212 protein-coding genes, 1 tRNA gene and 10 pseudogenes (2 of these 223 running past the window's edge) are annotated in these 227,733 nt (G+C 61.1%); 117 read left to right on the top strand and 106 right to left on the bottom strand.

Annotated elements, in window-relative coordinates:
• Positions 1-80: the 5' portion of a glutamine synthetase family protein gene (locus H5P29_RS27075; RefSeq protein WP_182574789.1), read on the bottom strand. It extends 1,357 nt beyond the left edge of the window; 80 of the gene's 1,437 nt are visible here — the first part of the coding sequence; the start codon lies at positions 78-80; its stop codon lies off the left edge, out of view.
• A gap of 137 nt (positions 81-217) precedes the next feature.
• Between H5P29_RS27075 and H5P29_RS27070 the strand changes: the two genes are divergently transcribed.
• A complete protein-coding gene (locus H5P29_RS27070; RefSeq protein WP_154385326.1) occupies positions 218-928 on the top strand; it encodes an HAD family hydrolase in 711 nt (236 codons plus the stop codon).
• Positions 929-931: 3 nt separating this feature from the next.
• On the opposite strand, the gene H5P29_RS27065 is transcribed toward H5P29_RS27070, so the two are convergent.
• From H5P29_RS27065 to aceA, 3 genes are all read right to left on the bottom strand, one after another.
• Positions 932-1,378, bottom strand: coding sequence for a response regulator (locus H5P29_RS27065; RefSeq protein ID WP_154385327.1), 447 nt, complete (start codon positions 1,376-1,378; stop codon positions 932-934).
• Positions 1,379-1,609: 231 nt separating this feature from the next.
• A complete protein-coding gene (locus H5P29_RS27060) occupies positions 1,610-1,852 on the bottom strand; it encodes a hypothetical protein (protein WP_067965227.1) in 243 nt (80 codons plus the stop codon).
• A 93-nt stretch (positions 1,853-1,945) separates the two neighbouring features.
• A complete protein-coding gene (gene aceA, locus H5P29_RS27055; RefSeq protein ID WP_067965225.1) occupies positions 1,946-3,235 on the bottom strand; it encodes an isocitrate lyase in 1,290 nt (429 codons plus the stop codon).
• A gap of 246 nt (positions 3,236-3,481) precedes the next feature.
• Here aceA and H5P29_RS27050 point away from each other — a divergent pair, with 246 nt between their 5' ends.
• Positions 3,482-4,924: a short-chain fatty acyl-CoA regulator family protein gene (locus tag H5P29_RS27050; RefSeq protein WP_154385328.1), complete on the top strand. Its 1,443-nt coding sequence runs from the start codon at positions 3,482-3,484 to the stop codon at positions 4,922-4,924.
• Between the two features lie 8 nt (positions 4,925-4,932).
• Here H5P29_RS27050 and H5P29_RS27045 read toward each other — a convergent pair whose 3' ends face one another.
• The gene (locus H5P29_RS27045) at positions 4,933-6,984 is read right to left on the bottom strand and encodes a bifunctional diguanylate cyclase/phosphodiesterase (protein WP_154385329.1); all 2,052 of its coding nucleotides are present in this window, start codon (positions 6,982-6,984) and stop codon (positions 4,933-4,935) included.
• Positions 6,985-7,205: 221 nt separating this feature from the next.
• On the opposite strand from H5P29_RS27045, the gene H5P29_RS32850 reads away from it, so the two are divergent.
• Together H5P29_RS32850 and H5P29_RS27040 are read left to right on the top strand one after the other, a co-directional pair.
• Entirely contained in the window at positions 7,206-7,334 is a 129-nt protein-coding gene (locus tag H5P29_RS32850) for a hypothetical protein (RefSeq protein ID WP_256438601.1), read from the top strand.
• 93 nt (positions 7,335-7,427) lie between these two features.
• Complete coding sequence (locus H5P29_RS27040; RefSeq protein ID WP_154385330.1) at positions 7,428-8,642, top strand: hypothetical protein; 1,215 nt, start codon at positions 7,428-7,430, stop codon at positions 8,640-8,642.
• Positions 8,643-8,661: 19 nt separating this feature from the next.
• Here the strand turns inward: H5P29_RS27040 and H5P29_RS27035 are convergent, their stop codons facing one another.
• Together H5P29_RS27035 and H5P29_RS27030 are read right to left on the bottom strand one after the other, a co-directional pair.
• Entirely contained in the window at positions 8,662-9,903 is a 1,242-nt protein-coding gene (locus H5P29_RS27035) for an MFS transporter (RefSeq protein WP_154385331.1), read from the bottom strand.
• On the bottom strand, positions 9,900-10,448 hold the full coding sequence (locus H5P29_RS27030; protein WP_154385332.1) for an NADPH-dependent FMN reductase: 549 nt from the start codon (positions 10,446-10,448) through the stop codon (positions 9,900-9,902). Before H5P29_RS27030 ends, H5P29_RS27035 begins: the two co-directional genes overlap by 4 nt.
• A 262-nt stretch (positions 10,449-10,710) precedes the next feature.
• Here H5P29_RS27030 and H5P29_RS27025 point away from each other — a divergent pair, with 262 nt between their 5' ends.
• The 6 genes from H5P29_RS27025 to H5P29_RS27000 all read left to right on the top strand — a co-directional run bounded on the left by H5P29_RS27025 (position 10,711) and on the right by H5P29_RS27000 (position 16,430).
• Positions 10,711-11,667, top strand: a complete 957-nt coding sequence (locus H5P29_RS27025; RefSeq protein WP_067967053.1) for a DMT family transporter — start codon at positions 10,711-10,713, stop codon at positions 11,665-11,667.
• A gap of 241 nt (positions 11,668-11,908) precedes the next feature.
• Positions 11,909-13,009 (top strand): polyamine ABC transporter substrate-binding protein, encoded by a 1,101-nt coding sequence (locus H5P29_RS27020; protein WP_067965212.1) that lies wholly within the window; start codon positions 11,909-11,911, stop codon positions 13,007-13,009.
• A 64-nt stretch (positions 13,010-13,073) separates the two neighbouring features.
• Positions 13,074-14,213 (top strand): ABC transporter ATP-binding protein, encoded by a 1,140-nt coding sequence (locus H5P29_RS27015; protein WP_154385333.1) that lies wholly within the window; start codon positions 13,074-13,076, stop codon positions 14,211-14,213.
• A gap of 8 nt (positions 14,214-14,221) precedes the next feature.
• Complete coding sequence (locus H5P29_RS27010; protein ID WP_154385334.1) at positions 14,222-15,133, top strand: ABC transporter permease subunit; 912 nt, start codon at positions 14,222-14,224, stop codon at positions 15,131-15,133.
• Position 15,134: 1 nt separating this feature from the next.
• The gene (locus H5P29_RS27005; RefSeq protein WP_154385335.1) at positions 15,135-15,953 is read left to right on the top strand and encodes an ABC transporter permease; all 819 of its coding nucleotides are present in this window, start codon (positions 15,135-15,137) and stop codon (positions 15,951-15,953) included.
• Positions 15,954-16,118: 165 nt separating this feature from the next.
• Positions 16,119-16,430, top strand: coding sequence for a hypothetical protein (locus tag H5P29_RS27000; protein WP_067965203.1), 312 nt, complete (start codon positions 16,119-16,121; stop codon positions 16,428-16,430).
• 135 nt (positions 16,431-16,565) lie between these two features.
• Here the strand turns inward: H5P29_RS27000 and H5P29_RS26995 are convergent, their stop codons facing one another.
• The 4 genes from H5P29_RS26995 to H5P29_RS26980 all read right to left on the bottom strand — a co-directional run bounded on the left by H5P29_RS26995 (position 16,566) and on the right by H5P29_RS26980 (position 18,085).
• On the bottom strand, positions 16,566-16,856 hold the full coding sequence (locus H5P29_RS26995) for a hypothetical protein (RefSeq protein ID WP_067965201.1): 291 nt from the start codon (positions 16,854-16,856) through the stop codon (positions 16,566-16,568).
• Between the two features lie 28 nt (positions 16,857-16,884).
• Positions 16,885-17,178, bottom strand: coding sequence for an I78 family peptidase inhibitor (locus H5P29_RS26990; protein WP_067965198.1), 294 nt, complete (start codon positions 17,176-17,178; stop codon positions 16,885-16,887).
• Between the two features lie 114 nt (positions 17,179-17,292).
• Positions 17,293-17,369, bottom strand: a tRNA-His gene (locus H5P29_RS26985).
• A gap of 257 nt (positions 17,370-17,626) precedes the next feature.
• On the bottom strand, positions 17,627-18,085 hold the full coding sequence (locus H5P29_RS26980; protein ID WP_067965195.1) for a phasin: 459 nt from the start codon (positions 18,083-18,085) through the stop codon (positions 17,627-17,629).
• Between the two features lie 242 nt (positions 18,086-18,327).
• On the opposite strand from H5P29_RS26980, the gene H5P29_RS26975 reads away from it, so the two are divergent.
• The 3 genes from H5P29_RS26975 to H5P29_RS26965 all read left to right on the top strand — a co-directional run bounded on the left by H5P29_RS26975 (position 18,328) and on the right by H5P29_RS26965 (position 25,362).
• Positions 18,328-22,176 carry a PAS domain S-box protein gene (locus tag H5P29_RS26975; protein ID WP_154385336.1) on the top strand — a complete coding sequence of 1,283 codons (3,849 nt, stop codon included), beginning with the start codon at positions 18,328-18,330 and terminating at the stop codon, positions 22,174-22,176.
• Positions 22,177-22,424: 248 nt separating this feature from the next.
• Positions 22,425-23,471: a Fe(3+) ABC transporter substrate-binding protein gene (locus H5P29_RS26970; protein ID WP_154385337.1), complete on the top strand. Its 1,047-nt coding sequence runs from the start codon at positions 22,425-22,427 to the stop codon at positions 23,469-23,471.
• Between the two features lie 418 nt (positions 23,472-23,889).
• A complete protein-coding gene (locus H5P29_RS26965) occupies positions 23,890-25,362 on the top strand; it encodes an iron ABC transporter permease (RefSeq protein ID WP_246340853.1) in 1,473 nt (490 codons plus the stop codon).
• A 252-nt stretch (positions 25,363-25,614) separates the two neighbouring features.
• On the opposite strand, the gene H5P29_RS26960 is transcribed toward H5P29_RS26965, so the two are convergent.
• A complete protein-coding gene (locus H5P29_RS26960; RefSeq protein ID WP_154385339.1) occupies positions 25,615-27,573 on the bottom strand; it encodes an acetoacetate--CoA ligase in 1,959 nt (652 codons plus the stop codon).
• 182 nt (positions 27,574-27,755) lie between these two features.
• Here H5P29_RS26960 and H5P29_RS26955 point away from each other — a divergent pair, with 182 nt between their 5' ends.
• The gene (locus H5P29_RS26955) at positions 27,756-29,633 is read left to right on the top strand and encodes an AsmA family protein (RefSeq protein WP_154385340.1); all 1,878 of its coding nucleotides are present in this window, start codon (positions 27,756-27,758) and stop codon (positions 29,631-29,633) included.
• Positions 29,634-29,644: 11 nt separating this feature from the next.
• On the opposite strand, the gene xseA is transcribed toward H5P29_RS26955, so the two are convergent.
• Complete coding sequence (gene xseA / locus H5P29_RS26950) at positions 29,645-31,231, bottom strand: exodeoxyribonuclease VII large subunit (RefSeq protein ID WP_154385341.1); 1,587 nt, start codon at positions 31,229-31,231, stop codon at positions 29,645-29,647.
• A gap of 56 nt (positions 31,232-31,287) precedes the next feature.
• Positions 31,288-32,244 (bottom strand): LysR substrate-binding domain-containing protein, encoded by a 957-nt coding sequence (locus H5P29_RS26945; protein ID WP_067967050.1) that lies wholly within the window; start codon positions 32,242-32,244, stop codon positions 31,288-31,290.
• Between the two features lie 178 nt (positions 32,245-32,422).
• On the opposite strand from H5P29_RS26945, the gene H5P29_RS26940 reads away from it, so the two are divergent.
• A complete protein-coding gene (locus H5P29_RS26940) occupies positions 32,423-32,713 on the top strand; it encodes a DUF1127 domain-containing protein (protein WP_067965178.1) in 291 nt (96 codons plus the stop codon).
• A 141-nt stretch (positions 32,714-32,854) separates the two neighbouring features.
• On the opposite strand, the gene H5P29_RS26935 is transcribed toward H5P29_RS26940, so the two are convergent.
• From H5P29_RS26935 to H5P29_RS26910, 6 genes are all read right to left on the bottom strand, one after another.
• Complete coding sequence (locus H5P29_RS26935) at positions 32,855-33,205, bottom strand: DoxX family protein (RefSeq protein WP_154385342.1); 351 nt, start codon at positions 33,203-33,205, stop codon at positions 32,855-32,857.
• Positions 33,206-33,215: 10 nt separating this feature from the next.
• Positions 33,216-33,569, bottom strand: coding sequence for a VOC family protein (locus H5P29_RS26930; RefSeq protein ID WP_154385343.1), 354 nt, complete (start codon positions 33,567-33,569; stop codon positions 33,216-33,218).
• An 85-nt stretch (positions 33,570-33,654) separates the two neighbouring features.
• A complete protein-coding gene (locus H5P29_RS26925; protein ID WP_067965172.1) occupies positions 33,655-34,440 on the bottom strand; it encodes a helix-turn-helix domain-containing protein in 786 nt (261 codons plus the stop codon).
• Positions 34,441-34,494: 54 nt separating this feature from the next.
• Complete coding sequence (locus H5P29_RS26920) at positions 34,495-35,403, bottom strand: DUF937 domain-containing protein (RefSeq protein ID WP_067965169.1); 909 nt, start codon at positions 35,401-35,403, stop codon at positions 34,495-34,497.
• Positions 35,404-35,480: 77 nt separating this feature from the next.
• Positions 35,481-36,854 carry a glutamate--cysteine ligase gene (locus tag H5P29_RS26915; protein ID WP_154385344.1) on the bottom strand — a complete coding sequence of 458 codons (1,374 nt, stop codon included), beginning with the start codon at positions 36,852-36,854 and terminating at the stop codon, positions 35,481-35,483.
• A 169-nt stretch (positions 36,855-37,023) separates the two neighbouring features.
• Positions 37,024-37,620, bottom strand: a complete 597-nt coding sequence (locus tag H5P29_RS26910) for a TetR/AcrR family transcriptional regulator (RefSeq protein WP_154385394.1) — start codon at positions 37,618-37,620, stop codon at positions 37,024-37,026.
• 78 nt (positions 37,621-37,698) lie between these two features.
• Here H5P29_RS26910 and H5P29_RS26905 point away from each other — a divergent pair, with 78 nt between their 5' ends.
• On the top strand, positions 37,699-38,607 hold the full coding sequence (locus H5P29_RS26905; RefSeq protein ID WP_154385345.1) for an alpha/beta fold hydrolase: 909 nt from the start codon (positions 37,699-37,701) through the stop codon (positions 38,605-38,607).
• Positions 38,608-38,610: 3 nt separating this feature from the next.
• On the opposite strand, the gene H5P29_RS26900 is transcribed toward H5P29_RS26905, so the two are convergent.
• Together H5P29_RS26900 and H5P29_RS26895 are read right to left on the bottom strand one after the other, a co-directional pair.
• Positions 38,611-39,342 carry a 16S rRNA (uracil(1498)-N(3))-methyltransferase gene (locus H5P29_RS26900; protein WP_154385346.1) on the bottom strand — a complete coding sequence of 244 codons (732 nt, stop codon included), beginning with the start codon at positions 39,340-39,342 and terminating at the stop codon, positions 38,611-38,613.
• 31 nt (positions 39,343-39,373) lie between these two features.
• Positions 39,374-40,042, bottom strand: a complete 669-nt coding sequence (locus H5P29_RS26895; RefSeq protein WP_154385347.1) for a hypothetical protein — start codon at positions 40,040-40,042, stop codon at positions 39,374-39,376.
• A gap of 76 nt (positions 40,043-40,118) precedes the next feature.
• Between H5P29_RS26895 and H5P29_RS26890 the strand changes: the two genes are divergently transcribed.
• Positions 40,119-40,817: a type 1 glutamine amidotransferase gene (locus H5P29_RS26890; RefSeq protein ID WP_067965163.1), complete on the top strand. Its 699-nt coding sequence runs from the start codon at positions 40,119-40,121 to the stop codon at positions 40,815-40,817.
• A gap of 285 nt (positions 40,818-41,102) precedes the next feature.
• Positions 41,103-41,243, top strand: a complete 141-nt coding sequence (locus tag H5P29_RS26885; RefSeq protein WP_165915765.1) for a hypothetical protein — start codon at positions 41,103-41,105, stop codon at positions 41,241-41,243.
• Between the two features lies 1 nt (position 41,244).
• Here the strand turns inward: H5P29_RS26885 and H5P29_RS26880 are convergent, their stop codons facing one another.
• The gene (locus H5P29_RS26880) at positions 41,245-41,985 is read right to left on the bottom strand and encodes a metallophosphoesterase family protein (protein ID WP_246787005.1); all 741 of its coding nucleotides are present in this window, start codon (positions 41,983-41,985) and stop codon (positions 41,245-41,247) included.
• Positions 41,982-42,776: an FCD domain-containing protein gene (locus tag H5P29_RS26875; RefSeq protein ID WP_067965161.1), complete on the bottom strand. Its 795-nt coding sequence runs from the start codon at positions 42,774-42,776 to the stop codon at positions 41,982-41,984. The genes H5P29_RS26880 and H5P29_RS26875 overlap by 4 nt, the downstream gene beginning before the upstream one ends.
• A gap of 195 nt (positions 42,777-42,971) precedes the next feature.
• Here H5P29_RS26875 and H5P29_RS26870 point away from each other — a divergent pair, with 195 nt between their 5' ends.
• From H5P29_RS26870 to H5P29_RS26830, 9 genes are all read left to right on the top strand, one after another.
• Positions 42,972-44,294, top strand: a complete 1,323-nt coding sequence (locus tag H5P29_RS26870) for a DUF3422 family protein (protein WP_067965160.1) — start codon at positions 42,972-42,974, stop codon at positions 44,292-44,294.
• Positions 44,295-44,463: 169 nt separating this feature from the next.
• The gene (locus H5P29_RS26865; RefSeq protein ID WP_067965158.1) at positions 44,464-45,960 is read left to right on the top strand and encodes an FAD-linked oxidase C-terminal domain-containing protein; all 1,497 of its coding nucleotides are present in this window, start codon (positions 44,464-44,466) and stop codon (positions 45,958-45,960) included.
• Positions 45,960-46,538 carry a hypothetical protein gene (locus tag H5P29_RS26860; protein ID WP_067965155.1) on the top strand — a complete coding sequence of 193 codons (579 nt, stop codon included), beginning with the start codon at positions 45,960-45,962 and terminating at the stop codon, positions 46,536-46,538. The genes H5P29_RS26865 and H5P29_RS26860 overlap by 1 nt, the downstream gene beginning before the upstream one ends.
• A 151-nt stretch (positions 46,539-46,689) precedes the next feature.
• Positions 46,690-47,046: an endonuclease domain-containing protein gene (locus tag H5P29_RS26855; RefSeq protein ID WP_371818592.1), complete on the top strand. Its 357-nt coding sequence runs from the start codon at positions 46,690-46,692 to the stop codon at positions 47,044-47,046.
• 199 nt (positions 47,047-47,245) lie between these two features.
• Positions 47,246-48,499 carry a glycolate oxidase subunit GlcE gene (gene glcE / locus H5P29_RS26850; protein WP_067965152.1) on the top strand — a complete coding sequence of 418 codons (1,254 nt, stop codon included), beginning with the start codon at positions 47,246-47,248 and terminating at the stop codon, positions 48,497-48,499.
• Complete coding sequence (locus H5P29_RS26845) at positions 48,496-48,873, top strand: DUF4870 domain-containing protein (RefSeq protein WP_067965150.1); 378 nt, start codon at positions 48,496-48,498, stop codon at positions 48,871-48,873. The genes glcE and H5P29_RS26845 overlap by 4 nt, the downstream gene beginning before the upstream one ends.
• Before the next feature lie 26 nt (positions 48,874-48,899).
• A complete protein-coding gene (gene glcF / locus H5P29_RS26840) occupies positions 48,900-50,225 on the top strand; it encodes a glycolate oxidase subunit GlcF (protein ID WP_067965148.1) in 1,326 nt (441 codons plus the stop codon).
• Positions 50,226-50,370: 145 nt separating this feature from the next.
• The gene (locus H5P29_RS26835; protein WP_067965146.1) at positions 50,371-50,682 is read left to right on the top strand and encodes a putative quinol monooxygenase; all 312 of its coding nucleotides are present in this window, start codon (positions 50,371-50,373) and stop codon (positions 50,680-50,682) included.
• Positions 50,683-50,775: 93 nt separating this feature from the next.
• Positions 50,776-51,576: a L,D-transpeptidase gene (locus H5P29_RS26830; RefSeq protein WP_067967038.1), complete on the top strand. Its 801-nt coding sequence runs from the start codon at positions 50,776-50,778 to the stop codon at positions 51,574-51,576.
• Between the two features lie 41 nt (positions 51,577-51,617).
• On the opposite strand, the gene H5P29_RS26825 is transcribed toward H5P29_RS26830, so the two are convergent.
• Together H5P29_RS26825 and H5P29_RS26820 are read right to left on the bottom strand one after the other, a co-directional pair.
• Positions 51,618-52,541 carry a bifunctional 5,10-methylenetetrahydrofolate dehydrogenase/5,10-methenyltetrahydrofolate cyclohydrolase gene (locus H5P29_RS26825; protein WP_067965145.1) on the bottom strand — a complete coding sequence of 308 codons (924 nt, stop codon included), beginning with the start codon at positions 52,539-52,541 and terminating at the stop codon, positions 51,618-51,620.
• Positions 52,542-52,773: 232 nt separating this feature from the next.
• On the bottom strand, positions 52,774-53,553 hold the full coding sequence (locus H5P29_RS26820; RefSeq protein ID WP_154385349.1) for a L,D-transpeptidase: 780 nt from the start codon (positions 53,551-53,553) through the stop codon (positions 52,774-52,776).
• A gap of 319 nt (positions 53,554-53,872) precedes the next feature.
• Here H5P29_RS26820 and H5P29_RS26815 point away from each other — a divergent pair, with 319 nt between their 5' ends.
• Positions 53,873-54,511, top strand: coding sequence for a DNA-3-methyladenine glycosylase I (locus tag H5P29_RS26815; RefSeq protein ID WP_154385350.1), 639 nt, complete (start codon positions 53,873-53,875; stop codon positions 54,509-54,511).
• Between the two features lie 38 nt (positions 54,512-54,549).
• Here H5P29_RS26815 and H5P29_RS26810 read toward each other — a convergent pair whose 3' ends face one another.
• Complete coding sequence (locus H5P29_RS26810; RefSeq protein WP_154385351.1) at positions 54,550-54,936, bottom strand: hypothetical protein; 387 nt, start codon at positions 54,934-54,936, stop codon at positions 54,550-54,552.
• A gap of 29 nt (positions 54,937-54,965) precedes the next feature.
• The gene (locus tag H5P29_RS26805; protein WP_154385352.1) at positions 54,966-55,148 is read right to left on the bottom strand and encodes a hypothetical protein; all 183 of its coding nucleotides are present in this window, start codon (positions 55,146-55,148) and stop codon (positions 54,966-54,968) included.
• A 190-nt stretch (positions 55,149-55,338) separates the two neighbouring features.
• Between H5P29_RS26805 and hisS the strand changes: the two genes are divergently transcribed.
• From hisS to hisG, 3 genes are read left to right on the top strand one after another with little or no spacing between them, the layout of a single operon-like run.
• The gene (hisS, locus tag H5P29_RS26800) at positions 55,339-56,856 is read left to right on the top strand and encodes a histidine--tRNA ligase (RefSeq protein WP_154385353.1); all 1,518 of its coding nucleotides are present in this window, start codon (positions 55,339-55,341) and stop codon (positions 56,854-56,856) included.
• 4 nt (positions 56,857-56,860) lie between these two features.
• Positions 56,861-57,979, top strand: a complete 1,119-nt coding sequence (locus H5P29_RS26795) for an ATP phosphoribosyltransferase regulatory subunit (RefSeq protein WP_067965135.1) — start codon at positions 56,861-56,863, stop codon at positions 57,977-57,979.
• Complete coding sequence (gene hisG / locus H5P29_RS26790) at positions 57,979-58,680, top strand: ATP phosphoribosyltransferase (RefSeq protein WP_067965133.1); 702 nt, start codon at positions 57,979-57,981, stop codon at positions 58,678-58,680. The genes H5P29_RS26795 and hisG overlap by 1 nt, the downstream gene beginning before the upstream one ends.
• Here hisG and H5P29_RS26785 read toward each other — a convergent pair.
• Positions 58,649-59,554 carry a hydrogen peroxide-inducible genes activator gene (locus tag H5P29_RS26785; protein WP_067965130.1) on the bottom strand — a complete coding sequence of 302 codons (906 nt, stop codon included), beginning with the start codon at positions 59,552-59,554 and terminating at the stop codon, positions 58,649-58,651. The genes hisG and H5P29_RS26785 overlap by 32 nt on opposite strands.
• A 309-nt stretch (positions 59,555-59,863) precedes the next feature.
• Between H5P29_RS26785 and katG the strand changes: the two genes are divergently transcribed.
• The 5 genes from katG to H5P29_RS26760 all read left to right on the top strand — a co-directional run bounded on the left by katG (position 59,864) and on the right by H5P29_RS26760 (position 65,237).
• Positions 59,864-62,050: a catalase/peroxidase HPI gene (gene katG, locus H5P29_RS26780; protein ID WP_154385354.1), complete on the top strand. Its 2,187-nt coding sequence runs from the start codon at positions 59,864-59,866 to the stop codon at positions 62,048-62,050.
• A gap of 173 nt (positions 62,051-62,223) precedes the next feature.
• Complete coding sequence (locus tag H5P29_RS26775) at positions 62,224-63,507, top strand: RsmB/NOP family class I SAM-dependent RNA methyltransferase (RefSeq protein WP_067965123.1); 1,284 nt, start codon at positions 62,224-62,226, stop codon at positions 63,505-63,507.
• 102 nt (positions 63,508-63,609) lie between these two features.
• Entirely contained in the window at positions 63,610-64,062 is a 453-nt protein-coding gene (locus tag H5P29_RS26770) for a TspO/MBR family protein (protein WP_154385355.1), read from the top strand.
• Positions 64,063-64,141: 79 nt separating this feature from the next.
• The gene (locus H5P29_RS26765) at positions 64,142-64,600 is read left to right on the top strand and encodes a PaaI family thioesterase (protein WP_067965119.1); all 459 of its coding nucleotides are present in this window, start codon (positions 64,142-64,144) and stop codon (positions 64,598-64,600) included.
• Positions 64,601-64,646: 46 nt separating this feature from the next.
• Entirely contained in the window at positions 64,647-65,237 is a 591-nt protein-coding gene (locus tag H5P29_RS26760; RefSeq protein ID WP_067967034.1) for a 5'-methylthioadenosine/S-adenosylhomocysteine nucleosidase, read from the top strand.
• Here the strand turns inward: H5P29_RS26760 and H5P29_RS26755 are convergent.
• Positions 65,234-65,557, bottom strand: coding sequence for a hypothetical protein (locus tag H5P29_RS26755; RefSeq protein WP_067965117.1), 324 nt, complete (start codon positions 65,555-65,557; stop codon positions 65,234-65,236). The genes H5P29_RS26760 and H5P29_RS26755 overlap by 4 nt on opposite strands.
• A 60-nt stretch (positions 65,558-65,617) precedes the next feature.
• Between H5P29_RS26755 and H5P29_RS26750 the strand changes: the two genes are divergently transcribed.
• The 5 genes from H5P29_RS26750 to H5P29_RS26730 all read left to right on the top strand — a co-directional run bounded on the left by H5P29_RS26750 (position 65,618) and on the right by H5P29_RS26730 (position 72,001).
• Positions 65,618-66,076, top strand: a complete 459-nt coding sequence (locus H5P29_RS26750; protein ID WP_067965115.1) for a MarR family winged helix-turn-helix transcriptional regulator — start codon at positions 65,618-65,620, stop codon at positions 66,074-66,076.
• A 97-nt stretch (positions 66,077-66,173) separates the two neighbouring features.
• Entirely contained in the window at positions 66,174-67,736 is a 1,563-nt protein-coding gene (guaA, locus tag H5P29_RS26745) for a glutamine-hydrolyzing GMP synthase (protein ID WP_067965113.1), read from the top strand.
• A gap of 293 nt (positions 67,737-68,029) precedes the next feature.
• Positions 68,030-69,286, top strand: a complete 1,257-nt coding sequence (locus tag H5P29_RS26740) for a site-specific integrase (RefSeq protein WP_067965111.1) — start codon at positions 68,030-68,032, stop codon at positions 69,284-69,286.
• Between the two features lie 538 nt (positions 69,287-69,824).
• A complete protein-coding gene (locus H5P29_RS32730) occupies positions 69,825-70,646 on the top strand; it encodes a helix-turn-helix transcriptional regulator (RefSeq protein ID WP_246670774.1) in 822 nt (273 codons plus the stop codon).
• A 5-nt stretch (positions 70,647-70,651) separates the two neighbouring features.
• Entirely contained in the window at positions 70,652-72,001 is a 1,350-nt protein-coding gene (locus H5P29_RS26730; protein WP_154385356.1) for a HipA domain-containing protein, read from the top strand.
• Between the two features lie 50 nt (positions 72,002-72,051).
• On the opposite strand, the gene H5P29_RS26725 is transcribed toward H5P29_RS26730, so the two are convergent.
• From H5P29_RS26725 to H5P29_RS26665, 13 genes and pseudogenes are all read right to left on the bottom strand, one after another.
• The gene (locus H5P29_RS26725; protein WP_083948686.1) at positions 72,052-72,309 is read right to left on the bottom strand and encodes an AlpA family transcriptional regulator; all 258 of its coding nucleotides are present in this window, start codon (positions 72,307-72,309) and stop codon (positions 72,052-72,054) included.
• A 160-nt stretch (positions 72,310-72,469) separates the two neighbouring features.
• Positions 72,470-72,700, bottom strand: a complete 231-nt coding sequence (locus tag H5P29_RS26720; protein WP_067965108.1) for a DUF2274 domain-containing protein — start codon at positions 72,698-72,700, stop codon at positions 72,470-72,472.
• The gene (locus H5P29_RS26715) at positions 72,697-73,845 is read right to left on the bottom strand and encodes a TrbI/VirB10 family protein (RefSeq protein ID WP_154385357.1); all 1,149 of its coding nucleotides are present in this window, start codon (positions 73,843-73,845) and stop codon (positions 72,697-72,699) included. Before H5P29_RS26715 ends, H5P29_RS26720 begins: the two co-directional genes overlap by 4 nt.
• Entirely contained in the window at positions 73,842-74,822 is a 981-nt protein-coding gene (gene trbG / locus H5P29_RS26710) for a P-type conjugative transfer protein TrbG (protein ID WP_067965104.1), read from the bottom strand. Before trbG ends, H5P29_RS26715 begins: the two co-directional genes overlap by 4 nt.
• Complete coding sequence (trbF, locus tag H5P29_RS26705; protein WP_154385358.1) at positions 74,819-75,508, bottom strand: conjugal transfer protein TrbF; 690 nt, start codon at positions 75,506-75,508, stop codon at positions 74,819-74,821. The genes trbG and trbF overlap by 4 nt, the downstream gene beginning before the upstream one ends.
• A pseudogene (gene trbL, locus H5P29_RS26700) lies at positions 75,505-76,843 on the bottom strand (P-type conjugative transfer protein TrbL). The gene trbF and the pseudogene trbL overlap by 4 nt, the downstream one beginning before the upstream one ends.
• A 3-nt stretch (positions 76,844-76,846) precedes the next feature.
• The gene (gene trbK-alt / locus H5P29_RS26695; RefSeq protein ID WP_067967030.1) at positions 76,847-77,134 is read right to left on the bottom strand and encodes a putative entry exclusion protein TrbK-alt; all 288 of its coding nucleotides are present in this window, start codon (positions 77,132-77,134) and stop codon (positions 76,847-76,849) included.
• 19 nt (positions 77,135-77,153) lie between these two features.
• Positions 77,154-77,927 carry a P-type conjugative transfer protein TrbJ gene (gene trbJ, locus H5P29_RS26690; RefSeq protein WP_067965099.1) on the bottom strand — a complete coding sequence of 258 codons (774 nt, stop codon included), beginning with the start codon at positions 77,925-77,927 and terminating at the stop codon, positions 77,154-77,156.
• Entirely contained in the window at positions 77,924-80,380 is a 2,457-nt protein-coding gene (gene trbE / locus H5P29_RS26685) for a conjugal transfer protein TrbE (protein WP_067965097.1), read from the bottom strand. The genes trbJ and trbE overlap by 4 nt, the downstream gene beginning before the upstream one ends.
• A gap of 10 nt (positions 80,381-80,390) precedes the next feature.
• A complete protein-coding gene (locus H5P29_RS26680) occupies positions 80,391-80,654 on the bottom strand; it encodes a VirB3 family type IV secretion system protein (RefSeq protein ID WP_067965095.1) in 264 nt (87 codons plus the stop codon).
• Positions 80,654-80,986, bottom strand: coding sequence for a TrbC/VirB2 family protein (locus tag H5P29_RS26675; RefSeq protein WP_067965093.1), 333 nt, complete (start codon positions 80,984-80,986; stop codon positions 80,654-80,656). Before H5P29_RS26675 ends, H5P29_RS26680 begins: the two co-directional genes overlap by 1 nt.
• Positions 80,986-81,918 carry a P-type conjugative transfer ATPase TrbB gene (gene trbB / locus H5P29_RS26670; RefSeq protein ID WP_154385359.1) on the bottom strand — a complete coding sequence of 311 codons (933 nt, stop codon included), beginning with the start codon at positions 81,916-81,918 and terminating at the stop codon, positions 80,986-80,988. Before trbB ends, H5P29_RS26675 begins: the two co-directional genes overlap by 1 nt.
• A 387-nt stretch (positions 81,919-82,305) precedes the next feature.
• Positions 82,306-84,639 (bottom strand): transketolase, encoded by a 2,334-nt coding sequence (locus H5P29_RS26665; protein WP_246670782.1) that lies wholly within the window; start codon positions 84,637-84,639, stop codon positions 82,306-82,308.
• A 190-nt stretch (positions 84,640-84,829) separates the two neighbouring features.
• Here H5P29_RS26665 and H5P29_RS26660 point away from each other — a divergent pair, with 190 nt between their 5' ends.
• On the top strand, positions 84,830-85,300 hold the full coding sequence (locus tag H5P29_RS26660; RefSeq protein ID WP_067965088.1) for an Lrp/AsnC family transcriptional regulator: 471 nt from the start codon (positions 84,830-84,832) through the stop codon (positions 85,298-85,300).
• A gap of 185 nt (positions 85,301-85,485) precedes the next feature.
• On the opposite strand, the gene H5P29_RS26655 is transcribed toward H5P29_RS26660, so the two are convergent.
• The 17 genes from H5P29_RS26655 to H5P29_RS26580 all read right to left on the bottom strand — a co-directional run bounded on the left by H5P29_RS26655 (position 85,486) and on the right by H5P29_RS26580 (position 99,436).
• A complete protein-coding gene (locus tag H5P29_RS26655) occupies positions 85,486-85,914 on the bottom strand; it encodes a ribbon-helix-helix protein, CopG family (protein WP_154385361.1) in 429 nt (142 codons plus the stop codon).
• A gap of 3 nt (positions 85,915-85,917) precedes the next feature.
• Positions 85,918-87,900, bottom strand: a complete 1,983-nt coding sequence (locus H5P29_RS26650) for a conjugal transfer protein TraG (RefSeq protein WP_154385362.1) — start codon at positions 87,898-87,900, stop codon at positions 85,918-85,920.
• Between the two features lie 22 nt (positions 87,901-87,922).
• A complete protein-coding gene (locus H5P29_RS26645; protein WP_154385363.1) occupies positions 87,923-89,686 on the bottom strand; it encodes a DUF3363 domain-containing protein in 1,764 nt (587 codons plus the stop codon).
• 247 nt (positions 89,687-89,933) lie between these two features.
• A complete protein-coding gene (locus tag H5P29_RS26640; protein ID WP_154385364.1) occupies positions 89,934-90,719 on the bottom strand; it encodes a lytic transglycosylase domain-containing protein in 786 nt (261 codons plus the stop codon).
• Positions 90,720-90,722: 3 nt separating this feature from the next.
• On the bottom strand, positions 90,723-91,058 hold the full coding sequence (locus H5P29_RS26635; RefSeq protein WP_154385365.1) for a DUF736 domain-containing protein: 336 nt from the start codon (positions 91,056-91,058) through the stop codon (positions 90,723-90,725).
• Between the two features lie 67 nt (positions 91,059-91,125).
• Positions 91,126-91,671 carry a S26 family signal peptidase gene (locus H5P29_RS26630; RefSeq protein WP_154385366.1) on the bottom strand — a complete coding sequence of 182 codons (546 nt, stop codon included), beginning with the start codon at positions 91,669-91,671 and terminating at the stop codon, positions 91,126-91,128.
• Complete coding sequence (locus H5P29_RS26625; RefSeq protein WP_154385367.1) at positions 91,668-92,138, bottom strand: DUF2840 domain-containing protein; 471 nt, start codon at positions 92,136-92,138, stop codon at positions 91,668-91,670. Before H5P29_RS26625 ends, H5P29_RS26630 begins: the two co-directional genes overlap by 4 nt.
• Positions 92,139-92,349: 211 nt before the next feature.
• Complete coding sequence (locus H5P29_RS26620; protein WP_246670775.1) at positions 92,350-93,135, bottom strand: replication initiator protein A; 786 nt, start codon at positions 93,133-93,135, stop codon at positions 92,350-92,352.
• 113 nt (positions 93,136-93,248) lie between these two features.
• The gene (locus H5P29_RS26615) at positions 93,249-93,530 is read right to left on the bottom strand and encodes an AlpA family transcriptional regulator (RefSeq protein ID WP_154385369.1); all 282 of its coding nucleotides are present in this window, start codon (positions 93,528-93,530) and stop codon (positions 93,249-93,251) included.
• Positions 93,531-93,682: 152 nt separating this feature from the next.
• Positions 93,683-94,132 (bottom strand): DUF2285 domain-containing protein, encoded by a 450-nt coding sequence (locus H5P29_RS32725; protein WP_246670776.1) that lies wholly within the window; start codon positions 94,130-94,132, stop codon positions 93,683-93,685.
• A gap of 112 nt (positions 94,133-94,244) precedes the next feature.
• Complete coding sequence (locus H5P29_RS32720) at positions 94,245-94,457, bottom strand: transcriptional regulator domain-containing protein (protein WP_246670777.1); 213 nt, start codon at positions 94,455-94,457, stop codon at positions 94,245-94,247.
• A 165-nt stretch (positions 94,458-94,622) separates the two neighbouring features.
• Positions 94,623-95,648: a succinylglutamate desuccinylase/aspartoacylase family protein gene (locus H5P29_RS26605; protein ID WP_154385371.1), complete on the bottom strand. Its 1,026-nt coding sequence runs from the start codon at positions 95,646-95,648 to the stop codon at positions 94,623-94,625.
• Position 95,649: 1 nt separating this feature from the next.
• Positions 95,650-96,399: an amino acid ABC transporter ATP-binding protein gene (locus tag H5P29_RS26600; RefSeq protein ID WP_154385372.1), complete on the bottom strand. Its 750-nt coding sequence runs from the start codon at positions 96,397-96,399 to the stop codon at positions 95,650-95,652.
• Between the two features lie 89 nt (positions 96,400-96,488).
• On the bottom strand, positions 96,489-97,148 hold the full coding sequence (locus H5P29_RS26595; protein WP_185910208.1) for an amino acid ABC transporter permease: 660 nt from the start codon (positions 97,146-97,148) through the stop codon (positions 96,489-96,491).
• Entirely contained in the window at positions 97,138-97,797 is a 660-nt protein-coding gene (locus H5P29_RS26590; protein ID WP_154385373.1) for an amino acid ABC transporter permease, read from the bottom strand. Before H5P29_RS26590 ends, H5P29_RS26595 begins: the two co-directional genes overlap by 11 nt.
• The gene (gene ehuB, locus H5P29_RS26585; protein WP_154385374.1) at positions 97,794-98,687 is read right to left on the bottom strand and encodes an ectoine/hydroxyectoine ABC transporter substrate-binding protein EhuB; all 894 of its coding nucleotides are present in this window, start codon (positions 98,685-98,687) and stop codon (positions 97,794-97,796) included. Before ehuB ends, H5P29_RS26590 begins: the two co-directional genes overlap by 4 nt.
• A 116-nt stretch (positions 98,688-98,803) precedes the next feature.
• Positions 98,804-99,436, bottom strand: a complete 633-nt coding sequence (locus H5P29_RS26580; protein ID WP_154385375.1) for a hypothetical protein — start codon at positions 99,434-99,436, stop codon at positions 98,804-98,806.
• 174 nt (positions 99,437-99,610) lie between these two features.
• Here H5P29_RS26580 and H5P29_RS26575 point away from each other — a divergent pair, with 174 nt between their 5' ends.
• Positions 99,611-99,886, top strand: coding sequence for a transcriptional regulator (locus H5P29_RS26575; protein WP_154385376.1), 276 nt, complete (start codon positions 99,611-99,613; stop codon positions 99,884-99,886).
• A 377-nt stretch (positions 99,887-100,263) separates the two neighbouring features.
• Here the strand turns inward: H5P29_RS26575 and H5P29_RS26570 are convergent, their stop codons facing one another.
• The 3 genes from H5P29_RS26570 to H5P29_RS26560 form a co-directional block, all read right to left on the bottom strand.
• Entirely contained in the window at positions 100,264-100,713 is a 450-nt protein-coding gene (locus H5P29_RS26570) for a MucR family transcriptional regulator (RefSeq protein WP_154385377.1), read from the bottom strand.
• Between the two features lie 513 nt (positions 100,714-101,226).
• Positions 101,227-101,433 (bottom strand): hypothetical protein, encoded by a 207-nt coding sequence (locus tag H5P29_RS26565; RefSeq protein WP_154385378.1) that lies wholly within the window; start codon positions 101,431-101,433, stop codon positions 101,227-101,229.
• Positions 101,434-101,706: 273 nt separating this feature from the next.
• A complete protein-coding gene (locus H5P29_RS26560) occupies positions 101,707-103,530 on the bottom strand; it encodes a chloride channel protein (RefSeq protein ID WP_154385379.1) in 1,824 nt (607 codons plus the stop codon).
• A gap of 60 nt (positions 103,531-103,590) precedes the next feature.
• Between H5P29_RS26560 and H5P29_RS26555 the strand changes: the two genes are divergently transcribed.
• Positions 103,591-104,049, top strand: coding sequence for a MarR family winged helix-turn-helix transcriptional regulator (locus tag H5P29_RS26555; RefSeq protein ID WP_246670779.1), 459 nt, complete (start codon positions 103,591-103,593; stop codon positions 104,047-104,049).
• A 462-nt stretch (positions 104,050-104,511) separates the two neighbouring features.
• Here the strand turns inward: H5P29_RS26555 and H5P29_RS26550 are convergent, their stop codons facing one another.
• Genes H5P29_RS26550 through H5P29_RS26535 form a run of 4 tightly spaced genes read right to left on the bottom strand, consistent with a single transcriptional unit; the run spans position 104,512 to position 109,077 of the window.
• Complete coding sequence (locus H5P29_RS26550) at positions 104,512-105,642, bottom strand: SAVED domain-containing protein (RefSeq protein WP_154385380.1); 1,131 nt, start codon at positions 105,640-105,642, stop codon at positions 104,512-104,514.
• Between the two features lie 36 nt (positions 105,643-105,678).
• A complete protein-coding gene (locus H5P29_RS26545; RefSeq protein ID WP_154385381.1) occupies positions 105,679-106,170 on the bottom strand; it encodes a Mov34/MPN/PAD-1 family protein in 492 nt (163 codons plus the stop codon).
• On the bottom strand, positions 106,151-107,869 hold the full coding sequence (locus tag H5P29_RS26540; protein ID WP_154385382.1) for a ThiF family adenylyltransferase: 1,719 nt from the start codon (positions 107,867-107,869) through the stop codon (positions 106,151-106,153). Before H5P29_RS26540 ends, H5P29_RS26545 begins: the two co-directional genes overlap by 20 nt.
• Positions 107,866-109,077: a nucleotidyltransferase gene (locus H5P29_RS26535; protein WP_154385383.1), complete on the bottom strand. Its 1,212-nt coding sequence runs from the start codon at positions 109,075-109,077 to the stop codon at positions 107,866-107,868. The genes H5P29_RS26540 and H5P29_RS26535 overlap by 4 nt, the downstream gene beginning before the upstream one ends.
• A gap of 284 nt (positions 109,078-109,361) precedes the next feature.
• Between H5P29_RS26535 and H5P29_RS26530 the strand changes: the two genes are divergently transcribed.
• The 5 genes from H5P29_RS26530 to H5P29_RS26510 all read left to right on the top strand — a co-directional run bounded on the left by H5P29_RS26530 (position 109,362) and on the right by H5P29_RS26510 (position 113,138).
• On the top strand, positions 109,362-109,865 hold the full coding sequence (locus H5P29_RS26530) for a methionyl-tRNA formyltransferase-like protein (RefSeq protein WP_154385384.1): 504 nt from the start codon (positions 109,362-109,364) through the stop codon (positions 109,863-109,865).
• Between the two features lie 241 nt (positions 109,866-110,106).
• The gene (locus tag H5P29_RS33005) at positions 110,107-110,520 is read left to right on the top strand and encodes an HNH endonuclease (protein WP_371818591.1); all 414 of its coding nucleotides are present in this window, start codon (positions 110,107-110,109) and stop codon (positions 110,518-110,520) included.
• A gap of 190 nt (positions 110,521-110,710) precedes the next feature.
• Positions 110,711-111,652: a kinase gene (locus H5P29_RS26520; RefSeq protein WP_154385386.1), complete on the top strand. Its 942-nt coding sequence runs from the start codon at positions 110,711-110,713 to the stop codon at positions 111,650-111,652.
• Positions 111,642-112,676, top strand: a complete 1,035-nt coding sequence (locus tag H5P29_RS26515) for a PLP-dependent cysteine synthase family protein (RefSeq protein ID WP_067965039.1) — start codon at positions 111,642-111,644, stop codon at positions 112,674-112,676. The genes H5P29_RS26520 and H5P29_RS26515 overlap by 11 nt, the downstream gene beginning before the upstream one ends.
• A 207-nt stretch (positions 112,677-112,883) precedes the next feature.
• Positions 112,884-113,138 carry a helix-turn-helix transcriptional regulator gene (locus H5P29_RS26510; RefSeq protein WP_347400136.1) on the top strand — a complete coding sequence of 85 codons (255 nt, stop codon included), beginning with the start codon at positions 112,884-112,886 and terminating at the stop codon, positions 113,136-113,138.
• Between the two features lie 134 nt (positions 113,139-113,272).
• Here H5P29_RS26510 and H5P29_RS26505 read toward each other — a convergent pair whose 3' ends face one another.
• Positions 113,273-114,298, bottom strand: coding sequence for a pyridoxal-phosphate dependent enzyme (locus H5P29_RS26505; RefSeq protein WP_371818590.1), 1,026 nt, complete (start codon positions 114,296-114,298; stop codon positions 113,273-113,275).
• Between the two features lie 477 nt (positions 114,299-114,775).
• Between H5P29_RS26505 and H5P29_RS26500 the strand changes: the two genes are divergently transcribed.
• The 4 genes from H5P29_RS26500 (at position 114,776) to H5P29_RS26485 (ending at position 117,101) form a co-directional block, all read left to right on the top strand.
• Positions 114,776-115,006 carry a helix-turn-helix domain-containing protein gene (locus H5P29_RS26500; protein WP_067965037.1) on the top strand — a complete coding sequence of 77 codons (231 nt, stop codon included), beginning with the start codon at positions 114,776-114,778 and terminating at the stop codon, positions 115,004-115,006.
• Between the two features lie 168 nt (positions 115,007-115,174).
• Complete coding sequence (locus H5P29_RS26495; RefSeq protein WP_169808363.1) at positions 115,175-115,903, top strand: LuxR family transcriptional regulator; 729 nt, start codon at positions 115,175-115,177, stop codon at positions 115,901-115,903.
• A gap of 56 nt (positions 115,904-115,959) precedes the next feature.
• Positions 115,960-116,589, top strand: a complete 630-nt coding sequence (locus H5P29_RS26490) for an acyl-homoserine-lactone synthase (protein ID WP_067965033.1) — start codon at positions 115,960-115,962, stop codon at positions 116,587-116,589.
• Entirely contained in the window at positions 116,586-117,101 is a 516-nt protein-coding gene (locus H5P29_RS26485; RefSeq protein WP_154387632.1) for an N-acetyltransferase, read from the top strand. The genes H5P29_RS26490 and H5P29_RS26485 overlap by 4 nt, the downstream gene beginning before the upstream one ends.
• Positions 117,102-117,212: 111 nt before the next feature.
• On the opposite strand, the gene H5P29_RS26480 is transcribed toward H5P29_RS26485, so the two are convergent.
• Positions 117,213-117,539, bottom strand: a complete 327-nt coding sequence (locus tag H5P29_RS26480; RefSeq protein ID WP_067965029.1) for a DUF736 domain-containing protein — start codon at positions 117,537-117,539, stop codon at positions 117,213-117,215.
• Positions 117,540-118,248: 709 nt separating this feature from the next.
• On the opposite strand from H5P29_RS26480, the gene H5P29_RS26475 reads away from it, so the two are divergent.
• The gene (locus tag H5P29_RS26475; protein WP_185910207.1) at positions 118,249-119,136 is read left to right on the top strand and encodes a hypothetical protein; all 888 of its coding nucleotides are present in this window, start codon (positions 118,249-118,251) and stop codon (positions 119,134-119,136) included.
• Between the two features lie 23 nt (positions 119,137-119,159).
• On the opposite strand, the gene H5P29_RS26470 is transcribed toward H5P29_RS26475, so the two are convergent.
• The 9 genes and pseudogenes from H5P29_RS26470 to H5P29_RS26430 form a co-directional block, all read right to left on the bottom strand.
• Complete coding sequence (locus H5P29_RS26470) at positions 119,160-120,086, bottom strand: DUF2493 domain-containing protein (RefSeq protein ID WP_185910206.1); 927 nt, start codon at positions 120,084-120,086, stop codon at positions 119,160-119,162.
• Between the two features lie 321 nt (positions 120,087-120,407).
• Positions 120,408-121,460, bottom strand: coding sequence for a toprim domain-containing protein (locus H5P29_RS26465; protein WP_185910205.1), 1,053 nt, complete (start codon positions 121,458-121,460; stop codon positions 120,408-120,410).
• A 107-nt stretch (positions 121,461-121,567) separates the two neighbouring features.
• Positions 121,568-123,565 carry a chromosome partitioning protein ParB gene (locus H5P29_RS26460; protein WP_185910204.1) on the bottom strand — a complete coding sequence of 666 codons (1,998 nt, stop codon included), beginning with the start codon at positions 123,563-123,565 and terminating at the stop codon, positions 121,568-121,570.
• 259 nt (positions 123,566-123,824) lie between these two features.
• Positions 123,825-124,622, bottom strand: a pseudogene (locus tag H5P29_RS26455) (DUF932 domain-containing protein); the annotation flags it as partial.
• A 232-nt stretch (positions 124,623-124,854) separates the two neighbouring features.
• Positions 124,855-126,201: an NAD(P)/FAD-dependent oxidoreductase gene (locus H5P29_RS26450; protein WP_012112814.1), complete on the bottom strand. Its 1,347-nt coding sequence runs from the start codon at positions 126,199-126,201 to the stop codon at positions 124,855-124,857.
• A 47-nt stretch (positions 126,202-126,248) separates the two neighbouring features.
• Positions 126,249-128,552 carry a bifunctional organomercurial lyase/mercury(II) reductase MerBA gene (gene merBA / locus H5P29_RS26445; RefSeq protein ID WP_154387501.1) on the bottom strand — a complete coding sequence of 768 codons (2,304 nt, stop codon included), beginning with the start codon at positions 128,550-128,552 and terminating at the stop codon, positions 126,249-126,251.
• Positions 128,549-128,797, bottom strand: coding sequence for a hypothetical protein (locus tag H5P29_RS26440; RefSeq protein ID WP_036742955.1), 249 nt, complete (start codon positions 128,795-128,797; stop codon positions 128,549-128,551). The genes merBA and H5P29_RS26440 overlap by 4 nt, the downstream gene beginning before the upstream one ends.
• 1 nt (position 128,798) lies before the next feature.
• Positions 128,799-129,095, bottom strand: a complete 297-nt coding sequence (locus tag H5P29_RS26435; RefSeq protein ID WP_012112816.1) for a heavy-metal-associated domain-containing protein — start codon at positions 129,093-129,095, stop codon at positions 128,799-128,801.
• Positions 129,096-129,116: 21 nt separating this feature from the next.
• A complete protein-coding gene (locus H5P29_RS26430) occupies positions 129,117-129,512 on the bottom strand; it encodes a mercuric transporter MerT family protein (protein WP_231771510.1) in 396 nt (131 codons plus the stop codon).
• 116 nt (positions 129,513-129,628) lie between these two features.
• Here H5P29_RS26430 and H5P29_RS26425 point away from each other — a divergent pair, with 116 nt between their 5' ends.
• Positions 129,629-130,057, top strand: a complete 429-nt coding sequence (locus H5P29_RS26425) for a helix-turn-helix domain-containing protein (protein ID WP_012112818.1) — start codon at positions 129,629-129,631, stop codon at positions 130,055-130,057.
• Positions 130,058-130,073: 16 nt separating this feature from the next.
• Here the strand turns inward: H5P29_RS26425 and H5P29_RS26420 are convergent, their stop codons facing one another.
• From H5P29_RS26420 to H5P29_RS26395, 6 genes and pseudogenes are all read right to left on the bottom strand, one after another.
• Complete coding sequence (locus H5P29_RS26420; protein WP_012112819.1) at positions 130,074-131,000, bottom strand: ArdC family protein; 927 nt, start codon at positions 130,998-131,000, stop codon at positions 130,074-130,076.
• Positions 131,001-131,216: 216 nt separating this feature from the next.
• On the bottom strand, positions 131,217-131,657 hold the full coding sequence (locus H5P29_RS26415; protein WP_012112820.1) for a hypothetical protein: 441 nt from the start codon (positions 131,655-131,657) through the stop codon (positions 131,217-131,219).
• Positions 131,654-133,819 carry a hypothetical protein gene (locus H5P29_RS26410; RefSeq protein WP_012112821.1) on the bottom strand — a complete coding sequence of 722 codons (2,166 nt, stop codon included), beginning with the start codon at positions 133,817-133,819 and terminating at the stop codon, positions 131,654-131,656. The genes H5P29_RS26415 and H5P29_RS26410 overlap by 4 nt, the downstream gene beginning before the upstream one ends.
• Positions 133,816-135,657, bottom strand: a complete 1,842-nt coding sequence (locus tag H5P29_RS26405; RefSeq protein WP_012112822.1) for a hypothetical protein — start codon at positions 135,655-135,657, stop codon at positions 133,816-133,818. Before H5P29_RS26405 ends, H5P29_RS26410 begins: the two co-directional genes overlap by 4 nt.
• Positions 135,654-137,111, bottom strand: coding sequence for a site-specific integrase (locus H5P29_RS26400; protein ID WP_049775853.1), 1,458 nt, complete (start codon positions 137,109-137,111; stop codon positions 135,654-135,656). Before H5P29_RS26400 ends, H5P29_RS26405 begins: the two co-directional genes overlap by 4 nt.
• Before the next feature lie 227 nt (positions 137,112-137,338).
• Positions 137,339-137,740 (bottom strand): annotated as a pseudogene (locus H5P29_RS26395) (DUF932 domain-containing protein); the annotation flags it as partial.
• Positions 137,741-138,212: 472 nt separating this feature from the next.
• On the opposite strand from H5P29_RS26395, the pseudogene H5P29_RS26390 reads away from it, so the two are divergent.
• The 4 genes and pseudogenes from H5P29_RS26390 to H5P29_RS32845 form a co-directional block, all read left to right on the top strand.
• Positions 138,213-138,524, top strand: a pseudogene (locus H5P29_RS26390) (serine--glyoxylate aminotransferase); the annotation flags it as partial.
• A gap of 178 nt (positions 138,525-138,702) precedes the next feature.
• A pseudogene (locus H5P29_RS26380) lies at positions 138,703-139,525 on the top strand (IS5 family transposase); the annotation flags it as partial.
• Positions 139,522-139,734: a hypothetical protein gene (locus H5P29_RS32715; protein WP_246670957.1), complete on the top strand. Its 213-nt coding sequence runs from the start codon at positions 139,522-139,524 to the stop codon at positions 139,732-139,734. The pseudogene H5P29_RS26380 and the gene H5P29_RS32715, both read left to right, overlap by 4 nt.
• Positions 139,735-139,743: 9 nt before the next feature.
• Entirely contained in the window at positions 139,744-139,866 is a 123-nt protein-coding gene (locus H5P29_RS32845) for a hypothetical protein (protein ID WP_256438589.1), read from the top strand.
• 5 nt (positions 139,867-139,871) lie between these two features.
• Here the strand turns inward: H5P29_RS32845 and H5P29_RS26370 are convergent, their stop codons facing one another.
• Complete coding sequence (locus tag H5P29_RS26370; RefSeq protein ID WP_154387541.1) at positions 139,872-140,894, bottom strand: GlxA family transcriptional regulator; 1,023 nt, start codon at positions 140,892-140,894, stop codon at positions 139,872-139,874.
• Positions 140,895-141,008: 114 nt separating this feature from the next.
• Between H5P29_RS26370 and H5P29_RS26365 the strand changes: the two genes are divergently transcribed.
• From H5P29_RS26365 to H5P29_RS26330, 8 genes are all read left to right on the top strand, one after another.
• Positions 141,009-142,262: a sarcosine oxidase subunit beta family protein gene (locus H5P29_RS26365; protein WP_154387540.1), complete on the top strand. Its 1,254-nt coding sequence runs from the start codon at positions 141,009-141,011 to the stop codon at positions 142,260-142,262.
• Between the two features lie 11 nt (positions 142,263-142,273).
• Positions 142,274-142,576, top strand: coding sequence for a sarcosine oxidase subunit delta (locus H5P29_RS26360; protein ID WP_154387539.1), 303 nt, complete (start codon positions 142,274-142,276; stop codon positions 142,574-142,576).
• A complete protein-coding gene (locus H5P29_RS26355) occupies positions 142,573-145,572 on the top strand; it encodes a sarcosine oxidase subunit alpha (RefSeq protein ID WP_154387538.1) in 3,000 nt (999 codons plus the stop codon). The genes H5P29_RS26360 and H5P29_RS26355 overlap by 4 nt, the downstream gene beginning before the upstream one ends.
• A gap of 9 nt (positions 145,573-145,581) precedes the next feature.
• A complete protein-coding gene (locus H5P29_RS26350; protein WP_154387537.1) occupies positions 145,582-146,145 on the top strand; it encodes a sarcosine oxidase subunit gamma in 564 nt (187 codons plus the stop codon).
• Between the two features lie 25 nt (positions 146,146-146,170).
• Complete coding sequence (glyA, locus tag H5P29_RS26345; protein WP_246787004.1) at positions 146,171-147,436, top strand: serine hydroxymethyltransferase; 1,266 nt, start codon at positions 146,171-146,173, stop codon at positions 147,434-147,436.
• 64 nt (positions 147,437-147,500) lie between these two features.
• Positions 147,501-148,886: an L-serine ammonia-lyase gene (locus tag H5P29_RS26340; RefSeq protein ID WP_154387535.1), complete on the top strand. Its 1,386-nt coding sequence runs from the start codon at positions 147,501-147,503 to the stop codon at positions 148,884-148,886.
• A gap of 394 nt (positions 148,887-149,280) precedes the next feature.
• Entirely contained in the window at positions 149,281-150,513 is a 1,233-nt protein-coding gene (locus tag H5P29_RS26335) for a M20 family metallopeptidase (protein ID WP_154387534.1), read from the top strand.
• A gap of 9 nt (positions 150,514-150,522) precedes the next feature.
• The gene (locus tag H5P29_RS26330) at positions 150,523-151,530 is read left to right on the top strand and encodes an Ldh family oxidoreductase (RefSeq protein ID WP_210252553.1); all 1,008 of its coding nucleotides are present in this window, start codon (positions 150,523-150,525) and stop codon (positions 151,528-151,530) included.
• A gap of 818 nt (positions 151,531-152,348) precedes the next feature.
• Here H5P29_RS26330 and H5P29_RS26325 read toward each other — a convergent pair.
• The gene (locus H5P29_RS26325; RefSeq protein ID WP_154387533.1) at positions 152,349-153,149 is read right to left on the bottom strand and encodes a GntR family transcriptional regulator; all 801 of its coding nucleotides are present in this window, start codon (positions 153,147-153,149) and stop codon (positions 152,349-152,351) included.
• A gap of 440 nt (positions 153,150-153,589) precedes the next feature.
• On the opposite strand from H5P29_RS26325, the pseudogene H5P29_RS26320 reads away from it, so the two are divergent.
• A pseudogene (locus H5P29_RS26320) lies at positions 153,590-153,799 on the top strand (transposase); the annotation flags it as partial.
• A gap of 105 nt (positions 153,800-153,904) precedes the next feature.
• Here H5P29_RS26320 and H5P29_RS32710 read toward each other — a convergent pair.
• A pseudogene (locus H5P29_RS32710) lies at positions 153,905-154,097 on the bottom strand (IS110 family transposase); the annotation flags it as partial.
• An 822-nt stretch (positions 154,098-154,919) separates the two neighbouring features.
• Between H5P29_RS32710 and H5P29_RS26315 the strand changes: the two are divergent.
• Positions 154,920-155,606, top strand: coding sequence for a cysteine hydrolase family protein (locus tag H5P29_RS26315; RefSeq protein ID WP_154387532.1), 687 nt, complete (start codon positions 154,920-154,922; stop codon positions 155,604-155,606).
• A 93-nt stretch (positions 155,607-155,699) separates the two neighbouring features.
• Here H5P29_RS26315 and H5P29_RS32840 read toward each other — a convergent pair whose 3' ends face one another.
• From H5P29_RS32840 to H5P29_RS26305, 3 genes and pseudogenes are all read right to left on the bottom strand, one after another.
• Complete coding sequence (locus tag H5P29_RS32840) at positions 155,700-155,822, bottom strand: hypothetical protein (RefSeq protein ID WP_256438586.1); 123 nt, start codon at positions 155,820-155,822, stop codon at positions 155,700-155,702.
• Between the two features lie 9 nt (positions 155,823-155,831).
• On the bottom strand, positions 155,832-156,044 hold the full coding sequence (locus H5P29_RS32705; RefSeq protein ID WP_246670957.1) for a hypothetical protein: 213 nt from the start codon (positions 156,042-156,044) through the stop codon (positions 155,832-155,834).
• A pseudogene (locus H5P29_RS26305) lies at positions 156,041-157,122 on the bottom strand (IS5 family transposase). Before H5P29_RS26305 ends, H5P29_RS32705 begins: the two are co-directional and overlap by 4 nt.
• Positions 157,123-157,617: 495 nt before the next feature.
• Between H5P29_RS26305 and H5P29_RS26300 the strand changes: the two are divergent.
• From H5P29_RS26300 to pyc, 4 genes are all read left to right on the top strand, one after another.
• Positions 157,618-159,675: a hydantoinase/oxoprolinase family protein gene (locus H5P29_RS26300; RefSeq protein ID WP_154387612.1), complete on the top strand. Its 2,058-nt coding sequence runs from the start codon at positions 157,618-157,620 to the stop codon at positions 159,673-159,675.
• A complete protein-coding gene (locus H5P29_RS26295; protein WP_154387611.1) occupies positions 159,672-161,459 on the top strand; it encodes a hydantoinase B/oxoprolinase family protein in 1,788 nt (595 codons plus the stop codon). The genes H5P29_RS26300 and H5P29_RS26295 overlap by 4 nt, the downstream gene beginning before the upstream one ends.
• A 545-nt stretch (positions 161,460-162,004) precedes the next feature.
• Positions 162,005-162,775, top strand: a complete 771-nt coding sequence (locus H5P29_RS26290) for an XRE family transcriptional regulator (RefSeq protein ID WP_154387610.1) — start codon at positions 162,005-162,007, stop codon at positions 162,773-162,775.
• Between the two features lie 125 nt (positions 162,776-162,900).
• A complete protein-coding gene (gene pyc / locus H5P29_RS26285) occupies positions 162,901-166,359 on the top strand; it encodes a pyruvate carboxylase (RefSeq protein ID WP_185910203.1) in 3,459 nt (1,152 codons plus the stop codon).
• Between the two features lie 138 nt (positions 166,360-166,497).
• Here pyc and uraH read toward each other — a convergent pair whose 3' ends face one another.
• Positions 166,498-166,842, bottom strand: a complete 345-nt coding sequence (gene uraH, locus H5P29_RS26280) for a hydroxyisourate hydrolase (RefSeq protein ID WP_154387411.1) — start codon at positions 166,840-166,842, stop codon at positions 166,498-166,500.
• Positions 166,842-167,741: a 2-oxo-4-hydroxy-4-carboxy-5-ureidoimidazoline decarboxylase gene (gene uraD, locus H5P29_RS26275; protein ID WP_154387410.1), complete on the bottom strand. Its 900-nt coding sequence runs from the start codon at positions 167,739-167,741 to the stop codon at positions 166,842-166,844. Before uraD ends, uraH begins: the two co-directional genes overlap by 1 nt.
• An 811-nt stretch (positions 167,742-168,552) precedes the next feature.
• Here uraD and H5P29_RS26270 point away from each other — a divergent pair.
• The 13 genes from H5P29_RS26270 (at position 168,553) to H5P29_RS26210 (ending at position 184,601) form a co-directional block, all read left to right on the top strand.
• Positions 168,553-169,371, top strand: a complete 819-nt coding sequence (locus H5P29_RS26270; RefSeq protein WP_210252546.1) for a polysaccharide deacetylase family protein — start codon at positions 168,553-168,555, stop codon at positions 169,369-169,371.
• A 22-nt stretch (positions 169,372-169,393) separates the two neighbouring features.
• The gene (locus tag H5P29_RS26265; RefSeq protein ID WP_185910202.1) at positions 169,394-170,584 is read left to right on the top strand and encodes an FAD-dependent monooxygenase; all 1,191 of its coding nucleotides are present in this window, start codon (positions 169,394-169,396) and stop codon (positions 170,582-170,584) included.
• Positions 170,581-171,258 carry a hypothetical protein gene (locus tag H5P29_RS26260; protein WP_154387407.1) on the top strand — a complete coding sequence of 226 codons (678 nt, stop codon included), beginning with the start codon at positions 170,581-170,583 and terminating at the stop codon, positions 171,256-171,258. Before H5P29_RS26265 ends, H5P29_RS26260 begins: the two co-directional genes overlap by 4 nt.
• Positions 171,255-172,388: a CapA family protein gene (locus H5P29_RS26255; protein ID WP_154387406.1), complete on the top strand. Its 1,134-nt coding sequence runs from the start codon at positions 171,255-171,257 to the stop codon at positions 172,386-172,388. The genes H5P29_RS26260 and H5P29_RS26255 overlap by 4 nt, the downstream gene beginning before the upstream one ends.
• Positions 172,389-173,932: 1,544 nt before the next feature.
• Positions 173,933-175,504 (top strand): ABC transporter ATP-binding protein, encoded by a 1,572-nt coding sequence (locus H5P29_RS26250; protein ID WP_154387405.1) that lies wholly within the window; start codon positions 173,933-173,935, stop codon positions 175,502-175,504.
• Entirely contained in the window at positions 175,501-176,592 is a 1,092-nt protein-coding gene (locus H5P29_RS26245) for an ABC transporter permease (RefSeq protein ID WP_154387404.1), read from the top strand. Before H5P29_RS26250 ends, H5P29_RS26245 begins: the two co-directional genes overlap by 4 nt.
• A 12-nt stretch (positions 176,593-176,604) precedes the next feature.
• A complete protein-coding gene (locus tag H5P29_RS26240; RefSeq protein ID WP_154387414.1) occupies positions 176,605-177,525 on the top strand; it encodes an ABC transporter permease in 921 nt (306 codons plus the stop codon).
• A gap of 37 nt (positions 177,526-177,562) precedes the next feature.
• Positions 177,563-178,642, top strand: coding sequence for a BMP family ABC transporter substrate-binding protein (locus tag H5P29_RS26235; protein ID WP_154387403.1), 1,080 nt, complete (start codon positions 177,563-177,565; stop codon positions 178,640-178,642).
• 155 nt (positions 178,643-178,797) lie between these two features.
• Positions 178,798-179,607 carry a hypothetical protein gene (locus H5P29_RS26230; protein ID WP_154387402.1) on the top strand — a complete coding sequence of 270 codons (810 nt, stop codon included), beginning with the start codon at positions 178,798-178,800 and terminating at the stop codon, positions 179,605-179,607.
• Between the two features lie 780 nt (positions 179,608-180,387).
• The gene (locus tag H5P29_RS26225) at positions 180,388-182,763 is read left to right on the top strand and encodes a xanthine dehydrogenase family protein molybdopterin-binding subunit (protein ID WP_154387401.1); all 2,376 of its coding nucleotides are present in this window, start codon (positions 180,388-180,390) and stop codon (positions 182,761-182,763) included.
• Positions 182,760-183,647 carry a xanthine dehydrogenase family protein subunit M gene (locus H5P29_RS26220; RefSeq protein WP_185910201.1) on the top strand — a complete coding sequence of 296 codons (888 nt, stop codon included), beginning with the start codon at positions 182,760-182,762 and terminating at the stop codon, positions 183,645-183,647. Before H5P29_RS26225 ends, H5P29_RS26220 begins: the two co-directional genes overlap by 4 nt.
• Before the next feature lie 4 nt (positions 183,648-183,651).
• Positions 183,652-184,155 carry a (2Fe-2S)-binding protein gene (locus H5P29_RS26215; protein WP_154387399.1) on the top strand — a complete coding sequence of 168 codons (504 nt, stop codon included), beginning with the start codon at positions 183,652-183,654 and terminating at the stop codon, positions 184,153-184,155.
• Positions 184,152-184,601 carry a CoxG family protein gene (locus tag H5P29_RS26210; protein WP_154387398.1) on the top strand — a complete coding sequence of 150 codons (450 nt, stop codon included), beginning with the start codon at positions 184,152-184,154 and terminating at the stop codon, positions 184,599-184,601. Before H5P29_RS26215 ends, H5P29_RS26210 begins: the two co-directional genes overlap by 4 nt.
• Before the next feature lie 111 nt (positions 184,602-184,712).
• Here the strand turns inward: H5P29_RS26210 and H5P29_RS32385 are convergent.
• Positions 184,713-184,898: pseudogene (locus H5P29_RS32385) on the bottom strand (LysR family transcriptional regulator); the annotation flags it as partial.
• 438 nt (positions 184,899-185,336) lie between these two features.
• On the opposite strand from H5P29_RS32385, the gene allB reads away from it, so the two are divergent.
• The 8 genes from allB (at position 185,337) to H5P29_RS26170 (ending at position 195,058) form a co-directional block, all read left to right on the top strand.
• Entirely contained in the window at positions 185,337-186,737 is a 1,401-nt protein-coding gene (gene allB / locus H5P29_RS26205; RefSeq protein ID WP_154387397.1) for an allantoinase AllB, read from the top strand.
• A 9-nt stretch (positions 186,738-186,746) separates the two neighbouring features.
• Positions 186,747-187,565 (top strand): bifunctional allantoicase/(S)-ureidoglycine aminohydrolase, encoded by an 819-nt coding sequence (locus H5P29_RS26200; protein WP_185910200.1) that lies wholly within the window; start codon positions 186,747-186,749, stop codon positions 187,563-187,565.
• A gap of 491 nt (positions 187,566-188,056) precedes the next feature.
• Positions 188,057-189,232, top strand: a complete 1,176-nt coding sequence (argE, locus tag H5P29_RS26195) for an acetylornithine deacetylase (RefSeq protein ID WP_154387396.1) — start codon at positions 188,057-188,059, stop codon at positions 189,230-189,232.
• A 93-nt stretch (positions 189,233-189,325) separates the two neighbouring features.
• Positions 189,326-190,411: a CapA family protein gene (locus H5P29_RS26190; RefSeq protein WP_154387395.1), complete on the top strand. Its 1,086-nt coding sequence runs from the start codon at positions 189,326-189,328 to the stop codon at positions 190,409-190,411.
• A 30-nt stretch (positions 190,412-190,441) separates the two neighbouring features.
• Positions 190,442-191,449, top strand: a complete 1,008-nt coding sequence (locus tag H5P29_RS26185; RefSeq protein WP_154387394.1) for a sugar ABC transporter substrate-binding protein — start codon at positions 190,442-190,444, stop codon at positions 191,447-191,449.
• Positions 191,450-191,477: 28 nt separating this feature from the next.
• Positions 191,478-192,989, top strand: coding sequence for a sugar ABC transporter ATP-binding protein (locus H5P29_RS26180; RefSeq protein WP_154387393.1), 1,512 nt, complete (start codon positions 191,478-191,480; stop codon positions 192,987-192,989).
• Positions 192,986-194,041 carry an ABC transporter permease gene (locus H5P29_RS26175; RefSeq protein WP_154387392.1) on the top strand — a complete coding sequence of 352 codons (1,056 nt, stop codon included), beginning with the start codon at positions 192,986-192,988 and terminating at the stop codon, positions 194,039-194,041. The genes H5P29_RS26180 and H5P29_RS26175 overlap by 4 nt, the downstream gene beginning before the upstream one ends.
• Before the next feature lie 78 nt (positions 194,042-194,119).
• Positions 194,120-195,058 carry an XdhC family protein gene (locus H5P29_RS26170; RefSeq protein ID WP_154387391.1) on the top strand — a complete coding sequence of 313 codons (939 nt, stop codon included), beginning with the start codon at positions 194,120-194,122 and terminating at the stop codon, positions 195,056-195,058.
• Between the two features lie 46 nt (positions 195,059-195,104).
• Here H5P29_RS26170 and H5P29_RS32700 read toward each other — a convergent pair.
• Positions 195,105-195,249: pseudogene (locus H5P29_RS32700) on the bottom strand (DUF932 domain-containing protein); the annotation flags it as partial.
• Between the two features lie 560 nt (positions 195,250-195,809).
• Here H5P29_RS32700 and H5P29_RS26165 point away from each other — a divergent pair.
• The gene (locus H5P29_RS26165) at positions 195,810-196,325 is read left to right on the top strand and encodes an N-acetyltransferase (RefSeq protein WP_067965031.1); all 516 of its coding nucleotides are present in this window, start codon (positions 195,810-195,812) and stop codon (positions 196,323-196,325) included.
• Between the two features lie 111 nt (positions 196,326-196,436).
• On the opposite strand, the gene H5P29_RS26160 is transcribed toward H5P29_RS26165, so the two are convergent.
• On the bottom strand, positions 196,437-196,763 hold the full coding sequence (locus H5P29_RS26160) for a DUF736 domain-containing protein (RefSeq protein ID WP_067965029.1): 327 nt from the start codon (positions 196,761-196,763) through the stop codon (positions 196,437-196,439).
• A gap of 709 nt (positions 196,764-197,472) precedes the next feature.
• Here H5P29_RS26160 and H5P29_RS26155 point away from each other — a divergent pair.
• On the top strand, positions 197,473-198,360 hold the full coding sequence (locus H5P29_RS26155; protein ID WP_182575707.1) for a hypothetical protein: 888 nt from the start codon (positions 197,473-197,475) through the stop codon (positions 198,358-198,360).
• A 23-nt stretch (positions 198,361-198,383) separates the two neighbouring features.
• Here H5P29_RS26155 and H5P29_RS26150 read toward each other — a convergent pair whose 3' ends face one another.
• From H5P29_RS26150 to H5P29_RS26140, 3 genes are all read right to left on the bottom strand, one after another.
• The gene (locus tag H5P29_RS26150) at positions 198,384-199,310 is read right to left on the bottom strand and encodes a DUF2493 domain-containing protein (protein ID WP_067965022.1); all 927 of its coding nucleotides are present in this window, start codon (positions 199,308-199,310) and stop codon (positions 198,384-198,386) included.
• Positions 199,311-199,631: 321 nt separating this feature from the next.
• Positions 199,632-200,717 carry a diacylglycerol kinase gene (locus H5P29_RS26145; protein ID WP_083948679.1) on the bottom strand — a complete coding sequence of 362 codons (1,086 nt, stop codon included), beginning with the start codon at positions 200,715-200,717 and terminating at the stop codon, positions 199,632-199,634.
• Positions 200,718-201,042: 325 nt separating this feature from the next.
• Positions 201,043-201,954, bottom strand: coding sequence for a LysR family transcriptional regulator (locus H5P29_RS26140; protein ID WP_169808362.1), 912 nt, complete (start codon positions 201,952-201,954; stop codon positions 201,043-201,045).
• A 184-nt stretch (positions 201,955-202,138) separates the two neighbouring features.
• Between H5P29_RS26140 and speB the strand changes: the two genes are divergently transcribed.
• The 3 genes from speB to H5P29_RS26120 all read left to right on the top strand — a co-directional run bounded on the left by speB (position 202,139) and on the right by H5P29_RS26120 (position 204,817).
• Entirely contained in the window at positions 202,139-203,113 is a 975-nt protein-coding gene (gene speB, locus H5P29_RS26135; protein WP_154386977.1) for an agmatinase, read from the top strand.
• A 49-nt stretch (positions 203,114-203,162) separates the two neighbouring features.
• Positions 203,163-204,173 (top strand): taurine ABC transporter substrate-binding protein, encoded by a 1,011-nt coding sequence (tauA, locus tag H5P29_RS26130; protein WP_083948678.1) that lies wholly within the window; start codon positions 203,163-203,165, stop codon positions 204,171-204,173.
• Between the two features lie 254 nt (positions 204,174-204,427).
• Positions 204,428-204,817 (top strand): hypothetical protein, encoded by a 390-nt coding sequence (locus H5P29_RS26120; protein WP_067965012.1) that lies wholly within the window; start codon positions 204,428-204,430, stop codon positions 204,815-204,817.
• Between the two features lie 331 nt (positions 204,818-205,148).
• Here H5P29_RS26120 and H5P29_RS26115 read toward each other — a convergent pair whose 3' ends face one another.
• Both H5P29_RS26115 and H5P29_RS26110 read right to left on the bottom strand, forming a co-directional pair.
• Positions 205,149-205,952 carry a GGDEF domain-containing protein gene (locus H5P29_RS26115; RefSeq protein ID WP_154386980.1) on the bottom strand — a complete coding sequence of 268 codons (804 nt, stop codon included), beginning with the start codon at positions 205,950-205,952 and terminating at the stop codon, positions 205,149-205,151.
• Positions 205,953-206,161: 209 nt separating this feature from the next.
• On the bottom strand, positions 206,162-206,620 hold the full coding sequence (locus tag H5P29_RS26110; RefSeq protein ID WP_067965009.1) for a hemerythrin domain-containing protein: 459 nt from the start codon (positions 206,618-206,620) through the stop codon (positions 206,162-206,164).
• Positions 206,621-206,937: 317 nt separating this feature from the next.
• On the opposite strand from H5P29_RS26110, the gene H5P29_RS26105 reads away from it, so the two are divergent.
• From H5P29_RS26105 to H5P29_RS26080, 6 genes are all read left to right on the top strand, one after another.
• Entirely contained in the window at positions 206,938-207,495 is a 558-nt protein-coding gene (locus H5P29_RS26105; RefSeq protein ID WP_067965007.1) for a cytochrome c oxidase subunit 3, read from the top strand.
• Positions 207,492-207,776: a cytochrome C oxidase subunit IV family protein gene (locus tag H5P29_RS26100; protein ID WP_067965006.1), complete on the top strand. Its 285-nt coding sequence runs from the start codon at positions 207,492-207,494 to the stop codon at positions 207,774-207,776. Before H5P29_RS26105 ends, H5P29_RS26100 begins: the two co-directional genes overlap by 4 nt.
• 161 nt (positions 207,777-207,937) lie before the next feature.
• Positions 207,938-208,390 (top strand): cytochrome c, encoded by a 453-nt coding sequence (locus tag H5P29_RS26095; RefSeq protein WP_067965004.1) that lies wholly within the window; start codon positions 207,938-207,940, stop codon positions 208,388-208,390.
• Between the two features lie 18 nt (positions 208,391-208,408).
• Positions 208,409-209,755, top strand: a complete 1,347-nt coding sequence (locus tag H5P29_RS26090) for a cbb3-type cytochrome c oxidase subunit I (protein ID WP_067965002.1) — start codon at positions 208,409-208,411, stop codon at positions 209,753-209,755.
• Positions 209,756-209,829: 74 nt separating this feature from the next.
• Entirely contained in the window at positions 209,830-210,639 is an 810-nt protein-coding gene (locus H5P29_RS26085) for a CbbQ/NirQ/NorQ/GpvN family protein (RefSeq protein ID WP_067965000.1), read from the top strand.
• A 10-nt stretch (positions 210,640-210,649) separates the two neighbouring features.
• Positions 210,650-212,548 carry a nitric oxide reductase activation protein NorD gene (locus H5P29_RS26080; protein ID WP_154386982.1) on the top strand — a complete coding sequence of 633 codons (1,899 nt, stop codon included), beginning with the start codon at positions 210,650-210,652 and terminating at the stop codon, positions 212,546-212,548.
• A 146-nt stretch (positions 212,549-212,694) separates the two neighbouring features.
• Here the strand turns inward: H5P29_RS26080 and H5P29_RS26075 are convergent, their stop codons facing one another.
• Complete coding sequence (locus tag H5P29_RS26075) at positions 212,695-213,225, bottom strand: ClbS/DfsB family four-helix bundle protein (protein ID WP_067964996.1); 531 nt, start codon at positions 213,223-213,225, stop codon at positions 212,695-212,697.
• A 38-nt stretch (positions 213,226-213,263) separates the two neighbouring features.
• Complete coding sequence (gene hemN, locus H5P29_RS26070) at positions 213,264-214,616, bottom strand: oxygen-independent coproporphyrinogen III oxidase (RefSeq protein WP_067964994.1); 1,353 nt, start codon at positions 214,614-214,616, stop codon at positions 213,264-213,266.
• Positions 214,617-214,834: 218 nt separating this feature from the next.
• Here hemN and H5P29_RS26065 point away from each other — a divergent pair, with 218 nt between their 5' ends.
• Complete coding sequence (locus tag H5P29_RS26065; protein WP_067964992.1) at positions 214,835-215,116, top strand: DUF2249 domain-containing protein; 282 nt, start codon at positions 214,835-214,837, stop codon at positions 215,114-215,116.
• Positions 215,117-215,162: 46 nt separating this feature from the next.
• Here the strand turns inward: H5P29_RS26065 and H5P29_RS26060 are convergent, their stop codons facing one another.
• Positions 215,163-215,573 (bottom strand): hypothetical protein, encoded by a 411-nt coding sequence (locus H5P29_RS26060; RefSeq protein ID WP_067964990.1) that lies wholly within the window; start codon positions 215,571-215,573, stop codon positions 215,163-215,165.
• A gap of 405 nt (positions 215,574-215,978) precedes the next feature.
• On the opposite strand from H5P29_RS26060, the gene H5P29_RS26055 reads away from it, so the two are divergent.
• Both H5P29_RS26055 and H5P29_RS26050 read left to right on the top strand, forming a co-directional pair.
• Positions 215,979-216,224: a DUF2249 domain-containing protein gene (locus H5P29_RS26055; protein ID WP_067964988.1), complete on the top strand. Its 246-nt coding sequence runs from the start codon at positions 215,979-215,981 to the stop codon at positions 216,222-216,224.
• Between the two features lie 3 nt (positions 216,225-216,227).
• A complete protein-coding gene (locus H5P29_RS26050; RefSeq protein ID WP_083948677.1) occupies positions 216,228-217,364 on the top strand; it encodes an NnrS family protein in 1,137 nt (378 codons plus the stop codon).
• 282 nt (positions 217,365-217,646) lie between these two features.
• On the opposite strand, the gene H5P29_RS26045 is transcribed toward H5P29_RS26050, so the two are convergent.
• A complete protein-coding gene (locus tag H5P29_RS26045) occupies positions 217,647-218,111 on the bottom strand; it encodes an Rrf2 family transcriptional regulator (protein WP_067964985.1) in 465 nt (154 codons plus the stop codon).
• Between the two features lie 395 nt (positions 218,112-218,506).
• On the opposite strand from H5P29_RS26045, the gene napE reads away from it, so the two are divergent.
• The 8 genes from napE to H5P29_RS26005 all read left to right on the top strand — a co-directional run bounded on the left by napE (position 218,507) and on the right by H5P29_RS26005 (position 225,324).
• The gene (gene napE / locus H5P29_RS26040; protein ID WP_154386989.1) at positions 218,507-218,659 is read left to right on the top strand and encodes a periplasmic nitrate reductase, NapE protein; all 153 of its coding nucleotides are present in this window, start codon (positions 218,507-218,509) and stop codon (positions 218,657-218,659) included.
• Positions 218,660-218,668: 9 nt separating this feature from the next.
• Positions 218,669-219,154 carry a ferredoxin-type protein NapF gene (locus H5P29_RS26035; RefSeq protein ID WP_083948676.1) on the top strand — a complete coding sequence of 162 codons (486 nt, stop codon included), beginning with the start codon at positions 218,669-218,671 and terminating at the stop codon, positions 219,152-219,154.
• A 4-nt stretch (positions 219,155-219,158) separates the two neighbouring features.
• Positions 219,159-219,422 carry a chaperone NapD gene (locus H5P29_RS26030; RefSeq protein WP_067964980.1) on the top strand — a complete coding sequence of 88 codons (264 nt, stop codon included), beginning with the start codon at positions 219,159-219,161 and terminating at the stop codon, positions 219,420-219,422.
• On the top strand, positions 219,419-221,923 hold the full coding sequence (gene napA, locus H5P29_RS26025) for a periplasmic nitrate reductase subunit alpha (RefSeq protein WP_067964978.1): 2,505 nt from the start codon (positions 219,419-219,421) through the stop codon (positions 221,921-221,923). The genes H5P29_RS26030 and napA overlap by 4 nt, the downstream gene beginning before the upstream one ends.
• Positions 221,893-222,384, top strand: coding sequence for a nitrate reductase cytochrome c-type subunit (locus tag H5P29_RS26020; RefSeq protein WP_067964975.1), 492 nt, complete (start codon positions 221,893-221,895; stop codon positions 222,382-222,384). Before napA ends, H5P29_RS26020 begins: the two co-directional genes overlap by 31 nt.
• Positions 222,385-222,387: 3 nt before the next feature.
• Positions 222,388-223,095 carry a NapC/NirT family cytochrome c gene (locus tag H5P29_RS26015; RefSeq protein WP_067964973.1) on the top strand — a complete coding sequence of 236 codons (708 nt, stop codon included), beginning with the start codon at positions 222,388-222,390 and terminating at the stop codon, positions 223,093-223,095.
• A 145-nt stretch (positions 223,096-223,240) separates the two neighbouring features.
• A complete protein-coding gene (gene nirK / locus H5P29_RS26010) occupies positions 223,241-224,344 on the top strand; it encodes a copper-containing nitrite reductase (RefSeq protein WP_067964971.1) in 1,104 nt (367 codons plus the stop codon).
• A 65-nt stretch (positions 224,345-224,409) separates the two neighbouring features.
• Positions 224,410-225,324: an SUMF1/EgtB/PvdO family nonheme iron enzyme gene (locus tag H5P29_RS26005; RefSeq protein ID WP_310327998.1), complete on the top strand. Its 915-nt coding sequence runs from the start codon at positions 224,410-224,412 to the stop codon at positions 225,322-225,324.
• Positions 225,325-225,603: 279 nt separating this feature from the next.
• Here the strand turns inward: H5P29_RS26005 and H5P29_RS32695 are convergent, their stop codons facing one another.
• Complete coding sequence (locus tag H5P29_RS32695; RefSeq protein ID WP_246340997.1) at positions 225,604-225,876, bottom strand: MFS transporter; 273 nt, start codon at positions 225,874-225,876, stop codon at positions 225,604-225,606.
• The gene (locus H5P29_RS26000; protein ID WP_246787003.1) at positions 225,785-226,882 is read right to left on the bottom strand and encodes an MFS transporter; all 1,098 of its coding nucleotides are present in this window, start codon (positions 226,880-226,882) and stop codon (positions 225,785-225,787) included. Before H5P29_RS26000 ends, H5P29_RS32695 begins: the two co-directional genes overlap by 92 nt.
• Before the next feature lie 617 nt (positions 226,883-227,499).
• On the opposite strand from H5P29_RS26000, the gene H5P29_RS25995 reads away from it, so the two are divergent.
• Positions 227,500-227,733: the start of a DUF1194 domain-containing protein gene (locus tag H5P29_RS25995; RefSeq protein WP_067964967.1), read on the top strand. 513 nt of this gene lie beyond the right edge of the window; the window shows 234 of its 747 coding nt (coding positions 1-234); the start codon lies at positions 227,500-227,502; the stop codon falls past the right edge of the window.

The raw sequence follows: 227,733 nt of genomic DNA, 5'->3' as shown, positions 1-227,733 counted from the left end.
TTGTTTTTCACAAATGCGGGCGTGCGGGCGCGAGCCCCCCGAGTGGTCGGACGGACTTCCTTCTTTGCAGGCGGCATCATTCACCAGATTGTCGTTGCAGATTGCCGAGTATAGCCGGGCGCCATGAAATAAGAAAAGGGGGGCAATCAGGCGATTCTGCTTGGGTTCGAACTGAAATCAGCTGGTTTCAGTCCGATTTTCGGCCTAGAGAGCCGCCATGACATCTGCTTTGCCCGCCCTCACCACCATCGGATTCGATGCCGACGACACGCTCTGGCAGAACGAGCAGTTCTTCCGCATGACGGAAGAACACTTCGCCGAATTGCTCGCCGATCATGGCGAGGCAGAGCAGTTGAAGTCACGCCTGCTGGAGGCCGAAAAGCGCAACCTCGGCACCTATGGCTTCGGCATCAAGGGTTTTACCCTGTCGATGATCGAGACCGCGATCGAGGTGACGGAAGGCCGGGTTCCGGCTTCTGTGATCGAGAAGATCCTGGCCGCCGGCCGCGAGATGCTCAGCCATCCTATCGAGACGCTGCCGCATGTCCATGACACGCTCGAGGCGCTGGCCGGCCGCTACCGGCTGGTGCTGATCACCAAGGGCGACCTGTTCGACCAGGAGCGCAAGCTGGCGCAGTCGGGCCTCGGCGATTTCTTCAATGCCGTCGAGATCGTCAGCGACAAGTCGCGGCCGACCTACGAGCGCATTTTCAGCAGCCACGGCGATGGGCCGGCACGCAGCATGATGATCGGCAATTCGCTCAAGTCCGACGTCGTGCCGGCGATCGAGGCCGGCAGCTGGGGCGTCTACATCCCCCACGACCTGACCTGGGCCTACGAGCATGTCGACGAACCGACAGCGGCCGCACGTTTCCGCAAGCTGCAGCATCTCGGCGAGCTGTCGAAGCTGTTGAAAAACCTCGACTGAGGTTCAGCAGCGGCCGAGCAGCTTTTCGACGACGGGCTGCAGCCGCTCCGGGGTGATTGGTTTGGCGACGACGATGTCGACGGCACTCGACAGCGATAGGCTTTCGGGCGTGCCGGCGCGGTTGGACAAAAGGATCACCGACGGCAGGTTGCTGCCGGACGCCAGCCTCAGCGACAGGATCGACTGCATCAGCCCGTCGCAATCCCGGTTGTCGCTGCCGCCGTCGAGGATGATCGTGCCCGGAGCCAGCGCGTGCAGCATCTCAGCTGCCGTATCAGGCGCTTCCGAGATCGTCTTCAGCCCGGAGCGTTCGACGATCTTGGCAACGACGACGCGGTTGATCGGGGAGCGTCCGACGACGAGCACCTTGCTCAGGTCAGCGACACAGCCTTCAAGGGTGCGCGCACTCTCATCCGGACTGCCGCCCGAATCTGGGTCATTCCATTTCATTGGCTTAGCCGACAGCTGAGGGCGTCTGTTCAATCGGGTTGCGTTCGGTCCCTTACGTTCGCGTCAACTGCGGGAAGTGTCAAGTAATACGCTGGAAACGACATTCGACTTTGGTAGCAGGCGATAGAAACTCGACAGGTGGGTCGTAGTCAAATGAGCCGTGGCTAAAAGACAAATCCCGTCCGCAGCAGGGGCTGCGGACGGGATCCGTGGGGGCAGAGGGAACGCTTGTCAGCCGTGTGGCTGCTGGGTGACGATGACGGGTATCAGCAGGTCACCCCAGTTTCCGTCGCCGCCATGGTGACGGGCCGAGCGGACCAGTTCCACCGACACGCCGGCCTCGACTGCCTTCATGACCGACTGGTTCAGGCGGTGCAGGTCGTTGGCGACGATGCGGATCACGGCCTGCTGGTCGGCGCTCATGGTGGTCGCCTGTTCTTCGGCTCGTTCCTTGACACGGGTACGCGGTGCCATTGTGGTTCTCCTCGGTGGTTGCCTTTGCCCTTGCGGGCGTTGCCTCGGGCGGTGCCCGGAGGCCTTGTGCCTCCGGGGGAGCTGGAGCCAGGCCTATTCGGCGGCCGGGCGGAACTGTTCGTGTTCGGTCGATTCGTGCATCGCGGTCGTCGACGACTTGCCGCCGGTGATCGCCATCGAGACGGCGTCGAAGTAGCCGGTGCCGACTTCGCGCTGGTGCTTGGTCGCGGTGTAGCCGTTCACTTCGGCTGCGAATTCCGCTTCCTGCAGCTCCGAATAGGCCGCCATCTGGCGATCCTTGTAGCCGCGGGCCAGCTCGAACATGCCGAAGTTGAGCTGGTGGAAACCAGCGAGCGTGATGAACTGGAACTTGTAGCCCATCGCGCCCAGCTCGCGCTGGAACTTGGCGATCGTCGCGTCGTCGAGGTTCTTCTTCCAGTTGAACGACGGCGAGCAGTTGTAGGCCAGCTTCTTGCCCGGATGCGCCTTGTGCACGGCCTCGGCGAACTTCCTCGCCTGCTCGAGGTCCGGCTTGCCGGTTTCCATCCAGATCAGGTCGCAGAACGGAGCGTAGGCGATGGCACGGGCAATGCAGGGCTCGATGCCGTTGCGCACCTGGTAGAAGCCTTCCACGGTCCGGCCGGCGTCGTAGTCGACGAAGGGCTGGTCACGCTCGTCGATGTCGGAGGTCAGCAGCTTTGCGGCTTCGGCGTCGGTGCGGGCGACGATCAGCGTCGAAGTGCCCATCACGTCGGCGGCGAGACGCGCGGCGTTGAGATTGCGGATGTGCGCCGCAGTCGGGATCAGCACCTTGCCGCCGAGGTGGCCGCACTTCTTTTCCGAAGCCAGTTGGTCCTCGAAGTGGACGCCGGCAGCACCTGCCTCGATGAAGGCCTTCATGATCTCGAAGGCGTTGAGCGGGCCGCCGAAGCCGGCTTCCGCGTCAGCCACGATCGGGGCGAACCAGGTGTCGACCGAAAGACCCTTGCCCTCCGAGGTCTCGATCTGGTCGGCGCGCTGCAGCGTGCGGTTGATGCGCTTGACCAGTTCGGGCGCAGCGTTGGCCGGGTAGAGCGACTGGTCGGGATACATTGCCGAAGCAGTGTTGGCGTCGGCGGCGACCTGCCAGCCCGAGAGGTAAATCGCCTTCAGGCCGGCGCGGACCTGCTGCATCGCCTGGTTGCCGGACATGGCGCCGAGCGCGTTGACGAAGTTCTCCTCGTGGATCAGCTTCCACAAGCGGTTGGCGCCCATTTCGGCCAGGGTCTGCTTGATCTGGACGGAGCCGCGCAGCCGCTTCACGTCCTCCGGCGAGTAGGGGCGCTCGATGCCGTCGAAACGGCCTTCCGGGGCTGAAGGGACGAGGTTGTAAAAATCGGTCATTGTCGACTCCGTCTGGTCACTTAGGTCTGGGGGCGGCCACCGCGTCTTGGGTTTGTTTGCGGCGATTTCTATGTGACTTGTTTGACATTGCAGCGCCGAAGCAGCCAGAAAATTCAACGAAATGCAGCAAATAATAGGGAAAACCTGTGTTGTGTTTGACAGAACGCCGCTGTAAATTTGTAAAGAATGTAAAAAGGTCGGGTAGGCTAGTCCCCCTGCTTTCGTTGTAAATTCGGTGTAAAAGCCATGGCCGAGCAGAAAATCTTCGCCGGACCGCGCATCCGGCGCATCCGTAACCAGAAGGGCTTGACCCAGACGGCGATGGCCGAGGGCCTAGGCATCTCGCCGTCCTATCTCAATCTCATCGAGCGCAATCAGCGCCCGCTGACGGTGCAGCTCATCCTCAAGCTGGCCTCGGTCTACAAGGTCGATCCGGATGAGCTGCAGGGTGAGGCGAGGGGCTCGATCGCAGCACTTCGAGAGGTTTTCGCCGACCCGCTTCTGTCGGGCGAATTGCCCGGCGACCAGGAACTGGTCGAGATCGCCGAGGCCGCGCCCAACGCAGCGGCTGCGGTGATCAAGCTGTTCCGCGCCTATCGCGAGCAGGCCGAGCGCCTGTCCGACCTGACCGAGCTGCTGGCGCGCGAGGGGCACACCACGGCCCTGTCGGGTGCCCGGTTGCCGATCGACGAAGTGCACGAGGTGTTCGAGCGCCGACCCAACCACTTCACTTCGCTGGAAGAAGAAGCTGAAGCGTTCACCTCGCTGCTCGATCCCGGCGACGACCTGTTGGGCGCGCTGAAGGGCTGGTTGCGGCGTGAGCATGGCATCGTCGTCAAGGTGCTGCCGGTCGCCACCATGCCCAACTGGCGCCGTCGCTACGACCGCCATTCGCAGCGCCTGTTCCTGTCCGAGCGCCTGTCGCCCTTCGACCAGCTGCGCGAAGTGGCGATGGAGGCGAGCCTGATCCGCATGCAGGTCGCCGTCGCCGCCGAAATCCAGGCGCTGAAACTCTCTTCCGACGAAGCCAAGCGTCTCGCCCGCTTCGAGCTCGGCCGCTACGCCGCCCATGCGCTGATGATGCCTTATCAGGCGTTTCATTCGGCCGCCCAGCGGGCGCGCTACGACGTTGACGTTCTGCGCTCGCGCTTCGGCGTGTCGTTCGAACAGGCGGCGAACCGTCTGACCATGCTGCAGCGCTCAGGCAGTGCTGCGGTTCCGTTCTTCATGCTCGAGGTCGACAACGCCGGCAACCGCTTCCGCAAGGCAGGCGCGCAAGGCTTTCCGCAGAGCCGTTTCGGCGGCGGCTGCCCCAAACTTCCGGTCCATGCCGCCTTCACCCAGCCGGGGCAGATCTTCGTCGAGGCGGTGGAAATGCCCGATGGCGCCGAATTTCTCTGCGTTGCGCGCACCCTCGAGGGGCCGCAGGGCGCCTTCAGCGAACGCCCCCGGCGCACGGCGATCCTGCTCGGCTGCGACATCGCCTTCCGCGACGAGATCGTCTATGGCGCCGCCCTTCCGGCGCTTGCCGTTGGCGCCAAGCCCGGCCTGGTGGCCGCGACCCCAGTCGGCCCGGCCTGCCGGCTTTGCGAGCGGTCCGGCTGCCTGTCGCGCGCCGAGCCGCCGATCACCCGGCCGCTCGGTCTCGACGAGATGGTGACTGGCCTGTCAGCCTTCGATTTCCAGTAAGCGCCGGATCAGGCGCTCAGCTTGCCGGCGTTTTCGTCCTGCCATGTGCCCGACTGGGCGAGCGCATGTGCGGTGGAGGAATCCACCGGCCGGCCGTAGAGAAAACCTTGCGCCTCGTCGCAGCGCCGGTCCTTCAGGAAGGCGGCCTGGAAGTCGGTCTCGACGCCCTCGGCTAGGACCGGGATCGACAGCTTGTGGCCGAGCTCGATGACCGTTTCGATGACACTGGTCGCCTGGGCCTGGCGGCCGAGCGCGTTGAGGAAGCTGCGGTCGACCTTGATCTTGTCGAAGGGGAAGGAAAACAGCGTCGACAGCGACGAATAGCCGGTGCCGAAATCGTCCATGGCGACGCGGACACCAAGAGCCTTGATCTTGCGCAGCACAAGCAGAGCCTGGCCCGGATTGTCGATCAGCATGGTCTCGGTGATCTCGATCTCGAGCCGCGTCGGCTCCAGGCCAGTCTCGGTTAGGATCTCGGTCAGCCGCTCGGCGAAGTTGGGACGCATCAGCTGCACCGGCGACACGTTGACCGCAACGCCCATGGGTGTTGGCCACAACGTCGCCTCGCGGCAGGCCTGCATCAGCACCCAGTCGCCGATCTCGACGATGATGCCGGTCTGCTCGGCAACCGGAATGAAGTCGGCAGGCGAGACCTCGCCAAGCTGCGGGCTGGACCAGCGCAGCAGCGCCTCGAAGCCGAGCAGTTGGCGTTTCTTCATCGAGATCTGCGGCTGGAACACGAGACGCAGTGCGTTGTCGGCGATGGCGCTGCGCAGGCCGATGGCGATCTGGCCGCGGCGGCGGCCGTCCTCGTCGGCGTCGGCATCATACCAGCACCAACTGCCGTCCTGCAGCTTCTTGGACCGGTACATGGCAAGGTCGGCGCGAGTCGTCAGTTCGTCGACGCTGTCGCCGTCCTTGGGACAGACCGAAATGCCGATACTGGCGCTGATCGAGAAGCGGCCCTTGCCCAGTTCGTTGGGGCGCGAGAAGGCGTCGCTGATGCGGGCGGCGAACTCCTCCACCTCGTTCTCGCGGGTGAACGGCTTGACTGCGATGAACTCGTCGCCGCCGATCCGGGCAAAAAACTCGCCCTCGATCAGCGCTGCACGCATCCTTGCCGTGGTCTGGACCAGCACTGCGTCGCCGGCGGCATGGCCGTAGACGTCATTGATTTCCTTGAAGCGGTTGAGGTCGACGGCAATGATCGCCAACGAGGTGCCCGCTGCCTGCTTCAGCCGCATCGGCAGCTCGTCGCGAACCGCGGCGCGGTTGGGCAGGCCGGTCAGCGGATCGTGCATGGCCAGGTGCCGGAAATGCGCGACGGCGTCCTGCTGACCCTGCTCTTCGGCCAGGTGGGTCACCGCGCCGAGCATCACCACAAGTACGGTCACCAGGACGACCAGGATCGCCAGCACGCTGTCGGACATCAGCTGGCTGGGGACTGCGACGCGTGGGTCGGGCGTGATCTGCACCGCGCCCATGGCGGTGAAGTGCATGATGCCGATGCCCAGGATCAGGGCTGCCATGCCGGCATAGTGGCTGGTGCGGGTGGTGCCGCGCGCCACACGGTTGGTGGCAAGCATGCCGAGTGCCGCGCCCGCGGCGACGGAAAAGGCAACGAAGGAGGGATCGTAGCTGATCGTGCCGGCGACGACGAAACCGCGCATTCCGGCGAAATGCATCAGCGCGATGCCGGAACCGATCACGCCGCCACCGGCCTCGATCATCCAGTCACGTTCGCGGCTGGCGGCGATCATGAAGCCAGCCATCGAGGTGGCGATGGCAAAGGCCAACGACAGCACGGTGAAATTGGGCTCGAAGCCGTGCTCGACATTGGGAATGAAGCCAAGCATCGCCAAGAAATGCGTCGTCCAGATCGTCATGCCGCCGGCCAGGCCGGCCATGACGAGGAAGGCCACGTGCTTGGCGCGCCGGACGTTGCGGGCACGGGCGTACAAGCGCATCGACACCACGCAGCCGAGCGCGCAGATGGCCAGGGCAGCGGCAACAAAACGATAGTCGTGGGCGGTGACGAGGCAGTTGAGTACGGTCAGCATGAACGGTTCCTTGCGCGTCGGCCGAAACTCGGGACGTTTTCGGAAAGCGCGACGCGCAGTTCCAGAGTTTGGCCGGCTTTATCCGAGACAAACCTTGCCGATCCGTTTCACCCCATTGGGCCACGGCGCGTGGTTGACTTGGCAGGTAATTGAAGGTCGCGTGCGCCGCACCCATGTGCTGTCCGAAACTGGGCGGTGACCCAGTATTTGGAGGCGTTCACATGAGTAATTCTGATGTCCGACCCAAGTCGAGGCGGTGGCCGAAGCGTGTGTCGCTTGCTGTTCTGGCATTGCTGATCGTCGTTGTGCTGCCGCTCGGCGTCATCTTGTATCCGGTATTCAAGTCCTAACCGGCCGCGGCTTCATCTGCCGGCAGTTCGCAGGCTGACGAGAACGCGCAGGATTTGGCTCATCTTCGCAACATGCAGCTGGTCGAGCGCAGCTTGACGGCTGAAACCAGTGCCGCATTTGTTAAGGAAGTCGATGAACTGACGGCCCGCGCATCAGAACTCGACCGGCCTGCGCTGGCGATGGGCGCGGCAAAGGCGGTCGCCCTTGCCCATAACGGCCACACCAACGTTCTCGGTCTTGCCGGCGGGCAGGGCTTTAACGCCATCCCGCTGCGGCTGGGCTGGTTTGCCGACGGGCTTTTCGTTGTTCGCGCCACAGTGGAGCATCGCGATCTTCTCGGGGCGCAAGTGCTCATGGCGAACGGAAGGACCCCGGACGAGCTGGTCGCGGCATTGCGGCCCTATGTCGGCGGCACCGAAACATACGTGCGCGAGCTGTCGCCGAATTTCATGATTTCGCCGGAGCTGCTCCACGCGGCCCAACTGGCCGCCAAAGCGGACGAGAGCGCGTTTCGTTTCCGCAAGGCCGACGGTTCCGAGATCGTGCGCACGCTTGGCGTCGCGCCGGAGAAAGGCGAGCCTTCGACGAGAACCGTCTGGCCGAAGCGCGACCTCAGTCCGGTTGCGCTTGACAAGGGTGGCCCCGGTTGGGTCCATGTTCTGGACGGCGTCACGCCGCCCTATCTTTCGCGTCCCGATCAGAACGCGTGGCACAGCTATCTCGAAGAAGACGGTATCCTCTACGTCCAGATCAACCGTTTCCGCGATGCGGACGGGGCGTCGATGGCCGACTATCTGGCTGGCGTGCTGGAGGAGGCTGGCAAGCGCGACGTCAGGCATGCCGTCGTCGACCTCAGGTTCAGCCCGGGCGGCAACTACATGCTCGGCACCGATTTCTCGCGCCTGCTGCCCGAGGCCGTGCCCAATGGCCGCATCTTCATCCTGACCAGCGGCAACACGTTTTCGGCGGCGATCAGCATCGCGTCACGGCTGAAATATTATGCCGGCGAGCGTGCTGCGCTGGTCGGCGAGGAGATGGGTGACGCCGGCCAGATGTGGGGCGAGGGCGGCACGACGATCATGCCCAATTCCAGAATCGCGTTTCGCTACACCACCGCCTATCACGACTGGGAGAACGGCTGCCGGCTATCGCAGCTGGCCACCTGTTTCCTGCCGAACTATGTCTACGGCACCGCCGCGGGTTCCCTGCGGCCCACGGTCCCCGTCGCCCAGACCTTCGCCAGCTACGTTTCCGGCGACGACGCCGTCCTGTCGGAAGTGCGGAAGCTGGCGAAACAGGCCAAATAAGAAGCCGAGCAGGCTTCCGTTAGCTGCGGTGGCCTGCCCTGTTTGTCCGGTCGGTGCTTGCGCGGAAGGCGGCCGCTGCTGCGGCAAGCATGGCGCCGCCGCCGACAACGAGCCCGGTGTAGAGGTAGGTGTCGGCGAAGCCGAAGGCCGCGATCATCGGTTGGCTGGCGAAGGGCGAGATGAAGTGTCCCGCGAAGATGCTGGCGGTCATGCCGCCGGCAACGCGTCCCCGCATTTCGGGTGCCGCCGCCGTCATCGCCGCCGCTGCGATGTTGGGCATCATCATGCCAAGGCCCAGGCCGACAACTATTGCTGCCAGCAGGACCATGACAAGCGCACTGGCAAACCCCAGCAGGACGTAGCCTGTACCCATCAGGCCGAAGGCGAGACTGAACACGCCGACCACGCCGAGTCTGGCGCGCAGGCGCGCATAGGCCAAAGCGGCAACCGCTCCGATCAGGCTGCTGAGCCCGATGGCGAGGCCGGCCAGTGTCGGTGAGCCGATGCCCATGGCGTTGAGATGGAACGGCAGCTGGACCGGCAACAGGTAGAAGGCGACGCTGTTGAGCACCGCCGCGCTGTAGACGGCGAAGACCGCGAGCCATGCCGTGCCGGCAGAGGCTTTGGCGGCAACGGTCGCCGACGCAATGCGGTTGCGGACCGGTTCGTCGATGAACGCAATGACAGCCGGGATCAGCAGCAGCGACAGGCCGTAGACAGCGAAGGGTGCACGCCAGTGCACTTCGGCGAGCATGCCGCCGCCGGTCAGGAAGATCAGCCCGCCAAAGCCGACAAATGCCGATTGACAGCCCATGAAACGATCACGCGCCGGGCCGCTGAAATAGTCGCCGACAAGTGCCGTTGCCGTCGTCATCACGCCGGCAACGGCGACGCCGAGCAGCGCGCGTCCGACCAGAAGCGCGGGCAGGCTATCGGCCACCAGCCCCGACATGCCACCGAGACCATAGAGCAGGGCCGCGGCGATCAGCAGCGGCTGGCGACCGAAGCGGTCGGCCAGTCCGCCGGCGAATGGGGCGCAGATGACGATGGACAGCGCCGGCAGTGTCAGCACCATCCTCGTCAGGATCTCGACGTTGGGACTGCCGACGAAATGGCTTTCGATGGCCGGCAGCGACGGCGAAATGGTCGCGCCCGACATGATCGTCAATGTGCTGATCAAAAGAAGTGTCAAGTTGCGGCCGGCAAGCCGGTCGGGCAGAGCCGCCGCTTCCGCGACCCGAACCGGTTGCAGCGCGCTCATGCGGCCACCTCGAGATAGGGCGTGTTGGCACGTGCCTCGCGCAGGTTGATTGCCCACCATTGCAGGCGGGCGAGCAACGCCGACATCGCCTTGCGCGCATCGCGCGGGTCCATCAGCGTGCCGTTGCGGTCGAACTTGCTCCAGGCGCTGGCAAAACTCACCGTGTCGCGGATTGCCACGACATGCAGTTCGGCAAACACCAGGCGCAACTGTTCGATCGCCCGCAACCCGCCCGAAATGCCGCCATAGGAGACGAAGGCCAGCGGCTTTGCCTGCCACTGGATGCTGTGGGCGTCGATCAGTGCCTTGAGGTCGGCGGTGTAGCCGTGATTGTACTCCGGCGTCACCACCAGGAAGGCGTCGGCATCGCCAAGGCGGCGGGCGACATCGGCACGGTTTCGGCCGAGGTCGCGCGGGTCGATAAAGTCGATGGCAAACTGCTGGTGGCCCGCAATTTCGGCGGCAACCCAGTTGACCACGGTATCGCAGAAACGGCCCTCACGGGCGCTGCCATAGATGATGGCGAGCTTTATTTTCTGGGGCATTTCAGGGGTGGCTCCATTTCGGTATCGGTGTTGGAGCCGCTTCTGTAAAAGCTCAACTAATATTGAGGTCAAGAAGAAAATTGAGCGCCGTCGGATTGTTCGCTTCGACATCGCTGGGGGATTGTTCGAATGCAGCGCGGTTTGCCACAACCATCGTCATGGGCTGGACCACGCAGTAGCTTGAGCGATGAGGTAGCGAATTGGACCGTTTCAAGTCGTTGTGAGCATATCCAGCCACCCCAACGTCATCGATACTGAGGCCATGACAGACCCGGCAGTTCCGCTATCCGACGCCACTGCGCCGCAGGTTTCTCGGCGCGACGAGCGCTTGGGCATCGCCCTGGTGTTCCTGTCGGCGCTGATGTGGAGCCTGGGTGGCGCCATCGGCCGCTTCATCGAGATCGACGACATCTGGACCGTGGTGTTCTGGCGCTCGTTCTGGGCGGCAGCCTTTCTGCTGGCATTCATGGTTTGGCGTGACGGCTTCCGCGGAACGCTGCAATTGTTCCGCGGCATGGGGCTGCCCGGTCTGCTGGTGGCAATCTGCTTTGCCACCGCCTCGACGTCTTTCGTCATCGCCCTTGCCTACACCACCGTCGCCAATGTCCTTTTGATGCAGGCTGGCGTGCCGTTGCTTGCGGCGCTGTTTGCCTGGGTGCTGTTTCGCGAGCGGGTGGCGCTGGCGACATGGGCGGCGATCCTGGCGGTGATCGTCGGCGTGGCGATCATGGTTTCGGAGTCGCTCACCGGCAAGGTTTCGCCGATTGGTGACGGCCTCGCCTTGCTGATAGCAGTGGTGTTTTCGATCGCTACCGTCATCACCCGCCGCTTCTCCCATGTGCGCATGACGCCGGCCACCTGCCTCGGCACCATGATCGCGGCGGCTTTTGCCGCCTCGCAAGCCTCGGCCTTTGCCGTCTCGCCGCGCGAGATGGGTTTTCTGTTTGCCTTCGGCGTCGTCAATCTCGGTCTGGGCCTCGCCTTCTTCGCCACCGGGGCGCGGTTGATCCCGGCGGCCGTCGCCGCGCTGATCGGCACCTTCGAGCCGATGCTCGGGCCGATCTGGGTCTGGCTCGTCCATTCCGAAGTGCCGTCGCTCCGTACCATATCAGGCGGTGCGGTCATTTTCGTCGCCTTGCTCGTGCATCTCGGGCTCGAGTTCAGGCGCCAGGCGCAACCGCAAAGACCCGGTGTCACCGGCATGCCGATGCCCGATTGATCAATTGGTCGTTTACCATTGACAATACTACCGTCGGGCGGGCAGGCTGAGCGTCGAGGGTAACAACAACACAGGCGTATCTTGCCAGGTTCCACTGCCGGGGCTTCGGTGTCCGCAGATGTAAATCGCCGTAACGTTTGCGCCGGGTCGCGAGCCGGCGGGAGCGCGCTACCTTCATCACTCGATTTTTGTACAGGATCAGGATGCGCCGGGACGGGTGCGTCCGCAACGGGAGACTGCCATGAACCGTAGAGCGCTTTGGCTGACCGCCGCGTCAGCCCTTATCGCCGTTTTCACGATGCCCGCCAACGCCCAGGAGCGCGTCGTCAACGTCTACAACTGGTCTGACTACATCGATTCGACGATCATCGAGGACTTCACCAAGGAGACCGGCATCAAGGTCGTCTATGACGTCTACGATTCGAACGAGATCCTCGAGACCAAGCTACTTGCCGGCGGCAGCGGCTACGATGTCGTCGTGCCGACTGCCAGCCCCTTCCTGGCGCGCCAGATCCAGGCCGGCGTCTACCAGAAGCTCGACAAGTCCAAGCTGCCCAACCTGACGAATGTCTGGGATGTGGTGAGTTCGCGCACCGCCGCCTACGACCCGGGAAACGAGTATTCGGTCAACTACATGTGGGGCACGGTCGGCATCGGCTACAATCAGAAGAAGGTCAAGGAAGCGCTCGGCATCGACAAGATCGACAGCTGGGACGTGGTCTTCAAGCCGGAACAGCTGGCGAAGCTCGCCGAATGCGGCGTCTATGTGCTGGATTCGCCGACCGACATCCTGCCGACGACGCTGAACTATCTTGGCCTCAAGCCGCAGTCGACCGAACTGGGCGACCTGTCCAAGGCGGAAGAGACCTTGCTCGCGGTCCGTCCGTCGATCCGCAAGTTCCATTCCTCGGAATACATCAACGCGCTTGCCAATGGCGACATCTGCCTGGCCGTCGGCTGGTCGGGTGACGTCTTCCAGGCGCGCGATCGTGCCGCAGAAGCCGACCAGGGCGTCGTCATCGACTACGTCATCCCCAAGGAGGGCGCCGAGATGTGGTTCGACCAGATGGCGATCCCGGCCGATGCCCAGCATGTCGCCGAGGCGCATGAGTTCATCAACTACATGCTGAAGCCGGAAGTCGCGGCGAAGGCCTCGAACTACATCTTCTACGCCAACGGCAACAAGGCGTCGCAGCAGTTCATCGACAAGGAGATCTCCAGCGATCCGGCGATCTATCCCGATGAAGCGACGCTCGCCAAGCTCTTCACCGTGCCGCCCTACGATCCCAAGACCCAGCGCGTGGTGACCCGCAGCTGGACCAAGATCGTCACCGGACAATAACCAAGGCATGCGGCCCGGCGCCATCGGCGCCGGGCTTCGCATCAGGGGCAGGTGGGAGAGGGAAATGAAATCGCTCGGCAATATCCGCAGGGACTTTGCGCCCTGGAACAAGCCAGACGCCAAGCCCTACATTCAGTTCAAGGACGTCACCAAGCGGTTCGGTGACTTCACCGCCGTCAACAATCTGTCGCTGTCGATCTATGAGCGTGAGTTCTTCGCGCTGCTCGGCGCCTCGGGCTGCGGAAAGTCGACGCTGTTGCGCATGCTCGCCGGCTTCGAGGAGCCGACCTCCGGCCAGATCCTGCTCGACGGTCAGGACCTCAGGGGCATCCCGCCCTATCGTCGGCCGGTCAACATGATGTTCCAGTCCTATGCACTGTTCCCGCATATGTCGGTCGAGCAGAACATTGCCTTCGGCCTCAAGCAGGACGGCATGCCCAAGGTCGACATCGACACCCGCGTCGCCGAAATGCTCAAGCTGGTCAAGCTCAGCCAGTTTGCCAAGCGCAAGCCGCACCAGCTTTCAGGCGGCCAGCGCCAGCGCGTCGCGCTGGCCCGGGCGGTGGCCAAGCGGCCCAAGGTTCTGCTGCTGGACGAGCCCCTCGGTGCGCTCGACAAGAAGCTGCGCGAGGAAACCCAGTTCGAGCTGATGGACCTGCAGCAGACGCTTGGCCTGACATTTGTCGTCGTCACCCACGATCAGGAAGAGGCCATGACCATGGCCGACCGCATCGCCATCCTCGACAAGGGCGAGGTGATGCAGGTGGCGACGCCCGCCGAGGTCTATGAAGCACCGGGCTCGCGTTTCGTCGCCGACTTCGTCGGCAACATCAATATGTTCGAAGGCAAGGTCGCCGACCGCGACGGCGCCGGCGCGACAATCACCAGCGCCAATGGCGTCACCATCCGCACGGCCAATGCCGGCGACGCCGCCGCAGGCAGCGAAGTCGCCTTCGCCATCCGGCCGGAAAAGATCAAGGTTTCGTCGAAGAAGCCGGAAGGCGGCGACAATGTCATGGAAGGCGAGATCTACGACATCGCCTATCTCGGCGACATGACCATCTTCCACGTCCAGATCGGCAACGGCCAGGTGGTCAAGGCGAGCTCGCTCAATGCGACGCGCGCCACCGAGGACCCGCTGAGCTGGGACGACAAGGCCTGGATCTCCTTCCGCAACGACGCCGGCGTCGTTCTGACGCGATAGGTGGGGTGATGAAACATCCGCTCTCGGCCATAACCGACCGCCTCGTCATCCTCATTCCCTATTTCTGGCTGCTGTTCTTCTTCCTCATTCCGTTCTTCATCGTCTTCAAGATCTCCCTGTCGACGACGGCGATCGCCATGCCGCCCTACACGCCTGTGCTCGGGCTTTCAGACGGCGTGTCCGGCCTGATAACGCAGATCGGCGAGTTCAGCTTCGACAATTACCTCTGGTTGACGCAGGACGCGCTCTACTTCAACGCCTATGTCTCAAGCGTGATCATCGCCGGGATCTCGACTTTGCTGGCGCTGATCGTCGGCTATCCCATTGCCTATGGCATGGCGCGTGCGCCGGCGACGATCCGGCCGACGCTGCTGATGCTGGTGATCCTGCCGTTCTGGACCAGCTTCCTGATCCGCGTCTATGCCTGGATCGGCATCCTCAAGCCCGAGGGTCTGCTCAACCAGCTGCTGCTCGCCACCGGCATCATCGACCAGCCGCTGGTGATCCTCAACACGCATACGGCGATCTTCATCGGCATCGTCTATTCCTACCTGCCGTTCATGATCCTGCCGCTCTATTCGGCGCTGGAGAAGATGGACTATTCGCTGATCGAGGCGGCGCAGGACCTCGGCTGCCCGCCGATGACGGCGTTCTGGAAGGTCACCTTCCCGCTGTCGCTGCCCGGCGTGATCGCCGGCTGCCTGCTGGTGTTTATCCCTGCCGTCGGCGAGTTCGTCATCCCCGACCTGCTCGGCGGCTCGCAGACGCTGATGATCGGCAAGACGCTGTGGAACGAATTCTTCGCCAACCGTGACTGGCCGGTTTCCTCAGCAGTGGCGGTGATCCTGCTTCTGCTGCTTGTCGTGCCGATCATGTTCTTCCAGCAGGCGCAGGCACGCGCCCAGGAACAGGGGCGCTGAGATGAACGCGAGCTGGAGCCGCTTCAACATCACGGCCATCGTACTGGGCTTTGCCTTCCTCTATCTGCCCATCGTGCTTTTGGTCGTCTTCTCCTTCAACGAATCCAAGCTCGTCACTGTCTGGGGCGGGTTCTCGACCAAATGGTACGTCTCCTTGTTCCACAATCAGGGCCTGATGGACGCGGCCTGGGTGACCATCCGCGTCGGCCTGATCTCGGCGACGATGGCCACAGTTCTCAGGACGCTCGCAGCACTTGCGCTGACCCGCTACACCAGGTTCCGGGGCAGGGTGCTGTTTTCGGGCATGGTGTTTGCGCCGCTGGTCATGCCCGAGGTCATCACCGGCCTGTCGCTGCTGCTGCTGTTCGTCGCCGTCGGGCTCGATCGCGGCTTCTTCACCCTGACGCTCGCCCACATCACCTTCTCGATGTGCTTCGTCGCCGTCGTGGTGCAGTCGCGGCTCGTCACATTCGACCGCTCGCTCGAGGAAGCGGCGATGGATCTTGGCGCCCCGCCTGTCAAAACCTTCTTTCAGATCACCTTGCCGGTCATCCTGCCGGCGATCGTCTCGGGCTGGATGCTGGCCTTCACGCTCTCCATCGACGACCTGGTGATTTCGAGCTTCACCTCGGGGCCGGGTGCGACGACGCTGCCGATGAAGATCTACAGCCAGGTGCGCCTCGGCGTGACACCCGAGATCAATGCCGCCTGTACAATCCTGATCGGCATCGTCGCCTGCGGCGTCATCGCCGCTTCGCTGGTCAACAAGCGGCGCGAGGTCCAGCGCCTGCGCGACGAACAGGCAGCACAGCGGGGGTGATCTGGCGTCCCGTGTCGTTGCCGGCAACTGCCACAACGGGATCCATGGGGCACCAGGAAAGAGGGCTTGGAGCAGCCGAAAAGGCGAGAGTTTCCAAGGGTATGCTACTGGATAAGCAAAAGTCGCCATGATAGCGTCTGGCGATTGTTTCAAGGAGTAGGGTCGATGACGCGTTTTCTAGCCACAGCAGCAGCTTTGTCTTTCGTCGCCTTGGCCGCTACGGCCTGTAACACCCCGCAGGAGCGCGCGGTCGGCGGCGGCGCCGTCGGTGCCGTGGGCGGTGCCCTGGTCGGCCAGGCCATCGGCGGCAACACCGGCGCAACCGTCGCGGGCGCCGTCATTGGCGGCCTTGCCGGCGCGATGATCGGCGCGGGCACGGCGCCCGGCGAATGCCGCTACCACCAGTACGACAACCGTGGCCGGCCGATGTACGACCGCTACGGCAAGCCGGTGACCTATCTGGCGCCCTGCCAGTAAGCACCTCCGCCATCGCGGTACATTTTCGTCCCTCAGGGACATCGAAAACGGCGCGCTTCATCCGAAGCGCGCCGGTTTTCGTTTTCCACCGAGTGTCGTTTGGCCAAGGTCTGTCTGCGCCGCGCAATCGTTTTTCTACTCGTGCAGGTAGTCCGCAATGGCCTTTGCCGTTGCCTCGGCAGTGTCACGCGAAACCTGCGGCAGCCCCATGTGGTCGCTGGCAATCGACAGCAGATAATCCCTGGCCTTTTCCACCGACCAGCCATCCCCAAGCCCGGACGCTGCCTCGATCAGGTAGCTGTCATATTCATCCGTGAAGGGCTGGTCGCACCAGTCCGCACCGGGCTCACGCAGTCCGATAGGGTCCCAGGTTGACCAGCCGATGGCGCGCAGCCTCGAAAGATCCAGGGGCTTCGGATCGGGCATGGTCGGCCGTCTGCGTCCGGGATCGAGATCAGCCGCAGAACGCGCGGACGATCTTGCCGGTCGTGGGATCGGTTTCGACGGTGACGCGCTCCTGGCGGAAATCCATCGTCGCCGGATCGCCCGGCTTGTGCTGGCGAACGATGGTTGCACCGGTGAGGCGCATCACCTCGTCGTCGGCGATCCGGTCCTTGCCGGCGAGTGATTCTGCCGCACCGCGATCGCAGATCCCCGACGTCGGCTGTGCTGCCACGGGCTCTTTCTGGCATCCGGCGAGGATGATCACCGTCGTGGCAATGCCGGCGGCAACGCGCAGGTCGATCATGGGCATGTTCCTTTGATTCGCAGTTTCAGCAGACGATCGGGCCGGAATGCGGCTGCACTATGCAAGGCCACGCTGCCTGTCATCGATGCTTGAAGCTGTCTTGGGGGAGGAAAATGGTACGGTTGGGTGGGCTCGAACCACCGACCTCCGGATCCACAATCCGGCGCTCTAACCAACTGAGCTACAACCGCGTACCTGTTGGTGCGGCGTCAATACGGACTCTTCGGACGCATTTCAAGAGCTTTGCGCATATTCCACTGCGGCGATTTGCGCTGCCTGTGGGAAGTCGTTGAAATCAGGCCTTCCGGCGCCTGCAAAAAAAGAAAAAGGCCGGCGGGAGGAGGTGCCGGCCTTTTCCTTTATGTGACCAGCGGGAGGAGGTGCTGGCCGCTTCGCCCGGCAGGCAGAGGGAGGAGGAACCGCCCGCCGGGTATCTTGTTGGTCGCTGTCAGGCGGCCTTGAGGTCTTTCAGCGCCTTTTCGAAAGCGGTCTTGACCGGCTTCGAGACGTCTTCGGCGGCCTTCGAGGCAACGGCCTGGAATTCCTTGGCCTGCTCGACGGTCTGCTCGACGCGGCTGCGCAGATAAGAGGTCTGCAGCTCGACGATCTCCGACAGCGTCTTGGCGCCGGCGAGAGCTTCGAGATGCGAGAAGCCGGCCTCGGCATTGGTGCGGAGCGCGGCAATCGCCTTGAGCGACAGCTCGTTGGTCACGCTGCGGGCGGTCTCGTAGCTCGACTCGATGGTCTTCTGGGCTTCTTCAGCACCGGTCTTGAGCTTGGTGTAAGCGTCCTTGGACTGCTCGACGCCCTTTTCTGCGAAGGCGCGGAACTGGTCGGAGGCCTTGGAAACGTCGAAGCTCGGCAGTTCAACGGTATCTGCGAATTCTGCGGTCTTGGTCTTGGACATTGTCTCACCCTGTGGACTGGACGGGGTGGTGTCACCCGTCTCGTTTATTCGCAACTCTCATATAGGGCATTCTATTGTGCATTGCAATATCTATGTTGCAGTGCACCATTTCGGCTTGGCGCGGGTTAACCACGTGACGAGAATAATCTCGCTCCATGACAGCTGTTTGCTAGACCTTGGCGATGACGGCTTTTATTAACAAAGCGTTAATTGTGAGAATGCGCGCCTTGCGGGACATGTGAATGCCGTCAGCAGCCTATTCCTTTATCGACGTCGCGGTCGTTGATCGTGTCAGGCAGCGTTTTGCTGCCGGCGATGCCATCGTCGTGCTGTCGGTCGATCTCGAGGACGTGCTCTGGGCCAATGGTCCGGGCGCCGCCGTGCTCGGCTATGACGACATCGATGCGGTGATCGGCGCGCCGTCGCGCCTGGGGCCGATCGCCCGCCGCCAGATCGCTGCAACGTCGGGCTTTCCCGACATCGGCCGCGACCGCTCCATCATGGTGCGCGTGGCGTCGGGCCTGACGAGCACCGCCGTTGCCTTCGTCGCCAGTTCCGTCCGGCTGCCGGGTGGCGCGGCCGCAATCATGCTCGCCGTTCCCGCCAGCGCGCGGGGCGCCAAGGACATCGCCGCCAATGCCATCAGCGGTTTCACCGAGCAGGGACATTTCCTGGCTTTCCTCGACGCCCAAGGGGAGGTCGAGGCCGCAACCGACGGCTTTGCCAGGCTCGGCATCGCGCCATCGACGCTGGCCGGGCTGGTGTCGGCGGTTGGCCGTGAGCGCGACCGCATCATCAAGCGGGCCATTCCCGCGACCGGAGGCTATCTGCCGGCGGGCCTGGCACGTCTGACCGACGAGCCGGCGCGCCACCTGCTGGTCGTTGTCGACGAGCGCCTGGAGGTCATGGAAGACGCCGAAGCCGGCGAGCAACAGGAGGCAGCCCCGGCCGGCGCTGCGCGCGTCGAGGCACCGCCAGCTGATCCGGCGCCCGCGCCAGTTTCTGCACCGGCGACGGTGCAGTCGCAGGACCATGCCGATCACGACCACTGGTATTTCAGCCCCGAGGAACGCGAGAGCCGGGCCGGCGCCACCGTTCGCGCGGCAATGGCCGACAGGGCGGTTGCGGCGCCTGTCGTTGCCGAAGTCACCGAGGCGGCTGTCAGCGGGCCTGCCGCAGGTGACGTTCCAACCAACGAGCCGGTCTCAGCGCCCGAGCCGGTCGCCTGGTCGGCCACGCCGTCAGAGCGGACCGCCGAGCCGGCGTCCGCGCCGGAGCCTGTTGCCGAATCGGCCGACGTTTCGCAGCCTCTGGAAGAGCCTGTCGTCGCGGCAGAGCCCGCTGTGGCCGCTCAGCCCGCGCCATCGCAGCTGGCGCCGGCCAGGCCGGCACTGGATCGCTCGGCTGCCCCCGTCCGCTTCGTCTGGCGCACTGACGCCGACGGCCGTTTCAGCGCCATCTCGCCGGAATTCGCGGCTGTTGTCGGCGACCATGCGGCCGATGTCGTCGGCCGCCGTTTCCAGGATGTCTCGACCACCTTCGAACTCGACCCGTCGGGCGAGATCGCGGGTCTGCTGCAGCGCCGCGACACCTGGTCCGGTCGCTCGGTGCTCTGGCCGGTCGCCGGCACCGACTGGCGTATTCCGGTCGATCTCGCCGCATTGCCGGTCTATGGCCGCGATCGCAGCTTTGAAGGCTTTCGCGGTTTCGGCGTGGCGCGCCCCGGCGAGGCTGTCGTCGACCACGAGCGCATCGGACTGGCGCTGGTTCCCAACGGCAAGCATCCGGAACAGGCCGAGCCACAGCCGGACGCCGGCGTAGTGCAGCCTGCAGCCGAAGCCATCGCCGTTGAACCGGCGAATCCCTTAGCTGTCGAGCCTGCTGTACTGGCGCCTGAAGCCAGTCCGACCGAAGCCAGGCAACTGGCACCGGAGGTTGCTGAAACACCTTCCGTTGAAACCCGGCAAGCCGCCGAGCCGAACAACGCTGATGACCCTTTCGCCGGCGAAGTTCCGGCTCTCGAGATCGATCGCAAGCATGATCGGCGCTATTCCGACAAGGTGATCCGCCTGGCCGAGCACCGGCCGACGGCGGCTGAAGAACCCGCCAATGGCAAGGGCCTCTCCAGCACCGAGCGCAGCGCATTCCGCGAGATCGGCGAGAAGCTGAAGCGCGCGCACGAGATCGTCGCGACAAGGCAGCAGGCGGCAGCCACTGAGGCGGTCGAGATTCCAACAGCTGCGAAGCCTGAGGCGACGTCCGCGGCGGAAAAGCCAGTCTCGGAAAAGAACGGCGAAGCCGCCTCGGCCGAGATCGCGGCCTATGCTGAAGCCGCGGCCGCTGAAACGGCCGGGCATGTGCTGGTGGCAGATGAATCCCCCGAGCATGCTGTCGGCGAAAAGCCGGAGCCAAATGGAGCGGCGGATGCCGAGGAGCCGGCGACTTCAGACGCGGCTCTGCCCGCACCCGTCGAACAGCTTGCCGTCGAGAGTGCGGAAATCGTCTCGCTGGCTTCGGTGCGGCCGGTCGAGCCTGTCATCGAAGCCGTCGATGTCACGCGCAATGAGCCGGAAAAGCCGCCGCTGCGCGCCGAAGAAATCATCCCGTCCCTGGCCGCTGGGCGCGACACACCCGTCGATGCACCTATCCTCGAGCAACTGCCGGTGCCGGTGCTGATCCATGCCGGTGACGTGCTGCACTACGCCAATGCCGAGTTCCTCGACCTGACCGGCTACGGCTCGGTCGACGAACTGTCGCGGGCAGGCGGTCTCGATGCCCTGTTCGCCGAGAGCTACGGCGACCAGCCCGGTTCCGACCACGACCTGAAACTGAAGACCCGCGACGGCGACGAGTTCCCAATCGAAGCTGTGTTGCGCTCGGTGCCGTGGCAGGACGGCAAGGCGCTGATGCTGGTCGTCCGCCGCATCAGTGCCGACGACGAGGTCGAGGATGCCGTCGAACAGGTCGCCGAACTCGAAGAGCGTCTCGCCGAGATGCGCACGATCATCGACACCGCCACGGACGGCGTTGTGCTGATCGACCGCGACGGTGCCATCCGCTCGATCAGCCGTCCGGCCGAGGCCCTGTTCGGTTTCGACAGCGACGAGGTTACCGGCAAGCCGTTCTATTCGCTGTTCGCCATCGAGAGCCAGCGTGCCGCGCGCGACTATCTCGTCGGGCTGTCCGAACATGGCGTGGCAAGCGTGCTCAACGATGGCCGCGAGGTCATCGGCCGCGAGGCGCAAGGCCGGTTCATCCCGTTGTTCATGACCATCGGACGCCTGCCCAACGACAGCGGCTTCTGCGCCGTGGTCCGCGACATCACCCAGTGGAAGCGCGCCGAGGAAGAACTGACCCAGGCGCGCGCCGTGGCCGAGCGGTCGTCGTCCCAGAAGACCGATTTTCTCGCCCGCATCAGCCACGAGATCCGCACTCCGCTCAACGCCATCATCGGTTTTTCCGAACTGATGGTCGACGAGAAGTTCGGCCCGGTCGCCAATGACCGCTATCGCGACTATCTCCGCGACATCAACCGCTCCGGCAACCATGTGCTGTCGCTGGTCAACGACTTGCTCGACATTTCCAAGATCGAGGCCGGCCAGCAGGAGATGGATTACGAGGCGGTGTCGCTCAACGACACCCTTGCCGAGACCGTGGCGATGATGCAGCCGCAGGCCAATCGCGAGCGCGTCATCATCCGCTCCAGCTTTGCCTCGCGCCTGCCCGAGATCGTCGCCGACCGACGCTCGATCCGCCAGATCGCGCTCAATGTGCTGTCCAACGCCGTGCGCTATACCCAGGCCGGCGGTCAGGTCATCGTCTCGACCTCCTACGAGACCTCGGGCGACATCGTCATGCGGGTGCGCGACACCGGCATCGGCATGAGCCAGGCCGAGATCGAGCAGGCGCTGAAGCCGTTCAAGCAGATCAACTCGCTGAAGCGCTCGCGCGGCGACGGCACCGGTCTCGGACTGCCGCTGACCAAGGCGATGGTCGAGGCCAATCGCGCCCGTTTTGCCATCGCGTCGACGCCCGGCGAGGGCACGCTTGTCGAGGTGACTTTCCCCTCGACGCGCGTCCTTGCCGAGTAGTGGCTTGTTAGCGAGGTGCGACATTTCCGCACATTTTCGTGAACAAGCCATGCGATTGTTAGAAATTGTCGAACAAGTCCTTGAATCCGGTATGAAATGCTCCAGTTTAGAAATTTTCTAAACTATTGATATGGCTGACCTTTAAACTTGACCGGAAGAGTCACGATGACCATAGGGGAAGCAGTCTCGAAATCGAGGCTGCCATATGTTCCCTGAGGGAATTTGCCCCCTTTGGCCAGGAGAGAAAAATGAAGATTGGAAACGCCAGGTCGGCCGTCGCAGGCGGTGCGCTTGCCATTGCCGCACTCTTCACCACGTCGGCGCTCGCCGATGGCGTCGTGAACATCTACACCTATCGCCAGCCCGATCTGATCAAGCCGGTTCTCGAGGCCTTCACGGCCGAGACGGGCATCAAGACCGAAGTGCTGTTCCTCGACAAGGGTCTTGAGGAACGCGTCCTGGCAGAGGGCGCCAATTCGCCGGCCGACGTCATCATGACCGTCGACATCGCCCGTCTCACCTCGGCCAAGGAAAAAGGCGTCACCCAGCCGCTGGTCGACGAGGAAGTCAACAAGCTGCTGCCGGCCGAGTATCGCGATCCGGATGGCAACTGGTTCGGCGTCACCAAGCGCGCCCGCGTCATCTACGCCTCGAAGGAGCGCGTCAAGGACACCGCCATCACCTATGCCGAGCTTGCCGATCCCAAGTGGAAGGGCAAGATCTGCATGCGTTCGGGCCAGCACGACTACAACCTCGCTTTGTTCTCGGCAGCCATTGCCCACTGGGGTCCGGAAAAGACCGAAGAGTGGATGAAGGGCCTCAAGGCCAACCTCGCCAAGAAGCCTGACGGCGGCGACCGTCCGCAGGCCGGCGCGATTGCCGCCGGCGAGTGCGACATCGCCATCGGCAACACCTATTATGTCGGCCTGATGCGCAACAACGAGAAGGACCCGAAGGAAAAGGAATGGGGCAACGCCATCAACGTGCTCTTCCCGACCTTCGAGAACGGCCTGACCCACGTCAACATCTCAGGCGCAGCACTCGCCAAGAACGCGCCGAACCGTGACAACGCCGTCAAGCTGATCCGCTTCCTAGCCAGCCACAAGGCCCAGCAGGTCTACGCCGAGAAGAACTACGAATATCCGGTCGAGCCGGGCCTCGAGCCATCCGAGACGGTCAAGGCGTTCGGCACGCTCAACGCCGACACCTTGCCACTGGTCGACGTGGCCAAGGGCCGCAAGCCAGCGTCCGAGATGGTCGATCGCGTCGGCCTCGACGACGGCCCGAGCAGCTGATAGGCAGCGACATGAACTGAGGAAGAGCCGGGCCGGGCGATGATCGGTCCGGCTTTTCTGCATTGGCGCAGCGGCCCGAAAACGGCATCGATTGAAGACGAAGCGCAGATTCGATGGAGCGTCATGTGCGTCCAACGGGAACGCGCGACGCCGCAGAGAGGATTGATCTTTGCCGACGACAGGCGGAGCAGAGGCGGGAGCATCAGGCGTGGCGTCGGCCGCGGGCGTCAGGCCGTTGCCCGTCAAGCGCCTGCGCCATCCGCTTATCGGCACGCTGGCGCTCGCCGTCGGCATCGTCGTCATCCTGCCGGTTCTGTCGCTCGCCTTCGTCGCGCTTTCCGGTACGGGCGAGGACTGGCCGCATCTGATCGCCAACGTGCTGCCCGGCGCCACGCGCACGACGCTGGCGCTGCTGGCGATGGTGGCCGCACTCACATCGATTGCCGGCGTCGCCTGCGCCTGGGCGGTCGTCGCTTATGATTTTCCCTTCCGCCGCATCCTGTCCTGGGCGCTGGTGCTGCCGCTGGCCGTGCCGCCCTATCTCGCGGCCTATGCCTTTGGCGAGTTCTTCCATTACCAGGGGCCGGTGCAGAGCCTGGTCCGCGCAATTTTCGGTTTTGAGACGATCCGCGACTACTGGTTTCCCGATATCCGCTCGACCTGGGGCACGGCCTTCGTACTCGCCTCTGTGCTCTATCCTTACGTCTATCTCACCACCCGCATCGTCTTCCTGATGCAGGGCCGCAACATCGCCGACGTCGCGCGCACGCTCGGCGCATCGCCGGCACGCGTGTTCTGGCGCGTGCTTCTGCCCGTGGCGCGGCCGGCCATCGTTGCCGGTGTCGCCCTGGTGCTGATGGAGACGATCAACGACATCGGCGCCGCCGAATATTTCGGCGTCCGCACGCTGACGGTCGCCGTCTACACCACCTGGCTCAACCGCGGCAGCCTGGAGGGCGGCGCGCAGATCGCCATCCTGATGCTGGTGCTTGTGCTGCTCCTGCTCGTCGCCGAGCAATGGGCGCGCCGGCGTCAGCGCTTCCATTCCGGGCGCGGCACCCATCTCAAGGTTCATCCGCCTCGCACAGCCCTCAAGGGCTGGAGGCGCTTTGCCCTGCCTGCCGCCGTGTCGTTGCCGATCCTCAGCGGCTTCGGCGTGCCGATCACCATCTTCGGCCAATATGCCTCGCGCCGGCTCGAGCAGTTCGTCTCGCCCGACGTGGCCAGCGCCTTCCTCAACAGCCTGATGACGGCGTCGCTGACGGCCATCTTCACCGTCGTCATTGCGCTGTTCCTGCTCAATGCCCAGCGCCTGTCGAAAGGCCGGGCCATGGCCGCCACCGTGCGTCTCGCCTCGGTCGGCTACGCCCTTCCCGGAGGCATCCTCGGGCTCGGCCTGCTGTTCGTGCTGGCACGCTTCGACAATTCGCTCGATACCTTTGCGCGCGCCTGGCTCGGATTCTCGACCGGGCTGCTGCTCACCGGCTCGGCCGCGGCGGTGATCATTGCCTGCACCATCCGCTTCGTTGCCCTGGCCGAGGGCGCGGTCCGCTCCGGCATGGAGAAGCTGCCTGGCAGCCTCGACGAAGCTGCGCGCAGCCTCGGCAAGACGCCGGCGCAAAGTGCTGCCAGCGTGCTTCTGCCATTGCTCAAGCCGGCGATCCTGACAGCTGCGGTTCTCGTCTTCGTCGACACCGTCAAGGAACTGTCGGCGACCATCCTGCTCAGGCCCTTCGGCTTCAGCACGCTGGCGACGCATGTCTATGAAAACGCCTCACGCGGCGTCCCGGAAGAAGGGGCGGTGGCGGCAATCGTCATCATCATTACCGCCATGGTACCGGTGGTGTTGCTTTCGGGCGCGCTGGTGCGCGACGCAGAGGCATCGCTCTAAGTTCTTTTTAGACCAGGCTAAAGAAAAAGGCGCCACTGGGGCGCCCTTAAGGTAGATGCTGTTTCAACGGGGACTTGAGCTGAACTGGCTATCCTCAGAGATGAGGAAAGGGATTTCTCCCTCAAGTTGACAACGACTATCAGGGGCGAACCTTAACAGCACCTTACCCCAGTGATGAAAAATTTACGAAAGTGTACCACTCCTGAAGTCTAGGTAAATTTGGCGGTTACGTCTTGTTAGGCATGCCGCGTCTCAGCTCCTGAGCTGCGCGATGTCGCTGTAGAGATCCAGCGCTTCGGGATTGGCCAGCGCCTCCTTGTTCTTGACGGGGCGGCCATGGACGATGTCGCGGACGGCGAGTTCGGTGATCTTGCCCGACTTGGTGCGCGGGATATCGGTGACCGCCACGATTTTGGCCGGCACGTGGCGCGGGCTGGCGCCGGTGCGAATCTTGGTCCGAATGCGCTTCTCCAGGTCCTCGTCGAGGGTGACCCCGGGCGCGAGGCGAACGAACAGCACGACGCGCACGTCGCCGTCCCAGTCCTGTCCGATGCAGATCGCCTCGGCGATCTCCGGCATCTGCTCGACCTGGTTGTAGATCTCGGCGGTGCCGATGCGCACGCCGCCCGGGTTCAGCGTCGCGTCCGAGCGGCCATGGATGATCATGCCGCCATGCGCTGTCCATTCGGCGAAGTCGCCATGGCACCAGACATTGTCGAAACGCTCGAAATAGGCGGCGTGGTACTTCTTGCCGTCGGGGTCGTTCCAGAAGCCGATCGGCATCGCCGGAAACGCCTTGGCGCAGACCAGTTCGCCCTTCTCCCGGCGCACCGGCTTGCCGTCATCGTTCCAGACGTCGACCGCGAGGCCGAGGCCGGCGCCCTGGATCTCGCCGGTCCAGACCGGCTCGGTCGGCACGCCGAGCACGAAGCACGAGACGATGTCGGTGCCGCCCGAGATCGAGGCGAGGTGGATGTCCTTCTTGATGCCGTCATAGACGAAATCAAAGCCCTCCGGCGACAGCGGCGAGCCGGTCGACGAGATGGTGCGCACGCTGCCGAGGTCGTGGCTGTCGATGGGCCTGAGACCGGCCTTGCGCACCGAGTCGATGAACTTCGCCGAGGTGCCGAAATAGGTCATCTTCTCGGCATCGGCGAAGTCGAACAGCACATTGCCGTCGGGATGGAACGGCGAGCCGTCATAGAGCAGCAGCGTCGCTTCCGCAGCAAGACCCGAGACCAGCCAGTTCCACATCATCCAGCCGCAGGTGGTGAAGTAGAAGAAGCGGTCGCCCGGCTTGAGCCCGGCATGCAGGCGCAGTTCCTTGACGTGCTGGATCAGCGTGCCGCCGGCCGAGTGCACGATGCATTTCGGGATGCCCGTCGTGCCCGACGAGAACAGGATATAGAGCGGATGCGAAAAGGGCAGGGGCTCGAACGTCACAGCCTTTGCCGCGAATGGCGCCAGCGCATCGTCGAGCGCCTCGGCCTTGCCGATGGTCGCGGCAACGTCTGTCGCAGTGCCGAGATAGTCGACGACCAGCACCTTGGTCACACTTCCGAGCTTGCCGGCGACGGCTGCGATCTTCGATCCGACCTCGATATGCTTGCCGGCATACCAGTAGCCGTCGGGTGCGATGAACAGCTTTGGCTCGATCTGGCCGAAGCGGTCGAGCACGCCCTGTTCGCCGAAGTCGGGCGAGCATGACGACCAGACGGCGCCCAGCGAGGCGGTTGCCAGCATTGCGGCCACCGTCTCCGGCATGTTCGGCATCATCGCGGCGATGCGGTCGCCCTTGGCAACGCCAAGCGACACGAACAACTGCTGCAGCCTCGATACCAGTGCCGCAAGTTCGTCCCAGGTGAGCCGGCGCTCGACCTTGTCCTCGCCGCGGAAGACGATGGCCTCGCCGCTGCCCGAGCCGCGCAACAGGTTCTGCGCGAAGTTCAGGCTGGCATCGGGGTAGAACTGTGCTCCCGGCATGCTGTTGCCATCAACGAGCACGTGGCCGCCCTTGTCGCCGATAACGCCGCAGAAGTCCCAGACAAGATCCCAGAACGCCTCGCGCTCGCTGATCGACCAGGCATGCAGTTCGGCATAGTTGGTGAACGACTGGCCGGCGCGCGCGCCCGCCGCAGCCATGAACGCCGTAAGGGGCGCTTGCGCCACCTGCGTTGACGAGGGCGTCCAAAGCGGCTTTTCGACAGTCATCGGCATCTCTCCCAGAACGCGCATGGTTATGCATGTCGCACTGCAGCAGATCAAGGAAATGTCGATTAGCGCCATTGCGCTGTGCGCAAACGTCATCGCATGGCCACAAAGACTTGAAATGCCGCGTTACTCGGTTACACCCGTTAGCCACAACGGCGCAGCACGGGCGGCACAAGGGCAACATGCCATCACCACTGTTCAGGCGCAGCATCTGGGCGATCACAGGACTCATCATCCTGATCGCCGCCACCGTTGCCGCCGTGCCGTTCATCGCTTCCACCCAGATCGTCAAGGACCGCATCGCCTTCGAGATGAGCGCGTGGAGCGGCTTCCGCGTGTCGATCGAAGGCACGCCCGACATCGAGATCTGGCCGGTGTTCCGCGCCACCCTGACCGACGTCACCCTGACCGACTGGGATGACGAGAAGGGTTCGCCGGTCATCGAGGCCGAACGCGTTGAAATCGAGCTGTCGGCGCTTTCGGCGCTCAGCGGCAATGTCGATTTCTCCGACGCGCATTTCATCCGGCCGACTTTGCGCCTGAAGCGGCTTGCCGACGGCGGCGTGGAGATGCCGCATTCGACCGGCGGGCGCCTCAGCCGCGCCATCGAGCGTGCCCGCGCCACCGTCGCGTCGAATCCTGCCGAACCTGACCTCAGTGCGCTGCCTGATGACGAATTCGGCGCCGTCGAGTTCATCGATGGCCGTGTCGTGGCCGTTTCCGACGAGGGCGAGGACGAACTCCTGAGCGACCTCACCGGCAAGGCCAGCCTGCCGGCGCTGAACAAAGCCGGGAAGCTCACGGCAACCGGTGTCTGGCATGGCGAGCAGGTGGCGATCGAATTGTCGTCGCCGCGTCCGCTGATGCTGTTTGCCGGTGGCGAGGCACCGATCGTCGCTTCGCTGAAATCGGCGCCTGTCGAAGCCTCGTTCGACGGCACCATCGACATGGGCCCCGATGCGCATGTCGATGGCCAGGCCAAGATCGTATCGCCGTCCTTCCGGCGCATGCTGGAATGGTCCAAGCCGGGCATCCTGCCTGGAAGCCCTGTCGGATCGATTTCGCTCGCCTCCAAGATTACGGGCGATGTGTCCCGCCTCAAGATCGAGAACGCGCAAGTCACGCTCGACGGCAATCCCGGCATGGGCATCCTCGATCTGTCGCTCGATGGGCCCGTGCCGGCGCTTTCGGGCACACTGGCTTTCGACACGCTCGACCTGATGACGTTTGCCTCGTCCTTCGCGCCCATGACCCCGGCAAACGGGCCCACGACGGCCGAGATCGACACCAGCTTTTCCGACCGCATCAATCTCGATCTCAGGCTGTCGGCGACGAAGGCGACGGCCGGTTCCATCGCGCTCGCCGAGGTCGCGGCAACGGCCCAGGTCAAGGGTGGGCTGGCGGCATTCGACATTTCCGATGCGGAAGCCTTTGGCGGCAATGTCCAGGCCAGCATCCGTTTCGACCGTAAGCCCGCCGGCACACAGGCGGAGATGCGGTTGCTTGCGTCCGACATCGACGGCGGCGCCTTCGGCACCGCGGCGGGCATGAGCCACATCGTGCCGATCGGCCGCGGCACCGTGTCGGTTATCCTCCAGGGCCCGGGCCTGAACTGGAACACGCTGCTGGAGAATGCCAACGGCTCGGTCGCCGCCACCTTCGGCGTCGGCGCGATTGCCGGGCTCGACATGGCGGCCTTCCTCAAGCGTACCGCCGATCGCGGTTTCTTCTCGCTCGACGAAGTCTCGGGCGGTACGCTGCCGGTCGATGGTGTCGAGCTCAAGGCGACCATCTCCAACGGTGTTGCCAAGATCGACAAGGCGGAGGCACGCACGCCGACGAGCCGCATCTGGCTGACCGGCATCGTGCCTTATGTCGGTCGTGGGCTCGCGCTCTCGGGTGCGATCGAGGCCAAGGAGATCACCGCCTCTTCCTCGACGACGACAACCCCTGTTGCACCGGCGGTGCGGCCAACGGCATTCTTCGTCGGCGGCTCGTGGAGCGCACCGTTCATTTCGCCGCTGGTGGCGCCCGTTATCTCGTCGCCTACGGGCGACTGACCCCTGTCGCTTTAGAACAGGCTGCCCTGATTGCCGGGTTCCTTGACCTTGGCTGCTGGTCTGGCCACCGGCTTTGGCTTGGCCTCGCCGCTTGCCGCAATCGCGCTGCCGCTGGTGGCGATCGCATTGGTCGTGCCGTCGGCGAATTCGATCGACAGCGCCGCACCCGCGGCCACTTCGGAGGCGCGCTTGAGCACCGTGCCGTCGGCATCGCGAACAAGCGCGAAGCCGCGTGCCAGCACCGCCTTGTGCGACAGCGTCGCCATCAGCCGGTCCGCCTGTGACAGGCTCGTCCGCGCGCGTTCGAGCCTACGCCCGACCGCAAGCACGGCGCGGCGTTCCAGCGCCGTGAGCTGCTGGCCAAATGCCTCCTGGCGGCGGACCAGTGGTTCCGGCGACAGCCGGCCTTTGGTGCGGTCGAACCGGATGCGCTTTTCGCGCACCATCGCTCGCAACGCTGCATCGGCGCGCAGCATGTCACGGTCGAGATGGCGGCGGGTTTCGCTGATGCGGCGCGCCAACGTCGCCGGCGACAGGCGCACCGCCGACAGCCGGGCGCGCTTGCGCTCGGTGGTGACGGTCAGCGCCCGGCCGAGCCGGCTTGTCGCCTCGTCGAAGCGGCGGCGGGGTAGCGCCAGCAACTGGTCCGGAGTGGGCAAGGCGCGTGCGGCTGCGCGAACAGCCTGGCTGCGCCGGTCGATCATGCGCGATACCGCGCCGCGCAGCCGTGCGCCGAGATTGGCGAGCACGGCCTCGAGTTCGGCTTTGACAGGCACGGCAAGCTCGGCGGCACCCGTCGGCGTCGGCGCCCGCCTGTCGGCGGCGAGGTCGATCAGCGTCCAGTCGGTTTCGTGGCCGACGGCCGAGATGACCGGGATGTGCGAAGCGGCAACGGCGCGGACAAGCCCTTCGTCGTTGAAGCCCCAGAGGTCTTCGAGGCTGCCGCCGCCGCGCGCCACGATCAAAAGGTCGGGGCGCCTGATCGCACCGAGCTCGGACAGTTCGTTGAAGCCGTTGACCGCAGCGGCCACTTCCGCACCCGACGTCTCGCCCTGAACCCGCACCGGCCAGACCAGAACATGCAGCGGGAAGCGGTCCTTGATGCGGTGGATGATGTCGCGGATGACCGCACCGGTCGGCGAGGTGACGACGCCGATCACCAGCGGCATGAACGGCAACAGCTGCTTGCGACGGTCGTCGAACAGGCCCTCGGCGGCCAGCCTGCGCTTGCGCTCTTCCAGCAGCGCCATCAGCGCGCCGGCGCCGGCGGGCTCGAGATTGTCGATGACGATCTGGTATTTCGACGAGCCGGGATAGGTGGTCAGCCTGCCGGTGGCGATCACCTCCATCCCTTCCTCGGGACGGAATTTCAGCCGGCTCATCGTGCCTTTCCACACCACCGCTTCGATGCGTGAACGATCGTCCTTCAGCGAGAAATAGGCATGGCCCGACGAATGCGGGCCGCGATAACCCGAGATTTCGCCGCGCACGCGCACATTGCCGAAGGCGTCCTCGACGGTGCGCTTCAGCGCGCCGGAAATCTCGCTGACGGTGTATTCGGCAGCATTGGTGCGTGATTCGGTAGCAAGTTCGTTCATCGCGCGATTGAGGGCCGCGTGGCCTTCCTCGTCAAGCTTTGCCGGTCAATCGCAGCCTACCATCCCGGCATGATGTGGCTCGGCTTGAGCCGCCGGCCACGCGCGGCGGCAAGGGCAGCGAAATCGAACGTGCCGCTCTCCTCGGTCAGCGGCACAGAGATGTTGTCGAGGCTCTCCGAGATATGCCGCGCAAGCGCATCGACGATCTCGGGCCGGCTGGAATGGCCGCGCAGGATTCCGATCTTGCAGTCGGGCAGGGCGCCGAAGCCGTCGGCTTCGCCAAGCACGCGCATGCCCGGCCGCAGCGCGCATTCGGGCAGCACTGATACGGCGAGGCCAGCCAGAACGGCGGCGGTGATGACATTGGCCGACCAACTGGTGAACAGCACGCGGTACTCGCGGCCGCTGGCCTGGAGCAGGTCCGTCGCCATCTGCCGCCACTGGCAGGTCGGGCGGCCGAAAGCCATCGGCAGGATCGTCTCCTCATGCACCATATGGCTGGCCGACGAGACCCACAGCAGCGGTTCGTTGCGCACGATCTCGCTCGGCCGGGTGTCCACGCACTCGGTCACAAGTGCGATGTCGAGATTGCCGCGGCGAATCTGGTCGGCGAGATTGACGGTGGGCTCGCACAGCACCGACAGCTCGACGCGCGGGTTGGAGCGCGAGAAGCGCGCCATGATCTCGGGCAGGAAACGGTCGGCATAATCGTCCGGCACACCGATGCGGACCGTGCCCTCCAGCGCCTTGTCGTCGAAGGCAGCCAGCGTCTCGCGGTTGAGGTGCAGCAGCCGCCTGGCATAGGTGAGCAGGCGCTCGCCTTCCTCGGTCAGCTTGTTCATGCGCCCTTCCTTTTCGAAGAGCGCCTTGCCGATGCGGTCCTCGAGACGGCGCATCTGCATCGACACAGCTGACTGCGTGCGATGCACTTCGTCGGCGGCGCGCGTGAAGCTGCCGGTGTCGACGATGGAGATGAAGGTGTGGAGCTGGTCAAGATCGAGAGGAGCGGCCATCGACGTTTCCATCATGAACATTGATGGTAAAGATTAGAAACATTCGTTGGATTAATCAATACGGCGATGGCAATCTCGCATTGTCCACATGAGGCATGTGAATCGGAACCGGGGCGGCGGCTGAAGGAGCGTCGACCGGAACGGGACCCGTTTGTCCCTGATCTGAGAGGAGATCGTCATGACCACGCTCGACCATTCCACTGAGACGACGCATTCCGCGACGCGGCCGGTGAATGCGATGCGTATCGTCAACTACACCGCCGATCTCTTCCGTGCCTGGAAAAATCGCCGCGCCTTCTATCGCCTCGGCGAATTGAGCGACACCGAACTCGCCGATGTCGGCCTGACCCGCGGCGACCTGTGCGTGGCTGTCGACCTGCCGTTCGCCTCCGATCCGACCGTGCGTCTTCGCTCGATCAGGCAGGCGCGCAGCGAGAACATCGAAGTGATGGCGCGTCGCGTCGCATAGCCGAAATCTGCTTTCGCAGGCTCCCCACTCCCAGCCGGTCCCCGCCGGCCTCGCCTGCACGCTGCCCGGTCCTCCCAGGACCGGGCTTTTTCGTATTTTGGGACGCTCCTCCGGCATCCAGATCAGATTTGTGCCGCCCTTCTAAGCTGTCGCGGCAAGCAGGAGGCTGCCGACGACGGCGACGTTGATGATGAAGGCCGAGCGCAAGGCTTGTCTTTCCATGCCCGAATAGCGCCAGAAATTGAGCGCCATCAGTGACGCGGCGATGGTGAACAGGATCAGCGCCACGGCCGCGTAGGGGCGCATGACGCCCATTGCCAGGCACAGGCCGGCAACGATCTCGACGACCGAACCCAGGGCAAGCAGACCTTGCGCCGCAGGCAGGCCCTTGTCTGCGAGCATGCCTGAGACCATGCGGAAATTCCAGAAATGCTCAGTGCCGGCGCAGACGAAGACGCCGCCCAACAGAATGAAGCCGAGGCTTGCGACCATTATCGCCACCTCAGTTCGCCGACCACACCGCCAGTTCGTAGCCGTCGGGATCGGTAAAGTGGAAGCGCCGCCCGCCGGGGAATTCGAACACGGGCTTGACGATCCTGGCGCCGGCGGCCTCCAGTCGGCTTTGGGTTGCGGCGAGATCGTCGGCATAGAGGATGACCAGCGGCCCGCCCGACCTGACCGGACCGCCTGTCGTCAGTCCCCCGGTCAGGCGGCCGTCGGTAAACTCGCAATAGGTCGGACCGTAGTCGGTGAAGCTCCAGCCGAAGGCCTTGCCGTAGAACTCACGCGACCGCGCAATGTCGCTGACGTTGAACTCGATGTTGTCGATCCGGCGATCGTTTCCGCTCGTGCCCATGGCAATTCTCCTGCGTTTCGTGGGATCGCCGCCGATAGCTGACGGGGCGGCGGGAATCTTGAACGAAACGGCCAGTTGGCCCCAGTCAACCAGTGATCTGGCGCACGAAGCTCCCGGCGGTCATGCCGCACAGCGCCTGGATTTCGCGGCCGAGATGCGCCTGGTCGGCATAGCCGGCCTCATAGGCAAGGCCTGCCATGGCCTGCTTGCCTTGCGCGCGCACCAGGGACAGGAAGTTCTGGAAACGCAGGATGCGGTCGAGCGTCTTCGGTCCATAGCCGAAATAGTCGTGGCTGCGCCGCCTCAGCGTGCGCTCGCTGATGTCAAGCCGTTCCACCAGCAACGAAATCCTGCCGCCGATTTCATCCGATCCCGATGCCATTGCCGCAAAGATCGCGCCTGCGCCCTGCGCCGGGCGCTCCAGGTCCGGCAACTGCTTGAGCAGCTGTTGCTGCAGCACGGCAGCCTGCCGTTCGATGGTTGGCGCCTCGCCGATTCGCAGACACAGCTCTCGGGCTACACCAGGATTCCAGACGTCGGCGAGATCGACCGCCTGGCCGACGATTGCGCTCATCGGTGTGCGCAACCAGCGCAGCGCCGCGCCTGGCCGGAAGCGGATGCCGAGCACCGTCGTTCCGCCATGCAACTCGGGACTGGCGGCAACGATGTCGGGCCCGACCACCATCAGCCGTCCGTCTTTCCACAACAGGTCGACGCAGCCGTCCGGAACGACCGCGACCGGGCCGACATGATCGTCAGGGATGGCGTTGGTCCATACGCATTGGAAATGCGCGTCGAGGTCCGGCATCGGAGCCTGCTCGTCATAATGCCCGAGGCAATTGGCGAGCACCGGCACCGTCGACCTGTTCACGCTGCTACAAGCTGAAGCCTCAGGCGAGGTTCGCATCGACCGTCAGGCCTTAGCTCAGCGATACCTGTCCATGCCCTTGCTGAACTGCTCGAAGATCGACTCGACGCCCTTCTGGTAGTCGTCGCGCTGCTGGCTGCCGGTTTCGAACATCTTGCCGAACAGGTCGTCATAGGGATTGCGCGGCCGGCCGCTCGGATTGGCCTGCGGCTGCGGCTGTCGCGCCTGTGGTTGCGGGTCCGGCTGGGCGCGGCCTCCGCCCAGCATCTCCTCGAAGATCTTGCCGAGCGGGTTGTCGCCATAGGGGCTCTGCTGCGGCGCCTGCTGGCGCGGCGATGGTTGCGGCTGACCCAGGCCGCCGCCGAACATGTCTTTCAGCACCTTGCCGAACGGGTTGTCGAAGGGATCGGGCGCCTGGGTCTGCTGCGGCGCCTGGCGAGGCTGCTGCCCGCCGCCCATCATGCCGCCACCCTGCCTCATCATCTGCTCGATGATCTCGCCGAGCGGGTTGTTGCTGCCGCCCATGCCGCTCGCCGCCTGCATCTGCCCGGTCGACTGCTTGAACAGTCCGCCCATGATCATCGAGGCGATGACAGGCAGCATCTGCTTGAGCACTTCCTGGCCGATTCCGGTCGCCTGCGCCGCCTGGCCGGCGACCGCACGCGACAGCTCCTTGGAGCCGAACAGGTGACCGAGGATGCCGTTGCCTTCATCGACGCCCTGGGGCGAGAAGGCGCGGGATGCGTCCTCGAAATATTTGGCATGCTGGCCGCTCGCCATCGCCTGCAGGAAGGAACCCAAGCCATAGGGGTCGGAGGCATTGCGCTTCAGCCCCTGGCTGAATGCCGGCATCAGCGCTTCGATCGCCGATTGTGTCTGCTGCTGGCTCAGCCCGAACTGGCGCGACAGCGCCTCCATGCCGTTGCCGTTCTGGGCATTGGCCAGCATCTCGAACAGTGGCAGCATTTTTTCCTCCTCAGGAGCTTGAGCCGAGGAGAAACGTAGAGCGTTTCCAGCGCCTATTGAAGGGGTTATCGGAACCCCTAGTAGGCGTATTCCAGGAATGCAGGCTCGATCGAACCGCCCCAGCGCGTGTTGTAGGCGTTGAGCATTTCCTCCGCACTCGTCGTGCCACGCGCGATCACCTCGTCGAGCGTGTTGATGAAGCCGGATTCGTCGACACCTTCGCGGTTCTTGCGGCCGCGGTTGACCAGCCCCTGGCGCGACAGCGCCAGCACTTCACGGCCGATCTCACGCAAAGTGGCGTTGCGGAACGGTGCCGCAATGCCTTGCTCGGGCACGGCGTCGCGCATCGCCAGAACTTCGGCGTAGGTCCAGTTGCGGGTGAGTTCTTCGGCGGCATCGAGCGTTGCCGGATCGTAGAGAAGCCCGACCCAGAAAGCGGGAAGGGCGCAGATGCGGCGCCACGGGCCGCCATCGGCGCCGCGCATTTCGAGGAAGCGCTTGAGGCGCACGTCAGGGAACAAGGTCGACAGGTGGTTGGCCCAGTCGCCCATCGTCGGCATCCCCTGGGGGATCTCGTTGCGCGCCGCGCCATTCATGAACTGGCGGAAGGTGATGTGGGTCATGTCGCGGTACTGCTCGTCACGAATGACGAAATACATCGGCACGTCGAGCGCCCATTCGACATAGTCGGCAAAGCCGAACTCGGGCGAGAAGCAGAATTCGAGCAGGCCGGAGCGCTGATTGTCGGTGTCGCGCCAGATGTCGCCGCGCCAGCTCTGCATGCCGTTGGGACGGCCGTCGGTGAAGGGCGAGTTGGCGAACAGCGCCGTCGACAGCGGCTGCAGCTTGAGCGACACCTGCATCTTGCGACGCATGTCGGCTTCGCTCTCGAAGTCGAGATTCACCTGGATGGTGCAGGTCCGGTACATCATGTCGAGGCCCTTGGTGCCGACCTTCGGCATGTAGGCGGTCATGATGTCGTAGCGCGATTTCGGCATGCGCGGCGTTTCGGCCAGCGTCCATTTCGGGCTGCCGCCGAGGCCGAGGAAGCGGATGCCGAGCGGCTCGGCGATTTCGCGCAATTGCGCCAGATGGGCGTTGCCCTCGCGACAGGTCTGGTGGATCGTCTCCAGCGGCGCGCCGGAAAGCTCGAACTGTCCGCCCGGCTCGAGCGAGATCGCGCCCTGGCCGGTCGGCTCGACGAGGCCGATGATGCGCCCGGCATCGATGATCGGATCCCAGCCAAGCGTCTTCTGCATGCCTTCGAGCAGCGCGCGGATGCCGCGATCGCCGCCATAGGGAACCGGTGCGTTGCCGTCGACATAGAACGGGAATTTCTCGTGCTCGGTGCCGATCCGCCACTTGTCGCGCGGCTTGTTGCCGGCTGCGAGATAGTCGACGAGTTCGTCCATCCCCTCGATAGGCCGGAAATCGGTGGTGTCGCGCGCCATGTATGCTTCTCCTGAAGGCGGAAGGACCGCGGGCGCTTGATGGACGATCCAGCGCTCGCCGATCAAGCGAAAAATCCTGAGCCTTCGTCAACAGGAATTGATCGTTTCGGGTGGCGATAGTGAAATGTTGATGCTTGGAATTATCCGGTTGCGGACTGCACGTCCCAAATCAGCGGTTTTCGCGACCGGTTTGGGCTAACGCTGATTTCACCAGCGTCGCCGCTGCTTCCCCGGCCGTTTCCATATAGGAGGCGTCGCGGTTGAGCAGGACGACGGCAAAACAGCCGTCCAGCAACAGAATGATCTGGCGCGCCAAAAGCTCCGGCGAGCGGACGCCCTCGGCGGCGAAGGCGCTGGCCAGCCAGACCTCGACGCGCTTCTTGTGCGCGATCCCGGTCTTGATCGCAGGGTGTCCGGGCATGTCGGCCAGTTCTGCCGCCGTGCGCAGATAGCCGCAGCCCTTCCATCTGGGATGCCGCGCGGCCTCGGCGAGGTTTTGGAAGATCGCCCGAATCTTCTGATCGATCCCGCCCTCGGCCTCACCGAACCAGCGCTGGAACAGCGCCAGATTGGGCTGGTCGCGGCCGTCGAGATAGGCAGCGATCAACTCGTCCTTGCTCTGGAAGTGATAATAGAGCGTGCGCTTGGTGAGGCCCGACTTCTCGGCCACGGCATCGACGCTGACGGCACGGATGCCCTCGCCATAAAACAGCTTCGATGCCGCATCGACGATGCGCTCGCGCGTTGGCTTCCCTGAGGTCCTCATCATGAAAGTATACCGACTAGTGAGTGTAACTGGAAAGACGAATTCGCTAGTGCTGAAGGGCGGAAAGCGAGGTCCACCATGTCGATTGCGGTTTTGGTGAGTGAGCCCAGAGCGATCGAGGTCGTCTGCGCCGATGGCGTCGTGCTGCGTGGCCACATCTGGCCGCACGCGCGAGGCGACAAGGCCGGGACCGTCATCGTCAATCCGGCGACCGGCGTGCTTGCCAGCTACTATCATCGCTATGCAATGTTTCTCGCTGGTCGCGGCTTCGACGTCGTCACCTATGACTATCGCGGCATCGGTGCTTCGCGCATGACGCGCCTGCGCGGTTGCGGCCATCGCTGGCGCGACTGGGGCGAACGCGATTTCGAAGCGGTGCTGCGTCTGGCCAGGCGCCTCGATCCAGGCGCGCCCTTGATGGTGGTTGGGCACAGCATCGGTGGCGCCTTGCCGGGTCTGGCCGAGTCCGCAACCGGCATCACCCGCATGCTCACCGTTGGTGCGCAATATGCCTATTGGCGCGACTATGCCGCCGCCCACCGCCCGAGGCTGTTTCTCAAATGGCATGTGGCCATGCCCGTCATCACGGCCCTCTGCGGTTACTTCCCTGGCAAGCGGCTCGGCTGGCTGGAAGATCTGCCCAAAGGGGTCGCCAACGAGTGGAGCTTTCGTGGTGCGCGCATCGAGCTGAGTCACCCCGAGGCGGAACGAGGCGATGTCCTCCGTCGCTTTGCTTCGATTTCCGCGCCCATCCTGGCCGTTGGCCTTACCGACGACGAGATAGGCACGCCGCAGGCCATCAGACGTGCGCTCGGCTATTACACCGGGGCGAAGCCGACCCAGCTACTGCTGTCGCCTGGAGATTTCGATCGGCCGGCGATCGGCCATTTCGGCCTGTTCCACAGCCGCCACGCGCCTGATTTCTGGCTCGACACGCTTTTGTGGCTGCGCGACGGCATCAACCCATGGCCGGGCAAGGTTCTCTGACGACTACCAGTCACCGATCGTTGCCTGGATGACGGCAAGGGCCGCCACCGCCGCCGTGTCGGCGCGCAGGATGCGCGGCCCCAGCGGAATGGCAGTGACAAAGGGCAAAGCGCGCAGCATGCGGCGCTCGTCGTCGGAGAAGCCGCCCTCCGGCCCGACCAGCAGGGCGAGCTTGCGTTCCTTAATGGCCTGCAAGGCAGCCGTCGGATTGTTGGTCGAGGCGTCCTCGTCGCAGAAGATCAGCCGCCGTTCCTTGTCCCAGCCTGAGAGCAGCTGCTCCAGCTTCACCGCCTCGCGCACCTCGGGTATGGCCAGGATGCCACATTGTTCGGCGGCTTCCACGGCGTTCGCCCGCAGGCGGTCGATGCCTGGCTTCATCTGCGTGTGCTGGGTGATGACGGGCACCATCGTGCCGGCGCCCATCTCGACGGCCTTCTGCACGAGATAATCGAGCCGGCCGACCTTGAGCGGCGCAAAGCAGTAGACCAGGTCGGGATGCACTGGCTGCGGCCGCTGGATCTCGAGAACCTCGAGCCGCACCGCCTTCTTGGTCTTGCCGGCTATCCGTGCCGACCACTCGCCGTCGCGGCCATTGAACAGCAATACCTCAGCGCCTTCGCCGAGGCGAAGCACATGGGCAAGATAGTGGCTCTGCTGCGGATCGGCGTCGAAGGCCGCGCCGGAAGCGAGGTCATCAGCCACGAACAGCCGTTGCATCTTGTAGTTTGCGCGCATGGCCGAGCAATGCGGTAGGCGGCGGCTAGGGTCAAGGGACAGCTTCTGCCGAAAGCCGCTCGGCGCTCGGGTGCCATTCCGGGGAATAACCCTGGCGCAGCACCTCCAGCGTCGTCGCCGGCGTGACGATGCACATGTCGGTGTCGGCAATCTCGTCGAAGCCGAGTGCCGCATCGTAGCCGCCAAAGCTCCAGCGCAGCGCCTTGCCGCCGCGCACGGCATAGTCTGAAGCGCCGTCCGAAAACATCGCCCCGTCGGGCAACAGGTGCAGCCCATGCCGGTCCAGCTCGACCGGCTGGCCACCCGAAGCCAGCCGCTCCCGGTGAAGTCGCCCATCCATCTCGCCGACCTTCGGATCGTCGGTGCCAAAGGCGCTGGAATAGGCTGCGGCAAAGGCCTTGGCGCGCTGGCGCCGGCAATAGAAGCAGGGCCTGTGCCCGGCGGCCAGCGCCGTCACCTCGTCGAGAAAGAACAGCTCGGTCCAGCCGGTCTTGCCGCCGGGACGATTGCGCCCCATCGGCACCCGGCGCACGTTCTTGAAGTCGAGCGCGCAGGTGAGCCACGCCTTGGTCGCCCAGCGCCGGCTGAGCAAGCTCCTTGTTTCGGGGTCGTGGATGATGCCGCGATTGCCGGTGAACATGCCGCGCTCCGGCGTGGCGTGGATCTCGCCGAAAGGGTCGACGCGGTTCTGCAGTGGCATAGCCGATCCTTCTTGGCTGCGTGGCAAGCCGCATGATAGGGCTCGCCGCAACTTTGTCACCGCCGGAAAGGCCGAGATGCGCGTCCTCGTTGTCCAGAATTATGCAGGCACCGGCCTTGGTCAGGTTGGCGATGCCCTTGCCGAAGTCGAGGCCACGATCGACCAGTGCAACGCCCATCTTGGCGATGCCTTGCCCGCGAACGCCGACGGCCATGACGCGATGATCATGCTCGGCGGCGGCCAGAATGCCCGTGACGATGCGCATTCGCCTTATTTTCCCGAACTGCTCGAACTGGCGCGCGACTTCGTCGAACGGGACAAGGCCGTGCTCGGCATCTGCCTCGGCGGCCAACTCCTGGCGCGTGCCTTCGGCGGTCACAACCGGATCGGCGGCTCGACCGAATTCGGCTGGCACGGCATTACCTTGACCGACGAGGCCCAGGACGATCTCGTCTTCAGCGACCTGCCCCTGCGTTTCCCGATCTTCCAGTGGCACGACGACACCTTCACCTTGCCGGAGGATGCGGTGCGGCTCGCCGGCAGTTCGGTCACCGGCAACCAGGCTTTCCGCATCGGTCGCGCCGGTTATGGCATCCAGTTCCATTTCGAGGCCGACCGGTCGCTGGTGCGTGAATGGAACGAGGCTTTTGCCGAGACCATCGCCAGCCGCCACCCCGACTGGCCCGAACGGCACGAGGTCGAAGCCGCCCGCGACGGTCCCGAAGCCGATGCGGTCGGCCTGACGCTGGCCCGCGCCTGGGTCGCCGCCATCTGACGGCGGCAACGCCGGTCCAGTGACATTTTTGGCACGTCGGACAAAAACCGCTGTGCATAGTCATATGCCTGCTGGATTGTGCCCGGAAGCCTTTCTAAAGACAGCCCGGCGCCAGCTGGCGATGGTATCGCGAATGAACCATCTCCGAGTGCAGCGCGACACAAGCCCGATACAGAACCACCCTAGAAGCACGGCCGTGATGCTGCGCGACTGCGGTGAAGCATAAACTTTTCGGAAACTTATTCGTAACTCCGTTCGTGCAGGATGCAGGAAGCTCAACCTGAGATGACTCCCTTGAAAGCAGCGCTTCTGTCCTTCGCCATGCTGTCGGCAATCGTGCTCGGCGGCTTCGGGATTTATGCCGCGGATGCCGCGGCCGACCATCATGCGGTCGACGGCTACGGCGTCACCGCAGCCGCCCGCTAAGTCAGGCCATTCGCACCGACATCAGTCGTTTTTCCGAGCCGTCGATGACGAGCGCGGTCAACACGCCTGAGTGGAACACGCCGGTGTCGACATTGACACGGTTGGCCAGCACTTCGGGCTCCGCCTGCGGTGTGTGCCCGTGCACGACGACCTTCGGGTGCAGCCCGGGATGACGCAGGAATTCGTTGCGGATCCAGATGAGGTCCTCTGGATCCTGCCGATCCAAGGCGACACCAGGGCGAATGCCGGCGTGGCAGAAGAAGAAATCGCCGAACGACGCCGACCGGGGCAGGGCGCGCAGGAAGCGTTGGTGGCCGTCCGGCACAGCCGCCGCCAGTTCGCGATGGCCTCGCGCGAGCGAGGAGGCGTAGTCGACATGCAGATCCACGCCATATGACCGGGCGGTGTCGCGACCACCATGGCAGGCGAACAGGCCGGCCGGGTCCGGCTCGGTGAGGAAATCGAGGAAGCCGACGTCGTGATTTCCTGCCAGCACGATGTTGCGCGGGTCGCGCTCAACAGCTGCCATCAGGAACCCGATCACGCCAGCGCTGTCTGGCCCACGGTCAACGAGGTCACCGAGATGGACGATGCGCCAGTCCGCCGGCTTGTCGCGCGCGATCTCGCCGGCAATGCGCTCATGCATGTCGCGCAGCAGGTCGAGATGGCCGTGAATGTCGCCGATGGCGTAGATGCGGATACCGTCCGGGCCGCGGGCGTCGAGGTAATGTATTCCAGTCACGACTTTCTGCTCGTTTCGGTGCTGTCGGTGCGCTGACGGAGCCTGAGCCGTGAGATGCGCTGCCAGTCGCCGCTGCGCTCGGCCTCGGCCATGGCACGCTCCAGATAGGTGATGTGGTCCATCGCCGCCTTGCGCGCCGCAGCGGGATCGCCAGCGACGACCGCGCGATGGATCGCCTTGTGCTGCTCGAGCAGCACGTCGCGCGTGCCGCTGACGGTGAACACCACCAGGCGGTTGGTGAACACGCCATCCGACAGCAGCCTGTAGCACGAGCGCAATGTGTGCAGCAGGATGATGTTGTGGGCGCATTCGCCGACAGCATGATGGAACTCGACGTCGATCGCGCCTTCTTCCGCCGGGTCGGCGCGCCTATGCGCCGCCTCCATCCGCGCCACGATGCCGTCGAGCAAGGCGAGGTCCTCCGCCGTCGCCCGCTGCGCCGCATATTCGGCGGCCAGCCCCTCGATCTCGCGGCGATATTCGAGATAGTCGGCTGCTGCCTTGCGGTGGTTGACGATCAGCTCCATGACAGGCTTGGAAAACACTTCGCCGATCACGTCGGCGACATAGGTGCCGCCGCCATGACGCGTCACCATCAGCCCGCGCGCTTCGAGCGTCTTCAGCGCATCGCGCAGGATCGGCCTGGAAACGTCGAACTGCTTGGCCATCTCGCGCTCGCCCGGCAGCCTGTCGCCGGCGCGCAGCACACCTTCGAGGATCAGGCTTTCGATCTGCTGCACCACCTCGTCAGCCGTGCGCGAATGCTCGATCCTGGAAAAAATGTCGCTCAATGCTGCTGTCCGGAAGCTCTGTCCTGTCCGCAAGGATAGGAGCGCGCCCCCCGACTGGTCAAATTATTTATCCAGTCCAGCGGTTCCCAGCTTGGTGCCCTGTGAGGCACAGTATCAGCTACCCCTGAAGTTGGCGTTTGCCACTGGCGGCAAACTTACCTAGAGGCAGGAGGTCTGGCATCAAGGGAGCCTGAAGTGACAGCCGAGCCGTCATCACTGGAGTTCCTGCCGCGTTCGACCGGCAGCGTCCTGGGCTTTCCGGCCCATGAGGGGCGTCCCGGTGCGCTTGGCGAGGTCCATTCGCGGCCGCATCCACTTGTCGAAAGCCCGCGCGTGCTGGTCCAGTTGTCCTTCATGACCGAGGGCGGATCCGCTGTCGACCATGCCGTGCTGTCTGAGCTGTCCCGGCGCCTCGGCATCGCCGCACCCGACCGCCAGGCGCGCCACCACGCCATGAAGTGGGGGCAGGGCACGTTGCGCTGGGAGCGCCACACCGAGTTCTCGACCTATCTGTGGGAAGGTCCGCTCGACGAAGGCGACCGCTCACACGAAGAGTCGCCCTTCGGCAACGGTTTCAGCCCGCCCGGCACGGTCATCTCGGGCATCCGGCTGGAGATCCGCAAGTGGACGCCGGCCAACGGAAAGCTGATCGCCACCTTCGATCCGACCAGCCTGTGCTACTCGCTTGTCGAAGGAGGCGCCGCCGGCATCGTCACCGATTTCCGCCAGGACGGCGACGGCATGACCCGCATCCTCATCCTCGACCGTGGCCTGACGCCGGCGCGGACCGGTGCGCTGTCGCAGCGCCTGATCGACATCGAGACCTACCGCACGCTGGCGATGCTCGGCCTGCCGATGGCGCTGTCGCTGTCCGGCCGCGTCCGTCGCATCGAGGACCGGCTTGCCCAGGCAACCCGCGAAATGAAGGCGACCGAGACGCGCGACAGCCAGGCGCTGCTCGCCGACCTCACCGAACTCGCCGCCGAGCTCGAGGCGGATGCCGCTTCGAGCCTCTACCGCTTCGGCGCCAGCAAGGCCTATGACGGCATCGTCCGCGAGCGCCTCGAAGCGCTCGAGGAGGAGGTCGTCACCGGCTACGACACCTGGGCCGGTTTCCTCAAGCGCCGCGTCGCACCCGCCATGCGCACCTGCCGTTCGGTCGAGGAGCGCCAGGCCAACCTGTCGCGTAAGCTCACCCGCGCCACCACACTCTTGCGCACCTGGGTCGATGTCGAGGTCGAGAAGCAGAATCGCGACCTGCTGGCCTCGATGAACAACCGCGCCCGCCTGCAACTGCGCCTGCAGCAGACGGTCGAGGGCCTGTCGGTCGCCGCCGTCTCCTATTATGTCGTCGGCCTCGTCGGCTACATCGCCAAGGGCGCCTCGGCCATCGACCACGCCTTTGCGCCGGAAATCGTTACGGCCGCGGCTGTGCCGCTCGCCGTCCTGCTCGTCTGGTGGGGTGTCCGTCGCGTCCGCCGCGCCCACAGCGAATCCAAGCTGCACGCGGGCGAGTAGCCGCGCCCGGCGGCAAGCGCCCAGAGCCATAGCGGAAGGTAAGGCCAGCGGCAGATTGACGCTGCGAACGCCGCGCGCCTGCGCCTCCCGGCTAACGACTTTCTTCCGATTTGCATGCATCGGCACCAACTGGTAAAAGCTTTTTACCAGTTGTCGACCGAGGTGACCGATGTCCGGCATATTGATGCCCAAGCCCGATGCGGCAACGCTTGCCCGCCGCGCCGAGATCGTCGCCGACATGCGCATCATTGTGCCGGGCGAGGGTGTGGTCGAGACGATCAACGAGATGCGCGCCTTCGAAAGCGACGGGCTGACCGCCTACCGCCAATTGCCGCTGGTCGTGGTGCTGCCAGAGACGGTCGCCCAGGTGTCGCGCCTGCTCAAATACTGCAACGAGCGCAACATCCGCGTCGTGCCGCGCGGTTCCGGCACCTCGCTGTCGGGCGGCGCGCTGCCGCTGGAAGACGCGGTTCTGCTGGTGATGAGCCGCTTCAACCGCATCCTCGAGATCGACTATCCCAACCGCACCGTCACAGCCCAACCCGGTGTCACCAATCTCGGCATCACCACATCAGTGGAACTCGACGGCTTCTACTACGCCCCCGATCCATCGTCGCAGATCGCCTGTTCCATCGGTGGCAATGTCGCCGAGAATTCGGGCGGCGTGCACTGCCTGAAATACGGGCTTACCGCCAACAATGTGCTCGGCATCGAGATGGTGCTGATGAACGGCGAGGTCGTGCGCCTCGGCGGCAAGCATCTTGACGCCGAGGGCTACGACCTGCTCGGCGTCATGACCGGTTCGGAGGGACTGCTCGGCGTCGTCACCGAGGTCACCGTCCGCATCCTCAAGAAGCCCGAGACGGCACGCGCGCTGCTGATCGGTTTTCCCTCAAGCGAAGAGGGCGGCCAATGCGTCGCCGACATCATCGGCGCCGGCATCATCCCCGGCGGCATGGAAATGATGGATGGCCCGGCAATCCGCGCCGCCGAAGATTTTGTTCATGCCGGCTATCCGCTCGAATCCGAGGCGCTTTTGATCGTCGAACTGGACGGACCCGCCGTCGAGGTCGACCACCTGATCGGCCTGGTCGAGGCGATCGCCAACCGCAACGGCGCCACCACCTGCCGCATCTCGCAGTCGGAGCAGGAGCGGCTGACCTTCTGGGCCGGTCGCAAGGCGGCATTCCCCGCTGTCGGCCGCATTTCGCCCGACTATTACTGCATGGACGGCACCATCCCGCGCAAGGAACTGCCGCGCGTGCTGGCCGGCATGCGCGAGCTGTCCGAGCAATATGGCCTCGGCGTCGCCAACGTCTTTCACGCCGGCGACGGCAATCTGCACCCGCTGATTCTCTACGATGCCAACAAGCCGGGCGAGCTCGAAAAGGCCGAGGCCTTCGGCGCCGACATCCTTCGCCTCTGCGTCAAGGTCGGCGGCGTGCTGACCGGCGAGCATGGCGTCGGCGTCGAAAAGCGCGACTTGATGCCGGAGATGTTCAACGACATCGACCTCGACCAGCAGATGCGGGTCAAATGCGCCTTCGACCCCAACCACCTGCTCAACCCGGGAAAGGTGTTCCCGCAGCTGCGCCGCTGCGCCGAGCTTGGCCGCATGCATGTCCACCGCGGGCAGGTGGCCTTTCCCGACATTCCGAGGTTCTGATGCTTTTGAAGCAGGCGACCCTCGAAGGCATCAGGCGCGGCGACATCACACTCGCCTTCCGCCGTTGGCAGAAGCCTACCGTCAAGGCTGGCACCGGCTTGCGCACGGCGATCGGCGTCGTCCGCATCGGCGCGGTCGAGCATGTTGACGAAGCGACCATCTCCGACGGCCACGCCCGCGCCGCCGGCTACGCCGATCGTGCTGCCCTGATCGACGACCTGCGCGCTGACGGCACCCTCTATCGCATCGCCTTTGACGGCATCGAGCCGGACAACAGGCTGGCGCTGCGCAAGGCGGCCGACCTCAGCGATGCCGACTGGCACGCACTCGCTGCCCGCTTCGCCAAATGGGACAGCACTTTACCAGGCTATTTCCCCTCGATCCTCCGCCTCATCGGCCAATGCCCCGAGGTGGCAGCCGCCACTCTTGCCGAACGCCTCGGCGTCGAGAAGCTGAAATTCAAGCAGGACGTGCGCAAGCTCAAGGAACTCGGCCTGACCGAGAGCCTCGACATCGGCTACCGCCTGTCCCCGCGTGGCGCGGCAACCCTCGAAAAGCTTAGGGAGCATCGGTTGTGATCGCGGTGAGGGCTTTTCCAGCATGGCTTCCTCGCCCCTCTGGGGAGAGGTGCCGAGCGCAGCGAGGCGGAGAGGGGCGATGACGCACGCGACCCGTCGCCGACCAGACGAGACAAATCGCCGTGCTCGTGCCCTCAGGCATGGCGACAACATGGCCGAGGTGTTGCTATGGGACGAGCTCAAGGCCAAGCGCCTGGGCGGCCACAAATTTGTTCGCCAGATGCCGCTGGGGCGGTACTTCGCCGACTTCGCCTGTCGAACCGCAAAGCTCGTCGTAGAACTCGACGGTTCGCAGCACACAGACAGCGATTACCATCGCCAGCGTGATGAGTTCATGCGAGGGCAGGGCTATTCGGTTCTGCGCTTCTCCAGCGCAGATGCGGCGAAGGCAAGGGCGAGCGTCTGCTCAACGAGCCTTGCAGCCCTTGCCGGACAGCTGAATGAGGGCGTTGCGGTAGCGGATCTCAGGTTCGTCCTGGCGCGACCGGAAGCGGGAGACGTTCTATGATCGGACCCCTCTCCGCCTCGCTGCGCTCGGCACCTCTCCCCAAAGGGGCGAGGAAGCCAAGACTTGCAGCGTCGCCAGTTTCGACGCCGATTCAAGCTGTCGAGCCGATACGTGGCGCGGCATTGCAGTATCTAGTTTCCTCGCCCCTCTGGGGAGAGGTGCCGAGCGCAGCGAGGCGGAGAGGGGCGACACGCACACCATGACCACCTTCACCCCCGCCACATCAGCCGACATCCTTTCCGCCGTCCAATGGGCCGCCGCCGAAGCGGCGCCGCTCGAAATCGTTGGCCATGGCTCCAAGCGGGCCATCGGCCGGCCGCAGCAGGCCGAGCACACTTTGGATCTCTCGAAGCTTACCGGCGTCACGCTCTACGAGCCGGCCGAACTGGTGCTGTCGGCCAGGGCGGGCACGCCGCTGGCCGAGATCGAGAAGCTGCTCGCCGACAACGGCCAGCGCTTCGATTTCGAGCCCATGGACTATGGTCCGCTGCTGGGCCAGGTGCCGGGACGGGGCACCATCGGTGGCGTGCTGGCGGCCAATCTCGCCGGGCCGCGCCGGCTCAAGGCGGGGGCTGCCCGCGACCATATTCTAGGTATCCAAGCCGTCTCAGGACGCGGCGAGGCCTTCAAGTCGGGTGGCCGCGTGGTCAAGAACGTCACCGGCTACGATCTGTCCAAGGCCATGGCCGGCTCCTGGGGCACGCTGGCGGTCGCGACCGACGTTACCTTCAAGGTGCTGCCGGCGGCTGAGACCGAGACCACGCTGATTGTTCGCGGCCTGCTCGACGACAACGCCGCTGCCGCCATGTCGATCGCCATGGGCTCCAGTGCCGAGGTTTCCTCTGCGGCGCACTTGCCCGAGCGCATGGCGGCACGCGTGCTTGACGGCAAGCTCGGCGGCGACCCGGCAACCTTGTTGCGGGTCGAGGGTTTCGGCCCTTCGGTTGCCTATCGCCTCGGCCAGCTCAGGCAGATGCTCGGCAATGCCGGCCCACTGGAGGAGGTCGCAGAGGATGCCTCGCGTGCACTCTGGCGTGATGTCCGCGATGTCAGGCCCTTCGTTGACGGCAGCGACAAACCTGTCTGGCGCGTCTCGATGCCGCCCGCCAACGCCCACCACATGGTGCTGGCGCTGCGCATGCAGGCGGCGTGTGATGCCTTCTATGACTGGCAGGGCGGCCTCGTCTGGCTCAGCATGGAAGGCGAGCCGGAGGCGGATCTGCTGCGCGGCCTGATCAGGCAGTTCGGCGGCGGTCATGCCACTTTGGTCCGTGCCACGCCCGCCTGGCGCGCCTCCGTGGCAGTCTTCGAGCCACAGTCGGCTGCGCTGGCGGCACTCTCAGCCCGCCTCAAGGCCGAGTTCGACCCGAAGGCGATCCTCAATCCGGGCCGCATGGTGCATTCCCCAGACTCTGCTAGCTTGGCGGCTGCCACAGAGGGAGCCATGCCATGAGCGATCCACAGCCCAACTTCACCCCGCGCCAGACCGACCGCTGGCTCGATCCGGGCCCGACCAATGTCCAGGTCATCTACATCCTCTATCTTGCCGGCCTGGTCATCGGCATCAGCGGCATCGTCGGCATCGTCCTGGCCTACATGAACCGGGGCAAGGCAGGCGGTTTTGTCGAGAGCCACTACACCTGGCTGATCCGCACCTTCTGGATCGGCCTGCTCTATGCGCTCGTATCCTTCGTGCTGATGATGGTCTTCATCGGCTTCATCCTGATGTTTGCGGTCGCCGTCTGGTTCATCGTCCGCTGCATCATGGGACTGCAGGCGCTGGGACGCGGCGAGCCGATCAAGAACCCCGAAAGCTGGCTGATCTAGCCAATTGAGAAGAGTGCGATAACGCCGTGCAGACCAATTTCACCGCAGCCCAGCTTGCCGATCCGCATGTCCAGGAATCGGAAAAGATCCTGCGCAAATGCGTGCATTGCGGCTTCTGCACGGCGACCTGCCCGACCTACGTCACCCTGGGCAACGAGTTGGACAGCCCGCGGGGAAGAATCTACCTGATCAAGGACATGCTGGAGAATGGGCGCGCGGCCGACAAGGAGATCGTCACCCATATCGACCGCTGCCTGTCGTGCCTTGCCTGCATGACCACATGCCCCTCCGGCGTGAACTACATGCATCTTGTCGACCACGCCCGCGCCCACATCGAAAAGACCTACAGGCGCCCGCTGGCCAACCGGCTGACGCGGTCACTGCTGGCGTTCGTACTGCCGCATCGCGGCCGCTTCCGCGCAGCACTCAGGCTGGCTAAGCTCGGCCGGCCCTTCGCCGATGCCTTCGACAAAGTGGCGGCGCTGAAACCCGTGGCCGCCATGCTCCGCCTCGCGCCTGCCGTGGTGCCGGCGACGTCGGCGCTGGAAAAACCGGGTGTGCACGCGCCGAAGACGACAAGGCGCGGACGCGTCGCCATCCTCACCGGCTGCGCCCAGCCGGTGCTCGAACCCGGCATCAACGAGGCGACAGTATCGCTGCTCAACCGGCTCGGCATCGAGGTCGTGGTGCCCAGGGGCGAGGGCTGCTGCGGCGCGCTCGTCCATCACATGGGCCGCGAGCAGGCAGCGCTCGATCAGGCCAGGCAGAATGTCGATGCCTGGACCCGCGAGATCGAGAATGGCGGGCTCGACGCCATTGTCATCACCGCCTCCGGCTGCGGCACCACGATCAAGGACTACGGCTTCATGCTCCGCCTCGATCCGGCCTATGCCGACAAGGCAGCGCGGGTGTCGGCCCTGGCCAAGGACGTCACCGAATATCTTGCTAACCTCGATCTGCCCGAACCGGCCCGCAAACCCGGCCTGACGGTCGCCTATCATTCGGCCTGCTCGATGCAGCACGGCCAGAAGATCACCCGTCAGCCGAAGGATTTGCTTGCCCGCGCGGGCTTCGTCGTCAAGGAACCGCGCGAAGGCCACCTGTGCTGCGGCTCGGCCGGCACCTACAACATCATGCAGCCGGAGATCTCGGCAAAGCTGCGCGAGCGCAAGGTCAAGAACATCGAGGCAACCGGGGCGGCGCTCGTCGCCACCGGCAATATCGGCTGCATCACCCAGATCGCCTCTGCCGCGAGCATGCCCGTCGTCCACACGGTGAAGCTGCTCGACTGGGCCTATGGCGGCGAAAAGCCCGCCGGGCTGCCCGAGCCGAGCCTGGCAGCGGCTGAGTGAGCACCGGGCTCGAGTGAGCAGTGGCCGGCCCGCCACGCAGGAAATCGAAGCTATTACCTCTGAGGTCATTGAAGCTGCGCGGCGCTCTGGCATTTTCCTCGCCATGCGAACGGCGCCCTGCCGGACAATTCAGAGGAAACTGGAAATGAGCGTCACTTACATCATCGGCTTCAACGTCCGCCCCGAACAGCGCAGCCGCTATCTCAAGCTGATCAATGGCGTGCTCGACGCCATGCGCCATGAGCCGATGTTCGTCAGCGCGACGCTGCACCGCGACCCGGCCGACGAAAACCGGTTCCTGCTGCACGAAACATGGGCCGATCATCAGGATGTGCTGGATGTGCAGCTCAATCGGCCCTATCGCGAGGAGTGGCACGCGGCACTGGACGAACTACTGGCGGCGCCGCGCGACATCTCGATGTGGCAGCCGATGCGCAGCGACTACAACCAGAGTTGACCAGATCAGGCGTCGCCCGGGATTGAACTCAGCGGGTGGAACATGCGAATGCTCCGTGCGTTGCAGCAGATCGAAATCGCATTGGAAGCTTCTATGTCGACATTCACCCGCCGCCGATTGCTGGCCTTGGCCGCAACCGGCGCAGCTTCGGCCGTGCTTTCGGCCTGTTCGACCACGAGCAGCCAGCGGGCGGCATCGGTGCCGGCTTTCCCTGCCGCGCCGCCGCCGCCGACAATGCGCAACGACCCGTCATTCGCCGACCCCGAGATGATGTACGCGCCGGTCAACGACAACGGCTATGACATTCCGGGCGTGCCGTTCAAGAAGATCGATCCGCGCTACTACCGCCAGGTCGTCACCGATCCGACCGGCGAAGCGCCGGGAACGGTGGTCATCGATACGGCCGGCCATTTCCTCTATGTCGTCGCCGACAATGGCGAGGCGATCCGCTACGGCGTCGGCCTTGGCCGTGCCGGTTTCGAATGGGCCGGCCGCGGCGTCATCGAATGGAAGCAGACCTGGCCGCGCTGGTTCCCGCCGAACGAGATGATCGACCGCCAGCCCGAGCTGGAAAAGTACCGCGCCCGCCAGATCCCCGGCAAGAACGAGTGGGAAGGCGGCATGCAGCCAGGCGTGCAGAACCCGCTCGGCGCGCGCGCGCTCTACATCTTCCAGGATGGCAAGGACACGCTCTATCGCCTGCACGGCTCGCCTGAATGGGCATCGATCGGCAAGTCGGTATCGTCGGGCTGCGTCCGCCTGATCAACCAGGACGTCATCGACCTCTACGGCCGCGTGCCTGACGGTACGCCGATCGTCGTCACCAATGGGCTGCAGATGGTCGCCAATCCGGTGGCGCAGCAGCCGATCCAGCAGGACAGCTGGCGGCTCTAGCGTCCGCAGGGTGGGGGCGCCGGCCTGAGCCGGCACACACCCTATTCGGCGGCCAGCGTTGCCTCGGCGGTTCCGAACGTGGCGCGATAGACGGCGCGCTGGCGGTTGAGCGCCACCATGGTGTTGCGCAGCAGGATCGCCACCGTCACCGGCCCGACGCCGCCCGGCACCGGCGTGATCCACGACGCTACTTCCTTGACACTTTCGGTGTCGACGTCACCGACGATGCGGCTCGAACCATCGGGCAGCGTCTCGGCATTGATGCCGATGTCGATGACTGCGGCCCCGGGCTTCACCATGTCGGCCTTGATCAGCCTGGGCTTGCCGACGGCAACAAACAGCGCGTCGGCGCGGCGCGCGTGGGCCGCCAGCGAGCGTGTCATGTGATGGCACACGGTCACAGTGGCGCCTTCGCTCATCAACAGGAAGGCGATCGGCTTGCCGACGATCTCCGAGTGCCCGACGACCACCACCTCTAGGCCCTTGAGGTCGAGTCCGGTGGCCTTCAGCAGTTCTACAGAGGCAGCGGCCGTGCAGGGCGCCAGGTCGAGCTGGTTGTAGACGATGTTGCCGATCGAAGCCGGGTGCATGCCCTCGACGTCCTTCAGCGGATGCACCGCCGCCTGGATCGCCTTGATCGGGATGTGCGCCGGAACCGGCCGCTGGATGATGATGCCGGTGATGCGCGGGTCGGCGTTCATGCCATGGATCGCCGCTTCCAGCTCGCCTGCTGTCAGCTCTGCAGGAAACCGCCTTTCCTCGAAGTCGATGCCGGCCAACTCCGCCTTGGCGCGCTGGTTGCGGACATAGACGTCGACAGCGGCGACGTCGCCGACGGTGATCGAAACGAGCTTGGGGCGGAAACCCTCGTCCGTCGCCTGCTGCGCGGCGGCGCGGACTTCGGCGATGATGCGGGCGGCCACGGGGCCGCCTTTGAGATAGCGGTTGTCGTCGAGCGGCGGCATATGTCTTCCTTCGCAGGTCATCATCGGCTTGAAACGGGATACTTCGGCACGCCCGTGAAGGAAAGGGCCGGTCCGATCAATTTTTATCCATGTTAAACAATTTTTCCTGAAAAATGCATGAGATTCCGCCGCTGCCGCGCAAATGCGAAAAGGGCAGCCCGGTCTTCCGCCGAGCTGCCCTTTTGCATGGGAGCCTGGCCTTGCGACCGGCTCCGCCCCCGTAACTGGATGATTACCTGACGATAACAGTGGTGCCGACCGCGACGCGCTCGTAGAGATCCATGACGTCTTCGTTGCGCATGCGGATGCAGCCCGACGACACAGCCCCGCCGATCGTCCATGGCTGGTTGGTGCCGTGGATGCGGTAGAGCGTCGAGCCGAGATAGAGCGCGCGCGCGCCGAGCGGGTTTTCCGGGCCGCCGGTCATCATCGCCGGCAGCACGCGGCCCTTGGCGCGTTCGCGCGCGATCATCTCCGCCGGCGGCCGCCATTCGGGCCATTCGCGCTTCGACGTCACCTTGTGCGTGCCCGACCACTCGAAGCCCGGCTTGCCGGTGCCGACGCCGTAGCGCCGCGCCTGCCCGTCGGTCCCGACGAGATAGAGGAAGTTCTCCGTCGTATCGATGATGATGGTGCCGGCTTTCTCGGCACCGTCATAGGCGACAGTCTGCGGCAGGTAGATCGGGTTGATCTGCGGCTTGACGCTGCGCTTCTCCGGCGCGCGCAAGGCGGCCGTCTGCACGCCGTCGGGACGGACCTTCTGGCGCTGGGCGGCGCGGGGTGCCTCGCGCGGTGCCGCCGGCCTGACCTGGACCTGGGCGCGCTGCTGGCGCCGCTGCTGTCTGGGCATCACCTCGCCGGGATTGCGTCCGAGCTGCAGTACCCAGGGCGCCGACAGGTCGGGGCTCACCACGACAGGCGGCCGCTCGGCGTAGCGGTCATAGGCCAGTGCGGGCGAAACAAGCTCGGCCAGCATGGCGGCCGATGCCAGAAGGATCAGAGGTTTTCTCATGACGTGCTCTCAACTCGATCGTCAGCGGGGCAGGGCACGGCCCATTCCCTTTTCGGGGCCATGTTGTCCGGGCCTTCCCACCGAAACATGAATCGGGTTGCCTAAAATGCGAGATTGTCAGGAAAGCTTTCAGTGTGGTTACCGGCCGGTTCAGGAGTCTGGTAAACCACCGGTAAATCAGTGTGCGATTAGAGCGCCGCGCGTCCTCTTGGACGCGCAAAGGACGCTGTAACACTTTGGGTTGGTGCATGATTGTTTTCCGAAAATCGGCTTTCGATTTTCGGGGTCATGCACTGGACTGTTAACGAACGGAATGGACATGGACGAGAAAAAAACGGGCCTGATGGTCGGCGCGGATGGGGTGACACGCTGCTTCTGGCCGGGCACGCTGCCCGATTATCTGCACTACCATGACAATGAATGGGGCCGGCCGGTCGTCAACGACGTCAGGCTGTTCGAAAAGATCTGCCTCGAAGGGTTCCAGTCCGGCCTGTCCTGGCTGACCATCCTGCGCAAGCGCGAGAGCTTTCGCGAGGCCTTCTCCGGCTTCGACTTCGACACGGTCGCCGAGTACGGCGAAACCGACATCGAGCGGCTGCTTGGCAATCCCGGCATCGTCCGCCATCGCGGCAAGATCGTCTCGACCATCAACAATGCCAAACGGGCTCGCGAGCTGGCCGATGAGGCCGGATCGCTCGCGGCGTGGTTCTGGAAGTTCGAGCCCGGCCCGGACGAGCGGCCCAAGGTCGTCGACCATACGACGCTGATTGCCAACCCGACGACGCCCACCTCGACGCGCATTTCCAAGGAGTTGAAGAAGCGCGGCTGGAGCTTCGTCGGCCCGACCACCGTCTATGCCTTCATGCAGGCGATGGGCATGGTCAACGATCATATCGAAGGCTGCATGTGCCGCGGCAAGATCGAAGCCGAGCGCAAGGCGTTCAAGCGGCCGGGGTAAGGGGGCACTGTTCCTTCTTCAAAAACGGGGGAAGGAACCTAACGCTCGTAACGGCCCTTGTAGCCGCTGCCGGCGATGTTCCAGACCAGCGACCGGCCGGAAACCGTCAGCACCAGACCGCCGAAACCGCGGTCGTCGGGTGTGTGGCGGCGCGACGCCGCACTCCGGCCGGCCGGGATGACCTCGACGGTCGCGCCGCGCTTGACCCAGCAGCCCTTGCCATATTGGTCGTTGGCGCCATAGGCGAGCATGAATTCGAAGCTTCCGTTCGGCCGGAGCAGCAGTTCGGAGCCGACCTCCATGACGCCGTTGAGATAGTAATGTCCGGCGAGCCTGGGGTCGCCGGGTGAACAGGCCGCGGCCGTTGCAAGACCTGCGGCAAGCGACAGCGCGCAGAGCGCTGCGGTTGAGACGATCCGTGGCATGGCAGTGCCTTTCGGGACCGCTAAGGGTCCTATGCGGAAAACATCATGCCGGCTGCGATGGCACCGACGGCGGTAAGCGCCGGATAGAGCACGAGCCCCACTGCAAGCAGCGTATCCCCGAACGACGACGCCCGCTTCGGGGCGGCTTGTTCGCGCCGCGCCGGCAGTGGCTGCGTTGCGGTCTTGTCGAGTTCTGCTGCGATCATGGGCATGGTGTTCGTCCTGGCATTCAATGCTGCGCCTTGTCGCTTCAAGCTGTATCGGCACGATGTCGGTCAAATTGTGGAAATGTTTCGGCTTGCCGGTGGCAAGCCAAACGCTTGCCGCTCCATCCCATTTCGGTTACGACACGCCGCGCCGTGATCGCGGCCAAAATTTCTGGAAAACAGCGGAATTCTCGCCATGGCCGACAAATCGGAAAAGATGAAAGCGCGACTGCCGCGCGGCTTCGTCGACCGCAGCGCGGACGACATCCGGATCGTCGAGAAGATGATGGCCAGGATTCGCGAAGTCTACGAGCTCTACGGCTTCGAGCCGGTCGACCAGCCGCTGATCGAATACACCGACGCGCTGGGCAAATTCCTGCCCGACCAGGACCGCCCCAACGAAGGTGTCTTCTCCTTTCAGGACGACGACGAACAGTGGCTGTCGCTGCGCTATGACCTGACCGCGCCGATGGCGCGCTTCGTCGCCGAGAACTACGAGAAGTTGCCCAAGCCGTACCGCAGCTACCGCTCGGGCTGGGTGTTCCGCAACGAGAAGCCCGGCCCCGGCCGCTTCCGCCAGTTCATGCAGTTCGACGCCGACACCGTCGGCACACCAGGCGTCGCGGCCGATGCCGAGATGACGATGATGATGGCCGACGTGATGGAAGCGCTCGGCATCAAGCGCGGCGACTACGTCATCCGCGTCAACAACCGCAAGGTGCTCGACGGCGTGCTCGAGGCCATCGGCCTCGGCGGCGACGACAACGTCAATCGCCGGCTCACCGTGCTGCGCGCCATCGACAAGCTCGACAAGTTCGGCCCCGAAGGCGTGCGCCTGCTGCTCGGCAAGGGGCGCTGGGATGGTGGTGCGGAAGGCGAGGGCGACTTCACCAAGGGTGCTGGCCTGGATGAAGCGGCGATTGCTACCGTCATCGCCTTCACCGAGGCTGGATCCGCCGATGCGGCGACCACCGCCGAGAATTTGCGCGCCATCGTCGCCGGCAACGCCAGGGGCACCGAAGGCGTCGAGGAACTTGCACAGATCGGCGCTCTTGCCGCCGCAGCCGGCTATGACGACGGTCGCGTCAAGGTCGATCCTTCGGTCGTGCGCGGCCTTGAATATTACACCGGTCCGGTCTTCGAAGCCGAGTTGCTGGCCGAGATTCCCAATGACGATGGCCAAGTCGTGCGCTTCGGTTCCGTCGGCGGCGGCGGCCGCTACGATGGCCTCGTCTCGCGCTTCCGCAGTGAGCCGGTTCCGGCGACCGGCTTCTCCATCGGGGTGTCGCGGCTGATGACCGCGCTCAAGAATCTCGGCAAGCTCGACACCTCTGATGTGGTCGCGCCCGTTGTCGTGCTGGTCATGGACAAGGACACCGAAAGCCTCGGCCGCTACCAGAAGATGGTCGCCGAGCTGCGTCGTGCCGGCGTGCGCGCCGAAATGTATCTCGGCGGCGCCGGCATGAAGGCGCAGATCAAATATGCCGACCGCAGGGGATCGGGCGTCGTGATCATTCAGGGCGGCGACGAGCGCGCCAAGGGTGAGGTCCAGATCAAGGACCTGATCGAGGGTGCGCGTTTGTCGGCCGAGATCACCGACAATGCCGAATGGCGCGCCGCGCGTCCGGCCCAGGTCACCGTGCCCGAGGCCGAACTGGTCGCCGAGGTGAAGAAGGTACTCGCCGCCCAGGCGGAAGAGCGGGCAAAGCAGTAAGGCCATGAACGCGCGTTATCCGGCGATTGCATCCGACATCCTAAAGCTCTTCGCCGCGCGCGGGGCCGATGCCGTCGATGTGCCGGTATTGCAGCCAGCCGACCCGTTTCTCGACATGGCCGGCGAAGACCTGCGCCGCCGTATCTTTCTGACCGAAAGCGAGACGGGTGCCGCACTTTGCCTGCGGCCGGAATTCACAATTCCGGTCTGCCTCGACCACATTCACACCCAATCCGGTACGCCGCGCCGCTATTCCTATCTCGGCGAGGTGTTTCGCCAGCGCCGCGAGGGTGGCAACGAGTTCTTCCAGGCCGGCGTCGAGGATCTCGGCGACAAGGACATCGCTGCGGCCGATGCGCGCTCGGTGGCCGACGCGCATGCGCTGCTGTCGCTATGCCTGCCGGGGCACGACTTGACCGTCACGCTTGGCGATCAGGCGATCTTCGAGGCGGTTCTTGCAGCGCTCGGCCTGCCGCGTGGTTGGCGCATGCGTCTTGCCCGCGCCTTCGGCTCGGCCGAGCTTCTGGCTGCCGCCCTCGGCGATCTCGCAGCGCCCACCCGCATCTCGGCCCTTGCTGAGCCCGCAGCATCGCTCGTCGCCGATGCCGATCACGATGCGCTTGCCGCCCACATCGCCGCCGGCATGGAGCAGGCCGGTCTTTCGCCTTCCGCCGGCCGCACGCCCAACGATATTGCCCGCCGCCTGATCGAAAAGGCCGAACTGCGCAGCGTGCGGCTGTCGAGCGATGCCTTCGAAGCGCTCGAACGCTTCCTTGCCATCGACGTGGCGCTTGATGAGGCGCCGGCAGCGCTCAAGGAGTTCGCTGCAGGTGCCGGCCTGACTTTGGGGGCTGCGCTCGACAATTTCGCCGCCCGCGCCAAGGCGATCTCAGGTCACGGTCTCGCCACCGGCTCCGTCCGTTACGACGCCGCCTTCGGCCGTCCGCTCGATTATTACACCGGCCTGGTGTTCGAGATATCAGGTCCCGAAGCCGACCGGCCGCTGGCCGGCGGCGGCCGTTACGACCGCCTGCTGACCTTGCTCGGCGCCGGCAAGCCCATTCCCGGCGTCGGCTTCTCCGTCTGGCTCGACCGTATCGAAGCCTTGAGGGAGGCGCGCTGATGGCCATTTCGATCGCACTTCCTTCCAAGGGCCGGCTCAAGGAGCAGGCGCTCGAGGTGCTGGCCAAGGCCGGCTTCACCGTCAACTTGCCCGACGACGATCGTCGTTATCGCGCCACCATCGAAGGCCGCGCCGACATTGAAATCGCCTTCCTGTCGGCGTCGGAGATCTCGGGCGAGATCGGCCAGGGCAATGTCGACCTCGGCATCACGGGCGAGGACCTGATCCGCGAGAACCTTGCCGACTGGGAGCGCAAGGCAGCGATCACGGCGCGCCTCGGCTTCGGCCATGCCGATGTCGTCGTTGCCGTGCCCGACATGTGGCTCGACGTCGACACCATGGCCGACCTCGATGATGTCGCCGCCGATTTCCGCCAGCGCCATGGTCGCCGCCTGCGCATCGCCACCAAATACTGGCGGCTGACGCAGCAATTCTTCTCCCAGATGCACGGCATCCAGGTCTACCGCATCGTTGAGAGCCTCGGCGCCACCGAAGGTGCACCGGCCGCGGGTTCCGCCGATGTCATCGTCGACATTACCTCGACCGGCTCGACGCTGCGCGCCAACCATCTGAAGATCCTGTCGGACGGCGTCATCCTGCGTTCGCAGGCCTGCCTCGTGCAGTCGCTGAAGGCGCGCAATGCTGCCGACGAGGCGACGCTTGCCGCGTTCAATGCCGCAGTAGCGGCTGCAGTCCGCTGACGATCCGCGCCAGCTCCAGGCACTCATTGTGCCGCGGGCTGTTGCGGCGCCAGGCAAGACAGATGCGCCGCTCCGGCACCGGCTCGGCGAAGGGCACGATCTTCAGGTCGCGCTGGTCGCCCGCCGGGCCCGCCGCCATCTCCGGTATCAGCGTCACGCCGAGGCCATGCGCCACCATCTGCAGCAGTGTCGTCAGGCTGGTCGCGCCATAATTGGCCATCGCCACCGGCTTGACGCTGCCGCACACGGCCAGAGCCTGTTCGCGCAGGCAGTGCCCTTCCTCAAGCAGCATCAGCCGTTCCAGCGCCGGGCTTTCCGGCGGCACCGGCGGTGCAACGAAGTCGGGGTCGTTGGCCGGCACCGCGAGATAGAAGCGATCTGAGAAAAGCTCCCGGGTGGTGAGCCCGGCATGATCCAGTGGCAGCGCTGCCACGAAGGCGTCGATACGCCCATTGAGCGCGTCCTCGACCAGCGCCCCGGTGATCGCCTCGCGCAGTTCCAGCCGGAGATTCGGATATTCGTCCTTCAGCGCCGGCAGAACGTGCGGCAGAAGATAGGGTGCGACAGTCGGAATGATGCCGAGCCGCATCCGCCCTTCCATCGCCAGCCGGCCGCGCCGCGCCGTTGCCTCGACCTCGCGGATTTCGGTGAGAATCCTGTCGATGCGCGGCAGCAGTTCCAGCGCATCCTCGGTCAGGCGCACGGCCTTGCCGCCGCGTTCGAACAGCGTGCAGCCAAGCCGTTCCTCCATCTCGGCGATCTGCGTTGACAGCGCCGGCTGGCTCACGCCGGCATATTCAGCGGCGCGGCCGAAATGCAGCGTTTGCGCCAGCGCGGCGAAATATTCCATCTGTCGGATCGTGAGGCGGATCATAATCAAAAACTATCAAACTTCTTAGAAAAGGCAATTTGGCTTTATCGGAATCGCATCCTAGACTGGAACTATTCCAATCAGGGCGGTATACAGTATTCAGTTTCCCGCCTAAAACGGTCTAGCAAGTTCTATCCAGAGGGAGGGCGCAAGCCATGACGTTATCGACGATCTTCAGGAGCGCCGGGGTGCCCGTGCCCGACCCTGCCATGGCCGCATCGGCCTGACCGCTTCTTGCCCGGCGTTGCCTCGATCGCAGGCTGCCCGAAGGCCGCAAACCAACCACGCAAAGACGTTCGGAAAGAGATCAACATGGATACCAAGACCGAGACCAGCGCGGGCAAGTGCCCTGTCGCCCACAAGCCCACCGGCACCGGCAACCGCGACTGGTGGCCGAACATGCTGGACCTCAGCGTCCTGCACCAGCACTCCGCCCTGTCCGATCCGATGGGCGAAGCCTTCGACTATGCCAAGGAATTCGAAAGCCTCGACCTCGACGCGGTGATCAAGGATCTGACCGCGCTGATGACGGATTCGCAGGACTGGTGGCCGGCCGACTTCGGCCATTACGGCCCACTCTTCATCCGCATGGCCTGGCACAGCGCCGGCACCTACCGCATCGGCGATGGCCGCGGCGGCGCTGGTGCGGGCCAGCAGCGTTTTGCTCCGCTCAACAGCTGGCCTGACAACGTCAACCTCGACAAGGCTCGCCGCCTGCTGTGGCCGATTAAGCAGAAGTATGGCCGCAAGATCTCCTGGGCTGACCTGATGATCCTGACCGGCAACGTCGCGCTGGAGACGATGGGCTTCAAGACCTTCGGTTTCGCCGGCGGCCGCGCCGACGTCTGGGAGCCGGAGCAGGACATCTATTGGGGCAAGGAAGGCAAGTGGCTGGCCGACGAACGCTACAGCGGCGACCGCGAGCTCGAAGGACCGCTGGCCGCCGTGCAGATGGGTCTGATCTACGTCAATCCGGAAGGCCCGAACGGCAATCCCGATCCGCTGGCAGCGGCCCGCGACATCCGCGACACCTTCGCCCGCATGGCTATGAACGACGAGGAAACCGTCGCCCTGATCGCCGGTGGTCACACCTTCGGCAAGACCCATGGCGCCGGCGACGCCGCCAATGTCGGCGTCGAGCCTGAAGCTGCCGATCTCGAGCTGCAGGGGCTTGGCTGGCACAACAGCTTCGGCACCGGCAAGGGCGGCGACGCCATCGGTTCGGGGCTCGAAGTGACCTGGACGACGACGCCGACCAAGTGGACGAACAACTTCTTCTGGAACCTGTTCGGCTACGAATGGGAACTGACCAAGAGCCCGGCCGGCGCGCACCAGTGGACGCCCAAGCACAATATGGGTGCCGGCACCGTGCCGGATGCGCATGACAAGTCCAAGCGCCATGCGCCGGCGATGCTGACCACCGACCTCGCACTGCGCTTCGATCCCGAATACGAGAAGATCTCGCGTCGCTTCCTGGAAAACCCGGACCAGTTTGCCGATGCCTTCGCCCGCGCCTGGTTCAAGCTCACCCATCGCGACATGGGCCCGCTTGCCCGCTATCGCGGCCCGCTGGTGCCCAAGGAAGAGCTGATCTGGCAGGACCCGATCCCGGCTGTCGATCACGTGCTGATCGACGATGCCGATGTCGCGGCCCTCAAGGCCAAGATCCTCGGTTCGGGGCTTTCAGTGTCGCAACTGGTCTCGACCGCCTGGGCTTCGGCCTCGACCTTCCGCGGTTCGGACATGCGCGGCGGCGCCAATGGCGCGCGCATCCGCCTTGCCCCGCAGAAGGACTGGGCCGTCAACCAGCCGGCGCAACTGGCCTCGGTGCTGGAGAAGCTTACGGCGATCCAGAACGAGTTCAACGCGGCGCAGGCGGGCAACAAGAAGGTGTCGCTCGCCGACCTGATCGTGCTCGGCGGTGCCGCTGCCGTCGAGAAGGCCGCCAAGGATGCCGGCAATGACGTCAAGGTGGCCTTTACGCCGGGCCGTATGGACGCCTCGCAGGAGCAGACCGACGTCGAGTCCTTCGCCCCGCTCGAACCCACCGCCGACGGCTTCCGCAACTACACCAGCGGCCGTCAGCGCCTGAGCGCCGAGGAGAACCTCGTCGACCGTGCGCAGCTGCTGAAGCTGACGGCGCCTGAACTGACCGTTCTGGTCGGTGGCCTGCGCGTGCTTGGCGCCAATACAGGCGAGACGACCCATGGCGTCTTCACCGCCCGCCCCGGCACGTTGTCCAACGACTTCTTCGTCAACCTGCTCGACATGGGCACTGTGTGGAAGGCGACGTCGGACGCCAAGGACGTGTTCGAAGGTCGCGACCGCAACAGCGGTGAAGCCAAATGGACGGCGACCCGCGTCGATCTACTGTTCGGCTCGCACTCGCAGCTGCGCGCCCTGGCCGAGGTCTATGGTTCGACTGACGCCGGCGCGAAGTTCGCCCGGGACTTCGTCGCCGCATGGAACAAGGTGATGAACGCCGACCGCTTCGCATAAGAAGCCGGTCCGCTCGAACAAGGCAGGCGCGGAGCGATCCGCGCCTGTTTCATTTTGTGTTGCTCGTCTTTGCCGGAAGTTTTTGCCCCGACAAGGCTGGCTGGTGCTTGTGCATTCCGCCGCTGCTGTTTAGCTAGGCCTGATACGGGTCAACCGAAAGCGGAAAACCGAACATGCGACTTGGCGGACGACTGGCTGCGGCCATTGAAGTGCTCGACGATATCGAGAGGCGGCACAGGCCCGCCGCGGATGCACTGAAGGATTGGGGCCTGTCCCATCGCTTCGCCGGCGCCGGTGACCGCGCTGCGATCGGCAACATCGTCTATGACGCCTTGCGCCGCAAGCGCTCTGCCGGCTGGCTGGTCGGCGACGAGACCTCACGTGCGCTCGGCTTCGGCGCCCTGTTGCTCGAATGGGACCAGTCCGCCGAAGCACTCAACCAGACGCTCGACGGCGACAAGTTCGCACCCGAGCCGCTGAGTGCCAGCGAACTCGCGACGATTGCCAACCACAAGCTCAACGAGGCGCCCGACGCCGTCCGCGCCGATTGCCCCGATTGGTGTGCGCCGCTGCTCGAACGCGCCTTTGGCGCGGAGTGGGTCGCCGAGGGCGCTGCCCTTGCCGCGCGTCCGCCGCTCGACATTCGTGCCAACACGCTGAAGGCTGATCGCGACCGCGTCATCGCCGAGCTGGAAGGCACCCAGGCAGCACCAACCGCTCTTGCTCCGCATGGCGTTCGCATTCCGCCCATCGACGGCAGCGGCCGCCACCCCAATGTCCAGGCCGAACCGGCATTCCAGAAGGGTTGGTTCGAAATCCAGGACGAGGGCTCGCAGCTTGCCGCAGAACTGGCAGGCGCCTTGCCCGGCATGCAGGTTCTCGATTATTGCGCCGGTGCCGGCGGCAAGACGCTGGCGCTGTCGGCGGCGATGGAAAACCGCGGCCAGATATTCGCCCATGATTCCGAGAAGTCGCGGCTCGCGCCGATGTTCGACCGGCTGCGTCGCTCCGACAACCGCAATGTCCAGGTGGTGTCCAAGCCGTCCGAACTCTCGGCCCTGACCGGCCACATGGACCTCGTGCTGATCGACGCGCCTTGCACCGGCAGCGGCACCTGGCGCCGCCGGCCCGACGCCAAGTGGCGACTGACACAGCGCCAGCTTGACGTGCGCAAGGCCGAGCAGTCGGCTATTCTCGACACCGCCAGCACCTTCGTGAAGCCGGGCGGGCTCGTCGTCTACATCACCTGTTCGGTCTTCGACGAAGAGAATGCCGACCAGGTGGCAGCGTTCATCGAACGTAACGAACGCTTCAAAACCGTCGACCACCAGGCCCTCTGGTCGCAGCATTTTCCTGGTCGCAGCGATGCCGTACGCTTCGGGGAACAGGGCCTGTCGTTGACCCCGGCCCGCAGCGGCACCGACGGCTTCTATTTCGCCGCGATGCGTCGCGCCTGATCTCGGGTAGCACAGGTCGTTCTGCGCTGTGGCAGAGCGAAATGTGCAACCAGATCCGGCCTTTGGCGTTCTGCGCCTCGGGTACGCAGTGCAGGAGGTCGCATGAACAGATACGTCGCCTTGCTCGGTTTCATCGTCGTCGTCTTCGGCGGCGGCTTGCTCATTGGCTATCTGACGCTGCCGGGCGAATGGTATGCCGGGCTCGCCAAGCCGTTCTTCAATCCGCCAAACTGGATTTTCGGCCCGGTCTGGTCGGTGCTGTATGTCCTGATTGCGCTCGCCGGCTGGCGCGTCTGGTCCAGCGATCCTCATGGCGCTGCGATGCGCCTGTGGGTTGCTCAATTGGTGCTCAATTTCCTGTGGTCGCCGACCTTCTTCGGACTGCAGCAGATGGGCCTGGCCCTGCTGGTCATCCTGGCCTTGCTTGCCGCCATCCTCGGCTTCATGGCGACTGCGGCGAAATCGGACCGTGTCGCAGCCTGGCTGTTTGCGCCTTATGTCGCCTGGGTCGCCTTCGCCGCCTTGCTCAATGCTGCGCTTTGGTGGTTGAACTGATTTCAGTTTTGCACTGCAGCATTTCCGGTTGCCAGCTTTTGCCGGCTTTGCGATAAGCGAAGCCAAGAGGACATCCGATATGGCAGCCAAGATCGTACCCGCGGCCGACTATGACGAGCGCGTCAGGTCGTCCTTCGCGCGCCAGAGCGCGATGCGCACCATCGGCGCCGAACTGACGCTGGTCACTCCAGGCATCGTCGAGATCGAGATGCCTTATTCCGGAGAGCTGACCCAGCAGCATGGCTTCCTGCATGCCGGCGTTATTTCCACCGCTCTCGATTCCGCCTGCGGATACGCCGCCTTTTCGCTGATGCCCGAGAATTCGAGCGTGCTGACCATCGAGTTCAAGGTCAATCTGCTGGCACCCGGCAAGGGCGAGCGCTTCCTGTTCCGCGGCTCCGTCACCAAGCCGGGCCGCACCATCGTCGTCGCCGACGGTCAGGCCTATGCCATATCAGCCGACGGCGAGGCCAAGCTGATCGCCACCATGACCGGAACGATGATGGCCGTTGCCGGCCGCGACGGCATCGAGGGCTGAAACCGTGCCTGTTGCCCAATTCTCCGGCCGCAACGTCCTGTTCGTCATGGCCGTCGATGCCGAATATGGCCCGCATTTGCGCACGCTGTTCGAACCGCTGATGACCGGCGTCGGTCCGGTTGAATCAGGCATCGTTGTCGGCGCCGAATTGTCTCGGCTCGCTGCCTGCAACGGCCTGCCCGATCTCGTCGTCTGCCTTGGTTCGGCCGGCAGCCGCAAGCTGGAGCAGACCGAGGTCTACCAGGCGGTGTCGGTTGCCTATCGTGACATGGATGCCTCGGCGCTCGGCTTCGAAAAGGGCGCCACACCTTTCCTCGATCTGCCGGCCACCCTGGCCTTGCCGCTGCGCATTCCCGGTGTCCGGGAGGCGACCCTATCCACCGGTGGCACCATCATTTCGGGCAGCGCCTATGATGCGATCCCGGAGGACATGGTCGACATGGAGACCTTTGCCGTGCTGCGCGCCTGCCAGATGTTCGGCGTGCCGCTCATCGGCCTGCGCGGCATCTCCGACGGTGCCGCCGACATCGGCCATGTCGACGACTGGACCGAATATCTCCACGTCGTCGACGAGAAGCTGGCGCATGCCGTCAACCTGCTCGGCCGCGCCATTTCGAGCGGCGAGTTGAGACCTTAGGCAGCGCGCGGCAGGCCCTTGGCGTTGCCGAACAGGACACCCGCAAGCCGCACTTTGACGTCGCGGTCCCTGTTCACGTAAGTGATTTCACCGGCCTCGTGGTCGAGCGCCCAGCGGCCGGTCACCCCATTGTCCCAGTCGACGACATAGCCGCCCTCGGCGAGCGCCCATGTTCCCGTGCGTGTCTCGCCGTCGTCGAGCAGCATGTGCGCCACATCGCCGGTTTCGAAATAGACATAGGCCTCCTTGCCGTTGCGGTCGAGCACATGGGTCGTGCCTGAAATCAGCACCTTCAGGGCGGCCTGATCGAGAATTGCCATCTTCGTTTCCTCTTGCTATCCAGTTGGTCAAGGTTCTTGACGATATGCGCGATTGGAAAAATGGTCAAGCAGCTTGACGAAAATGCAGTGAAGCCGCTGCCCGACCATGTCGGCTGGCGCCTTTGGCAGGCGAGCCGCGCCTGGCAGGCCGAGTTCGCCGAGGCGATGCGCGCGGCCGGCCATGGCTGGTTCAGCGAAAGCCGCGCCGGCCTGCTCGGCCACATCGCGCGCCGCGGCACCAGGCAGGCAGCGCTCATCGAACGCGCTGGCATCTCCAAGCAGGCGGTGCAGCAACTGCTCGACGGGCTGGAGGCGGAGGGCGTCATCGAGCGCGCGCCCGATCTTGAGGACAAGCGCGGCAAGCTGGTTCTCTACACCGCAAAAGGCCTTGCCGCGCTCGACGACGGCGACGCCATCAAGCTCGACATCGAAAAGCGTTACCGGCAGCATCTGGGTGAGGGCGGCTTCGATGCCTTGATGGCAGCGTTGCGCGCCCTCGCTGAACCGCAAGCCCGATGATAGGCTCGGCGGGCTGGGCCGGGCATTGCACAGCGCACTTGTCACCCATGCAATCGAGCCCATTGCACAGACGTGATTCTTTCTTTAAACGCCCGCCATGAAGAACTCCGAGCACCCCGAAACCGTCCTCATCATCGACTTCGGCAGCCAGGTGACGCAGCTCATTGCGCGTCGCGTGCGAGAGGCCGGGGTCTATTCCGAGATCGTGCCCTTCCAGTCGGCCGCAGAAGCCTTCAAGCGGATCAACCCCAAGGCGGTGATCCTCTCGGGCAGCCCGCATTCCACCGTCGACATCGGCAGCCCGCGCGCCCCTGAAGCCGTCTTTTCGGCCGGCATCCCGGTGCTCGGCATCTGCTATGGCGAGCAGACCATGTGCGCCCAGCTCGGCGGCAAGGTCGAGGCAGGCCATCACCGCGAATTCGGCCGCGCCTTTCTTGAGATCCAGGACGACAGCCCGCTGTTCGAGGGCGTCTGGGCCAAGGGCACCCGCCATCAGGTGTGGATGAGCCACGGCGACCGCGTCACCGAGATCCCCGAGGGCTTCCGCGTCATCGGCACCTCGAATGGCGCGCCATTCGCCGCCATCGCCGATGAGAGCCGCAACTTCTATGCCGTCCAGTTCCACCCCGAGGTCGTGCACACGCCCGACGGCGCCAAGCTGCTGCGCAACTTCGTTCACAACATCGCGGGCATCGAGAGCGACTGGACCATGCACGCCTATCGCGCGCATGCCGTCGAGGCGATCCGCCAGCAGGTCGGCGACAAGAAGGTCATCTGCGCCCTTTCGGGCGGCGTCGACTCCTCGGTCGCGGCACTCTTGATCCACGAGGCCGTCGGCGACCAGCTGACCTGCATCCTTGTTGACCACGGCCTGATGCGCAAGAACGAGGCGGCCGACGTCGTCGCCATGTTCCGCGAGCACTACAATCTGCCGCTGATCCTCGTCGACGCCTCCGACCGCTTCATCTCGGCGCTCGAAGGCGAGTCCGATCCGGAAAAGAAGCGCAAGACCATCGGCCGCCTGTTCATCGAAGTGTTCGAGGAAGAGGCCAAGAAGCTCGGCGGCGCCGACTTCCTCGCCCAAGGCACGCTTTACCCCGACGTCATCGAGAGCGTCTCATTCACCGGCGGTCCCTCGGTGACCATCAAGTCGCACCACAATGTCGGTGGCCTGCCCGAGCGCATGAACATGAAGCTGGTCGAGCCGCTGCGCGAGCTGTTCAAGGACGAGGTCCGCGTGCTTGGCAAGGAACTCGGCCTGCCGGACAGCTTCATCGGCCGCCATCCGTTCCCCGGACCGGGCCTCGCCATCCGTTGCCCCGGCGGCATCAGCCGCGAGAAGCTCGAAATCCTGCGCGAGGCCGATGCGATCTATCTCGACGAGATCCGCAAGGCCGGCCTCTACGACGCGATCTGGCAGGCCTTTGCCGTGCTGCTGCCGGTCCAGACCGTCGGCGTCATGGGCGACGGTCGTACCTACGAGTTCGTCTGCGCGCTCCGCGCGGTGACCTCGGTCGACGGCATGACCGCCGACTTCTACCATTACGACATGAACTTCCTCGGCCAGGCCGCCACCCGCATCATCAACGAGGTCCGCGGCATCAACCGTGTCGTTTACGACGTCACCTCGAAGCCGCCCGGCACGATCGAGTGGGAATGATTCAGGCCCATCCGGCCGTATCCAAAAGTACGCTACGCTGCGATCTAACTGCCTGTAATAAAAGATAAATTCTGTTTAGGCCTGTCGAGGACAATCGGCAGGCAGCAGACGGACCTGTCGTGCGTTCTGACGGGCCTCCCCCATATTGCGCTCCGCGACTTTCGAAAGTACCGTCACAGGAAACGAGGGTCGTGACGGTACTTTTTGGCGAATAACTCATTGAATTAAAACAGATTTATTCGCCACGAGCCTCTGAAATACCCCTGACGGTACTTTCCGGAGGAAGTGCTCGCATGTTGACGGATGTTGCCCTTAAGTCATTGAGGCCAAAGCAAAAAATGTACAAGGTGGCGGACCGCGACGGCATGTACGTTCGCGTCATGCCTAGCGGCGCGATCTCATTTCGCCTGGATTACAGGATCAATGGTCGGCGCGAGACGGTCTATCTCGGCAGGTACGGCCGGGATGGTATTTCACTTGCCAAAGCGCGCGAGCTTTGTCTCGATGCCCGGCGGGCGGTTCGCGAGGGGCGGTCTCCTGCGCTGGAAAAGCAGCGCGATAAGCGGCGCCTGAAGGAGGCCAGGAGCTTCGGCGAGTTGGGCGTGAAGTGGCTTGAAGGAGCGCCTATGGCCGAGAGCACGCGCGCGATGCGCCGATCAATCTTCGAGCGCGATTTATTGCCTGTCTGGCGAAACCGCCTGCTCACAGAAATCACGCCTGACGATCTGCGTGCCCATTGCGCAAAGATTGTCCAGCGAGGGGCACCCGCGACCGCAATCCATGTGCGCGATATCCTGAAGCAGATTTATGGCTTTGCCATCCTGCACGGGGAGAAGGTCGCTAATCCCGCAGATGAAGTGGGGCCCGCGTCTATCGCGCATTTCGTGCCACGCGATCGTTCGCTGTCGCCGGCCGAAATCCGTGTGATGTTGAAGACCCTGGAGAAGATCGCAACCCTTCCGACCATTCGGTTGGGAATGAAGCTCTTTCTGTTGACCATGGTTCGAAAGAGCGAGCTTCAGGATGCGACCTGGGATGAGGTGGATTTCGGAAACGCAGTCTGGTCGATCCCGAAGGAGCGCATGAAGCGGTCCAAGGCGCACAATGTGTATCTGTCGCGTCAGATGCTCGACATCTTCATCGCGCTGAAGACCTGCGCCGGTAACTCTCGTTACGTGCTGCCTTCACGCTATGATGCCGATGCGCCAATGTCGCGGGCCACATTTAATCGGGTCACCTACCTTGTCGTCGAGCAGGCGAAGAAGGACGGTCTGCCCCTTGAGGCCTTCACCGTGCACGATCTGAGGCGGACGGGGTCGACGCTACTCAATGAACTGGGCTTCAACAGCGATTGGATCGAAAAATGCCTCGCACATGAAGATGGTCGCTCGTCACGAGGCGTCTACAATAAGGCCGAGTACGAACTGCAGCGCCGCCATATGATGCAGGAATGGTCTGATATGGTGGACGCCTGGATCGAAGGTCGGCGACATGCGGTTGTTCTCATCCCGCCCTCGCTGCCGATCTTTGAGCCTGATCCATCTCTTTGAACGCGCGGTGATCGGCGCCTATCGCCGGCACCGATGCACCAGATGCAGCAAATGCGCCGAAGTCTCGTGCCGACAGTTCCGGCAGCTCTGTGCAGGCGAAAGATTGACGGTCTCTTGCTTAAGAATGGACGTAATCTCGCTTTAAATTGGCCGGATACAAAGGACCGCGATGAAGTCGACGTGATTATCGAAGATCGGCGTGGCCGTTGGCATTCAAGGCGTTGGCAACGATAAAGCGGATGACTTTCGGGGGGCGACAGCTTCAGGAGGCGCCGCTCTCGCTGCTCTGGTCCACGTGAAGGGCCCGCTTTTCCCCGCGGAAAGCCACTAGACAGCAACACCGTAAGCCCTGGGTGCGGTCTTATGCGCGCCTTCAGAGTGTCCTGCTCCCGAGCGGTAGCGGTGTGGTTTCAAGTGAACGTTTTTCGTCCAACTGATCCCGTTCGGGAGCTGATTTCGATCTATGATACCGATCGGGATCAGCCTCCCCTTGAAACATCGATGGCATGTCGCTATGTTCCCGATCGGGAGCAAACATATGGCGAGTAAGAAACCTCAATCCACTCTGAGTGACAAAAGCGCTACGGAGCTTGCGAAGCTTGCTGGGCAGGTTGTCTCTCAAGACCTGGCGAAGCACGCTGCCGATATCAACGCGCCATTTCTAAGCGCGACAGATCTCGTCAAGGCGTTTTCGCGATTGGGGATTGCCAGCGACTTTGACAAGCATTTGCCAACTCTACCGCCCAAGATCGACCTCCAGATCCCGGATTTGCTGGAACCAGTTCAGGTCACGCTGCCACGCCCGTTTCCTGAGTCAACTAAAGACCTGGCGAAACACCTTGCTGATTTCACCGTTCCCAAAGATGCGCTCACAAACCTCGGGGAGGGATTGTTGCCATCGGACCATGGCCTCAAACTAAACGCAACAGATCTCGCCAAGGCGCTCTTGCAGTCTGAGGGTGCAGATACCCTGTTTGGGGGGGGCTCCGAAGTGGCGCCGAAGATCGACCTTCAGCTTCCGGACATGCCGCAAGGTGTACGGGTCTCCCTGCCGCATTCGGTTCAGGATTCGTATAAACAGCAGAATAGGGCGACGGTAGACGATAATGCGATCGCGTCGCGGGCTATTCGTGACACGGAAGCGGAAGGGTTGGAGGTGGTCTCTCCTTCAGATCTCGGACTGCTGGTGCGTCGCGCACGCGAAACCCGCCATCTATCGCAGCAGAGCTTCGCTGACCTGGCGGGTGTCGGGCGCAGGTTTCTGTCCGAGCTGGAAAACGGCAAGCCGACTCTCGAACTGGGCAAAGTTCTGAAGGTCGCCCGCACGGCCGGCATATCGCTCTTTGCTCGGCAGAGGTGACTGACGTGGATCTTCTTGCCCTTGATGTAAGGCTGGATGGTTTTGATGATCCTGTTGGCGTCTTCGTACGTGACGAAAGGGGTGCCGTCGCTTTCGGATACAACAGACGCTATCTCGCGAACCCCGATGCCGCCCCCTTATCTTTGTCTCTTCCGCTCGTTGGGGGGCCTTACCCCGATGTTGCCGCGCGGGCCTTTTTCGACAATCTCCTTCAGGAGCGAGACGGCGCGCTAACGGAAGTGATGGAGCGAGAGGGGCTTGCCCGAGACGACATCGCTGGCCTGCTGTTTCATCTCGGGAAGGACTGTGCAGGGGCTCTCTCTGTCCTCCCAATGGGATCGCCGCCTGCCAAGGTTCCGGGCGACTACGAACGGGACTATGTCCCTATACCACCAGACCGGCTCGCTGCGATTGTCGAGGCACTCCACAATCGCACGCGTTTGCCCACCGGAATGGAGGATCCATCTCCGCTGGCTGGTGTGCAAAGCAAGATCGCATTGACAGTTCTTCCGGACGGAAGGTTTGCCGAACCGAACCCGGGATCAGGTGCGCCAACAACGCACATTCTGAAGGTGCCGGATCAGGGGCATAAGCGTGATGCGCGGTATGAGGCAGAGGCGATGGATCTGTCGCGGAAATTGGGTATGGAGACGGCGGAAGCTACAGCGCTTCCGGTTGGGGGAATCGAAGCCCTTCTCGTCACCCGTTTCGACCGCGGGCGAGATAGGCTGGGCAGGGTCGTACGCCTGCATCAAGAGGATTTCGCCCAGGCTCTCGGGCTGCCTGCCTCGATGAAGTATGAGCGGCGAGGGAGGGAAGGCCGTCGTTTTGATGTTTCCGGCATTCGCAAGATACTTGAACAGACCGTTGACCCTGCCCGGGCCAAGGAAGCCTTCATTCAAGCCACGATATTTGATCTCTTGGTGGGTAATGCCGATGGCCATGCCAAGAATTTCGCTCTCCTTTACGAGCCGGGCGGCCGTGTCCGCCTGGCGCCGCGCTACGACATTCTGCCCACGCGACTGGACGACAGCCTGACTGACGAACTGCCTTACAGCATCGGTGAGGCAAAGACGCTCGACGAAGTTACGCCGAGCGCGCTCGACGCGTTTTTCCAAGCGCTAGGGATCGAAAACGCTGCGGGACGGAGGCGCCTGGCTCAGCGATACGCGAGAGATATTGCGTTTGCGCTGGCCAGCCATCTGAAGGCTCTCGAAAAAAATGAGAAGCGCTTCGCAGACTTGATTGCGTCCAACATCAGAGCTTTGCTCGGCGCTTTGGAGATAGAAATACCCGACGCGGCCAGGGAGCGGGATGCGTTTATCAGCAAGGCTGGTGGATGGCACATGAGTTGACGAGGACCGGGCCTGCGCCCCAGGCGATTGTGTCAACGAGCCTGCTCTGTCTATTTTGACGATCTAGGTCGCCGTTTGCTGAGGTCCGGCGCTGGTGTGCGCTGGATTGGAGTGGCTCTACGGGCTGCGAGCCAGGTGTGAACCTCACTGAGATCCCAGACCACGCATCTCGGTGTGAGGGCGAAGCGGCGGGGGAATTGCCCTCGCTGCTCCATTTCGTAGATGGTGCTGTCGGCCAGCGGTATGATCTGCCGCAGCTCCTTGCGTCGAATCGTCCGCTTGATCGCGAAATCCCTCTCCTGGGCCATCGATCTCTCCTTCGATTTTTCGTTGGAGGTGACTGAAGGCGATTGTGATCGAGAGGAGAAGGACCAAAATCAATGCGTCGTACAGGCGGCGGGAATCTCGCACATACAGGACTAGGTGGCGTCTCCGGACTGGAACAGCCGTCAACAGGCTGCGCCTGCGCTACGGATTCAGATGAGGCGTCCGCCGAGCCTTCGCAAACCCGCGATCTGTCGCGATAAAGCGCTGGAGCATCGGTACGATCAGACGGATGGGCTCGGTTGCCGACTGACCGCTCTCGCGGCTGAGGATGTCGGCATAAGTCTTGAGATCGCGATGCAGCGACGCTGGAAGCTCCAACGTTACCTTGACGGGCCTGTCGTCGGCGATGGGGTGTAGTTTCAGCTTGGTCATTGCGTTGCTCCATAGGGCTCCAGCACGAGATCACGCGTGACGATGACGCGTACCGGGAAACCCGGCCGGATGGTCAGCGTCGGCGCGACGGTGAGCTGCCTGCGAATTATCTGTTGGCCGGCATCGTTGATCGTATCCTGCGCTCCGTCGCGAATTGCGCGCAACAGCCGGTGCTCGTCGTTGATCGCCAACTCCGCGCCGGCGGCGAGCAGCGTGGAGAGACCGGCGGCCTTGGCCAGATCCCACCAGTGATAGTCCACCCCATCCTCGAGGCCGGCATAGCCTTGCGTATCGGCGCCCGGCAGACGCTCGAGAACTATGGAACGGCCACTCGGAAAAATGAGCCGGTTCCAGACAAGAAGTGCGCGGCGCTGACCGAATTGGACGTTGCTGTCATACTGCCCGATGATCCGGGTGCCCTGCGGCACGAGCAGGGCGCGGCCGGTTGGGCTGTCGTAAACGTTCTCCGTCACCTGCGCGGTGACCTGTCCAGGCAGATCGGACCTGATGCCAGTTATGAGTGCGGCCGGGATGACAGCGCCAGCCTGGAGGACGAAGGGCGATGCCGGTGGCATGACGCGGTCGCGCGCCACTGTATTTCTGTCGGCGGCGGCGTTGAGGAAAGCCAGTTGTTTGTCTTGCATGGTCTGTTGCCCAAGCTGGCCGCTCAGATCAAGGCCCGGAAAAGCCGCTTCCTGTTCGCCTCTCCCGACCGTCCCGGCTGATCCTCCCCGTGATTGGAAAAAGACTGTGCTCGTCCGTGCGGCCTCTTCCTCGGCGCGCCGGCGCTGTTCCGCCTCATCGACAGGCGGTGCCATGATCGTGGGTGGTACCACGGGCTGCCCCCTGTTCTGTGCATCGAGGATAGGCCGGCCGAGATCGCCGGGTAGCGCCGGCCCGAGGATCGGGCCGGCATAGTCGCGCGGCAAGCCGGCGAGACCGTCGGCGGGTTGCCGATTGGCGGTCGAGTAGAGCTCTTGGTCGTCGGCGCCGGGCACGCGCGTCTGAAGCGCATAAATCAGTGCACCGCCGATGCCGAGCAAGGCGACGACGCCGACGCCGACGATGACCTTTGGCGACAGGCGGGTGATGCGCGGTGTTTCGGCGCGAAGGCGCATCGGAGCGACATTGTCTGTCTCACTCATGACGAGGGCCTTCCATCAGTGCGCACAATCCTTACGGTCTGCTGCCGATCCCCGCCGCCAAGACGAAGTTCGGCTGCGCCGAACAGGCGATCGACGATCAGGACGTGTTGGTAGATGCGGCTGTTGGCGATCTGGGCTTCGCCGTCCGGCCCGATGATCAACAGTGGCGGCATCTCGCCCTGCACGATGCCGCGTGGAAACTCGACAAAGACGCGCCGGCCGTCATCATAGACAGCGACAGGCCGCCAAGGTGGATTGTCGCCCTTAAGCCCGTAGCGATAGTTCCGCGCTGCGACAGCCGGAATGAGTGGTGTTGCCGGAATGGCTTGGCGCTGTCCGGCTGGCTGCTTTGGATAGGCCCAGGCCACCGCCGGCATATATGGCTTTTCGCCGGAACGCAGCTCGATCATGTAGGTGCGCCGGTCGGTGGTGATGACCAGGTTGGTCGAGATGTCGGCGCGTGTAGGCTTTACCAGCACATGTGTACGCCGGGTGATCCCGCTACCGCTCTCGGTGTCTCCGATGATCCAGCGAGCGGTGTCACCGGCGGCGATCGGGCCTGCGCCGGTCAGACTCTCGCCGAGTTCGAGCGCGATGTTGGTGATCTGCCCGGGCGCGGCATAGACCTGGTAGAGGGCGCCTTCGCTCCAGGGATAGATCTGGATGGCATTGTAATAGCCTTCGCGGCGTGGCTGGACGCGCGCGGCGGCATTGGCATTCTCGACACGCGCTGTCGGGGTCAAGGCGGCACTACCGCCACGTGCCGGGGTCCAGGCAGGCGGGATATGGAGAGCCTTCTGTTTGACATCTGCCGCAGCCATGGGGATCGCAGGGAGGGGCGGCACGTCGGCGTCGTAGCTGATCACAGGCGGTTTGCTGGTGGCGCAGCCCGCGAGCATGGCGGAAAGCAAAAGGACTGGAGTTACGGATTTGCGGAAGGACGGGTTGCCGCCTCTGCGGATCGTCGGCCGGTTCATTGGCTCATCTCCTGTGACCAGTTGATGGCATTGACATAGATGCCGAGCGGATTGGCGCGGAGCCTTTCGGCATCGCGTGGCGGCTGGATCACGTTGGTCAGGATTGCAGTCCAGCGCTGGGTCGTGGAGAGCTTCCCGCTCTCGTAATGGCGTTCGGTCCAGGCGACGCGGAACGAATCTGGCGAGGCGCGGATCACCGAGGAGACTTCAACCGCGATTTGTTGCTTGCCGACCTTGGTGAATGGGTCGTTGGTGCGAGCATAGTCGTTGAGCGCCGCAGCACCGCGATCCGTGGTCCAGTCATAGGCACGCAGCCAATTCTGGCGGACGATGATCGGGTCCGCCGGGATCGAGCGGACCTGTTCGATGAAGCGGGCGAGATGCCATGCGATCTGCGGATCGGTTGGCCGATAGTCGGCGCTTGCCGGCACGACAGCTTGCGCCTGACCGAGATTGTCGACTTGCACGATCCAGGGCACGACGGTCCCGCGCGTCGACTGCCAGACGAGTGCCGCGGCGAACACGCCGGAAAGGATCAACGATCCAAACGCCATGTAGCGCCAATTCTTGGCCTGAACGCGGGCCGAGCCGATGCGTTCGTCCCAGACCTGCGCGGCCTTTTGATAGGGGGTCTCGGGTTGAGGTGTCTTGCCGTAATGCGCGGCGGGTCGCCTGAAGAGGTTCATGAACGATCACTTGTCTGAAGGTTGACGGAAGAGGCGGAGGCATGGCTGTCGCCGGAGCGGATGGCGTGGGCGGTTGTCTGGACAGCATGGCTCATGTGGCCGGACCGACGCATACGCTGCGCCCAGCCGGGCGCATGGATGGTGGAAGCTGGCGCAGCCTCAGCCGTGCCTCCGACCGAGCCCATGGTCGAGGAGCCGCCGGTCGCGCTGAAGCCGGCCTTGACGCCGTCGGCGAAGCTTGACCTGACGCTAGCGGCAGCCCTGCGAAGCGGCGATGTCGCCGCGTTGCCTGCGACATGTGCAACGCCCCCCAGTCCGGAGGCGCTACCGGCCGCGCCGGACTGACCGAGGGAGGCGAGCGAATAGGCAGATGACGCCGCGCCAGAAGCGAGTGCACCGCCACGGACGGCTGCCGCGCCAGCCGAGACGGCGGCAGCGCCGCCCCTTGGCCGCAAGACCAGCAGCACCAGCAGCGGCCAGCGTCATACCACCTGCCGCAAGACCCGTGCCCACCGCCGCTCCGGCGCCAAGCTGGGGTCCACCGCTGACAAGCCCCGACGCAATGCCGGGACCGAAGATGCCGAGACCCAGCAGCGACAGGGCAGCGAGCACGACAGCCATCGCGTCGTCGATGCTCGGGGTCTGGCCGCCGAAACCTTGCGTGAACTGGCTGAACAATGTCGAGCCGATGCCGATGATCACGGCGAGCACCAGCACCTTGATGCCGGAGGAGACAACGTTTCCGAGCACACGTTCGGCCATGAAGGCCGTCTTGCCGAACAGTCCGAAGGGGATCAGCACGAAGCCGGCCAAGGTGGTCAGCTTGAATTCTATCAGTGTGACGAAGAGCTGAATCGCCAGAATGAAGAAGGCGAGGATGACGAGCGCCCAGGCGAAGAGCAGGCAGGCGATCTGGATGAAGTTCTCGAAGAATGCCACCCATCCCATCAAGTCGGAGATGGACGCAAGCAGCGTCCTGGCTGCATCGAGGCCGGTTTGTGCCACCTTGCCGGGGCGCATCAGGTCCGCCGTCGAGAACCCCGTGCCGGAGCCCTTGAGGCCGAGGCCCGCGAAACTGTCGAAGACGATGTTTGCGAGATTGTTCCAGTTGGAGATGAGATAGGCGAAGACGCCGACAAACAGTGTCTTCTTGACCAGCCGCGCCATGATGTCGTCGTCAGCGCCCCAGCTCCAGAACAGAGCTGCCAGCGTCACGTCAATGACGATCAGCGTGGTGGCGATGAAGGCGACTTCTCCGCCCAAAAGGCCAAACCCACTGTCGATGTAACGGGCGAAGACTCCGAGGAAGTTGTCGATAACGCCGGCGCCTCCCATGCTTCACCGCTCTTCCTGAATTCGCGGAGCAGGAGGCACGGGCGTGCGACCAAGGAACAGGTCGCGTGTTTCTGCCCAAACGCGCAGGCATTCGACGTCTTCAGCCGCCTTCAGTCCAAGCTGCTGGCACCGGCGCTGTCTCTCGTGCAGTTGATTGGCCTCGGGCCGTAGAACCAGCACCGGCGCCGTCGCGGGCACTGGTTGCTTCCGGGTCAGTTCAATCGCTGTCGCCGTGACGGCGACAGCGACGAACACGACTGCGCCGAGGCGCGCAAGCATCTTGCCATCCATCGATGTTCTCCTCTGGCCGTCAGTTGCCATTGTTGAACATGCGGGCATTGCCGGGCTCATAGCCGGAACCCGGGGTCAGGAAGCGGCGGCGCTGCTCCCGGCCCTGTTCGGCAGCGGCTGCACGTTCGGCGTCGGTGAGTGCCTGCGCCCGGCCATTGGCAGCGATGACTGCAGTGAGATCGGCGAGTTGCTGAGCCTGGAGCGCCAGTAGCTGGTTGCCGGCTTGTGTTGCCTGAAGCGCGCCGGCGGCATTCTGGCTCTGGCCGATCAGAGCCGACATCTGGGCACGATTGGTCTCGATGTTTTCCACGGCACCTGCCTGCACTCGCATGGCGTCCTGCAAGCCACCCACGGTGTTTTTCCAGCGTGTCCGCGCGTTGGCGACGAGCTCTTGATCGGAGGCCGACAAGGAGACGCTGCCATATTTCTGTTCGAACATCTGGTCGATCTGCTGCACGTCAAAGGCGATGTTCTGCGCCTGGCTGAGAAGCTGCTGCGTCTTCTGGACCGACTGCTGAAGCTGCTGGAGAGACGAGTACGGTAGGCTCGCCAGGTTCCTCGCCTGGTTGATGAGCATCTGCGCTTCATTCTGGAGACTTTTGATCTGGTTGTTGATCTGCTCAAGCGTGCGGGCAGCGGTGAGCACGTTCTGTGCGTAGTTGGTCGGATCGTAGACAATCCGACCAAAGAAGGCGTGCGCCGGGCTCGTCAGCGCGGGCGAAAGCGCTCCGGTCACAGAAAGAACCGTTGCCGCAATCAAGGCGGCGCGAAGCGTTGAGGGTTGGGTGGTCATGGCGTGGGTTCCTTCTCATACTGGGGGACGAGATTGGTGAGGTTGGGGATGAGGTCGACCGCCCAATCGACGCCGCGGGCGCGCAGCCAGGCGGCGAGGAAGCCGTCGCGGCCATGTTCACCGAGGATCTGCGCAATCAGCGTCTGGTCGGTTTTTGAGGATGCGGCGCAAAGCGCGAGAGCGACCTCGGAAAGCCCGAGTTCAAAGAGCCGGTTGCCCTGCCTAGACTGGCAATAGTAGTCGCGCTTAGGCGTCGCGCGCGCTAGGATCTCGATCTGGCGATCGTTGAGGCCGAAACGTCGGTAGATAGCGGTGATCTGCGGTTCGATTGCGCGTTCGTTCGGCAGCAAGAACCGGGTCTGGCAGCTCTCGATGATAGCGGGCGCGATCGCGGAGCGGTCGATGTCGGACAGCGATTGCGTGGCGAAGACGACGCTGGCGTTCTTTTTGCGCAACGTCTTCAGCCACTCCCGGATCTGGCCGGAGAAGCCATCGTCGTCGAGTGCGAGCCAACCCTCGTCGATGATGATGAGCGTAGGCGACCCGTCGAGCCGGTCCTCGATGCGGTGAAAGAGATAAGAAAGCACCGCAGGCGCGGCAGCCGTACCGACCAGCCCCTCGGTTTCGAAGGCCTGGATAGATGTCTCGCCGATCCGCTCGAACTCGGCGTCAAGTAGCCGGCCATAAGGACCTCCGACGCAGTAGGGGCGTAGTGCCTGTTTCAGGTCATTTGACTGGAGCAGGACGTTGAGGCCGGTGATTGTGCGCTCGTGGACCGGAGCACTGGCGAGAGAGGTCAGTGCCGACCACAGATGCTCCTTGATCTCTGGCGTGATCGTGACGCTTTCACGTACCAGGATCGAGACAATCCAGTCAGCTGCCCAGGCACGCTCCGGTACGTGATGGATGCGCGCGAGTGGCTGGAGTTGTACCGGCTCGCCAGTATCACCAGTCAGGTCGCCACCAAGATCGTGCCAGTCGCCGCCCATGGCGAGCGTAGCGGCGCGGATCGAGCCGCCGAAATCGAAGGCGAAGACCTGCGAATGGCGATAGCGGCGGAACTGCAGTGCCATCAGGGCGAGCAGCACTGATTTGCCAGCACCTGTTGGGCCTACGATCAGCGTGTGACCGACATCGCCGACATGAAGGCAAAAACGGAACGGGGTTGAGCCTTCGGTCTTACCGTATAGCAGAGGGGGCGCTGCGAAATGCTCATCTTTTTGTGGTCCTGCCCAAACAGCCGAAAGCGGGATCATGTGGGCTAGATTGACCGTGGAGAGCGGCGGTTGCCGCACATTGGCGTAGACGTGACCGGGCAACGAACCTAGCCAGGCGTCGACGGCATTTATGGTCTCGGGCGTGCATGTGAAGTCGCGCCCCTGGATGACCTTCTCGGCGAGCCGCAGCTTTTCGTCGGCGACACGCGGATCGGCATCCCAGACGGTGAGCGTCGCAGTGACATAAGCCTGTGCGGCATAGTCGGCGCCCAGTTCCTGCAGGGCGAGATCGGCGTCGGCAGCCTTGTTGGCCGCGTCTGTGTCGACCAAAGCAGCAGCCTCGTTGGTCATCACCTCCTTGAGGATTGCTGCGATCGACTTGCGCTTGGCGAACCATTGCCGCCTGATCTTGGTCAGCAGCTTCGTCGCGTCAGCCTTGTCGAGGAGGATTGCGCGGGTCGACCAACGATAGGGGAATGCGAGACGATTGAGCTCGTCGAGGATTCCAGGCGTGGTCGCGGTCGGAAAGCCGACGATGGTGAGAATACGAAGATGTTGGTCGCCAAGACGTGGCTCGAGCCCGCCAGCGAGGGGCCGGTCCGCGAGCAGCGCGTCAAGATGCATCGGCGTCTCGGGAACGCGCACTCGATGACGTTCGGTCGAAATGCAGGCATGGAGATAAGACAGAGTCTCGACATCGTCGAGCCATGCGCAATCCGGCATGAAACCTTCGACGAGTTGCAGCACACGGTCGGTGCGGTCGATGAAGCCGGCGACGATCTCGTGCGGATCGACGCCGCTTTCGGCTTTGCCTTCATAGAGCCAGCTTTCCGCGCGCGCGGTGTCCTCGGCTGGGGGCAGATAAGTGAAGGTCAGGAAATAGCAGGACTCGTAGTGGGCTCCGGCCTCTTCGAAGCCGGCCTTGCGTTCGGCATCGACCAGGGCGGAGGCGGGGTCTGCGAATGTGCTTTCCGGATAGGCACCGGCTGCATGACGCTGGGCTTCGACGAAGATCGCCCAGCCCGAGCCGAGGCGGCGGAAAGCGTTGTTAAGACGGCTTGCGATGCTGACCAACTCAGCTGCGACCGAACTGTCGAGATCCGGGCCGCGGAATCGGGCGCTGCGCTGGAGACTGCCATCCTTGTTGAGGACAACGCCCTCGCGCACGAGCGCTGCCCAGGGCAGGAAGTCCGAGAGGCGGGCATTTCGGTTTCGGTATTCGGCAAGGTTCATCATGGCGATTACCTCACGCCCTGAGGTGGCCGGGGATGCGCAGATGCCTGCGCACAACCTCGGCGAACATCGGATCTCGCTTGGCGGCCCAGGCGGCAGCAAGGTGCCCGATCAACCCCAGCGCGATCCCAATGATCCAGAGCCGCAGGCCGAGCCCGAGGGCCGCAGCCAATGTGGCGTTCAGGATGGCGATCGAGCGTGGGGCGCCGCCGAGCAGGATGTGTTCCGTGAGCGCCCGATGAACAGGTGCGCTGAAGCCTGGGACTGGTTCCTCCATCAGACAAGCGCTCCGCCGCCGAAGCTAAAGAAGCTGAGGAAGAAGCTCGATGCGGCGAAGGCGATCGAGAGGCCGAAGACGATCTGGATCAGACGTCGGAAGCCGCCCGAGGTGTCGCCGAAAGCGAGCGTCAGACCGGTCACGATGATGATGATCACGGCGATGATCTTGGCGACCGGGCCCTCGATTGACTGCAGGATCTGCTGCAGTGGCTGTTCCCAGGGCATGGACGAGCCCGCGGCGTGTGCGACAGGGGCGACCGCGAGTGCGAGGGCGGTGACCGAGCAAAATGCCGCGATACGGCGTCCGGCTTGGGAAAAGGGTGGGGTCATCAGGAGGTTCCTTCGTTGTTGGAGTTGATGGGGGCGATGCGATAGTCGCCGCCGGGGTCGAGCCCCTCGACGCGAGCAAGTTCAGCAAGTCGTCGGGCGGAACCGCGCCCGGAAAGGACCGCGACGAGGTCGATGGTTTCCGCGATCAGTGCGCGCGGGACGGTGACGACGGCTTCCTGAATGAGCTGCTCGAGGCGCCGCAGGGCGCCGATTCCAGTGCCGGCATGGAGGGTGCCGATGCCGCCGGGATGGCCGGTGCCCCAGGCTTTGAGGAGATCTAGCGCTTCGGAGCCGCGCACTTCGCCGATTGGAATGCGGTCGGGTCGCAGGCGAAGCGACGATCGAACGAGATCGGATAGGGAGATCACGCCTTCTTTGGTACGAAGGGCCACGAGATTGGGCGCGGCGCATTGCAGTTCGCGCGTGTCCTCGATCAGGACGACGCGATCTGAGGTCTTGGCGACTTCCGCAAGAAGGGCATTGGTGAGCGTGGTCTTGCCAGTCGACGTGCCACCAGCAACCAGAATGTTGGCGCGCGCCGCAACTGCCTGACGCAGCGCAGTCGCCTGCTGCGCGGTCATGACGCCGGCTGCAACATAGTCGTCGAGGGTGAAGACGGCGACAGCCGGCTTTCGGATCGCGAAGGCGGGTGCTGCGACGACAGGCGGCAGAAGCCCTTCGAACCTCTCTCCCGTTTCGGGCAACTCCGCCGAAACACGCGGATTGCCGGAATGTACTTCGGCGCCGACATGGTGGGCGACGAGGCGAATGATGCGTTCGCCGTCTGCGGCCAGGAGCGTGCAACCTGTATCTTCAAGCCCGCCGGAGAGGCGATCGATCCAGAGCCGCCCATCGGGGTTCAGCATCACCTCGACGATGGACGGATCTTCCAGAAACCCGGCGATCGCGGGTCCCAGTGCGGTGCGCAGCATGCGCGCACCGCGCGAGGATGCTTCTGAGTGTCGTTGAGAAGTCGCCACGTAGTCCCCGTTCTCGTTCCGGTGGCGCGCCGCGCGACCCTGATCGGGGATGATTAAGAGAGCCAGAAATCAGGCAGGTTCAACAGGTTTCAGGGGGCGTAGTAGAGTAGCGTGAAAATACAGGCGAATGGCGGGGAGCTACGTCTTATGACCAGGCATCTGGTGATCGATACCAGCATGATGCGATCTCATGACTTGCGGAAGCATCTGTCGGAAACAGAAACGACATTGCTGTTTTGGCGGATGGCACATGGGTAGCGGCCTATGAGGGAACGCTCGTCCGTCGCCTGCTCGCGGCGTATTACCATGTGCTGCCGGGCCGCCTTAGATGCGTAGAACTTACATCGCAACGACGCCGAGATGCCGTATCGGCTTGGCTCCGGAAACCGCCTCCGCTGCGCGTACAATGCCCTGCGCGTCGATGCCATAGTGCCGGTATAGATCGGCAATGGTGCCCGTCTGGCCGAAATGCTCGACGCCGAGCGGCCGAATGCGGTGGCCATGGACAGACCCGATCCACGCCAGCGTGGCGGGGTGACCATCGACCACTGTGATCAGCCTGCAGTGGGGCGGTATCTCCTCGAGCAGGCGCTCGATATGGCTTCTGGCGTGTATCAGGCCGCGTTCGCGTGCCCGCTGGGCCGCAGTCCATCCGGCGTTGAGCCGGTCGGCCGAGGTAATGGCGAGCAGGCCGACATCTCGCCTGTCTTCCCCCATCAGCCCGACCGCCTCGATCGCTTCGGGAGCGACGGCGCCCATATAGACGACCACCACCTCGGCATTGGGGCCGGGCTTGCGCATCCAGTAGCCGCCGTTGACGATCTCTTCCGAAAGTCTGGGGCCGATCTGGCGGTTCACCTGGTCGATGGATCGGGTTGAAAGCCTGAGGTAGACCGAACCGCCGACGGCATCCCTGAGCCAGGTTGCCTCGTCCGGCACGGCCTCGCCGGAGCGTTGGATGTAGTCGAAGGAGAAGCGCAGTATGGTCGCCAGTTCGTCGACAAAAGCGGGCTCGAAGGCCGCCAACCCGTCTTGCGCCATGCCGATCAGTGGGGTCGCTATCGACTGGTGAGCGCCACCTTCCGGCGCCAGCGTGACGCCGGATGGCGTCGCGGCGACAATGAAGCGGGCGTCCTGGTAGCAGGCATAATTCAGCGCATCGAGACCGCGTTCGATGAACGGGTCGTAGAGGGTTCCAACCGGCAACAGGCGCTCGCCGAAGATCGAATGCGAAAGACCCAGCGCCGACAACATGATGAACAGATTCATCTCGGCGATGCCGAGCTCGATGTGCTGGCCCTTGGGCGAGAATTCCCAGTTGAAGGTCGACGGGATGCGTTCCTTACGAAACAGGTCGGCCATTTCGTTTCGCGCGAACAGGCCGCGGCGGTTAACCCAGGCGCCGAGATTTGTAGACACAGTGACGTCGGGTGAGGTTGTGACGATGCGCCGTGCGAACTCGCTGTCCTGTTTGCCGATCTCGTGCATCAGCAGGCCAAAACCCTGCTGGGTCGAAATTTGAGGCTGGGCGGGCGCCTGCAATACCTCGGGCACGTCGATTTGCGCCGACGCATAGCGCCTCTTGCCCTTGGCTATGAAAGGCGCCTTGCGAACAAAATTGGCTACCTGCACCGCCGGTTGGACAAGGCCTTCGAATGGCTCCCATTCGTGGCCAGGCCGCACACCATGCGCGGCGCGCAGGCTGTCGACTTGCGCTGGGTTCATGAGGCCGGCGTGATTGTCCTTGTGGCCGGCGAGCGGAAGACCGAACCCCTTGATCGTATAGGCGATGAAGCAGACCGGGCGGTCATGCGTACGGGCCTTTTCGAATGCTTCTATCAGCGTCGGCAGGTCGTGGCCGCCGAGATTGGTCATCAGTTGCGACAGTTCCTCGTCACTGCGGCTCTCGATCAGCCGTGAAACCGCGCCTTGGTCACCCATATCGTCGAGCAGGCGCTTCCTCCAGGCAGCGCCGCCTTGGAACGTCAAGGCCGAATAGAGCTGGTTCGGGCAGCGGTCGATCCATTGCCGAAGGGCTTCGCCCCCTGGTTCGGCAAAAGCCTGCTCCTGCAACTGTCCGTATTTGAGCAGAACGACATCCCAACCGAAGTTTTGAAACAGGGATTCGAACCGTTCCCACAGGCCCTCGCGCACGACCGCGTCGAGGCTTTGCCTGTTGTAGTCGACGATCCACCAGGTGTTACGCAGGCCATGCTTCCACCCTTCCAGAAGCGCCTCGAAGATGTTGCCTTCGTCCATCTCGGCGTCGCCGATTAGCGCGATCATCTTTCCGTCGGGCAGCTGCTTGGCCATCCCTTTGGTGTGCAGATAGTCTTGGACCAGCGAGGCAAACAGCGTCTGCGCAACGCCGAGGCCGACCGAACCGGTCGAGAAGTCGACGTCGTCCACATCCTTGGTGCGGGATGGATAGGATTGTGCGCCCTTGTAGCCGCGAAAATTCTGCAGCTTTTCCAAGGTCTGGTTGCCAAACAGATACTGGATCGCGTGGAACACCGGACTCGCATGCGGCTTGACCGCCACCCGGTCCTCGGGCCGGAGGATTTCGAAATAAAGCGCCGTCATGATCGTCGCCAGGGACGCCGACGACGACTGGTGGCCGCCAACTTTAAGCCCATCGTCGCTGGGACGGATATGGTTGGCATTGTGGATCATCCAGGTGGCGAGCCACAGTACTTTTTTCTCCAGTGCTGCCAGCAACTCCAGTCGATCTTTTTCCACGAAATCCTCCCTCGAATTTGTGACGACCATAACTGGATGATCGCAGCGATTTCAGTCAATTTTGACTGCAGAGAGCGGAAGTATTGGCTGGTTTTGCGAAAAGTGTCCCGATATATGACGAACTATGGCAAAACCAATCATCGATGCGATCGACCGCAAAATCCTGACAATCCTGCAATCTAACGCGCATGCGACGAGCGACGAGATTAGCCGGGAAGTCGGGCTCTCCCCGTCGCCCTGCGCCCGCCGGGTTCGGAATCTGGAAGAGATGGGCGTGATCAAAAGTTACGTGGCCGTTGTCGACCAGGTGAAGGTCGGCCTGCCGATCAGCGTCTTCGCCTCGATTAAGCTGGAGCGGCAGCGGGAGGAAGAACTTGACCGGTTCGCCAGGGCCGTCCAGCGCTGGCCGGAGATCGTCGAATGCTACCTGATGACAGGTCAGCGCGACTACCTGCTTCGGATCGTCGTGAAGGACCTCGAGGCTTACGAAGCTTTCCTCAAGCGAACGCTCACCCGGCTCGAAGGCGTTGCCTCGATTGAATCGAGCTTCGCGTTGGGGCAGGTGAAGCACGCGCAGCCGCTGCCGATCGAATAACCGCCACAAGACCATCCAAGCGAACGCCCGCTCCAGCATTGCGCTTCCTGCCTTCTATCAAGTCGAGCACGGTGCGGGCGGCCTCGGGTACATTGGTGCCTGGCCCGGACATTGCCGAGACGCGACCGATACTCGCTGGATTTTCTCCGCGAAATCCGAGTGCGCCTCAACCATCGTGGTCGCTCCTAAAGGCCGCCTTCGGTCGAGTGATGCTGATCAACATCATCTGGAATCTCTCGCAGAAAACTCTGGCCCTTCTGCAGTCGCTTGCCGAGCGTTTCGACGAAGCCTTCGAAACGCTCTCGTCCCTTGGCCTGAGCCGCGGCTTGCGCCTCAGGCGGCAGTGGCGGGGTGATCGAAAGCCAGAAGCGCACGAAAAGGGCGAGGGTTTCCGCGGTCACGCCAAGATCGCGCTCCATCCGCTGGATTTGCCTGGACAGTCGATCGAGCCGGCGTGCGAAGGCTGCTTCACGCGCATCGGCGTGATCGGGCGACAGAAACGAACTGACAGCCGCCTCTACGATGGCCGACCTGGGCAATTTCTTGCGATCGGCAAGCTCGTTGATGCGCCCGATGAGCTCCACCGGCAGGGTGAGATTGAGCCGATCACGCATGCCCTAGAGCTCCATACCGTCGCCTGGGTCGAGTGCGACCTGGCGTGCGATGCCGCTCATCTGACGGCGCAGCGCCTGACGACGCCGAACGGCGTCCTCCGGCTCGTCGTCGAGGATATGCGCGAACTCCTGAGCAGGCGTATGATCCGTGGTTTCTTTTGCGATGGCCACGTGTTCGGGGAGCTCCGGTTCGCGGCGCAGCCCCGCATTGGCGCTGTCTGGCACTTCAGCGGTTGCTGATACGGGATGGGGATCCTGCGGTAGGACTGTCGACCAGTTGTCGCGTCGGCTGGTCCTGTCCAATTCGGATGGATCCGGCGGCTCCATGACGCGTTCGCGGAAGCGCACATCCTCATAGTAGCGCGCCTTTGTTGCCCGTATCGGCGGCGTACCTGCGATCATGACGATTTCTTCGGCCGGTGGTAGTTGCATGACTTCACCGGGGGTGAGAAGGGGCCGTGCCGTTTCTGAACGCGAGACCATCAGGTGCCCGAGCCATGGCGAGAGCCTGTGGCCGGCATAGTTCTTCATCGCCTTCATTTCTGTGGCTGTGCCGAGAGCATCGGAGACGCGTTTGGCGGTCCGCTCGTCATTGGTCGCGAAACTCACCCGCACATGGCAATTGTCGAGGATCGAGTTGTTGGCGCCGTAGGCCTTTTCGATCTGATTCAGCGACTGAGCGATGAGAAAGCTCTTGATGCCGTAGCCGGCCATGAAGGCAAGCGCGGACTCAAAGAAATCGAGGCGACCGAGAGCTGGGAACTCGTCGAGCATCATGAGGATGCGATGCTTGCGTTTCGTGGTGTGCAGGTCCTCGGTGAGCCGTCGGCCGATCTGGTTGAGGACGAGGCGGATCAGTGGCTTTGTTCGGGATATGTCCGATGGCGGGACGACCATGTAGAGCGTCGTCGGCTTTGCCTCGGCTGTGAAATCCGCGATGCGCCAGTCGCAACGGCCAGTCACTTCCGCGATGACCGGATCGCGATAGAGGCCGAGGAAGGACATGGCAGTAGAGAGCACGCCGGATCGTTCGTTGTCGGATTTGTTGAGGAGCTCGCGCGCCGTCGACGCGACAACCGGATGCGGGCCGGCCTCGCCGAGATGCTTCGTCGTCATCATCGCTGCTAGCGTTGCTTCGATCGGGCGGCGTGGATCGGAGAGAAAGGCGGCGACGCCGGCAAGGGTTTTATCTTCCTCGGCATAGAGGACATGCAGGATCGCACCGACCAGAAGGGAGTGGCTGGTCTTTTCCCAGTGATTGCGTTTGTCGAGCGAACCTTCCGGGTCGACCAGAATATCGGCAACGTTCTGCACGTCGCGCACCTCCCAATCGCCGCGACGAACCTCAAGCAGGGGATTGTAGGCGGCTGATTTCGGATTGGTTGGATCGAAGAGCAGTACGCGACCATGCCTGTTACGGAAGCCGGCTGTGAGTTGCCAGTTCTCGCCCTTGATGTCGTGAACGATTGCAGAGCCCGGCCAGGTCAGGAGCGTAGGCACCACAAGGCCGACGCCCTTGCCGGAACGTGTCGGCGCAAAGCACAGCACATGCTCGGGCCCGTCATGGCGCAGATAATCGTGATCGAGCCGGCCAAGCACGACGCCGTCCGAGCCGAGAAGCCCTGCGGCCTCCACCTCCGTCCTTTGGGCCCATCTGGCAGAGCCGTAGGTCTGGACGTTCTTGGCCTCGCGAGCGCGCCAGACCGACATGCCGATGGCGACGGCGATCGCGATGAAGCCGCCTGAGGCCGCAATGAAGGCGGCCCTGTTGAAGATCTCGGGTGCGTAGGCTTCGAAGAAGTACCACCACCAGAATAACGCGGGCGGATAGTAGATCGCGACACCACCGAGCTTGAACCAGGGCGTGCCGAGCTGCGCCTGATACCCAAGCTGCCAGGCAACATATTGGGTCGCAGCCCAGGTCGTGGCGATCACGATCAGAAGGACCACTGCGATTGGCCCCCAGAGGATTTTGGTCGCTGACATGCGTGATCTCTTTCCGTGGTTGTCAGAGGCCGAGGTCGCGCTTGCGGCCGACAGTGAGTTCTATGCCGCCGCTGACCTTGGTCATGCCGGCGACATGCTGACCGAGCTTGCGATCGAGGTCGCGCGACCACGGCACGAGCTGGAAGCCGAGACCGCTATCAATCATCGCGAAGCGGCCGGACGAGAGAGCAAGCCGCTGGCGCACGACGCCCTCGACGTGCTGGCCGGCTATCGTTTTCACATGCGGCAGACCGGTCTCGGCCGAAAGCTTCTCGCCGACGGCATCGAGCTCGCGGCGGCGGAGCGTGGCGAGGAGATCTCTTTGCATGATGATACGCTGGCCGTCGCGCCGGGCGCGTCCTTGATCGGCGAGAAGTTCGGCCCGCGCCTGCATGGCCTCGCGTACCTCGCGGCCAAAACCGGCCTCCGACAGCGGCATGGCATCGCGCTCGACTAGGCGATGATCGATCCAGGTAGCACCGGGTGCTGTGACCTGCGCTTGAAGGTCGAGATCGGACCGCAACGCAAGCACCAATGTCGGGCGTTGGTCGTGCGTGCCACTGAAGTGACGGACTTCAACAATGCCGCCATTTGCGGGAGCCAGATCGAAGGCTTCGACGCCCCGGAGGCGGACATGGTGAGCACGACCGTCGACCCCATCGATGACGGCGTAGGCCTCGCCGGTCAGCTCGTCGTGAAGGCCGCGATCGACAAGTCGCCCAATGATCGGCAAGCCGGAGGTTCCGCCGTCGACCGCATAATCGCCAACGCCGCGATCCTGGCCGCGCTCGGTGAAGGCGCGGTGCATCGTCTTGATGATATCGCCGCGCATGCCGAGATCGCGCAGAGTGCGTTCAGCTTCGAGACCAACGACCCATTCTCCAGAATTGCCCTGGATGGCGAGCCCTAACTTCTCGATATGCTGGAGCCGGCCGACCATGAGGCGCCGGAGCTCCGGATCAACTGTTGCGGATCGGTCTGGCCTGAGATCGACGTAGCCGGTCTCATCGGCTGCGCGCTGGATCTCTCGGTCGATCCGCGTCCAACGCTCGGCGGTGATTTCCTTTTCAAGTGCGCTGTGGATTTCGTGCTCCGGCTTCGGGCCGAGCTCGATATCGACGAGATCGTCGGCGCGGGAGCGCAGACCGCGGCTGATATAGTCGCGAGAGACGACGAGGTCGGCGCCGACCTCGTCGACGCCGCGCACGAGCAGATGCACATGCGGGTTGTCGGTGTTCCAGTGGTCGACGGCGATCCAGTCGAGGCGGGTACCAAGATCGGCTTCCATCTGGCGCGCCAGATCTCGGGTGAAGGCCTTGAGGTCGGTCATTTCGGCTGCGTCCTCCGGCGAGACGATGAAGCGGAAATGATGCCGGTCGTCCTTGCAGCGATTGGCGAAGGCGAGATCTTCGGCACGATCGTTGTTGGCGTCGAACATCACGCCCTTCTCTCCATCTCGGCTGACGCCCTCGCGCTTGAGATACGAGACATGGGCGGAGAACGGTGCTGAACGGAATGCCCGCCCCTGATGGCGGGCGATACGCGCCTTGATGACGACGCGGCGACGCGAGGAGAAGATGCGGGAGCGTCCGAAGACATTGCGCCCGCGTCCGAAGGTCGAGCGGCCGAGCCGGTTTCCCGCCTTGCTTAAGGGGGCGCCGCCGGAGATGTGGCCGGCGCGCTTGGCCGCGGTGAGGACCTGATTGACGAAGCTCTTGGTCCTCGGCGCCTTCGTCGAACGAATGCTCCCTGGCTGGATGCGGAAGTCGCGGTCACCCTCGCTCATGACTATGCCCGCGGTTGTGAGCGGAGGCTGGTCGTGCATCTCGAAGCATTGAAAACATTGGAACAATTCGGGCAGCATGCCCGCGACCGCCCGGCATGCACCGGAAAACGCAAGCCATGCCAATGGCTTAACGCATTTCGGGCATACGCTTTTATCTCGCCGTCCTCTGTCGTTTCTCCAGCACCAACGCCGTACATTGCCCAGCGCTGCCGGATGCCCGCCACACACCGCCATTCTGCGACGACAGTCAAAACGGGTCTCCCATACCGGTGCGCGCGGCGAAGAGGCAGTTCGAGCGCGGCTTGATGGCAATGGCATCGGGCATAACGGAGCGCTCCGCGGCTGCACTATTCTCGCGCTCGAACGGCGTCGGCTCAGTGCCGGCGGCGGCTCGAACGAAAAGCGGCGAGCTGGGCCACGGCAGCGTTGCCGCACCGCCAGATGCCACCGGCGTCGACGCCCACTCGGTGAATGAACCGCCGTCGATCAGAGGGGAAAGTGTTTCGACATAGGCCAGGGTTTCGGCCGGTAAAGGGTGTCCGTTGAGATAGGCTTCGTAGCGTGCCGGCCCCGCATTATATGCGGCGAGGAAACCAGGAGAGCCGAAGCGATCGTGCATCTCACGCAGATAGGCGGTGCCCGCCAGGATGTTGTCGCGCGGATCGAACGGGTCCTGTCCGAGAAGCCATCGGGCGCGTAGCTCGTCCCAGGTACCAGGCATGATCTGCATCAGGCCAAGCGCGCCGGCGCTGGACACGGCGCGCTCGTCGCCTGCGCTTTCCTTGCCTAAGACGGCGTGTATCCAAGCAGCCGGAACTGCGAAGCGTCGAGAAGCTTCGGCGATGTGGGCGGCGTAAGGATCAGTGGGTACCGCGTTGGCTTGGGCGATGCACGGGCCGACCGAGCAGGCTGACAAAAGGAGGCCGGAAAGAAGACGAAGCGCGAACCGGCGAACCGGATGTCGCTGTCCGGCGACCGATCGGCTGCGCGTTGGGCGCAGCCGAGAAGCGATAGAAACGTTGCGGCAGGGCATGACTCAAGCCGTCTCGCTGCGGTCGCGTGGACGGCTCCAGTGCAACGACCATGCGGTTGCGTCGTCACTATTCCGGAAAAGGCGTGCGCGGATCGGTTCGTGGAAGGTCGGGTCGTCGAACTGCAACGAGACATACTCCCCTGCCTTCTCGCTGGCGCGTGTCCAGCCTGCGCCGATCTCCGGTCCGTCATCGGTGCCGCGCAGCACGCGATAGTCGGGTGTGTTGTCACCGTCGCCTGGCTCGCTCGGAACGATGGTGAGTTCGAGGTCGAGCGTGAATGTGTGGATGCGGCCTGAGAAGCTGCCTCCTTCGCGCATGAACTGTCCGATCTGTGGCATGGATAACTTCCTTGCTGGTTTGGCGGTGGTGGGAGTGGCGGCGAAACGTAAGCCGCCGCTGGCGCGCTCACCGCGTTGACGCGCGCCATTCGAAGCGGCCGTCACCTTCCTCGTCGGTCCAAAGAGGGATGGCGCGGCCGAAGATGCGGTCGAGGGAAGTCGGGCCGAAGTAGCGGCCGTCCAGGCTGTCGCGGACCTCCCAGTTCATGAGGAAGATTTCGCCGCTGGAGATGCTCAGGCATCCGCGCCAGGCCGGCAGTGGACGGCCCGCACGATCGTGCTCAAGCGCGGTTCCAGCCTCGATGCCGTCGACGGTGATGAGGACGTTTGTGCGGCAGACGGTTTGCCCGGAGACCGCGCGAACACGCTTGAGTAGCGGCAGGCCTTTCGGCAGATAGCCACGCGCGGCGAGGAAGGTCGCGAGAGGCTCCGGCGCATCGACGGCGACTAGATCCGTGACTTCGAGGGAGCTATTGAAATCGAGGGCGTAGAGGCCGATCGGTGCGCTGGCCGAGACGTTCCAGATCAGCCTGATCGGCATCGGCGCGAGCGCCGGATAGCCGACGCTTGCCGTCGCGAGTGCGGTCGTGAGGAGGATACCGAAACGGCTCATGGCTTCACCCTCAAGCGTTGAAGGAAGCCCCGATGCTGCTCGAGCGTGTACGACCGCGGCTCTAGGCCCGCTGTCATTCGGTTATGAATGTGTCGCCAGTGATCGGGCGATACGGCTTCGGGATCGATGCCCAGACGTTCAATTGCATCTATGACCTGAAGCACGCGCTCGACCTTGGGCCAGCTATCGACCTTGAGCAGGATGTCGCCGCCTGGACGCACGAATGGCAGCGTCTGATAGGCTTCGCCGCGTGCGACCGCCCGAACAATATCGATCCTTGAGATCACTGTGCCGAAGTCATTGGAAGCCCAACGGACGAAGGCGAAGATCGTGCCGGGCTGGAAAAAGAGGAGGCGACGGCGGCGATCTATACGTTGTTCGTGTGCTGCCTGACCGAAGCGGATCCAGTACTCGATCTTCTTCTCGACAAAGGTCAGCTCGACATGGGTGAGGAGCGCGACGTTCATGACGCGCCCTCCACCAGCGTGGAGTGGTCGTCCTCATCCTTGCGACAGCAGGGGAGCGTTAGAAAGATTCTGAAAGAATCTGGGTTAGTGACGTTACGCCGACCGCAAGGCACTGAAAGACGGCGAGGAATCGTCAGTTCCAGTCCCTGATAGCACGAGGATCGGGTCCCCGATGGCACGATAGGGGCAGTCCCCAATAGCACGAGCGTATTCACAGCTTATCCCCGAAGCGCGCTGATGATTTCCGAGCCGGGCGCGGTGAGGCGGCAGGATTGGTGGCGACGAAGGTGAGGACATCCGGTCCGTCGACCTGGAGTTCGATGCCGAGGCGGTAGCCAGGCAGCGGTTGTCGTCGGGCAATGTCGCGCAGGTCGTATGCGAAGTGCTTGAGCGGTGAGAGGCTGCCGGACTTGTGGTGCAGATGGGCGAAGTCGAATCTCCAGCCGAAGGGCTGGTGTCCGCCATGCTTGCGCACGATGCGGTACAGCCAACGCTCGAGGCCCCCGGTCAGATCGAAATAGGCTCGGTCGATGGTGAGCACGAGCGCGTCGTCGAGGACGGCGCGATAGAACCAATCCGGCAAGATCAGTTCGACGCCGACTGGGCGTCCATCCCGGTCGGTCCGCTCTTGCCATTCATTCAGCCAGGAGAAGCGATGGCGCCGGCCCTCGGCCGGCTGACGGATGGAGGTCGCGATCGTGGTAGACTGGAGACGATCGAGGGCAGCTTTCAGGCGCTGATAGTCACGTGAGCTGACGCCGCGTCCGGTAAAGGTCAGGATCTCGTAGGGCGTCGTAGCCATCAGTCGTGAAGTTCGGAGTCCGGCATCGCGGGCGTTGACGATCTGGCTGGCCGCCCAGATCAGGATGTCTGCGTCCCAGATCGTTGCCATGCCGTGATCCGGCACGGCCTCGACCCGGATGGTTACGCCGCCGGCCTTGAAGTCGATGGGTTCTGTCCGTTTCGACTTTGCGAGGGAAAAGAATGGATAGGCCATGAGATCCTGTGCATCGCGGGGAGCGAAGTCGCCGGGGAGCGCATGGAACAGATCAAGCTGTCCGCGCTCCGAAGGTGGACAAGTACGCGCCGTCAAGGGGAAGAGCCGAGCGATCAGCGGGCCAATCGGCCGGCATGTGCCGCGGGGATGAGAGAATGGCGTTTGGCGGGCAGGACGGTACCTCGCGGGTCGGAGGTTGAGGTCATGGCTCCGCGATGTGCCCAGGCCTGGAGATCGTCGATTGAGTAGACGACCCGGCCGCCGAGTTTGCGATAGCCTGGGCCCGTTCCGTAGGTGCGGTGCTTTTCCAGAGTCCTGGCCGACAGGCTCAGAAACGTGGCGGCTTCCTTGGTGCGCAGAAAGCGCGGTGGCAAGCCGGCGTTTCGACCGTTCATCGGGATATCTCCATCGCGTTTGTGAGAGCCGCAGGGATAAAGCGGCGGACAAGGGCGATGATGGAGAAGGGCTCCGGCGTTGTTCAGGTGCGAAATGGATGGGGCCTATTTCGCACTGACAGGTACACGGCTGCAGCACTTGGCACCGGCATTCAGGTGTCGCGCCGCCGGAACCGCAGGAGCTTGCGGTAGCCGCCTTCAATCATTCTGTAGCCATCGCGAATGAGGCGCAGCGTTGCGTAACGAAATGGCGAATCTTGCCAGTCCTCAGCGACGATGAAGCGGGGACCGAACAGGGCGTGGGCTATGTCGAAATGGGAGGCCCCTTCGATGCGGCCGTCGAGAGCGCGAAGCATATGGCCGAGACGAGTGCGTTGCGATGACGTCAGGCGTTTATCAGGCACTCTGCTTCCCTTGGACGATCTGACAAATCTATCCAGCGATAACAGTCGTTCGGATACCTTTGCGTCGAGGGGTACTATCGCAGCCAGGGGTTGCGCAGGGTCGGTGCCGTAAAGCAGCGCGATCTGGCAGCTATTTGCTGTCGAGAGGGTACGCAGGTGTTCACCGAGCTCGTCACGCTTTGAAGCCGCCGGCGGCAAAGTGGCGACGATGTCCGCGTCGTCTGCCAGCAGCGGCGGCGTGTTGATGAGCAGGATAACACCCGGATCGACCTCGGGTGTCCAGTAAACCGGCTGCTTGGTTGCCGGGCGATCAGGATTTGCTGGAAAATCGAAGCCCCCACTGCGACCGCAGTTCGTTCGGGGACATGGAATTCGGCGCGGGGTTGATTTGCTGCATGTCTGCGAATTCGCGCTGGTAGGTTGGATTGCGGCGGAGGAATTCCCAGGCGAGGGCATCAGGAGTGACGTTGCTTATGAAGTCGTAGGCCTGCGAGCTGCGCCACTCAGACGAATCCGGCTTCATGCATCCTCCTGCGATTTGCGGACCATCCCCGTAATGCAGTGGAAAAGCAGAGAGAATCCCGGAAAACCGGGATTGACCGGAAGTGATTGATGGGCTGTGCGCCTACCTCAGGCTGTCGAATGAGGTCGGCGCCCGACCTCTTGAGGCTTTGTCATGTGCTGCCACTCAATTAGCCCCGACGTCGGTCACAAGCTTGAACAGGCAGTCACCGGGAGCGGCGAGGGCCGGTGCACGGCGGCAGGCGACGAGGCCGGACTGCGCGAAACGGATTTCTTCAGGCGCTCTGTGGGGGCCTTCGAGCGGAAAAAGGAAGCCTGCGGATTGGCCAGCTTCGACAGAGTCGCCGAGTTCGACAGCAGGTTCGAAGATGCCGTGAATGGGGGCATATGTGAACGCCCCCCTCCCGGTGACCTGCATCAACCGAACAGGCGGCGGCGATTTGGTTTCGGCATTGGGCAAAATGCCCATATGCTTGAAGATGCGGTAGAGGCCTTGGCTCGCCACAGCCTCACCCGCGCTTGAGAAGGTGCCGCCACCACCAAGTTCGGTTGTGAGGGTTGGCACGCCAAGAGCTTGGGCAACTGCAGAAAGAGTGGTTGCCCCACCGCCACCGGTGCCGTCGCTGATGGATCCGATCGGGGCGCCGAAGACTTTCATGAGTTCCATGAGCCTTGCGGTCTCGGCCCCGGTTTTGCCAGCGCGTATCAGGCAGCAGGAAAGATATGATAGGGATCTTCCGCCTGAGTGCAGGTCAACGACGATGTCGGCCATCGACAGCAGAACCGAGCTGACATAGTGGGCGATCATCTGGGTTGGGGTGCCGTTCGCCTCGCCCGGGAACAGCCGGTTGAGATTGCCTTCGTCGAGAGGGGAGAGGCGTCGCCCCGCAACGACGGCGGGATAATTGAGCGCAGGCAAAATGAGGATACGGCCGCGCACGTCGCGGGGTTCGACCTGCCGAGCCAGCTTGCTCAAAACAACCTGGCCCTCATATTCGTCGCCATGATTGCCGGCAATCAGCAGTGCGGTCGGGCCCTCGCCATTTCTGATGCAGGTGATCGGGATTGGAATGACGCCATAGGCGGACTGGTCCGTCGAGAACGGCAGTCGCAGCCAGTCGTGCTGCTTGCCGTCCTGGTCGAAGTCAACAGTTGTCCAGATGCGCGTCTCGCCCGCCGGCGCCATCTCCATGTCAGTGCAACAGGGTGTTGAGGAAGGACCGGGCGCGGGGATGGTTGGGTGTCGAAAAGAACGCCACTGGCGAGGCCTGCTCGACAATGCTGCCCTGATCCATGAACACGACCTGATCGGCAACCTCGCGGGCAAAACCCATCTCATGGGTGACACAGATCATCGTCATGCCCTCGTGAGCCAGTCCGGTCATGACGTCGAGCACCTCCTTGACCATTTCGGGATCGAGCGCGGAGGTTGGCTCGTCAAACAGCATCAGGCGCGGGTTCATGCAGAGCGCACGCGCAATCGCCACCCGCTGCTGCTGTCCGCCTGACAGCTGCGCAGGGTACTTGCCGGCTTGTTCGGGAATGCGGACCTTTTCCAGGAAATGCCGCGCCAGGCTCTCGGCTTCGTTGCGCGGCATGCGAAGGACACGGCGAATGGCGAGCGTGCAGTTCGACAATACCGTCAGATGCGGAAACAGGTTGAAGCTCTGGAACACCATGCCGGTCTGCCTGCGGGCGAGTGCTGTCTCCCTGGCATTATCGCCCAGCCGGGTCGTGCCCAGCGTCACTGTTCCCTGCTGGTAGGCTTCAAGCCCGTTCAGGCAGCGGATCAGGGTGGACTTGCCCGAACCGGAGGGTCCACAGATCACAAAGCGGGATCCGCTTGGAATGGTGAGGTTGACCTCCTTCAACACATGGAAGGTGCCATACCACTTATTGAGCGAGGAGATCTGGACGGCAGGTTTGTCGTCTGTCTGGGTCATGGGGTCTCTCTACAGTTCGCTTGAAAGCAGCGAGCTAGGTGTCTGGTTTTGTGAGGACGTCATCGGCCATCGGGCTACCGGTCGCTCGGCTATCTCATTGTCGGCCCAAGCAGCCTGATCTCGAGCCGTTTGATGGCTTGCGAGATGAGGAGTGCAAGGCCGAGGAAGATCAGGCCGGCCACCGTCAGCGGCTCGGCGTAACGATAGGTGTCGGATGCGATGTCAAAGGCACGGCCCAGCATCTCCGGCACCGCAAGCACGGCCAGATAGGGCGTCGCCTTCAAGATCGAGACGAAGTAGTTGCCCATGGGTGCTGCGATGTTGCGCAGCATCTGCGGGGCGATGACAAAGATGGTCATATCGATCCTGCCGAGACCCAGTGCCCTTGCGGCCTCCGCCTGGCCATTGGGAATGGCATCGATGCCCGCCTTGAACACCTCCGCGAGATAGCCGCTGTAATAGAGGCTGAGCCCGATCATGCCTGTGGCAAGCGCACCAAGGCGAATGCCGTAGAACGGCAAGATGAAATACAGGCAGTAGAGCCAGACCAGAACCGGCGTTGCCCGGATGAAGTCGATCACGAAGCGTACGAACAGGCCGCCCCAGCCTCCGGAGCGGCGGATGAGCTCGAAGCCGAAGCCGACTGCGGAGGCTCCAACGCAGCTGACGGCTGCCACCAGCAGCGTCATGCTGATGGCACCAAGGATGGTTGGCACGGTCGAAAGCGCAAAGGCTATATCAAACTGCACGACGCGCCTCCCTTGCCGGATTGATCCGTTGCTCGACCCAGCGCCCGAACAGGGCGACCGGATAGCAGACGATGAAGTAGGCGAGCAGCAGCGAGCTGTAGATCGGTACGGGGTCGTACTCGATCTGCGAGATCTCCTTGGCGCGGAAGGTCATGTCGGTGAGCGTGACTAGTGAGACAAGCGATGTCGCCTTCACCAGCTGGATGAGCTGGTTGATGAAGGTCGGGCTCATCGCCACCAGCGCCTGCGGCAGTTCGATGCGCAACAGGATGGTGGCGCGCGACAGTCCAAGCGCGTGGCCAGCTTCTTTCTGGCCACGGTCCAGCGCCTGCAGGCCGGCTCTGACGGCCTGGCTGGCATAACCGCCAATGTTGAGCCCGAGCACCATGGCACTGACTGTCATCGCCGACAGTGCCAGTCCGGCGATAGGCAGCGCATAATAGAACACAAAGAGCAGGATGATGACGGCGGAGCTGCGCCAGAACTCGATGACCGACGTTACCACGAACCGCACCGGGCCGGTGGACATGTATTGGGCAACGCCGAAGATGAGTCCGAAGGGAATGGCAAAGACAAGGCCGTAGAGCGTCACCAGAGCGGTGACGCGAAATCCCTGAAGGATACCGAGCCAGATCTCGAGGATGCTCATTTGCCGGCACCGGACGTGCCACCACCACAGAGCTTCTCGACGGTGACGGTATCGGGCACGATCTCGGTCTCGCCAAAGCCATATCTGGCCATGACCTTGGTGACCGTACCGTCCTTCGTCAGGGCAACAAGCCTCTCATCCCACAACGCTCGCAGGTCCTCGTCTTCGCTGCGAAAGGCGACAGCGGCATATGTGGCCTGTTCGTCTGTCGTCACGAAGGGGGTGGCACTCTCCAGGCCCTGAAGCTTCCCACTCGCAAACAGCCCTATTGCGGTGGGAGACGACAGCACTGTCACATCGATGCGGCCCGAGCGCAGGGCCGAGATGTTCGCTTCAATGTCGGGGAACAGCAGCATGTTGCTTTCCGGCACGCCGGCTGCAGTCGCATTCCTGACCGACACACTGCCGCGGCCGGCACCCATGATGATCTTCTGACTGACGATATCTTCGAAGCCATGGATCTGTTTTGGATTACCGGCGAGCACAATGGCTGAGTCACGCACCTTCAGATCGGGTGCTCCGAAGGCGACCTGCCGGCAGCGCTCCGGGGTGATGGAAAGACCTGATGCAACAGCATCGAAGCGGCCGGCGAGCAGCCCAGGGATCAGGGCGCCGAACTCGGTGACCCTGATGTCGAGCTCCTTGACGCCGAGTTCGGAAAAGGCAGCCCGCAACAGGTCCGGATGCCATCCCTTGGCCTCACCTGTGGCTTCATCGCGAAAACCCCATGGCGTCCGGTTGTGGATGCCGATGACGATCTTGCCTTCGCGCAGGACACGCTCTTTCGTCGTCTCGGCAAAGGCCGTGCCGCCAGGCATGACGAAGATCAGCGCAAGCAATGCGCCCCACATGAGGGCAAGCCGCAGGCGTACAGAACTTCTGAAGGTCATTCTCTCTCTCCCATTGTTGTAAAATGTGCCTCCCGCCGATGCAGGCGCGCTGGTGCGCGGCCGCGTGGCATTGCAGTCTCGCCTCCTGCGATCCTGCAAAGGCCCTGCGTTCAGCTTCACCGTGGATGGCTTTTGATGGTCGTCTTGCTGTCGGACACGGATGGGTGAAGGTCATTGGCCTCAGTGTCCAAGCCGCCGCCCAATGCTTTGAGGTCCGCCAAGACCGACTGGATTTGCGGCCAAGGGAAGGCCGACATATCCCCCATGTTCTCGCCACCGCCGACGATAATCTTCAGTTTGGCGATCACTCCGGCAAATGACTGAGCGGGAGTGGTGGCAACAGCGTCGAGGATTTCTTCTTCGGCCTCAACAGCTTGCGCCTCGGCAGCACGGGCTCGTGAGTAACCGACCTCCACATCGAGCTCGTCCCAACGTGCCTGACGAGCGGCCAGCACCGATGCTTGCTGCATCCTCTGGTCGTCCGTTTCAGGTCCTTCATCGGGCTTAGGAGAAGCCAGGGCGTTCCTGATCCTTATCTCGAGGCGCTGCTGAAGCCGGCACAAAACCACCGCCATGTGGTGCGCCTGCTCCCACTCCTGAAAAAGAACAACACACGGATCGAGCGGTGCACGCAAACGCGCAGCATGTACAAAACCGCCAACTACCCCATCGTCATCCACAGCACAGCTCTTCCTTCGTCCCCTTTGGATGACGAAAGGCAAAGCTGTGGTATTGTCGGAATCAGCCATGATCCGAGCTCCAACCAGCTTGGGTTTGGTCAGGTTGAACAGGGTGTTAGCGCACCTTGTTCAACCGCATCACCACCTACCAAAAGGCTCACAGATGACCTGTGGTCCCCTCCGGCACAAGCGGAATTATGATGCCAGAAGTACTATATGATGCCAAAAGTATAGTCAACCCGCATGGATGAAGACAAGACGTCCGGCACCTTGGTTCTGACGAGCGAACATGTACGTGCCGCAAGGGCCTTGTTGCGTTGGGATCAAAAGACTTTGTCAGAGAAGTCGAAAGTATCGGTTCCGACGATAAAACGGCTCGAGCCGATCTCCGGGCCGCTTAAGGCAAACAAAGTAACTTGTGACGCACTTCAGCGAGCTCTGGAGCAAGCAGGTGTAGAATTCATTGCAGAAAACGGTGGCGGTGTTGGCGTCCGCCTCATCCATAGCTATCGCACGTAGTGAACGAAGGTTGGAGGGCACGCCAACTGCGGCCGGGCGGGGTGGGGGTTAGCCACAGCTGGCGCTAAGCTCATGTGTTGCCTTGGGGGGCGGCAGGAGCCTGCCCGCAAATTAGATATAGCTAACGCAAGGTCAACCAACGCAAGCGTGTCTGGGGCGACATTTCGCGCAACTTGCGAATGCCTAGGCTTTCAGCCCCGCCAATCCTGGCCGAGCATCGTTCGGGTGATTTCCCCTACATCTGTACTCGAACCGGAACTATCGGAAGCTAGGCGCTGACAAACAGGCGCGATTTCCGGCCTTGCGCCTAGATAATCAACGAGCGACCTGGCTGTGGTGCTGCATCCTGAGAGGACCCGAGTACGTGGGAGACGCAGCTACGCCTTCGTCTTGCGTCCAGCCCGCTTTGCCGGTTTCTTTTCAGCAGGCTTGCGGCCAAGACCAAAGCTCTTGGCCATTTGTGATCGATGGGCCGAATAGCTAGGCGCAACCATTGGATAATCCGCCGCCAGCCCCCACTTGGCGCGATACTGGTCAGGCGTCAGACCGCGAATGGTGAGGTGACGCTTCAGCGTCTTGTACTGCTTGCCGTCCTCGAGGCTGATCAGGTAGTCGGGCGTGACGGACTTCTTGATCGATGTCCGCGGCGTCAATGGCACTTCTACCAGCGCTGCCGGCGCGCCAAGAGTGCTGATGCTGGAATGGATTTGGGCAATCAAGCCAGGCAGTTCTCCTGCCGGGACGGGATTGTTCGAAACATAGGCTGCGACGATATCGGCAGTGAGCTCAATCAGCTGATTATTGGGCTTTAGCAATACTTCAGTCATCACATTCCCTCCGGCGGATAAGCCCCCATGCCTTTTCGGTAGCGGACTTTTGTCAGCAGCGAAACACAAATGTGTCATGAGGTTGCCGTTCAATTGCCTAAATCGAGTCCAGAGAATTATTACAATGCTCGAGCGGGTAAGGTTCAGCTGGAGCACGTCTAAGCCGGCCGTCCTGGTTCTAGGCGGCGCGGCCGGTAGTAAACCGCTGGCTAATGTGAACAGCGTTGCTGGATGGCACTAATGCGCCCGTGACTGGACGGCCAAACGGCCGGATACGCCCGTTTCACAACGCCCCATAAGAAGCAGCGTATAAAGCGAAGACCCCGGACCGTCTGCCAGGACGGCAATGCCGGGAGGTGGTCGAAGCAAATTCGCGGCCATTCGCTCGGTTAACAAGGTGACCTAAGGAGGTTCAGCATAGCGCCGCGCAGCGGGAACCGGGGTGATCACCTCCGACGAATGGTCCATATGGAGCCTTGCGTCAGGAAGTCTTCATCCTTGACCATCGATTATTCATGCGTGGCGTTGCGCGCACCAGTTCGCGGGCAAATGTTTGGGTCTGGCCATGGTGAGGCCGGCCCGAAGTGCCTCTTGCAAATCTGATGTAACGTATGCCGTTTCGGGGGCTCCGGAAAAATGATTGACCCGAATGCTGTCGCCTCTCTTGCTGATCATGATGCCGACTAGCCTTAGCTGCTCCTGCACCTCGCGATATTTCATTGGCTGTACTCCCCGCCATTGCCTGAATGCCCCAAAGCAAAGTTAGTCAGCACTAAAATGAACTGCTGGGTAAGGGTCGAGCCAATCAATGAGAATTCACGAAAGGGTGCGCCCGCACTTTTGGGTTTGGAGGCGCTAATTCTGTACCGTCAATTCGACCAACGACGTCTTTAGCATGGATCGTGAAGTGCCAGCGAACAGGCGAACGAGCATCTTGATCGAGCGACCGGAATTGTACCCTCAGGCTTCCGATTGGACAGCCAAAGTGCCCCTTTAATCGAGGGCGTTTCGCCCCAGAAGCCGCGCATGATCCCGTTCTTCAGCCATGCGTCTGGCCCGAGCCGCAAGAAGATCCTTGCGCGCCACCAGGCCAATCAGTCGGCCGTCGCCATCAATGACCGGGACTCTGCCAACCCCATTGGCCGACATGCGGTCGGCCAGGTGGCTGACGAGTTCGTCCGGACTCGCGGAAACCACATCCGAGCCTACAAATTCCGAAAGCACCCCTCCTTCTACCCCCGCGTCGCCGTTTGTCATCCATCCAAGCACGTCACCGCGTGAGACCATGCCAACCACAACCTGATCAGATGTGATAACAGGATAGCTCTTGTGACGGTGCTCCAGGTTCATGAAGTGGTCGACGGTTTGCCCGACGGTCCAGGAAGCATCCAACGCGTCCGGTTTATGGACCATGATATCGCGCACCCAAGTTTGCTCGAAGGGATCCACCTGGTACTCGCGCGTGATGTGCAGGCCCCGGCGCGCAATCTTTTCGGTCAGGATGGACCGCTTGAGAAGAAGCACCGTGGTTGCATAGGCGATTGCGCAAGCGACCAAAAGCGGCAGCAGCGCGTGCTGGTCTCCGGTAAGTTCCACAGCAAAAAGCGTTGCCGTGAGTGGTGAGCGCATGGTGCCACCCATCATCGCTGCCATGCCCAGAAGCGACCAGAAACCCGGATCTGCACTCGGCAATATCGGTGTCAACAGCGCACCTATCGCACCTCCAAAGATCAGAAGTGGAGCGAGTACACCTCCTGAAGTGCCGGACCCAAGCGCCACCGCCCAAATGATCGCCTTGACGACCAAGAGAAGCAATGCGCCGGTGAAACCAAGGTCGCCTGCCAGGAGATGGCGGATGTTGTCGTACCCCACGCCAAGCGCTGCTGGTTCGATCAACCCTCCAAGTCCCACCACCAGGCCGCCGATCATCGGCCACCACATCCAATGAATGGGCAGTTTTTGAAACAGGTCTTCCGAACCATATACCATGGCGGTCAACACTCCCGAGCCCAGCCCGGCGATCACCCCTATCGCTGCCCATGACAGGAAGTTGATGGGCGAAGCCCCCATTTGACCTGCATATGCAAAGAGGGGCGCCGGATCGAGCAGTAGCGTGCGGCAGGCAGCCGCCACTACAACGGCAACGACCACCGGAAGAAAGCTTCTGGGCTTCCATTCAAACAGCAGCAGCTCGATAGCAAGCAACACTGCCGCGAGAGGCGTGCCAAATATTGCGGTCATTCCCGAAGCCGCACCCGCAACGAGCAGTGCCTTACGCTCGCCGGAGCTCAAATGGACCATTTGCGCTATGAGGGAGCCAACCGCGCCTCCCGTCATGATGATCGGGCCTTCGGCGCCAAACGGGCCACCTGACCCGATCGAGATCGCGGAAGACAGGGGTTTCAAGATGGCCACCTTCGCGCTGATACGGCTCCGTCCTATTAGGATCGCTTCGATCGCCTCCGGAATCCCGTGGCCTCTGATTTTTTCCGATCCGAACCGCGCCATCAATCCAATGATAAGGCAGCCCACGACTGGGACGATAACCACCCATACCCCCCAAGGAGAGTCGGTAATCGGCAACTCCTCGAGCGAGACGCGGCCGAAATAGGCAATGTTCGTACAAAGCGTGATCAGTCTAAGGAGCACCCAAGCGGTGCCGACGGACGCAATCCCGACCAAAATGGCGATTGCCATCAACAACAACACCCTGCTGTCGGCTGTGAAGTCACCTAGCCTCGGCTTTTGTCTCGGAAACAATGGGCCGTCAGATTTGCGCTCGTAGACTGGAGTCCTGTTCGGGGTCGATGTAGGCATTGGTCGCTCGAAGGGCTTGAGAAATTTATATCGCAATACGATATAAATTTGGAAACTGAAATGACCGTGATCAAAAAAACCGAGCTAAAGAACACAGGTAACGACGTACCCGTCATGGGCGGCGTCGATTACCGAGGCCTTGCGGATTTTCGCTATGCTATCCGGAAGTTTCTCGCATTCAGCGAGGCGGCTGCCATCGAAGCGGGTCTAACGGCGCAACAGCATCAAGCACTGCTGACCATCAAGGGGATTGGCAGCGAGCAAGGATTATCCGTGGGAGATCTGGCGACAAGGCTGTTGGTAAAACACCACAGCGCCGCCGAGCTGGCCAAGCGCCTGGAAGAAGCCGGACTGGTTCTACGAAGCCAAGATCCTCACGACGGCCGAAGGGTCCTGCTCACCCTCACTGATGAGAGCGAAAAAAAGCTGGAAAGCTTGTCAGGCATCCATGTTAGCGAAATCGGCTCGATGGCACCTGAGCTAGCCGCGATCTTAGGTGCATTGAGCGTTCGAAGCTGATTGCGCATGCGGCGCTACAACTTGGCCGGCGCCTCCCGGCTGAGTCTTCCAAAGTTGCGCCGGCCTGCGGACAGACTGCCTCCGCGCGCAAATGCTATCAGTCTGCCGATGCCCGCTCAAGGATTGGCTTAGCTCTGCTGTTTGCCGTCCAGCTATTGCGTACGCCTCGCGATCGAGCGGTGAACGGCTGGTCTGGGGCCGCAAGCGGAATGTCCACTATGTGGCCATCAACTATCAAATGAAGACGTTAGTTTCCGCGTGTGCCCTGCCAACTTCACCGCCGAAGCCTGCAGAGAGGACAGTGCTGTCTTCGGCGACGACCGCACAAACCCTGGGACACTCGGCACACTTGGGGTGCTCTTCGCTGGCGGTTCGTTGAGGAGATCAGGTGGCAGATAACCAATTCCGCCCCTCTGAAGGGCTTTTAATAGCGGGGGGCGAGGGCTCCCCTGCCGCTGTTTATTAGCCGATCGTGATCGTCGGGACGAAAGCCTGCGCAGTTCGGTTCTGGTCGTAGAGTTTCATCGCGAGGTCCGCTTTCGGCATCCATACTCGCCCCGTCTCCACCGCTACGGACGCCGGCACTGCCGGGAAGACATGCAACAACACGCCTTCCCCATGATAAGCCTTGATCCGGTTGAAGAGGGCGCGCAGCAAATGCTTATAGGCGGCGAGGTCGTCTTTTCGCCGCATGATGTCATTGCCGGGCTGGTCGCAGGTGATTGACCAGATGGCAGTATTTTCGCCCAATACCGAGGTAATGCGGCCGTCATTCACCGTGGCGCTCAGGGCAAGCTTCAACGCGACCGGCACGTCCTTCCTGCCGCCATACTCGTTGACTTCGTAGGCAATTCGCGGCTGGTCGGGCAACCATTTCCAGGTGTCTGGTTCGCGGTGCTTTTGATGCACCGAGACCGGCACTATGTCGCCAAGAAGCGTCCCGAGACGGATGAGCAACGGCTGCGGCGCCAACGCGAAGACGCTGAGTTGGCGAATCTCCCGCTGCTCGATGCGTTCGTTGATTTTGCGCGCGAAAAGGCGCTCCAGATTCTCGTTCTGCTCGGTCCAGTAGACTTCTTCGTGATCCTTGCGCTCCGACCCGATCAACTCGATGTCGATTGTCCGGCCTTCGGCGGGATGGTGATCCGGAGGCATGGCGCTGAAGATCGATCGGGTTGTCACCAAGGAGTCACGCTGGCCGATAGTCGCCGCGAACCTGACGACATGGGAGACACGGTCGACATCCATGTCGGTGACGATCTCGATGCGGTCCTCATGCTCCGCTTTCATAGCCAGGAGGACGTCCTCGGGGTAGTCGGCCAGATAGTCCACATCGATCGCCTTATGGTGGACGGGGCACATCAGCATCAGGTTGTCGATGTCTTGCGCTAGCAGGGGCGATCTCACGCGATCACCCCTGGGACCTCCAGCCTCGTCGGCGACGATGTGGGCGATATAACCGAACTTGCCCGTACGCTTGCCGGCGATCAGGTCACCGATCAGGAGCTTGTTGCATCCACGAAACTGACACCGCCCCCCAGCCTTTGCCCAAAGCGCGTTTGCAACTTTTGGTGGAATAGCAGTCTTGGACATGTCGCCCCTCCAATTGCCGCACCGAAGGCGACGCCTTCAGATGAATCTTCTTTTCGGTCGTGACATCGGGTCGTCGATCATCTCGACGCGTTGCGGGCCCTGGCCGCGCATGAACAGGTACGTTCCGACCTGCAGCATCACGAACATCCGCAGCCGAACGATCATCAAGACCGAGAAGTCGATGTTTCCGGCGTCCTCGACCATCGCTTGCATGGTCCTGATGTCGGTCGTGCTGGGGCTCACCGGAAAGCTTGGATGGGAATGCCATTCCCCCAAGTAGTTGAAACGACCGAAGTCGTTGCCATTCTTCTCGAAGAAGGCTTCCAGTGCCTGGGTGTGCAGTTCCGGGCGGCGCTCGAAGTACGCGCTCTCGCCGCCCCTCGGGTCTACCGTGACGTCCACGACCCGAAATCGCCCTTCGTCGTCTAGTTGCTCGGCAAGCAGCAAGCCCCCGGTTTCCCGACGCCCTGATAACGACAGTTCCCTGCAAATCTTCTTGCGGACAGAGCTAGGCAGGGCGATCTGCATTTTGGGCCTGTTCGGGGAAGAGGAGGGTTACGAGCTCTTTCAGCTTCACCTCGTCGGGCGACGAGCCCGCGTCCCAGCCTTCCGTACCGGTATAGGTGATGGGGTGCGTATCGAATGGGGCAGAGAATATCCAGCCTTCACCGAGGCCGACTGCATACGCCGGAGCGGGGAACTGGCTCCCTCCGTCGCGAAGCGTGTCGATCGCGAGACGCGCTAGGTGACCGGCAATCACGGAAACGTCGGCGTCGTCTGCGATCAACGGGGCCTGATCTGCCCGCAGGATGCCGTACTCCACCTGTCGAGAGGGCATCTCCCACTCGACGCCCTTGCCGTCGCACCACGTCAAGATTTGGCGGCGCGCCACGTCGGGAGCCGGGTCGCGACCGGGTCGGGACCGCGCAACGATTCCGCCGATCCCTCCTCCGAACACCTCGCCCCATACCATTGGGCGGCCCTTGAATCTCGCGGCGGCAGCAGCGAGGCCGAAAACAGTCGCGTCCGCCGTAGCGTCAATGATCAGGTCACAGTTGGAAAGCGTCTCCAGCGCGGTGGCGGTCCACTCAGAACTCTCCTGGCCACCAAGGTTCACTATCTGCACCGTGATCTTCGCGTCGGGGGCAATTTCGAGCAGCCGCGCCCGCAGTGCCTTGGCCTTGTGCGCCCCGACACCACGCCAATCCAACTCGTTCCTCACCAGGTTACCGGGAGAGAGAATGTCGTCGTCGAACAGTTCGAGCTTCCGGGCACCCGATCGCACAAGCATTGCCGCTGTCCTCGATCCGAGTGACCCGCATCCGATCAGCGCGATCCGTTTGTCGGCCAGCGCCGCGTTCGTGGTGGGCAGTCGCTGTTGGTCGGCATCGATAACAAACGTGGCGTAGCCGTAATCCTGAACGCCACCGTCCGCCTTGCGGTGGACCATCGCCAACCACGCGTTCGTGTCATCTACCAGCAGGTAGGTTGCAGGCGGCCACGCCGGATATTCGGTGGTGATGCCCGCAGACTTGAGGGCAATCTCCAGGGTCTTTTCGGTGGCCGGTCCCGGAAATTTTAGACCCCGTGGAACACGAATGGCGGTGCCCTTGTAGTTGGATGCAGTCGAGACCGGCTTGCTCCGATGCCATATCCGATCACTGTCCCCACCCAGGGCGGTCAGATGGGCAACCGCGGCTTCGCCATAATAGTGTTCTTCGACCTCGATCGGCTCCGCGTGGCCATCAGCCATCGCCTGGATCAGTCGCAATGGTTCCTCGGGCATGACCAGCCTGAGATAGTTCCCGCGAAGACGCTGGCCTTCGGATACGGCATGAGCCGACTGAACACCGTGGCTCGCCAGCTCCGCGCTCTCCCCAACGAGTAGCCGATGCGCGCTTTCGATCATCATCGCGCCAGTCCAACTAAGCTCCCAGTTGTCGGGTCGATACTCCAGGCAAAGTTCGCCTGATAGACCATATTGATGTCCGGATAGACGTTCGCCGTCCGCGTTGAACACCAACGGCGGGATAGAAGGGAAGAAGTCCGGGTAGTGCATCACGAGACGCCACCTGGATTCGGCTTCGACAATCTCGAGATCCAGGAGCAACTTCAGGCCGTCGAGGCGCCACCGTACGTTCTGAAGCCAGTCGGCAGACTGCTCGAGCCGAGCGATCGCAAGCCGCTCCGACAGGCCCCGGCCCGGATCCGAAACCCACCAGATCATCTGCCGCCGAACCCTGCCGGTTTGCCCGGAACGCGCGCCTCCGCAGGGAAGGTTGGTGCAGCCGCCGCGGCGGATGCTACCGTAGCGGGACGCAGGAGCGATGAAGCCGGCTTTGGTGCCGCACGATCCCTGGCCCTCTCGGCAAGGCCACGACCGATGCGGGGAGCAACGGAGTCGGTGATCACCTGACGACTGGTCACCTGCGCTGCATAGAAGAAGTCTCGCCTGGCTGCCTCCAGCCATTCGAAGAACGCCGCCCGGCGTTCCGGATGATCGGCCCACTTGTCGGCGAAGTTCTCGAGCGGGTCAGACGGGTTAGGTATGTAGGACCGGACGCCATCGAAGCCGACGAAGCGGTGCATGTTGGTCAGGATCGAAACGAGGGCTTGGCCGATTGTTTCCTCGCCTTCGTATGCGTGGGCGGACAGGGTCGTGAGGATCACCGAGATCGGTTTGACATCCTTGCGTTCCGCGAACATCTGATCGCGATGCCGTTTCAGGATCATGATCGCCTGTTGCAGCGGGGTGACAACCCGGTATTCGGGAATGCTCTCAACGCTGGCTTGGGCCGCTTCAGCAAGCTTGCGGCGCTTGCGCGAGAAAGCCACAGCCATCCGCGAACGGAACCAGTTGGCATAGCCCTTCGGGTTGGAACGGGGCCATTCGGTGGTGGGCTGATAGAACAGAGGGTGCTTGTTGTCCGTGATGGCGATCGCCGTGCCGGCCCACTGCGCGTCTAGGCCGCGAGACTCCAGCAACAACCGCGTGGACGTGCCATTTGGGAGCGCCGGCACGATATCCATGTGGAATTGGGCACCGTCGGCATATTCCAGAGTCCAGCAACGACGGCCTTCGCCGAGCGGCTTCACCATCGCCTGTGCCGTGCGATACGCCTCGATCTCGACCCGAAGCAGTTCCTTAAGTGTATACTGGGTCAACTGTTCCTTCGTCAGGGCGGTCAACTCGCAAACCGAGTCGATGTCATACTGGCCGTTTTCGTCCTCGGGCTTGATGACCGTGCCCAGCCGGAACGAACCCTGCGAGTAGACCTGCGGGTCGTACTGTTTCACCTTCGAAGCGTCGCGATGCAGCCACTTGCCTAGAGACTCGTACCGAGCGACCGCCTGCTCATATCTGGTGGGTGAGATCGTGAGCTCGTCCGCCAGCGCCTCGAGGTAGCCCTCGGCTTCCTTGGTAATCGTAACCATCGTGCCCTCATCCTGCAGACCCCGTGATGAGCGCGACCACCGGTGCTCGCGCCGGAAGGCGCATGTCGTTCGACAACCCGGATCGGCTAAAGCCGGACCGGGCGCGCCGCGACAAACGAAGCAGAATGGATAGTGCCCCACGGCGAATTACCGCGTATCAATAACATGTAGGCTGGCGTCAAAAGCCGATCAAGGGGGCGTTGTTATACGACTTGCCATTTGTGGCTATGGAGTTGCTCGCCTCATAAGGAAAGGCGAACATCGATCACACTGTCGGGAGAAAAATGGAACAACTAGACCGCATCATTCGGGAAGCCACGGCAGCTATTGATGTCATCTATTTCCAGTTGCCTGTGGATGGAGGCGACCCAGTCTTTCGGGAGCGCGTCTACTGTTACGAACTATATCATCAGATGAGATCGGTCTGGCCACGAGACGCTCGGTTTTCCCTTAACGGCGAAGTCGATAAGCGAGCGCATCCTCAGTGGGGGCGCATTCAGGCACGCGTCGCCGCGCCCGACCTCCTAGTGCACACTCCCGGCCACATGGATGGCAACCATTGCGTGATTGAGGTCAAGCCAGGTAATGCGCGCCGCGAGGGCATTGAAAAAGACCTTCTGACTCTATCGCAGTTTAGGGATCGTGCGGGCTATGAGCGAGCAATCCTTCTATTCTACGGGGGCATTCCACAGGTGCTTGAGGCAGCGATCGGGGGCGCAGGGCAACTACCCGAGGTCGAGTATTGGCTTCACCCAGCGCATCACATCCCCGCCGAGCGCTTTCGATAGCACCTTAACAACCTAGCACTTGGAAAGTCCGCGCCGCCCCAACCTAAGAAGTTCATGCCCGCCTTGGGATGCAAAGGTGCCAATGTGCCCTGGCTCGCCCGTGTCGGCTTCTGGGCTCCGCCTACCGGCAGGGCAATGACCAAGATGGGGCGCTTTGTCGAACTCCCGATCTCCCCTGGCTGTTCTTGAGGCGATTGTAAAACCGGATTATCATCCTTTTGCACACATCAGGGTCGGGTCAATGCCCCGTCCGTTGCCCGTTCTTAGCGGCCGAGTGCAGGGGCGCCTATGCAGGTCGCGGCAACTTTCTGGATCATCATCGATCTTGGAAGTTGGCATGCCGAAACTCAGAAAACTGCGCGACGACGCTTACAACCGGCAAGACGGTCACTGCTGGTATTGTAGGCGCCTCATGTCACCAGCCGATGGGACTGGTTCCAGCAGATGCACGGCGGAGCACCTTCTCGCACGATGCGATGGCGGCAAAGATACGAGTGACAATGTCGTGGCGGCATGTTGGCTCTGCAACAGTCGGCGGCACCGACGAAAGGTGCCCCTTAGCCCCGAGTCCTATTTCATCCACGTCAGAGCGCTGATTGCCAAAGGACGATGGTCCGAACCTCGCTGGGATAACGGCTTTCAGTCGCTTGGCTAGCTGGGTGACTGGATTGAAGCCCAGAGCAGTTCGGGCCCCGCCTGAGCGGCCGAGCCGTTTGGGGCTACGTCTGTCACTTCGGCTAGCTCAAACGGCCGCAAGTGTGAGGTCAATACCAGTTTCCAGGAAGTGACGCGCCGAAACCATAGCCCCATCATTCCAACGCACCAAGTCGTTCGGAGGTGGGGCCATGCCCGTTGTAGCCAACGATCCAGAACCTACCATGCTGGCAAAGCCGGCAAAGGGTTGTGCATTCGGCCATCACGGCGAGCTCCTTCAGGGCGTATTTGAGGACGATCGTGGGCGCTTGCACCGTGGTCTCGTAACCCTTCCAATTGATAGTCTTCGGTCCACTGCGTGGATTGTGCTCGATGGGAGCGGCAAGCTCGGCGTCGAGCCGCCGAGCCGGGAAAAGGCGTTACGTGCTGCGCAACTGGCGTTGGCGCATCTTGGATATCCATCCCTGGGTGGGCGTCTCAAGATCGAGAGCGATATTCCGGTGGGGCATGGCTATGGTTCGTCCACCGCTGATGTCGTTGCTTCAACGCGAGCGGTGGCAGCCGCCCTGGGCGCGAGATTTCTGCCTTCGACGAGCAGTCGGTTGGCGGTCGCCGCGGAAGTCGCTTCAGATGCGATCGCGTTTGAAACTGAGGCGTTGCTATTCGCGCAACGGGAAGGGGTAGTGCTCGAGCACTTCGGCGGTTCGTTGCCGCCATTCGTCCTCGTAGGTTTCAAGGGAGACGCTACTGCTGGGGTCGATACGCTCGAACTGGTTCCGGCACGGTACAGCCCCGAGGAAATCCAGCTCTTCCGCGTTCTTCGAGGAATGGTTGGACGGTCTGTGCGCTACCAGGATGCACACTTGCTTGGTCAGGCGGCGACAATGAGCGCTCGTATCAGCCAGCGACACCTCCCCAAGCCATATTTCGACGTCGTCGTCGATATCGCAGCTCACCATCATGCTTACGGGATCCAGGTGGCGCATAGCGGATCCCTTTTCGGGCTTATGCTCGATGCCCAATCAGCCAGTCGCGAGAATATTCATACGATCATCGCAGCATTGGAGAACCGCGGATTCCAGGACATCGGCATCTTCCCAATCAACGTGGAGGAGGGCACTCATGTCCTTTGACGTGGACTATTTCAGGGCGCTGGAAACACCGCGTCTTGCTCGGCTCGGCCCAAATGTCGTTGCGGCGGCGTTCCCCTTGATGAAGCTGATGCCAGCTCGCTTCATCCTCGATCAGGCCGAGAAGTCGGGAGAGCTGAAGGCCGGCGCCCACATTGTCGAGACAACCTCGGGCACGTTCGGTATGGCCGTAGCCCTCCTAGCTGCAGCGCGTGGATTCCATCTCACTTTGGTGACCGCGGCCACCTTGATCGACCAAGCTTATCAGGAAAGGCTGGAACGATTGGGTGCAAAGGTCGTCGCACTTGCGGACGAGCAGGGCGATGGGAACCAGACTGGAAGATTGGCGCATCTCAGGGCGGTTATGGAGAATGAGCCGGACACTTTCTGGACACGCCAGTACGACAGTCCAGGTAACTGGCAATCCTATGCCCGCCTCGCCGAACTGTTCGTTCGTTCGATGGGCCAGGTTGATTGGCTTGTCGGTTGCATTGGCACCGGCGGCTCGCTGTGCGGGACCGGCACTTTCCTGCGCCAGGTTTATCCGCATCTGAAGATTGCCGCTGTCGACACCCATCGCAGCGTGCTTTTCGGGCAGCCCTTGGGCAAGCGAATGCTGCGCGGGCTAGGCAATAGCGTCCTTCCGGCAAATGTCCGGCATCATCTGGTCGACGAAGTACACTGGGTTGGTGCCTATGCCGCCTATCATTCCGTCCATTCGCTCTTTCGCAACCAAGGGATTTTCATGGGGCCGACGAGCGGAGCTGCGGCTCTCGTCGGCAAATGGATCGGCCGAACCAACCCGGATTCAGTCGTCGCGGTCATCATGCCCGACGAAGGACATCGTCATGCCAACACGGTCTATGACGACAAATGGTTGGCTACGCTGCCAGGTTGGCCGTGTACCCCCGTTCGCGAACCCGAAACCCTTGTTGCAATCGAGCCGCGTGACGAATGGGAATGGACCAGGTTCGAGTGGTCAAGGAGATTGCTGGACGAAGTTCCGCAGCCAATAGCGACAAGCTAAATCAGCCCCACTGATAGCGGGCAAGTCTCAGGCCGTGCTCCGCTCGGCAGGAACTATTCCACTTATCCACTGCCATCCAGCTTCCACGTGGTGGCTGTCTTGTTGAATGGAACATTCGCCGAGGGGGCATTTGAAGGTGCCCGGAAGCCGTATGTCGTGGCTGCTGGAGAATATTGCCGGCGAACTATTTGTTGCCATCCCCGCTCAATGCACGTTCGGCAAATTCGCGCGATGAATCTTCGTAATGCATTCGGTCTGAACCTGCAGCGACTGCGTCGCAAACGCGGGTTGTCTCAAGAGCAATTGGCTCATCTTGCCGGATGCGCTCGGGCCTATCTCAGCGGGGCAGAAGCTGGGCGCCGCAATGCAACTCTCGACATGGTGGAGGCGCTGGCAACGGTACTGGAGGTAGAACCTGCGGACTTGCTGAAGGATCCGGCAGCGGGACGGGAAACGAGATAGGTGTTTCGTCGAGGATAATTGAACCTTCCGCGGAATGGGAATGGACGCGGTCGATTGGTCAAGGAGGTCGCTGGACGACGCTTTGCCACCGCTCGGGCACGGCTGAACATCGGCAATCGGAAGTCTATCAAGTCTCAGGCAGCAGCCGGTTCTGCGGCATGTCTCCTGGTTGCCCACTGCCATGCGGCCTCGACACTCTCAAATGGAGCTGGGGTGGCGGCTGGGTTGGCTGAAATGTCGAGATCCTTCAGGCCGGTGGCAGTGACAACTGCCACCACCCGATCCCCCGGCGCTATGATCTGCCGATCGCGCAAATCCTGGATTGCGACCAGAGGTGCGACCGAAGCCAGTTCTACGAAGAGACCTTCTCTGGCAGCCAACGCCTTTTGCATGCGGATGAGCTTCTCGTTGGATACGCAGACAGCATGGCCCCCGGTGTCGCGCAGTGCCTTCACTGCCTGGTATGTGCTCCGCGTCGTGCCGATCGAGAGAGCAATTGTTTCGAAGGATGGTCCCTGCTCCTCGATCCGGTCAAAGCCATTCTCGAGGGCTTTTGAAAGCGAGCCATGCACTTCAGCAGCAACCAGCCTTGGTACTCTTGCGATCGCGCCCCTGTTAAGAAGGTCGTGGAAGCCGGCCGCTACTCCTGCGAGGGCGTCCCCATAGCAAACCGGAAGCACACACCAGTCTGGCAGATGCCCGTCCGCCTGCTCCGCAATCTCATAGGCGATCGTTTTGTAACCTTCGATGCCAAGAGGGTGACTGCCGACGACGGGGTGCTGATAGGGGGAGGTAACAAACCAGCCGAGACGATCGGCAGCCTTCTCAAGAAGTTTCCACCTGTCGCTCTTGTCGGCCATCGGGATAACGGAGGCCCCATAGGCATGAATCTGCGACAACATCGGACCAGCGGCTCCGGCAAATGTCGCGACAACACAGCCGAGCCCGGACTTGGCCGCGTAGGCCGCCAGCGATGCGCCGGCATTGCCTGATGACGCCGTCGCCAGCACCCTTGCCCCTTGACCGCGCGCCATCGACACCGCGACTGTGGAAAATCGATCCTTGTGAGATCCGGTCGGATTGCGCCCCTCATCCTTGATGAAGAGCTGAGGGACGCCCAAAGCTTCCCCAAGTCGCTCTGCGGGCAGCAGTGGGGTCAAACCTTCTCCCAAGGACACCACCGGACCACTCGGGCGCGGCAGAAATGATCCGTAACGCCAAAGGGAACTGCGGAGAACGCTCCCCTCGGCCTGGTCGTTAACCGTATCTGCACCGCGCGTGTAGATCGGCTGGAGGTTTGCCGGGGCTTGTTCAACGCACCTGGGACAGCCTCTGGAATCTATCCTGATGTCGCTTGCATGTTCGGAGCCACATCGGATGCAGCTGTATCCGGAAATAGTCGCCATGTGGTCGAAAGCTCCGTCTACGCAATATTGGTCTGTCGGGCGGCATGATTGGAGAGAAGGCCTTCCGAACGCTGCTTTTGGCATCAGGCTGCTAGCGACTATCCGGACGCCTCCGGGTTCTTGTCTCGGGTCTGGTTTCCGCAGCCGATCAAACAGCATATGCCGCGCGTGTCAACGAAAATGTGCACTATAGTGCGTTGCATTATAGGGAGCATTCGGCAAGATCACGCGATGAACCTTCGCAAAATATTCGGTCTGAATCTGCAACGGCTACGCCGGGAACGGCGGTTGTCGCAAGAGCAATTGGCTCACCTCGCCGGATGCGCCCGTGCCTACCTGAGCGGCGCTGAAGCGGGGCGCCGCAATGCGACGCTCGACATGTTGGAGGCGCTGGCCACGGTGCTGGAGGTGGAGCCTGCGGACCTTCTGAAGGATCCGGAAACCAGGCCGGAACCGAGATAGCGCGGTCCTCAGGCGGGAATTTAGGCGAAATGCTTTCAAAGCGCTGACAAATGAAAACTAGAGTTAGCAATCTGCATGCGAAACGCTGAATCCGCCTGACTAGGTTGAACGGCCCTGCCATCATCGATGCGGGCTGGTCGCATAGTCGGCGGTTTTGGAGCGCGGGTGATGAATCCCAGTATGTTCGCAATGCTTACAGGCGCGCTCGCGAGAATTGATGCCGCAGTTACGCCAGCGGACGTTTTGAAAGAACTGCTCAGCATCTTGCGGCCTTTCGGCTTTCGTCATCTGCTCATAACGGGCCTGCCTCCGCCGCAGCGTGGGCCGTGGCAGCGCGAAATCCTCTATGACGGCTGGCCAATAGAATGGCTCAAGCATTACCTTGCCAGCGAGCATTTCACCCAGGATCCGTGCGCCTCACGCAGCCGCTTGGTCGGCCAGCCCTTTGTCTGGCATGACCTGTTGCCCAAAAAGATGACCACTGGACAACAGCGGGTCATGGGCGAGGCCGCAGAATTCGGACTGAGGAATGGTTTGTGTGTTCCTGTCCATGAGCCTCGAAGAGCTCCTTCGGTCGTGACCGCTGCGGGCGAACATATCGAGGTTTTGCCCGAAGACATTCCAATCCTTGAAACGGTGTGCGTGCATGCCTACCGAGCGCTTCGCCGGCTGCGTGACCAAGTTGAGCAATCACGTCAGATCACCCTGACCGATCGAGAGCGAGAAGTTCTGACATGGATCGCAGCCGGCAAGGCAGCTGAGGACGTAGCTTGCATTCTTGGGATTTCGCGGTTCACGGTCGAGCGACATCTGAGCAACGTCAGAGATAAGTGCGACGCGGTGAATACGATCCAGGCGGCAATGGAAGCCGTGCGGCGAGGGGAAATCGATCCCTGACAATACCAGAAAACCGGAATAGTCGGGCCTTGCCAGCCTAGGCTACGCGTCGTCAGGTGCGTACCCCGTTCAAACTTCATATCGTCGATTGGTCAAATCGTCGAACGTATCAGGATCATCTCGAACGCTATTTTCGCATTCGATATGAAATCTACGTCATCGGCCGAAACTGGCAGGACATCGACAGGCCGGTTCCATTGGAGATCGACGCGTTCGATACCAGGGACGCTATCTACCTGCTTGGAATAGCCGGCAGCGGAAACATTGTCGCTGGGTCTCGTCTGGTGCCAACGACGAAACCGCATTTGCTTTCGGATGTTTTCCCAATGCTTGCCAGAGGTGCGCCGCCGAGAGACGCCCATCTCTATGAATGGACGCGATTTTTCATCGTGCCATCCTTGCGAATGACGGGTGGATCGTCACAAGCAGCCGGCATCGTATTGTGCGGGCTTCTCGAAGCATGCCTGAGGTTAGGGATAGGGAAGCTGAGTGTCGTGTGTGAGGACTTTTGGCCGGCACGGCTGGAGCAGCTTGGCTGGTCGGTTACCCGCCTTGGCGAGGTCCTTGATCATCCTCACGGCAGGATCGTCGCTCTTCTGATCGATGTCGACGGAGGCGCACTGCAGTCCACTCGCGCTGCATACGGGCTTGGAAACACGAGCGCGCTGACCGGTGCGGGCGCATGAAGATCGCTCTTAAACTGCTCCAGATCGATGAGGTTGCTTCGGTGACGGGCATCGAACTGGATGAGCACGACGAAGATCTCGCAGGCGGCAGCATGGCAACGATCTACAGGAGGCTGAGGCGGCGGCCCGAACCAAGTTTGTGCCATCCATTCCTCGTGACGGTGGACTGCGCGACAGTGGGGTTCCTGATGCTGCGAGAGGGATCAGCGCTGCCGTACTGGGCAAACCCTGGTTCAATCAGCCTGCACAACTTCCGCATCAGCCGAAAGGCACAGGGGAGGGGCTTCGGCACCGCGGCTCTGGCGCTAGCGGCGGTTTGGATCGCTGTGCATCGTCCAGGGAGCTCCGCCTTGACGTTGAGCGTAAACGAGGAAAATTCCAGCGCGCTCCGGCTTTACCGCCGCTGCGGTTTTGAAAGTTCTGGTTGTTCTTTCGCCGGGCGGTTGGGGGCGGAAATCGTCCTATCCTGTGGCGTGTCCGAACTTCTGAAAAAGTATGTTGCTGATCCGTAGCGGGGAATTTGCCAGCACTCGCTTCTTCGAGGCCAGGCGACTGTTCGGCCATTGGCTGTTTTGAGCGGAAAGCACCCGCCCGGATTATCCGGGCGGGCTTGAGAGGGGGCGTTACTCGCCTTTACGGCGACCTGGGCGAGACCAGATGAGGCTGTATCCGTCACCGTCCTCATCGTCGAAGAGGTTGGCGAAGATGGGAGCATTGAAGCTCGGGTCATCGAGCTTGAGGCTAAGGTAGTCGCGACCCTCATTGGAGCGCTTGGTCCAGGCGGCGCCGATGTCGGCCCGGCCGACGAAGACCCGGTGGCTGGGAGCGTTGTCGCCGGTGGCGCGGGTTTCGGGGACGATACGGACGCTGCGGGCCTGAACGCTGAGGGTGACGATTTCGCCGGTGAACTCGTTGTTGGCGGACTTCTTGAAGGTGCCGATGGTAGCCATGGTAGTTCTCCTTGATCCAGTCTGTTTCGAGCCCGCACCATTGCGGTCTCGATGGTGATCGACAGTCTGGAGGTGATCGACGGCGCACCCATGGGCTGAAGCGTAAGCGGAGGATGGCGCTGGCGCGACTTTGTTGCCCGCGAGGAATGGCGCGCAGCGGCAGGGGAAGAAAGTGGCGATAAGCCATTGCGCCGAAGGCGATCAGGCGAAGCCGACCCCAGGCAAAAAGCACCCATCGATGAGACCGCTATGGTGTGCGTCAGTGTGACGGATCAAGAGGGTACCTCTGGAAGCCTCGTGCCATCCTGATCTCTCGCCGCCAATACTGCGCGCCGTGCGCATCACCCGAAATTCTGCAAGTCTGGCCGTATCAAACCTCGTCAAACGCTTTCGCGCCACGTGCCAACATTACTAGAGTCTGCGGGGATTGTGCCTGCCGCTGCTTCATCGCTCGAAAATGGCCGAGAACGCCCGGTGGGATGCGACCCCGCCTGGAGCCGTTGCTGATGGCAGGAATTCTGTGTTGCTCCTTGCGTAAACCGGTGACGATGAAGGGTGTGACTTCTCATCGAGAGTGTTTTGTACTTCGTGCCGATGAACCGTTGATGCTGCTCAGCAACGTGCAGCCTGGTTCCTGGTGGGTGCTTCACATCTCAAATATTTGGAGACAATATACTTGCCGTGAATTTCACAATTTGGGGGATACACAATGGCTGCTTACGACGAAGAGCGTGCGAAGATAATCGCATCAGGGATCGAGGTAGTTCCAGATCCAGATCGCGCATTCATGTTGACCATCCGACGCAAGAAGGATGTCAGAAAAGAGCATCAAGACGCCTCTGATCAAGTCATTTTCGAACGGGCGTTCAGCGACAAACCTGATCGCGCGTATTCTACCAAGAAGAAGATCTTGGCTGAGGGAGATTCATGGGTGAACATATTCACAGATATCCCAGGGCAGCCTGACACGTTCGTCGATGTGATCGCCAAAAAGTACTATGTGAACAATATTGGCTGGCCTGGAGATACGTTCCGAGAGACGTTTGGGGCTAAGCAGTACAAGCAGCCTTTGAGCGCGGGAACGTTCGATTTCTTTGTCTTTTCGGGTGGCGGTGTCGACTTCTTCGGCGGTGACGCCATGAAGAATTTTGTGCGCCCGTTTAACGAAGGAGACGGCTCAAAGGACGCCAAGACGTATGTGAAGGATGAGTTCGATTACTTTCTCCGAGGAGTAGCCCGCGATTATCGCACCGTTCTTCGCGAGACGATAACGTGGAGCGCGCCGAAGCGTACCAAACTTGTCATGCATGGATACGACTACTCCATCCCAAAACCCGGGGGGCAGTATCTGGGGCGAAGGTTCGAAGAATTGGGGTTTGACACCGGCACTCGTTTGCCCCGCGAAATAGTCAAAGTTCTCGTTGACCGCTTCTACGATGCGCTACAAAGCGTTGCCAAAGGCAGTGGAGGACGTGCGCTGGTCGTGGATTTCCGCAATACCATCGGCCGACTTTGGCATGATGAGATTCATCCAAATGATGGCGGCGCCAAGAAGCTGGCCACGCAAGCGGCTAATAAGATGGGACTTGTCTTGTAACCGGGAAGCCAAGATCCGGCAGCTCATGTGCCGCCGGATCTCATGACGGGGATGCCGAGCTTACGTGCCTTGTCTGCGAGATTGTCCTGAATTCCCGTGCCGGGGAACCAGATCAGGCCGATCGGCATCGCCTCTAGCATTGCGTCGTTGCGTCTGAACGGCGCTGCCTTGGCGTGCTTGGCCCAGTCGGGTTTGAAAGCGATCTGCGGAACCTTGCGATGGCTTGCCCATTTGGCGGCAATGAGTTCGGCGCCTTTAGGGCTTCCGCCGTGCAACAGCACCATGTCGGGGTGCTTGGCATGGATCCGGTCGAGCTTGGTCCAGATCAGGTGATGGTCGTTGAAGTCGAGCCCGCCAGTGAAGGCAATTTTCGGGCCGGCTGGCAGGAGCGTCTCGTTCTCGATGCGCCGCTTGGCGGCAAGGAAGTCCCGGCTGTCGATCAGCGCTGCGGTAAGGTTGCGATGGTTGACCATCGAACCGGTGCGCGGCCGCCAGATGGAGTGGGTGGAGCGTTCGAACTGTTCGGCTGCCTGGTCGCGCATCAGCTCGAAAGCGTTGCGCCTCTCAAGAACCGTTTGACCCTGTGCCGTGAGGCGTTCGAGTTCGACCGATTTTACCTCGGACCCGTCCTGTTCGCCCTGGAGGCGGCGCTGGGCGACTTCGTTGTCGTCGAGCTCGCGTTCAACTCGACCGACTGCGCGGTGAAAGAGATTGACCGTGCCCCAGAGCAGTTCTTCGAGGTCGGGTTCGAGGCGCGTTTCAGAGAGTGCCACCACGAGGGCGTCGAAGATGTCGGCAATGCTCCCAGAGACGACGTGGGCTTCGGGAAGGGGGCGTGGATCAGGTTCATCCTCGAAAGGGCGGTAGCCGTAGAGCTGAAGTTCCTGGAGGACGTGTTCGGTCGGGGACGTGTGGTGCGGTTCGTTGGCTGTGTCGTGCTCTTCGGTCATGGAGGTCTTCCTTCGCTCGTGGCCACACCCAGCGCGGCCTTCTTGGCGACGAAGGCGTCGGCCGGGATGGACCTGCACCTGGAGCGCAGCGGAAGGCCGGAACGCAGAGGAGGATGGCGACGACCGGCGATTTTGTTTCGCGATGGAAAGCGCCTCATCGAGGCGCGCCGGAAAATCGTCGGACGACGCCATTGCCTGTCCGGCCTGGCTGACGCCCGATCGCCCTCTTGAAGGCCGTGGATGTGGCCGCGTAGCGTTGAAGGCTGGCTCCGTCACGCGACAGCGCACGATGCCATGGTCCCGCCCTCGGTCACAAACCGGTCAACCGGTTGAGCACATGAAGCGTGCGACGTCCTGTGGAGCGACCTGCAACTTCAACCTCGCGGTCAATGCGTCGAGACCGAGCAGCCTGAGGTCTTCGTTGAAATCGATAAGCCGAGGCGAGAGCGTGATAGCCTCGATCCCTACCGCACGGGTGCGCTCGAAAAGCGTCGCCATCGCTGCGTCGCCTGCCGGATCGTTGTCGCGAGCGACATAGAGTCGGCGTAGCGTGTGCGGAAAGGCGATTGCAGCCAGGTGTCCGGCTGAAAGCGCGGCCATTGAAGCTAGGTGAGGCAACGCGGATTTGACCGACAATGTCGTTTCGATGCCTTCGCCGGCCAACATAACATCGCAGCCTGTGCCGAAGCGCACTGCGTGCCCGAGCAGGTTGCCCATGGCGCGCCGTGGTGTGGAGAGAGGTGCACGGCCGAGATTGGCATCGCTGAACCCTCCGGGATCGAGCCACGTGCGGTGCGCACCCGTCAGCTTGCCGAAAAGGTCGGTGACGGCAGCGATCATCGCTGGCCAGGTTTCGGTCGGAGCGTAGTCGTCTGCGCGGTAGTAGCAGCGAGGGTGGTAGCGGATGACGCAGGTTTCGCTCAGGGCCGTAATGCCTCGATTACGCAAATATTCCTCGACGAGGGTTCGCTCGACAGGCTGCGTCATGGCAAGGAGGCGGCGCGCGGACTCTGTCGATCCCCGCGGAGCTGGTACATGACCGCCGATCCAATTACCCGGGTCAGGAGATGGTATGGACAGGAATGATCTTGCCTCCTCGGCAACGTCCCTGAAGTCGACGAGGTGAAGACTTTCGCGGATGACGTCGAGCAGGTCACCATGCTCGCCGGTCGCAGCATCTGTCCACTTCCCCGCAGCTCCTTTTCCCGATCCCGGTCCCTTCAGACGGACAAACATGGAGCGGCCAGGCGTATTTCGGACGTCGCCTACAAGCCAGTAGCGACCTTGACGATGTCCATTTGACAGATAGTGCCGGCACACGGCCTCAACCCGAATTGCAAGGCGAGTAGCGAGATCGCGTGGCGTCTCAACCATGATAGACCTCAAAAGATTTGGCCCGCCGTCGCCGGCGGGCCAGAAATTGGGCTGGGTTGCTTCATTCGGCCGCGATGGGAGGATTCTCCTCGGTCCCAGTGTGATGGTTACCGCGATCTTCGCCCCATAGCCGTTAGGTCACCGTCTGCCGCAATTTCTTCGACGTCGGTCGCGCCGAGGAGTTGCAGCGGTTCGGGGAGCCATCCCCCATCGGCAAGAAGGCGCTCTGCTTCCTTCGCCATGTCGCCCTTCTTCAGATGCTGGATGAGCGACGCGGCACGCTCGCCCGCACCGTCGCGAACAGCTGTAAGGATGCGGGTCTTTGTGATCCGGCCAAGATAGTTGTCGACGGTCGGCCTCCAGTTGGCGTCGGTCACCATGTCGAAACCGGTCGCACGCGCCAGGCGGTCCGCGCCAGCGAGACGGCAACCGAGGCCATGCGGGGTCGGGCCGGAACCGCCATAAGGGCTTGGGCGCTCATGGATCGCGTTGACACCATAGCTGACGCAATGGGCGAGCAGGGCCATCCGGGTAGAGTCATCGCGTGCGGCAATCCAGTCCCAGAGTGCGCCTTCGTCTGAGGGCAGGTCGGACTTCCAGGCGTCGTGGCGCTCGCTGATCGCCTTGGCCGATGATGTGTCCTTGAGATCTGTGCCCTGTGCCGCGAAACAGGCTTGGCGTATCGAGACTTCCAGGCATCCCGTTGGAGCCGCAAAATGATAGCGCTCCATAACCATGCGATGCAGCAAGGCTGTCATTGCGACATGGGGATTTTCGGCAAGCGCGTTCTGCAGCGCGAGCGTGCGGTGGGCGGTGAGTTCGCCGACCAGGCGTTCGGGAAGGGGCCTAATGCCGCCGTCGTCCTCATCCTCCTTGTCGGCCGGTTGGCCGCCGATGGTGATGACGGTGCGCTGAACGCCGTCCCGATCGACGGCTTGCCAGGCATCGTCCTCGATGCCACCACCCTCACAGCCTGTGCTATCGGCTATGATCGGTGACTCGTCCTCGGACCTGACGTATCCAGGGTCGACCACAAGCTCGCCTTCGCGACTGATGCTGATGAAGACACCAGCGCGCGAGATCTCGGCTGGGTCGAACTTCACGGGCCTGTCTTCGAAGGCCAAGAGTGCTGCTTCGATCTCAGCAAGCCGCTGGTCGACGGCCTCGGGCAGCTCGTCAGCATCGCTGTACTCGGCTTCGAGCTCGTCATGTTCGTTGCGCAATGCTTTCCAGTTCGCGCTCTCTTTTTCGTTGAGTGCCTCAGTCACGCCGGCCAGTTTGCGGAGGGCGTTAGCATGGCCATAAGGCAGCTCGACAGACGCCGAGATCCACTTCCAGCCCTCGCTTGCGAACTCATCTGCCAAGCCTTGCAGCTTCTCATCGACGAGGCGGTCAAGGAGGGGGACATCCTCCAGCCAACCGCTGGTGTCGTCACAGAAGAGATCACGCAGGACAATGCCGCCGGCGGCTTTGTAGGCGTCGATGCCGATGAAGCGAGCACGCTTATCGGTAGTTGGGACCGTCGTCTCGGTCAGCATGCGACGGATCTGCCACGGCTCTTTCTGCCAAGAACCGCAGATGCGCTCCCAGACCTGCTCCTGTCGCCCATGATCGGGATTGACGGTGAATGCCTCGAGCATTGCGAGCGTCATTTCCTCGCGCACATACGCGTCAAGTAGGGTCGGTGCCACCGTTGCGAGACGCAGACGCTGGGTGATGTAGCGCGGCGTGGTGCGATAGGCGTCAGCGATTTCCTCTTTCGATAAGCCATCGTCCAGCATGCGCTTGAACCCCTTGAACTGGTCGAGGGGATGCAGGGCGAGACGCACAGTGTTTTCCGCAAGCGAGTCATCGACGGCGGATGTCTTCGCGTTGGCCTTCTTGACGAGGCACGGGACGGGACCGTCGGCTGGAAAGCGGCCGGCTTCCACCAGTCGCGCAATTGCCCTGTAGCGGCGCCCACCCGCCGGCGTCTCGAAATCGCCGGTCTCGTTGCCGTCGGCGTCCATAATGGCGCGGACATTGAGACCCTGCACGATGTCCTCGCGTCGGTCGATGTCATGGGTGAGTTCGTCGAGACCTTCTTCGACGTTGACCTCACGCACATTGCTCTCCGACAGGAATATCCGGTTGAACGGAATGTCGCGCGACTGCGAAAAGACGATCAACGCGACGGCGGGCTTCTTCTTGGCAGCTTTGGCCATTGTCGTTCTCCATGACGGACCCCGAGAGCTCTCTCTCGGATCTGAAATCCGTCACGAAGCGAAGCGCCGCCCTCTTCCTCTGGAGGGCAGCACCACACAGCCAGCGAGCCGGTAAGACACAAAGGGGAAGTCCGGATGGGCTCCCGGAATGCAGTAACGATCAGGCGGCTCGATCGAGTAGCTTCTTGGCCTTCGCCTCCATATCGAGGCGGGCATCCTGATGGGGTTTGTCTCGCGCGACGGCCGTGACGCCCTGCACGAAATCGAAAATGCTCTCGGGCGGGCGGCCTTCCTCGATCAGCACGGTGTCTATGATTTTAGCAGTCTCGGCCCTGGAGAAGCCGCGCCGGCGCAGGAACTCAGAGCGGTCGTCGTCGCTACGCGCGACGATCCGTTCACGCGATGCCTTGATGCCGTTGATGAAGGGTAGCGGCGAGGAGTTAGCGAAATTGAGAAGTGCGGGCGCTGCCTCATGAGCAAATCGGGAGGCGGCGTATTTTGAGTGTCTGATGGTGATTTCCTCAAAATCTTCGACGCCCCAGAGGTTTCGGTTCTGGCACACAGCGCGGAGATAGAAGCTCGCAATTCCCAGCGTCTTGGCGCCGACTTCTGAATTCCAGCAGTAGAAGCCGCGGAAATAGAGATCGGGCGAGCCATCCGGAAGCTTGCCTGCCTCGATCGGATTGAGATCGTCGACAAGGAAGATGAAGACATCTCGGTCCGAGGCGTAAAGCGTTGTTGTGTCTTTGGTGATGTCGACACCGGGATTGTAGATGCCAGTTGACCAGTCGAGCACGCCCGGAACCTTCCATCGGGTGTCCCCGGTGCCGTTGCCGGCGATGCGCTGGACAGCCTCGACGAGCTCGTGGTCGTAGATGCGGCCGTAGTCCGGGCCGGTGACGGCACGCAATTCCAAGCGACCGTCGCCCGTCTCAAGCGTCTTCACTTGCTCCGCCCTTTATCTGAACAGTCAAGCTGTCTCAGCGGACTTTCATCAGCCGAAACCAGCCGATCTGGCGGCGTTGCGCGGTTTTAGAACGGGTGAGACACTCGGGAGTATCTGGAGGGCTGCTCTTCGCATTGCGGTTCGTGGTTTTTACGACTGCTCAGCGAACCGAATGCGACTGGTGAAGGGATTTCTTTCGTGCAGACTGCTCCGCGGCCGTACCGGTCGACCACCTCACTTACGCTCAAAGCATCTCGCCGATATCTGACGCGCCGCTGGGATATGCGAACATGGTGGTCTTCAACTGCTCTGCCGTCAGCCCTTGCCTGATCGCCAGTGCAAAGATGTTGATCACTTCGTCAGCGTGCGGACCGACAAGATGGGCGCCGAGGATGCGGTCAGTGTCCGCGTCGACCAACGTTTTGAAGCCATACACCGTCTCGGCCTGCTGGCGTGCGGTGAACCAGCCGTCCACGCGCTCGGTCTTTACGCGAACGTTCAGGCCTTTCTCACGCGCCTTGGCTTCGCTCATGCCGACGGCTGCGATCGGCGGGATGGTGAAGGCGACACTCGGAACGCCTGTGTATTCAGGCCTGACCGTGTTGCCGTTGAGCAGGTTCGCCGAGACTACCTTCGCGTCATGGCTTGATACCGGAGTGAGCGGCGGTCCTAGGCCGGCGGCATCACCTGCTGCGTAGACCGCGGGGTTGGAGACGCTTTGCAAAAATCCGTTCAACGCCAGCCGCCCGTTATGGTGCTTTACGCTCCCGGCATCGAGATCGAGCGTCGCGAGCGCCGGCGCCCGACCCGCGGCATGGACGACCAGATCTGCGTCCATATCGAGTTCGCCGTCAGGACAGTCCGCCCGGACGCGATAGCCGTCTGATACCTTCTCAATGGCGGTCACCCCTGCCTGTGTGCGGACATTGATGCCGCGCTCGCTGAACTTGTCCATCAGCCAGCCGACGAGATCGGGGTCGAATTGCTTGAGCATTCGCTTCCCGTGCTGAAGAATTGTGACCTGTGCTCCGGCGCGCGCCGCGATGTGCGAAAACTCGGCCGCGATATAACCGCCGCCGACAAGGACGATGCGTTCAGGCAGGCTCTCCAGTTCCAGGAAGCCTTCATTGGTGATCAGGTGCTGCTCGCCCGGAATGCCGAGCGGCACGGCCTCGGCGCCGGCGGCGATCACGATACGGTCCGCCTCGATCCTCTCTCCTCCGAACTCGAGCGCATTCGGGCCGATAAAGCGAACGTGACCGTGGAAGGCGTGAATCCCTTTGTCGGCAAAGGCTTTCTCACGCTTCTGCGGTACCGGATCGGTGAAGCTGCGCTTGAAGGCCATCAGTCCCGTCCAATCGAGCGTCGCGTCCCCTTCGATTCCACGTCCGCTCATGCGCCAGGCGTGATCAGCCGCCTCGGCGCCGCCGACCATCATCTTCTTCGGATCGCAACCGCGCAAGGCGCAGGTGCCCCCGAAGGGCCGGAAGTCCGCGACGGCGACGCTCCAGCCAGCCGCACGAACCCTGTGTGCTGTTACGATCGCAGCCGTTCCCGTGCCGATGATCGCAAGGTCATATCTCTTCGCCACTAGATCTCCTCCAACATTGTCACGTTCGACATCCGAGCCTTCACGGCTCAGCCGGCGCAGCATGAGAGCTTCGCCACGTCCTTGTCGAAGGCAAGAGCCGCGAGCTTCAGGCCCTCAACGGTGGTGAGATACGGAAAGAGCGTATCCGCGAGGTCGTCGACGGTGAGGCCGTGCCGGATTGCCAGGGCCGCCGTCTGGATGCTGTCGGCTCCCTCCGGTGCGAGGATATGCGCCCCGAGCAGCCGGCCGCTGCCAGCGTCGGCGACGAGCTTGATGAGCCCGCGTGTGTCTCGGGCGGCAATCGCGCGCGGCACCTGGTCGAGACCGATCGTGGAGACACGGACGGCGTGGCCGGCGGTCCGCGCAGCCGCCTCTGTCAGCCCGACGCTCGCCACCTGCGGATCGGTGAAGACGATGGCCGGCATGGCACTGTTGTCGTAGCGCAGGCTGTCGCCGTTGAGGGCGTTCTTCGCCGCGAGCTTGGCACCGTAGGCGGCCATGTAGACGAACTGATCGTGACCGGTGACGTCGCCGGCAGCGTACACGCCCGATCTTGTCGTGCGCATGCGGTCATCGACGAAGATGCCGCCCTTCGGCGAGAGAGCGATCCCATGCTCGGCGAGCCCGAGACCTTCGATATTGGGCGCGCGGCCCGTCGCCACGAGCACCTGATCGGCGTCGATCGTGACGTCCTTGCCGTCGCGATGGACAGTGAGTGCAACACCGTCCGCGGTCTTGCGGATCGTCCGGTACGTGATGCCGGAAATCACCGCGATGCTCTCGTCCATGAAATACCCCGTCAGCGCCGTGCCGATCTCGGGTTCGGCCTCCGGAAGGAGACGCGAGCGGCACACCAGCGTCACCTCGACGCCGGCGCGGGCGAACATCTGGGCGAGTTCGGCCCCGATATAGCCGCCGCCGATCACGAGCAGAGATCGGGGCAGCGCCTCGAGATCAAGCGCCGTCGTGCTCGTCAGGTATGGCACGGTCTCGATGCCGGGGATGACAGGGACGGCCGGTCGCGCGCCGGTCGCGATGATGATCTTGCCGGCTGAGACAAACGTGCCGTCCACCTGGACGCCGCCGTCCACGATGCGCGCCGGCCCTTCGCGATAGGCGATGCCGTTGTAAGCCGGGAGCAGGTCGGCGTACTTGGCCTGACGTAGCTCCGAAACCAGCGCGTCCTTCTGACGGACGGTTCCGCCCCAGTCGGTCAGTTCGGCCTCGGCCGTGATGCCGGCGAAACGTGCCGCGGCTCGGGCATTGTGGAGCGTCTCGGCGGCGCGGATCAGCGTCTTCGACGGCACGCAACCGATATTGACGCAGGTGCCGCCGATGGTGCCGCTGCCGATGAGGGCCACCTGGGCGCCCTGATCGGCTGCCGTGATCGCGGCCGAGAAGCCGGCCGAGCCGGCGCCGATGATGGCAAGGTCGTAGGAACCATTGTTGCGGCCATTCGTGCCAAGGCGCCGATGCGTCACGGGCCTGTCCGGCGATGCCGTATCGCCCGACGATTGAGGCTCACCTTGTGTCTCGGCCGCGTTGTTGCCGTGGCCGGCGATTGTGCCGATTCCGGCAAGGCTGGGCCCGAAGATCGCCCGACCTGCTTCGAGAGCTTCCTCGATCGACAGCCGGAATCCCGGCTCGTCTGCAGGACGCTGCTGGCGCCACGCGGCGAGGTGATCGTCGGAACAGAAGAAGGATGTTGCAGTGCACAGCGAGTTCGCAGCGCATCCGCCTTCGTAATGGACGCTGAGCCATACGACGGCCGTCGTCGGCTCAACGTCGGCCAGAGCCCGGCCCCGTTCCTGCGTGGTGATCCGGACCGGCGCGCCGCAGTGGCGGCAGCGCGAGACGATCGAGATGTCTTGGTCGGTCATAGCGCCGATGCCGAGCGCGTCGACCGCGCACATCGCAGTAAGAGTGCGTCCGTCCAGTGTGACCCGGTGGCCGGTGTCGCGGTCGGTGAAGGGATACGCGCCGACAATCATGTCGCCATCGAGTACGACGAGGTCGCGACGGCGGAGCTCTTCGAGCAGCGCACGGACGGCTTCCTCGCTCAGCCCCGCACGCTTGGCAAGCGCGCTTGGGGTCGGGGCTCGCCCGTGTTCGGCGTAGAGCTGTAGCAACGCAACGCGCACGCGATCCGTGGCCGCCTCGTAGCCGCTCCAGCGGTTGAGCACATGGTCGGAGCCGACCATGGCCAGCAGGGCCTCCTTCACCACGGGTGACGAAACCACCGACCAGTCCGGAAACGTCACACCCGGCCGCACGGCCAAGCTCGGCACCGTTGCGGATGTAGAAACCGTCGCCTTGTCGCGGGACGCGGAGGATGTGCAGCAATCGTTCATGGCTTCAGGCCTTCATTCAGAATCTTCGTGTTGGAACAGACGACCTTTGCACGGCGATGATGGATGCCGCAGGCGACAAGCCCGAGGCCCGCGGCGATCAGGGAAAGCACGACCAGACCCGAACCCGTCAACCACGCGCCGAGGCCGGCCAGCGGCGGGGGCACGGCAAGGAGTGGCGCCGCGCAGCAGATCGCAACGACAATGGCGCCTGCGGCGCCGGTGCGGATCAGGGCGCGGTCATGCATGTCAACTGCCTTGCTCCTGCGTCGGGCGGGCCGGATAGCCGGCATTCATGCTGGCGGCCGCGATGGCATCCGGGGTCGTCTGCGCGTCGTCGAAGGTCACGGTCGCGGTCTTGGCTTCGAACGAGACGGCCACCGTCGAGACCCCGGGGACCGCCGCCATCGAGGTCTTCACGATGTAGGGGCAGGAGGCGCAGGTCATGTTGTCGATGGCGAAGGTGACTGTGCGTTCGGTAGCGAACACGGCAGGCGCGGTCATCACCGACATGATCAAAGCAAGAGCACTCAAACTCTTCTTCATGGGACGGGTCTCCTCTTGGTGTCAGGCGGAAAGCAGCAGCGGGGCGACGTAGTCGAATGCGAAGGCGGCCGCGACGAGCACCGTCGCAAACCAGAGCGCGATCTGGACAATGCGGCTGGGGATCGGGCGCGCGCAGGCAGCATCCTCGGCGCAGGCCCGCCTCGGCTTCCAGTAGACGAGATAGAAGCCGTAGCCGAGAACGCCCGTCGTCCCGGCGACGAAGAGCGGCTTGTAGGGCGCGAGCGCCGTCAGATTGCCGATCCAGGCGCCACCAATGCCTAGGCTAAACAGGATGAGCGGGACGATGCAGCACGAGGAGGCGGCAAGCGCGCCGAGAATGCCGCCGACGGCGACCAGGCGCTGCCGTCCGACTTCGGCTCGGTCCGACGCGAGCACGTCGGTCGTGGCGGACGTCATGCCCGCCGTGCTGGGTCGCGATATATCCATGTCCGATCTCGCTTTCCTTGCCGAAATCCTCATTGCGCAGTACCATGCGGTCTGTAGCAACTACAGGGTCAAGAGGGATTTTTGCGATGCGCGATCACGCTGGCGTGAAGGGCCTGCAGCGGGCTGAGCTCGCCCGGCGGACGGGCAGCAATCTGGAGACTGTGCGCTACTACGAGAAGGTCGGGCTCCTGCCCGAGCCACCGCGCACGGCGGCCGGCTACCGCAGCTACGACACGACGCACGAGCGGCGCCTTCGCTTTGTGCTGCGGGCACGCGAGCTCGGCTTCTCACTCGACGAAATCCGCGAGCTGTTGCGCCTGGTCGACGAACGCGACCAGCCCTGCGCCGAGGCAAGCGCGGTCGCCGCCGCGCATCTCGACGATGTGCGGGCGAAGATCGCTGACCTGAAGCGCATGGAGCGGGTGCTCAAGGACGTCGTCGCGCAATGCGCCGACGGCACGCGGCCGGAATGTCCGCTGATTGAGGCGCTGTTCCGGGAGCGAACTGTCAACTGATCGGGTCGAGGAGCGCCTATGCGGCGCCCCTGACGTCGTTCCGGCAAGCGTTGCCCTGCTGGGCGTGCAGCCAGTCGGCGATCTGCTGCGCCTTGGCTGCGGCGGTGAAGATCGCGCGCTTGTCGGAGCGAAGCACCTCGAGCCAGGAGGCGATATAGCTGGCGTGGTCGGGCCGCGGCTCGACGCTGAGATGGAGGTCGGCGCAGATCATGGCGCTCAGGAGCTCGACCGTGCATTCCTCCATAGCATAGGCGGCCGAGCCGAACCGTCCGGAGAGATCACGGTCGAGGCGATGCCTGGCGCCGGAGGCGTGCCCGCATTCGTGGAGCAGCACGGCGTAATAGGCTGCGGCATCGCGGAAGCAGGCGAAGTCGGGCATCTGCACGTGGTCGGTGGATGGGCGGTAACAGGCCTGCGATCCGCCGTGGCGGATGTCGATGCCGAGCGCTGCGCAGAACCGTTCGGCCCGCTCGATGCGCTCGGCCTCGGGTAGCACCGGTATCTCGGGCGGCGTGTAGCCGTCGACCTGCGCGCAGTTGAAGACCGTGTAGCCGCGGGCGAACATGCGCCGGGCGGGCTCGTCGCGATCCTCGTCGCCGTCCTGTACGTCTGCCTTGCCGTGGCGATCGACGGTCTTCCAGAACACGACGAGGTGCCCGCGCTCGCCCTTGCGGACCTGGGCGCCGAGCGCCTGCCACTGGCGATAGGTGCCCCAGATGCCGGCGGGAAAGCCGGCGGCGTGCGCGGCGGCCCAGAGTGCGATGACGTTGACGCCACGATAGGCCTTGCGCGAGGCGACGTTGACGGGCGTAGTGATGGCCGATCCGTCGTGGTGCCAGGGCATCCGGTACTGGTCGGCGCCGGCCTCGATGGCGGCGATGATCTGGCTGGTGACACGCTCGTAGATGTCGTTCCGGGGCTGGGGTGTGCGATCGGTGGTCATGGCTGCCTCCTGTGTTCGCCCTCTCCGTCGAGGGCGAGGCGGCAGGGGCAGACGCGGGAAGCCGGGCCGTCACACCCTGTTCTCGGTGCTGGTGCGGAACAGGGTTGATGGGCCGGCAGCGTCTGCCACAACCCGAGCCCTGCCTCGACGGGCGAGCACGGGAGGCAGCCATGACCGGCGAGCGGCGCCTGGACCGGTCAGGATGAAGCGCGGCTGTCAGCCGGTGCCGTCCAGAGGCGGACGCCGCAACGGGACGACCCTGGCGTCCACGGATCGAGACAGCTCCGCTCGCAGACCTTCGATGACGGCATCTCGCTCGGCGAGCTGCAACGTCAGCATCTGGATGTGCTGCGCGAGCGTCCGGGTGAGCGCCCGCAGCTCCGCCATCTCGGCACCACGCACGGCGCGTAGTTCCGCTTCCAGAGCATGGATGCGTTCCTTGAGGGCCCTGGGCGACGATCGCCGCAGGCGGGCTTCGGCCGCGCGGAGCTCGGCGAGAAGATCGCCGGCCCGGTTCGCCGTCGCTCGGCTGACGCCGGCCTCGCGCGCCAGGTTGGCGACGGTCAGCGCCCCGTCGGTGCGTTCAGGGCGGCCGTCGAGCAACCGCTTCATGGCAGCCCTTAGCGCCGCTTGGCTCTTCGGCCCGAGCGCGGTCATGCGTCACCGTCCATGAGAGGCGCGATCAGCCGGCACTTGCGCTCGTTGTCCCGCAGGATCGCCGTGCGCTGCAGCGGCGATAGACGCCGGTCGGCCAGAAGCGCTTCGCCCTCGACGATCGAGGCCTGCCACGGTTCGCGGTGCCGGGCGGTCAGGCAGGCGTTCGGGCACCGGTCGGGGCTGCAGCGCGATAGGGCCGGCGCCGTCCGCTCGGCATCTGGCGCGCCGGTGAGGCAGAGCGCGGTCGCTGCATCGAACAGGCAGTCGTTGAGGAAACCGACATGCAGGGTCCGCCCGAGATGGGCAACCATGGTGCGCAGCCGCTTGCGGTCCAAGATCCGGCCGGGAAGATCGCCAAGTTCCTCCTGCACGCGGCCGAACTCGCGTCGCAGTCGCGCAGCACCCGGTCCCGCCGGGCCTTCACGGCGAAGATAGGCCTCGTAATGGGCGACAATGTCGTCGAGCTGGCCGAGTGCACGTTCGCGCTCGATCGCCAAGCGGAAGTCGGCCTGCGCCGATCCGGCATAGCCTTCGAACATGGCGACCGAGGCGTGCTTGTACTGGATCTTGCCGGCGACCGTGCCGAACGGCCGGTTGGCGATGTACCAGGCGATCGTGCGTCGGAGCTGCCGGGTCGTAAACTTCCAAGGCTCGTCGCCGATGCGCGGAATCGCCGGCGCGGCCTCCGAGCGCGTGTCGAGGCCCTCGCGGAAAAGGTTGAGTGTCGGCGTTGCACCCATCCCGAGATGATCGTTGCTCCAGGGCCAGTCCTTCAGCGCCACCCACAAGGATGACAGTTCCTTCTCTCGGCGATTGCGTGCCGAGAGAACCTCCATCACCGCGACGGCGCGAGCGACGGGCTCGATCGTGATCCAGTCGGCCGTGACGCCGCGCGCGCCATGGCGCTTGTACACCGTGCTGCGCAGCCGGTACCGCTCGACCAGGCCGTCGGCGCTGCGCACCGGCGACACGCAACCCGGCTGCATCGCCTGCACCTCGCTGTCGCGCATGCCGGTGAGGTAGGCGCAGACGAGATAGCAGGCGCCCTGCAACATCCGTTCTTCGCGGGCGAGGCTGAGGCCGTCGAAGCGCTCGCGCCATGGCAGTCCGGTGTCCGGATCGATCGAGATCGGCGTATCGAGCCCGCCGATCTCGGTTCCGAGCTCGGCGGCTGCCTTCTCGATCAGTCGTGCAGTCGGCTCGGACTGGCTGATGCGGCCGCTCTGCGGAGCGCCGGCGTGAAGGCGCATCAGATGGAGATTGTAGGGCGGGGTCTCTTCGCCGGTGAGCGGGTCGATGCGGCGGGCCACATTGGGCGCGTGCTCCCAGATCGGCACGCCTCGGCCCATGGCCCGGCGCACGTCGAGCCACTTGGCCACGCGGGCGCGATAGTTCTTGGCCACGGCCCGTCCGGCCCGCGCGTCCCGCGCCATCAATCGGGCGCAGCGGGCTTCGAGAGCGTCAAGCTCGGCCCGCGCCGCGAGGATATCGGGCGCATAGACCTCGACATACTTGAGCGCCCAGCGCAGCATGGCGCCGATGACCGGCTCGGGAATGCGCGGCGTGGCGTTCTCGGCGGGCGCTGGCGGCCGGCCGGCAACGCGGTGCGCCGCACGTCCACGCCACGGCAGGAAACCGATGCCGCCGCCGGTTAGCCATGGCGCCAGGTGATGCAGGTCGATCGGCACCTCGACATACTTCACCGTCTCGTGAGGCGTTCGCCGTCCGCCGTCACGGGCATACGCCAGATAGGCGTCGAGCAGCGCCTGATCGATCCGGCTGAGATCGACGGCGCCAGTCCTTGCGCGGAGGAACGCGGCGAAATGCTGGATGTAGCGCAGCAGGCGGATCGCCGAGGTCGCGCCGCAGGGCGCCCGATATCCCGGCACATGGATGCGCAGGCGGGCGATCACGTACTCCTTCGCCAGCCGCCGCGTGACGGGATCGGCGATGCGGGCGAGGTTCAGCCGGTAATTGCTGTAGCGGGCGTTCACCCGGAAAATGGCGGCGCCCAGGTCCCAAAGATCGTCACCGAAGCGCGGAAGTCGCGTGCGGTCGGCATCGTCCCTGACCGCCACGCCGGCAAGCACGGGCTCGTCGTTGCCATAAATGGCCGAAGGCAGCGACGCGTGCTGCGGCAGCTTGATCGGTGCCGGCATCATGGCGCTCTCGCTTCGGGCGGCAGGTAGAGGAGCGCGGGGTCCGATGACCCAATCCGACGGGCTTCCTCGATCTCGGCGTCGGCGAACCGGGGCAGAATCTGTTCGGCGATGCGTCCGTGAACCCGGCCGAACTTGGCGATCCAGTCGGCTTCGCTCAGCACCTGCCGCTGCGCCCGGATGAAGTTGAGGAAGGCCAGGAGCGCGGGCACCTTGCGGGCGGTGACCACGGCATTGCTGCATTCGAGACACCCCCAGAAGGGGGACGGACAGGCCTCTCCCTCCGAGCCGAACGGGCTGTTGTAGAAGCCGCCGCAACTGGCGAGCCAGACGTCCTGCTCGCCGCCGAACAGCGCCTTGACCGCGGCGGCGCCGACAACGGGAAGGCCGGTCGCCTTGTCGGGATCGGTCTGGACGGCCGCTTCCTCCTCCGACGACAGGACACAGGGGGGGAACGCGGCGTCGAGCGCATCGGTCATGGCGTCGGCAATTGTCGCCTCGTGCAGATGACGAAGCGCGGGAATGTCGGCGTAGTGGTCGGCCGCGACCGCGACAGTGTGGCCGACGGCGAAGCGGTCGAGCTGGCCGCCCGTGCGCCGGTACCATGCCGCCTTATGCGTCTTGCGCAGGCGCGTCAGATTGAGGCGAAGGCGTTGGCCCCGCTCATCAAGGATGCCGTGCCGGCGCGTCCATGAAGCCGCGAGCTCCTTCATGCTGAGCACCCGAGGGGTCAGGCGGCCCCAGGCACAGTGCGCCCAGAGCGTGTCGGCGCCGAGCCGGCTTCTCGCCGGACCGGTCCACTGCAGCGCCTTGCGGATCAAGCCGCCCGGCGTCGAGGAACCGCCGTCGCGCACACGCAGCCGCTTCCACTCGGCGCCGCGCGCCCGACGCTTGCAATACTCGATCTCGACATAGCCGCCCGCCGGGTTCTTCAGGCAGTCCGCTCGCAAGCCCTTGATCGCTTCGATCTCCATGCCGGTGTCGAGCGAGATAAGCACGATGAGCGGCACGAGATCGGCGGCGATGAGATGCCGGCGGCCATGCAGATCGTGGATCAGGCGATCGTTCGGCAGGCCACTCTCGCGGCGGAGCGTGTAGAGTCGCTTGAAGAGAGGGTGCCTGTGCCCGATGACGCCTTCCGCGTCGATCACTTCCATTACCTGTTTGTGGGTTGCTGCCAGCGCCTTGCTCCGATCGGAATCCTCGACCGCCGGAATACGATCGGCCTCGCCCAAGCGGCGGATGATGGCGGCGAGATCGGTGCGCGCCGCCTTCCGCAATGCCGCGGCGACATCATCGCCATAGGCATCGCGCGGCCTGGCGCGCACGCCGGGCCGATCGCTCGTGTACATCAGCCGGCGTGAGGCATCGGGCGGCAGGTGGCTGGGCTCCGCGGCCTCGGCAAGCCGCAGCAGGTTGAGCACCTTGCTCATGCGGTGCAGGCGGTGATTGGGATGCAGGCCGCTCCCCTCCATCCAGGAATCGAAGCCGTCGATGCAGACGGCACTGACGTCGGAGAGACGGGCGACGTGCGATCCGGCGGAATCGAGATAGCGCCAAAATGTCTTGAGCGCATTGGCATAGGCGTAGGCCGTCGAGATCGAGCCGGCCGGACCACCGACCTGGCAGGCGCGCCAGAGCGCGCCGGCAAAGGTCCGCGCCAATGCCTTGCGGCCGGCGAGCATCGTCAGGTCGATCGTCTTGCTGCGATCCGCCAGCGTGACGGTAAAGCGCAGCGATGCGATCGCAGCGGCGGCCTCGCCCTCGGGATCGGGCAGCGCCTCGGGAAAGAGGGCGCGGCGACCCGGCCGCCGCACCGATGGAGCCGCCGCGGCGGTCATGCCGCGCCGCCAGCCGTGTCTTCGGCCCAGCGATCCGCGGCGGCCTCGACCAGCTCCTGCGCCTCGGCGAGGCTGTCGAGATAGATGTAGGTGCTGGTGATACTCGCATGCCCCAGCAGGTGCTGGAGCTTCTGCAGAGGATCGCCGAGAATCCGCCGATAGGCTGCGCCGTGCTGGTCCTGCGGATCGAACACGGATCCGATCTGCTCGCGGATCAGCATGGAGAGCATGTTGACGGCGAAGGTGTGCCGCAGCGTGTGTGGCGTCACCTCGACCTCGATGCCGAAACGGCGGCAGCGGGTGCAGGCCCGCCGAAAGGCAGCTTCCCAAGTCGCCGAGGGCACGGGCTTGCCGCCTTCAGTCAGCCAGAGCAAGGCATGCTGCGCCTGGCCGGGCGTGCCGACCAGCACGCGGCGGCGTTCGCCCAGCGTCAGACGGTCGAGCCGGACACGCTTGCCCGCCGCGTCTGTTGCCTTCCCGTCCTCCAGCATCAGCCAGAGCGGATCGGACACCGAAGGCTCTGAGCGCGCGGCAGAGACCGTGCGCTCGAGATCGACATAGTCGCCGATCAATCTCAGTACCCGGCGGGGAACGCGGATGCGCCGTGGTCGTCCGCCCTTGGCGATCGGACCGGGGAGATCGAACGGCACCGAGCGCGATTCGGGATCGGTCAGGCGCGGCAGCTCACTCAGCAGCAGACTGCCGGCCTCTGTCAGCCGCAGGCCGGTCGTGACGAGAAGCTCGGCAAACAACGCATTGCGCTCGCCGTTGCGGCCGCGCCACGTCGCGTCCTCCGAGCCGTCGGGAAGCCGGCCGCGCAATCCCACCTCGCGGAACAGCAGGTAGCGGCCAAGATCGATGTAACGGGTATCGTGGCGCCGCGCGGCGCGCTCGCGGGCACGGTTCGTCGTCACAGCGAGCACTGCGCGGCTACCGCCGGCCCTGCGAAGGGTGGCGCCGTAGCTGAAGGGCGAGATCGCAATGATTCCTTCCTCGACAGCCCAGCGATAGAGCTTGTCGAGCGCGGCAACGCTCCGGTTCCAGCTCGCAGCCGAGATGCGGTAGGGAGCTGCCGACAGCCGACGCGCCCGGTGAAAGGCCAGGACATCGTCGCGGCCGGCCTGCCAGACCGTCTTGCCGCCGCGCCGTTCGACAAGAAAGCGCGCCCAGACGAGAATGTCGCGGGCGTAGGAGCGCCACGTGTTCGGCGATCGCGCTCCCATAGCAGGACAGGCACGAAAGAACCGGTTGAGAGCGAGATCGTAGCTGCCGTCATCCATCAGGATGAACGGCATGCCGTGAATCAGCCCGGTGCGCTCGACCGCGTCGAGCGCACCGGGCGCGAGGCTCACTGCAAGGTCATCAAGGAAAAGCGGACGCGAAATAGTGTCAAGATCGGTAAAATACAAATGCACGCACGATACCCAAGCGGAGCGCCTTCGGCGCAACTTCATTGTTTAGAATGCGAGGGGTTCCCCTCGCGCTCTCCCGCTCGCCGCGTGGCAGGGGTGCAGGACTTAGCCTGCACCCCATGAACAGCTTGTCGTGCCGCCGCCGCGTCAAGCGTTGTCCTCGCTACGCTGCGGGAACGCTTGACCCGGACGTCTGAAGAGCTTCACCGGAGCCGTGGTGAGGCGCCTCCAATGCACGATTCTGAGACAGGATCACAGAGTCAGGATAATGCACGATGCGTTGCGAGACCGTACTGCAGGTTTATGCCGGCCAGCGAAGCGGGGAGTTGGCGCAGATAGGCCGCGGGCGCTCCGACGAGGCTTGCGAGTTGTCCGAAACTCCAATGCGTCGGGGTGATGGGCAATTCCGCACCGGGGAGTACAAGCCTCAGCCGTTCCGGATCGCTCCGGCTCGCCTCGACCTGGATGCGCTCACTTTCGACGGTCCGGGTGCGGCTGCTTTCGGATCGCGCACGAACAGTATGAGCCAGATCGTTCAGAGATAGAAAGCGCTCGTCGTCGGGCCGCGAGAACCATTCCGACGAGACACGGCCGACGCGCTCGCCGCGCGTGACATCCACTTTGAAGCCACCATTGAGCTGGCGACTGGCATCGAGAACTTGCGTGTTCATGGCAGAAACCTCCCTGACGGCGCCGGAAGCCTCTCCTCCGACCTCAACCCGTCACGGAAAACCCGCCCTTCTCTCACTTTCCTGCGGCACCTCGGCACGTGGCCGATCCAGTCCTAAGGCATTGTGCTTCCCGGCCTGAGAGCCGGGCTCTGCTTCTGAACCGAAGAGCTAAGCACCATCCCGTAAGGCAGGCGTGCGGTCAGACGCCGTTGCCTACTTCGCGGTTACAAGCCGTACGCAACGCCAACCGCGGTCTGCTCTGCTGCCCAAATGTCGGCAATCTCGTCGGGAAAAGTCGCCTGTAGAGCAAAAATAATTCACTAAATGAAAGAATTGTTGTGGCGATAAAAACTAATAAGATACTGAAATATATACAGGAAAAGACGCAAACTCTAAAAAGAAAAATTTTTTCAAAAAAATTTACGCCGTGCCAACTGAATGCTAGGCGTACCTCGACAAGGAGGAGCTGATCATGAGCACCCAAAATCCAATTTTCATTCCCGGTCCGACTAACATTCCCGACTTGCTTCGCAAGGCTGTGGACATGCCTACAATTGACCATCGCAGCCCACTATTCGGCAAGATCCTCCACCCCGCCCTTGAAGGCGTCAAAAAAGTACTGAAAACAGCGACGGCTGAGATATTCGTCTTTCCCTCGACCGGTACCGGCGGCTGGGAGGTCGCTCTAACAAACCTTCTGTCTCCAGGTGACAAGGTCCTTGCGACCCGCAATGGCATGTTCAGCCATCGTTGGATCGACATGTGCCAGCGCCACGGCCTCGATTGCCACAGGAGCGGTCATCGGCAAATGCTACCAGCGCCATCGCGCGACCGAGTTTCTGGATTTCCTCAAAGAGATCGACCGGCGCGTGTCGGCAGGCCTGGACGTGCACATCGTCATGGACAACTACGCCACCCACGAGACGCCGAAGATCAAGGCGTGGCTAGCGCGGCGCCCGCATTGGCATGTCCACTTCGGCGTCGACGACGCGGCTTGGGATCATTCGGTGTTCTCGAAGAACCGCGACAGGCTGCTCGAGGGCGACATCGCCGCAAAGTTCCTGAACGCGGTTCTGGCGCAGCGCAGGGTGAATAAGCTTCTGTCCACCGATCATTTCTCGGTCGACGGCACGCTGATCGAGGCGTGGGCGTCGATGAAGAGCATCAGGCCGAAGGATGGCTCGGGCGAGCCGCCGGCAGAGGGTGGCGGCGGGGCGCAACGCGGAGGCGGACTTCCACGGCCAGAAGCGGTCGAACGAGACGCATGCCTCGACCACCGATCCCGAAGCCAGGCTCTATCGCAAGGGCAAAGGCAAGGAGACGAAGCTGGTGCTTCATGGGGCACGGGCTCATGGAGAACCGCCACGGCCTGCTGGTCGATGCCTGCCTGACGCTGGCCGACGGGCATGCCGAACGGGTAGCCGCACTGCACATGATCGAGCCGCGTGCCGACCGGCCGCAGGCGATCACGCTCGGCGCCGACAAGGCCTATGATGCGGAGGACTTCGTCAACGAGTTGCGCTCGATGAACGTGACGTCGCACGTAGCGCAGAACACCAACGGCCGCAGTTCAGCGATCGACGGACGCACGACCCGGCACAGCGGCTATGCCGTCAGTCAGCGCACCCGCAAGCGCATCGAAGAGGCGTTCGGTTGGATCAAGACGGCCGCTGGCCAAGACAAGACCGGGTTCCGTGGCCGTGATCGCGTCGGATGGCCTTCACCTTCGCTGCCGCCGCCTACAATCTGGTACGGCTGCCGAAGCTGCTGGCGGTGCCGACATGACCGCGCCGGCGGGCTGCCAGCTGATCGGCCGCTGGCGCATTGTCAAGGCCGATCTGTGGGATCGCGATTATCTCAACCTCTGCGGTCCCGCCACGATCACCATCGGCGACGACAACAACGGCGAGATCGCATTTGGTGCTTTGCAAGCCGGCCTCGATGTCAGCTACACCCCATCGATGGCCTTCTTCACGTGGGATCGCTGCGACTAAACGGACGAAGTGAGCGGCTACGGCCATGCCGAATTGCTCGACGACGGCTCGATCGAGATCACGTTCGCCTACCACAACGCCGACGAGGCCATCCTCAAGGCCGCGCGCGATACTTCTTCAACAGGCTGCTAGAGCGATTACCTATCGTATATACCGGAAATACCCCGTTCACGAAAAATCGCCGGCGTGACTCCGCGGCGCTCGCGGAAGGCACGAATGAAATGCGAAGAATCACAAAACCCGGTGGAATTGGCGACTTCTGTCACTGACTGGTCGGTATGGCGAAGGAGAAATTCAGCATATTCGAGCCGCATAATTTTATAGGCAAGGGAGGGGCCCATGCCTAGTGAGCGCTGAAAACGCCGCTCGAGCTGCCGCCGGGGACTGCCTATGCGCCGGGAAACTTCGGCGGCGGACAGTGGCGTATCCATGTGCACCTGCATTAGGAGCAAGGCCTTTTTAACCAACGTATCGGTGGTTGTAAGATCGAGCGGTATTCCAGGTTGCGGCTTTTCCGCCCTGAGCGCATCATCGATAATCATGATGTGCAGGCTCTTTCGCGCCTGGGCTGCTCCGACATGTTTTTCGACTAGATGCGCAGCAAGATGCGCCGAACTCGCGCCACCAGAACATGTCAGCCGGTCGCGGTCCACGATAAAGATCTGGTCTGACACGGGTTTCAGACCATCGAACTGTTCGAGAAAGTCGGCATGATGGAACCAACTAACACAGCAGCGATATCCGTTCATCAGACCGGCACGGTGGAGAATGAAGGCGCCCGTGCAGACGCCGACGAGCGGCACTTTCGATGCTGCAGCCTTCTGCAGGTAGCGGGTATATTCTGGACTCAGATTGGGAATCTCGTCGATTAGCCCCCCAACCACCACAATGTAATCGTATTTTTGCGGATCACCCAGACGCTCATTGGGCTGAACTAGCACCCCGCAGCTCGATGGCATCGCATTCATCGTATCTGACAGCACTGTCCACTCGCAAAGGATTTGCCGGCTGCGGTCGCCCTCATCGGCGGCAAGGCGCAATACGTCCACAAAGTTTGCGAAGGCGCAGAGCGTGAAGCGGCGAGCGAGGACGAAGCCAACCTTAAGGCGTGGGATGGTATGCCCCTTCTTGGCTCGAAGAGGTCTAAAGTTGTGGGTCATCAGCTCTCCCCCCGCGCCCGTTGTCGTAAGGATAACATTGCGGTGACGCAAATGTTCTGTCCGAATTTCAGCCGGTTGGCAATACTCCGGGAATGTTGAACTCCGGGGTGAATTATGACCCGCTTTTCCTTTGCATCGCTTCTGTCCAACGCCCTGACGGGTAACAAGAACTGGGAGCCGCAATGGCCCGACGCCCAGCCCAAGCCGGAATACGACGTGATCATCGTCGGCGCTGGCGGGCACGGGCTTGGTGCGGCTTATTATCTTGCCAAGGTTCACGGCATCACCAATGTCGCGGTGATTGAGAAGGGCTGGTTGGGTGGGGGGAATACCGGCCGCAACACGACAATCATCCGCTCAAACTACTTATATGATGAAAGTGCAGGGCTCTACGAGCATGCCTTGAAGCTTTGGGAAGGTTTGTCCCAAGAATTGAATTACAACGTCATGTTTTCGCAACGCGGCGTACTGATGCTAGCGCATTCGGTGCATGACGTGCAAAGCTTCAAACGCCATATGCACTCTAATAGACTTAACGGCATAGACAATGAATGGCTGACGCCGCAGCAGACCAAGGATTTCTGTCCACCGCTAAATATCGCTCCTGATGCCCGTTACCCGGTGCTGGGAGCGGCACTTCAACGTAGAGCCGGTGTCGCCCGGCATGACGCCGTCGCCTGGGGCTATGCACGCGGCGCAGCCGCGCGCGGCGTCGACATTATTCAGAATTGCCCAGTTACCGCGATCAGACGCGACGCATCAGGCCATGTTACTGGCGTAGAAACACCCAGAGGGTTTATTAAGGCCCGTAAAGTGGCTGTGGCTGCTGCAGGCAATACCTCCGTCGTTATGGATTCTGCCGGCGTGCGCTTGCCGCTGGAAAGTTACCCGTTGCAGGCTTTGGTCTCGGAACCGGTTAAGCCGATCGTCCCGTGCGTGGTCATGTCCAATTCGGTTCATGCCTATATTAGTCAGTCCGACAAAGGGGAATTGGTTATCGGTTCTGGCACTGACCAATACGTTTCTTACAGTCAGCGCGGAGGCCTTCCTTTGATCGAGCACACGGTTGCCGCGATCTGCGAGGTTTTCCCAATCTTCACTCGCATGCGCATGTTGCGAAAATGGGGAGGTATCGTCGACGTTACACCAGACCGTTCGCCGATCATCGGCAAGACGCCGGTACCAGGGCTATACGTCAATTGCGGATGGGGTACTGGTGGGTTCAAGGCTACCCCGGGCTCAGCCCATGTCTTTGCCCACACCATCGCACGCGACGAGCCGCATCCGATAAATGCGCCGTTCACGCTAGAACGTTTCACAACCGGCCAGCTTATCGACGAAGCCGCTGCCGCTGCCGTCGCACACTGAGGAGATTCGAGATGCTGCTCATTCGCTGCCCTTATTGTGAGACCGAGCGACCCGAACTCGAATTCACGTATGCCGGGGAGGCACACATTGCGCGCCCCAATGATCCGTCGAAACTGACTGACGACCAGTGGAAGACACATCTTTTCATTCGTAGCAATTCGCGCGGCACTCACTTCGAGCGGTGGCGCCACCAACATGGCTGTGGGCGGTTCTTCAATGCTGTTCGCGACACCGTTAGCGACAAATTCGCAATGACATACAAGGCCGGGCTCCCGCGCCCGACGGAGACTGAACTCGAGGAAGCACGGTCATGAGCAAGTACCGAATTTCCGCAAAAGGCCGCGTCGACCAGCGCAAGCCAGTGCGTTTCACATTCAATGGCGCTCGTTATGTGGGTTTCAAGGGCGACACACTAGCCTCGGCGCTGCTTGCCAATGGCGTTCATCTCATTGGCCGTTCGTTCAAATACCATCGTCCGAGAGGCTTCCTGTCGGCGGGCTCTGAAGAGCCCAATGCGCTGGTCGGTACCGATCGTGGCCCGGGGCGTTTCGAGCCGAACACCAGGGCGACCGTCCTCGAAGTCTTTGATGGACTTTCCACGACTAGTCAGAATCATTGGCCATCGCTGAAGCACGACATTGGCGCTGTCAACGATGCACTCTACATGTTGTTTTCGGCTGGTTTTTACTACAAAACCTTCATGTGGCCGAAATCGTTCTGGAACAGAGTTTACGAGCCATTCATCCGCGGAGCTGCCGGGCTTGGGAAATCACCGACCACGCCAGATGCTGATACATATGCAAGCCGCTTCGCCCACTGTGATGTACTAGTGGTAGGTTCGGGACCGGCCGGTCTTGCAGCTGCTCTTGAAGCTGGAAAGAGCGGTGCCAGAGTAATTCTGGTCGATGAGCAAGCTGAAGTGGGCGGTTCGCTACTTTCGGAAACCGATGCCAGCATCAATGGCATGTCGGGCTGGCAATGGCTCGACGAGGCACGCGCCTCCTTGGCCGGCATGAAAAATGTCACAGTACTCACGCGTACGACAGCAATCGGCTATTACCACCAAAATCTTGTCGGCCTTTGCCAGCGGCTCACCGATCATCTCGCAAACCCGCCCAAGAACGCGCCGCGCGAACGGCTATGGAAAGTGCGCGCCCGCCAGGTCGTGCTAGCTCAGGGGGCCATTGAAAAGCCTCTGGTGTTCGACGGTAATGATCGGCCGGGTGTTATGCTCGCAGGGTCGGCGCGCAGCTATCTGAACCGCTATGGCGTCAAGGTCGGCGACCGTCCCGTCATAGTGACCTCGCATGATTCAGCCTGGTTGACTGCGTTCGATCTCGCCGAGGCCGGCATTAAGGTGGTAGCGATCATCGATATCAGGCGCCTTGTTCCAAGTCACCTAGTGGCCCGTGCAGAAGCTCTTGGAATAGAGACATTGGCTGGCTGGACGGTGACGGGAACTAGCGGCCGATTGCGAGTCGCTTCAGTGCGTGCCAAACGGGTTAGTCGCAACGGCATCATCGGCCCACCGCGGAAATTGGCCTGCGATGCGCTCTTGATGAGTGGCGGCTGGACGCCAAGCGTTCACCTCTTCTCTCACACCAAGGGCAAGCTCGACTGGAACGAGGACGGGCAGATGTTCGTTCCCGGCGAATCTACCGAAGAAAGCCGCTGCGCTGGTGCCGGAAATGGCAATTTCGGCCTGGTGGCCGCTCTTGCAGAGGGTGCGGCAGCGGGCGCGTCTGCAGCGACGGATGCGGGCTTTCCTGCTGCGGTAACGTCGTACAAGGTTGATGGCGACGTCCAGTTAACTGGAGTGAACAACCGTGAATTGCCTACTGACAGAAATGCTTCGAAAGCCAAAGCTTTTGTAGATTTCCAGAATGACGTCACAGCCAAGGATATTCGATTGGCAGTGCGTGAGGGCTTTAAGTCGATCGAGCACATTAAGCGCTATACCACGACAGGCATGGCCACCGATCAGGGTAAGACCTCTAACATCAATGGACTGGTCATTGCATCCGACGCGGTTAATCGGCCGGCGCCATCGATAGGGCTGACCACCTTTCGTCCGCCTTACACGCCGACGACTTTCGGCGCATTCGCCGGGTACAATCGCGGCGAGCTGTTCGAAGTCACAATAAAGACGCCCATCGACGGCTGGGCCGAGGAGCGCCAGGCGGTGTTCGAGCCGGTGTCGCTGTGGAGACGAGCTAGGTACTTTCCCCGAACGGGTGAGACTATGCACGCTGCCGTCGCGCGAGAATGTAAGGCGGTCCGCGAGAGTGTAGGCATGTTCGACGCGTCCACGCTCGGCAAGATCGAGATCGTTGGGCCCGATGCGGCCGAATTCATGAATCGCATGTATACTAATCCTTGGACCAAGCTCGCATCTGGTCGGTGTCGGTATGGCGTATTGCTCGGCGAGGATGGCTTCATCCGTGATGATGGCGTGATTGGTCGTATGAGCAGCGATCGCTTTCACGTCACGACCACGACTAGCGGGGCGCCGCGAGTGCTTGCTATGATGGAAGACTATCTCCAGACTGAGTGGCCGGACCTCAAAGTCTGGCTCACCTCCATTACCGAACAGTGGTCGGTCATTGCCTTGCAGGGCCCGAATTCCCGCAAGCTGTTGGAGCCGCTGGTCGAGGGCATCGACCTGTCGGATGAGGCTTTTCCCCATATGTCGGTGGCGGAAGGGCAGGTATGCGGCGTGCCGATGCGGCTGTTCCGTATGAGTTTCACGGGGGAGCGCGGTTACGAAGTGAACGTGCCGGCGCGCTACGGCCGTGCCGTGTGGGAGAAACTCTTTGAGGCAGGGCAGGCATATAGCGTTACGCCTTATGGTACGGAGACGATGCACGTGCTGCGCGCCGAGAAGGGGTTCATTATCGTGGGTCAGGACACGGACGGGACGTTGACACCAGACGACGCTGGCCTTGGTTGGGCCATAGGTGCCGCCAAAGCTGACTTCGTCGGCAAGCGTTCGCTCACGCGGCCGGACATGCTCAAGCAAGACCGCAAGCAACTTGTCGGGCTGCTCACCTCGGACCCAAACACTGTGCTCGAGGAGGGGGCCCAGATCGTGCTGGATCCAAACCAACCGTTACCTATGAAGATGGTCGGCCACGTCACTTCGTCGTACTGGAGTGCTGCCTTGGGACGATCTATCGCCCTTGCAGTTGTAGAAGGAGGCCGCAAGCGGGAGGGCCAGACGGTCCACATACCGATGCCAGATCGCACGGTTGTGGCGCGCATTACCGGCACCGTGTTTTACGATCCCGAGAACCAGCGCTTGAGCGCATAGGAGCATCGCATGATTCACGAACACCATCCGCTCCTTGGGCGTGAGATTACCCTGCGCAACACGCCTGCGTCGCTCGTCATCTGCGCAGCACCGGACTATGCGAGATTCAACCTCAGGATCGATCCGGCTCAACTTGCCGGCGCCTCTAAAGCGTTCGAGCTGGAATTGCCAACAAAGATTGGTGCTATTTCGGTGGCTGGAGACAGAGTTGGCGCTCGGCTCGGTCCGGACGAATGGTACTTGCTTGCCGCGCCTTCCTCCCAAGAAGCAGTAGAGCGCGCCTTTGCCGATCTCTACCCTGCGATGCCGCACAGCCTTGTCGATGTCGGCCACCGTGAAGTCGGCATCGACATCAGTGGGACGCATGTCGTGTCGGTGCTCAGTTCGGCTATTGCATTCGACGTAGGGGCAATGCCTGCCGGTACGGGCTGCCGTACTATTTTCGACCGGACTCAGATCGTGTTGTTGCGTGAGGCCGTGGACCGCTTCCGTATCATGGTCTGGCGCTCTTACGCCGAACATGTTTGGCAACTCCTTGCCGCCGCTGGCCGCGAGGTCGAGCTGGATATTTGAGAGCACAGGTAAAGGAGATATTAGGGTGAAGTTTTATCCAGACTATCTACCGAGTGATTTTGGTGTAGCTACTGCCATCCGTAGAGAGCTTGAGCGGCAACAAAATCAGATAGAGCTTATCGCATCTGAGAACATCGTCTCAGAAGATGTCTTGAAAGCGCAGGGCTCAGTTCTGACGAACAAGTACGCTGAGGGCTATCCCGGCAAGCGCTATTATGGCGGCTGCGAATTCGTCGATTATGTAGAGACGTTAGCGATTGAGCGTGCCAAGGAGCTGTTTGGCGCGCGCTTCGTGAATGTGCAGCCACACTCCGGCGCTCAAGCCAACCAGGCGGTGTTCCTGGCGCTGTTACAGCCGGGCGATCGTATCATGGGCATGTCTCTAGCTCATGGTGGGCATCTGACGCATGGCTCACCGGTGACGATGTCTGGCAAGTGGTTCGATGTGGTTAGCTATGAGGTACGCCAGAGCGATCAGCGGATCGACTATGAGGCACTGCGCACCCGTGCGCTAGAGACGCGACCAAAGCTCATCGTTGCGGGCGCTTCGGCCTATCCGAGAGCCATCGACTTTGCTGCATTTCGCAATATCGCTGACGAAATTGGCGCTCTGCTAATGGTGGATATGGCGCATTATGCAGGTCTCATTTCCGCTAGAATTTATCCCGATCCGCTTCCGTATGCTCATGTGGTGACAACAACTACCCACAAAACGTTGCGCGGCCCGCGGGGAGGCATGATCCTAACCAATGACGAGGTGCTAGCTAAGAAGATCAACTCGGCCGTGTTCCCAGGCAATCAGGGTGGCCCGCTGATGCATGTAATCGCAGCCAAGGCGGTTGCCTTCGGTGAGGCGCTTCAGCCGGAATTCAAAGCCTACGCCGCACAGGTCGTGACCAATGCGAAGGTGCTCAGCGACACGCTGGTCGCAGGAGGCCTCGATATCGTGTCCGGCGGCACTGACTGCCATATGGTTCTTGTCGATCTGCGGCCGAAGCGGGTGAAAGGGCGTGATGCCGAGCAAGCGCTGGAACGCGCAGGGCTTACATGCAACAAGAACGCAATTCCATTCGATCCAGAGAAGCCGGCTATTACGTCGGGTATTCGTCTCGGCACGTCGGCCTGCACGACACGAGGTTTCGGTGAAGCGGAATTCTCCCGGGTCGGCAAGTTGATCCTTAACGTAGTCGATGCCCTGGCAGAAAAGGGACCCGAAGGTGATCCGGCCGTTGAGAAGAAGGTGCGGACCGAGGTAAAAGAAATCTGCGACCGGTTCCCGATTTACGGCTGAAAGCGGGAGTTACGCTTTGCCCCGATGCCAATGGCGCGGCGCAATATTTTGGGGCAAGTATGGCATGTTTCTGAGCGTCTTCGAAGTCTTTAAGATCGGCATTGGGCCGTCTTCGTCACACACCATGGGCCCAATGACAGCCGCGGCCCGCTTCCTCGAACTGGTTCGTCGCTCATTGCAAGGTAAGGATGCGGCGCGAATACGGGCGACATTGCATGGGTCGCTCGCTTTCACTGGTAAGGGCCATGCCACTGATAGGGCGGTGGCGCTTGGTTTGCTAGGTTACCTGCCAGCCGATCTCGATCCGGATCGGGCCGAGCAAGACCTTGCCAAACTGGGCACAACGCACCGTTTGCATCCAGAAGGTCTGCCGTCACTTGCTTTCGATCCTATCACTGACATTAGCTTCGATTACGGGCCTCCTCTGCATGGACATGCCAACGGCTTGGTCTTCGAGGTTCTGGACGATAAAGGCGATGTGCTGGTCCGAGAGGTCTATTATTCGGTAGGCGGTGGCTTTGTGGTTACTGCTGCTGAACGCGAAACTTCTGATGGCATTCAGTCAGAGGATGAGGGCAATTGTCCTTATCCGTTCGAAACTGCGGCAGCGATGCTGGAAATGGCTCATGCCAGTGGCCTATCAATTGCTGCCATGAAGCACCAGAACGAGGTCTCCCTTAAGCCGTGTGTTGATGTCGAAAAGGGCATTGCGCGCCTCTGGTCAGTTATGAACGATTGCATTCAACGTGGACTGGCGCAGGAAGGTGAACTTCCCGGAGGGCTGCGCGTGCGCCGTAGGGCGCGAAATATCCACCAACAACTCCTTGTGGAACGGCTGACCAACTCCGGCCAGCCACATGTGGCCTCCGACTGGCTGAGCGTGTATGCCATGGCCGTCAACGAGGAAAATGCCGCTGGTGGGAAGGTGGTGACGGCGCCCACCAACGGGGCGGCCGGCGTTGTTCCGGCAGTACTTCGTTACTATCTAGACCACTGTGTCGGTGCCGATCCCATCAAAGTGGTCGAATTTCTACTTACCGCAGCAGCCATTGGCGGCTTAATTAAACACAATGCCTCGATTTCGGGTGCAGAGGCTGGATGCCAGGGTGAGGTTGGCTCGGCTTCGGCAATGGCCGCGGCCGGGCTATGTGCTGTTCTGGGTGGCACACCGAAACAGGTTGAGAATGCTGCCGAGATCGCTCTTGAGCACCACCTTGGCATGACCTGCGATCCAGTTGCCGGTTTAGTGCAAGTACCATGCATTGAACGCAACGGCATCGGCGCGATCAAGGCCGTGGCTGCAGCCTCCCTCGCGTTGAGAGGGGACGGTTCACATTTTATGCCGCTAGACAACTGCATAGCCGCAATGCGCCAGACTGGCGACGAAATGAGTGCCAAATTCAAGGAAACAAGCCTCGGCGGCCTGGCAGTTAATCTTCCAGAATGCTGATTCCCGTAACTGTGTGATTCAGTTTCTCGTTTCGAAGTTCAGCTTTGCCAGGATGTGAATTTTAACGTGCCCTGCATCGAACCACGTCTAAGATGATCTTTTCCATGGCGATGTCGATAGCATGCAGGCGATGGCGTCGCCTAGGATCTTCAAGGTCTTAGCAACCGGCGAAGGACAAGGCGCGCTCCGGCAGCACGGCGGGAGTAGAGCGTTTTGTTCGCGGCATTCGGGCTCCACATTGCCCAGACGTCGCGCAAATGTCTGCCAAAAACACATGCAATCTCAGGCATGCTACGCTCAATTCCCTCCTGCATTGCCAATTTTGGGATTGCAAGATCGAAGGAGCTATCATATAGCTAGATGAAAGTAGATTATAGGTTGTGCAGGAGGTCAAGTGTCTGGACAGGGCGCGGATGGGCAGGGAAGAAGCAGGAGGGTCGATGCGCTTGTTAGTGAGCGTAGCGAGCAAATTCTGCAATTGGTTGAAGGTCTCGTTCGCCTACCGACATATGAACCAGCTCAATGCCGACACGCTGCGCTGTTCGTAAAGGAGAAGTTTTTTGAAGCCGGCTTCAGGGTGGAGACCCACGATCCGATCGATCAGGGCGGCGCAACGGCCCCAATCCTACTCGGCTGGCTCGGCGAACGTACTACCCGGCCGGATATTCTTCTATGCGTCCACATCGACACGTCGCCTGCTGGGGACGGGTGGACCCGTGACCCGTTTGGTGCCGAGCAGCACAATGGGCTCATCTATGGGAGAGGCGCGGCTGTCTCGAAGTCTGACGTCGGGTGCTTTCTTTACGCTGCTGAGTGCGCGTGGAAATCGTTGGTGAATACGCAGGGGGTCACGATAGCGGTTGCCGCGACCAGTGACGAAGGGGCCGGCGGTAACTACGGTGCGGGCTATCTGCTCGAATCTCTCGGTATCCGACCGCGGTTGGCCGTGTTTCCCGGCTTTACTGACGTCGTTACTGTCTCGCACAATGGCTGTATTCAGATCAAAGTCCGCCTTGTAGGAACTGCCTGTCATCAATCGCTGCTGCGGCCCAAAGAAGATGCCATGCGCGCTGCGACGGATTTGTGCACAAAGATCTACACTATGGCGGATAGGCTGATTGAAAGACATTCAGAGCAGTTACGTCCGACCCTGAACGTGACCAAAGTCGCTGCCGGCACCGTGTTCGGAATGGCCCCGCGCCAAGCTGACGTGTGGATTGATCGCAGGGTGGCGCCGCAGGAGGACATGAATGCTGTCCGGGACGAATTGTTGGCCTTGGTTGACGAGGTGACGAAGGCAACTGACTGCGAAGTGACAAGTGAGGTGGTGCGAATGGCCGAACCCATGCGATCCGCTGCTTCGCAGCAAGCCTTCGTAAGTTTGCTTAAAGAAGAAGCGCGGGCAGCCTTCTGTAAGAACCTGGAGGAAAGCAATTCGACCCTCTACACTGATGCTAGGTGGTACTCCAACGCAGGCATTCCCACAGTAATGTACGGCGCAGGGGAGGCCGACGTTAGGGTTTCCGGCGCAAATGGCGTCGACGAACGGGTTCCGGCAGCGCTCCTCACCCAAGCTACGACTATCCTCGCGCGTGCGATGACACGATTCATTTCCGAACCCATTTAGGGGCTCCCTATGACCAATAACATCAATATGACAATCGAAAGCGCCTCAAAGCTCGTCATCGATTGCTTCGTGCGAAATGGATGCTCGCCTGCGGTAGCAAAATCTGTAGCACGAGTCATTGTTGCAGCCGAAGCGGATGGCTGCCTCTCCCACGGCTTGTTCCGCGTACCTGGATACGTCGCATCTTTGCGTAGCGGGAAGGTTTCAGGGGTTGCTCAACCAAAGGTCCGCCAGGCGTTACCGGGGGTTATCGTGGTCGACGGTCAAGGCGGTTTTGCTCCACCCGCCTTGGACGAAGCGAGATCCTCTCTTATCGAATTAACCCGAGGCAATGGGATTGCTGGGCTTGCATTGGTTAACGTCCACCACTTTTCGGCGCTCTGGACGGATCTAGAGCCAATTTGCGCAGAGGGATTGTGTTCCCTTGCCTTCACTAGCTATCTGCCGGTCGTGGCCCCGGCCGGTGGAACAAAGCCGCTTTTCGGCACAAATCCAATGGCGTTCGGCTGGCCGAGGGCGGATGGTAGACCGATGGTTTTCGATCAGGCATCAAGTGTACTCGCTCGGGGCGAAGTCATGATCGCTGCTCGAGACGGTCATCGCATGCCAGAGGGGGTTGGCATTGATGCGAACGGCAATCCCTCTACCGATCCCAATGAGATTCTTAAGGGTGCAATGCTAACCTTCGGAGGTTACAAAGGATCGGCGATAGCGCTCATGGTCGAACTGCTAGCGGGCTCGCTGATCGGCGAGCAATTCAGCTACCAGGCCGGCGAAAACGATAACAAGGACGGTGGCCCGCCACGTGGCGGAGAACTAATTATCGCGATGAACCCGGTGGCCATCGGCGGGGTTGGAGCGTTTGCACACGCAGAGCAGCTCTTCTCCAAGATTACCGAGCAGCCCGGAGCTCGGCTTCCAGCGGATAGGCGTTACGCCAATCGGGTTCGGGCTACAGAAAGCGGATTGTCGCTTCCAGCCGAAGTCGTAGAGCAGGTTCGCGCACTGATGATCTAGCCTACGTCTTAAATCGGCATAGATGATGTTCTTTTTGGAAGAGCTAGAGCCCTGTTGCTGTGGTCAGTTTGTGCGCAAAAGTAAGACGGAATGTGAACAGCAAATCGTGTTAGATTGTCTGTCAGATTCGTCTAGGCTAGTAGGCTAGTATGATCTAATCATGAAATGGACCATCCAAGCGGAATACTCTATAGTGGCCACTTTGGTCGATACTAATTTGATTGAACTAGCGCTGAAGTTCTCGCCTGCGAGCAACCAGTTTCCGGTGGCAGGATCGGGCCATCGCTCGCTGCGTTGTGGCGCTCACCCTCATGAGAAGGTGAAGAACCTCGTGGCTGAGCCATAGGTGAAGATCGTAACGTCCGGTGAGCTTCAAGTTCCACTGTATGTGGAGTTGCCAAAACAAAGACTACTTGGCTTCGCAGCACCTGGCTACGCGGCTGCAGAGTCGTTATGGGCACCAAAGCGTATAATGCTCGGCATTGTGCGCTTGAAGTGCCCACGCCTTTAGTGCGTCAGGACGGCTTTAGGTTTTGCTCAAGAGAGCCTCATGGCATTGGGCCAAGCGCACCATCGATATGACGGATCTGTGCACGTCCAGCTTGATCGATCCCCTGAGTGGTCCAGGCAAGTGCGCGGCTGCCCTTGCGTTGGCATGCGTTGATGCCGATCGAGGGATTTTCACATTGCTGGTTTGAGTGTGCGCCAACTACGAGGCAAAGTATAGATATTGGCATAATTCCATGCAAGTCCGACTTCAGATATTATGGCCGTAGTGGGTAGCGTTCAATCGAAGTCAAAACCGCGCAATCGCCTAGTTAGCGAAAACGTCGCCGGCTGATTGAGAACCTAAAATGTGATGGGTCAAGCCAAACCCGCCCCCATAGAAGAGGCGATCCTTCCATAGTCATAATTGTGGTGTCTAGAAACAGAAGCAATCCGTCATCATCACCTGTCAGTATTTCTTTAACTTCACCCCTGGCGACGCATGGCTTTACCTCACTGTCCGCATAGTCAATGCGGTATCGCCCATCCTCCAGCAAAATATCCAGCACTGATCCAGAGAATTTCTTTTTCAACGCCTTCTCGTCAATGGCTGCGAGGGGGGCCGTGTCGATGATCCACGCCACAGGTTCGCCGTCGACCAATTTACTTCGTTTCACCTGGAGGACTCCAGCTCCGACTGGCACCTGGAGCTTAAGACTCATCTCAGCATCTGCCTCGGTGTGTTCCCACTGGAGATGGCCCGTGTCGACTTCATGCCCCGTTTCTCGTGCGAATGTGTCTATTGACGCCAACCTGTCCAGGCCATGCCTGACTTCTTTGGCGCGCGGCAGCACGAGGGCGCCGACTCCATTTCTCACGCTAATAAGGCCATGGTCCCACAGGCTTCTGATGGCAGCGCGGGTAGTGACGCGGGAAACTTTATAGATATCACAAAGCTCCGATTCGCTCGGCAAGAGCTCTCCGGCTCCGATTTTTCCGTTCATAATATAGTCATCCGAGATTCGCTGGGCGACCTGGTCGGATAGGGAGCGTCGTCCATAGCCTTTATCGGATTTGTCTGCTGCCAGAGTGGCCTTTAGAGGACGGCGTGAGTTGCGAGCTGTTATGTTCATTCCGAATCCAACTTTTTCCAACGATCAGTGAGGCAGGTGATACGGCCCGACTGATAGGCGTATCACACCTATATCATTAGCAGAACAGGGCAACAATATAGACCAATTCCTAGCTTAGGATCGCACATTGAAAAGGACTCGACATTCGGTCGCAAAAAATGGGTCAGATCCGACGATCTTTCTAGCACATATATGCGATAGGTCTGAGTCTCTCTTTTCAAACGGAAACTCCTCTCCGGACCTTGACGGCGCTCGGATGTCAGCCGTCAAGGTTTGGAGCGCAGGAGTCCGCCGCACCGGCGTCTTCGTCATTCGGAACTACCTCCGGACAAGGCATGGTCAAATTATCATGCTCTGACTTTCCAAGCTTGTGCCCTTAATGGCCGTAAGCGCGTAGGGAGCTCCACGTAACATTTGGCCCGCTGATCGGGGATTTCTGCATGAATCATGCGGAGAATCCTATGAGCGACAGTGTGAATCAGCCGCGAACATTCGAGGTTTTGACAGCGGCGCCGGTGCGGGCGCTACGCAACCCCCGCGACTGGCCGAACGAGGAGAAAGAGCGCCTGACTGCCGAGACGTTGTTGCCTGGAGCCAATGTCTCGGCGATCGCGCGCGCTGAGGGATTGGATCCCTCGCAGCTTTACGGATGGCGTCGCAAGGCACTGTCATCGGGGTTGGTTGCGCCCCTGGCTGAAGCCGCGGCGAAGGAGGTCAAGTTTGCGAAACATGTATGCCGCCGCGGCTGCGAGCGGTCAGGCTGGTTGCGCCTTCCTTGTAGCAGCCCAGATGAAGCCGGCCAGTTCCCGGGCGATCGCTGTGCAGACCATCGTTGTCTTCCTGCCTTGTCCGCTCAACATTCGATAGCGTGCCGTCAGCCGACTCTGCGCCTTCCAGATCTAGGACCTTTGGCGATGCTTGTTCCAGACGGCAGAGCTTTCTCGTGCCCCCTTAGGTCCAGGCGTTGCTCAACTCGTGCGGGGCATTATTTCCGCTCATAGGAGAGTGGATTTCGTGGGGTGAAACGCCAAAACAGGTTCATTCTAGACCCTGTAGGGAGGGGCGCACGTCACGCCAGCCCATGCGGATCGGTCCGTCGACGTTGTGCCTGTAGCCGGAAAAGCGTTCAAGCCTGCGTACGGCAATTTGACGGAAAATCGGCTCTCCGCCCTGGAATCTATCGGCGCGAGTCAGTCACTCTTGAGTTGGACGCATGCTGTATCGCCATCATGCGACCTCATCCATTATGCTTGAGCTATTTCGCTAAGCTTGAGGTGTTCTGTGTAAAATGCCTACCGCGTAGTTGATGCAGATAGTGTCAGGCGGACGATCTTCAGTACGCTTATGATTTGCATGGCAAGGTCCAAAGAAGGATCGGCTGCGTGGGGCGATGGTTGCGCGAAATAGATCATTTACAATTGTGGATATGTTCCACTTAGCGTGAAGAGAGCCGAATCTAAAAAGATATTATACATATTTCCGATGGCTGTGGAGACTTTTGAGCGCCTTATTTCGAACGCGCGTTGTTCCAGGAAGGCGATGGGGTCAAAAAGACCGAGAGCCACGATAACCTCTTGACAATGTCAACCTATCATATAGGTTACATAACCTGTAAGAGAGCTGGAATCGAAAGTTCGGCTCTCTAACAAGAGCAGACTGAGGTGTCGGATTGGACACGGCATGGTGACGACCGCGCAATGCCGGCATTTCGGTATTAGTTTGCCTGCGATATTCGCGGGTCAATGTTGGTAAACCGTTTGGAGGTTTGAAATGTCTTCTGTCGTTCGCGACACAGCTTGGGATCTTATCATCCGAGTTGATCCTGAATTTGACTACAGCCGATGTGCGCTTGTCGTCATCGATCTTCAGTATTTGACTGCGTCGCGTGAGTTCGGTGCGTTCAAGAAAGTTAAAGACGGCGGATTCGGCGAGGAGGGCGAATACGCAATTTCTCGAATCGAAGATACGGTTGTTCCCAATGTCGCTCGCTTGGCGAAGGCGATGCGGGCCAAAAACCTGCCCGTCTTTTTCGCGCGTGTGGGGTCTATTAAGGGTGATGGGTCCGATCAGACCGAGCGTCATCGCAAGCAGGGATTAACAGTTGCGCTCAATGAGCGACCCGCTCAGATTCTCGAGGGGCTCGGCGTAGAAGACGAGGACTTGATCATCACCAAGTCTGGTTCGGGATGCTTTACCTCGACCAACCTGGACCACATGCTCCGCAATATGGGCATTCGAGATGTGATCCTTACCGGCATCTGGACCAACAGCTGCGTCGAGACGACCGCACGAAATGCGGGTGATCTGGACTACAGGGTGGTCATTGTCGAAGACGGCTGCGCGGCCATGACCGAAAAGCTGCACAAACATGCGTTGGAATATCTGGATAACAACTGGGGTGCCGTCCGCTCTACCGAAGAAGTCATTGCGGGCGTTACCTCTTCGAAAGCTTCCTGATCACGAATAGCTAGACAGCTCCTAAATTCTGACCAGAGCGGCGTGGCGGATTACGTCAGAAATGTTGTGACGTTGAACGGCACGCCGACGGGTCTAGCAGTCTGTTGAAGAAGTATCGCGCGCGGCCTTGAGGATGGCCTCGTCGGCGTTGTGGTAGGCGAACGTGATCTCGATCGAGCCGTCGTCGAGCAATTCGGCATGGCCGTAGCCGCTCACTTCGTCCGTTTAGTCGCAGCGATCCCACGTGAAGAAGGCCATCGATGGGGTGTAGCTGACATCGAGGCCGGCTTGCAAAGCACCAAATGCGATCTCGCCGTTGTTGTCGTCGCCGATGGTGATCGTGGCGGGACCGCAGAGGTTGAGATAATCGCGATCCCACAGATCGGCCTTGACAATGCGCCAGCGGCCGATCAGCTGGCAGCCCGCCGGCGCGGTCATGTCGGCACCGCCAGCAGCTTCGGCAGCCGTACCAGATTGTAGGCGGCGGCAGCGAAGGTGAAGGCCATCCGACGCGATCACGGCCACGGAACCCGGTCTTGTCTTGGCCAGCGGCCGTCTTGATCCAACCGAACGCCTCTTCGATGCGCTTGCGGGTGCGCTGACTGACGGCATAGCCGCTGTGCCGGGTCGTGCGTCCGTCGATCGCTGAACTGCGGCCGTTGGTGTTCTGCGCTACGTGCGACGTCACGTTCATCGAGCGCAACTCGTTGACGAAGTCCTCCGCATCATAGGCCTTGTCGGCGCCGAGCGTGATCGCCTGCGGCCGGTCGGCACGCGGCTCGATCATGTGCAGTGCGGCTACCCGTTCGGCATGCCCGTCGGCCAGCGTCAGGCAGGCATCGACCAGCAGGCCGTGGCGGTTCTCCATGAGCCCGTGCCCCATGAAGCACCAGCTTCGTCTCCTTGCCTTTGCCCTTGCGATAGAGCCTGGCTTCGGGATCGGTGGTCGAGGCATGCGTCTCGTTCGACCGCTTCTGGCCGTGGAAGTCCGCCTCCGCGTTGCGCCCCGCCGCCACCCTCTGCCGGCGGCTCGCCCGAGCCATCCTTCGGCCTGATGCTCTTCATCGACGCCCACGCCTCGATCAGCGTGCCGTCGACCGAGAAATGATCGGTGGACAGAAGCTTCTTCACCCTGCGCTGCGCCAGAACCGCGTTCAGGAACTTTGCGGCGATGTCGCCCTCGAGCAGCCTGTCGCGGTTCTTCGAGAACACCGAATGATCCCAAGCCGCGTCGTCGACGCCGACCCCCACAAACCAGCGGAACAGAAGGTCGTATTCCAGCCGCTCCGAACGGATCGAATAGAACGCCTGTAGCAGCATCGCCCTGAGCAACTTCTCGGGCAGGATCGACGGCCACCCGATCGGCGAATACAGCGCTGCGAAGTCGCGCTCCAACGCAGCCAGCGCCTCGTTAACGATCACACGGATTGCGCGCAGCGGATGATCGCTCCGCACCCCCCGCCTCGAGATCCACGTAGCTGAACAATTCGCCAGCCAGATTGTCGCCGCCGCGCACCGATAACCTCTGAATCTCTTCAGAGCCAATGAATCATAGTCGACCATCCAGTGCGAGCGACTTCTTCAACAGCCCGCTAGATGGATATCAAGACTGATCGTTTGCTGCAGGGTGCTGGTTCTGCGGCACAGGACGTCAGCGCATAATGACCTTTGCTCGGCATGCTCGGCCGGGCCCTCCGCGGCGAGTTGCGTCCAACGCTGAGGCACACATCGCCGGCAGTGATGCTATCCCGGCAAATGTCGCTACAGCGCGAAGACCAGGACAACCATATTTCTAAAGACGGTCTAACGCGTGTGTGGTGATCGGGCAGGCGATCCATATCAACCAGATGAGGTTTCGCCGAAGTGCTCCTTGCTCAAAATTACCTTGCCTCACTCAACTTGTCCAAATTTTTCACCATTCACTATTGACAGTTGTAACCTATAGGATAGCATGTTGTACCTATATGAAAGGTGAGTTCAGTCTGGCTCGCCGGGAGGAGAAAGAAACTGTATGTCGTACCGACTGTCAGCCGATATTGGCGGAACATTCACGGATCTCGTGTTGGTGAACGAGGCAGGGGAGATGCACGTCCATAAGACGCCTTCCACGCCGCGGGACTTCACCCAAGGGATTCTCAATGGAGCAAAAGAGATCGTCACGGCACGCTTAGGCTCTGGCGATTTGGGTGCCATTGACACCTTTGTGCATGGTGCAACCGTTGTGCTTAACGCGTTGCTTCAGCTTAAACTGCCTCGTACTGGTCTTATAACGACGACGGGTTTTCGCGATGTGCTTGAAATCATGCGAACCAACAATCCGTTCATGTACGATCTCCAGTATGTTAAGCCATCGCCACTGGTACCCCGGTCGCTCCGCTTGGAGGTAGGGGGGCGAATTCGTCATACCGGGGAGGAGTTAGTTCCTCTCAATGAAGACGATGTTCGCTTGGCTGCGGCCCGTCTTCGCCAAGATGGAGTCGAGGCTGTGGGGGTCTGCCTGATCCATGCATATGCTAGTTCCGCGCACGAAAGGCGAGTGGGCGAAATTCTCGCTGAGGAGTTGCCTGGTGTGACGGTGTGCCTTTCGTCGGATGTTGCGCCCGAATGGAGGGAGTTCGAGCGCACCTCGACCACGTGTATTAATGCTGCGACCGTGCCAATCATCTCATCCTATCTTGGTCGATTGTCGGAGCAACTGAAAGAGCGGGGTCTGAAGCGCGACCTACTGGTGATGCAATCGAATGGTGGCGTTATGACCACTGATGCAGCATGCAAGTGGCCCGTACGCACTGTTATGTCAGGGCCGAGTGGTGGCGTCGTCGGAGCTGCCACCCTGGCAGCGCAAATCGACGTCCCTAACGTGGTTACCCTTGATATCGGCGGCACCAGCAGTGATATGGGTGTCATAGCAAACGGACGCGCTATCACCGTAGTTGAGAGCGTCGTTGCGGACGCTTGGCCCGTATTGGCGCCGATGATCGAGATTCTCTCAATTGGGGCTGGAGGGGGCTCCATCGCTTGGCTAGATGCAGGCGATGCCCTGCGAGTTGGCCCCCAGAGCGCAGGCGCAGACCCGGCGCCAATCTGCTATGGAAAGGGTGGTACGGAACCCACCGTAACCGACGCAAATGTTGTGCTAGGTCGAATTGACCCCGAGTATTTTCTCGGTGGCCGTATGCGCCTGGATGTCGATGGCGCCCGTGAAGGCGTCGGACGGATTGCTGATGCGGTAGGCCTTTCGCTTGAGCAGGCTGCCGATGGGATTGTGCAGATCGCCAACACCCATATGTCCAAAGCCATTCGCTCTATTTTGATCGAGAGAGGCTATGATCCACGTGATTTCGTGTTGATGGGCTTCGGCGGTGGAGGTGGGCTGCACACTGCGGCAGCGATGCGCGAGTTGTCCATTCCCCACGGGATTGTGCCAAGCAATCCAGGAGCACTTTCTGCAATTGGAATGCTTGGGACGGATTTCCGCCATGACCGCGCGCGGACGCTGGTGCGACCAGTCGCTGATCTAGATGCCAATGAGGTCGAGAAAATCTTCGCCGAGTTGGAGGGCGAAGCTCTGGCTGCATTGATCGCAGAAGGGGTCGAGCAATCGGCTGTGGAGATGCGGCGGTCGGCAGATTTGCGCTACGTTGGACAAGAGTATCACTTGAGCGTGTCTCTTCCGTCGCGTGGAGAACCCTTGGTAGCCGAAGAGCTTTCATCGCAGTTCAACCGCGAGCATGAACGTATTTATGGCTATTCCACCCCTGATTCACCGGTTCAACTCGTTAATCTCCGCTTGGTTGGAATCGGCCACACCGAAAGTCCGGCGTTGCCGCGGATCGGTCGACGGCCAGATGGTGAATCGCTCGAACCGGTGAAATGGCGAAAGGTCTATTTTGCAGGCTCAGGCTGGACAGAGACCCCGATATACAGCGTGGAGAACGTCCTAGCGGGCGACACGCTACCAGGCCCGAGTATTCTTGAGGATCCTCGCTCTACGATGCTGATCTTGCCCGGTCAAAGCGGTGAGATCGACGAGCTACGCAACCTGCATATTTATGAGGTAGTAAAGTGACCATTCGCATGAACACCGCTATGAGTACGGATCGCGCGGCGGCAACCGTTGATGCGGTCACTCTTGAAGTAATCCGCGCAGGGCTGATCTCTATAGTTCGCGAAATGAGTGTGGCGCTTACACGCACCGCCTACTCTACAATTATTCGCGACGTGCACGACTTCAGCTGCGTCGTCTTCGACGCGCGTGGCCGGCTCGTTGCCCAGGCAGAAGGTATTCCCTCATTTAACGGTTCAATGAGCTTTGCTTTGGATGCAGTGAGGGCAAAGTTCCCGCTTGGCGAAATGAAGCCAGGTGATGTGTTTATTTCCAATGATCCGTACTTCGCGGAAGGATCGTCGTTCCACAAGAACGATATCAATATCCTGATGCCGATTTTCCACGAGGGCCAGCTGGTTATGGTCAGTGCGAGTAAGGCGCATTATCTGGACATTGGCGGAAAGAATCCCGGAAGCTATGCGCCTGACGCAGAAAATACGTACCAAGAAGGACTATGTATTCCGCCTGTGAAGTTGTACGATTCTGGCGTGCTGAATGAAGCAGTGCTCGATATCTTCCTTGGTAACGTCCGTGTGCCTGATACTGAGCGCGGGGATTTGTTCGCGCAGCTGGCGGCAGGGAAGACAGCGGAGCAGCGCTCAATTGAACTTGTCGCAAAGTACGGAGCCTCTACGGTTGCAGCGGCTGTAGATCATTTGCTCGACCATGCTGAAAAGATGGTTCGGGCGGCGATTGATCGAATTCCCGACGGTACTTACCATGCTGAAGGCTTCCACGATGGCGATGGTACTACCGAGGATCCGATCCCCCTCAAAGTTGAAGTTGTTGTTGCCGGCAGCGACATCACGGTCGATGTTACGGGCAGCGCGCAACAGCGAAAGAGTTCGGGCGGTAACGGCCATTGGCACACGACAGTTGCCGTGACGCGCGAAACGGTTATGTTTTTGTCTGACACTACGATGGGTACAAACGAAGGATCGTATCGGCCCATCAGTGTTATTGCCCCGAAGGGTTGTGTATTCAGACCAGTTTCCCCCGCTCCGACAACCACCGGCACTGCAGACCTTTCCGTGCGGCTGATCGAACTCATACTGCAAGCGCTCTCGCCAGTACTTCCAAAGGAAGTGATCGCCGGAACGTTCGGCACAGTGAGCGCGCTTACTCTCGCAGGACGGGATCCGGACGGCCGCGAGTTCGTTCACTTTTCGCCTTACGCGGGTGGCTGGGGAGGTCGGGCGCGCAACGACGGTAATAGTGCCATGGTTTCTCTGCTATCCGGGGACAACTACAACGTGCCTTGTGAAGTAATGGAAACCCGCTTTCCAAGCCTCCTCGCCGAGCGGTATGCCCTTCGGGAAGGTTCCGCAGGTGCGGGTCGGCACCGCGGCGGTTGGGGCGTGGACTACGACTATCGGGCTCTTGTCCCGCTTGAGCTAAGCGTCGCACTGGATCATTACAACTTCCCGCCTGCAGGCCTTTTCGGAGGTCATGATGGTGAAGGCAGTGCTCTGGTGCTTGATTCTGGAGGTGAAGAACGCATACTACACCAAGCGGCAGGTGTCGTTGTTCCGGCGGGAACGGTAATCAGTCATAGAACTGCAGGTGGCGGCGGCTATGGTAATCCCCTGGAGCGTGATGCGGAAGCTGTAGCGATTGACGTAAGGGACGAACTGCTCACACCTTCGCAGGCAATTGAAATTTACGGCGTCGCTTTCGGGCCAGATGGTGAACTTGACAGGACAGCTACAGAGCAGCTGCGCTCTGCGCGGCTTGTCAATTCCTAGAAGCAGAGACGGCCAGTCCGTCGAGCATTTCCAAGGCTCGACGGACGAATCTGAACGCTGGACTTGTTCCGTTCACTCAGGCCACGTTGTACAGTGGAGGCACTGCGAAAGGCCACACTGATTAAGTCGTTTGCATTCTCCGGAATTGCTGAGTCTGCGTGTAGCGAGGAGCTTGCTGTGCTCCGATTTCAGGATTGCGACCGCAGTGACTTCTCAAGTGCAATGAAACATGGGCTGTTTGATGATTGCCGGGCCCATAGCGGCTATCACGATTTCGACGTTGCTTGCACTTGGTTTGTATGGCGCTAGCGGACCAATTTGGCGCACCCAGCCTTGCCACGTCCCACTGTGGCCCTTGGCGCTGTTCAATCTACTGCATTAGTGCCCGTCCGCCGTTGGGGGCTTCAAACTTGGGCATCAATACACACGGTTGAGGTGCTTGCTGCAGAGTATCAAGCCAAGGGCGTCGCGCGGAACCGTCGCACGATTAATCCGACTGTTGCACGAGCCTATCGCATGGATTTTCCACAATTTGAGGTGCCGGCATGTCTACTACAATCACCAATCGTCAGGCCTGCCCTAAGGGATCGCCTCATGGAGCGGTTGCCGGCAGAAAGGCCGTATCGGCTCCGCTGCGCCAGAATCCCCACGCAATTCGTTCCCCAGAACTGGAACTCCAGACAGCGATCGGCCGGGAGGTGAGGGCCTGTCGCAGACGCCGCGGAATCACTGCTTCCGAGGTCGCGGAGACCGCAAAAATCTCTGTTGCAATGATGTCGAAAATCGAAAATGGCGCGCTCTCGCCTTCGCTAGCTACGCTGCGTGTTGTGTCTCGAGCGCTTGGCGTGCCGGTGAGCGCGCTGCTCAAAAATTGTGATGTAGAGCGCAGTGCCGTATTTGTTAAGGGGGGGCGAGGTGTCGGCGTCCCAAGCCGCTGTGCCCCGCTAGGTCAACAGCAAAAGCCTCTCGGCAATAGCGTATCAGGTTCCGGCCCGATTTTAGTACAGCCTTTCCTTGTGACGCTTACAAAAGATACCGACACCTTTCCGTTGTTCCGACACGAGGGCCTAGAGTTCATCTACCTGCTCGAGGGCGAGATGACTTACCGCCATGGGACAAATCTGTATCATATGAGTGCCGGCGATAGTTTGTATTTTGAGGCGGATTCGTCTCATGGCCCCGAACATTTGGCGAGCTTCCCGATCCGGTTTTTATCTCTTAGATGTCATCTGCAATGTGAACAACGGCCTCAATCGCCGGTTCTTTTGCGATGGCCGATTGAAAACGCTGGGAGGGTTCGATTAGAAACAGCATAGGTCTTATTGTAAACGAGATCGCTTTAAATCGCAGAATGATTGGTCTGTAAAAGCATCGCGTCTTTGTGTCAGGGAAATTAACGAAAATAACATCCCTGCGACTGTACTTATTATAGGCGGCTCCCGTGTTTATCAAGAAGATCCTCGTCGCCAACCGATCCGAAATCGCCATCCGCGTCTTCCGCGCGGCCAATGAGCTGGGGCTCAAAACCGTGGCGATCTGGGCCGAAGAGGACAAATACTCGCTTCATCGCTTCAAGGCCGACGAAAGCTACCAGGTCGGCCGCGGTCCACATCTCACCAAGGACATGGGGCCGATTGAAAGCTACCTGTCGATCGAGGAGATCATCCGCGTCGCCAGGCTGTCGGGTGCCGATGCCATCCATCCCGGTTATGGTCTGTTGTCGGAGAGCCCCGAGTTCGCCGACGCCTGTGCTGCCAATGGCATCACCTTCATCGGGCCGAAGCCCGAGACCATGCGCCGGCTTGGCAACAAGGTGGCGGCGCGCAACCTTGCCATCGAAGTCGGTGTGCCGGTGATCCCGGCGACCGACCCTCTGCCCGACGACATGGACGAGGTGAAGAGGCTCGCCGCCGAGGTTGGCTATCCCGTCATGCTCAAGGCCTCATGGGGCGGCGGCGGTCGTGGCATGCGCGCCATCCGCAGCGAAGCCGACCTCATCCGCGAGGTGACCGAGGGCAAGCGCGAGGCCAAGGCAGCGTTCGGCAAGGACGAGGTCTATCTTGAAAAGCTGATCGAACGTGCCCGCCACGTCGAGGTGCAGATCCTTGGCGATACGCATGGCAACGCCGTGCATCTGTTCGAGCGCGACTGCTCGATCCAGCGCCGCAACCAGAAGGTCGTCGAGCGCGCACCAGCACCTTACCTCAGCGAGGAACTGCGCCAGGAGCTGTGCGGTTATGCCCTCAAGCTCGCCCGCGACACCGCCTATGTCGGCGCGGGCACTGTCGAGTTCCTGCAGGATGCCGACACCGGCAAGTTCTACTTCATCGAGGTCAATCCGCGCATCCAGGTCGAACATACCGTCACCGAGCAGGTGACCGGCATCGATATCGTCAAGGCGCAGATCCACATCCTCGACGGCTTCGCCATAGGCACGCCGGAATCGGGCGTGCCTGTCCAGGCAGACATCCGCCTCAACGGCCATGCCTTGCAGTGCCGCATCACGACCGAGGATCCGGAGCAGAACTTCATTCCCGACTATGGCCGCATCACCGCCTATCGCGGTGCCACCGGCTTCGGCATCCGCCTCGACGGCGGCACGGCCTATTCGGGCGCGGTCATCACTCGTTTCTATGACCCGCTGCTGGAGAAGGTCACGGCCTGGGCGCCGACACCGCACGAGACCATCGCGCGCATGCACCGGGCACTGCGCGAGTTCCGTATCCGCGGGGTGGCGACCAACCTGACCTTCCTCGAAGCGATCATCACGCACCCGGCCTTCCACGACAATTCTTATACGACGAGGTTCATCGACTCGACGCCGGAACTGTTCGCCCAGGTCAAGCGCCAGGACCGCGCCACCAAGCTGCTCAACTATCTCGCCGACGTTACCGTCAACGGCCACCCGGAAACGCGTGGCCGCGCCGCGCCCAATCCAGAGGCCGCAGCACCCGTCGTGCCGTGGTTCACCGGCCCGATCCCGGACGGTACCAAGCAACGGCTCGACGATCTTGGCCCGGAGAAATTCGCCGCCTGGATGCGCGGCCAGAAGCAGGTGCTGATCACCGACACGACGATGCGCGATGGCCATCAATCGCTGCTCGCCACCCGTGTCCGCACCCATGACATCGCCAGGATCGCAGGCACCTACGCGCGGGCGCTGCCGCAGCTCCTGTCGCTCGAATGCTGGGGCGGGGCGACATTCGACGTCGCCATGCGCTTCCTGACCGAAGACCCATGGGAGCGGCTGGACAAGGTGCGCCAGGCGGCACCGAACATCCTGCTGCAGATGCTGCTGCGCGGCGCCAACGGCGTCGGCTACACCAACTACCCCGACAATGTCGTCCAGCATTTCGTGCGCCAGGCGGCGGCCGGCGGCGTCGACCTGTTCCGTGTCTTCGATTGCCTGAACTGGGTCGACAACATGCGCGTGTCGATGGATGCCGTAGGCGCCGAGGGCAAGCTGTGCGAAGCGGCAATCTGCTACACCGGCGATATCCTCGACCCGAACCGCGCCAAGTACGATCTCAAATATTACGTCGGGCTGGCCAAGGAACTCGAGGCCGCCGGCGCTCACATCATTGCCGTCAAGGACATGGCCGGCCTGCTCAAGCCGGCGGCGGCGCGGGTGCTGTTCAAGGCGTTGCGCGAGGCGACCGACCTGCCGATCCATTTCCACACCCACGACACGTCGGGCCTTTCGGCCGCAACGGTGCTGGCTGCGGTGGAGAGCGGTGTCGATGCCATCGACGCGGCAATGGATGCCTTTTCGGGCAATACCTCGCAGCCTTGCCTGGGCTCGATCGTCGAGGCGCTGCGCGGCTCAGATCGCGATCCGGGCCTGGCGCCGGAATGGATCCGCCGCATCTCGTTTTATTGGGAAGCCGTGCGCAACCAGTATGCCGCCTTCGAGAGCGACCTGAAAGGGCCGGCCTCGGAAGTCTACCTGCATGAGATGCCGGGCGGCCAGTTCACCAATCTCAAGGAGCAGGCGCGCTCGCTCGGCCTCGAAACCCGCTGGCATGAAGTGGCGCAGGCCTATCACGACGTCAACCTGATGTTCGGCGACATCGTCAAGGTGACGCCGTCGTCCAAGGTCGTCGGCGACATGGCGCTGATGATGGTGAGCCAGGAACTCACCGTCGCCGATGTCGAGAGCCCGGCCAAGGACATTGCCTTCCCGGACTCGGTCGTGTCGATGCTGCGTGGCGATCTCGGCCAGTCGCCCGGCGGCTGGCCGGCAGCGTTGCAGAAGAAGGTGCTGAAGGGCGAGAAGCCGATCATCGCTCGCCCCGGTTCGCTGCTCAAGGCGGCCGATCTCAAGGCCAACCGCAGTGACGTCGAGACCAAACTCGGCCGCAAGCTCTCGGAAAACGAGTTCGCTTCCTTCCTGATGTACCCGAAGGTGTTCTCGGACTTCGTCGGCGCGCAGGACAATTATGGCCCGGTCAGCGTGCTGCCGACACCGGTCTATTTCTACGGCATGAAGCCCGAGGACGAGGTCTTCGTCGACATCGAGAAGGGCAAGACGCTGGTCATCCGCTGCCTCGCCGTCGGCGATGTCGACGAAAAGGGCATGGTGACGGTGTTCTTCGAACTCAACGGCCAGCCGCGCCGCGTCAAGGTGCCGGATCGGGCGCATGGCGCATCCGCGTCCAAGGCAAGGCGCAAGGCAGAGCCCGGCAATGATGCCCATATCGGCGCGCCGATGCCGGGTGTCGTCTCGACGCTCGCCGTCGCGGCCGGCCAGCCCATCAAGGCCGGCGACGTGCTGCTGTCGATCGAGGCGATGAAGATGGAAACCGCACTGCACGCCGAGCGCGACGGCACGATCGCCGAAGTGCTGGTGCGCGCCGGCGACCAGATCGACGCCAAGGACCTGCTGGTCGTCTACGGCTGAGGCCGATGTTGGCTAAGCTGGGCCAAAGTTACGCGATCGGCACAGCATCAATCAAACAATCGCCTGAAGAGATTACCTGGACGACTTTTGGCCGCCAGCCCGTCACCGCGAAACGCTTCGTGTAGGCAAAGCAAATCATCAAGTCCCCATGTAGCTTTGATATCCCCACGGTGCCACAACTAGGGGTACGTGATGGTGTACATGGGTACTGACAATCTTGAACCGCACTGGCACGAGTTCGAAGAACGTGGCGTCGGTGCCACCGCGGCGAAAATAATCCTTTACATGGAACATCAACTCGAATGTTCCTGACATCATATCTGATGAGGTGAGAACCGGTTCGTCGGTCCGACCCTCGGCATTGGTGAAGAGTGTCTTCAAGTGAAACTTATCTGTGCCGTCCAGGCGCAAGAAATCGATCCGCATGCCGCCGCCCGGGATACCATTCATTATGTCGAGTACGTGTACGGTCAAACCAGCCATTAACGGACATCCTCGCGTGTTGGCCCGGAAGCGAGCGCCGGAATGCCGCCCTTGTAAACTGAAAAGGCATAGCGCCCTACAATAAGTGGGATATGGTAATTCTGGTAGGGATCATCGACCTCGAACAACACGGGTATCACGTCAATAAACGTGCTGGGAGTGCCGTGCTCGGCGAGATATGCTCCAGCCTGCAGGATCATCTGGTAACGGCCCGGCCGCATTTCCTCGGCGTCAAGCAGTTGGGCGCGGCCGACTTCATCTGTCGTCACCCTTGCGACTGTCGTGTATCCGCTACCTTCGAACCGCTGCAATTCGATCACCATTCCCTGCGCACCACCGGCATTGCCGCTGTCGAGGACATGGGTCGAGATTGCGCGGCGTGTCCTCTGGCTCTCCCTAACCCGTTCGCGCAACCGGCGCTCCGTAATCTGCCCGACCTGTTCGATGCAATTTTCGATCTCGGTCTGACGGTCGTTCAACAGACGCCGCCTGTGTTCGGCAACAACGGTGTCGCGCTTTACGTGAAGCCGCAAGCATATCATGCAAGGGAAGCCAAATTTCTCGTCGTAAAGACGGTTAAGCTCCGTCATCTCCGAGAATTCTGCCTCGCTGAGGCGATCGAGGCCGAGCCGGCTTTGTTCTGAACTAGAATCGGGTGTCATTTCACCAGCACGCGCCTCGCGGCCGCCGAGTTCTGGATGCCCCCGCAGAAGGCCCACCTTTTCACTTTCGTCGCATCGTCGCACCACATCCATCATCTTTCGATGCATTTCATACACCGATGCGAACGGACGGCTAAGACAAGCCCGCTCAGCCACCCAGGGAGCATGCTCGAAAATGCCTCCGAATACATCAACAAATTCGCGCAAAGTCATTCGATTGACCTGGTCAATATCCACGGTTCACCTCATTCGCACATACTAGGATGCCGGCTTCCATCCGGAGATCGGCGGTCAAGATCTGTAATTATAAGTATTAAATTATACGATTAAAAAATAACGAATAATTATTGCACAAATATTTAGCATATAATCATTAATTTATCTTAATAAAATACCAGTTATTGCATGCTAATTGTGATTGGGTAGTAGATATTCCATCAAGCAAAGGTCAATCGATATGCTCGCACTGTTGTCGATCCCGTGTGATCTGAGGTCCTACCGCTTGCCGGGTTCGTCTCGTCGCCGTCGCTCACACATCCGATGATGTTGGCTGCTTCAGCCCAGGTTCCGGAGACCTGGCCAGCGCAAAGGGGAATGCTGGCTACTGTTTCAATTTTGGGCCTCTCTCCATCGTGGCGCTGGCGCCTTCACCAAACCATACATGAGGAACGCCAATAGTCAAACCTGTATGATAGCTATTGACACGCTGAGCCCTGTATGACAGCTATTCCATGCTAACGAAGGGGCACGCGAGGAGGGATATGGCCTTTTCGCAATAGCGAGAAACGCGTCGATCGCGACTATCTGATAGTGGGGCATTTGGTCGGTCGCGGGAAGGGTCACGCCATGCGTCCCTGAACATGCGAAGTTCACAGGCCGGGGTGCTTTTAGACGTGAACAACGTGAAAGCATTGTTTCAACAAAGAACAGGTTGAGCTGCGAGGGAATGGGTCAAATGAATGGGAACCATCCGCAAAAGGACAGGAATTATCGCGGGTACGGCCGTCACGCTCCCCGCGTCTTTTGGCCCGGAGGCGCTCGGGTAGCAGTGAACATCCAGGTCAACTACGAAGAGGGGGCCGAGTATTCATACGCTCGCGATGGTCGCAACGAGGGTGCCGGTGAATTCCTTGGCTCTCTGTCTGGCATAGCCGATCGGTCGGTAGAGTCGGCGTTCGAATATGGGAGCCGAGCGGGCTTCTGGCGCTTGGCGCGGTTGCTTGATGAATACAGGATTCAGGCAACAGTAAATGCCTGTGCAGTGGCGGTCGAGCGCAACTTGGAGGTTGGCGACTACCTGCGCGAGGCCAAGCATGAGATTGCCTGTCACGGGTACCGCTTTGAGGAAGTTTGGAACCTGACGCGGGAGGAGGAACGCCAGCGGATACACGCCGCCATCGAGTCGCTGACCAAAACCTGCGGCGAACGGCCGGTTGGCTGGATATCGCGGTTGATGTCCTCTGACAACACCCGCGAACTGTTGGTGGAGGAGGGTGGATTCCTATACGACTCGGACGCCCTTAATGACGATCTGCCCTATTTCGTTGATGTTTCCAACAAGCCACATTTGGTCGTGCCGCTGTCGTTCACCTACAATGACGGCCGCTTTATCATGGGCGGCTGCGACGATCCGGCGGCTTTCGCTCAATATTGTTGTGGTGCGCTGGACGAACTTCGGCGCGAAGGCATTACGCATCCGAAAATGATGACCGTCAGCCTGCATCCGCGGATCATTGGACAGGCAGGAAGGATTGTGGCGTTGCGGCGGTTCATTGAGCATGCGTCGGAAGCCGGAGACGTATGGTTCGCGCGGCGTTCTGACATCGCGCAGTGGTGGATTGATCATCATAAGGAATTTGCATCATGAAATCTCAGAAGGAGTGCCGGTTATGAGCCGTCCGCTTCGTGTAACGATAATTGGCGCAGGAATTGGCGGCCTCAGCGCCGCCGTTGCGCTACGCAAGATCGGCGCTGACGTCACCGTCGTTGAGCGGGCGCCTGAACTGCGGGCTGCTGGTGCAGGAATATGCATGTGGCCGAATGGAGCGCAGGCATTACATGCGCTTGGCATTGCTAATCCCCTCGAGATGGTCAGCCCGATATTGCATCGGGTCTGCTATCGCGACCAGCACGGTCGTGTGATACGCGAAATGTCGATCGACAAACTCACTGAGCTTGTCGGGCAGCGTCCGTTTCCGCTTGCGCGGTCCGATCTGCAGGCAGCATTACTGTCGCGCCTCGATCCGGCCCTGGTGCGACTGGGGGGCGCCTGCGTGAGCGTAGAGCAGGATGCAAACGGTGTCCGCGCTGTCTTGGATGATGGCACCGAGATCGCTTCCGACCTGTTGGTGGGCGCGGATGGTATCCGCTCAGTAGTCCGAAACCACGTTACCGGAGGAACTGACCGACTGCGCTATCATTATACGACTTGGCTCGGTCTCGTCTCCTTTGGCTTGAACCTGACCCCGCCCGGTACCTTCACTTTCCATGTTCAGGATTCCAAACGCGTGGGTCTGCTAAACGTGGGAGACGACAGGCTCTACTTTTTCTTCGACGCCGTTCCGAGCGGCGAGGCCAATCCCGATGGCGTGCGGGCAGAACTTCGGCATCATTTTGATGGATGGTGTTCTGAAGTAACAACTCTTGTGGAAGCCCTCGACGAGGCGAAAACGAACAGGCTGCCCGTGCATGACCTCGACCCTTTAGCGTCATTCGTGAACGGACGCATTGTTCTGATTGGCGATGCCGCGCACGCCACGACGCCAACCTTGGGGCAAGGCGGTGCGTTGGCTATGGAAGACTCACTCGTACTGGCTCGCCATCTAGCCGAAAGCACCGATTATGGGAGCGCGCTCGCCAGTTACGATAACGAGCGTTTAATGCGAACACGCCAGGTTGTTCTTGCATCACGTGCCCGTACGGCGGCGACGCTCGGAATTGACAACACCTCGGCACAGACTTGGCAGAAGCAGTTGACCGACGACGCCAGCCAAGATTTTCTGGAGCAACTCGTGGATATCCATCGCGCTGGCCCGCTGGCAGCCTGGCCGCATGATCGCCAAGAGGGCGTAGCAACATGACTCATTCGTTGATTGTATCTGTCGACGTTATAACCCAGCACCGGCCGGCGTTTGAAGAATGGTTGCGATCTTCTTTCCTTGCCGCGACGGGAGTGCCCGGCGTAGCCGCAGATCCGGTGTGTTTCCGAGGCATGCGGGTCGAGACGCGTTACCGTACCTATCAGCCAACTCCATCTTACATTGTAATTTTCCAACTCGAGGGTGATCCGGCTGAAGTGACTGGTGCCAAGGCTTTTTCCGACTGGTGGACCAAAGGCGTCGCAGCGCGGTTCGAATGGGTTGAAAAGCAAAGTTGGGTCGTCGCTGAGTTAGTCTCCGGCCCGCCGCCGCCTTTCGACTACTCCCGTGTGCTGTTTACCCAGGTCGATCTCAGACCAGCGCATCAGAGTGGTTGGGCCCGCTGGTATGACGAGGTTCATATTCCCCAATCACGGCTTGTCCCAGGAATGTTCCGTGCGGAAAACCGACGCTTTGCGGCGGTCGAGATCGCCACGGCACGTTGGCATTGTTCGGCCAAACCGTCTTTCATACATTTGGTGCCTATCGAGGATAGTGCCGATATCGTGCAGGGAGCTGCTACGCCGGAATTTCTTGCCTTGATCGCAGATACCCAAGCACAGTGGGCCGGCGCCCTTGAAAGCGCTGCGTCGACACTCTGCGAGCGGTTTCGATGAGCCGCTCCGGCAAACTCATCGTTGTCGGAGACGTTGTCCCAACCCGAGCACTGCCAAGCGACTGGCACCCGTTCGGCGAGGCGGACTTCGTGTTTGGTGACCTTGAGGTCCCGCTAACTGAACGCGGACTGCGCTGGGACAAGCCGGTCTCCTACCGCGCGGCTCCAGACCGAGCTCGCGAACTGGCTGGTGTCGGCTTCGGCCTGGTAAGCCTAGCCAACAATCAAGCAATGAACTATGGCCGCACCGGCCTAGTCGATACGATCACTGCTCTTGATCAAGCCGGGGTGCCATTTATTGGTGCTGGGCCTGACCTGGAGGCAGCGCTGAAACCTCACATCACCGAGTTGGGCGGTAAGAGGATCGCCTTTATCGGGCTCACCTGCGTAGCCCCACGGCACTGGGACGCGGGTGCAGATCGCAGCGGCTTGGCTGTGCTCCGACCTCGCCAAGCGGCCGAAATCGACCCCGCCTGGGCTGCTGAGGAACCGGGTGTTGCTCCGACCGTGCATACCTGGCTCGATGACGATGCACTCGCTCGTGCCGCGGCTGCTGTTCAACGGGCGCTGGAGCACGCAGATCTGGTGGTGGCGGCCGTCCATTGGGGCGTTGGGTCCAGCTATCAAATCACGGGCTACCAGCGTCAGCTTGGCCATGCGCTGCTCAATGCCGGGGCGGCTCTTGTGCTTGGCTCGCACCCGCCTCCTCTGCAGGGGTTCGAACGAACGAATGCTGGGCTGATATCCTACAGTCTGGGCACCTTCATCCGCCAACAGCCGCAAGAGGGAGTTGGACTGGCGCTCAGCGCGGCATATTCTAGGATGCCGCGAGAATCGGCAATTCTTGAACTGACTGTCAAAGGCGGCCGGTTCAGTGAGGCGCACGTTCACCCTGCGGTACTGGACGACGACGGAATTGCTCGCCAGGTCAGCGGCGAACGGGCACGACGCATAATCCGAACCATCCTTGATCGTTCTACAGGGCTAATTCCTAACCCGGCACAAGGGGAAGAGCCGGAAACCTTGACCATCCATCTGGACAATGAGTTCGCCACCGGATCGGATCGACCATCGGATGGAAGTATGGTGCCATCCGGACCGGAGGTCGCCGCGCGCCAAGGTCCCCGATAGCGCTGTCAACAATTGGTCTGATCGACCATCGCTCGTCAATGACCGGCTACCGGAGGGGCGAGTCGGAGGCAGAGGCTCTAAAAGTTGAGTTCGGCGGGGCTACCTGCAGCTTAAGAGTGATCGAAATACCGCTCGTCTTCGATACGAATGATCGCCTCAGCGGTATGCTTGCAGGAGCCGCAGGCAGCTACCTCAGCTTGTCGCGACGCGCGACAGCGCCAGGGTTGGCGGCCTTCGACCGTTTTCGAAGCTGGCGTAAAAGTGCCTGCTATCGTGGATAGTAGCCATGAGATTTCCCATGGATTGAAGTCGCTCGCCACCGCCCTTGGTGTATAGGTGCTGGCAAGCTGAACAGTGGGCACTGGTCGCCGGCAGCGCTTCGCATCGGTTTGTAGTGTCAATCCCACCGGCCCGCGTCATTGTCTACGACGCCCTCTTTACGATTGGCGGTGGGCGCTGACGTCTTCACCTGTTCCGCATACCAAAGGCAGGCTCATTGCATTTGTTCGTTCTCGGGGATCGCGAGGCAATTGGCGGTGATACAGCGAAGGTTCGGTCCATTGTCAGGCGGCGGCCTTGCGATGGTGTAAGCGCCGCTGTCCGCTTGATCTATTCTGCTGCATCAGAACGGCCCTGGCCGCGCCCGACGTAGAGAGGACGTGAGGTAGTCTCTCCTGATGGCGCCGAGGATTTTAGAGTTCGAGGAAGGCTGCAAACTGGGTATCGCGACCACCTAACGAAAGGTGGGTCTTCGAGCTGGATTCGTTTCTTCATCGTCTGGCGCCAGCGTTCGATCTTGCCCTACGTCTTAGGGTGACTGGCATCCGCAATGAGCCTGAAATCATTCGTCTCTCTATGGACCCTGAATTTGTTCATTGCCGTTAAGCCGGGCGGCGCCTTTAGGTCAATTGCCTATATGATAGCTATTGACACAAGGCTAGCTATATGAAAGCTTGCTAAAAACAAAAGAACAAAAAAAGGGAACTGGAATGGGGAAAATGCAGGGCATGTTTCTGGACGTGACGGCTACCGCCAATCACCAACCGTGAGCCTTCAACGATGTGTCGGAGAAGGACGCAGTTGTATCAAGATCGTACTTGGTTGGCTGTGTTATGTCGGCAGAGGCCGACCGGACGGCAGCAAAGAGCTTCACAAGTCAATTTGATGTTCATGCCTGTAAATAGTCAGGCTTGGGCTATGTAAGACTGAAGATGAAGGTCACTTGTTTATTGAACAAGTGTCATGACTTCAGATTTTGCATATGTAAACGCGCAACACACATGCATGCGTGTTGCGGGGCATTTTCCCGTATCGAGACTAACAGCTTGGCCGAGCCGGCATTCTTGCCCGGAATGCTGCTGAAGACCTCGCGGCGATCAACCGCTATTTCGTTGAATATGCATGATAGTCGTCCAATGAAGGATCGGCTGGTGACAGAGAGATAGGCCCATCTGAGTCTCCCGCAATTCGTGATTGCTAAAGCCGGATGATGGACTTTCCGGCTTCATCGAATTGCCAGACATCAACCTCAAATAGGCGGGTAAATGACCAGCAACCCAGCAGTACAAGTCGGCGAGGCGCCCAGGAATGGAGCGCCGCTGCTTTCCCTTTCTGGAATTACCAAGAGATATCCCGCTGTAGTCGCGAACGAAAACATCGATCTTGACGTAAGCGCCGGCGAAATCCACGCGGTACTTGGCGAAAACGGCGCCGGCAAATCAACGTTGATGAAGATCATCTTCGGTGTCGCCCAACCGGATGCCGGCACCATTTATTGGCAAGGTCATCCCGTGCGTATCGATAGCCCGGCTCATGCCCGGGAGTTGGGCATCAGCATGGTGTTTCAACACTTCTCCTTATTCGAAGCGATCACCGTAGCTGAAAACATCTCGCTGACCGTCCCAGGTACGCTCAAGGAACTGTCTCGCAGGATCAGGGAAACGGGACAGGAGTTTGGCCTCAAGGTCGAGCCTGCGGCGCTGGTTTGCAATCTTTCCGTTGGCCAACGTCAAAGGGTCGAGATCATCCGATGCCTATTGCAGGAACCGAAACTCCTCATTTTGGATGAGCCGACATCGGTGTTACCTCCACCGAACGTCGAGCAACTCTTCGAGACATTGCGACGACTTGTCGCCAAAGGCATGTCGATCCTCTACATCAGCCACAAACTTGAAGAAATACGTTCGCTCTGTCACTCGGCGACGATATTGCGCCAGGGTCGTGTTTCTGGACATGTGATCCCTGCTGAAACATCAAGCCATGCGCTCGCTTCGCTGATGATTGGCCGGGATTTGCCGAAGACTGCTCATCCGCCGGCTCGACAGGATGGTGCGGTAAGGCTTCGTGTCGCGAATCTCTCCTCGCACGACCCGGATCCGCACATTGTCAATATTGATGACCTGAGCTTGGAGGTGCGCTCAGGCGAAATCCTCGGAATTGCGGGCGTTTCCGGAAACGGACAGCACATGCTTTCAAAGATGTTGTCCGGCGAAGAGGTTCTCGCCCCATCCGAAAAGCATCGCATCGAGCTCATGGGTACGGCTGTCGCACACGAAAACGCGGGCCGCCGCCGCAACCTTGGGCTTTCATTCGTCCCGGAAGAACGGCTTGGCCGTGGTGCCGTCCCTCCCTTCAGCTTGGCTGATAATTCGCTGCTTACGGGCCATCGAATGGGTATGACCGGTCGCGGGATGGTGCGCAATCAGCCGCGGGACGCGTTTACGGACCAATGCATCGCCGACATGAATGTCGTGTGCGCCGGCAGCAAGTCGAACGCGGCCAGCCTCTCTGGAGGAAATCTACAGAAGTTCATTGTTGGCCGTGAGATTATGATGGCGCCCAAGGTACTGGTGATTGCGCAGCCAACTTGGGGGATTGATGTCGGCGCAGCAGCGATGGTCCGTCAGAAACTCGTGGATTTGCGCGATACGGGAACCGCTATTCTGCTGATCTCGGAAGAGCTCGAGGAACTGTTCGAGATTTCCGACCGCATCGTGGTGATGTTTAAGGGCAGGGCATCGCCTGCCCTTGATGCGCGCGCGACGGACGCCGAAACAATCGGACGCATGATGATTGGCGACATCGCTGCTCCCCTGTTCAGCGAGGCTGCACAATGAATATCAGACAGCCGTTCGTCCTGGTGCCGCGGCAAAGGCAATCGCGCATTGCTTTAATTGCGGTGCCTCTTGTAACCATTTCGCTGACTGTCATCGCGGCATTTTTCCTGTTCGCTGGACTGGGTGCCGACCCTGGCATTGTGCTCTATACGTTCTTTATCGAACCGCTTTCATCCGCTTACAACCTCGGAGAGGTGCTGATCAAAGCAAGCCCGCTGATCCTGATCGCGCAGGGACTTGCAATAAGCTTTCGCGCAAAGGTTTGGAACATCGGCGCGGAAGGACAGCTCATTATCGGCGCGATCTGCGCCAGCCTCATTCCGATTTACTGGTCCCATAGCGACTCAATGCTGATGCTACCCGGGATGATCCTCATTGGGGCGGCGGCCGGCATGGTCTGGGCTGGCATCGCGGCGCTGCTGCGTACTCGCTTCAACGCCAGCGAGGTGATCGTTACGCTCATGCTGACAGAGATTGCCCGGCAGCTTCTCTACTTTCTGGTCACGGGGCCGCTTCGCGACCCGATGGGATACAACTTCCCACAATCGGTGCTATTTCCCTCGGCCGCGCTCTACCCGACGTTCGGTGGCGTCGGCGTGAGGGCCAACCTTTCTATTTTCATCACGCTTGCGGTCACAATCATCTGCTGGGTGTTCGTCTCGAAGAGCTTCGCGAGCTTCAAGTTGCTGGTTGGCGGAACAACGCCTGCCGCCGCAAGGTACGCCGGCTTCCTGCCAAAACAGGCGGTCTGGATATCGCTTCTGATCGGAGGTGCTGTCGCGGGGCTTGCAGGCGTTGGAGAGATCGCCGGACCTATCGGAAAGCTGCAACGAATCATATCCCCCGGCTACGGATTTGCGGCGATCATCGTCGCCTTCCTCGGAGGATTGAACCCCATAGGAATCGTCTTCGCCGGAATGCTCATGGCCGTTGTCTATGTTGGTGGCGACAATTCTCTCGTGACGGCAAACATTCCGGCTTCCGCATCGGTCGTGTTCCAGGGATTGCTACTGGTGTTCTACCTCGCGACTGCCGTGTTCGCGCGGTACGAAATCCGGCGTGCGCCGCCCCCGTTAATCCCCGCGTAAAGGACCTTTATGATGGATGCGCTCACTTTTGTTGTGGCCGGGGCATTTGCGATGGCCACTCCCTTGATGCTCGCAGCGTTGGGTGAACTGGTCACCGAGAGATCGGGCGTTCTCAATCTGAGTGTGGAAGGGATGATGGCGATCGCTGCCGCCATCGCGTTTATGACAACGCATGATACGGGATCGTTCCTGCTGGGCTTCGCTGCTGGTGGCGTTTCAGGACTCCTGCTGTCGGTCGTGTTCGCGCTCCTGGTTCTCGTTTTCCTTGCCAATCAGGTCGTAGCAGGGCTCGCAGTGGGCATCCTTGGCCTCGGATTGTCCGCGCTACTTGCTCGATCATATGAAGGCATGACGATCTTACCAATGGGAAAGATCACCATACCGATCCTCTCCGATCTGCCACTCGTCGGTCCAATCCTCTTTCGTCAAGACGTTATGGTGTATCTGGCAATCGGTTCAGCCATCACACTCGCTTGGTTCTTGTTCAAAACGAAGCGGGGCCTTGTGTTGCGGGTCGTCGGGGAGAATCCACAGGCTGCTCATTCGATAGGTCTTCGCCCTATCCGGGTCCGCTTTATCGCTGTTCTCTTCGGTGGCCTGATGGCTGGTCTGGGTGGTGCGTACGTCTCCATCGTCCTGACGCCACTCTGGTCGCAAGGAATGATTGCAGGTCGTGGCTGGATCGCCGTGGCGCTCGTCGTATTTGCCTGTTGGAGGCCAATCCGCCTCACGGTGGGGGCCTATCTGTTCGGTGTCGTCTTGCTTCTCGATCTGGCGATCCAGGCCCTCGGGTTAAGCATACCGTCGGTCATCCTGACCTGCATGCCTTACGCATTGACGATAGTGGTGCTGACCATCGTGTCCTCGGACGCGTCTCGCATCCGTCTCAACGCACCGGTCTCCCTTGGAGAAAACTTCCGGCCGGCAAACTAGCTGGTCGGATTCAAGCAACAAGAATGGAGTTGGGAACATGAAGATCTGGGTACGCACTTTATTGGGAGCAACCGCGCTGGGCTTGCTGCTTTCGGGGCCTGCTGCCTCGGACCCTTTCAAGATCGGCTACATAATCCCGAACGCAATTGGCGAAGCGGGGTGGGACCATGAACTTGAACGCGGCCGCCAGGCGATCGTCGATCACTTCGGCGACAAGGTCCAGGTCAATGCCGTCAACGGTGTCGGCGAAGGGCCTGATGCCACGCGCGTCATGAACAGGATGGCAGCTGACGGTACTAACATGCTCATTCTTGGAGCATTCGGACTCATGAATGACGGACTGGTGCTCGCGCGACGCTATCCAGACCTTAAGGTTCTGCATTATGGCGGTTACGTCAACGAACCAAACTTCGCGACGCTTGCACTCCGTCACTACGAGGCATCCTATCTTTGCGGCATGGCCGCGGGCATGGCCGCCAAAACGGGCAATCTCGGCGTTGTAGCCGCATTCCCTTTGCCGGAAGTCCTAAGCATCATGAACGCCTATGTACTTGGCGCACAGAGCGTGAACCCCGACATTAAGCCGGTAAAGGTCGTGTGGCTCAACTCCTGGTTCGATCCTGCAAAAGAAAAAGCGGCTGCTGAATCGCTCGCATCCCAGGGTGCGGAAGTGCTGTATTCGCTGTTCCCCGGAACTCCTTCGACCGTGTCGACAGCCGAGCAACTTGGTGTCTACGTAACAGTTACGTTGTCCGACAACACAATGTTTGCACCGACCAAGCATCTTTGCTCCGCACAAGCTGAATTCGGCCCCGCTCTGATCCGGAAGATCCAGGACGCTATCGACGGGAAGTTCGTTGGAGACGACACCTTTTCAGGCGTGAAGGATGGCTCGATGGGCATTGCTGGGCTCAGTCCCGACCTTAGCGAAGAGCAAAAGAAGCAGATCATGGCCAGGCTCGAGGAGATGCGAAACGGCAGCTTCCAGCCATTCAGAGGGCCTATTATGTCAAACACCGGGCAGGAAATTGCCGCCGAAGGTACAAATCTCGACGACACTGCAATCAAGTCGATGAAATTTCTAGTCAAAGGCATAGACACCACGCTTCCCAACTAAAGACGAACCTTGTCTCGGATTGCCAGACGGCTCGCGAGGGCCGCTTGGCAGTCCACGAAACCTCGTCGAACGAATGGGATCGGACAGTCTGGAAGACTAAGGCTGTCTCCTTGCTGGTACTCACATCATCGAAGCAACTTCCACGGGAGGGGAAAATGAACTTCACGCCAAAATCCTGTCTGAATGGACTGAAGAAATTCTTGATTCGAGCCATGTTGCTCGTTGCGGCCAGCCACGGCCTGTCAACTTCCGCATTGGCGCAGACCTTTTCTGCCAATCAACTGCAGCTTCATTTCGGCGGCGGGTATCGTTTTGGGGGAAATGGTGCTGAAACAACGACCCGAACGATGCTAGAATTCCAGCATTTCAGCGCTTACAAATATGGCGATCTCTTTTTCTTCGCCGACGTCTATCGGGATCATCAGTGGGACGGGACTTCAAACCGAGTCAACTTCTATGGCGAGGGTTATGCACATCTGAGCGCGAAGTCGCTGGGAGGCATTCCATTCGGAGAGGAATCGTTCCTGGCAGATATCGGGCCGGGTATTGGCTTCAACGCCGGTCAGGATTTCTTGGTTGCCATTTACGGTGCGAGAGCCAGCTTCAAAGTACCGGGTTTTAGCGTGTTGACCTTTGGGGTCTATGCCTATGACAATCAGATAGACCCGTATGGTCGTGACCTAGATACGACCTATCAGGCCACTCTCGTTTGGGACATTCCGTTCGCAATAGGCGATCAGAAGTTCTCAACGGGAGGGGTTCTCGACCTGATCGGCAGCCAGGGTGTGGGAGTAGAGGAGCAAATCTATTTTCAGCCGGAGATCAGGTGGGACGTAGCCAATGCGCTCGGCCAGAAAGCCGGCAGTTTCGATCTGGGTTTGAGATACGTCCACTTCAACAACAAATACGGGGTCGATGGCGTGGATGAGAATGCGATGTCCGTGTTCGTCTCCAAGAAATTCTAATGTATCAGGGACTTGCCGCGGCCTTGTGACGAGGCCGCGGTATGTGCAAACAGCTCGAAGCGGCTGGGCAAAACAAAATCCGGTTTGATCGACGGGCATTGGCTCGATGATGCGTGCCACCGCACGCGACTCAAGCCGAGCTCGTCCGTCTTGTCACTTCTGTCACGCTCGATCGCGCACGGCCGATCTCAGAGCGTAACTTCGTTGAGCTATTTCAACAACGAGGTTGAGCACCACATTTCGGTATGACGATCCGATCGCACTTTAGAAAACTTAGGGGCGCAGCGCGTCCGCCATCGTCATATCACAAGGAACCTCTTCCCTCCGAAGGGTAAAGCACGGCGCGGGTGCCTGTATGATAGCTATTGACACGGGGATAGCTGTATGAAAGCTTTCCTGAGAACAATAATAAAAGGGAACATAGAGATTGGACCGTAAGACAGTTCGCCCCATTGGGAATCGTTGTCGAGGCCAGTATTCACTGGTGAGGTAGGATTCGGACGCGTCGAAGAAAAGACGTCGGTCGATTGCCTGGCCGTTTGGCTTCAGCGGCAGTTGACGCTCGCGTCAGTATCGCGAAGACCCCGCCACAAGAACCGAAGGTTTGCAAGCGCCAGCAACTTCGGCAACTCGAAAAGAGAGCATTGCCATGTGGCTGGTTGAGAATTTGGTTCCCTGAGGATTTAGAAGTCCAACGGGTGCACTGCGGACGGTGTCCGGATCGACACTCTTTCCGGCAAATGGTTGCGCGACAAGCTGTGTAGAACTGTGGAGGTTTGCATGTTTGCTGACATTAATAAGGGCGACGCCTTCGGTACCTGGGTCGGAAAAAGCGTACCGCGTCGCGAGGATGCGGATATCCTTGCAGGGCGAACCGAGTACATTGCCGATATCAAGCTTCCTGGCATGCTTGAGGCCGCGTTCCTGCGTAGTCCGTTTGCTCATGCTAGGATCGTCTCGATAGACGTCTCACAAGCCCTGGCTCTGCCTGGTGTGTACGACGTCATGGTGGGCGCGGATATTCCGGACTATGTCAAACCGCTTCCCCTCATGATTACCTACCAGAACCATCGCGAAACCCCGACTTTCCCGCTGGCCCGAGACATCGTTCGCTATGCCGGTGAACCGGTCGCTGTGGTCGCCGCGATAAATCGCTATGTCGCAGAAGATGCACTGGAGTTGATCGTCGTCAAATATGAGGAATTGCCTGTCGTCGCTTCCATCGATGCTTCGCTTGCTGTTGACGGGCCACGTCTCTATGAGGGATGGCCTGACAATGTCGCGGCCAAGGTCAGCTCGGAAATTGGCGATGTGGACGCGGCCATGGCATCTGCCGACCTCGTCTTTGAGGAGCGGTTCGAAATCCAACGCTGCCATCCGGCTCCGCTCGAGACGCGCGGCTTCATCGCGCAATGGGACTTCAAGGGCGAGAACTTGAATGTCTGGAATGGTACGCAGATCATCAATCAGTGCCGTGATTTCATGTCGGAAATGCTGGATATTCCGGCCAGCAAGATACGCATCAGATCGCCCCGTTTGGGTGGAGGCTTCGGTGCGAAATTTCATTTCTACGTCGAAGAACCCGCGATCGTGCTCCTTGCCAAGCGGGTCAAGGCACCGGTGCGCTGGATAGAAGACCGGCTGGAGGCTTTTTCGGCGACAGTTCACGCCCGCGAGCAAGTCATCGACGTCAAACTCTGTGCCATGAACGACGGGCGCATTACCGGCATTATCGCGGACATAAAAGGCGATCTCGGCGCGAGCCATCATACAATGTCGATGGGACCGGTCTGGCTGACTTCGGTGATGATGACGGGTGTCTATTTGATCCCGAACGCACGTTCCGTCGCAAAGGCGATTGTAACCAACAAGCCGCCGTCAGGTTCCTATCGCGGCTGGGGACAGCCTCAGGCAAACTTTGCAGTCGAACGGATGGTGGATCTTTTGGCGCACAAACTCCAGCTTGATCCGGCTGCGGTGCGGCGGATCAATTACGTGCCTGAAGCCAGAATGCCTTACACCGGTCTTGCTCATACGTTCGACAGCGGCCGGTATGAGGTATTGCATGACAGAGCACTGAAGACGTTCGGCTACGAGGCATGGTTGGAGCGCCAGGCAGCAGCGCAGGCCCAAGGACGGCGTATTGGGATCGGAATGTCGTTTTACGCCGAGGTTAGCGCCCATGGCCCATCGCGTTTTCTTAATTATGTTGGTGGACGGCAAGGTGGTTACGACATTGCACGTATTCGGATGGATACGACCGGTGATGTGTATGTCTACACAGGCCTCTGCGACATGGGTCAGGGCGTGACCAATAGCTTGGCGCAAATAGCTGCCGATGCGTTAGGTTTGAATCCTGATGACGTGACGGTAATGACGGGAGATACGGCCCTTAACCCCTACACCGGCTGGGGCACAGGGGCTAGCCGTTCGATCACTATCGGCGGTCCGGCTGTCATGCGCGCGGCGACGCGTTTGCGGGAAAAGATACTCTCTATTGCTCGTCATTGGCTTCAGGCCGATCCGGATACGTTAGTTCTGGCAAATCGCGGCGTCATGGTGCGCGACGATCCGGGTCGTTATGTATCTTTCGCTTCCATCGGCAGGGCTGCCTATTGCCAAATCATCGAGCTGCCGGAGGATGTAGAGCCGGGGCTCGAGGCGGTAGGGGTTTTCGACACAGTGCAGTTAGCTTGGCCATACGGCATGAACCTGGTTGCCGTTGAAGTCGATGAAGATACCGGCGCGGTGTCGTTCCTGGACTGCATGCTGGTTCACGACATGGGAACGATCGTCAATCCGATGATCGTGGATGGCCAACTTCACGGCGGAATTGCTCAAGGCATCGCACAGGCTCTCTATGAAGAGTTGCGCTATGACGAGAACGGTCAACTAGGGACAGGCTCCTTTGCGGACTTCCTGATGCCTACAGCCAGCGAAATACCAAACATGCGTTTTGACCATATGGTGACCGAGTCACCGCTCATACCGGGGGGGATGAAGGGAGTCGGAGAAGGAGGCACTATCGGTACTCCGGCCGCAGTAGTGAACGCTATCGAGAATGCACTACGCCCAATCACGAACTCGAAATTGAACCGAACTCCGGTTACCCCAGATCGCATCTTGACCGCCATTTCTGCCGGAGCATGCGCATGAAACCTACCGCGTTTGACTATATTCGGCCGACCAGCTTGCCAGAAGCGCTCGCAATCCTGGCCGAACATTCCGACGATGTCGCTATACTTGCTGGCGGGCAAAGCCTGATGCCGCTGCTCAACTTCCGAATGTCCCGTCCGGCACTGGTACTCGATATCAATGACATTTCCGAGCTGCAGCAGGTTCGATGCGAAAACGATACCTTGTATGTCGGGTCGATGGTCCGGCACTGTCGTGTTGAACAGGAAGAAATCTTCCGCTCGACGATACCGTTGATGTCCGAGGCGATGACTTCGGTCGCGCACATTCAGATCAAGACGCGAGGTACTTTGGGTGGCAATCTTTGCAATGCGCACCCGGCGTCGGAAATGCCTGCGGTGATAACTGCATTAGGCGCCTCAATGGTCTGCAAGTCCGAGAAACGGGGGGAGCGCGTTCTTACGCCCGAAGAGTTCTTCCAAGGCGCCTTGCAAAACGGTCTTCAAAGCGATGAACTGCTTTGCGAAATCCGCATTCCCGTACCATCCCAATACGTTGGATGGGCGTTTGAGGAAGTCGCGCGGCGGCATGGCGATTTCGCACAATGCGGCGCCGCAGTTCTGATCGGCGCTGAGGATAGGAAGATCGATTATGCGCGCATAGCCCTTTGCAGCATTGGCGAAACGCCGATCCGTTTCCATGCTCTGGAGCAATGGCTTATCGGCAGGCCGGTCGGAAATGATCTGCCTGCAGATGTAAAGCTCCATTGCCGCGAAATCCTCGACGTTGCGGAGGACTCGACGATGACTGCCGAGAACAGGGCGAAGCTTGCCTCCGCCGTGACTTCCAGAGCCATCGCCAGGGCCGCAGACCGGATTGTTCATCTCGATGTAAAGAGAGGTTGAAGTTATGAGCAGTCACGTAATTTCTCTTACCGTCAACGGCCAAGCAATTGAACGAAAAGTGGACAGCAGAACTTTGCTGGCGGATTTCCTGCGCGACGAGTTGCGCCTCACCGGGACCCATGTCGGTTGCGAACATGGCGTGTGTGGCGCATGCACAATCCAGTTTGATGGGGAACCGGCACGCAGTTGTTTGATGCTTGCGGTTCAGGCCGAAGGCCATTCGATCCGGACTGTCGAAGCCTTGGCCGTCGATGGCTGTTTGGGAGCGCTCCAGCAGGCATTCCATGAAAAACACGGTCTTCAGTGCGGGTTTTGTACGCCTGGCCTGCTAATGACACTGGACTACGCGCTGACAGCGGATCTTCACATTGACTTTTCAAGCGACAAGGAAATTCGAGAGCTCATTTCCGGAAACCTTTGTCGTTGCACGGGCTACCAGAACATAATCAACGCAATAAAGTCCGTTTCTCCTACGACTGAAATTGCAAAGAGTGAGGAACTTGTATGAAGTTCGAAGGAAATTACGACATAGACGCGGAACCAAAAAAAGTATGGGAATTGCTCAACAATCCTGAGGTGCTTCATAAGAGCATTCCTGGATGCGAAGAAGTTATCCAGACTTCTCCTGTGAAGTATGAAGCGGTTGTGACGTTGAAGATCGGGCCAATCAAGGCGCGCTTCCAGGGTCACGCAGAAATGACAGAGCAGCAGCCACCAAATCAGTGTGTAATCATATTCCAAGGTTCAGGTGGCATTGCGGGCATGGCACGCGGCGAAGCCAAGGTTCTGCTTACACCGAATGACCGAGGGACTGAGTTAACCTATATTGCGGATGTCGTGATCGGTGGAAAAATTGCACAAATAGGATCTAAGCTGATCGAGGGAACTGCTCGTAAAATCGCTGACCAGTTTTTTAGCAATTTCGTCAATTATATCAGCGTCAATGTCCCGTAAATACACAATTGAAGGTGGCTATATGCTCAGTTGAGTTCATGCGCAGTCTAATCAGGTGGCACTGCATCTGAAACAACTCCGAAATTGCATTTCGTTGGTCTACGGCCAAGCCATCGATCGCGGCCAGCTCTGTCTCGATGCGATCAACGCCGGGAGCGACGCCGACGATCAGTCGCGTGCCAGCCTCGGTCGGCGCAACGCTTCGGGTGGTGCGTGTCAGTAGGCGAACCCCGAGGCGTTCTTCAGCAGGCGGATTGTGTGGCTCAAGGCGGATTGTGAGACGCCGAGCCGCGCTGCAAGCAATCATAAACCTATCATAATGATGTTGACAGCCTGTAGAACAGGGGTCTTGATTGCATCGCAGGGTCGAAGAGATCTTGATCCTGATAATCGGTGGGAACTGGCATGAACGCTACGACAAGGGTCTCCAAGGCGGGGCATCGATCAATCGCAGTTCATGCTGGTGCCAACCGTTCTGCTCGCCGGCACCGGGGGAGCGGTGCGTTCGTTCAGGGCAGTAAGACCATTTCAGTAAAGCGACGAACAACATTGTTCCGCTGAAATTGATAATGCCGTATCCGAGGCGATCAATAAGTATCGAAAGGAACAAGGCGGGATCGGGGTGTAATCGTGCACTCCGGGCCGGCATTGGTCGGCGATCGCGCCGGCTTTGAAAGTCGTCGAGTCAGCCCGAAATACAGTGTATCCGGGCAAAGCCTAGTTAAGGAACCATCCATGGATCTTTTTATCAAGAATGTGAGGGTCATCACCGAAAACGGCAGTTTCGAGGGCGGCGTGGCGGTCGACAAAGGTGTAATCGCGCAGATCACCGGTGCGAACGGACATGTCGACGCGGATGAAACCATCGATGCGGAAGGATTGTATCTTCTGCCCGGCATCATCGACGCGCATTCCCATTTCAGCCATCCTGGTCGCGAGTTTGAGGGGTTCGAGGCCGGTACGCGGGCGTCCGCGGCAGGTGGCGTGACAACAGCGATCGACATGCCGCTCGCCGACATTCCGCCTATGGCCACGGCGAAGGCGCACGCCGCCAAATATGAAATGGTGAAAGATCTTTGTGTGGCCGACTACGCATTCTGGGGCGGCCTAATCGATGACAATCTCGAACATCTCGATGAACAAAATGAACTGGGGGTCGTAGCCTACAAGGCGTTCATGCGCAGGTCCAGCAGCTACCCCAAGGTCGATGACGGACAGCTATTCACCGGCCTGCAGAAGACGGCGAAGTTTGGCAACATTGTTGGCGTGCATGCGGAAAACGACACGCTGATCGAACATTTGGAAAAACGGTTGAAGGCGGAGGGCCGTCACGATCGCATGGCTTGGAACGATTCGCATCCGATCGAATCGGAGCTTGAAGCCATCAATCGGGCGATCCTTCTGGCAAAGGCTGCCGCAAGCAGTTTGTATATAGTCCATATCAGTTGGGCCGGGGGCGTCGACACGGTGCGTGAAGCCGCTCATCGGGGCCAGGATGTTTATGCCGAAGTCTGTGCCCACCATCTGTGCTTTGACCTGGACGACTATCTACGCGTCGGGCCTCGCTTACGCTCCGCGCCGCCGATCCGGTCGCGGCCGGAGGTGGAGGAACTTTGGGACCGCGTGCTGCGCGGCAAGGTTGACGTGATCGCGTCGGATCACTCGCCGTTTCTCCCGGACTTGTACAAGGCCGGCGAAAACGATGTCTGGCAGGGCACCGGCGGCATTACGGGCATCCAGTCGATCCTGCCGGCGATTATCACGGAGGGCGTGCACATGCGCGGCCTCTCCTGGGAACTCCTGGTAAAAATGATGTCGTCCAACCCTGCGCGCATTTTTGGCATTTATCCGCGCAAGGGAGCGATCGTACCGGGAGCGGACGCAGATTTCGCGCTGGTTGACCCCCAAAAGGTCTGGACCCTTCAAACGGAAGATCTTTTCTACCGCTACAAGGAAAGCCCGTACGTCGGCAAAGAATTCTGCGGTCGTGTCGAACGCACTATTGTTCGCGGCAAGACAGTTTTCCTGGAAGGGAAAATAACTGCCGACAAAGGGTATGGTCAGCTGGTTCGACGAGAAAGCGCCACTCACGGGCGACCGCTTCATAAACACCAGCAATCGGTTCGACATTTGTGAGAGGTTCTCGTGGATAGAAATTCATCCTTGGTTGCTGGCGGCCTTCCTGATCAAAGACAGCTTCTTTCCAGCAGGGCAGTCTTTACGCCAGCCTATGCCATTATTCCGGGCTCCGTCCTGAGGGACATCGTTTCAAGTGCCCTGCCGGAATGGCGCGACACGCGGCTTTGGGTGTTGGCGCGGCCGCTTTCAGGTTTCGCTGAAACCTTTTCGCAATATTACATGGAAGTGTCGCCCGGCGGCGGCAGTGAAGATCCGGAGCCCGATCCGCACGCGCAAAGCGCAATCTTCGTGACTGCTGGAACGATGACGATCACCACCAACGGCGTTCAACATCGCATGGTGAAGGGCTCATTCGCTTTTATACCCGCCGGCCAGGTGTGGCAGATCATCAATCCGTCAGCAGAGATCTGCCGGTTTCAATGGATCCGCAAGAAGTTCGAGCCGGCTGGCAAACTGGGAACGCCACCGGCGATCTTCACCCATGAAGATAAAGCTGCCGGCGTAAGCATGTGCGATGAGCCACCCTTGTGGGGCTCCGTCCGGTTCATCGACCCAAGCGATCTACGCTACGACATGCACATCAACATCGTCTGGTTTGAAGGCGGTGCGACGATCCCCTTCATGGAAACGCATGTGATGGAGCATGGCATCTACATATTGGAAGGCAAAGCGGTTTACCGGCTCAACAGCGATTGGGTGGAAGTCGAGGCCGGCGACTTTCTCTGGCTTCGTGCCTTTTGCCCACAGGCTCTTTATGCCGGCGGTCCTGACGGACTTCGCTATCTCCTGTACAAAGACGTGAACCGCCACATGAAACTGCTATGACCATCGTAACAGTCTGACCCTGTCAGCCAAGGATTCTGAACCAAATACTACGGCATGGTCAGTTTGTACGTGAGTCAAATATAAGCTCAGTTTCTTATTATCACCTGCGATCTCATTGTCCGGCCGGTTCACCTAAACTACGGCTGGCTCCCTGGTAGGCGGAAGCTCTCTTGTCTCGCCAAAACGCGCTGATCGGCCGACTGGCCGATCGCGAGCAATGCCGCTGGGCAAGCAGACTTTTGGCCCGATCAGGTTCTGTCTCGATTGTCGCCGCAGAGCCGGCTGCCGATCTACGCGCGCGGGCTCCAGACATCGAGTTGATAGGTGTCTGCCATACGGCCGGTGTGCGAGCCGACAAGTAACGAGACGCTTCGTTGATGATCGAAAATGACTGGGTGTCAATTTTAGAATTGACTAAACTAATGGACTGTAGGAAAAAAAGTTCATCTGAAGGAAACTTTCCGCCTGACACAAAAATTTGGAGTGGTACGATGAACGGCTCATCAGCGGTCGGTCTTGAATCGACTTTGAATGTCATTGAACGTTTCATTTCTTTTAACACCGAAAGCTCTCGCTCCAACCTCGAACTCGTCGATTGGGTTGAGGGCAGCGTCAAAGGACCGCGAGTCAGCTGCTTCAGGACGTTCAACGCAGAGAAAAGCAAGGCGACGCTTTGCATAACGGTAGGCCCTCCGGTGGACGGCGGCGTAGTCCTTTCGGGGCATATCGACGTCGTCCCGGTCGAAGGACAGGCATGGAGCAGTGATCCGTATTCGTTGCGTCAGGCTGACGGGCGGCTCTATGGCCGCGGAACCTGCGACATGAAGGCCTTCGGTGCCATTGCGGTGGCACACATTCCCTATTTCCTCGCATCCAACATCGCCAAGCCGGTTCACATAGTTCTGAGCTATGATGAAGAAGTGACGAGCCGAGGGTCGATTGCGGTAATCGAGGAATTCGGAAGATCGTTGCCCAAGCCTTCCTCGGTCATCGTCGGCGAGCCGACGATGATGAAGGTCGCAGATACCCACAAGAGCATCTCGACCTATTACACCACAGTGACGGGCCACGAAGCACATTCCTCGAAACCGAACATCGGGGCAAATGCAATCATGGGTGCCTGCGAATTGGTCGATGAACTGTACAGGTTCGCCGCCCGGCTTGAAAAAGAGACAGACCCCAGCGGAGGGCTGGAGCCCGCCTATTCGACCATTAACGTCGGCACGATTTCCGGCGGCACGGCCCGAAACATACTGGCTCGTGAATGTAAGTTCCACTGGGAGTTCCGTGGCTTGCCCGGAATACCGCAGGACCTCGCCGTGCGGCATCTGGAGCGCTATGCCAGCGCCAAGGTACTTCCAAGACTGCGCCGGTACACTGACGACGCCACCATATCCACTATTGTCGGCACAGAAGTGCCGGGCCTTGTGCGCGAGCCAGGTTCGATGGCGGAGACGCTGGCGCTGAAACTCAGCGAGTCCAATGAGACGGTCTCGATGCCGTTCGCCACCGAGGCTGGTCAGTTCCAAGTGCGCGGATATCCAACTGTGCTGTGCGGTCCGGGCAATGTGGACCAAGCGCATCAGCCAGATGAATACATCGCCGTGGATCAGGTCGAATCTTGCATGCGCTTCATGCGACGATTGGGCGAGTATTTGAAGGGATAACAAGCCAAACGTGCTTGAATCGAGTGTCAACCTGTATTATAGTATGAACCTATATGATAGTATGAAGATACCTAGCTAACATGAGGTGAAATCGTGCATGCGTTGGGTGTGGTATTGACAGGGGATATCTGCCCGACACGCGGTCTTGTGGCTGATGCCGCAGACGTAAAACAGACGTTCCGGCTCATTGAAAACGCAGATTTTGCCCTCGGCAATTTTGAGATGCCGCTCACGGATCAAGTTAGAGCAGTTGAGAAGCTGCTAAACATTAAGGCTGATCCGTCCATCGCTCCTACACTTTCGGAGCTTGGGCTCGACATGGTGACGGTAGCCAACAATCACGCGGTCGATTACGGCTGGGAGGGGCTTTCCCAGACCATCGACCTGTTGCGGTCGCAGGGTCTGACTGTCATAGGCGCCGGCTCAAACATCGCTGAGGCTACGGCGCCGGCGATCGCAACGGTGGCAGGCAGGCAAATTGGAGTGCTTGCCTATTCGTGCCTCCTGCCGACCGGCATGTCGGCAGGGATCAATCGACCTGGCATCGCTCCCATCCACGTGCAGACATCATACGAAATCGATCCCTACTATCAGATGGAGGAGCCTGGCGACCTGTCTGCAGTGCGCGCCAGAACGCAAGCCAGGGAGACCGACGTGGAGGCGGCGGTTGCGGCAATCCGCGCGCTCCGCAACAAGTGCGACACGCTCATCGTCACAATTCATTGGGGTTTCGGATCGGGAGAGGAGCTCGCCGAATATCAGCTACCGCTGGCGCAAAGGCTAATTGACGCCGGCGCAGACATTATCCATGGGCACCATCCGCATGCAGTTCACCCCATCGGCTTCTATCGCGGCAAGCCTATTTTCTTTGGTTTGGGCACCCTGGTCGGCCAGCAGGTTTTTCTCGATGCGCCGCCGGCCGTGCGGGCGCTCTGGGCAGAAATGTCGCCGGACGGATATGTCGCAACCATTTCGATTTCGCAATCCAACGTTCTCGGGATCGAGTTAACCCCGACTACCCTGAATTCTGATCGCCTTCCCTTAATCGCAAAGGACAATGATTTCGATCGGATACATCACCGTCTGGTGAGCCTGTCGGCGCCGTATGGAGCCAATATCGAATTGGACGGAACGGTCCTGCGTGCCAGTGCCGCCGCACTGGATTGCCAGAGAAATTGAATTTTCCACAACAAAAAAAGGGGAATAGCCATGGAAAAGAAAACGACAACTATCTGCCTCGATGCGGAGATGACGCGCCGCTTGTTTACTGGCGGTGCTGCAGCTTTCTTCGCGGCGCTTGGCCTCGGGGTAGGGTCCGAAGCCAGTGCGCAGGAAAAGGTCATCGCCATCAGCTTTCCGAACTCCTCGACAATCGGTGCAGTGATCACCACCCTCAATCAGGCAAAAGCGCGCGGCAAGGAACTCGGCTTTAATGTCATCGTCGATGATCCGGGCAGCGACCTGAACAAGCAGATCAACACGATCAAGACCTGGATCCAACAGAAGGTCGCCGTTATCGTCTGTGTCGTCTTGCAGCCACAGGTCTTTGTGGCGATCGCAAAACAAGCACGCGATGCCGGCATCGCGTGGATAACCTATGGCGAGAAGATCGAGAATCAGAACGCCACGGTGGGGTATGCTCAATATGACGACGGTCGCCGCCTAGGCGAGTATGCTGGCCAGTGGATCACCGAGAATCTCGGCGGCGCCGCCAAGGTCGCGATCCTCGGCTATGAAAAGGGCTCATGGGGACAACTGCGCGGCAATGGCATTAAGGACGGCCTTAAGGCACACGCTCCCAATGTAGAGATCGTCGCTGAGCAAGACGCGATCACTCCGACGGAAGGCCTGAACGTCACCCGCACGATCCTCCAGGCGCATCCGGACGTGAACGTCATCCTCGGTGTTGAGGATCCAGCGACAGAAGGCGCCTACAAGGCTTGGATTGCCGCCGGCAAGGATTCCAAGGATCCCAAGGCCTTCATCGGCGGCATGGACGGAACGCCCCCGGCGCTTAAGCTGCTGCGCGAGGGGGGTACCATCTATCGTGCGTCTATGGCCATCCCGCTCACGGAAGTTGGCAATGCAATCGCCGAAACGGCCGACCGGCTGGTGAAGGGCGAGGAGACCGGAGATAAGATCGTTCCGCTTGCGCTAGTGACTGAGAAATCGGGGGACGCGCAGAAATTTTTGGACGAGCAAGGCGTTACAGACTGATTTCAAAATAGGCTGGGAGGAGACCGCCATGACATTCGCGGTTAAGAAACTCTGCAAGGCCTATGGAGGAGTTGACGTTCTGAAGAGCGTGAATCTTGCTGTCGAGGACGGAGAGATTCACGCGCTCTTGGGCGCCAATGGGGCCGGAAAGTCGACCTTGATCAAATGTCTGTCGGGAGCGATCACTCCCGATGGCGGAGAGATCAAGGTCGGGGAGCAGCACTACAAGGCGTTAACGCCAAAACTGTCGCGCGACGCCGGGATCGCGGTTGTTTACCAAGAGCTTTCATTGGTGATGTCGCTCGACGTCGCCGACAATGTCTTCTTGGGACGAGAAGTCTGTACCGGGCCCTTTGTCCATCGCAGCAAGCAACGATCCGAAGCGATCTCCTTGCTCTCCCAGATGGGGATAGCACTCAATCCCGCCACGGATTTGAGCGAGGTCTCCAGTGCCGAACTGCAAGCCATAGAGATTGTCAAAGCACTCTCGGCGCGGCCGAAAGTACTCATCTTGGACGAGCCGACGGCGTCACTGTCGGAGCGGGAGGCGGAGCGCCTTGGCGAGAATCTGAAACAACTTCGCAAACAGAATCTTCCCGTTCTTTATGTTACGCATCGTCTCAACGAAGTCTTCGATCTCGCGGACCGGGTGACTGTTCTGCGGGGGGGAGAAGTGGTGCTCTCGGGGCGCGTTGACCAGCTGAGTCACGATGAACTCGTACACGCGATTGTCGGCAAGAACGTCTTCAGGGGGCGTGCCAGACAACGTCAAGCTTCTCACAAGTGCGAGAAGCCACTTCTCGCCGTCAAGAACGTCGTTTCGCCCGGCATTGGCCCGATCAGCTTCGACGTGTTCCCCGGAGAGGTGGTGGGGGTGTTCGGGCTCGTGGGTTCCGGTCGGACGGAATTGCTCGATACGCTGTTCGGTGTCCAGCCGCTCCATTCCGGAACGATTACGCTGAACGGGGAATCCTATGTGCCGAACAAACCCGCTGATGCGGTTAGCCGAGGCGTGGCGCTGGTTCCCTCGGACAGGCTGAGGCGCAGCATCTTCCAAAGCCTCTCGGCTTTGGAGAACGCGCTTCTTTCGACCTTCCGCCATGTGAGCGCGCGCGGCCTCCGTAAGCACAACGCCGAAGCCATGGTGTTTTCCGATGTAGCGGAGCGGCTGAATCTACAGCCGCGGCGCATGGACCTGGAAGCGCAGCGATTTTCGGGTGGCAACCAGCAGAAGCTGGTTCTCGCACGTTGGCTGAATGACACGCAGGAATGCCGTCTTTTACTGCTGGATGAGCCGACCCAAGGCGTAGATGTTGGGGCACGCCGGGAAATCTATGATGCGATCCAACTGGTCAGTTCTAACCCCTCCCGGGCGGTCATTGCTACATCGAGTGAGCCAGACGAACTGATGCAGATCGCTACACGCGTAATCGTATTGTCCGGCGGCAAGATTGCCGGGATAGTTAGTGGTGACGACATCAACGAGACAACGCTCATCGGCCTGGCTCACAAGATCGAACACAGGGAAGACATAGCATGAGTACGAAAGCTCCTTCGATGACAGCCCCAGTTTCAGGCTCGCGATACCTTCGTGCCGCAAGCCAGACGAGCTTTCTGATTAACAACATTCTGCTCGGCACGCTGATAGCAATGGTACTATATTTCACGTACCAGAGCAGCGCATTCCTCACCGTCTCCAATTTTACGGTCATCCTGACGAACTATGCTGCCATAGGGGTGGTAGTCGCGGCGATGGCCATCTTAGTCATAGCCGGCCATGTGGACCTTTCGGTTGGCTCGAACATCGCATTCTCGGGGATGATCTCGGCGGTGGCGATAACCAAATTCGGAGTGTCGCCACCGATCGCGATCCTTGCCGGCGTGTTGACTGGGTCGCTGATCGGAGCCATCAATGGGTTCCTCTGCGGCATACTGCGCTTCAATCCCATCATTGTGACGCTGGGCATGCTCAGCTTCCTGCGCGGCGTCACCCTGCTGATTAACCCGACCGAAGTCTACGGGCTTGGTGACACATTTTTCTTCATCGGCAACGGGCGCTTGCTCGGCGTCCCGATCCTCCTATTGATCGTCGCGACCTGCTTTATTTTGTCTGCAGTCTTCATGTCGAAGACCGTGTGGGGACGATATGTTTATGCGGTCGGGGTCAACCCGCACGCCGCGTTCTTGGCAGCATTACCGGTGAAGCGCCTCCTGGTAAGCCTCTACATCGCGACCGGCGCGGCAGCGGGATCGGCTGGTGTCCTCCTCGCCTCACGTCTAGATGGCGTGTCGCCCGGTGCGTTGGGCGTGCAGATGGAGTTGCAGGCGCTAACCATTGTCCTGCTCGGCGGTGTCGCCTTCGCCGGTGGTAGAGGACGGATTTTCGGCGTGGTGACAGCATGGATCTTCCTCGGTGTTCTCGAAAATGGTCTGACTTTGCTCAACGTGCCACCATTTATTCAGCTGGTGGCAAGCGGGCTCGCGTTGGTGCTTGCCGCCAGCCTCGACGCCCTCGGAAGCTATTTGGGGCCGCGCATGGCGCAGCGCGCCAAGATCGCTGAGCAACTGGAAAAGGCGAATATGACCAAGTAATAAAACTTCGACTCTCCACATCCGCAGCATCACCGACCCGCTCACTTTGGCAGGAATTGAGCAAACAAGGGAAGCGTCATGAAAAGGCAGGATGCGGATCGGTTCGATGATTATGTGATCGACTTTGCGCTTGATTGGATGCGTTCCGGCGAGCGCATTGCTCTTATAACCCTGGTAAAGATCGAAGGATCATCTCCACGGCCCTTGGGAGCGCAGATGGCCGTTTCGGAAGGCGGCGATTGGGTAGGGTATCTGTCAGGCGGCTGCATTGAACGTGCTGTCGTTGCCGAGGCCCTTTCTGCGATACAAGAAGGTCGGAACCGGCGTGTCCGCTATGGGCGCGGGTCAAAATATCTCGACATTCACTTGCCTTGCGGCAGCGCGATCGAGATTGTCTTCGATGTACACGTTTCCGAAACTGAGCTTCAGGCAATCGATGCAAGCGTGAGCCGCCGACAGGCGGCTTCATTGCGTATCCCCGGAGATATCGATGAGTTTCCGCCCGAAATCATGTTCCGTAAGTATTATTCCCGGCGAAGATTGATTGTCGCAGGAGTGGGCCCGGCTGCACTTCAACTGCTAAAGCTGGGAAGGTTTTCGGGTCTCGACGCAATCTTGCACTCACCAGACATTGAGACACGGCATACAGCGGAATCTGACGGGATTGCGACATTGGCAATCAAAAGCACGACTGACATTCCGGATTTCCAGGCTGATGCAAATTCAGCTATCGTTTTCATGTTCCATGATCATGAATGGGAGCGTAAATTGATTCCTGCTGCGCTGGAGACGGATGCGTTCTATGTCGGTGCCATGGGCAGCAGGCGCACCCACGGCAAACGTTTGGAGATCTTGGCGAAGGCGGGCATCGACTCTGTTCGACTGGGACGTATTCATGGACCTGCCGGTCTATTTTCCGGCGCCAAGAGCGCACCCGAAATAGCTACGTCCATCCTTGCTGAGATCATGCAGGTTGCGCGTAGCGCAAATGTTCCGAGTCTATTTTCGATGAAGTAAGCTTGTTTGCGAAGCAGGTACAAGAATGCTCCTCGATCCAGGGCTTTTAGATCGTTCAGAGATAGAAAGCGCTCGTCTTCGGGCCGCGAGAACCATTCAGACGAAACTCGGCCGACGTGCTCGCCGCGCGTCACATCCACTTTGAAGCCACCATTGAGCTGGTGAGTGGCATCAAGAACTTGCGTGTTCATGGCAGAAACCTCCATGACGGCGCCGGAACCCTCTCTTCCGACCTCAACCGTCACGGAAAATCCCCCCTTCTCTCACTCTAGAGCGGCTATGACAGGCTGCATCCCCAACTCACAAAAGGCGTAAGCACCCATTGCTGAGAGAAGCGGTATTCATGAGTCTATGCATCGCGTGCTCTATGCACCGTTCGGGGTCTGAAAAGATCCAGCCGGCCGGGCATTGTGGCCCCCACCCGTTTGCACGACGGCAGAGACCGGGCGTCCATCTCGTCGGGGCGACAGACAATGACGATCATAAGAACCTAAGGGTAACCGCTGCCCGTCATGTGGACGAGCGCGTTGCAGCGCCGAGCGGCTGCGCCCGCGGTAGCGGACGAATGGAACGCCGATCTCGGGCGGCCAACCGGAAGTGAAATTTTCCATGACGGCGATACTGGCTTAGCAGCATGGCTTCACCCGTTGTAGGCCACCGCTTGGGTGAAGCAGCCAAGGCCGGTCCCTACCGGCGCCATTCGCGTTGCCTACGGGCTTGGAAACACGAGCGCGCTGACCGGTGCGGGCGCATGAAGATCGCTCTTAAACTGCTCCAGATCGATGAGGTTGCTTCGGTGACGGGCATCGAACTGGATGAGCACGACGAAGATCTCGCAGGCGGCAGCATGGCAACGATCTACAGGAGGCTGAGGCGGCGGCCCGAACCAAGTTTGTGCCATCCATTCCTCGTGACGGTGGACTGCGCGACAGTGGGGTTCCTGATGCTGCGAGAGGGATCAGCGCTGCCGTACTGGGCAAACCCTGGTTCAATCAGCCTGCACAACTTCCGCATCAGCCGAAAGGCACAGGGGAGGGGCTTTGGCACCGCGGCTCTGGCGCTAGCGGCGGTTTGGATCGCTGTGCATCGTCCAGGGAGCTCCGCCTTGACGTTGAGCGTAAACGAGGAAAATTCCAGCGCGCTCCGGCTTTACCGCCGCTGCGGTTTTCAAAGTTCTGGTTGCTCTTTCGCCGGGCGGTTGGGGGCGGAAATCGTCCTATCCTGTGGCGTGTCCGAACTTCTGAAAAAGTATGTTGCTGATCCGTAGCGGGGAATTTGCCGGCACTCGCTTCTTCGAGGCCAGGCGACTGTTCGGCCATTGGCTGTTTTGAGCGGAAAGCACCCGCCCGGATTATCCGGGCGGGCTTGAGAGGGGGCGTTACTCGCCTTTACGGCGACCTGGGCGAGACCAGATGAGGCTGTATCCGTCACCGTCCTCATCGTCGAAGAGGTTGGCGAAGATGGGAGCATTGAAGCTCGGGTCATCGAGCTTGAGGCTAAGGTAGTCGCGACCCTCATTGGAGCGCTTGGTCCAGGCGGCGCCGATGTCGGCCCGGCCGACGAAGACCCGGTGGCTGGGAGCGTTGTCGCCGGTGGCGCGGGTTTCGGGGACGATACGGACGCTGCGGGCCTGAACGCTGAGGGTGACGATTTCGCCGGTGAACTCGTTGTTGGCGGACTTCTTGAAGGTGCCGATGGTAGCCATGGTAGTTCTCCTTGATCCAGTCTGTCTCGAGCCCGCACCATTGCGGTCTCGATGGTGATCGACAGTCTGGAGGTGATCGACGGCGCACCCATGGGCTGAAGCGTAAGCGGAGGATGGCGCTGGCGCGACTTTGTTGCCCGCGAGGAATGGCGCGCAGCGGTAGGGGAAGAAAGTGGCGATAAGCCATTGCGCCGAAGGCGATCAGGCGAAGCCGACCCCAGGCAAAAAGCACTCATCGATGAGACCGCTTTGGTGTGCGTCAGTGTGACGGATCAAGAGGGTACCTCTGGAAGCCTCGTGCCATCCTGATCTCTCGCCGCCAACACTGCGCGCCGTGCGCATCGCCCGAAATTCTGCAAGTCTGGCCGTATCAAACCTCGTCAAACGCTTTCGCGCCACGTGCCAACATTACTAGAGTCTGCGGGAATTGTGCCTGCCGCTGCTTCATCGCTCGAAAATGGCCGATAACGCCTGGTGGGATGCGACCCCGCCTGGAGCCGTTGCTGATGGCAGGAATTCTGTGTTGCTCCTTGCGTAAACCGGTGACGATGAAGGATGTGACTTCTCATCGAGAGCGTTTTGGACTTCGTGCCGATGAACCGGTGATGCTGCTCAGCAACGTGCAGTCTGGCTCCTGGTGGGTGCTTCACATCTCAAATATTTGGAGACAATATACTTGCCGTGAATTTCACAATTTGGGGGATACACAATGGCTGCTTACGACGAAGAGCGTGCGAAGATAATCGCATCAGGGATCGAGGTAGTTCCAGATCCAGATCGCGCATTCATGTTGACCATCCGACGCAAGAAGGATGTTAGAAAAGAGCATCAAGACGCCTCTGATCAAGCCATTTTCGAACGGGCGTTCAGCGAAAAACCTGATCGCGCGTATTCGACCAAGAAGAAGATCTTGGCTGAGGGAGATTCATGGGTGAACATATTCACAGATATCCCAGGGCAGCCTGACACTTTCGTCGATGTGATCGCCAAAAAGTACTATGTGAACAATATTGGCTGGCCTGGAGACACGTTCCGCGAGACGTTTGGGGCTAAGCAGTACAAGCAGCCGTTGAGCGCGGGAACGTTCGATTTCTTTGTCTTTTCGGGTGGCGGTGTCGACTTCTTCGGCGGTGACGCCATGAAGAATTTTGTGCGCCCGTTTAACGAAGGAGACGGCTCAAAGGACGCCAAGACGTATGTGAAGGATGAGTTCGATTACTTTCTCCGAGGAGTAGCCCGCGATTATCGCACCGTTCTTCGCGAGACGATAACGTGGAGTGCGCCGAAGCGTACCAAGCTTGTCATGCATGGATACGATTACTCCATCCCAAAACCTGGGGGGCAGTATCTGGGGCGAAGGTTTGAACAGTTGGGGTTTGACACCGGCACTCGTTTGCCCCGCGAAATAGTCAAAGTCCTCGTTGACCGCTTCTACGATGCGCTACTAAGCGTCGCCAAAGGCAGTGGAGGGCGCGCGCTGGTCGTGGATTTCCGCAACACCATCGGCCGACTTTGGCATGATGAGATTCATCCAAATGATGGCGGCGCCAAGAAGCTGGCCACGCAAGCGGCTAAAAAGATGGGACTTGTCTTGTAGCCGGGAAGCCAAGACCCGGCGGCTCATGTGCCGCCGGATCTCATGACCGGGATGCCGAGCTTGCGCGCCTTGTCAGCGAGATTGTCCTGAATTCCCGTGCCGGGGAACCAGATCACGCCGATCGGCATCGGCTCGAGCATTGCGTCGTTGCGTCTAAACGGCGCGGCCTTGGCATGTTTGGTCCAGTCGGGCTTGAAGGCGATCTGCGGAACCTTGCGATGGCTTGCCCATTTGGCGGCAATGAGCTCGGCGCCTTTAGGGCTGCCGCCGTGCAATAGCACCATGTCAGGGTGTTTGGCATGGACCTGGTCAAGCTTGGCCCAGATCAAGCGGTGGTCGTTGAAGTCGACCCCGCCAGTGAAGGCAATTTTGGGTCCGGCCGGCAGGAGTGTCTCGTTCTCGGCGCGTCGCTTGGCGGCAAGGAAGTCACGGCTGTCGATCAGTGCTGCGGTAAGGTTGCGATGGTTGACCATCGAGCCGGTGCGTGGCCGCCAGATCGAGTGGGTGGAGCGTTCGAACTGTTCTGCTGCCTGGTCGCGCATCAGTTCGAAAGCATTGCGCCGCTCGAGAATGGTTTGACCCTGTGCCGTGAGGCGTTCGAGTTCGACCGATTTCACCTCGGACCCGTCCTGTTCGCCCTGGAGGCGGCGCTGGGCGACTTCGTTGTCGTCGAGCTCGCGTTCAATTCGACCGACTGCGCGGTGAAAGAGATTGACCGTGCCCCAAAGCAGTTCTTCGAGGTCGGGTTCGAGGCGCGTTTCAGAGAGTGCCACCACAAGGGCGTCGAAGATGTCGGCGACGCTCCCAGAGACGACGTGGGCTTCGGGAAGGGGGCGTGGATCAGGTTCATCCTCGAAAGGGCGGTAGCCGTAGAGCTGAAGTTCCTGGAGGACGTGTTCGGTCGGGGACGTGTGGTGCGGTTCGTTGGCTGTGTCGTGCTCTTCGGTCATGGAGGTCTTCCTTCGCTCGTGGCCACTCCCAGCGCGGCCTTCTTGGCGACGAAGGCGTCGGCCGGGATGGACCTGCACCTGGAGCGCAGCGGAAGGCCGGAACGCAGTGGAGGATGGCGACGACCGGCGATTTTGTTTCGCGATGGAAAGCGCCTCATCGAGGCGCGCCGGAAAATCGTCGGACGACGCCATTGCCTGTCCGGCATGGCTGACGCCCGATCGCCCTCTCAAAGGCCGTGGATGTGGCCGCGCAGCGTTGAAGGCTGGCCTACGTCACGCGACAGCGCACGATGCTGCGGCACCGCCCTCGATCCCCTACCGTCAGTCGGCCGAGGACATGAAGCGTGGGACGTCCTGTGGAGCGACCTGCAACTTCAACCTCGCGGTCAATGCGTCGAGACCGAGCAGCCTGAGGTCTTCGTTGAAATCGCTAAGCCGTGGCGTGAGCATGATCGCCTCGATCCCTACCGCACGGATGCGCGCGAGCAGTGTTGCGATCGCCTTGTAGCCTGCCGGATCGTTGTCGCGTGCGATGTAGAGCCGGCGCAGCGTGTCCGGAAAGATGATCGCGGATAGGTGTGCGGCTGAAAGCGCCGCCATCGATGCTACATGAGGCATGGCGGATCTGACGGACAATGTCGTTTCGATCCCTTCGCCGGCCACCATGACATCGCTGCCTGCGCCGAAGCGGACTGCGTGCCCGAGCAGGTTGCCCATGGCGCGCCGTGGCGTGGAGAGAGGTGCACGGCCGAGATTGGCTTCGCTGAAACCTCCGGGATCGAGCCATGTGCGGTGCGCGCCTGTCAGCTTGCCGGAAAGGTCGGTGACGGCAGCGATCATCGCCGGCCAGGTTTCGGTGGGAGCGTATTCGTCTGCGCGGTAATAGCAGCGTGGGTGGTAGCGTAGGGCACTGGTTTCGCTGAGGGCAGTAATGCCGCGATTACGCAAGTATTGCTCAACGAGGGTTCGCCCGACAGGCCGCGTCATGGCAAGGAGGCGGCGTGCGGACTCTGTCGATCCCCGCGGTGCTGGTACATGATCGCCGATCCATTTGCCCGGGTCAGGAGATGGCATGGACAGGAATGATCTTGCCGACGCACCAAGGCAGATCAGCAGCACCCCGGCAGCAGCCATATCCTTCACTACGCGAATTTCGGGGTGTATTTCCGGGTGCAGGCGATCGACGAGTGTTTCAAGGGCGGAATTGAACAGTTCCGCACCCAAGACAAGTGCAATTGCTAGCCCCACGATGGCCAGCCAAATACTGGAAGCACCGAGGAGCACTACACTCAAGGCAATGATTAGGCCGATCATCACCTGGGCCCGGAAGCTGTATTCACGTTGCCACCCCTCTCGCAAGCCCTGTATGGCAAAACCAAGTCGATTGAGAAAAGGTCTGTTCTTCATGTTCGTGTGCTTATTGGGGACCCTGACATAGTGTCCGGTCGGATGTGTCGGCGATAGCGGGCAAAGTGGGCGTGGGCCGACTTGAATCTGTCAGCCACGGTGACCGCTATTATACACCGTTAGCCTGGAACCGCCTCAGTGATCTTGCCACCGACAAGTTTGATACGACAGTTCATCCGCGCTGCCATGTCGAGATTATGCGTCGCGGCCACGACGGATTTGCCGCCTTAAAACGTGCTCTGACTGTTGCTGTCCTGGCTCCGGTAGCCAACACTATTTCCGTGGGCGGCATCCTCTTGACGACGGCCTATTCGACCTGTCGCCTTCAATCCGATGCGCCGCCCCCGGACACCATTGGCCGCAATTGCTCAATAACTACCTTTGCCCCCCGAGAGAGCTTGTGGTCGCGACGATACATGACGCCAAACGGCACGGTGTGGCTTGTCATGCTTGGGAGAACGCGAGTCAGTTCCTTTGTGTCTTCCCATCTTCTCGCAAAATGGTCAGGGAGGAAGCCAATGTACTTTCCACTGAGAATTAACATCGCTGCTGCCTCCATTGAATGCACGATTGCAGCTGTCCTCAAGTTGTCAATGTAACTTGGCTGCTGGGACTCTCTCAGATAGCCCCTAGATACAAAATCAAAGGTCGCCCCCGAGCGAATAAGCCTCTCTTGTTGGGTTTCCGGCTCAGATAACTCATGATTCTTTGCACAATAAAGCGTAATCTTTTCGCGAAAAATCTCTTGGCAAACGACAGCCTTTGATACGATAGACGTTGGGCCAATCGCTAGATCTATGTCTCCCTCAGCTAGACTGCTTTTCAATTTGTTCGGAGGCATAATATCCATCCGAATTAAGACGTTACGTTCTTGCAAAGACAGAGATTGAATCGCTTTCTGTATTGAGAATTGACGTTCTGAAATTAACCCGTCGATGATACCCAAACACAATTCCTTGCCGATATGGGTTTTGGTGCACCAGGCCTTGTTTTGGAATTGATCTATTGATTGGAAAAGTTCCTCCACTGAAGCGTAGAGCTCTGTTCCGCCAGGCGTGAGCTTAAAACCTGATCTTCCGCGATTGCAGATCTTGAATCCGACCCTCTTCTCGAGGTTCGCCATGTGCGTACTGATGTTGGAGAGGCTCATGTCGAGAGCCGACTGGGAGGTGGAGAGCCCCCCACACTCCACCACCGTCTTGAAGACCGTCAAAAGGCGAAGATCGAAGTCGGACACGGCCCTCATGTGCATTACCCCCCGAAACGCTGTTTTCGGCCGGCCGGCGGCATCGAAACTTAAAGCGGCCCGGGATGCTCACTTCGGTTTGGCCAGAAGTCAACTTGAGGAGATAGGCATTTGTCCGCTTGGGTCAGCCTGACATCAATGCCGGGTCGACCGAATATTCCAGAAAGGTATTGCAATGGCGGACCGCCGATTTACGCCTGTGACCGGAACACAAATGCCCCGATATGCGGGGGCAGCGACATTGATGCGGCTCCCGCTAATTCTTCCCGGTTCATCCGATTGGGACGACATCCAGATTGGGTTGTTTGGAATCCCGTGGGACGGCGGGACGACCAATCGACCAGGAGCGAGGCAGGGACCGCGGCAGGTGCGAGACGCGTCAACTATGGTTCGCAACGTCAATCGCGCGACTGGTGTGAATCCTTTCGCTCTCTGCCGTTGCGCCGATATGGGCGATACACCTGTTAATCCTGCTGATCTCGCAGATTCGATGCAGCGAATTGAGCGTTTCGTCGACGACGTCTGCTCCTCGGGCATAGTTCCCCTTTTTGTCGGAGGTGATCATCTGAGCACGCTTCCGGTCATGCGCGCGATCAGTAAGCACGTAGGTCCCTTGGGAATGGTCCACATCGACGCCCATACGGACACATGGGATTCGTATTTCGACGGCCAGAAATACACGCACGGGACCCCGTTTCGCCGGGCAATCGAGGAGGGGATTCTCGACCCGAACCGCACTGTGCAAATCGGAATCCGTGGCGCTCTTTATGCTGACGGGGACGATTGCTGGGGACGCGATCAGGGCATCCGCGTGATCGACTTCGACGAATACAAGAGGTTAGGAGTCGAACAGGTACTGCGCGAAACCCGCGCTCGCGTGGGCTCGCAAGCGACCTATGTCAGTTTCGACATTGACGTGCTTGACCCAGCCTACGCACCCGGGACTGGAACGCCGGAAATCGGCGGTATGACGACTTACGAGGCCCAGTGCCTCGTCCGTGGCCTTAAAGGCATTACCTGCGTCGGCGCCGACGTTGTCGAGGTTTCACCGCCATTCGATACCAGCGGCAACACAGCTCTCGCGGCGGCCACGCTGATGTTTGAGATCCTCTGCGTGGCCGCTGGCACTGTCTCAAAAGCCAACAGCTAAACCGACCCGACCACACCGAAAAAAAAGATAAACATTTGAGGAGGAACTGATGAATTTCGCCAGAAATCTAGCGGCAGTCGGTGCAATGGCCTTGTCCGCGTTGTCGTTTGCGGGTCCAGCGTCAGCCGAGCAGAAAATCGTTGATGTGGCATATCAATTGACCACCAGCCCCTGGATCGCCCGTCTGGCGGACGGGGCCTTCGAGACAGAGACCGGGTACACGATCAACTGGCACCAGTTCAACACGGGCGCCGAAATAATAAGCGCCATGGCGTCGGGTTCCATCGACCTAAGTGTGCTTGGCTCGAGCCCGTTGGCGGTTGCGTCTACCGCAGGGCTGGACATCAAACTGTTCTGGGTGCTGGAGGATATAGCCAGCGCCGAAGCGCTTTATGTCCGAAACGACAGCGGCATCAGTTCGCCACAGGATCTGGTCGGCAAGCGGCTGGCAGTGCCTTTTGCGAGCACGAGCCACTACCAACTCATGTACGCGCTGAAGAAATGGGGCGTCGATGATCAGGTCACCGTGCTGAACCTGGATCCGAACAAGGCGGCAGCTGCATGGGAACGCAAAGACATTGACGGTGCCTTCATTTGGGGCGCGGCGATGGCGCGTCTTAAACGGAATGGCACCCCCCTCGTTACGGCCGGCCAAATCTGTGAGATGGGGCGCTGCACATTCGAAGGGATGGCCGTCAGTACTGAATTTGCCCGGGATAACGCTGAATTCATGCAGCAGTTTACGAGCGTAATCGACCAGGCCAACCGCGATTACAGAAACAACCCTGCCGCGTGGGCGATCGACTCTGCCAACATCAAGCTTATTTCAGATCTCTTTGGCGCCGATGCCAGCACCGTTACAGAAGACCTATCACAATACAAATATCCGTCGCTGAAGGAGCAGGCTTCCTGTGCTTGGCTGGGCTGTGGCGCCGAAGGCGGCGCAGCCAAGACGCTGAGGCTGACTGCCGAATTTCTAAAGTCTCAAGGCAGGATCGACAAGGTTCTCGACGACTATTCCGGCTTCGTTGCGGATGACTACCTAGCGGCTTCTCGGTAGCCTCGCGCGCCAAGCACTTCACCGCAGGAACCTAAGACATTCGAGCTCTAGCGCTCGAATGTCTCAATGAAGGCTCTTGCTGCCGCCCGGCGCGGCCCAAGCAGCCGAAATCAGGCCAAATGGGCCGGCAGCGGCACTCCGCACGCTAGCTTTGTGAGGATTGTTCAGCTTAGAACTTGTAGCTGATATCGCAGGCATCGCGTATCTGCAGCCATTTATCGATGGCAACAAGCGGACCGGGCGGCTGCATCGGCATGACGACATTGTACGAACTGGCGGATACAAAATACCCCAGCAAAGCCATCTCCGAAGGCTATGCGATCACAGCGCCGTCCTATCTTGTGGCAGCGACCACCAAGAGAGTACCGCGATCTATCGAAATCAGGATGCGGCGACGCCTTGATGACGCAGACGGTGAATTTCTCAGCAGAGTGGTCGATGCGCCGGCAATGATGCCGAACGACTTCGCGACGGAAGCGTTCGCGGATATCGAGGGAGAAGACTTCGATATTATCGTTCAGTCGTTCTCGGACATCATCGAGTCGATCAGCGAAGTGAACTGTGTGGCATATGGCGTGGAGCCCGACACTGTTAAACGATACCACGAGGTAATGGCCAACGTCGGCGGGCCCGCACATCGCTGATCGCAGTCATGTTGCATAAATCGAAATCGTATATTCCCGAACTGAAACAGTCTTTTGCGGAGACAACCATTCTTGCATGAAAGATGCATTAAATGGTTGAAGCTGGTGGTCTTTGCTACCTAATTCCGCACTTTTGCCGGGGATAGATCGCGCCCGCCGCGAGTGGGGTCAAGGGCGGGCGCTGGGCTCGGAGGGCCGCTTGCGAGGGGATGCTTGCGAATGAGCTTGGCCCAACATCAGCTCACCCTGACGCTACGTCAAGCAACGAGCGCTGGCGCGACGGCTGCTAGTTGCAACCAGCCGTAACAGCGCCTGACATTCGGCTCCGACCTCAGTGAAGGTGCACGCGTTTGTTCAGATACGAAGTGTTGCCGTTCTGGATTTCGTCGAAGGACATAAAAGCCACTCGATCACGCCCGCCATGCTTAGCTTCGTACAGGCTCCGGTCAGCGATTTTGAACATTTCCGCGAAACCGGGAAGAGGCGAAAAGGCTGCGCCGCCCACGCTCACAGTCAACACGTGTTCGTTTCCGTCTGGGCGAAAAGACGTTGCTTTTATCTTGGCACGAATCCTCTCAGCGACTCCTGCAGCATCCGTTTCCGACGTGCCCGGTAGAAACACGCCAAATTCTTCGCCGCCGAGACGCCCAAAAAGATCATCTGAGCGGAGTGCCGATTTTATTGCGGCGGAAATCAACTGGAGCGCCTCGTCACCCTGATCATGTCCGTAACGGTCATTGACCGCCTTGAAGTGATCCGCATCAATGACGAGAAAGGACCCGCGGGAACAAGCTGCCCGGCCGTCGCGGCCCATCCGCGCTTCGACCATGGCGGCAAAAGCAGTGCGGTTCAGGCACATGGTCAGGCGATCAGTTGTGGCAGCGTCTTCAAGCTTGTGGTTAGCGACCGCGAGCTCTCGCAACTTCAGCGTAAGATAGGAAAATAGCGGGACGGCCAGGATAACCGGAATTATTGTCGCCGAAACCATGCTGAGGTGAAGAGATTCGCCCCCCATTCTCATGAATACCATGAAGTTGATGGCGGCCGACACGGCAACGCAACCTAGTGTTCCGAAACCGGTCCAGGCAGCCAACTGCCGCCATCCGTGCTTGGATATTCCCTTCACGTCGACCATTGCGCCTCTGCCTCCCAGCTAAGGCGACACGATGACCCAAAAGGGTTGAAAATTGGGATACGGTGGGAAGAAATATTAGCGCTGCTGCAGGTAGGTGACGCGCGGATGCCGTCGCGACTAGGCCGATGGCGCGGTGTTCTTCCAGCGAAATATTCCGTCCACGCGGGCTGTACAGATAGGCCGCTGCGGACAAGGTCCGCCAACGTTGCTCAATGCCGCGAGGCCTGGGTCCCACTGAAACCGAGCATGCATTGTTCGTTTGCGACGTGACGTCGGACCCCGACAAAGAACGACCGTAGCATGTAACCTGTGGCGTCCCAGTTCACGTCCTTTCGCCCGTGCGCAAGCTTGGTCAGCGTCCTGACTATTTCTTCGGCCGCGGCCCTGTCGCCCTCATGCTCTCGACACATCCGGCACAAGGTTTCGCTCGATGCGTGTGCCTCCGCGAGTCCTGTGGGATACGGAAAGCAGAACAGTTCTTCGATCTCGCATACACGGTCGAGTTCTGGCTTAAGAGATGTCGCAACTGTCCTGCACAGGGCGGGCGTGACATGGCGCGGAAGGGAGTCGGCGATGTTCTCCAGCATGTCGCAGAGCATCAGCAGCCGGGTGTGCCGGCGATTGAGTTCAGCCAGCCATCTGGGGCAGTCCGACTTCGACTTGGACATCTACTGGCCCATCAACAGTATGGCAAAGACTACCAGAGTGCACATGACGGCAGCAATCGTGCCAGTCTTTTGAAGTACCCCCATCCGGTACATGAGGCCAGCGAAACCAACGATGATTGGAGTTGCAACGGCTAGACCAATTTGTGCGTCCGACATATCGGCCCCTTTCGACGAATTGTCGCGAGTCCGGCCAGCTCAGGTGCCGGAGTTTAAGCGGTTGCGAGCATATCCTGCCGCGTGACCGCGTCTTTGCGCGATCACAAAGACATTTGCGCCATGACAAAGAAGCTGCTCGCGGTTCAGCACTAGGTCGCAGGATGGAAGCAGCCACACTTGTAACGCACGCCGCTGAGGAAGCGGACGGCAGCGATGATTTTCTCCTTTGGATATTAGTCTGGAGCGAGTTGGCCGCCTTTGGCCTACTGCTCGGCGCATTCCTTGTCGCGGGCGCCATGCAAATTGACCAGTTCGCGGCCGCGCGGGTACACCTCAACACGTCGCTCGCCGCCATTAACACCGGCGTGCTCCTTACGAGCGGCTGGCAGGCTGCCCTGGCAACGTCGGCCAATGCATCCCGGGACCGGGCGAGGTGGGCACTCATACGCGCCGCCCTCTTGGGCTTCTTGTTCGCGGCCATCAAGATTGCCGAATACAGCGGCGAGATCGGCTTTGCCGGAGACGATGCCTATGGCGTGTTCTTCGAACTCTATTTCCTGCTGACAGGCTTCCACCTGATGCACGTTGTGTTTGGGGCTTTCGTGTTGCTGGTGGTGAGTGTGCGGTTTGCGCCGGCGAACACGCATCTCATCGCAACGCTCTGGCACACTTTCGACCTGATATGGATCGTCATGTTTCCGATCGTGTATCTGGTATGAGCAGCGTGGACCCCAGCAACCCGAGGCGACTGACGTTCGCATGGCTTGCGTTGCTTGCCCTGAGTGGCGCGAGTGCATTTGCAGCACAGCTGTCCTGGCCCGTCATCGGTCTTGTGTTCGTTTTGGGGCTCGCCTTCTTGAAGGTGCGTCTTGTAGCGAGGGATTTCATGGGCCTGCGCGGCAGCAACCCAACAATGCTGCGTGCGTTGCTCTGCTGGTGTCTGGTCCTTGCGCTTGGTGCACTGGCGAGAACGCTCGTCGTCTCCGTCGCGGCAGGCTGAAGCAGTCCGCTTTTGTTTGCCAAAACGCAAAGAACGTCTTCCCCAAACTCATAGAAGGGTTCGGACCGGACGGCATCCGGAGAGCGGTGGCTGGCCCGCCGGGATGAAACCGTTCGAACCATACCGCGCCCGCGGAATTCTGACTGGGAAAGGAACGCGTGATGGCAGAACGCCTCACAAAAACGGGGGCTCGAAACGTCTTTTACGGCGGCTCGATCTTCTTCTTCGCAATCTTCGTCGGGTTAACGGCCCACAGCCATTATTACATCCGCACGACCTCGACGGACGAGAAGACGCTGACGGACTCCGTGGCGCGCGGCAAGCACGTCTGGGAAAAGAACTCCTGCATCAACTGCCACACGATCCTGGGCGAGGGCGCCTATTTCGCGCCCGAGCTGGGCAATGTGTGGAAGCGCTATGGCGGCGAAAGCGACCCCGACGGTGCGCGCGACACGCTCAAGGCCTGGATGGCGGCGCAGCCTTCGGGGATCGAGGGCCGCCGCCAGATGCCGCAGTTCCACCTCAGCGACGAGGAGCTGAACGATCTTGCCGATTTTCTCGAATGGACCAGCCGCATCAAGACCCAGAAGTGGCCCCCGAACGAGGCAGGCTGAGGCGCCAAGGAGAGAGATATGAAATACCAAACGCAAAAGGTCGCGATGACCTATTTCTACGGCGCGCTGGTCCTGTTTTTGGCTCAGGTCGCCTTCGGCGTTCTCGCCGGGACCATCTATGTGCTGCCCAATACGCTGTCCGAGCTTCTGCCGTTCAACATCATCAGGATGATTCACACCAACGCGCTGGTGGTCTGGCTTTTGATGGGCTTCATGGGCGCGACCTACTATCTGCTGCCAGAGGAAACCGAGACCGAGCTCTTCAGCCCGAAGCTGGCGATCATCCAATTCTGGATGTTCTTCATCGCGGCCGGCGTCGCCGTGGTCGGCTACCTGTTCCGCATTCACGAGGGCCGCGAGTTTCTCGAGCAGCCCTTCGTCATCAAGGTCGGCATAGTCGTCGTGGTCCTGATGTTCCTGTTCAACATCACCATGACGGCGCTGAAGGGCCGCAAGACGACGATCACCAACATCCTGCTGTTCGGCCTTTGGGCGCTGGCGATCTTCTTCCTGTTCTCGTTCTACAACCCCTCCAACCTCGCACTCGACAAGATGTACTGGTGGTATGTCATCCATCTCTGGGTCGAGGGGGTGTGGGAACTGATCATGGCGTCGGTGCTGGCGTTCCTGATGATCAAACTCAACGGCGTGGACCGTGAGGTCGTGGAGAAATGGCTCTACATCATCGTCGGCCTGGCGCTGTTCTCCGGCATTCTTGGCACCGGCCACCACTACTACTGGATTGGCGCGCCAGGCTACTGGCAGTGGATCGGTTCGCTGTTTTCGACGCTTGAAGTCGCGCCCTTCTTCTCCATGGTCGCGTTCACCGTCCATATGACCTGGAAGGCGGGCCGGAACCATCCCAACAAGGCGGCATTGCTTTGGTCCATCGGCTGTTCGGTGATGGCATTCTTCGGCGCCGGCGTCTGGGGCTTCCTGCACACACTTTCGTCGGTGAACTACTACACCCACGGCACGCAGGTGACTGCCGCGCATGGACACCTCGCCTTCTTCGGCGCTTACGTGATGCTTAATCTCGCCATGATGGCTTACGCCATCCCCGAGATTAAGGGACGCGCACCTTACAACCAGTGGCTCTCGATCGTCAGCTTCTGGATGATGGTCACGGCCATGTCGGTGATGACCTTTGCGCTGACCTTCGCGGGTGTCGTCCAAGTGCATCTCCAGCGTGTGCTGGGCGAGAGCTTCATGGACGTGCAGGACCAGCTCGCGCTGTTCTACTGGGTGCGCCTCGGTTCCGGCGTTGTCGTGGTCGTCTCCGCGCTGATGTTCATGTGGGCCGTGCTCGTGCCCGGCCGCCAGCGCAGCGAGAAGCCGGCCCGCATCCTGCAGCCAGCCGAATGACTTTCCGTACATGGCCCCGGAGCATTCCGGGGCCATGCACCCCATGCCTGCCTGCCTCCTCCGGAGTTCCTCCCATGACAATCGCATTACCTATCCGTCCCGCCGCCGACGCGCCCGCCTACTACAGCCCCTCGGCCAATGAATGCAGCTTGTTCGAACGCGCCTGGGCACGGCGCTTGCCGCTACTGCTCAAGGGGCCAACTGGCTGCGGGAAGACTCGTTTCGTCAGCCACATGGCGGCGAAGCTTGGGCTGCCACTCTCGACCGTATCCTGCCACGACGACCTGGCCGCTGCCGACCTCACCGGGCGCTACCTGTTGATGGGCGGCGATACCGTCTGGGTAGACGGGCCGCTCACCCGCGCAGTGCGCGAGGGCGGCATCTGCTATCTCGATGAGATCGTCGAGGCACGCAAGGATGTCGCCGTGGTGCTGCATCCCCTGACCGACGATCGCCGCATCCTGCCGCTGGAACGCACGGGTGAGCAATTGGCGGCTCCGGCGAGTTTCATGCTCGTCGTGTCCTACAATCCCGGATACCAGAACCTCCTGAAAAGCCTGAAGCCGAGCACTCGTCAGCGTTTTGTCGCCATCGAGTTCGATTTCCTGCCCAAGTCTGACGAAATCGCCGTGGTGTCGGCCGAAAGCGGCCTCGCTGACGCCCAGGTGGCGCCGCTTGTCGAATTGGCCCGGCGCATTCGCGCGCTGAAAGGACATGACCTCGAGGAGGGCGCGTCGACCCGTCTGCTTGTCTATTGCGCCAGCCTGATCGACGCCGGCGTGCCAGTGCGCGAGGCGGTGCTTGCCGCGATGATCGCGCCGCTGACCGACGAGCCTGACGTCAAGACAGCCCTGACCGAACTGGCCGATTCCCTGATCCGCTGAGGCGCATGTCATGCTGGATTTCCTTGAGCTGGAGGAAACGGTCGGCCGCGCCTGGCACCGCCTGATCGGCCACGTCCAGACCTGGCCGCGCCACCCGGAACATGCGGTGAAGCTGGCTGCAGTGCAGCCTGTGCTGGCGATCTGCTTCCGTGGTTTCGGCGGCGAAGGGGCGGTCCAGGTCGCTGCAGTTCGCGGCAAGACTTCTGGCCACCGCCTCGGTTGGTGGCAGCGCATGGGGCTCGGCGAGGAAAAGCTCGCCCAGCCAGCGCGCGACCGCTCGTCCCTTATGCTGCCTGCATCGATCGACCTGTTTCCGGACAGGGCACTCAACCGCGACCTCTATATCTGGCTGGCTGCCTATATGGCGGTGATGCCGCTGGACTCCATCGTGGAAACGGACCCCTTGCTGCGCGACCTTGCAGTGCTTCGGCGTGCGGAAGAGACGACGGCCAGAGTGGTGGCAGCTCTTCCGGGACTTGGACGGCGCTATAGCCGACTTGCGGCGGCAACGCTTGCTGCCCGCCAGCGCGGTCCGCTTCCCACGGTTGAAGCGCAGGTCGAAGGGCGCGTGACGGGCCTGCTGAGACATCAGGCAGGACTGCTCGACGATACGCTGCCCGTGATCTTTCCCCACCGTGCACCGGCGGGTTACTTGCCGATGCTGCCCATACCGTTATGGCCCGACGCCTTGCTGCGCGCCGAGACCGCGCCGCGCCGTGGCGAAGACGAACCCGTCGCTGGCGGCCGCGAGGCTGATGGCGCCGAAACCGAACGAAAGGTCGCCGTCCGCGAAAACGCGGATGCACGGACCGACGAGCGCAGCCCTTTCATCCTCAATCGCTTCGAGAAGATCCTTGCGATGGCCGAGATGGTCAATATTGACCGTCCGTCCGACGACAGCGACGACGACGCCAAGGCGGCCGAAGACCTTGACGACATGACGTTTGGCGAGCGGAAGGGCCGTCCGGCATCGCGCTTTCGCTTCGACCTCGATTTGCCGCCGGAAGCGCTGGACCGGACGCCGCTGACGGCGGAACGGACCTATCCGGAATGGGATTTCCGCTCGGGCACCTACCTACCCGACCATTGCCGGGTGCTGGCAGCACCTGCTTCGGCGCTAGGTAGCACAGCCGAGCCGGACATCGAAACGAGACGCCTCATTCGACGCGTGCGTCGCCAGTTTGAAGTGTTGCGGCCACGCCGCGAAGTGCTGCGCGCTCAACTCGACGGTGCCGACCTCGACCTCGATGCGGTGGTACGCGCCCGCACCGACCTGGCCGCCGGCGGGCAGGGCAGCGACCGCATCCATCTGATGAGCCGGCCGCAGGTGCACGACCTTGCCGTCACCATCCTCGTCGACGTTTCGCTGTCGACTGACGCCTGGTTCGACAACCGACGCGTGCTCGACGTCGAGAAGGAAGCCTTGCTGATCCTGGCCAACGGGCTCACCGCCTGTGGCGACAATCACTCGATCCTCACCTTTACGTCGCGCCGCCGAGATTGGGTCCGGATCGAGTCGGTGAAGGCTTTTGATGAGCCGATGGGGGCGACGGTAGAGGCTCGCATTGCGGCCTTGAAGCCGGGCTGTTACACCCGCATCGGCGCGGCCATCAGGCACGCGAGCGCCGAGCTCGACAAGCAGCCCAACCGGAAGAAGCTGCTTCTGGTGCTGACCGACGGCAAGCCCAACGACATCGATCACTATGAGGGGCGGTTCGCACTTGAGGACAGCCGCCGCGCGGTGATGGAGGCGCGACGCATGGGGCTCGGCGTGTTCGGCGTGACGGTCGACCGCGAGGCGAAATCCTACGTTCCGGCGATGTTCGGCCAGAACGGTTATGCGCTGGTCTCTAACATCGGGCGGCTGCCGGCAGCGCTTCCCGCCATTTATCGCAGCCTTGCAGGCTAGGGGGACAAGGCCGCGATACTGAAAGGCCCGGCGCTCCCACGCCGGGCCTTTTTGTTGGGTCCTCCAGTTGGATGACAGCGGTCGTCAGCCAACTGGATCGCGATGGCATGCCCCGCGGAGCCAGCTGTCCCGGCACAGTCGCTTGGTCAGGAAGCCTGGGAATTGCGCAGAATCGCCTGCGCCTTGTTCCATTTCCGGAGCCGCCTGCGGGCATTGTCATAGGGAGACGAAGTGTTGAACTGGATCATGCGCCCCATGGACCATTTCTCATACCAAACGCCTCCATAAAGCTGTTCGTCGCTGCGCGTTTCGATAAGGGCAACGATCTGGCGCTTGGCAGAATCCAGACGGTCAAGGAGCTGCTGATATGGAATGTCGTCATAGTCGCGATAGAATTTTTGCGCGAGCTTCCCAAGTTCGTTCCACTTGTAGCCCGAATCGGGAAAATCGATCGGTTGTCCGGCTGCGTCTTTGGCGAGCCATTTGAGCACAAGCTCGTTCCAGCCGACTAGATACGCTAACAGGTTGGACACGCTCATCAGCGACCCGGTCACGTGACCGTCGAGCGATCGCTGATCAACCAGGTCCTCCGGAACTGCGTTTAAATCGCCAATAAGATTGCCAAAATTGTGCTCAATAGCCTTGAGAAGCTCACCCTTGTTCTGCGGTACTGGCATCTCTCTCTCGGCTCTATCCGTTCTAATCGGTAGCAGCTTCAGGCTGCCTGGCTGTGCGTCCGCGTCGACTGGTCGATATATGCGTCGAAGGCCGCAGCGACTGCACGGATGACAAAACGATGTTCTTGACTGACGCGGAGCATGCTGCCCGTATAGTGAACCACAGCATCGTCGGCCAGATGCGCCAGCCTTTCGTTGGTGGTAAGCAACGCTGACGCATTGAAACCGTGGGTTCGGCTGACCGCCGCGATGTCGACCTCGAAGTCGCACATCAACCGCTCTATGATCTCGGCTCTCACTTTGTCCTCGTGGGTAAGCCGATAGCCCTTGGCCGTAGCCAGCTTTCCGTCGGCTATATGCTGGGCATATAGTCCTGGCGCCACTTCGTTTTGAACATAGCCGTGCTTCATGCGGCCGATGGCAGAAGCGCCGAAGCCGATGAGCGTCTCGCAATTGTCCGTGGTATAGCCTTGGAAATTGCGCCTCAGATTGCCCGACTCCTGCGCCTGTACCAGGTCGTCTCCGGGCAGGGCGAAATGGTCGAGGCCGATTTGCCGATAGCCGGCGGCGACCAGCGTCGCGGCAATCGCTTCCGCCTGTTCGTTGCGCGCTGCCCCGTCGGGCAGGGCATTTTCGTCGATCATGCGCTGATGCTTCTTGAAGGAGGGGATATGCGCATAGCCGAAAACGGCGAAGCGGTCCGGCAGCATTTCAATTGCTGCATTGGCCGTATCGATGCAGGACTGCACCGTTTGATGGGGAAGCCCGTAGATCAGGTCGAAATTGATCCCCTCAACGCCGGCGCGCCGGAGGTTGTCAGTGGATTCCGCCGTTTCCTTCCGGGTCTGGATTCGGTTGATTGCCTTCTGCACCACCGGATCGAAGCTTTGTACGCCGAGACTGGCGCGGGTGACGCCTGCGTGCCCCAGCGTGTGTGCCATTTCGGGCGTCAGCCGACGCGGATCGATTTCGACAGCGATCCCGGTCGTGTCGGAGAAGGCGTAGCGCTCCCTCAAGAGCCCGATGAGTGCCAGGAATTCCGCGGGCGAGATGATGGTGGGCGTGCCACCGCCGAAATGCACCTCGCCGACTGGCAGGCGGTGCGGGATGCGTTCGGCAACCATTCGGATCTCGTCACGCAGCACGGCGAGGTAGTCGAGGATGGGGCGGTCCTGCCGGGTGATTGTCGTGTGACAGCCGCAATACCAGCACATCGATCGGCAGAACGGGATGTGCAGGTAGAGCGAGACGGGGTCCTTCTTGGCAAGCTGCTCGAGCCAGTCACCATAGGAGTCAACGCCGATCATTGGCGAGAAGCGGGGCGCGGTTGGATAGCTGGTGTAGCGGGGGAGGCGAGCCTCGCCGTACTTTTGCAGGATAGACTGGGACATCGGGCACCTATTGTTTCGCCGATTGTCTTACCCGCCTCGTCGATCTGCCATCGTTGTTCCAACGCAATAAGCGTCGCCTGGACTGCTGTTTCTTCCGGTTGTTTGCGCTTGGACAATCTGCGGCCGCGCATGCCGCATTAAGTTGCCCGCGCCTGTCGAGAATGGAACTGGGCCCCTCTCGGCATGGGTTTAGTTGGAAGGCCGCAGGACAAAGCTACATGGCAGTTGCAGACAACGATTCCATCCCCGTCATCGACGTTCGGGCCATCCCCCGTCCCGAGCGGCATCCCCGGATTTTTGGACAGATCGAATCCTTGGCCGAAGGCAGCTGTTTCGTGCTCATGAACGATCATGACCCGCGTCCGCTGCACTATCAGCTGGAGGTGAGATATCCCGGACTTTTCGATTGGGAATATCTGGAGCAGGGCCCAGAAACCTGGCGCGTCCAAATCGGACGACGCGTTCAGTCGGGCTGCGGGTGCTGCTGCGGCGACGACTGACAGATTGCGGTGCGGGCGCGCAATTGGCCCCGCACCGCTCCACTGCCTACTGCACCGAGACCAGTTCTTCCAGACTACGGCCATTGGGACAAAACTCAGCATAGGTCGCCGCGAACGACGAGTCCTTCAGGCGGGCACTGCAGCGCCGCCGCTCCGGGCAGAGCATGCACGTCCTGCGCATGTCCTGGTTCCATTCCGGGTGGCGGGCCTCGAACTTGTCGTAATCCACACCCACTGACCTGAACGCCTCCGGCAGTAGAATACGTGAAGCAAAGGCATACCGCATTGCGGTTGAGAAATCTGTGGTTGTCAGGCCGACCTCGAGAAGCAATCTGCTGCGCTCGCGTTGATCTAGACCTTCCACTTCGCGCAAGGCCCTTCGACGCTCCCGCCAATCCTGGTAGCGCTCAACGGCCGAACTCCAGATCGCATACGCTTTAACAATCGGAACAGTCATGGAAGCCTTCTCCTCCTTGGGTCACCATGGCAACTCGAATTGCCGTTCCTAGCGCGTCCCAGACATCCTTTCCTTGTGATGAAACAAACACTCATGATTCCGGTCGGCGAAGGCACAAGGGGAAGCATCGCCTATCTGGTCCAGCGCCAGACTTCTCGAAGCCACCAGCGGGCGACGAGGAATCGGATCCTGCTGGAGCGCCGCCTGGTCCTCCGGAGTTTCAAGACCGCCTGTGAGGAGGCGTTCAACATCTAAATTGCTCGCGAGATGTCTGAATGGGCAGGCTGGACAAGATGGATCTCCTTTTTTCCCATCCTACGGGAACAGCCTCCAAGCTCTTTGATGCAGCGCAAGGAAACGCACATCGAATCCTGATGCGGTGGCGACGACAAATGGGAAATCACCATGGGCTTGACGTACGATGTCCGGAAGTTGCCAGCTGCTCTGAAAAAGGCAGCAGTCTTGTCGGCCTTCGACGGGCTGTATCCCGGCCAATCGTGTGTGGTCATCTGCGATTTCGACACTTCCCGGCTCGAAAGTCAGTTCAAGGCTTTCTTCGACGACGAGCATAGTTGGGTGTGCTTGCAGTCCGGGCCACCCCATTGGCATATTCAGATCGGTAAACGCGCCACCGATACGCAGCGCAGCTGACCCTTGTTTTTCGGCAGCCAGCCATTTCGTCCCTTTTTCGCCGTCGCTTCGCTGGATGCGCTTTTCGGAGCCGCGATTTGGACCCCCGCGTTGTCATGGGCACAGCCTTGGCTTGCGGGCCCGTCGGCCGGCGACTGGCATCGCCAAGCTCTGCTGTACGGCACGTTTCCTGCCATGCTCGCGGGCTTCCTCTTGACTGCCCTTCCGCGTTGGACTGGGAAGGCAGGGCCGCGGAACGCGGTGACGAAATTCCTTCTGGCGCTGTGGTTCGCCGCGCGCGGATCTTACGTCCTTGGGCCGCACGGCACCGGGCCAGCTATCGCGGCAGTTTTCCTGTCTGCGCTCACCCTGACGACGGCGGGGTATGTTATCTCCTCGAGGGATCGTCGGAACTACAAGATAGTCCTGCTGCTGTTCGGCTTCTCTGCCAGCGCAGCCATGACCGCGGCATCATATCCAGTTGATCTCACGCTGCGTCTGTCGCTCGCGACGATGACAGGTCTGCTGATGGTCGTGGGCGGTCGGGTCATTCCTGCGTTGACCGCCGCGTATCTCTGCAATTCCGGTGCTCCGTCAGTGCCTGCTCCCTTGGCTGTGATGGAGAAGGGATCGGCGGCAGCTGCGGCATTGGCGCTGTCTTTTTGGATCGCAATGCCCGACGCGCAAGTCACCGCCGTCGCCTGCGCGGCATGTGCCTCGCTCCAGCTGGCGCGGGCGACGCAATGGCGAGGCTGGCAGGTTCGTTTGCCCGCAGCGGTCGCGGCGCTCCATGTGGGATACTGCTGGATCGGGCTGGGCTTCGCCTTGCTGGCCCTGCACATATTGGTGCCGTTGCATGTCAGCACGGCGGCCGCGGTGCATGCCTGGACCGTAGGGGCGTTCGGAACGATGTCGCTGGCCATCATGGGGAGCATGATCCGGAAGCACAGCGGACTCGCTTTCGCCCGGTCAATTCGCGCCACGGTAGCCTACGCGGCGATGACGGGCGCGGCGGTCGCTCGCGTCGGGGGCGAACTCATCGCCAGCCAAGGTTCAGTCCTCCTGGTGTTGTCAGGCGGGCTTTGGCTCGTTGCGTTTCTGCTATTTATCGCAGCGTTCCATCAGCCATTACTCGTCCGCGGATGCCCACCGGGCCGCTAGACGCTGCTTCGTCAAGTTCCTGTGGAACTCTTGGGGGGGCTTGACCGTGAACCAGTTTGGCATTGGTTGCCGCGAACGTCCCATTCGACCCCCTGCATCGATCGCATCCTCAAGATCCTGGGTATAGTAGGCTGTCTCTTCGCTACCTCCGGAATAGTTGAGGCGGATTCGTCCGTCCCGCTTGCTCATGAGTATCCCCATGGCGCGAAGGCGTTCCTGGGCTTCGCGATAGTTCATGATTGCCCCCTATGTCTTGCCTGCCCCCAAAATGCGCAGCAATGATCACGCGGCGACGGTGCCTTGAGCGTTGCTGACTGCGGAAAGATCGAGAATTGTCCTGAGCACGTCCCCGTTGTGAACTAGATCGGCGAGAGAGTAGCTGTCGAAGACAGAAAGATAGGCTCCAACCGCTGCGCGAACGACGTTTCGCAACTTGCACTCGGGTGTCAGCACGCAGCCTTCGCCGTCCGCCATGCACGCGACCACAGGGAAGCCGTCTCCCATGGCGCGAACCACAGTGCCGACATTGATTTCGGTGGGCGCGAGCGCCAGGCGAACGCCGCCGGATCGGCCGCGCGCGGTCGACACCAGCCCCAATCTCCGGAGGTTTAGGGTGACTTTAAGCAAGTGGTTGCGCGAAATGCCGTAGCTTTCAGCAATGTCGTTTACCGTGCTGGTCCGGTCGGAATGCACGGCCAGGTAAATCAGCATCCGTAGCGCGTAGTCAGTATGAAGTGTCATGCGCATGGTGTGGTTGCTCTTTCGTCCGCTGCCCCATCTGGGAACGTGGGCAGGAAGTCGCGTATGCCTGCATGGTCACACTTCACCGCGCCCGCAGACGCGCCTCCGCAGCTACGGTTGTTCCGCGACGGCTGGGCTTGGTCGAGGACGGTTGAGTCCACCCTAATGCAGCGCCTTCTAAAGCCCTCATAATGGTATTGCGAATACCACTTTTATGGCTAGTCTGGTGCGATGACAAGAAAGGGCCGTGTGGGAGCACGCAGTCGTGATCGGCAGTTACGTTCCAGACATAAAGACGATCTAAAGATCTTCGGAGAGGTACCAAGGATGTCGGACACGCTCGACGTCTAGGGAGAGGTTTCATGGCTCAAAACACACCCGATGAAGCGCTCGTGCCCGATATGCGGCGCAAGCGACGCAATGAGCTTTTCGCCTTTCTTGTTTTGGCCTTTGGAATCTGGCCCGTTGTGGCCGTCGGCGTGGTTGGCGGCTACGGATTTCTCGTCTGGATGTTTCAGATTATCTTTGGCCCACCCGGGCCGCATGGCGGCTGAGGTGCACAAATGAGCGCCGCCGACATCACCAGACGTTCGTTTCTCGCCGGACGGAAGTCGTCTCCTCCTGAAATTATGGCTCGTCCGCCAGGGGTGGTGGAGCTTGCCCTATGCACGGGGTGCGGAGCATGCGTCGATGCCTGTCCGACGACCATCATTTCGCTCGCAGGAAACGTTCCGTTTCTGGATTTCGCCAGCGGTGAATGCACCTTCTGCGGAAGGTGCGCTGCAGCCTGCCCTGAACCCGTGTTCGGCAGCGAAGTTCCCCGGCGGTTTGCTCATGTGGTCTCGATCGGGTCGTCGTGTTTTGCGAGCAATGGGATCGCGTGCCAATCTTGCAGGGACGCATGCCCGGAAGAAGCCATCCGGTTTCAGCCCCGCGTCGGCGGCCCGTTCCTGCCTGTCCTGAATGAAACCGCTTGCAGCGGCTGCGGAGGATGTATCGGCGTCTGCCCCGCCGGGGCAATCACGATCTCGGAACGAAGCAAGGGGTAAGTCCATGCCTGAACTGCGCATTCGCCATATCTCCAGCGCGGTCGTGACTACGCTTCCCCATAAGGCGGACAGCGTTGCTGTCCTGCTTGCGGCAATGGAAGGGGTCGAGGTCAGGGCCAGGCACCAAGGTAAAATTGTCGTCGTGATTGATGGCGACAGTACCGGAGCAATGGGCGACTGCCTGACGCGGATGGCGTTGCTTGACGGGGTGGTCGCGGCGAACATGGTTTTTGAACACATTGAAGAAGCGGAGGTCACGGGACAATGACGACCGAACTGACACGGCGCGAGGTTCTGAAGGCCCATGCGGCTGGCATCGCGGCTGCCGCAGCCGGAATCTCCTTGCCGGCTGCCGCGCAGCCGGTCCCCGGTGGAGTGAGTGCCCTCGAGATCAAATGGTCGAAAGCGCCATGCCGATTCTGCGGCACCGGGTGCGGGGTCATGGTCGGAGTCAAGGAAGGCCAGGTCGTTGCCACGCATGGCGACATGCAGGCGGAGGTCAACCGTGGCCTGAACTGCGTGAAAGGATATTTCCTTTCCAAGATCATGTACGGGGCCGACAGGCTGACCACGCCGCTGCTTCGCAAGCGGAACGGGGTCTTCGACAAGGAGGGGGAATTCGAGCCAGTCTCCTGGGATGAAGCCTTCGACGTGATGGCCGAGAAGTGCAAGCAGGTGCTGAAGGAGAAGGGGCCTACCGCCGTAGGGATGTTCGGCTCCGGCCAGTGGACGATCTTCGAAGGATATGCAGCGACCAAGCTGATGCGAGCAGGGTTCCGCTCCAACAACCTCGACCCCAATGCGCGGCATTGCATGGCGTCAGCAGCCTACGGATTTATGCGGACGTTCGGCATGGACGAGCCGATGGGCTGCTACGATGACTTCGAGGCCGCCGACGCCTTCGTGCTGTGGGGTTCGAACATGGCCGAGATGCATCCGATCCTGTGGACGCGCCTGGCGGACCGCAGGCTTGGGCATCCGCATGTGAAGGTTGCAGTTCTGTCGACCTTCACCCACCGCAGCATGGATCTGGCCGACATTCCGGTGATCTTCAAGCCAGGGACCGATCTGGCGATCCTGAATTACATCGCGAACCACATCATCGCGACGGGGCGGGTCAACGAGGCGTTCGTGCGCGAACACACGACCTTCATGAAGGGCGCCACGGACATCGGGTACGGTCTCAGGCCTGAACACCCGCTGGAAATCGCGGCGACGGGCGCGGCCGATGCGGGCAAGATGGAGCCGATCGGCTTCGACGAGTTCAAGGCTTTCGTGGCGGAATACACGCTGGAAAAGACTGTCGAACTGACTGGCGTTGAACGCGAGTTTTTGGAGGAACTTGCCGAGCTTTACGCGGATCCGGCCCGGAAAGTCATGTCGCTCTGGACGATGGGGTTCAATCAGCACGTCCGCGGCGTGTGGGCCAACCAGATGGTCTACAACATCCACCTGTTGACGGGCAAAATCTCGGAGCCGGGCAACAGCCCGTTTTCGCTGACTGGCCAGCCATCGGCGTGCGGAACCGCCCGCGAGGTCGGGACCTTCGCGCATCGCCTGCCCGCCGACATGGTGGTTACCAATCCCGAGCATCGGGCGCATGCCGAGGAAATATGGAAGCTGCCGCACGGTCTGCTGCCCGACAAACCCGGATACCACGCCGTGCAGCAGGACCGGATGCTCAAGGACGGCAAGCTCAATTTTTACTGGGTGCAGGTTAACAACAACGTTCAGGCGGGGCCAAACAACAGCCAGGAGACCTATCCCGGCTACCGCAATCCCGACAACTTCATCGTCGTGTCGGATGTCTACCCGACCGTGACCGCCTTGAGCGCGGACCTGATCCTGCCGGCTGCCATGTGGGTGGAGAAGGAAGGCGCGTACGGCAATGCCGAGCGCCGAACCCACGTCTGGCACCAATTGGTGCAGGCAAAGGGGGAGGCCCGCTCCGACCTCTGGCAGCTGGTGGAGTTCTCGAAGCGTTTCACGACGGACGAGGTCTGGACTGCGGAGATCCTCGACGCTAACCCGGAATATCGCGGCAAGACGCTCTTCGACGTCCTGTTCCGCAACGGCAATGTCGACAAGTTCCCGGCAGCCGAAATCAACCCTGAATACGAAAACGCCGAGGCCAAGGACTTCGGCTTCTACCTGCAGAAGGGCCTGTTTGAGGAGTACGCCGCGTTCGGCAGAGGCCACGGTCACGACCTGGCGCCCTACGATCGCTACCACGAAGAGCGAGGCCTGCGTTGGCCCGTGGTGGACGGCAAAGAAACGAAGTGGCGGTACCGCGAGGGCTACGACCCTTATGTCAAGCCGGGCGAGGGGGTACGGTTCTACGGCCGTCCGGACGGCAAGGCGGTCATCCTGGCCGTGCCGTACGAGCCGCCAGCGGAATCGCCTGACGACGAATTCGACCTGTGGCTTGTGACTGGCCGCGTTCTCGAGCACTGGCATTCGGGCTCAATGACCATGCGCGTGCCAGAGCTATTCAGAGCGTTCCCCGGGGCGCGGTGTTTCATGAACGCCGACGATGCGCGAAAGCGCGGCCTCAACCAGGGCGCCGAGATTCGCATCATCTCGCGCCGGGGCGAAATTCGGTCGCGGCTGGAAACGCGAGGCCGCAACCGCATGCCCAGCGGAGTGATCTTCGTGCCATGGTTCGACGCTAGCCAGTTGATCAACAAGGTTACGCTCGACGCTACCGATCCCATCTCCAAACAGACGGATTTCAAGAAATGCGCGGTCAAGATCGTATCGGCCGCTTGATCAAGCGGCATAAGCTGGCGGCGGCGCTTGTTGCCGTTGTTTTACTCACGGGAACTGCGGCGATCGCTCAGATGGCCTCGGAACTGACAGGAGCGACTTCGCCCATGGAGTCGCTGCCCGCCGACCCCCTGCCAAAGTGGGTCGTTGACGACATCCGCAAGATGCGAGCCTATCCTGACCAGCCTCCGGTCATCCCGCATTCGATCGAAGGCTATCAGCTCTCGGTCAACACCAACCGCTGCCTGTCGTGCCACAAGCGCGAGTTCACCCAAGGGTCGGGTGCGCCGATGATTAGCGTCACCCACTACCTGACGCGCGAAGGCCAGATGATCGCCGACGTGTCACCGCGGCGGTACTTCTGCACGGCGTGCCACGTGCCGCAGGCAGACATGAAGCCACTGGTGGAAAACTTGTTCAAGGACATGAGCGAGATGGGCGTCGAACCCGCCGGGAGCGAGTAAACGATGCAATGGATCAAGAAACTCGTTCTCTGGGCGTGGGGCATTCTTACCACTCCGGCGGCAACGCTCGGACTGGGCTTTCTGACCCTCGGAGGCTTCGTTGGCGGCGTCATTTTTTGGGGCGCCTTCAACACGGCGCTTGAGGTAACCAACACCGAGCAGTTCTGCACGTCGTGCCACGAGATGAAGAACAACGTGTACGAAGAGCTGACGCGGACAGTGCACTTCTCCAACCGCTCCGGCGTGCGCGCCTCCTGTCCAGACTGCCATGTGCCTCACAAATGGACTGACAAGATCGCACGCAAAATGCAGGCCTCCAAGGAGGTGTGGGGCAAGATATTCGGGACCATCGACACCAGGCGCAAGTTCCTGGATATGCGTCTCGAGCTCGCCCAGCATGAGTGGGCGCGGCTGAAGTCCAACGACAGTCTTGAATGCCGCAACTGCCATTCTTCCGTGGCAATGGACCTGTCGAAACAAACCACGCGCGCGGCCGAAATTCACACCCGTTACCTCCTTTCAGGCGAGGCGACGTGCATCGACTGCCACAAAGGCATCGCTCACGAGCTTCCGAACATGGAAGGCGTCGACCCGGGCTGGAAGGTGCCGCCCGAGCTGGAGGGACAACAGCTGCCGCAATCCACGGCGATCGATGAACTTGAACGCCTGATGACGAGCTATCACCCGGCTTCGCATAGCTTCGCGAAGTGACGACCAGACCCTGGCGTAACGTGATTTCGGTCGAAATTGTCGCACCCTATGGTTGCGGCGGCGATGATTGCGCCAGAACAAAGAGCAGGATCGGGACCAGTCATATCGTTCTCCTTGTCGAAACGACATTCACAAGGAGATTTAAATGTTCACGCGACGCGAAGCCCTCATCGGAGCAGTCGTAGCGGCTGCCGCGGCGGCCGCGATACCTGCCTTTGCGGCCCAGGCACAGACCGCGGACATCGCGGCCCTTCCTCGCCAGAAGGTATCGCTCGTTGCACCGCCCTTCGTCCATGAACACGACCAGGTGGCCAACGGCGGCCCAAAGGTCGTCGAGTTCACGATGAAGATCGAAGAAAAGCCGATCGTGATCGATGACGAAGGCACCACGCTCAGGGGCATGACGTTCAACGGCTCGATCCCCGGACCGATGATGGTCGTGCACGAGGGCGACTACCTGGAACTCACTCTGGTCAATCCGGAGACGAACGAAATGCCCCACAACATCGACTTCCATGCCGCGACGGGCGCGCTTGGCGGCGGGGCGCTTACGCACGTCAATCCAGGCGAGCAGGTAACGCTGCGGTTCAAGGCCACGCGCACCGGGACGTTCGTCTACCACTGCGCGCCGGAAGGCATGATCCCGTGGCACGTGGTTTCGGGCATGAGCGGGACCGTGATGGTCCTGCCGCGTGAAGGACTGAAGAATGAAAAGGGCGAGCCCGTTCGCTACGACAAGATCTTCTACGTCGGAGAGAACGAGTTCTACATTCCGCGGGACGAGAATGGCAAATACAAGAAGTATGAGTCCCTCGGCGAAAGCTATGACGACACGCTCAAGGTCATGCGCGGCCTGATCCCGACCCACGTGGTCTTCAACGGCAAGGTCGGCTCCCTCACGGGCAAGAACGCCATGACGGCGAAGGTCGGCGAAACCGTCATGATCGTCCACTCGCAGGCCAATCGCGATACCCGGCCGCACTTGATCGGCGGGCATGGGGACTATGTCTGGGAAGAAGGCAAGTTTGCCAACCCTCCGGCAAAGGACCTTGAGACCTGGTTCATCCGTGGCGGATCCGCAGGTGCTGCGCTGTATACTTTCCTTCAGCCCGGCGTCTACGCGTACGTGAATCACAATCTCATCGAAGCTGTCGAACTGGGTGCGACTGCTCACTTCACTGTCGAAGGCGAGTGGAACGACGACCTGATGAAACAGGTCGACGCGCCCAGACCGATCCCGATGAACTGACAACAGGACCTGAACAATGGAAGCGAGCGCGACCCGTCGGATTGCCCCCGGCGGGTCGCGTTTCGTTGAAGGCCACCACCATGCCAGTCAATACGCTAACATTAATCGGCAGCGCTGCTGCCATCATGACGGCCGGAGCCGTTGCCCTGCTGAATTGGACTGACGGTCCGAAACATAGCCAAGCTCGCACTCCGGCAGCGATCACCGTCGCGGCCGCGCCTGGACTCTTCTCGCACGCCGAGCCTGGCGAATTTCTGATGAACGAGCGCCCTGTTCCAGCACCGCGAAAGCGGGTCGCCATCAGTCAGCCACTAGAAATCATGAAGTATCAAGTGAGCCTGGACGAGTACGAGCGCTGTGTCAGCCTCGGCGCCTGCGAGGCAGCCGATGCTGAAGGAAGCGGCGACGTTCCGGTCACTGGAGTGAGCTACCTCGACGCCGAGGCATATGCTCGCTGGTATTCCGAGGCGACCGGAGAGACATGGCGGTTGCCAACTGATGAGGAATGGGCGCATGCCGCCAGCGAACGGTTTCGGAGCGACATCGAACCGTTGGAACAAGACGCGCAGAATCCCGCTCGCGCCTGGCTGTCGAGCTACCAGCGGGAGGTGGACTTGGAGCGGAAAGCAGACCCTGTGCCGAGGAGCCGCGGCTCTTTTGGGGTGAACTCCAAGGGCGTGGCAGACATCGCGGGCAACGTCTGGGAATGGACGTCGACATGTTATGCTCGTGTCACCATGGCCGCAGACGGCAAGGCCGCCGAAACGTCTATTGAGAATTGCGGTGTTCATGTCGTCGAGGGATTCCACCGGACATACATGTCGAACTTCATCCGTGATGGAAAGAGCGGTGGATGTGCTGTCGGCTTGCCGCCCGACAATCTGGGCTTCCGGCTGGTGCGGGAACGGCCTGCTGCCATGACCATAGCCGATTTCCAGGCGCAGATCCGGAGGCTACGGCGCGAAATGTTCGGCGCCTGACTGCCCATGCCGAACACGTGATCCGGCGCACGCAGGGTGGTTCATTGACAATGCAGCCAGTCAGTTTTTCTATACTCCGGCGGGATTTGGGGGTTTTGGCGTTGGGGGCGTGCTTCCTCAAAGAGAGCGAGCAATACACGAGAGTGGAACTTGTGCATCGGCTACTTGAGAATATGGGAGACACCGCCGAGGCTGCCCGTCAGACCTTCGAGTCTGAGCACGGCTGGAATGGCATTCTTGGAGGCTATGCAGCGGAGGTGCAACGAAAAGCGGCCTGAACTATCCCGTGGAATGGTTGGCCGATACATGATCGGCCACTGCCGTCAGCCTTTCCCGCATTACCAGCGCCGTAATCGCCCCTGAAAGAAAAGTGAGCGCTGCAATCGACCCTATGGCCCAAGGAAGTCCGAAGGTATCGGCGATAAGTCCGGCCGACAGCGCTCCGATGGCGTACCCCAGATCACGCCAGAAGCGGTACACGCTCAGTGACCTGGCGCGCCACGAAGGGTGTGAGGCATCCGAAACAGCCGCAATCAGGCTGGGGTAGACCATTGCCGTTCCCAAGCCGAGCAACAGGCTTGCCACCAGCCACCAGCCACCAGCCGAAGTCCCTGGTGAGAGCTGTCATCATGAGTGCCACTGCCTGCACCCACATTCCAGCAACGATCAGACCCTTCCGCCCCCAACGGTCGCTAAGCGGTCCAGTCAGCACTTGAAACAGTCCCCACACCCCAGGGTACACGGCCTTCAGGATGCCTATCTTCTCCACGCCGAGTCCGTTGGCGGCGAAAAAGAGCGGAAAGATGCCCCAACTCATACCATCATTGAGGTTGTTGACGAGCCCCGCCTGCGAGGCCGCAAAGAGATTGCGGTCGCGGAAGGTCGTCAGGGCGAACACTTCCCGAAAGCTGAGAGGGGATTCTTCCTTTGGATGGTTCGCCATTTCCAGTTGGACATGGGGGCGGGTGTCGCGCACCAGCAGAACCGACAAGGCCAACCCGAGAACCGCGTACACCACGCCAACATAGATCGGAATTGGTCGTAGACCATATCGCCCCGCGAGGTACCCGGAGAGGAATGCGGTCAGGCCAACCGCGAAGTAGCCTGCGAACTCATTGAGGCCGACGGCGAGGCCGCGACCCTTGGGACCGACGAGGTCGACCTTCATTATCACGGTCATCGACCAAGCCAGTCCCTGGCTGACTCCCAGCAATGCATTGGCGGCGATAATCCAGCTCCAACTGGGTGCCCAAAGGATCATGAAGGGCACCGGAAGGCCAAAGAGCCAGCCGAGGATGAGCACGCGCTTGCGCCCCCATCTGTCAGCGAGTTGGCCGGAGAGTAGATTAGCGAAGGCTTTTACCACGCCGAAGCTGACAATGAATGAGACGACTAATGTCGTCGAGGCAATGCCAAATACTTCGGAACCTATGAGTGGCACCACAGTGCGCTCAATGCCCACCATGCCGCCGACAAAGGCATTGATCACCACAAGCAGGGCAAACTGCCGCCAGTTTTGCTTGAGCCCGAGGGCGATCCGCGGAGATGATTGGATCACTGCGCAATCCCGGAGTTCGCAGCCCGCGTCTGAGTGGCGTTGGGCGGAGGTGGGGGGATTTCGACCGTCATTGCCGCTATGAATGCATCCTCGTCCTCAACACGATGCGTCTTATAGCACATCTAGATGTTGAACTCCTCGGATCGCCTAGCTCTTTCGGCTACCTGTCATAAGCTCGAAGCGAGGCGTAGCATTAGTCCTGTTCACCTCAGGGATTTGGGGGGCCAGATGGGCGTGGTGCGGTTTCGTACCAGAGACGCAATCGGGAACCTTTTAGGCTCAGTTGCGGTTGCGACAGCCCTCGTTCTGGCGATCAATCACGACCAGGCGCAAGCCCACGGAGCCGACACCGGTTGGACCTATCCTCCGGCATGCTGCGGGGGTGACCCCATTGAGGGAGATTGCCAGCGAATACCCTACGCTGCGGTCAAGACAAGGCTGAACGGCTTCGTTGTGACCCTCTACCCTGGCGATCATTGCCAGATTACACGAAGGCAGACGTTTCTGATCCCATATGGAAACGAAATTGCGTCGGGAGAACGCGATTATCACATCTGCCTTCATCCCACCAAGAGAGACGCAAACTGCTTCTTCGCACCTCCAGACGGTGCCTGACAATGAGCGCGAACCTCGCTGCCCCGCTGGGAGCGATGCTTGCTGCATCGGCGCTTTATACACCGCAGGCAAATGCTGCTGACGTTGATGCGGCGATTGTGTTCGCGGTCGACGTCTCGGCATCCATCGATCCCGCCACCGCCAACCTGCAACGCGAAGGCCATGCCGCAGCAATCTCTTCGCCCGAGGTCGTCGCAGCCATTACCCGCAACAGCACCGGTTGCATCGCAGTAACC

The sequence above is a fragment of the Aminobacter sp. MDW-2 genome, assembly GCF_014250155.1.
Taxonomy (GTDB): domain Bacteria; phylum Pseudomonadota; class Alphaproteobacteria; order Rhizobiales; family Rhizobiaceae; genus Aminobacter; species Aminobacter ciceronei.
This window is presented reverse-complemented; position numbering and strand designations above follow the sequence as displayed.

Bases quoted from the DNA above. Each gene is read 5' to 3' on its own strand.
- H5P29_RS26530 (WP_154385384.1), top strand. From the start codon at position 109,362: ATGGAACAACTAGACCGCATCATTCGGGAAGCCACGGCAGCTATTGAT.
- H5P29_RS26260 (WP_154387407.1), top strand. From the start codon at position 170,581: ATGACTCATTCGTTGATTGTATCTGTCGACGTTATAACCCAGCACCGG.
- H5P29_RS26500 (WP_067965037.1), top strand. From the start codon at position 114,776: ATGAACCTTCGCAAAATATTCGGTCTGAATCTGCAACGGCTACGCCGG.
- H5P29_RS26480 (WP_067965029.1), bottom strand. From the start codon at position 117,539: ATGGCTACCATCGGCACCTTCAAGAAGTCCGCCAACAACGAGTTCACC.
- H5P29_RS26340 (WP_154387535.1), top strand. From the start codon at position 147,501: ATGTTTCTGAGCGTCTTCGAAGTCTTTAAGATCGGCATTGGGCCGTCT.
- H5P29_RS26750 (WP_067965115.1), top strand. From the start codon at position 65,618: ATGGTCAAGCAGCTTGACGAAAATGCAGTGAAGCCGCTGCCCGACCAT.
- H5P29_RS26650 (WP_154385362.1), bottom strand. From the start codon at position 87,900: ATGTCAGCGACCAAAATCCTCTGGGGGCCAATCGCAGTGGTCCTTCTG.
- H5P29_RS27005 (WP_154385335.1), top strand. From the start codon at position 15,135: ATGAACGCGAGCTGGAGCCGCTTCAACATCACGGCCATCGTACTGGGC.
- H5P29_RS27050 (WP_154385328.1), top strand. From the start codon at position 3,482: ATGGCCGAGCAGAAAATCTTCGCCGGACCGCGCATCCGGCGCATCCGT.
- H5P29_RS26590 (WP_154385373.1), bottom strand. From the start codon at position 97,797: ATGAGCATCCTCGAGATCTGGCTCGGTATCCTTCAGGGATTTCGCGTC.
- H5P29_RS32720 (WP_246670777.1), bottom strand. From the start codon at position 94,457: ATGAAGCCGGATTCGTCTGAGTGGCGCAGCTCGCAGGCCTACGACTTC.
- H5P29_RS26415 (WP_012112820.1), bottom strand. From the start codon at position 131,657: ATGACCGCGCTCGGGCCGAAGAGCCAAGCGGCGCTAAGGGCTGCCATG.
- H5P29_RS26420 (WP_012112819.1), bottom strand. From the start codon at position 131,000: ATGACCACCGATCGCACACCCCAGCCCCGGAACGACATCTACGAGCGT.
- H5P29_RS26160 (WP_067965029.1), bottom strand. From the start codon at position 196,763: ATGGCTACCATCGGCACCTTCAAGAAGTCCGCCAACAACGAGTTCACC.
- H5P29_RS26100 (WP_067965006.1), top strand. From the start codon at position 207,492: ATGAGCAGCGTGGACCCCAGCAACCCGAGGCGACTGACGTTCGCATGG.
- H5P29_RS26680 (WP_067965095.1), bottom strand. From the start codon at position 80,654: ATGGAGGAACCAGTCCCAGGCTTCAGCGCACCTGTTCATCGGGCGCTC.
- H5P29_RS26555 (WP_246670779.1), top strand. From the start codon at position 103,591: ATGACCGTGATCAAAAAAACCGAGCTAAAGAACACAGGTAACGACGTA.
- H5P29_RS26465 (WP_185910205.1), bottom strand. From the start codon at position 121,460: ATGGTTGAGACGCCACGCGATCTCGCTACTCGCCTTGCAATTCGGGTT.
- H5P29_RS26755 (WP_067965117.1), bottom strand. From the start codon at position 65,557: ATGGCAATTCTCGATCAGGCCGCCCTGAAGGTGCTGATTTCAGGCACG.
- merBA (WP_154387501.1), bottom strand. From the start codon at position 128,552: ATGAACGATTGCTGCACATCCTCCGCGTCCCGCGACAAGGCGACGGTT.
- napE (WP_154386989.1), top strand. From the start codon at position 218,507: ATGCGGCGCAAGCGACGCAATGAGCTTTTCGCCTTTCTTGTTTTGGCC.
- H5P29_RS26575 (WP_154385376.1), top strand. From the start codon at position 99,611: ATGGATGAAGACAAGACGTCCGGCACCTTGGTTCTGACGAGCGAACAT.
- H5P29_RS27060 (WP_067965227.1), bottom strand. From the start codon at position 1,852: ATGGCACCGCGTACCCGTGTCAAGGAACGAGCCGAAGAACAGGCGACC.
- H5P29_RS26425 (WP_012112818.1), top strand. From the start codon at position 129,629: ATGCGCGATCACGCTGGCGTGAAGGGCCTGCAGCGGGCTGAGCTCGCC.
- H5P29_RS26075 (WP_067964996.1), bottom strand. From the start codon at position 213,225: ATGCCAGTACCGCAGAACAAGGGTGAGCTTCTCAAGGCTATTGAGCAC.
- H5P29_RS26785 (WP_067965130.1), bottom strand. From the start codon at position 59,554: ATGATCCGCCTCACGATCCGACAGATGGAATATTTCGCCGCGCTGGCG.
- H5P29_RS26290 (WP_154387610.1), top strand. From the start codon at position 162,005: ATGTCTACTACAATCACCAATCGTCAGGCCTGCCCTAAGGGATCGCCT.
- H5P29_RS26020 (WP_067964975.1), top strand. From the start codon at position 221,893: ATGCGCGGTCAAGATCGTATCGGCCGCTTGATCAAGCGGCATAAGCTG.
- H5P29_RS26255 (WP_154387406.1), top strand. From the start codon at position 171,255: ATGAGCCGCTCCGGCAAACTCATCGTTGTCGGAGACGTTGTCCCAACC.
- H5P29_RS26895 (WP_154385347.1), bottom strand. From the start codon at position 40,042: ATGCCACTGCAGAACCGCGTCGACCCTTTCGGCGAGATCCACGCCACG.
- hemN (WP_067964994.1), bottom strand. From the start codon at position 214,616: ATGTCCCAGTCTATCCTGCAAAAGTACGGCGAGGCTCGCCTCCCCCGC.
- H5P29_RS26740 (WP_067965111.1), top strand. From the start codon at position 68,030: ATGTTGACGGATGTTGCCCTTAAGTCATTGAGGCCAAAGCAAAAAATG.
- H5P29_RS26835 (WP_067965146.1), top strand. From the start codon at position 50,371: ATGAGCGTCACTTACATCATCGGCTTCAACGTCCGCCCCGAACAGCGC.
- H5P29_RS26640 (WP_154385364.1), bottom strand. From the start codon at position 90,719: ATGCCCTGCCGCAACGTTTCTATCGCTTCTCGGCTGCGCCCAACGCGC.
- speB (WP_154386977.1), top strand. From the start codon at position 202,139: ATGGCGGACCGCCGATTTACGCCTGTGACCGGAACACAAATGCCCCGA.
- H5P29_RS26715 (WP_154385357.1), bottom strand. From the start codon at position 73,845: ATGAGTGAGACAGACAATGTCGCTCCGATGCGCCTTCGCGCCGAAACA.
- H5P29_RS26220 (WP_185910201.1), top strand. From the start codon at position 182,760: ATGAAACCTACCGCGTTTGACTATATTCGGCCGACCAGCTTGCCAGAA.
- H5P29_RS26225 (WP_154387401.1), top strand. From the start codon at position 180,388: ATGTTTGCTGACATTAATAAGGGCGACGCCTTCGGTACCTGGGTCGGA.
- H5P29_RS26055 (WP_067964988.1), top strand. From the start codon at position 215,979: ATGGGCTTGACGTACGATGTCCGGAAGTTGCCAGCTGCTCTGAAAAAG.
- H5P29_RS26045 (WP_067964985.1), bottom strand. From the start codon at position 218,111: ATGCGCATGACACTTCATACTGACTACGCGCTACGGATGCTGATTTAC.
- H5P29_RS26265 (WP_185910202.1), top strand. From the start codon at position 169,394: ATGAGCCGTCCGCTTCGTGTAACGATAATTGGCGCAGGAATTGGCGGC.
- guaA (WP_067965113.1), top strand. From the start codon at position 66,174: ATGAAGAACTCCGAGCACCCCGAAACCGTCCTCATCATCGACTTCGGC.
- H5P29_RS26970 (WP_154385337.1), top strand. From the start codon at position 22,425: ATGAAGATTGGAAACGCCAGGTCGGCCGTCGCAGGCGGTGCGCTTGCC.
- aceA (WP_067965225.1), bottom strand. From the start codon at position 3,235: ATGACCGATTTTTACAACCTCGTCCCTTCAGCCCCGGAAGGCCGTTTC.
- H5P29_RS26865 (WP_067965158.1), top strand. From the start codon at position 44,464: ATGTCCGGCATATTGATGCCCAAGCCCGATGCGGCAACGCTTGCCCGC.
- H5P29_RS26945 (WP_067967050.1), bottom strand. From the start codon at position 32,244: ATGGCCGCTCCTCTCGATCTTGACCAGCTCCACACCTTCATCTCCATC.
- H5P29_RS26300 (WP_154387612.1), top strand. From the start codon at position 157,618: ATGTCGTACCGACTGTCAGCCGATATTGGCGGAACATTCACGGATCTC.
- H5P29_RS26110 (WP_067965009.1), bottom strand. From the start codon at position 206,620: ATGTCCAAGTCGAAGTCGGACTGCCCCAGATGGCTGGCTGAACTCAAT.
- katG (WP_154385354.1), top strand. From the start codon at position 59,864: ATGGATACCAAGACCGAGACCAGCGCGGGCAAGTGCCCTGTCGCCCAC.
- uraH (WP_154387411.1), bottom strand. From the start codon at position 166,842: ATGGCTGGTTTGACCGTACACGTACTCGACATAATGAATGGTATCCCG.
- H5P29_RS26360 (WP_154387539.1), top strand. From the start codon at position 142,274: ATGCTGCTCATTCGCTGCCCTTATTGTGAGACCGAGCGACCCGAACTC.
- H5P29_RS26495 (WP_169808363.1), top strand. From the start codon at position 115,175: ATGAATCCCAGTATGTTCGCAATGCTTACAGGCGCGCTCGCGAGAATT.
- H5P29_RS26150 (WP_067965022.1), bottom strand. From the start codon at position 199,310: ATGACCGAAGAGCACGACACAGCCAACGAACCGCACCACACGTCCCCG.
- H5P29_RS26520 (WP_154385386.1), top strand. From the start codon at position 110,711: ATGCCCGTTGTAGCCAACGATCCAGAACCTACCATGCTGGCAAAGCCG.
- H5P29_RS27070 (WP_154385326.1), top strand. From the start codon at position 218: ATGACATCTGCTTTGCCCGCCCTCACCACCATCGGATTCGATGCCGAC.
- H5P29_RS32705 (WP_246670957.1), bottom strand. From the start codon at position 156,044: ATGACCGCGCCGGCGGGCTGCCAGCTGATCGGCCGCTGGCGCATTGTC.
- H5P29_RS32850 (WP_256438601.1), top strand. From the start codon at position 7,206: ATGAGTAATTCTGATGTCCGACCCAAGTCGAGGCGGTGGCCGAAGCGT.
- trbJ (WP_067965099.1), bottom strand. From the start codon at position 77,927: ATGACCACCCAACCCTCAACGCTTCGCGCCGCCTTGATTGCGGCAACG.
- H5P29_RS26975 (WP_154385336.1), top strand. From the start codon at position 18,328: ATGCCGTCAGCAGCCTATTCCTTTATCGACGTCGCGGTCGTTGATCGT.
- H5P29_RS26930 (WP_154385343.1), bottom strand. From the start codon at position 33,569: ATGGGCACGAGCGGAAACGATCGCCGGATCGACAACATCGAGTTCAAC.
- H5P29_RS26915 (WP_154385344.1), bottom strand. From the start codon at position 36,854: ATGGCGCGCGACACCACCGATTTCCGGCCTATCGAGGGGATGGACGAA.
- H5P29_RS32695 (WP_246340997.1), bottom strand. From the start codon at position 225,876: ATGGTCTACCCCAGCCTGATTGCGGCTGTTTCGGATGCCTCACACCCT.
- H5P29_RS26210 (WP_154387398.1), top strand. From the start codon at position 184,152: ATGAAGTTCGAAGGAAATTACGACATAGACGCGGAACCAAAAAAAGTA.
- H5P29_RS33005 (WP_371818591.1), top strand. From the start codon at position 110,107: ATGCCCCGTCCGTTGCCCGTTCTTAGCGGCCGAGTGCAGGGGCGCCTA.
- H5P29_RS26775 (WP_067965123.1), top strand. From the start codon at position 62,224: ATGCGACTTGGCGGACGACTGGCTGCGGCCATTGAAGTGCTCGACGAT.
- H5P29_RS26240 (WP_154387414.1), top strand. From the start codon at position 176,605: ATGGATGCGCTCACTTTTGTTGTGGCCGGGGCATTTGCGATGGCCACT.
- H5P29_RS32715 (WP_246670957.1), top strand. From the start codon at position 139,522: ATGACCGCGCCGGCGGGCTGCCAGCTGATCGGCCGCTGGCGCATTGTC.
- H5P29_RS27025 (WP_067967053.1), top strand. From the start codon at position 10,711: ATGACAGACCCGGCAGTTCCGCTATCCGACGCCACTGCGCCGCAGGTT.
- H5P29_RS26515 (WP_067965039.1), top strand. From the start codon at position 111,642: ATGTCCTTTGACGTGGACTATTTCAGGGCGCTGGAAACACCGCGTCTT.
- tauA (WP_083948678.1), top strand. From the start codon at position 203,163: ATGAATTTCGCCAGAAATCTAGCGGCAGTCGGTGCAATGGCCTTGTCC.
- glcE (WP_067965152.1), top strand. From the start codon at position 47,246: ATGACCACCTTCACCCCCGCCACATCAGCCGACATCCTTTCCGCCGTC.
- H5P29_RS26565 (WP_154385378.1), bottom strand. From the start codon at position 101,433: ATGAAATATCGCGAGGTGCAGGAGCAGCTAAGGCTAGTCGGCATCATG.
- H5P29_RS26510 (WP_347400136.1), top strand. From the start codon at position 112,884: ATGCACGTTCGGCAAATTCGCGCGATGAATCTTCGTAATGCATTCGGT.
- H5P29_RS26325 (WP_154387533.1), bottom strand. From the start codon at position 153,149: ATGAACATAACAGCTCGCAACTCACGCCGTCCTCTAAAGGCCACTCTG.
- ehuB (WP_154385374.1), bottom strand. From the start codon at position 98,687: ATGACCTTCAGAAGTTCTGTACGCCTGCGGCTTGCCCTCATGTGGGGC.
- H5P29_RS26245 (WP_154387404.1), top strand. From the start codon at position 175,501: ATGAATATCAGACAGCCGTTCGTCCTGGTGCCGCGGCAAAGGCAATCG.
- H5P29_RS26615 (WP_154385369.1), bottom strand. From the start codon at position 93,530: ATGAACGGTCGAAACGCCGGCTTGCCACCGCGCTTTCTGCGCACCAAG.
- H5P29_RS26350 (WP_154387537.1), top strand. From the start codon at position 145,582: ATGATTCACGAACACCATCCGCTCCTTGGGCGTGAGATTACCCTGCGC.
- H5P29_RS27030 (WP_154385332.1), bottom strand. From the start codon at position 10,448: ATGCCCCAGAAAATAAAGCTCGCCATCATCTATGGCAGCGCCCGTGAG.
- H5P29_RS26645 (WP_154385363.1), bottom strand. From the start codon at position 89,686: ATGAGCGAGGGTGACCGCGACTTCCGCATCCAGCCAGGGAGCATTCGT.
- H5P29_RS26725 (WP_083948686.1), bottom strand. From the start codon at position 72,309: ATGGCCCAGGAGAGGGATTTCGCGATCAAGCGGACGATTCGACGCAAG.
- H5P29_RS26235 (WP_154387403.1), top strand. From the start codon at position 177,563: ATGAAGATCTGGGTACGCACTTTATTGGGAGCAACCGCGCTGGGCTTG.
- H5P29_RS26435 (WP_012112816.1), bottom strand. From the start codon at position 129,095: ATGAAGAAGAGTTTGAGTGCTCTTGCTTTGATCATGTCGGTGATGACC.
- trbF (WP_154385358.1), bottom strand. From the start codon at position 75,508: ATGAACCTCTTCAGGCGACCCGCCGCGCATTACGGCAAGACACCTCAA.
- H5P29_RS26440 (WP_036742955.1), bottom strand. From the start codon at position 128,797: ATGCATGACCGCGCCCTGATCCGCACCGGCGCCGCAGGCGCCATTGTC.
- H5P29_RS26905 (WP_154385345.1), top strand. From the start codon at position 37,699: ATGTCGATTGCGGTTTTGGTGAGTGAGCCCAGAGCGATCGAGGTCGTC.
- H5P29_RS26165 (WP_067965031.1), top strand. From the start codon at position 195,810: ATGAAGATCGCTCTTAAACTGCTCCAGATCGATGAGGTTGCTTCGGTG.
- H5P29_RS27020 (WP_067965212.1), top strand. From the start codon at position 11,909: ATGAACCGTAGAGCGCTTTGGCTGACCGCCGCGTCAGCCCTTATCGCC.
- H5P29_RS26940 (WP_067965178.1), top strand. From the start codon at position 32,423: ATGACCACGCTCGACCATTCCACTGAGACGACGCATTCCGCGACGCGG.
- H5P29_RS26960 (WP_154385339.1), bottom strand. From the start codon at position 27,573: ATGACTGTCGAAAAGCCGCTTTGGACGCCCTCGTCAACGCAGGTGGCG.
- H5P29_RS27035 (WP_154385331.1), bottom strand. From the start codon at position 9,903: ATGAGCGCGCTGCAACCGGTTCGGGTCGCGGAAGCGGCGGCTCTGCCC.
- H5P29_RS26155 (WP_182575707.1), top strand. From the start codon at position 197,473: ATGGCTGCTTACGACGAAGAGCGTGCGAAGATAATCGCATCAGGGATC.
- H5P29_RS26485 (WP_154387632.1), top strand. From the start codon at position 116,586: ATGAAGATCGCTCTTAAACTGCTCCAGATCGATGAGGTTGCTTCGGTG.
- trbE (WP_067965097.1), bottom strand. From the start codon at position 80,380: ATGATGAACCTTGCCGAATACCGAAACCGAAATGCCCGCCTCTCGGAC.
- H5P29_RS26105 (WP_067965007.1), top strand. From the start codon at position 206,938: ATGGAAGCAGCCACACTTGTAACGCACGCCGCTGAGGAAGCGGACGGC.
- hisS (WP_154385353.1), top strand. From the start codon at position 55,339: ATGGCCGACAAATCGGAAAAGATGAAAGCGCGACTGCCGCGCGGCTTC.
- H5P29_RS26665 (WP_246670782.1), bottom strand. From the start codon at position 84,639: ATGATCCACAATGCCAACCATATCCGTCCCAGCGACGATGGGCTTAAA.
- H5P29_RS26815 (WP_154385350.1), top strand. From the start codon at position 53,873: ATGGACGAGAAAAAAACGGGCCTGATGGTCGGCGCGGATGGGGTGACA.
- H5P29_RS26805 (WP_154385352.1), bottom strand. From the start codon at position 55,148: ATGCCCATGATCGCAGCAGAACTCGACAAGACCGCAACGCAGCCACTG.
- H5P29_RS26250 (WP_154387405.1), top strand. From the start codon at position 173,933: ATGACCAGCAACCCAGCAGTACAAGTCGGCGAGGCGCCCAGGAATGGA.
- H5P29_RS27015 (WP_154385333.1), top strand. From the start codon at position 13,074: ATGAAATCGCTCGGCAATATCCGCAGGGACTTTGCGCCCTGGAACAAG.
- H5P29_RS26990 (WP_067965198.1), bottom strand. From the start codon at position 17,178: ATGATCGACCTGCGCGTTGCCGCCGGCATTGCCACGACGGTGATCATC.
- H5P29_RS26635 (WP_154385365.1), bottom strand. From the start codon at position 91,058: ATGCCACAGATCGGACAGTTCATGCGCGAAGGAGGCAGCTTCTCAGGC.
- nirK (WP_067964971.1), top strand. From the start codon at position 223,241: ATGTTCACGCGACGCGAAGCCCTCATCGGAGCAGTCGTAGCGGCTGCC.
- H5P29_RS26625 (WP_154385367.1), bottom strand. From the start codon at position 92,138: ATGAACGTCGCGCTCCTCACCCATGTCGAGCTGACCTTTGTCGAGAAG.
- H5P29_RS26330 (WP_210252553.1), top strand. From the start codon at position 150,523: ATGACCAATAACATCAATATGACAATCGAAAGCGCCTCAAAGCTCGTC.
- H5P29_RS26215 (WP_154387399.1), top strand. From the start codon at position 183,652: ATGAGCAGTCACGTAATTTCTCTTACCGTCAACGGCCAAGCAATTGAA.
- H5P29_RS26820 (WP_154385349.1), bottom strand. From the start codon at position 53,553: ATGAGAAAACCTCTGATCCTTCTGGCATCGGCCGCCATGCTGGCCGAG.
- H5P29_RS26095 (WP_067965004.1), top strand. From the start codon at position 207,938: ATGGCAGAACGCCTCACAAAAACGGGGGCTCGAAACGTCTTTTACGGC.
- H5P29_RS26085 (WP_067965000.1), top strand. From the start codon at position 209,830: ATGACAATCGCATTACCTATCCGTCCCGCCGCCGACGCGCCCGCCTAC.
- H5P29_RS26980 (WP_067965195.1), bottom strand. From the start codon at position 18,085: ATGTCCAAGACCAAGACCGCAGAATTCGCAGATACCGTTGAACTGCCG.
- H5P29_RS26355 (WP_154387538.1), top strand. From the start codon at position 142,573: ATGAGCAAGTACCGAATTTCCGCAAAAGGCCGCGTCGACCAGCGCAAG.
- H5P29_RS26675 (WP_067965093.1), bottom strand. From the start codon at position 80,986: ATGACCCCACCCTTTTCCCAAGCCGGACGCCGTATCGCGGCATTTTGC.
- argE (WP_154387396.1), top strand. From the start codon at position 188,057: ATGAACGGCTCATCAGCGGTCGGTCTTGAATCGACTTTGAATGTCATT.
- H5P29_RS26995 (WP_067965201.1), bottom strand. From the start codon at position 16,856: ATGCCCGATCCGAAGCCCCTGGATCTTTCGAGGCTGCGCGCCATCGGC.
- H5P29_RS26535 (WP_154385383.1), bottom strand. From the start codon at position 109,077: ATGGTTACGATTACCAAGGAAGCCGAGGGCTACCTCGAGGCGCTGGCG.
- hisG (WP_067965133.1), top strand. From the start codon at position 57,979: ATGGCCATTTCGATCGCACTTCCTTCCAAGGGCCGGCTCAAGGAGCAG.
- H5P29_RS26060 (WP_067964990.1), bottom strand. From the start codon at position 215,573: ATGACTGTTCCGATTGTTAAAGCGTATGCGATCTGGAGTTCGGCCGTT.
- H5P29_RS26410 (WP_012112821.1), bottom strand. From the start codon at position 133,819: ATGATGCCGGCACCGATCAAGCTGCCGCAGCACGCGTCGCTGCCTTCG.
- H5P29_RS26115 (WP_154386980.1), bottom strand. From the start codon at position 205,952: ATGGTCGACGTGAAGGGAATATCCAAGCACGGATGGCGGCAGTTGGCT.
- H5P29_RS26015 (WP_067964973.1), top strand. From the start codon at position 222,388: ATGCAATGGATCAAGAAACTCGTTCTCTGGGCGTGGGGCATTCTTACC.
- H5P29_RS27010 (WP_154385334.1), top strand. From the start codon at position 14,222: ATGAAACATCCGCTCTCGGCCATAACCGACCGCCTCGTCATCCTCATT.
- H5P29_RS26855 (WP_371818592.1), top strand. From the start codon at position 46,690: ATGGCCGAGGTGTTGCTATGGGACGAGCTCAAGGCCAAGCGCCTGGGC.
- allB (WP_154387397.1), top strand. From the start codon at position 185,337: ATGGATCTTTTTATCAAGAATGTGAGGGTCATCACCGAAAACGGCAGT.
- H5P29_RS27000 (WP_067965203.1), top strand. From the start codon at position 16,119: ATGACGCGTTTTCTAGCCACAGCAGCAGCTTTGTCTTTCGTCGCCTTG.
- H5P29_RS27065 (WP_154385327.1), bottom strand. From the start codon at position 1,378: ATGAAATGGAATGACCCAGATTCGGGCGGCAGTCCGGATGAGAGTGCG.
- H5P29_RS26545 (WP_154385381.1), bottom strand. From the start codon at position 106,170: ATGCAGATCGCCCTGCCTAGCTCTGTCCGCAAGAAGATTTGCAGGGAA.
- H5P29_RS26175 (WP_154387392.1), top strand. From the start codon at position 192,986: ATGAGTACGAAAGCTCCTTCGATGACAGCCCCAGTTTCAGGCTCGCGA.
- H5P29_RS26475 (WP_185910207.1), top strand. From the start codon at position 118,249: ATGGCTGCTTACGACGAAGAGCGTGCGAAGATAATCGCATCAGGGATC.
- H5P29_RS27045 (WP_154385329.1), bottom strand. From the start codon at position 6,984: ATGCTGACCGTACTCAACTGCCTCGTCACCGCCCACGACTATCGTTTT.
- H5P29_RS26885 (WP_165915765.1), top strand. From the start codon at position 41,103: ATGACTCCCTTGAAAGCAGCGCTTCTGTCCTTCGCCATGCTGTCGGCA.
- H5P29_RS26560 (WP_154385379.1), bottom strand. From the start codon at position 103,530: ATGCCTACATCGACCCCGAACAGGACTCCAGTCTACGAGCGCAAATCT.
- H5P29_RS26765 (WP_067965119.1), top strand. From the start codon at position 64,142: ATGGCAGCCAAGATCGTACCCGCGGCCGACTATGACGAGCGCGTCAGG.
- H5P29_RS26660 (WP_067965088.1), top strand. From the start codon at position 84,830: ATGGCAAAACCAATCATCGATGCGATCGACCGCAAAATCCTGACAATC.
- H5P29_RS26810 (WP_154385351.1), bottom strand. From the start codon at position 54,936: ATGCCACGGATCGTCTCAACCGCAGCGCTCTGCGCGCTGTCGCTTGCC.
- H5P29_RS26405 (WP_012112822.1), bottom strand. From the start codon at position 135,657: ATGACCGCCGCGGCGGCTCCATCGGTGCGGCGGCCGGGTCGCCGCGCC.
- H5P29_RS26600 (WP_154385372.1), bottom strand. From the start codon at position 96,399: ATGACCCAGACAGACGACAAACCTGCCGTCCAGATCTCCTCGCTCAAT.
- H5P29_RS26830 (WP_067967038.1), top strand. From the start codon at position 50,776: ATGTCGACATTCACCCGCCGCCGATTGCTGGCCTTGGCCGCAACCGGC.
- H5P29_RS26370 (WP_154387541.1), bottom strand. From the start codon at position 140,894: ATGACCCACAACTTTAGACCTCTTCGAGCCAAGAAGGGGCATACCATC.
- H5P29_RS26470 (WP_185910206.1), bottom strand. From the start codon at position 120,086: ATGACCGAAGAGCACGACACAGCCAACGAACCGCACCACACGTCCCCG.
- H5P29_RS32730 (WP_246670774.1), top strand. From the start codon at position 69,825: ATGGCGAGTAAGAAACCTCAATCCACTCTGAGTGACAAAAGCGCTACG.
- H5P29_RS26185 (WP_154387394.1), top strand. From the start codon at position 190,442: ATGGAAAAGAAAACGACAACTATCTGCCTCGATGCGGAGATGACGCGC.
- H5P29_RS26365 (WP_154387540.1), top strand. From the start codon at position 141,009: ATGACCCGCTTTTCCTTTGCATCGCTTCTGTCCAACGCCCTGACGGGT.
- trbB (WP_154385359.1), bottom strand. From the start codon at position 81,918: ATGCTGCGCACCGCACTGGGACCCGCGATCGCCGGGTTTCTGGAAGAT.
- napA (WP_067964978.1), top strand. From the start codon at position 219,419: ATGACGACCGAACTGACACGGCGCGAGGTTCTGAAGGCCCATGCGGCT.
- H5P29_RS26550 (WP_154385380.1), bottom strand. From the start codon at position 105,642: ATGTCCAAGACTGCTATTCCACCAAAAGTTGCAAACGCGCTTTGGGCA.
- H5P29_RS26400 (WP_049775853.1), bottom strand. From the start codon at position 137,111: ATGAAGTTGCGCCGAAGGCGCTCCGCTTGGGTATCGTGCGTGCATTTG.
- H5P29_RS26900 (WP_154385346.1), bottom strand. From the start codon at position 39,342: ATGCGCGCAAACTACAAGATGCAACGGCTGTTCGTGGCTGATGACCTC.
- H5P29_RS26570 (WP_154385377.1), bottom strand. From the start codon at position 100,713: ATGACTGAAGTATTGCTAAAGCCCAATAATCAGCTGATTGAGCTCACT.
- H5P29_RS26315 (WP_154387532.1), top strand. From the start codon at position 154,920: ATGTCTTCTGTCGTTCGCGACACAGCTTGGGATCTTATCATCCGAGTT.
- H5P29_RS26955 (WP_154385340.1), top strand. From the start codon at position 27,756: ATGCCATCACCACTGTTCAGGCGCAGCATCTGGGCGATCACAGGACTC.
- H5P29_RS26890 (WP_067965163.1), top strand. From the start codon at position 40,119: ATGCGCGTCCTCGTTGTCCAGAATTATGCAGGCACCGGCCTTGGTCAG.
- H5P29_RS26605 (WP_154385371.1), bottom strand. From the start codon at position 95,648: ATGGAGATGGCGCCGGCGGGCGAGACGCGCATCTGGACAACTGTTGAC.
- H5P29_RS26035 (WP_083948676.1), top strand. From the start codon at position 218,669: ATGAGCGCCGCCGACATCACCAGACGTTCGTTTCTCGCCGGACGGAAG.
- H5P29_RS26860 (WP_067965155.1), top strand. From the start codon at position 45,960: ATGCTTTTGAAGCAGGCGACCCTCGAAGGCATCAGGCGCGGCGACATC.
- H5P29_RS26430 (WP_231771510.1), bottom strand. From the start codon at position 129,512: ATGACGTCCGCCACGACCGACGTGCTCGCGTCGGACCGAGCCGAAGTC.
- H5P29_RS26965 (WP_246340853.1), top strand. From the start codon at position 23,890: ATGGTGGCCGCACTCACATCGATTGCCGGCGTCGCCTGCGCCTGGGCG.
- H5P29_RS26230 (WP_154387402.1), top strand. From the start codon at position 178,798: ATGAACTTCACGCCAAAATCCTGTCTGAATGGACTGAAGAAATTCTTG.
- H5P29_RS26655 (WP_154385361.1), bottom strand. From the start codon at position 85,914: ATGCGTGATCGGCTCAATCTCACCCTGCCGGTGGAGCTCATCGGGCGC.
- H5P29_RS26760 (WP_067967034.1), top strand. From the start codon at position 64,647: ATGGCCGTCGATGCCGAATATGGCCCGCATTTGCGCACGCTGTTCGAA.
- H5P29_RS26845 (WP_067965150.1), top strand. From the start codon at position 48,496: ATGAGCGATCCACAGCCCAACTTCACCCCGCGCCAGACCGACCGCTGG.
- xseA (WP_154385341.1), bottom strand. From the start codon at position 31,231: ATGAACGAACTTGCTACCGAATCACGCACCAATGCTGCCGAATACACC.
- H5P29_RS26540 (WP_154385382.1), bottom strand. From the start codon at position 107,869: ATGATCTGGTGGGTTTCGGATCCGGGCCGGGGCCTGTCGGAGCGGCTT.
- H5P29_RS26770 (WP_154385355.1), top strand. From the start codon at position 63,610: ATGAACAGATACGTCGCCTTGCTCGGTTTCATCGTCGTCGTCTTCGGC.
- H5P29_RS26030 (WP_067964980.1), top strand. From the start codon at position 219,159: ATGCCTGAACTGCGCATTCGCCATATCTCCAGCGCGGTCGTGACTACG.
- trbG (WP_067965104.1), bottom strand. From the start codon at position 74,822: ATGAACCGGCCGACGATCCGCAGAGGCGGCAACCCGTCCTTCCGCAAA.
- H5P29_RS26065 (WP_067964992.1), top strand. From the start codon at position 214,835: ATGGCAGTTGCAGACAACGATTCCATCCCCGTCATCGACGTTCGGGCC.
- H5P29_RS26080 (WP_154386982.1), top strand. From the start codon at position 210,650: ATGCTGGATTTCCTTGAGCTGGAGGAAACGGTCGGCCGCGCCTGGCAC.
- H5P29_RS26795 (WP_067965135.1), top strand. From the start codon at position 56,861: ATGAACGCGCGTTATCCGGCGATTGCATCCGACATCCTAAAGCTCTTC.
- H5P29_RS26120 (WP_067965012.1), top strand. From the start codon at position 204,428: ATGACGACATTGTACGAACTGGCGGATACAAAATACCCCAGCAAAGCC.
- H5P29_RS26145 (WP_083948679.1), bottom strand. From the start codon at position 200,717: ATGAAGAACAGACCTTTTCTCAATCGACTTGGTTTTGCCATACAGGGC.
- H5P29_RS26180 (WP_154387393.1), top strand. From the start codon at position 191,478: ATGACATTCGCGGTTAAGAAACTCTGCAAGGCCTATGGAGGAGTTGAC.
- H5P29_RS26170 (WP_154387391.1), top strand. From the start codon at position 194,120: ATGAAAAGGCAGGATGCGGATCGGTTCGATGATTATGTGATCGACTTT.
- trbK-alt (WP_067967030.1), bottom strand. From the start codon at position 77,134: ATGGATGGCAAGATGCTTGCGCGCCTCGGCGCAGTCGTGTTCGTCGCT.
- H5P29_RS26090 (WP_067965002.1), top strand. From the start codon at position 208,409: ATGAAATACCAAACGCAAAAGGTCGCGATGACCTATTTCTACGGCGCG.
- H5P29_RS26910 (WP_154385394.1), bottom strand. From the start codon at position 37,620: ATGAGGACCTCAGGGAAGCCAACGCGCGAGCGCATCGTCGATGCGGCA.
- H5P29_RS26720 (WP_067965108.1), bottom strand. From the start codon at position 72,700: ATGACCAAGCTGAAACTACACCCCATCGCCGACGACAGGCCCGTCAAG.
- H5P29_RS26920 (WP_067965169.1), bottom strand. From the start codon at position 35,403: ATGCTGCCACTGTTCGAGATGCTGGCCAATGCCCAGAACGGCAACGGC.
- H5P29_RS26825 (WP_067965145.1), bottom strand. From the start codon at position 52,541: ATGCCGCCGCTCGACGACAACCGCTATCTCAAAGGCGGCCCCGTGGCC.
- H5P29_RS26935 (WP_154385342.1), bottom strand. From the start codon at position 33,205: ATGGTCGCAAGCCTCGGCTTCATTCTGTTGGGCGGCGTCTTCGTCTGC.
- H5P29_RS26620 (WP_246670775.1), bottom strand. From the start codon at position 93,135: ATGGCCTATCCATTCTTTTCCCTCGCAAAGTCGAAACGGACAGAACCC.
- H5P29_RS26630 (WP_154385366.1), bottom strand. From the start codon at position 91,671: ATGAGCCGTTTCGGTATCCTCCTCACGACCGCACTCGCGACGGCAAGC.
- H5P29_RS26580 (WP_154385375.1), bottom strand. From the start codon at position 99,436: ATGGCTGATTCCGACAATACCACAGCTTTGCCTTTCGTCATCCAAAGG.